The organism is Alicyclobacillus sp. SO9 (genome assembly GCF_016406125.1).
In the GTDB taxonomy this organism is placed as follows: Bacteria; Bacillota; Bacilli; order Alicyclobacillales; family Alicyclobacillaceae; genus SO9.
The window spans coordinates 3,921,428-4,152,113 of the sequence record NZ_CP066339.1; the positions used below are offsets into that span (position 1 = coordinate 3,921,428).

The 230,686-nt window shown below is 47.4% G+C and carries 194 protein-coding genes, 2 tRNA genes, 2 pseudogenes and 3 riboswitches; of the genes and pseudogenes, 45 read left to right on the top strand and 153 right to left on the bottom strand.

What is annotated here, in order from left to right; translation table 11 throughout:
* The first annotated feature begins 181 nt into the window (after window positions 1-181).
* Window positions 182-2,272, top strand: coding sequence for an alpha-glucuronidase family glycosyl hydrolase (locus tag GI364_RS18455; RefSeq protein WP_198850682.1), 2,091 nt, complete (start codon window positions 182-184; stop codon window positions 2,270-2,272).
* A 116-nt stretch (window positions 2,273-2,388) separates the two neighbouring features.
* Here GI364_RS18455 and GI364_RS18460 read toward each other — a convergent pair whose 3' ends face one another.
* The 7 genes from GI364_RS18460 to GI364_RS18490 all read right to left on the bottom strand — a co-directional run bounded on the left by GI364_RS18460 (window position 2,389) and on the right by GI364_RS18490 (window position 10,180).
* Window positions 2,389-3,465: a Gfo/Idh/MocA family protein gene (locus tag GI364_RS18460; RefSeq protein ID WP_198850683.1), complete on the bottom strand. Its 1,077-nt coding sequence runs from the start codon at window positions 3,463-3,465 to the stop codon at window positions 2,389-2,391.
* 100 nt (window positions 3,466-3,565) lie between these two features.
* Window positions 3,566-4,717, bottom strand: a complete 1,152-nt coding sequence (locus tag GI364_RS18465; RefSeq protein ID WP_198850684.1) for a Gfo/Idh/MocA family protein — start codon at window positions 4,715-4,717, stop codon at window positions 3,566-3,568.
* Window positions 4,718-4,744: 27 nt separating this feature from the next.
* Entirely contained in the window at window positions 4,745-5,590 is an 846-nt protein-coding gene (locus GI364_RS18470; protein WP_198850685.1) for a carbohydrate ABC transporter permease, read from the bottom strand.
* Window positions 5,591-5,601: 11 nt separating this feature from the next.
* The gene (locus GI364_RS18475; protein WP_198850686.1) at window positions 5,602-6,528 is read right to left on the bottom strand and encodes a carbohydrate ABC transporter permease; all 927 of its coding nucleotides are present in this window, start codon (window positions 6,526-6,528) and stop codon (window positions 5,602-5,604) included.
* An 89-nt stretch (window positions 6,529-6,617) separates the two neighbouring features.
* A complete protein-coding gene (locus GI364_RS18480; protein ID WP_198850687.1) occupies window positions 6,618-7,922 on the bottom strand; it encodes an ABC transporter substrate-binding protein in 1,305 nt (434 codons plus the stop codon).
* A 224-nt stretch (window positions 7,923-8,146) separates the two neighbouring features.
* Window positions 8,147-9,214, bottom strand: a complete 1,068-nt coding sequence (uxuA, locus tag GI364_RS18485) for a mannonate dehydratase (RefSeq protein ID WP_198850688.1) — start codon at window positions 9,212-9,214, stop codon at window positions 8,147-8,149.
* A gap of 258 nt (window positions 9,215-9,472) precedes the next feature.
* Window positions 9,473-10,180: a GntR family transcriptional regulator gene (locus tag GI364_RS18490; protein ID WP_198850689.1), complete on the bottom strand. Its 708-nt coding sequence runs from the start codon at window positions 10,178-10,180 to the stop codon at window positions 9,473-9,475.
* 225 nt (window positions 10,181-10,405) lie between these two features.
* Window positions 10,406-10,496, top strand: a riboswitch (cyclic di-GMP riboswitch).
* 222 nt (window positions 10,497-10,718) lie between these two features.
* Between GI364_RS18490 and GI364_RS18495 the strand changes: the two genes are divergently transcribed.
* The gene (locus GI364_RS18495; protein ID WP_198850690.1) at window positions 10,719-11,918 is read left to right on the top strand and encodes a phenylacetate--CoA ligase family protein; all 1,200 of its coding nucleotides are present in this window, start codon (window positions 10,719-10,721) and stop codon (window positions 11,916-11,918) included.
* Between the two features lie 31 nt (window positions 11,919-11,949).
* Complete coding sequence (locus GI364_RS18500; RefSeq protein WP_198850691.1) at window positions 11,950-12,996, top strand: methyl-accepting chemotaxis protein; 1,047 nt, start codon at window positions 11,950-11,952, stop codon at window positions 12,994-12,996.
* Between the two features lie 23 nt (window positions 12,997-13,019).
* Here the strand turns inward: GI364_RS18500 and GI364_RS18505 are convergent, their stop codons facing one another.
* Window positions 13,020-13,778, bottom strand: a complete 759-nt coding sequence (locus GI364_RS18505) for a helix-turn-helix transcriptional regulator (protein WP_198850692.1) — start codon at window positions 13,776-13,778, stop codon at window positions 13,020-13,022.
* Window positions 13,779-13,894: 116 nt separating this feature from the next.
* Here GI364_RS18505 and GI364_RS18510 point away from each other — a divergent pair, with 116 nt between their 5' ends.
* A complete protein-coding gene (locus tag GI364_RS18510; protein ID WP_198850693.1) occupies window positions 13,895-15,817 on the top strand; it encodes a right-handed parallel beta-helix repeat-containing protein in 1,923 nt (640 codons plus the stop codon).
* Between the two features lie 82 nt (window positions 15,818-15,899).
* Here the strand turns inward: GI364_RS18510 and GI364_RS18515 are convergent, their stop codons facing one another.
* The 7 genes from GI364_RS18515 to GI364_RS18545 form a co-directional block, all read right to left on the bottom strand.
* Window positions 15,900-16,670, bottom strand: coding sequence for an SDR family oxidoreductase (locus GI364_RS18515; protein WP_198850694.1), 771 nt, complete (start codon window positions 16,668-16,670; stop codon window positions 15,900-15,902).
* A 60-nt stretch (window positions 16,671-16,730) separates the two neighbouring features.
* Window positions 16,731-19,055, bottom strand: coding sequence for a glycosyl hydrolase family 28 protein (locus GI364_RS18520; RefSeq protein WP_198850695.1), 2,325 nt, complete (start codon window positions 19,053-19,055; stop codon window positions 16,731-16,733).
* Between the two features lie 333 nt (window positions 19,056-19,388).
* Window positions 19,389-20,150 (bottom strand): DeoR/GlpR family DNA-binding transcription regulator, encoded by a 762-nt coding sequence (locus GI364_RS18525; RefSeq protein WP_198850696.1) that lies wholly within the window; start codon window positions 20,148-20,150, stop codon window positions 19,389-19,391.
* A gap of 54 nt (window positions 20,151-20,204) precedes the next feature.
* Window positions 20,205-21,734, bottom strand: coding sequence for a xylulokinase (locus tag GI364_RS18530; RefSeq protein ID WP_198850697.1), 1,530 nt, complete (start codon window positions 21,732-21,734; stop codon window positions 20,205-20,207).
* Between the two features lie 224 nt (window positions 21,735-21,958).
* Window positions 21,959-23,365, bottom strand: a complete 1,407-nt coding sequence (gene uxaC, locus GI364_RS18535) for a glucuronate isomerase (protein ID WP_198850698.1) — start codon at window positions 23,363-23,365, stop codon at window positions 21,959-21,961.
* 33 nt (window positions 23,366-23,398) lie between these two features.
* Window positions 23,399-24,052 (bottom strand): bifunctional 4-hydroxy-2-oxoglutarate aldolase/2-dehydro-3-deoxy-phosphogluconate aldolase, encoded by a 654-nt coding sequence (locus tag GI364_RS18540; protein WP_198850699.1) that lies wholly within the window; start codon window positions 24,050-24,052, stop codon window positions 23,399-23,401.
* A 92-nt stretch (window positions 24,053-24,144) separates the two neighbouring features.
* Window positions 24,145-25,647: a UxaA family hydrolase gene (locus GI364_RS18545; RefSeq protein WP_198850700.1), complete on the bottom strand. Its 1,503-nt coding sequence runs from the start codon at window positions 25,645-25,647 to the stop codon at window positions 24,145-24,147.
* Between the two features lie 390 nt (window positions 25,648-26,037).
* Between GI364_RS18545 and GI364_RS18550 the strand changes: the two genes are divergently transcribed.
* Entirely contained in the window at window positions 26,038-27,051 is a 1,014-nt protein-coding gene (locus GI364_RS18550; protein WP_198850701.1) for a LacI family DNA-binding transcriptional regulator, read from the top strand.
* A 15-nt stretch (window positions 27,052-27,066) separates the two neighbouring features.
* On the opposite strand, the gene GI364_RS18555 is transcribed toward GI364_RS18550, so the two are convergent.
* The 12 genes from GI364_RS18555 to GI364_RS18610 all read right to left on the bottom strand — a co-directional run bounded on the left by GI364_RS18555 (window position 27,067) and on the right by GI364_RS18610 (window position 40,605).
* Window positions 27,067-28,563: a tagaturonate reductase gene (locus GI364_RS18555; RefSeq protein ID WP_198850702.1), complete on the bottom strand. Its 1,497-nt coding sequence runs from the start codon at window positions 28,561-28,563 to the stop codon at window positions 27,067-27,069.
* 59 nt (window positions 28,564-28,622) lie between these two features.
* Window positions 28,623-29,387 (bottom strand): DeoR/GlpR family DNA-binding transcription regulator, encoded by a 765-nt coding sequence (locus tag GI364_RS18560; RefSeq protein ID WP_198850703.1) that lies wholly within the window; start codon window positions 29,385-29,387, stop codon window positions 28,623-28,625.
* Between the two features lie 85 nt (window positions 29,388-29,472).
* Window positions 29,473-30,762, bottom strand: coding sequence for a TRAP transporter large permease (locus GI364_RS18565; RefSeq protein WP_198850704.1), 1,290 nt, complete (start codon window positions 30,760-30,762; stop codon window positions 29,473-29,475).
* Window positions 30,759-31,238, bottom strand: a complete 480-nt coding sequence (locus GI364_RS18570) for a TRAP transporter small permease (protein WP_198850705.1) — start codon at window positions 31,236-31,238, stop codon at window positions 30,759-30,761. Before GI364_RS18570 ends, GI364_RS18565 begins: the two co-directional genes overlap by 4 nt.
* A 25-nt stretch (window positions 31,239-31,263) precedes the next feature.
* A complete protein-coding gene (gene dctP, locus GI364_RS18575; RefSeq protein WP_233095866.1) occupies window positions 31,264-32,307 on the bottom strand; it encodes a TRAP transporter substrate-binding protein in 1,044 nt (347 codons plus the stop codon).
* Between the two features lie 353 nt (window positions 32,308-32,660).
* Window positions 32,661-33,905: an ROK family transcriptional regulator gene (locus tag GI364_RS18580; protein ID WP_198850707.1), complete on the bottom strand. Its 1,245-nt coding sequence runs from the start codon at window positions 33,903-33,905 to the stop codon at window positions 32,661-32,663.
* Between the two features lie 92 nt (window positions 33,906-33,997).
* Entirely contained in the window at window positions 33,998-34,819 is an 822-nt protein-coding gene (locus tag GI364_RS18585; RefSeq protein WP_198850708.1) for a carbohydrate ABC transporter permease, read from the bottom strand.
* Window positions 34,816-35,799, bottom strand: a complete 984-nt coding sequence (locus GI364_RS18590; RefSeq protein WP_233095867.1) for a carbohydrate ABC transporter permease — start codon at window positions 35,797-35,799, stop codon at window positions 34,816-34,818. The genes GI364_RS18585 and GI364_RS18590 overlap by 4 nt, the downstream gene beginning before the upstream one ends.
* A 93-nt stretch (window positions 35,800-35,892) precedes the next feature.
* Window positions 35,893-37,212, bottom strand: coding sequence for an ABC transporter substrate-binding protein (locus GI364_RS18595; protein WP_198850709.1), 1,320 nt, complete (start codon window positions 37,210-37,212; stop codon window positions 35,893-35,895).
* 386 nt (window positions 37,213-37,598) lie between these two features.
* Complete coding sequence (locus GI364_RS18600; RefSeq protein WP_198854109.1) at window positions 37,599-38,720, bottom strand: galactokinase; 1,122 nt, start codon at window positions 38,718-38,720, stop codon at window positions 37,599-37,601.
* Between the two features lie 85 nt (window positions 38,721-38,805).
* Window positions 38,806-39,795, bottom strand: a complete 990-nt coding sequence (gene galT, locus GI364_RS18605) for a galactose-1-phosphate uridylyltransferase (protein ID WP_198850710.1) — start codon at window positions 39,793-39,795, stop codon at window positions 38,806-38,808.
* An 18-nt stretch (window positions 39,796-39,813) separates the two neighbouring features.
* On the bottom strand, window positions 39,814-40,605 hold the full coding sequence (locus GI364_RS18610) for a DeoR/GlpR family DNA-binding transcription regulator (RefSeq protein WP_198850711.1): 792 nt from the start codon (window positions 40,603-40,605) through the stop codon (window positions 39,814-39,816).
* A 205-nt stretch (window positions 40,606-40,810) separates the two neighbouring features.
* Window positions 40,811-40,897, top strand: a riboswitch (cyclic di-GMP riboswitch).
* Window positions 40,898-41,020: 123 nt separating this feature from the next.
* On the opposite strand from GI364_RS18610, the gene GI364_RS18615 reads away from it, so the two are divergent.
* On the top strand, window positions 41,021-42,751 hold the full coding sequence (locus GI364_RS18615) for a methyl-accepting chemotaxis protein (protein ID WP_198850712.1): 1,731 nt from the start codon (window positions 41,021-41,023) through the stop codon (window positions 42,749-42,751).
* A 193-nt stretch (window positions 42,752-42,944) separates the two neighbouring features.
* Here the strand turns inward: GI364_RS18615 and GI364_RS18620 are convergent, their stop codons facing one another.
* The 26 genes from GI364_RS18620 to GI364_RS18750 form a co-directional block, all read right to left on the bottom strand.
* Window positions 42,945-44,300 carry a GH1 family beta-glucosidase gene (locus GI364_RS18620; RefSeq protein WP_198850713.1) on the bottom strand — a complete coding sequence of 452 codons (1,356 nt, stop codon included), beginning with the start codon at window positions 44,298-44,300 and terminating at the stop codon, window positions 42,945-42,947.
* 200 nt (window positions 44,301-44,500) lie between these two features.
* Complete coding sequence (locus tag GI364_RS18625; protein ID WP_198850714.1) at window positions 44,501-45,850, bottom strand: extracellular solute-binding protein; 1,350 nt, start codon at window positions 45,848-45,850, stop codon at window positions 44,501-44,503.
* Between the two features lie 228 nt (window positions 45,851-46,078).
* The gene (locus GI364_RS18630; protein ID WP_198850715.1) at window positions 46,079-47,431 is read right to left on the bottom strand and encodes an ROK family transcriptional regulator; all 1,353 of its coding nucleotides are present in this window, start codon (window positions 47,429-47,431) and stop codon (window positions 46,079-46,081) included.
* Between the two features lie 28 nt (window positions 47,432-47,459).
* Window positions 47,460-49,157 (bottom strand): DUF2339 domain-containing protein, encoded by a 1,698-nt coding sequence (locus GI364_RS18635; RefSeq protein ID WP_198850716.1) that lies wholly within the window; start codon window positions 49,155-49,157, stop codon window positions 47,460-47,462.
* Window positions 49,158-49,357: 200 nt separating this feature from the next.
* A complete protein-coding gene (locus tag GI364_RS18640) occupies window positions 49,358-50,095 on the bottom strand; it encodes an amidohydrolase family protein (RefSeq protein ID WP_198850717.1) in 738 nt (245 codons plus the stop codon).
* Between the two features lie 86 nt (window positions 50,096-50,181).
* Complete coding sequence (locus tag GI364_RS18645) at window positions 50,182-51,039, bottom strand: phosphogluconate dehydrogenase C-terminal domain-containing protein (RefSeq protein WP_198850718.1); 858 nt, start codon at window positions 51,037-51,039, stop codon at window positions 50,182-50,184.
* A 243-nt stretch (window positions 51,040-51,282) separates the two neighbouring features.
* Window positions 51,283-52,770 (bottom strand): ABC transporter substrate-binding protein, encoded by a 1,488-nt coding sequence (locus GI364_RS18650; RefSeq protein ID WP_198850719.1) that lies wholly within the window; start codon window positions 52,768-52,770, stop codon window positions 51,283-51,285.
* A gap of 121 nt (window positions 52,771-52,891) precedes the next feature.
* Window positions 52,892-53,719 (bottom strand): carbohydrate ABC transporter permease, encoded by an 828-nt coding sequence (locus tag GI364_RS18655; RefSeq protein WP_198850720.1) that lies wholly within the window; start codon window positions 53,717-53,719, stop codon window positions 52,892-52,894.
* Between the two features lie 12 nt (window positions 53,720-53,731).
* Window positions 53,732-54,664, bottom strand: a complete 933-nt coding sequence (locus tag GI364_RS18660; RefSeq protein WP_198850721.1) for a carbohydrate ABC transporter permease — start codon at window positions 54,662-54,664, stop codon at window positions 53,732-53,734.
* A gap of 266 nt (window positions 54,665-54,930) precedes the next feature.
* Complete coding sequence (locus GI364_RS18665) at window positions 54,931-55,704, bottom strand: SDR family NAD(P)-dependent oxidoreductase (RefSeq protein ID WP_198850722.1); 774 nt, start codon at window positions 55,702-55,704, stop codon at window positions 54,931-54,933.
* Between the two features lie 72 nt (window positions 55,705-55,776).
* Window positions 55,777-57,204, bottom strand: coding sequence for a four-carbon acid sugar kinase family protein (locus GI364_RS18670; RefSeq protein WP_198850723.1), 1,428 nt, complete (start codon window positions 57,202-57,204; stop codon window positions 55,777-55,779).
* A 59-nt stretch (window positions 57,205-57,263) separates the two neighbouring features.
* On the bottom strand, window positions 57,264-60,410 hold the full coding sequence (locus tag GI364_RS18675) for a glycoside hydrolase family 2 TIM barrel-domain containing protein (RefSeq protein ID WP_198850724.1): 3,147 nt from the start codon (window positions 60,408-60,410) through the stop codon (window positions 57,264-57,266).
* A 34-nt stretch (window positions 60,411-60,444) separates the two neighbouring features.
* Window positions 60,445-62,487 (bottom strand): beta-galactosidase, encoded by a 2,043-nt coding sequence (locus GI364_RS18680; protein ID WP_198850725.1) that lies wholly within the window; start codon window positions 62,485-62,487, stop codon window positions 60,445-60,447.
* A 72-nt stretch (window positions 62,488-62,559) separates the two neighbouring features.
* The gene (locus tag GI364_RS18685; protein ID WP_198850726.1) at window positions 62,560-63,954 is read right to left on the bottom strand and encodes a sialate O-acetylesterase; all 1,395 of its coding nucleotides are present in this window, start codon (window positions 63,952-63,954) and stop codon (window positions 62,560-62,562) included.
* A gap of 57 nt (window positions 63,955-64,011) precedes the next feature.
* Window positions 64,012-65,229 carry an extracellular solute-binding protein gene (locus tag GI364_RS18690; RefSeq protein ID WP_198850727.1) on the bottom strand — a complete coding sequence of 406 codons (1,218 nt, stop codon included), beginning with the start codon at window positions 65,227-65,229 and terminating at the stop codon, window positions 64,012-64,014.
* Between the two features lie 23 nt (window positions 65,230-65,252).
* Window positions 65,253-65,699, bottom strand: coding sequence for a MaoC/PaaZ C-terminal domain-containing protein (locus GI364_RS18695; protein ID WP_198850728.1), 447 nt, complete (start codon window positions 65,697-65,699; stop codon window positions 65,253-65,255).
* Between the two features lie 28 nt (window positions 65,700-65,727).
* Complete coding sequence (locus GI364_RS18700) at window positions 65,728-66,807, bottom strand: Gfo/Idh/MocA family protein (RefSeq protein ID WP_198850729.1); 1,080 nt, start codon at window positions 66,805-66,807, stop codon at window positions 65,728-65,730.
* A 27-nt stretch (window positions 66,808-66,834) separates the two neighbouring features.
* Window positions 66,835-67,977, bottom strand: coding sequence for an ABC transporter substrate-binding protein (locus tag GI364_RS18705; RefSeq protein ID WP_198850730.1), 1,143 nt, complete (start codon window positions 67,975-67,977; stop codon window positions 66,835-66,837).
* 273 nt (window positions 67,978-68,250) lie between these two features.
* Complete coding sequence (locus GI364_RS18710; RefSeq protein WP_198850731.1) at window positions 68,251-69,030, bottom strand: IclR family transcriptional regulator; 780 nt, start codon at window positions 69,028-69,030, stop codon at window positions 68,251-68,253.
* 146 nt (window positions 69,031-69,176) lie between these two features.
* Entirely contained in the window at window positions 69,177-71,519 is a 2,343-nt protein-coding gene (locus GI364_RS24955) for a CaiB/BaiF CoA transferase family protein (protein ID WP_233095869.1), read from the bottom strand.
* A gap of 115 nt (window positions 71,520-71,634) precedes the next feature.
* Window positions 71,635-72,231 (bottom strand): YesL family protein, encoded by a 597-nt coding sequence (locus GI364_RS18725; RefSeq protein WP_198850732.1) that lies wholly within the window; start codon window positions 72,229-72,231, stop codon window positions 71,635-71,637.
* 59 nt (window positions 72,232-72,290) lie between these two features.
* Complete coding sequence (locus GI364_RS18730) at window positions 72,291-73,130, bottom strand: carbohydrate ABC transporter permease (protein WP_198850733.1); 840 nt, start codon at window positions 73,128-73,130, stop codon at window positions 72,291-72,293.
* A complete protein-coding gene (locus GI364_RS18735) occupies window positions 73,130-73,996 on the bottom strand; it encodes a carbohydrate ABC transporter permease (RefSeq protein ID WP_198850734.1) in 867 nt (288 codons plus the stop codon). The genes GI364_RS18730 and GI364_RS18735 overlap by 1 nt, the downstream gene beginning before the upstream one ends.
* A 118-nt stretch (window positions 73,997-74,114) precedes the next feature.
* Entirely contained in the window at window positions 74,115-75,407 is a 1,293-nt protein-coding gene (locus GI364_RS18740; protein WP_198850735.1) for an ABC transporter substrate-binding protein, read from the bottom strand.
* A gap of 181 nt (window positions 75,408-75,588) precedes the next feature.
* The gene (locus GI364_RS18745; RefSeq protein ID WP_198850736.1) at window positions 75,589-77,895 is read right to left on the bottom strand and encodes a DUF5703 domain-containing protein; all 2,307 of its coding nucleotides are present in this window, start codon (window positions 77,893-77,895) and stop codon (window positions 75,589-75,591) included.
* 90 nt (window positions 77,896-77,985) lie between these two features.
* A complete protein-coding gene (locus GI364_RS18750) occupies window positions 77,986-78,996 on the bottom strand; it encodes a family 43 glycosylhydrolase (protein ID WP_198850737.1) in 1,011 nt (336 codons plus the stop codon).
* A 251-nt stretch (window positions 78,997-79,247) separates the two neighbouring features.
* On the opposite strand from GI364_RS18750, the gene GI364_RS18755 reads away from it, so the two are divergent.
* Window positions 79,248-81,329, top strand: coding sequence for a glycoside hydrolase family 65 (locus GI364_RS18755; protein ID WP_233095870.1), 2,082 nt, complete (start codon window positions 79,248-79,250; stop codon window positions 81,327-81,329).
* Window positions 81,330-81,445: 116 nt separating this feature from the next.
* On the opposite strand, the gene GI364_RS18760 is transcribed toward GI364_RS18755, so the two are convergent.
* The 10 genes from GI364_RS18760 to GI364_RS18805 all read right to left on the bottom strand — a co-directional run bounded on the left by GI364_RS18760 (window position 81,446) and on the right by GI364_RS18805 (window position 97,580).
* Window positions 81,446-82,723, bottom strand: a complete 1,278-nt coding sequence (locus tag GI364_RS18760; protein ID WP_370541799.1) for a ribulose-bisphosphate carboxylase large subunit family protein — start codon at window positions 82,721-82,723, stop codon at window positions 81,446-81,448.
* Between the two features lie 24 nt (window positions 82,724-82,747).
* Window positions 82,748-83,407, bottom strand: a complete 660-nt coding sequence (locus GI364_RS18765; RefSeq protein ID WP_198850738.1) for an aspartate/glutamate racemase family protein — start codon at window positions 83,405-83,407, stop codon at window positions 82,748-82,750.
* A 135-nt stretch (window positions 83,408-83,542) separates the two neighbouring features.
* Entirely contained in the window at window positions 83,543-85,264 is a 1,722-nt protein-coding gene (locus tag GI364_RS18770) for a glycoside hydrolase family protein (protein ID WP_198850739.1), read from the bottom strand.
* Window positions 85,261-87,951: an alpha-L-rhamnosidase gene (locus tag GI364_RS18775; protein ID WP_233095871.1), complete on the bottom strand. Its 2,691-nt coding sequence runs from the start codon at window positions 87,949-87,951 to the stop codon at window positions 85,261-85,263. Before GI364_RS18775 ends, GI364_RS18770 begins: the two co-directional genes overlap by 4 nt.
* A gap of 45 nt (window positions 87,952-87,996) precedes the next feature.
* On the bottom strand, window positions 87,997-90,699 hold the full coding sequence (locus GI364_RS18780) for a family 78 glycoside hydrolase catalytic domain (protein WP_198850741.1): 2,703 nt from the start codon (window positions 90,697-90,699) through the stop codon (window positions 87,997-87,999).
* Between the two features lie 202 nt (window positions 90,700-90,901).
* A complete protein-coding gene (locus tag GI364_RS18785; RefSeq protein WP_198850742.1) occupies window positions 90,902-91,927 on the bottom strand; it encodes a Gfo/Idh/MocA family protein in 1,026 nt (341 codons plus the stop codon).
* Window positions 91,928-91,937: 10 nt separating this feature from the next.
* On the bottom strand, window positions 91,938-92,690 hold the full coding sequence (locus tag GI364_RS18790) for a DeoR/GlpR family DNA-binding transcription regulator (RefSeq protein WP_198850743.1): 753 nt from the start codon (window positions 92,688-92,690) through the stop codon (window positions 91,938-91,940).
* A 64-nt stretch (window positions 92,691-92,754) separates the two neighbouring features.
* A complete protein-coding gene (gene rhaI, locus GI364_RS18795; protein WP_198854113.1) occupies window positions 92,755-93,975 on the bottom strand; it encodes an L-rhamnose isomerase in 1,221 nt (406 codons plus the stop codon).
* 46 nt (window positions 93,976-94,021) lie between these two features.
* Window positions 94,022-96,067, bottom strand: coding sequence for a bifunctional aldolase/short-chain dehydrogenase (locus tag GI364_RS18800; RefSeq protein WP_198850744.1), 2,046 nt, complete (start codon window positions 96,065-96,067; stop codon window positions 94,022-94,024).
* Window positions 96,068-96,098: 31 nt separating this feature from the next.
* The gene (locus GI364_RS18805; protein ID WP_233096190.1) at window positions 96,099-97,580 is read right to left on the bottom strand and encodes a rhamnulokinase; all 1,482 of its coding nucleotides are present in this window, start codon (window positions 97,578-97,580) and stop codon (window positions 96,099-96,101) included.
* Window positions 97,581-97,746: 166 nt separating this feature from the next.
* On the opposite strand from GI364_RS18805, the gene GI364_RS18810 reads away from it, so the two are divergent.
* A complete protein-coding gene (locus GI364_RS18810; RefSeq protein ID WP_198850746.1) occupies window positions 97,747-98,643 on the top strand; it encodes an aldo/keto reductase in 897 nt (298 codons plus the stop codon).
* Window positions 98,644-98,775: 132 nt separating this feature from the next.
* Here GI364_RS18810 and GI364_RS18815 read toward each other — a convergent pair whose 3' ends face one another.
* The 8 genes from GI364_RS18815 to GI364_RS18850 form a co-directional block, all read right to left on the bottom strand.
* Window positions 98,776-99,660: an NAD(P)-dependent oxidoreductase gene (locus GI364_RS18815; RefSeq protein WP_198850747.1), complete on the bottom strand. Its 885-nt coding sequence runs from the start codon at window positions 99,658-99,660 to the stop codon at window positions 98,776-98,778.
* Window positions 99,661-99,884: 224 nt separating this feature from the next.
* Window positions 99,885-100,544: a bifunctional 4-hydroxy-2-oxoglutarate aldolase/2-dehydro-3-deoxy-phosphogluconate aldolase gene (locus GI364_RS18820; RefSeq protein WP_233095872.1), complete on the bottom strand. Its 660-nt coding sequence runs from the start codon at window positions 100,542-100,544 to the stop codon at window positions 99,885-99,887.
* Between the two features lie 45 nt (window positions 100,545-100,589).
* The gene (dgoD, locus tag GI364_RS18825) at window positions 100,590-101,738 is read right to left on the bottom strand and encodes a galactonate dehydratase (protein WP_198850748.1); all 1,149 of its coding nucleotides are present in this window, start codon (window positions 101,736-101,738) and stop codon (window positions 100,590-100,592) included.
* Window positions 101,739-101,759: 21 nt separating this feature from the next.
* Window positions 101,760-102,854, bottom strand: a complete 1,095-nt coding sequence (tal, locus tag GI364_RS18830; protein WP_198850749.1) for a transaldolase — start codon at window positions 102,852-102,854, stop codon at window positions 101,760-101,762.
* A gap of 381 nt (window positions 102,855-103,235) precedes the next feature.
* The gene (locus GI364_RS18835; RefSeq protein WP_198850750.1) at window positions 103,236-104,540 is read right to left on the bottom strand and encodes an MFS transporter; all 1,305 of its coding nucleotides are present in this window, start codon (window positions 104,538-104,540) and stop codon (window positions 103,236-103,238) included.
* A 27-nt stretch (window positions 104,541-104,567) separates the two neighbouring features.
* Window positions 104,568-104,711, bottom strand: a complete 144-nt coding sequence (locus tag GI364_RS18840; RefSeq protein WP_198850751.1) for a hypothetical protein — start codon at window positions 104,709-104,711, stop codon at window positions 104,568-104,570.
* Between the two features lie 35 nt (window positions 104,712-104,746).
* Window positions 104,747-105,715 (bottom strand): 3-hydroxyacyl-CoA dehydrogenase family protein, encoded by a 969-nt coding sequence (locus GI364_RS18845; protein ID WP_198850752.1) that lies wholly within the window; start codon window positions 105,713-105,715, stop codon window positions 104,747-104,749.
* A gap of 75 nt (window positions 105,716-105,790) precedes the next feature.
* Window positions 105,791-106,621, bottom strand: coding sequence for a sugar phosphate isomerase/epimerase family protein (locus GI364_RS18850; protein WP_198850753.1), 831 nt, complete (start codon window positions 106,619-106,621; stop codon window positions 105,791-105,793).
* 428 nt (window positions 106,622-107,049) lie between these two features.
* On the opposite strand from GI364_RS18850, the gene GI364_RS18855 reads away from it, so the two are divergent.
* The 5 genes from GI364_RS18855 to GI364_RS18875 are packed head-to-tail and all read left to right on the top strand — an operon-like array spanning window position 107,050 to window position 111,175.
* Entirely contained in the window at window positions 107,050-108,054 is a 1,005-nt protein-coding gene (locus tag GI364_RS18855) for a dihydroxyacetone kinase subunit DhaK (protein ID WP_198850754.1), read from the top strand.
* 24 nt (window positions 108,055-108,078) lie between these two features.
* Entirely contained in the window at window positions 108,079-108,723 is a 645-nt protein-coding gene (gene dhaL / locus GI364_RS18860; RefSeq protein WP_198850755.1) for a dihydroxyacetone kinase subunit DhaL, read from the top strand.
* Complete coding sequence (tpiA, locus tag GI364_RS18865; protein ID WP_198850756.1) at window positions 108,723-109,499, top strand: triose-phosphate isomerase; 777 nt, start codon at window positions 108,723-108,725, stop codon at window positions 109,497-109,499. Before dhaL ends, tpiA begins: the two co-directional genes overlap by 1 nt.
* Window positions 109,496-110,293: a DeoR/GlpR family DNA-binding transcription regulator gene (locus GI364_RS18870; RefSeq protein ID WP_198850757.1), complete on the top strand. Its 798-nt coding sequence runs from the start codon at window positions 109,496-109,498 to the stop codon at window positions 110,291-110,293. The genes tpiA and GI364_RS18870 overlap by 4 nt, the downstream gene beginning before the upstream one ends.
* A 33-nt stretch (window positions 110,294-110,326) precedes the next feature.
* On the top strand, window positions 110,327-111,175 hold the full coding sequence (locus tag GI364_RS18875; RefSeq protein ID WP_198850758.1) for an MBL fold metallo-hydrolase: 849 nt from the start codon (window positions 110,327-110,329) through the stop codon (window positions 111,173-111,175).
* A gap of 62 nt (window positions 111,176-111,237) precedes the next feature.
* On the opposite strand, the gene GI364_RS18880 is transcribed toward GI364_RS18875, so the two are convergent.
* From GI364_RS18880 to GI364_RS18930, 11 genes are all read right to left on the bottom strand, one after another.
* Window positions 111,238-112,368: a GntR family transcriptional regulator gene (locus tag GI364_RS18880; protein ID WP_198850759.1), complete on the bottom strand. Its 1,131-nt coding sequence runs from the start codon at window positions 112,366-112,368 to the stop codon at window positions 111,238-111,240.
* Window positions 112,369-112,499: 131 nt separating this feature from the next.
* Window positions 112,500-113,363 carry an SDR family oxidoreductase gene (locus GI364_RS18885; protein WP_198850760.1) on the bottom strand — a complete coding sequence of 288 codons (864 nt, stop codon included), beginning with the start codon at window positions 113,361-113,363 and terminating at the stop codon, window positions 112,500-112,502.
* Between the two features lie 51 nt (window positions 113,364-113,414).
* The gene (locus GI364_RS18890) at window positions 113,415-114,746 is read right to left on the bottom strand and encodes a sn-glycerol-1-phosphate dehydrogenase (RefSeq protein ID WP_198850761.1); all 1,332 of its coding nucleotides are present in this window, start codon (window positions 114,744-114,746) and stop codon (window positions 113,415-113,417) included.
* 58 nt (window positions 114,747-114,804) lie between these two features.
* Window positions 114,805-116,313 carry an arabinosylfuranosidase ArfA gene (locus tag GI364_RS18895; protein WP_198854115.1) on the bottom strand — a complete coding sequence of 503 codons (1,509 nt, stop codon included), beginning with the start codon at window positions 116,311-116,313 and terminating at the stop codon, window positions 114,805-114,807.
* Window positions 116,314-116,356: 43 nt separating this feature from the next.
* On the bottom strand, window positions 116,357-117,244 hold the full coding sequence (locus tag GI364_RS18900; protein ID WP_198850762.1) for a carbohydrate ABC transporter permease: 888 nt from the start codon (window positions 117,242-117,244) through the stop codon (window positions 116,357-116,359).
* Between the two features lie 42 nt (window positions 117,245-117,286).
* The gene (locus GI364_RS18905; RefSeq protein WP_233095873.1) at window positions 117,287-118,156 is read right to left on the bottom strand and encodes a carbohydrate ABC transporter permease; all 870 of its coding nucleotides are present in this window, start codon (window positions 118,154-118,156) and stop codon (window positions 117,287-117,289) included.
* Window positions 118,157-118,242: 86 nt separating this feature from the next.
* The gene (locus GI364_RS18910) at window positions 118,243-119,628 is read right to left on the bottom strand and encodes an extracellular solute-binding protein (RefSeq protein ID WP_198850763.1); all 1,386 of its coding nucleotides are present in this window, start codon (window positions 119,626-119,628) and stop codon (window positions 118,243-118,245) included.
* Window positions 119,629-120,063: 435 nt separating this feature from the next.
* Window positions 120,064-121,941 (bottom strand): glycoside hydrolase family 127 protein, encoded by a 1,878-nt coding sequence (locus tag GI364_RS18915; protein WP_233096191.1) that lies wholly within the window; start codon window positions 121,939-121,941, stop codon window positions 120,064-120,066.
* A 96-nt stretch (window positions 121,942-122,037) separates the two neighbouring features.
* Window positions 122,038-122,853, bottom strand: coding sequence for a carbohydrate ABC transporter permease (locus GI364_RS18920; protein WP_198850765.1), 816 nt, complete (start codon window positions 122,851-122,853; stop codon window positions 122,038-122,040).
* Between the two features lie 15 nt (window positions 122,854-122,868).
* Entirely contained in the window at window positions 122,869-123,783 is a 915-nt protein-coding gene (locus GI364_RS18925) for a carbohydrate ABC transporter permease (protein ID WP_233095874.1), read from the bottom strand.
* Window positions 123,784-123,864: 81 nt separating this feature from the next.
* The gene (locus GI364_RS18930; RefSeq protein WP_198850766.1) at window positions 123,865-125,130 is read right to left on the bottom strand and encodes an ABC transporter substrate-binding protein; all 1,266 of its coding nucleotides are present in this window, start codon (window positions 125,128-125,130) and stop codon (window positions 123,865-123,867) included.
* 404 nt (window positions 125,131-125,534) lie between these two features.
* Between GI364_RS18930 and GI364_RS18940 the strand changes: the two genes are divergently transcribed.
* Window positions 125,535-126,542, top strand: coding sequence for a LacI family DNA-binding transcriptional regulator (locus GI364_RS18940; RefSeq protein WP_233096192.1), 1,008 nt, complete (start codon window positions 125,535-125,537; stop codon window positions 126,540-126,542).
* Between the two features lie 9 nt (window positions 126,543-126,551).
* Here GI364_RS18940 and GI364_RS18945 read toward each other — a convergent pair whose 3' ends face one another.
* The 7 genes and pseudogenes from GI364_RS18945 to ltrA form a co-directional block, all read right to left on the bottom strand.
* A complete protein-coding gene (locus tag GI364_RS18945) occupies window positions 126,552-127,049 on the bottom strand; it encodes a family 43 glycosylhydrolase (RefSeq protein WP_198854118.1) in 498 nt (165 codons plus the stop codon).
* 80 nt (window positions 127,050-127,129) lie between these two features.
* A complete protein-coding gene (locus tag GI364_RS18950; RefSeq protein WP_198850769.1) occupies window positions 127,130-129,316 on the bottom strand; it encodes an alpha-galactosidase in 2,187 nt (728 codons plus the stop codon).
* 149 nt (window positions 129,317-129,465) lie between these two features.
* On the bottom strand, window positions 129,466-130,836 hold the full coding sequence (locus GI364_RS18955; protein ID WP_198850770.1) for an ABC transporter substrate-binding protein: 1,371 nt from the start codon (window positions 130,834-130,836) through the stop codon (window positions 129,466-129,468).
* Between the two features lie 45 nt (window positions 130,837-130,881).
* Window positions 130,882-131,715, bottom strand: a complete 834-nt coding sequence (locus GI364_RS18960) for a carbohydrate ABC transporter permease (RefSeq protein WP_198850771.1) — start codon at window positions 131,713-131,715, stop codon at window positions 130,882-130,884.
* Window positions 131,716-131,726: 11 nt separating this feature from the next.
* Window positions 131,727-132,650, bottom strand: coding sequence for a carbohydrate ABC transporter permease (locus GI364_RS18965; RefSeq protein WP_198850772.1), 924 nt, complete (start codon window positions 132,648-132,650; stop codon window positions 131,727-131,729).
* A 1-nt stretch (window position 132,651) separates the two neighbouring features.
* The gene (locus GI364_RS18970; protein ID WP_198850773.1) at window positions 132,652-133,650 is read right to left on the bottom strand and encodes a LacI family DNA-binding transcriptional regulator; all 999 of its coding nucleotides are present in this window, start codon (window positions 133,648-133,650) and stop codon (window positions 132,652-132,654) included.
* A 411-nt stretch (window positions 133,651-134,061) separates the two neighbouring features.
* A pseudogene (gene ltrA / locus GI364_RS18975) lies at window positions 134,062-135,135 on the bottom strand (group II intron reverse transcriptase/maturase); the annotation flags it as partial.
* Between ltrA and GI364_RS25485 the strand changes: the two are divergent.
* The 3 genes from GI364_RS25485 (at window position 135,093) to GI364_RS18990 (ending at window position 137,977) form a co-directional block, all read left to right on the top strand.
* Window positions 135,093-135,401 carry a DUF5372 family protein gene (locus GI364_RS25485; protein WP_198850774.1) on the top strand — a complete coding sequence of 103 codons (309 nt, stop codon included), beginning with the start codon at window positions 135,093-135,095 and terminating at the stop codon, window positions 135,399-135,401. The pseudogene ltrA and the gene GI364_RS25485 overlap by 43 nt on opposite strands.
* A gap of 18 nt (window positions 135,402-135,419) precedes the next feature.
* Complete coding sequence (locus tag GI364_RS18985; RefSeq protein WP_198850775.1) at window positions 135,420-135,782, top strand: DUF6788 family protein; 363 nt, start codon at window positions 135,420-135,422, stop codon at window positions 135,780-135,782.
* A gap of 152 nt (window positions 135,783-135,934) precedes the next feature.
* Entirely contained in the window at window positions 135,935-137,977 is a 2,043-nt protein-coding gene (locus GI364_RS18990; RefSeq protein ID WP_198850776.1) for a recombinase family protein, read from the top strand.
* A 20-nt stretch (window positions 137,978-137,997) separates the two neighbouring features.
* Here GI364_RS18990 and GI364_RS18995 read toward each other — a convergent pair whose 3' ends face one another.
* Window positions 137,998-138,438 carry a hypothetical protein gene (locus tag GI364_RS18995; RefSeq protein WP_198850777.1) on the bottom strand — a complete coding sequence of 147 codons (441 nt, stop codon included), beginning with the start codon at window positions 138,436-138,438 and terminating at the stop codon, window positions 137,998-138,000.
* Between the two features lie 1,478 nt (window positions 138,439-139,916).
* The gene (locus GI364_RS19000) at window positions 139,917-141,203 is read right to left on the bottom strand and encodes an IS110 family RNA-guided transposase (RefSeq protein ID WP_198853839.1); all 1,287 of its coding nucleotides are present in this window, start codon (window positions 141,201-141,203) and stop codon (window positions 139,917-139,919) included.
* Between the two features lie 541 nt (window positions 141,204-141,744).
* Here GI364_RS19000 and GI364_RS19005 point away from each other — a divergent pair.
* Complete coding sequence (locus GI364_RS19005; RefSeq protein ID WP_233096141.1) at window positions 141,745-143,004, top strand: IS110 family RNA-guided transposase; 1,260 nt, start codon at window positions 141,745-141,747, stop codon at window positions 143,002-143,004.
* Between the two features lie 172 nt (window positions 143,005-143,176).
* Here the strand turns inward: GI364_RS19005 and GI364_RS19010 are convergent, their stop codons facing one another.
* Together GI364_RS19010 and GI364_RS25165 are read right to left on the bottom strand one after the other, a co-directional pair.
* Entirely contained in the window at window positions 143,177-144,238 is a 1,062-nt protein-coding gene (locus GI364_RS19010) for a HesA/MoeB/ThiF family protein (protein ID WP_198850778.1), read from the bottom strand.
* A 28-nt stretch (window positions 144,239-144,266) separates the two neighbouring features.
* Window positions 144,267-144,392, bottom strand: coding sequence for a hypothetical protein (locus GI364_RS25165; RefSeq protein WP_255524485.1), 126 nt, complete (start codon window positions 144,390-144,392; stop codon window positions 144,267-144,269).
* 87 nt (window positions 144,393-144,479) lie between these two features.
* On the opposite strand from GI364_RS25165, the gene GI364_RS19015 reads away from it, so the two are divergent.
* Together GI364_RS19015 and GI364_RS25490 are read left to right on the top strand one after the other, a co-directional pair.
* Entirely contained in the window at window positions 144,480-145,622 is a 1,143-nt protein-coding gene (locus tag GI364_RS19015) for a helix-turn-helix domain-containing protein (protein ID WP_198850779.1), read from the top strand.
* Between the two features lie 1,008 nt (window positions 145,623-146,630).
* Complete coding sequence (locus GI364_RS25490; RefSeq protein WP_198850780.1) at window positions 146,631-146,810, top strand: helix-turn-helix domain-containing protein; 180 nt, start codon at window positions 146,631-146,633, stop codon at window positions 146,808-146,810.
* Window positions 146,811-147,714: 904 nt separating this feature from the next.
* Here GI364_RS25490 and GI364_RS19025 read toward each other — a convergent pair.
* The 18 genes from GI364_RS19025 to GI364_RS19110 form a co-directional block, all read right to left on the bottom strand.
* Window positions 147,715-147,799: transfer RNA gene (locus tag GI364_RS19025), tRNA-Leu, on the bottom strand.
* Window positions 147,800-148,021: 222 nt separating this feature from the next.
* On the bottom strand, window positions 148,022-148,669 hold the full coding sequence (locus GI364_RS19030) for a lytic transglycosylase domain-containing protein (RefSeq protein ID WP_198850781.1): 648 nt from the start codon (window positions 148,667-148,669) through the stop codon (window positions 148,022-148,024).
* A complete protein-coding gene (coaE, locus tag GI364_RS19035) occupies window positions 148,603-149,241 on the bottom strand; it encodes a dephospho-CoA kinase (protein ID WP_198850782.1) in 639 nt (212 codons plus the stop codon). Before coaE ends, GI364_RS19030 begins: the two co-directional genes overlap by 67 nt.
* A 174-nt stretch (window positions 149,242-149,415) precedes the next feature.
* A complete protein-coding gene (mutM, locus tag GI364_RS19040; protein WP_198850783.1) occupies window positions 149,416-150,279 on the bottom strand; it encodes a DNA-formamidopyrimidine glycosylase in 864 nt (287 codons plus the stop codon).
* 172 nt (window positions 150,280-150,451) lie between these two features.
* Window positions 150,452-153,115, bottom strand: a complete 2,664-nt coding sequence (gene polA, locus GI364_RS19045; protein ID WP_198850784.1) for a DNA polymerase I — start codon at window positions 153,113-153,115, stop codon at window positions 150,452-150,454.
* A gap of 218 nt (window positions 153,116-153,333) precedes the next feature.
* Entirely contained in the window at window positions 153,334-154,278 is a 945-nt protein-coding gene (gene mdh / locus GI364_RS19050) for a malate dehydrogenase (RefSeq protein WP_198850785.1), read from the bottom strand.
* Between the two features lie 146 nt (window positions 154,279-154,424).
* On the bottom strand, window positions 154,425-155,720 hold the full coding sequence (icd, locus tag GI364_RS19055) for an NADP-dependent isocitrate dehydrogenase (RefSeq protein ID WP_198850786.1): 1,296 nt from the start codon (window positions 155,718-155,720) through the stop codon (window positions 154,425-154,427).
* Between the two features lie 195 nt (window positions 155,721-155,915).
* The gene (locus GI364_RS19060; protein ID WP_198850787.1) at window positions 155,916-157,103 is read right to left on the bottom strand and encodes a sensor histidine kinase; all 1,188 of its coding nucleotides are present in this window, start codon (window positions 157,101-157,103) and stop codon (window positions 155,916-155,918) included.
* A 16-nt stretch (window positions 157,104-157,119) separates the two neighbouring features.
* Complete coding sequence (locus GI364_RS19065) at window positions 157,120-157,788, bottom strand: response regulator transcription factor (protein WP_198850788.1); 669 nt, start codon at window positions 157,786-157,788, stop codon at window positions 157,120-157,122.
* 70 nt (window positions 157,789-157,858) lie between these two features.
* Window positions 157,859-158,839, bottom strand: coding sequence for a tryptophan--tRNA ligase (gene trpS / locus GI364_RS19070; RefSeq protein WP_198850789.1), 981 nt, complete (start codon window positions 158,837-158,839; stop codon window positions 157,859-157,861).
* A 224-nt stretch (window positions 158,840-159,063) separates the two neighbouring features.
* Window positions 159,064-160,818 (bottom strand): pyruvate kinase, encoded by a 1,755-nt coding sequence (pyk, locus tag GI364_RS19075; protein ID WP_198850790.1) that lies wholly within the window; start codon window positions 160,816-160,818, stop codon window positions 159,064-159,066.
* 71 nt (window positions 160,819-160,889) lie between these two features.
* Window positions 160,890-161,849: a 6-phosphofructokinase gene (pfkA, locus tag GI364_RS19080; protein WP_198850791.1), complete on the bottom strand. Its 960-nt coding sequence runs from the start codon at window positions 161,847-161,849 to the stop codon at window positions 160,890-160,892.
* A gap of 155 nt (window positions 161,850-162,004) precedes the next feature.
* Window positions 162,005-162,958, bottom strand: a complete 954-nt coding sequence (locus GI364_RS19085; RefSeq protein ID WP_198850792.1) for an acetyl-CoA carboxylase carboxyltransferase subunit alpha — start codon at window positions 162,956-162,958, stop codon at window positions 162,005-162,007.
* A complete protein-coding gene (accD, locus tag GI364_RS19090; RefSeq protein WP_198850793.1) occupies window positions 162,948-163,844 on the bottom strand; it encodes an acetyl-CoA carboxylase, carboxyltransferase subunit beta in 897 nt (298 codons plus the stop codon). Before accD ends, GI364_RS19085 begins: the two co-directional genes overlap by 11 nt.
* 43 nt (window positions 163,845-163,887) lie before the next feature.
* The gene (locus GI364_RS19095; protein ID WP_198850794.1) at window positions 163,888-164,079 is read right to left on the bottom strand and encodes a glutamate decarboxylase; all 192 of its coding nucleotides are present in this window, start codon (window positions 164,077-164,079) and stop codon (window positions 163,888-163,890) included.
* Window positions 164,080-164,153: 74 nt separating this feature from the next.
* On the bottom strand, window positions 164,154-164,651 hold the full coding sequence (locus GI364_RS19100; protein ID WP_198850795.1) for a phosphatidylglycerophosphatase A family protein: 498 nt from the start codon (window positions 164,649-164,651) through the stop codon (window positions 164,154-164,156).
* A gap of 3 nt (window positions 164,652-164,654) precedes the next feature.
* Window positions 164,655-167,768 carry a DNA polymerase III subunit alpha gene (dnaE, locus tag GI364_RS19105; RefSeq protein WP_198850796.1) on the bottom strand — a complete coding sequence of 1,038 codons (3,114 nt, stop codon included), beginning with the start codon at window positions 167,766-167,768 and terminating at the stop codon, window positions 164,655-164,657.
* Window positions 167,769-167,773: 5 nt separating this feature from the next.
* Window positions 167,774-169,078 carry a DRTGG domain-containing protein gene (locus GI364_RS19110; protein WP_198850797.1) on the bottom strand — a complete coding sequence of 435 codons (1,305 nt, stop codon included), beginning with the start codon at window positions 169,076-169,078 and terminating at the stop codon, window positions 167,774-167,776.
* Between the two features lie 179 nt (window positions 169,079-169,257).
* Here GI364_RS19110 and GI364_RS19115 point away from each other — a divergent pair, with 179 nt between their 5' ends.
* The 3 genes from GI364_RS19115 to GI364_RS19125 all read left to right on the top strand — a co-directional run bounded on the left by GI364_RS19115 (window position 169,258) and on the right by GI364_RS19125 (window position 170,144).
* Complete coding sequence (locus GI364_RS19115) at window positions 169,258-169,482, top strand: hypothetical protein (RefSeq protein WP_198850798.1); 225 nt, start codon at window positions 169,258-169,260, stop codon at window positions 169,480-169,482.
* Window positions 169,483-169,716: 234 nt separating this feature from the next.
* On the top strand, window positions 169,717-169,932 hold the full coding sequence (locus tag GI364_RS19120) for a hypothetical protein (RefSeq protein WP_198850799.1): 216 nt from the start codon (window positions 169,717-169,719) through the stop codon (window positions 169,930-169,932).
* Window positions 169,929-170,144 (top strand): hypothetical protein, encoded by a 216-nt coding sequence (locus GI364_RS19125; RefSeq protein ID WP_198850800.1) that lies wholly within the window; start codon window positions 169,929-169,931, stop codon window positions 170,142-170,144. The genes GI364_RS19120 and GI364_RS19125 overlap by 4 nt, the downstream gene beginning before the upstream one ends.
* A gap of 96 nt (window positions 170,145-170,240) precedes the next feature.
* On the opposite strand, the gene thiE is transcribed toward GI364_RS19125, so the two are convergent.
* From thiE to GI364_RS19150, 5 genes are all read right to left on the bottom strand, one after another.
* A complete protein-coding gene (thiE, locus tag GI364_RS19130; protein ID WP_198850801.1) occupies window positions 170,241-170,876 on the bottom strand; it encodes a thiamine phosphate synthase in 636 nt (211 codons plus the stop codon).
* A 6-nt stretch (window positions 170,877-170,882) separates the two neighbouring features.
* Window positions 170,883-171,716, bottom strand: a complete 834-nt coding sequence (gene thiM, locus GI364_RS19135) for a hydroxyethylthiazole kinase (protein ID WP_198850802.1) — start codon at window positions 171,714-171,716, stop codon at window positions 170,883-170,885.
* On the bottom strand, window positions 171,713-172,642 hold the full coding sequence (gene thiD, locus GI364_RS19140; protein WP_233095876.1) for a bifunctional hydroxymethylpyrimidine kinase/phosphomethylpyrimidine kinase: 930 nt from the start codon (window positions 172,640-172,642) through the stop codon (window positions 171,713-171,715). The genes thiM and thiD overlap by 4 nt, the downstream gene beginning before the upstream one ends.
* Window positions 172,643-172,937: 295 nt before the next feature.
* Window positions 172,938-173,858 (bottom strand): cysteine synthase A, encoded by a 921-nt coding sequence (gene cysK, locus GI364_RS19145; protein WP_198850803.1) that lies wholly within the window; start codon window positions 173,856-173,858, stop codon window positions 172,938-172,940.
* Window positions 173,859-174,076: 218 nt separating this feature from the next.
* Complete coding sequence (locus tag GI364_RS19150; RefSeq protein ID WP_198850804.1) at window positions 174,077-174,628, bottom strand: helix-turn-helix domain-containing protein; 552 nt, start codon at window positions 174,626-174,628, stop codon at window positions 174,077-174,079.
* Between the two features lie 107 nt (window positions 174,629-174,735).
* Between GI364_RS19150 and GI364_RS19155 the strand changes: the two genes are divergently transcribed.
* Both GI364_RS19155 and GI364_RS19160 read left to right on the top strand, forming a co-directional pair.
* Window positions 174,736-175,479 (top strand): AzlC family ABC transporter permease, encoded by a 744-nt coding sequence (locus tag GI364_RS19155; RefSeq protein ID WP_198850805.1) that lies wholly within the window; start codon window positions 174,736-174,738, stop codon window positions 175,477-175,479.
* Window positions 175,460-175,780: an AzlD domain-containing protein gene (locus GI364_RS19160; RefSeq protein WP_198850806.1), complete on the top strand. Its 321-nt coding sequence runs from the start codon at window positions 175,460-175,462 to the stop codon at window positions 175,778-175,780. The genes GI364_RS19155 and GI364_RS19160 overlap by 20 nt, the downstream gene beginning before the upstream one ends.
* Before the next feature lie 71 nt (window positions 175,781-175,851).
* On the opposite strand, the gene argR is transcribed toward GI364_RS19160, so the two are convergent.
* Window positions 175,852-176,307 (bottom strand): arginine repressor, encoded by a 456-nt coding sequence (gene argR / locus GI364_RS19165; protein ID WP_255524486.1) that lies wholly within the window; start codon window positions 176,305-176,307, stop codon window positions 175,852-175,854.
* 77 nt (window positions 176,308-176,384) lie between these two features.
* Complete coding sequence (lepB, locus tag GI364_RS19170) at window positions 176,385-176,936, bottom strand: signal peptidase I (RefSeq protein ID WP_198850807.1); 552 nt, start codon at window positions 176,934-176,936, stop codon at window positions 176,385-176,387.
* A gap of 173 nt (window positions 176,937-177,109) precedes the next feature.
* Between lepB and GI364_RS19175 the strand changes: the two genes are divergently transcribed.
* Entirely contained in the window at window positions 177,110-178,414 is a 1,305-nt protein-coding gene (locus tag GI364_RS19175; protein WP_233095877.1) for a DNA polymerase IV, read from the top strand.
* 1 nt (window position 178,415) lies between these two features.
* Here GI364_RS19175 and GI364_RS19180 read toward each other — a convergent pair whose 3' ends face one another.
* A complete protein-coding gene (locus tag GI364_RS19180) occupies window positions 178,416-178,709 on the bottom strand; it encodes a hypothetical protein (protein ID WP_198850808.1) in 294 nt (97 codons plus the stop codon).
* A gap of 143 nt (window positions 178,710-178,852) precedes the next feature.
* Here GI364_RS19180 and GI364_RS19185 point away from each other — a divergent pair, with 143 nt between their 5' ends.
* Window positions 178,853-179,110, top strand: a complete 258-nt coding sequence (locus GI364_RS19185; protein WP_198850809.1) for a DUF3243 domain-containing protein — start codon at window positions 178,853-178,855, stop codon at window positions 179,108-179,110.
* 86 nt (window positions 179,111-179,196) lie between these two features.
* Here the strand turns inward: GI364_RS19185 and GI364_RS19190 are convergent, their stop codons facing one another.
* Window positions 179,197-179,880 carry a metal-dependent hydrolase gene (locus GI364_RS19190; RefSeq protein ID WP_198850810.1) on the bottom strand — a complete coding sequence of 228 codons (684 nt, stop codon included), beginning with the start codon at window positions 179,878-179,880 and terminating at the stop codon, window positions 179,197-179,199.
* A gap of 28 nt (window positions 179,881-179,908) precedes the next feature.
* A complete protein-coding gene (locus GI364_RS19195) occupies window positions 179,909-180,280 on the bottom strand; it encodes a YlbF/YmcA family competence regulator (protein WP_198850811.1) in 372 nt (123 codons plus the stop codon).
* Window positions 180,281-180,506: 226 nt separating this feature from the next.
* Here GI364_RS19195 and GI364_RS19200 point away from each other — a divergent pair, with 226 nt between their 5' ends.
* Window positions 180,507-180,878: a globin domain-containing protein gene (locus GI364_RS19200; protein ID WP_370541869.1), complete on the top strand. Its 372-nt coding sequence runs from the start codon at window positions 180,507-180,509 to the stop codon at window positions 180,876-180,878.
* A gap of 5 nt (window positions 180,879-180,883) precedes the next feature.
* On the top strand, window positions 180,884-181,330 hold the full coding sequence (locus GI364_RS19205; RefSeq protein WP_233095879.1) for a helix-turn-helix domain-containing protein: 447 nt from the start codon (window positions 180,884-180,886) through the stop codon (window positions 181,328-181,330).
* Window positions 181,331-181,386: 56 nt separating this feature from the next.
* Here GI364_RS19205 and queC read toward each other — a convergent pair whose 3' ends face one another.
* Window positions 181,387-182,103 carry a 7-cyano-7-deazaguanine synthase QueC gene (gene queC, locus GI364_RS19210; protein ID WP_198850813.1) on the bottom strand — a complete coding sequence of 239 codons (717 nt, stop codon included), beginning with the start codon at window positions 182,101-182,103 and terminating at the stop codon, window positions 181,387-181,389.
* A 645-nt stretch (window positions 182,104-182,748) separates the two neighbouring features.
* Between queC and ileS the strand changes: the two genes are divergently transcribed.
* Window positions 182,749-185,877, top strand: a complete 3,129-nt coding sequence (gene ileS, locus GI364_RS19215) for an isoleucine--tRNA ligase (protein ID WP_198850814.1) — start codon at window positions 182,749-182,751, stop codon at window positions 185,875-185,877.
* 141 nt (window positions 185,878-186,018) lie between these two features.
* Here ileS and GI364_RS19220 read toward each other — a convergent pair whose 3' ends face one another.
* The 7 genes from GI364_RS19220 to GI364_RS19250 all read right to left on the bottom strand — a co-directional run bounded on the left by GI364_RS19220 (window position 186,019) and on the right by GI364_RS19250 (window position 193,319).
* Window positions 186,019-186,636 (bottom strand): TlpA family protein disulfide reductase, encoded by a 618-nt coding sequence (locus GI364_RS19220; RefSeq protein ID WP_198850815.1) that lies wholly within the window; start codon window positions 186,634-186,636, stop codon window positions 186,019-186,021.
* Between the two features lie 39 nt (window positions 186,637-186,675).
* Complete coding sequence (gene ribE, locus GI364_RS19225) at window positions 186,676-187,140, bottom strand: 6,7-dimethyl-8-ribityllumazine synthase (RefSeq protein WP_198850816.1); 465 nt, start codon at window positions 187,138-187,140, stop codon at window positions 186,676-186,678.
* Window positions 187,141-187,243: 103 nt separating this feature from the next.
* On the bottom strand, window positions 187,244-188,431 hold the full coding sequence (locus GI364_RS19230) for a bifunctional 3,4-dihydroxy-2-butanone-4-phosphate synthase/GTP cyclohydrolase II (protein ID WP_198850817.1): 1,188 nt from the start codon (window positions 188,429-188,431) through the stop codon (window positions 187,244-187,246).
* A 36-nt stretch (window positions 188,432-188,467) separates the two neighbouring features.
* Window positions 188,468-189,127 carry a riboflavin synthase gene (locus tag GI364_RS19235; protein WP_198850818.1) on the bottom strand — a complete coding sequence of 220 codons (660 nt, stop codon included), beginning with the start codon at window positions 189,125-189,127 and terminating at the stop codon, window positions 188,468-188,470.
* Between the two features lie 115 nt (window positions 189,128-189,242).
* Window positions 189,243-190,361, bottom strand: a complete 1,119-nt coding sequence (gene ribD / locus GI364_RS19240) for a bifunctional diaminohydroxyphosphoribosylaminopyrimidine deaminase/5-amino-6-(5-phosphoribosylamino)uracil reductase RibD (RefSeq protein WP_233095880.1) — start codon at window positions 190,359-190,361, stop codon at window positions 189,243-189,245.
* 163 nt (window positions 190,362-190,524) lie between these two features.
* Window positions 190,525-190,663: riboswitch (FMN riboswitch) on the bottom strand.
* Between the two features lie 342 nt (window positions 190,664-191,005).
* Entirely contained in the window at window positions 191,006-191,875 is an 870-nt protein-coding gene (gene epsC, locus GI364_RS19245; protein WP_198850819.1) for a serine O-acetyltransferase EpsC, read from the bottom strand.
* 136 nt (window positions 191,876-192,011) lie between these two features.
* A complete protein-coding gene (locus GI364_RS19250; RefSeq protein ID WP_198850820.1) occupies window positions 192,012-193,319 on the bottom strand; it encodes an Nramp family divalent metal transporter in 1,308 nt (435 codons plus the stop codon).
* A 296-nt stretch (window positions 193,320-193,615) separates the two neighbouring features.
* Between GI364_RS19250 and GI364_RS19255 the strand changes: the two genes are divergently transcribed.
* Window positions 193,616-194,992 (top strand): dipeptidase, encoded by a 1,377-nt coding sequence (locus GI364_RS19255; RefSeq protein ID WP_233095881.1) that lies wholly within the window; start codon window positions 193,616-193,618, stop codon window positions 194,990-194,992.
* Between the two features lie 12 nt (window positions 194,993-195,004).
* Window positions 195,005-195,304: a hypothetical protein gene (locus GI364_RS19260; protein ID WP_198850821.1), complete on the top strand. Its 300-nt coding sequence runs from the start codon at window positions 195,005-195,007 to the stop codon at window positions 195,302-195,304.
* A 135-nt stretch (window positions 195,305-195,439) separates the two neighbouring features.
* Here the strand turns inward: GI364_RS19260 and codY are convergent, their stop codons facing one another.
* Window positions 195,440-196,225 (bottom strand): GTP-sensing pleiotropic transcriptional regulator CodY, encoded by a 786-nt coding sequence (gene codY, locus GI364_RS19265; RefSeq protein WP_233095882.1) that lies wholly within the window; start codon window positions 196,223-196,225, stop codon window positions 195,440-195,442.
* Window positions 196,226-196,494: 269 nt separating this feature from the next.
* On the opposite strand from codY, the gene GI364_RS19270 reads away from it, so the two are divergent.
* Entirely contained in the window at window positions 196,495-197,685 is a 1,191-nt protein-coding gene (locus GI364_RS19270; RefSeq protein WP_198850822.1) for a cation:proton antiporter, read from the top strand.
* Here GI364_RS19270 and GI364_RS19275 read toward each other — a convergent pair.
* From GI364_RS19275 to GI364_RS19310, 8 genes are all read right to left on the bottom strand, one after another.
* On the bottom strand, window positions 197,666-197,956 hold the full coding sequence (locus GI364_RS19275) for a YerC/YecD family TrpR-related protein (RefSeq protein WP_198850823.1): 291 nt from the start codon (window positions 197,954-197,956) through the stop codon (window positions 197,666-197,668). The genes GI364_RS19270 and GI364_RS19275 overlap by 20 nt on opposite strands.
* A gap of 140 nt (window positions 197,957-198,096) precedes the next feature.
* Window positions 198,097-199,482 (bottom strand): dihydrolipoamide acetyltransferase family protein, encoded by a 1,386-nt coding sequence (locus tag GI364_RS19280; protein ID WP_198850824.1) that lies wholly within the window; start codon window positions 199,480-199,482, stop codon window positions 198,097-198,099.
* A 285-nt stretch (window positions 199,483-199,767) separates the two neighbouring features.
* Entirely contained in the window at window positions 199,768-199,953 is a 186-nt protein-coding gene (locus GI364_RS19285) for a hypothetical protein (protein ID WP_198850825.1), read from the bottom strand.
* 139 nt (window positions 199,954-200,092) lie between these two features.
* Entirely contained in the window at window positions 200,093-200,302 is a 210-nt protein-coding gene (locus GI364_RS19290) for a helix-turn-helix domain-containing protein (RefSeq protein WP_198850826.1), read from the bottom strand.
* A 172-nt stretch (window positions 200,303-200,474) separates the two neighbouring features.
* Window positions 200,475-201,191, bottom strand: coding sequence for a cytochrome c biogenesis CcdA family protein (locus GI364_RS19295; protein WP_198850827.1), 717 nt, complete (start codon window positions 201,189-201,191; stop codon window positions 200,475-200,477).
* A 103-nt stretch (window positions 201,192-201,294) separates the two neighbouring features.
* On the bottom strand, window positions 201,295-202,608 hold the full coding sequence (locus GI364_RS19300) for a sensor histidine kinase (protein ID WP_198850828.1): 1,314 nt from the start codon (window positions 202,606-202,608) through the stop codon (window positions 201,295-201,297).
* 73 nt (window positions 202,609-202,681) lie between these two features.
* Window positions 202,682-203,314, bottom strand: a complete 633-nt coding sequence (locus GI364_RS19305) for a response regulator transcription factor (protein ID WP_198850829.1) — start codon at window positions 203,312-203,314, stop codon at window positions 202,682-202,684.
* Window positions 203,315-203,471: 157 nt separating this feature from the next.
* Window positions 203,472-203,876, bottom strand: a complete 405-nt coding sequence (locus tag GI364_RS19310; protein WP_198850830.1) for a hypothetical protein — start codon at window positions 203,874-203,876, stop codon at window positions 203,472-203,474.
* Window positions 203,877-204,005: 129 nt separating this feature from the next.
* Here GI364_RS19310 and GI364_RS19315 point away from each other — a divergent pair, with 129 nt between their 5' ends.
* A complete protein-coding gene (locus tag GI364_RS19315) occupies window positions 204,006-204,413 on the top strand; it encodes a helix-turn-helix domain-containing protein (RefSeq protein WP_198850831.1) in 408 nt (135 codons plus the stop codon).
* A 91-nt stretch (window positions 204,414-204,504) separates the two neighbouring features.
* On the opposite strand, the gene GI364_RS19320 is transcribed toward GI364_RS19315, so the two are convergent.
* Together GI364_RS19320 and GI364_RS19325 are read right to left on the bottom strand one after the other, a co-directional pair.
* Window positions 204,505-205,536 carry a metal-dependent hydrolase gene (locus GI364_RS19320; RefSeq protein WP_233096195.1) on the bottom strand — a complete coding sequence of 344 codons (1,032 nt, stop codon included), beginning with the start codon at window positions 205,534-205,536 and terminating at the stop codon, window positions 204,505-204,507.
* Between the two features lie 98 nt (window positions 205,537-205,634).
* Entirely contained in the window at window positions 205,635-206,072 is a 438-nt protein-coding gene (locus GI364_RS19325; RefSeq protein ID WP_233095883.1) for a Fur family transcriptional regulator, read from the bottom strand.
* Window positions 206,073-206,264: 192 nt separating this feature from the next.
* On the opposite strand from GI364_RS19325, the gene GI364_RS19330 reads away from it, so the two are divergent.
* The 5 genes from GI364_RS19330 to GI364_RS19350 all read left to right on the top strand — a co-directional run bounded on the left by GI364_RS19330 (window position 206,265) and on the right by GI364_RS19350 (window position 210,534).
* Window positions 206,265-207,308, top strand: a complete 1,044-nt coding sequence (locus GI364_RS19330) for a metal ABC transporter solute-binding protein, Zn/Mn family (RefSeq protein WP_198850834.1) — start codon at window positions 206,265-206,267, stop codon at window positions 207,306-207,308.
* Window positions 207,305-208,180: a metal ABC transporter ATP-binding protein gene (locus GI364_RS19335; protein ID WP_198850835.1), complete on the top strand. Its 876-nt coding sequence runs from the start codon at window positions 207,305-207,307 to the stop codon at window positions 208,178-208,180. Before GI364_RS19330 ends, GI364_RS19335 begins: the two co-directional genes overlap by 4 nt.
* A complete protein-coding gene (locus tag GI364_RS19340) occupies window positions 208,177-209,178 on the top strand; it encodes a metal ABC transporter permease (protein ID WP_198850836.1) in 1,002 nt (333 codons plus the stop codon). The genes GI364_RS19335 and GI364_RS19340 overlap by 4 nt, the downstream gene beginning before the upstream one ends.
* Complete coding sequence (locus tag GI364_RS19345) at window positions 209,175-209,999, top strand: metal ABC transporter permease (RefSeq protein WP_198850837.1); 825 nt, start codon at window positions 209,175-209,177, stop codon at window positions 209,997-209,999. Before GI364_RS19340 ends, GI364_RS19345 begins: the two co-directional genes overlap by 4 nt.
* A gap of 100 nt (window positions 210,000-210,099) precedes the next feature.
* Complete coding sequence (locus tag GI364_RS19350) at window positions 210,100-210,534, top strand: hypothetical protein (protein ID WP_198850838.1); 435 nt, start codon at window positions 210,100-210,102, stop codon at window positions 210,532-210,534.
* Here the strand turns inward: GI364_RS19350 and GI364_RS19355 are convergent.
* Both GI364_RS19355 and GI364_RS19360 read right to left on the bottom strand, forming a co-directional pair.
* The gene (locus tag GI364_RS19355) at window positions 210,529-211,269 is read right to left on the bottom strand and encodes an MBL fold metallo-hydrolase (protein ID WP_198850839.1); all 741 of its coding nucleotides are present in this window, start codon (window positions 211,267-211,269) and stop codon (window positions 210,529-210,531) included. The two genes, GI364_RS19350 and GI364_RS19355, sit on opposite strands and share 6 nt — an antisense overlap.
* A gap of 87 nt (window positions 211,270-211,356) precedes the next feature.
* Window positions 211,357-211,715 (bottom strand): annotated as a pseudogene (locus GI364_RS19360) (Lin0512 family protein).
* Window positions 211,716-211,836: 121 nt separating this feature from the next.
* Here GI364_RS19360 and paaI point away from each other — a divergent pair.
* The 3 genes from paaI to GI364_RS19375 all read left to right on the top strand — a co-directional run bounded on the left by paaI (window position 211,837) and on the right by GI364_RS19375 (window position 214,467).
* Window positions 211,837-212,235, top strand: coding sequence for a hydroxyphenylacetyl-CoA thioesterase PaaI (gene paaI, locus GI364_RS19365; RefSeq protein ID WP_198850840.1), 399 nt, complete (start codon window positions 211,837-211,839; stop codon window positions 212,233-212,235).
* Window positions 212,236-212,311: 76 nt separating this feature from the next.
* Window positions 212,312-213,217, top strand: coding sequence for an ABC transporter ATP-binding protein (locus GI364_RS19370; RefSeq protein WP_198850841.1), 906 nt, complete (start codon window positions 212,312-212,314; stop codon window positions 213,215-213,217).
* Window positions 213,214-214,467, top strand: a complete 1,254-nt coding sequence (locus GI364_RS19375) for an ABC transporter permease (protein WP_198850842.1) — start codon at window positions 213,214-213,216, stop codon at window positions 214,465-214,467. The genes GI364_RS19370 and GI364_RS19375 overlap by 4 nt, the downstream gene beginning before the upstream one ends.
* Before the next feature lie 86 nt (window positions 214,468-214,553).
* Here GI364_RS19375 and GI364_RS19380 read toward each other — a convergent pair whose 3' ends face one another.
* Entirely contained in the window at window positions 214,554-214,838 is a 285-nt protein-coding gene (locus GI364_RS19380) for a DUF4031 domain-containing protein (protein ID WP_198850843.1), read from the bottom strand.
* Between the two features lie 110 nt (window positions 214,839-214,948).
* Here GI364_RS19380 and GI364_RS19385 point away from each other — a divergent pair, with 110 nt between their 5' ends.
* A complete protein-coding gene (locus GI364_RS19385; RefSeq protein ID WP_198850844.1) occupies window positions 214,949-215,905 on the top strand; it encodes a DUF4349 domain-containing protein in 957 nt (318 codons plus the stop codon).
* 205 nt (window positions 215,906-216,110) lie between these two features.
* Window positions 216,111-216,992 carry a cupredoxin domain-containing protein gene (locus GI364_RS19390; RefSeq protein ID WP_198850845.1) on the top strand — a complete coding sequence of 294 codons (882 nt, stop codon included), beginning with the start codon at window positions 216,111-216,113 and terminating at the stop codon, window positions 216,990-216,992.
* 460 nt (window positions 216,993-217,452) lie between these two features.
* Here the strand turns inward: GI364_RS19390 and GI364_RS19395 are convergent, their stop codons facing one another.
* The 7 genes from GI364_RS19395 to GI364_RS19425 form a co-directional block, all read right to left on the bottom strand.
* On the bottom strand, window positions 217,453-219,120 hold the full coding sequence (locus GI364_RS19395; protein WP_198850109.1) for an IS1182 family transposase: 1,668 nt from the start codon (window positions 219,118-219,120) through the stop codon (window positions 217,453-217,455).
* 759 nt (window positions 219,121-219,879) lie between these two features.
* Window positions 219,880-220,335, bottom strand: coding sequence for a hypothetical protein (locus tag GI364_RS19400; protein ID WP_198850846.1), 456 nt, complete (start codon window positions 220,333-220,335; stop codon window positions 219,880-219,882).
* 208 nt (window positions 220,336-220,543) lie between these two features.
* Window positions 220,544-222,145, bottom strand: a complete 1,602-nt coding sequence (locus tag GI364_RS19405; protein ID WP_198850847.1) for an MFS transporter — start codon at window positions 222,143-222,145, stop codon at window positions 220,544-220,546.
* Window positions 222,146-222,337: 192 nt separating this feature from the next.
* A complete protein-coding gene (locus tag GI364_RS19410) occupies window positions 222,338-222,712 on the bottom strand; it encodes a NifB/NifX family molybdenum-iron cluster-binding protein (protein WP_198850848.1) in 375 nt (124 codons plus the stop codon).
* 59 nt (window positions 222,713-222,771) lie between these two features.
* On the bottom strand, window positions 222,772-223,920 hold the full coding sequence (locus tag GI364_RS19415; RefSeq protein ID WP_233096196.1) for a TIGR04053 family radical SAM/SPASM domain-containing protein: 1,149 nt from the start codon (window positions 223,918-223,920) through the stop codon (window positions 222,772-222,774).
* 218 nt (window positions 223,921-224,138) lie between these two features.
* Window positions 224,139-225,167: a spore photoproduct lyase gene (gene splB, locus GI364_RS19420; protein ID WP_198854127.1), complete on the bottom strand. Its 1,029-nt coding sequence runs from the start codon at window positions 225,165-225,167 to the stop codon at window positions 224,139-224,141.
* Window positions 225,168-225,311: 144 nt separating this feature from the next.
* Window positions 225,312-226,649 carry an MFS transporter gene (locus GI364_RS19425; protein ID WP_198850850.1) on the bottom strand — a complete coding sequence of 446 codons (1,338 nt, stop codon included), beginning with the start codon at window positions 226,647-226,649 and terminating at the stop codon, window positions 225,312-225,314.
* A gap of 358 nt (window positions 226,650-227,007) precedes the next feature.
* Between GI364_RS19425 and GI364_RS19430 the strand changes: the two genes are divergently transcribed.
* On the top strand, window positions 227,008-227,895 hold the full coding sequence (locus tag GI364_RS19430; RefSeq protein WP_198850851.1) for a class I SAM-dependent methyltransferase: 888 nt from the start codon (window positions 227,008-227,010) through the stop codon (window positions 227,893-227,895).
* Between the two features lie 115 nt (window positions 227,896-228,010).
* Here GI364_RS19430 and GI364_RS19435 read toward each other — a convergent pair.
* From GI364_RS19435 to GI364_RS19445, 3 genes are all read right to left on the bottom strand, one after another.
* Window positions 228,011-228,084: transfer RNA gene (locus tag GI364_RS19435), tRNA-Gly, on the bottom strand.
* Window positions 228,085-228,225: 141 nt separating this feature from the next.
* Complete coding sequence (locus GI364_RS19440; protein WP_233096197.1) at window positions 228,226-229,140, bottom strand: LysR family transcriptional regulator; 915 nt, start codon at window positions 229,138-229,140, stop codon at window positions 228,226-228,228.
* Between the two features lie 452 nt (window positions 229,141-229,592).
* Window positions 229,593-230,507, bottom strand: coding sequence for a peptidase MA family metallohydrolase (locus GI364_RS19445; protein WP_198850853.1), 915 nt, complete (start codon window positions 230,505-230,507; stop codon window positions 229,593-229,595).
* Between the last annotated feature and the right edge of the window lie 179 nt (window positions 230,508-230,686).

Here is a 230,686-nt window from a genome sequence, read left to right on the forward strand (position 1 = left end):
AACCGCTCGATTTGTCCCAAACAAAACGACTAGACAGGAGTTATTTACATGTTACGGCCGTGCATACACCTCACAACCTTACAAAGACATTTGAACATGTACACGACATTTACTATAATTCTAAGAGAGACTTGAATACTAGTATATACACAATAATGATTGTACAATGGAGGACATACTCATGCAATATTCGAGCAATCCCGCTAGCACATCCACTGAAACCGGTTACGAGGCTTGGCTCCGCTATACTCCCGCAGATCTCGAGTCGAACGCCAGGGAGATTCAGGAGTACTGTCGGCATATCGCGCTGCCCAAGAGCTCTCTGGTCTTGCAAACTGCAGTATCTGAGTTAAGTAGGGGAATTGCCTCTATGTTCAAGTTTGAACCGATGATTGCCAACACGCGTCAAAATGGGCACGGGCTCGTACTGGGATTGTTACAAAGCGATGGGCTAGTAAGCAGTTTGATAGACATTCCAAACCCAGAGTCCTTGACACCGGATAGCTATGTAATTCAAGCAGTAAAGACAGAACATTCAGCAGCGATAGTACTGGCAGGCGCAAGTGATGCCGGTTGTTTGTATGCAGTATTCCACTTTCTAAAAATGCTTCAGACTGGCCAACAGTTCACTGACATTTCTGTGCTAGAAACGCCAAAGAATCGACTGCGGATGATTAATCATTGGGATAACATGGATGGAAGTATCGAAAGAGGGTACGCCGGCAAATCCATCTTTTATCAGGACAACGAGTTCACAGCTGACTTTGACCGCATACAAGACTATGCGCGTTTACTAGCATCAATCGGGATTAATGCGATTTCCCTTAACAATGTAAATGTGCACGACACTGAAACAAGGCTCATTACCAAGAGGTATTTACCAGATGTAGCCCGAGTTGCAACTGTATTTAGAAAGTATGGCATTCGTATTTTCCTCAGCATCAACTTTGCCAGCCCGATTCAGATTGGGTCCCTGACTACAGCCGATCCCGCTGAGCCTGAGGTACAAAGATGGTGGTCCACAAAAGCGGAAGAAATTTATGGATACATACCTGATTTTGGAGGATTTCTCGTAAAAGCAGATTCGGAGTTTAGACCGGGACCGTTTACCTATGGAAGGACTCATACAGATGGTGCGAACGCACTGGCAAATGCTTTAAAACCCTTTGGCGGTACCGTCATCTGGCGCTGCTTTGTCTACGACTGTCTGCAAGACTGGAGAGACCGCACCACAGACCGCGCCAAAGCTGCTTACGAACACTTTAGACCACTTGACGGACAGTTCAAAGATAACGTCATATTACAGATTAAGAATGGTCCAATGGATTTCCAAGTGAGGGAACCAGTCTCTCCCTTGCTGGGAGGACTCATGTCGACAAACCAGTTATTAGAATTGCAAATTACACAGGAGTACACAGGACAACAGAAACACCTTTGCTATCTGGTTCCCCAATGGAAGGAAATCATTAGTTTTGACACCTACGCAACAGGAGAGGGCTCGACTGTAGATAAGATCGCCAGCGGAGACTTGTTCAACAGGCCCCTAGGTGGATTTGCGGCAGTATCGAATGTAGGAGACGACAGCAATTGGACAGGGCATCTACTAGCTCAAGCAAACTTGTTTGGGTACGGCAGACTGTCCTGGAATCCCGAATTGAGTTCCGAACAAATCACAGACGAATGGGTCCGTCTCACCTTTGGTCACAATCCAACTGTTGTTAGTACTGTGACCAGAATGTTGTTAAGTTCCTGGTTTGTCTATGAAAATTACACGGCCCCGTTAGGGGTAGGATGGATGGTTAACCCAAGCCATCACTATGGTCCAAATGTAGACGGTTACGAATACTCAAAATGGGGAACCTACCACTTCGCAGACTGCAGCGGAATTGGGGTAGACAGAACCAGTGAGTCAGGTACAGGATTTACCGCGCAGTACTTCTCTCCAAACAAGGAAAACTACAATTCTCTTTCTTCATGCCCGGATGAGTTGCTCCTTTTTTTCCACCATGTTCCCTACGACCATCAACTCAAGTCAGGTAAAACGGTCATTCAACACATTTACGATTCCCATTTTCAAGGAGCGGACGAAGCCCAGGCTCTCTTGGAGCAATGGAACTCACTGTCACAAGCAGTTGACTATCAGCGGTTTAGGCAAGTGCAAAGAAAGCTGCAAGAACAAGCGGAACACGCTAAAGAATGGCGGGACATCATCAACACATACTTCTACCGAAAATCGGGAACGAAGGATGAAAAGGGGCGACATATTTATTAATTAATCCACCTTTGCTGCCCCACTCGAAAGCCGGCCCCTGCTGAGGCCGGCTTTCTGCTGTTTTCTGATATATGCCCAGTTCAAGTACCACTCATCAAATTAAATTGCCAATGCCTCTAGTTTTCGACAACAATGGCTTGCATCTGAGCCTGAACACTCAGTTCAGCAGCCTTTAACGTATGTTCCTGAGACATTGCTCTGTCCGTACGGTGCAGACAGTCGAGAATTAAATCACCAAAGTAAGGATACCCCACCTTCCCCTTCACAGGTATGTGGTATTCTCCCTCGTCGTTTGCGAGATAGACGTGATCGCCGTCAGGGTCTCTCCCGATATCAATATATTTTCGTAACTCTATGTAGCCTTTCGTGCCCAGGATAAACGTACGGCCGTCCCCCCAAGTGCCGAGTCCGTCGGGAGTGAACCAGTCCACTCGAAAATAATTGGTTGCTCCGTTGTCGGCCACAAGAGTCGCATCTCCAAAGTCTTCAAAATTGGCATACTGCTTGTGGTTGTAGTTCGCAATTTTGCTAGAAATCACTTCAGCATCACTTGCACCGCTGAAGTATAGAAATTGTTCAATTTGATGACTTCCAATATCGCACAAGATTCCGCCGTAACGTTCCCGCTCAAAGAACCACTTCGGTCTGCTCGGCGCATTCATCCGGTGCGGACCGGTTCCAAGTACTTGTACGACCCGGCCAATGGCGTTGTCTTGAATCAATTGCCCTGCAAAGACAGCACTCTCCACATGGAGTCGTTCACTGTAATAGACATGATACTTGCGACTGCTGCGTGAAATTGCTTGTTTCACACGCTCCAACTGCGTTAGTGTTGTAAGGGGTGCCTTATCGACAAAATAGTCTTTTCCGTGTTCCATCACACGGATCCCGAGTTCCGCCCGATTGCACGGAATGCAGGCACTTGCCACCAACTGCACATCAGGGTCTTCAAGGACTTGAGATTCGGATAAGGCTGCCCTTGCCTCTGGATACCGCCGTACAAAGTCTGCTACTTTTTGCTTATCGTCATCGTAGACCCATTTGATTTGAGCGCCGGCCTCCAACAAGCCATTGGTCATACCGTAGATGTGGCCGTGATGAAGCCCAACAACGGCCATAACAAACTCTCCCTTTTGACAGACTGGTTTGGGTCTGCCTTGCGGTGCATAGTTCATGCCGTCATTCTTTCCCATCAACAAAACTCCTTTGCGCAACGGTAGAGCTTGCAACCGGCTGTCTGCACATCATCTCATTACGAGCAAAGCTCTACGCATCTATAACTGAAGACTCTGCCTAATAGTTCCCCTTCGTGGTAATTTCATTGGCTTCAAAGTCTTTCACTGAGGCAGACTTTTCATAGAAATGAGGAACACTCTCCAGCAGCCCGCGTTTCGTGTAAAAGGGGTCGTCTGAGTCCAGCGGTAAATCTACCCGTATCCCTCTGGAAGCTGAGGCGTAAATCGCTGTAATAAGTTCCAATGTTCTTCGACCTTCCTCACCCGTCACCAATAACTCACTTTGTCCGGCAATAGCTGAAAGAACATTCTCAATTTGCCCTGTGTGCCCTTCGTAAGAAACCTCATCCTGGCTGTCGTAAGCCTCCTGTATCTCCGATTCCAATTGTGCATCTCGTTGTGGAAAGCCGTTCTCCTTTGCAATTGACCCGTACAAGTCCCAAGGTGCCGATAGTTTTCCCCGTTCGCACTGAAATACCAATTGCTGTTCCTGTCCGTGGTGAACAACTGAACTAGTAATCTGTCCCAAGGCGCCGGACTCAAAGCGTAAGAGCGCCATCGAAATATCTTCGACTTCAGCATTTTGATGTGCAACATTGCTCATCATGGCATGGACCTCTGTTGGAAGTCCCATCATCCATTGCAAAGCATCAATGTGGTGAACTGCGTGGTTAAGAGTACATCCCCCGCCTTCGCTTTCCCAAGTCCCCCGCCACCACAAGTCATAATAACTCAGACCGCGCCACCAGTATGAATTTATCTGAGCATGAAGAACTCTCCCTGCTGCTTGCTCATCCAAGAGCTTCTTTAGCTTCATCCAGGAAGACTGGAATCGATTTTGAGCCACAACTGATAAAAGTCTGCCGTTCTCCTGTGCCGCTGCAATCATCTTATCGCAATCCTCAAGGGATGCTGCCATCGGCTTCTCAACCAACACGTGCTTACCCGCCTCGAGACAAGCAATCGCAATTTCTGCATGTGTCGAGGGCGGTGTACAAATGGAAACTAAATCGATGGATCGGTCTTCAATTATCGTCTTGTAGTCATCTGACGCCATTGCATCCAGTTGATTTTCAGAGATGGATTTTTCAGCCTTTGCCAAGTCAATATCCGCAACCCTCTTAATTGTGCACTCCTGCGCAAAGGTAAGGTATGCTTGGAGATGCCGAGAGGAAATTGCCCCTGTGCCAATTACGGCAACGTTAATCACAATGCATTCCTCCATGTTCATCATTGATTAGCCTTTAAGACCCTGAGTAGTGATACCTTCGACAAGATACCGCTGGAAGAAGACAAAGATAAGAAAGACAGGAATCACTGACACGATGGACATCGCAAACAAATCGCCCCATTGTGAATTCCCTAGATTATCGAGAAACATATTTAAACCAATGGGCACTGTAAACATGTGAGGGTTGCTGAGATAAATCATTTGCCCAAAGAAGTCGTTCCATGTCCAATAAAATGCAAAGATAGATATGGTGATTAAAGCCGGCCGGGTAAGCGGCAGAATGACAGACACAAACAAGCGAAATGTGCCGCAGCCGTCAATGGTAGCCGCCTCATCCAAATCCTTTGGTATACCCCTGATAAATTGAACCATTAGATAGATAAAAAATGCATTTACACCAAGGAAACTTGGCAGCGTTAATGGGATAAATGTGTTAATCAGACTCAACTTGTGGAAAATAATGTACTGTGGAATCAGCAATACCTGAATTGGCAGCATGAGAGTACCCAACATGAAACCAAACAGAAATCGTCGTAGTGTAAAATCCAATCTCGCAAAGGCAAAACCAGTGAGTGCCGAGCTAAACAGGGAGCCAATCACAACGATAAGCGAAATTTCAAATGAGTGGAGAAACATCGGGCCGAAATTCATACCTGCTTTACCTGTTAATCCATCAATGTAGTGTGCGAAGGTCCACGTGGCGGGCCACAGACTGGAATTTGAAAAGATTTGACTGTCAGGTTTAAAGGAAGCAAAAAACATCCACAAAATCGGATAAATCATCAGAAAAGAAACAATGATTAGCACAACATGACGGAGTATTAACCGCACTCGAGCATTAGCAGTTCTCATGACGCACCACCCTACACATCGTAGTTCACCCATAGTTTAGATGTCCAAAAAAGGACTCCTGCACAGAGTGCAATGATGAGAAGCAAGACAATCGACAGTGTTGCAGCGTAGCCCATGTGGAAGAACTGGAACCCTTGCTGGTACAAGTACAACACATAAAACAGTGTGGAGTTTAGAGGACCTCCGTCCGTAATGACAAAGACTTGCGTGAAGACCATAAATGACGATATGGTTCCCATCAGTAGATTGAAGAAAGTAATCGGAGATAACATCGGCAGCGTGACACGAAAGAACCGCTGAATCGTATTTGCCCCGTCAATGGTGGCAGCTTCATAAAGATATCCTGGAATTTGCTTTATTCCAGCAAGAAAGATTACCATTTCGGACCCAAACTGCCAGACATTTAAGAGAACCAGCACAATGATGGCTGTAGCTGGATTTCCAAGCCAAATCGGTCCATGAATTCCAAAGAGATGAAGAAAAGAATTAATTGGACCATTTTGACCAAACAGTTTCCTCCATCCTATAGATGCTCCAACGCTGCCGGCAATCATGGATGGGAGATAGATTAATGCTCTGTAAATTCCCATACCTCGAATCGGTTTGCTCACCAGTTGTGCCACCAGCAACGCTGCAACAAGCCGGACGGGAACGGATGCTATGACGTAAATAAATGTCACGCGAATCGCAATCCAAAAGTCCGAGTCCGTCAACAGTCTGTGGAAATTCGCCGCACCGGCAAACTTGGGCGAACTGAGAAGATTGTAATTTGTAAATGCTAAATAGAATGTAAACAGCATGGAACCTGCCGTGAGAAACAGCATGCCAAACAGCCACGGGGACATAAAAACATAGGCTGGCCCATTTTGCTTTTTTTGCACTTTTAACCCTGGCCGTTTTACAGCATCTGTCTTTGCCACGTTCTGGGACAAGCCCATTTCAGAACCTCCTAAAAGGTGAGGAGCCTGCCAGTGCTTCACACAGGCTCCTCGCCAGTGCACTAGCTAGCGGGGTCGATTCGCTTCGACTATTTCTGAGACAACGTTTGATTTGCTTGTTTGATAAATTCTTTCGCACCCTGAGCAGGTGTTAGTTGCCCAAACATCACCTTTTGTGCAATCGGCTTAAGGACTTTTGTGCTGATTGGCCCTGCATTCGGAGGATCAATCGGCAAAGGAGTCGAGATTTTCTCCACTTGTGCCATGAACTTGTCCTGAACTTTCGTTACTCCGCCAAGACTCGCTGCATCGGCCGATCTGTTCTTGTTATTCGCTGTTACCCCGCGGTTGTTCCCAAAGGTCTTCGAGACTTGCGGGTTGTTTTCAAGGAAATTAACTAGTTTCATTGCAGCGGCGGGGTGCTTAGACTTTGATGAAATTGTCCAGTACATAGCAGGATGGAGAATATACGGTTTACTTGACTGGTTCCAATCCGGGAACAAAACTCTCTGAATGGGTTTACCAAGTAGTTTTTGATAAGTAGGACCTTCGCCGATAGGCATATAGGTAAATGCCGCTTTTTTCTTCACAAATGGACTGTCCTGAAGCTTTGAGTGGGTATAAGAGGAACTCTTTTGCGCTGATGGTACCCCGCCCTTTTTCTCGAGATTCAACCAGTACTGAAACCAGTTCGTCAGAGTCTGCTGACTCATCCCAATTTTCCCGTTTTTAAACTCCCGCTCACCGTGAGAAGTTGCCCAATAGGCGAGTTCTGCTCCCTGCCACACGTTGTTGGTAGACCCATATACGTTAGGAAGTTTGTTGTGAACCTGAATGAGAATATTGGCAAACTGATTCCAAGTATAATTCTTAGTCGGGTCGAAACTGATTCCTGCTTTTTTCAGCAGGGCAGGGTTGTAAATGTTGCAGAATGTATTAATAGCTACCGGGACCGCATACAGTTTCCCATTCACTTTACCTAGGTCTGCAACACTTTTACTGAGACCTGAAGTATCAATAGAAGTGCTAGTGAGATTCTTGAGAGACCCCTGGGAGATGTATTGACCTAAATAAGACGCATCCATCTGCATCACGTCAGGTAAATTTCCTCCCGCCGCTTCTGTAGCTAGTTTTTGCCAGTAGCCGCTCCATGATGCATAGGTCATAGTGACATGAATATTGGGATACTTCTTTTCAAAGAGTTGAACCGCTTTCTTCGTCATTTTCGTTCTTGTAGGCGTCGTCCACCAGGTAAAAGTAATATTCTCCGTTTTGCCGGAAGACCCAGATGTACCGTTCGTTCCTGAATTGCTGGTTCCGCAACCAGTCACCGTTACTGCCGCGGCCAAGCCCACACCGGCAATGGATAAAAGCGCTTTCTTGTTACGATTCATTGTACTGCCCCCTTTAATGAATGTGCTTGCATTGTCTTCAAACACCTAATTTACATACTAGCATACTACTATATAACCATGGTGTAAACAGTCCAAGTCAAGATGACTTTAAAGAGTTCCGTGCTATCACATTGTAAGAAAGACGGCGCTTCCTTCGCTCTTACTTCAGTCTGTGCCTAGCGGCGATATCCGCTCCGGGATTGGGCCAACATGCATGAGTGATATCATAGTTTTGCAAGAGCTTCCCACATTCCGTTGAGGTACGTTGCTCCAAGTGCCCTGTCGTACAAGCCATACCCCGGTCTGGAATGCTCGCCCCATATCATTCGACCGTGATCGGGGCGAATGTGTCCCTGAAAGTCAATGTCACGATAAGCCTTCATAATTTCAAATAAGTCCAGCGACCCAGCTGAGGACAAATGAGACGTCTCGTGAAATGATTTTTCCCCAACAAAGCTTAGATTGCGCACGTGGGCAAAGTGGATGCGTCCCATACCTCCAAAGTGTCGAATCATTCCCGGAATGTCATTGTCACGATTTGCTCCCAGGGACCCGCTGCAAAGTGTCACGCCGTTGTACTCGCTGTCAACGAGGTTTACAATTTTATCAATACTGTCCTGAGAAGTTACAATTCTAGGAAGTCCGAATAGCGACCACGGTGGATCATCTGGGTGGATAGCCATCCTGACATCTGCTTCTTCACAGACTGGAATGATTTTCTCGAGAAAGTACTTGAGATTGGCCAGGAGTTGCTCTTCACTGACAGCTCTGTATTTTTCAAACAGAGCTTGTAGTTCCTTCAGTCGATAAGGCTCCCAACCAGGTAACTCAAAACCGTTAGATGCTAATTCCATTTCGTGAACCAATTGGTCTGGGCTGAGATTTTTTAGCTCTTCGTGATTGTAGTAAAGCACTTCAGAACCATCCGGCAACTTCCACGCCAAGTCGCTCCGCAGCCAATCAAACACTGGCATAAAGTTGTAACAGACAACCTTTACGCCCGCTTTCCCTAGGTTCCGGATAGATTCCTGGTAGTTTCGAATGTACAGGTCTCTGTCAGGCAAACCCAACTTGATATCCTCATGTACATTAACACTCTCAACCACCTCGAATTCCAGGTCAGCACTGTTAATCGAGTGCTTCATAGACAGAATTTTATCCAACGTCCAGATTTCCCCCACTGGAACGTCGTACAATGCCCCCACAATTCCTGTCACTCCGGGAATTTGGCGAATCTCTTCGAGTTGAATGCTATCGTTAACTTCACCAAACCAACGAAACGTCATCTTCACTGATGTGTCATCTCCTGTCCCCATGTTCCAACTTTAGCAAATAACGTAAGCCACATAACCATCTCAAGTACCTCAATGAACAGACACACGGTCTCCTGCACGATGAATCCCGCTGCCGAGACGTCCTTTGATTCAGCATGCGGGATAGTCTGTAGAACATGTGACACCCATAACGGCTATTTTGTTATATACATATATACTTCCCACACTGAAGTAGGAACCACACCCGTTTCAACTGTCCAGACGCAAAGCGAGAGCCTAGTGCTCAGCAAAATACGAAGGATAAGCCTGCTTCATCACTTTCATGTCGTCGTTTAAGCGGCGCAGATGTTTCGTCAGGATTGCGACCATCTGAGACTCATCCTTTTCTTTCAAAGCGTCGATGAGTTGTTGATGCTCGTCGGTTAGAGACCCTGCATTTTTCAGTTCTTTTAGGGTCAGGGATCTCACTCGATTGAGATGGGACCGCATCTGCGTAACGATTGAAATGAGAGTGTTGTTTCCGGTTACCCCCATTAAAAATCTATGAAAGACCTCATCGAGGCGAAGGAACTCCTCGAAATCCCCCTCTTCTTCCACTTGCCTCTGCAACTCTAAATTCATTTCCAAATCCCTAAGAAGTCTCTTACAACGAGGCTCGTCACTGCTCCAGCTTCGGACAACTCCCCGAATGGACCCTACCTCCAAAAGCTCTCGAACATACCGCGTGTCTTCCACTTTTCGTTCAGATATAAGAGCAATTTTCATTCCGCGTTGAGGAAGAACTTCAATTAACTCTTCGACAAGAAGAATGCGTACCGCCTCACGAACCGGTGTTCTGCTCATCTCCAGCATGCCCGCCAACTCAGATTCATAAATTGTCTGTCCCGGTTTCAGACGCAGTGTTAAAATAGAATCTCGAATAGATTCGTAGGCTTGCTCTGACAGGGTCTTTTTGCCGCTTGTGAACATCGTACTCATTTGCATAAGGGCGTTTTCCTTTCGGTGTCAGATATGACCGATGGTTTGACTAGAGTAATAATTACATTGTACTGAATACTTGTATACACCGCAAGTCATTCAGATACGGCCCAAAATATTGAACGAGTTTCGACAAACACTGTGACAATATCCCTCTATTCCGCAATTTTCGTTATTAGCATTGCTTTTCCGTATTGAAGGGCTGTACTATAGAAGAGAAAATTTTACACATACGGATAAAGGCACCCTTGGAGGAAACTCCAAGATACGCAAAGCCACGGAGCTACGGTACATCTTGTGCTATGCCCGCCGGGTTACCCATGTTAGCCGCCAAGGCCGACCACGTCCTGAACATGGGTGTGGTTTTTTTTATGCCAACAAAGTATCCAGCGGATGAGAGGAGATATGAAACTAGCAGATAAAGGAATACAGTTGCATGGAGGACTCTCATGCAGGTGGTAACACACAATTCCACTGTGAGTTGTGGTAACAGCCCCATTGCATCCAAAATGGGAGTACAACACAGGGTTCGGAGGATGATCTCGTGCATCATCAGTTTATTGAAGCTGCTTTACGGTCCCCTTTCTATCAGAAAAAACTAAATGGAATTTCACTGGATACATGGGCAGATATTCCGTTCACGGAAAAACACGAGTTGCGAGATGCAGACTCCTTCTCACTCCTCGGAACTGCAGTAGCCGACATCGCATCCTATCACGAGACCAGCGGCACTACCGGAAAACCTACTTCCAGTTGGTATAGTTTCCGAGATGTAGAGAATGAAAGCAAGCTGGTCAGCGAATCACACTTAGCTCTTCGGCGGGGAGACCTCTTGCTAAATCGGTTAACCTTCACTGTTGCCGTAGCCTCATTCATTGGCTTATGGGCTACACAGTATACAAAATGCGGACACATCAGTTTAGCCAAGTCTGATGTATCGACACCTGTGAGAGTTCTTGACGTCATCAAGCGAACGCAACCAACTGTGTTAATGGAAATCCCTTTTCAATTGGAAATCCTCGCTGGCGTCAAACAACGACTAGGATTCCAAACTCCGACTTCACTCAGGGCACTCCTTGCAGCCGGTGAACTGGTTTCTCCATCTCGACGCAAGTGGTTGCAGTCCCTTTGGAAGGTCCCCGTTTACAATCTTTTTGGCAGTACAGAGACAGGCGGTTTGGTAACATCGTGTCACCAAGGGCATTTTCACTTGGATAATCCTACTGTCTTATTCGAAGTCGTCGATGACGACGGCCAACCGCTTGGCTTTGAACAGAGAGGGCAATTGGTTCTCTCGACGCTTAGACAAGGAATGCCGCTGCTTCGTTTCGCCACCCATGACATTGTTGAGTTAAAACCCGCTGAGATTTGTACCTGCGGAAACTCCCATCCGGTACTCATCCATTATGGGAGACAGGAAGATGTAACTCGTATCGGAGGTCACTCCTGGACCCTGTACGACCTGCAAGAAATTGTATACAACTTACCGCGCATTCCAATGGCGTGGAAATTCGTCCTCAACAAGGAGTCAGTAGCGTTCCTCTATCAGCCCTTCGTGGAATGTGAATCTCAGTCTGAACAAGATGTACTTAGCGCTGAACTTAGTGCAAAACTGCAAGTTCCAGTGGCAGTTTCCTGTACAGAAATTGTGCCTCAAGCATCCTTGCTGCAACAATCCAACACAACGAAGTTTAAGTATGTGTCCGAGGTAACGGATGAAGAGTTCGCAGACAAGGCAATTTAAGTCACCCACTTTGAGACAATGGAGCGAGAACATGTTGACTTCTGGTAAAATACACAAGACACGTACGGCTCTACGGACAATTCGCAAACAACTTGAGACAAACGAACCTTTCAAAGAGCTAGACCAGAATTTACCTTTAGCAGATGAAATCAATGCCCTGCTGGCAATCATGTTGACTGAGACAGGAGAAAATCAGTCGCGGGACGACTTGCCATTACAGACAGACCCTTTCATTAAAGGGGCTAGTTCATCACAGGCATCTCTGGAAAGACTAGCCTCAGGCATGCGCGGTTTGGCAGAAGCTGCAGACTCTCAAACGAATTTAGCCATGAAGAGTATTGCTGCCATCGAAGAAATTTCAACGGCTGTGCGGCAAGTGGCACTCAGTGCCTCGACAGCCACCAAGATGGCAACACAAGCATCACAGACGGCTGCAAGTGGTACGGCAGAAGTCGAGACTGTTATGACGAAAATGCACTCTATTAGAGAGACAGTCGAAGACATCACCAATCAAGCCACCAGTCTACGGATGCGCTCAGATGAGATTGGGCAAATCACAGAGGTCATTAAGAGTATTTCGTCTCAGACGAATTTGCTAAGCCTCAATGCGGCGATTGAAGCGGCCAGAGCCGGAGAACACGGAAAAGGCTTTGCCGTGGTCGCAGACGAGGTGAGAAAATTGGCCGATCAAGCCCAACAGTCCACGCAGCAAATTGGAGATGTTATCCAACGCATTCAACAGGACATTGAGAAGTCTATTCAGGCGACGCAGCAAGGATTGTCGGAGGTACAAGGCGGTATCCACAGCGTTGAACAGATGGGGAATTCATTTGACGCGATATCCACTTCGGTCCGCCATGTAACAACGCGGATTGAGGAGGTTTCTTCAGTGACGCAAGCAATTACGGCAGGATCTGAAGAAGCGTCTCATCTTGCTGACATTATGAAGCAAGGACAGGAACACGGCACAAAAACGATTCGGGACCTAGCTGACATGTCTGAACGCCAACTTTCAGAGTTTACAGACCTAAATCGTCTTGTCACACAAGCTGCTAACAGAGAAATCGCATGCAGATAATTGTTAGTAAGTTGCCTGTCTCATTACAGGGACAACTCTCTGTACCTTCTCGGGGAATGATGTGTGACCCGTTTAAAATTACGATTAAATGACCGCAAATTGTTGTAGCCGCAGTTCATGGCAATATCGGAAATGGACTGCTGGCTCGTTTTCAGCAGATAGCAAGCCTGTGAAATTCGATAGTTGATAATGTATTCAGTGAATGTCATGTTCGTCAGTTGGACAAACAGTTTTGACAAATACGCGTAATCATAGCGGAGGTGCTTTGCCACAGTTTTCAATGTGCAGTTATACATATAGTGTTTGTCTATAAAGAGCAAGGTTTTCTGTAATACCTTCGTTTTGGTTGAGTATTCAACCGGATGGAATGGGGTATGACGAACGAGAGAACTACAAATGTCATACAAAAAACTCTTCTGTTTATAAATCGAGTCTAATCCGTCAAAGTCTAGCGGTTGACTTAGATGAAGCACATTATTTTCTGGAACATACCCCTTATAATTCATAAAGAAATGGCCGATGAGTTCAGGAGAAAAAATGACGACTGTGATGTTGGAATGGCGAACTGTCCTGAATTCATGTAATTGGTTGCTAAAAATGAAAGCCAACTGATTGGCACAAAGGACATACTCCTTTTGGTCAATCGTGACGAATAACTCACCTTCGTTGACAATAATCAGTTCAAAGGCGCGATGAAAGTGAAGATGAAAACTTTCATTAACTAGCGTGAAGTAAACAAAGGAATCCCTTTCTCGCATTCCGTGATGCTCAAAAAAAACCAAAACCTTCCCTCCTGTAAAAACACTAATTTTGTCTTAAATTATACTACGTTTTGGATAGAATCTACTCTCATAAATTCCTATGATGAGGACAGACTGGCTGCAAAGGAGGACGTAAAATGGCTTTTGAATATCACGTGGCAAAAACTGGATCAGATCTGGGAGAGGGTACCGAACAAAATCCATTCTTAACAATAAATAAGGCTGCCTCAGTAGCTGTGGCTGGAGACACCGTGATTGTGCACGAAGGCGAATACCGTGAATGGGTCAAGCCAAAGAATCCTGGGCTGAGCCATACTAGAAGAATTACATATCAAGCAGCAGAACAAGAAAGCGTAGTTATTAAAGGTTCTGAACGCATTCAGAACTGGGAGCAAGTTGAAGGAAGCGTCTGGAGAGCGGTTATTCCAAACAAATTCTTCGGAGACTTTAACCCGTACGTTGAAGAAATATTTGGGGATTGGGTAGTCTACAATCCAGGCCGGCACCTAGGCGATGTCTATGTAAATGGAATGTCATTTTATGAGACCGAAACCCTCGAGCAGGTACAAAAACCCACCATAAAAACAGAACTACTGGACCATTGGACGAATCAGACTGTTCCAGTCCACCATCCGGAACAAACCAAGTATGTATGGTTCACTGAGGTGGATGAGGACAACACAACGATTTATGCTAATTTTCACGACTATGACCCGAACCAGGAACTTGTTGAAATCAATGTGCGAAAGGCTTGCTTCTATCCTGAGGAAATCGGTATCAATTACATCACAGTAAAAGGTTTCGAAATGGCTCAAGCAGCGACAGCTTGGGCGCCGCCGACTGCAGATCAACCAGGTCTGCTGGGACCTCATTGGAGTAAAGGATGGGTCATCGAAGACAACGTGATCCACGATGCCAAATGCAGCGCCGTTAGTATCGGGAAAGAAGCCAGCACAGGGAACAATTATCGTTCAAAGCGAAAAGACAAGCCCGGATACCAGTATCAGTTGGAATCCGTCTTTCAGGCCAGAAAGATTGGCTGGAGTAAGGAAAAGATAGGGTCACACGTCATCCGTAATAATACAATCTACGATTGCGGTCAAAACGGGATTGTAGGCCATCTCGGTTGTGTATTCAGCGAGATCTACAACAACCATATTTATAACATCGCATTAAAGCGAGAGTTTTATGGGCATGAGATTGCAGGTATCAAGTTGCACGCCGCTATCGACGTACAAATCCATCATAACCGCATTCACGATTGTTCACTAGGAACATGGCTAGATTGGCAGACACAGGGAACGAGAGTAAGTAAAAATCTTTATTATCGAAACAATCGGGACTTGTTTGTTGAAGTGAGCAGCGGTCCATACTTGGTGGACAATAACATTCTGACTGCAGACTATGCATTGGATAATCACGCTCAAGGCGGAGCATATGTGAACAACTTGATTCGTGGGAAGATGGTACATCGAAAAATGCTCGATCGCGCAACACCATATCATACACCCCACAGCACCGATGTAGCAGGATTTGCTGCGACCTATGGCGGTGACGATCGCTTTTATAACAACATCTTCATTGGCGGCGACGCACTAGACGACGTCGGCACCTCACACTACAACGGGTACACAGCTTCACTGGAAGAATACATCGAAACTGTTCACCAAGAACCTGGTGACCATAACCGATTCCATAACGTGGAGCAACCTGTATATATTAACCACAATGCGTACTTCAATGGGGCCGAACCATTTGAAAAAGAGAGAGCTAATTATGTGGAGAAGCAATTTAATCCGCAGATGGCGATTGTAGAAGAAGACACCGCAGTATACCTTGTCATTGATCTCCCGGCAACTTTCGATGAAATGCTCGGTGAAGTCCAAACGACCGAAACGTTACAACGTGTTCGAATTGTGGATGCGGACTTTGAAAATCCAGACGGAAGCGAAATCGCTGTCGACACCGACCTCTTGGACGAAAAAAGAGGAGCAACAAGCGCATTCGGCCCCGTTACTGCATTACAAAAAGGAAAAAACCGCGTGAAAATTTGGGGATAAGTTCAACTGTACACTGAAGGGGCTGTCCCAAGGTCACGTTCGTAGGAGTGACTGGGACAGCCCCTTGTCATTTGATTTCATGTCAGATTGTCATGGCGCCAAAGCCGCCGTCCACGCGAATCAATGCGCCAGTAACAAAACCAGACGCTGATTCAGATGCCAACCACACTGCAGCTCCCTGTAGCTCTGATGCTTCCCCGAAGCGCATCATGGGTGTGTGCCGGAGAATGTCCTCAGTACGCTCGGGTGTCAAAATCTTGCGGTTTTGCTCCGCTGGGAAAAACCCTGGAACAATCGCGTTCACACGAATTCTCTCTGAAGCAAATTCTCGGGCCAAGTATTGGGTGAGATTGTTAATGGCCGCTTTCGAAGCTGAATACGTAACCACTTTTGAGAGAGGCGGGTCTGATGATGCCGAAGAAATGTTAATGACACTGCCTCCGCGGCCGCGTTGTATCATGGCTGCACCGAAAACCTGGCATGCCAGCAAGACAGCTTTCAAATTCACATCCATAATATGGTCCCACTCTGTCTCGGTGATTTCAAAAAAGGGTGTTGTACTGTTGACGCCGGCACTATTCACCAGAATATCAGTTCCACCGCGCCAATCCACGATTTCTCGCTCTAACCTTATCAGTTCTTCCTTGTCCGTTGCCGAACTCAGAATAAAACTCTTGGCGTCGCCTCCTGTTTGTTCTATCCGGGCCTTAACAGCCTTCGCCTTCTCATTGTCTCGTCCCACAACAACGACAGATGCACCGTGTCCAGCTAATCCAACTGCAATAGCCGAACCAAGAGTGCTCGTACCACCAATCACAACAGCGTTTTTTTTAGTCAAGTCGAATAAATTCATGCAAGTCTCTCCATCCCTAATACTTAAATCTCATAACCCTAGCTCTCATAGTCCTAGCTCTCATAGATGACTCCCATCTAAAAACTCGCTCATCCACCTCCCGATTTCCGAGAAACCATTCAGCCATTTCATGTGTGTAGACTGCGAAAAAAGGAAATTAGTCTGTGGATGAGACATGGCATAGTTGTAGATGCGAGCCTCTTTCATTGTACCAACAAAGTGAGACATACCGCTCGTGTTGGCCCCAAGCACAATTGTCTTGGATACAGATGTCTTTGCAAGGGGGACTATCGCTGAAGCAACCCTGCGACCATTAACATACAGTGCGTCCTTACCGGCCGGCGTCCAAATAGCAGTAACATGGCGCCAATGCCCCGGCTTATAACTATGAGTGCTCTCTAGGGCTACTCTTGTGGTTCCATCTGTAAGCACAAAGTCAATCTTTCCTTGTTTCGTGTACTGAAGGGAAAAACCGGCGTTCCCATTAGTCCCAGCCATAATGGTCCCGCCCGATTTACTGGGCCTGACCCAACTGGTGATTGAACCTTGGTTACTATTCAGTACGCCGGCAGGCAAAGATACTGTAGTGCTTCCATTGAAAAGCTTATCACCGTGCAGAAAACCACCAAACTCGCTGTCCGTGAACTGACTGGGTACATTTTTTCCCAAATCGTTTTCGACAGTACTCTGATAAAACCAAAATCCGGGGTTCTTTTGATTGTCGATACTCACATTGTCCATTTGGACATCGGACACATTGGAGGCTTCAATGCCTTCTTGAGCATTTGTAATTTTGACGTTTTTGAAAATAAGGTGTTGAATGTTCATTTCTGTCAATCCACGGAAATACATCGCATGTTTATCGTCATTGTCGGTGATATCCTGGAACAGAATATTTTCGATGCGCGGTGTTCCCGCATCAATTTTTCCAGTATAGGCTTCTGGGGCCCCGTTAGACGAGTATCTCTCATCAATATGCACCGCTGCATCTTGAATGTTGTACATGCTGATGTGCTCGAAGACTAAGTCTGAAATGGTACCGCCGCGTCCACGGAGCGACTTCATACGAATGCCTTCCTTGGTACCATTAAAGACGTCATCCCGCGCCAAAATGTTGTGAACGCCCCCAGACATCTCACTCCCGATTGTCACGCCGCCGTGTCCGTTTTTCATGAGGTTGTTTCGAATGATAATCCCTGAAGCTGGAATTCCAATTTTACGTCCCTGTGCATCCTTACCAGACTTAATGGCAATGTCATCATCACCGACGTTAAACGTGTTGTTGATAATCTTCATCCCCGTTACGGAATCAGGGTCTACTCCGTCGGTGTTATCTGAAGTCGGCGGATTTTCGATATCCAAGTCTGCGAGAGTGACATTTTGTGAGTAAAGCGGATGAATGGTCCAGGATGGTGAATTTTGAACTGTAACACCTTGAATGAGTACGTTTTTGGAATGAGTAAATTCAATATCTCCGGGCCGGGCATAGGGAATTCCTTTGCTTAAATCGACCGAGCTTTGTGGTACCAGGTTCACGGCGGGATTCGTCGTAGGTTCTTTGTAATTTGGTGCCCCGTTCTTGCCCCTGGCCCACCAACTTCCATATGTCTTCCCGCTGTTGTCCGTGATAGCGGTCTCACCGTTTCCATCAATGGTCCCCTGGCCAGTGATGGTCACGTTTTTTACGTTTTTGCCGTACAGGAGGCTCTGGTACCTGTACATCTCTATTCCTTCCCATCTGCTCCAAACTGGCTTGTATTGGTCAATGTTACTGCTGCCAAGAAGTTTGGCCCCTTTGGCCAGATCTAAGGTCATGTCACTTTTGAGGGTCAAGGGCGCTGTCAGGTAAGTACCAGCAGGAATGTACACCGTACCTCCCGCAGGGACTGCATCTATAGCCTTCTGAAGAGCAGCCGTGTCGTCTGTCGTGCCATTTCCTGCAGTTCCAAAGGTTTGTACGTTCAATGTTACGCCCCTAGGTTTAGTAGAAACCACCAAAGACCTACTTGGACGTGACTTGTTACCCAACGTGTCTTTTGCAACTACAGTAAACGTATATTTATGATTGGGTTGCAAGCCCTGCACAGTAAAATTCGATTTACTAACTGTGCCAATTAATGAACCGTTCTGATAGACATCATAGGACACACCCGATTTGTAAACCGGATTCCAAATCAAATCAATGAGAGAGGAAGTCACAGCGTAGGTTTGGAGACTTGCCGGCATCTGCAAAGGCGCATTTGACCTATGGTTCGCAATACTTTGCTGTGTCGTTTGAGCAAAACCAGTTGCCGGAAAACCTGCCATAACGGTTAACCCGCTGCTAACTGCGAGAACGGAGACTACAGAGAAACGTCTCTTCCAGTGACTATTGCTTCCTTTCATGAACTGACTCCTCCAATCAATTTTTGTAGTTACTCGGTAATTCAGATAACAATTCGTAAGCGCATACATTGTATTTCGGGTTTCTTGACTCTGCACCATGCCTCCTCATCCAAGTCTGTGATGTATAGTGACTGATTATGATGACTAATTATCACAAACCATCATAACACCACATTATACTTTCGACCAAATGCGTCAATATATGACGCAGAATTTCAAGTCTCATTTCACCAAACATAAAAAAGACCACTTTAACAAGTGGTTTCACATGACATCGTGTTGAACTTCTGATTAGCAGCAGACCACGAAGAACATGGTATTCCATTGCCACTCCTAATCGACAAAGATAAATGTAGCACCCGTTGCCTCGATGTCGGATAACGTAGAACTCTGTTGAACTCGATTGGTAATAATGGCAGTGACATCACCTAAACCAGCATATGTCACCAATGCGGCCCGGCCAAGCTTACTTGAATCGGTCACACAATAGACTTTTTGACCGACAGCAATCATTTTGCGCTTCAGTTCAACTTCGGCCATAGAAGAAGTGGTCAGTCCCTTTTGTTTGCTGACTCCCCCGCTCCCCAGAAAAACGTAATCAACATTGTAACGCCCTATATCATCCTCGCATTCAGGTCCAACCAACGTGTAGCTCCCCTTTTGCAAGGTTCCTCCCAACATGATGAGATTGACTAAAGGAGACGATGACAGTTCCATAGCAATGCTTAATTCATTCGTAATAACGGTGACGTTCTTGTTCTGAAACTGCCGGGCGATTTCGAGTGTCGTCGAACCACTGTCCAATATGACGGAGCTTCCGGCCGGAACCATCGACGCTGCAGCTCTAGCCACTAACCGTTTTGCTTCGACTTGCTCCGTGGTTCTCTGGTGAATTGGGGGCACCGCATGGACAACGTTGTCAAGAACCGCTCCGCCATGGGTTCTGCGCAACAATCCGTCCATTTCAAGTTTGCGCAAATCCCGACGGATTGTTTCCTCTGACACTTGGAAAGAAGTCGTCAAGTCTCGAATTCGCACAGACTTTTGCTGTTTTAATAACTCCATTAATTTTTGTTGCCGAACTTCGCCTAACATATCGCCATCCCCAATCAGTGTCTACGCAACAATAGCATATACGACTCTCTCTAGTTATGTGTAATTGATACCTTGATGCTGCTGTGCAGCCATTCTGTAATTCTGAAAGCCGGTCGACAATTTTTCCAATTCTCGACTAAGTGACAGATAAAGTTCATAACCATCATCATACAATTGCGTCAGGTTTAAATCTGGATGATAAATCGCATTGGCTGGATTCAGGCGCTGTCCTTCTTCATACGAGGAGATCCATTGAAGTCGTTTAGCGGCCAATAGAAACGTTCCGAAAGAGGCTGCTTGTACGACCTTTGGAACCGCTATAAACCGCTTATAAATATCCGCCTTAATCTGATTCCAAGTCGAAATACGTGTGCCGCCGCCAATCAATCGAACTCGCTGGCTTGTGACCCCGAGTGCCTCATAATTATTTAGCGCATAGCGCAGTTCAAACCCAATCCCCTCTAAAATTGCACGACCAATATCTGCAGAAGTGTGCCCTAATGATAACCCTAGAAGAGAACCACGTAAATCCGGGTTCCACCTCGGTGCTCTGGCTCCCATAAAAAAAGGAAGCGCTATCACGCCGTTCGAGCCAGGAGGTGTTGCTTCGATAGATTGACTAAACTCTGGAATTGAAGTAGCTTCCAGTTGACCAATCCACCAATCAAACACAGCACCTGTTGTGGAGAGCCCTTGTTCAAGCAGCCAATAGTCTGGAACAACATGAACCGAGCAGGCAATACTGGAAGACAATTCAGCAATAGGACGAGAAACGGCACAAGCAATGTTACTGGTTGTGCCCGAGGATTCCATCATTTCATTGTCTTGAATTCCAGAACCCAGAACTTCGCACGCACGGTCTCCGCCCCCGAGGACAATTGGGATCCCGGTGTCAAGCCCCCATTCCTCGGCCACCGCCCTTTGCAGAGTTCCTGGTTCTACGGTTGACGGGTAAACCTCTGGAAGCATCTGCGCAGTAATGCCACAGGCATCCAGTAACTCTGTACGCCACTTTAATGTGCGAATATCAAATAATAGTGTTCTGGACGCCAACGAGTAATCCGTCGCGAGAATGCCAGACATTCGATAAAATAAATAGTCTTTGGCCTGCACAAACCATTTTGCTGATTTCATCACATCAGGACGTTCCCGTTGCAGCCATAACAATTTTCCTGCCGAATACGTAGCATTCGGAATAAGACCTGTCCATCGTTGCAGGTGTTCCCCAAATTCTCTCTGCAATTGGCGAACTTCTTCAACTCCTCTAGTATCCATCCATAAAATAGCAGGATGAATTGGACGAAGATTTGCATCAACTGGAACAATAGATTCTCGTTGCGAGGAGAGACTGATTGCCCGAACAGTCACGGCATCGAATGACTTCTTCAATTTCCCTACAACTTGTCGTACTGCGTATGTCGCAGCTTCCCACCAGTCATCTGAGTGTTGTTCTGCTCTCTGTCCGTCCGGTCTCCAAGTCGGATAACCGGCAGAGGATTGGCCCAGTACGGCTCCAACAGGGCTAAAAGCCATCACTTTACAAGAAGTTGTACCGAGATCGATTGTAAGAATACATTCTTTCATGCAAACGCCCCATCCTTGATCGCACCACGACTGCGCTGACCCTATCCCACTCATACAATTTGACAATTCTCTTGAAGTATAACAACATCCAGTAACTGAAGACAAAGGAAAGATTCGAACTTATCAATTATCTCTTTTGTCAATGATTCCCTAGTGTGTTGTAAAAGAGCCTCCAACACCGTGAGGTTATGGAGGCTGAAGCAGCAGTGTTGAAATAAGCGGGCCTACTTAAAAAACCCAAAATACTCTTTGGCGTTGTTATAACATACTCCTTGGACAAGACCGCCCAGAAGCTCTTTGTCATCAGGGGCTTCACCAAGTTCAACCCATTCTCCAATCATGCCGCAAAGCAACCGACGAAAGTATTCATGCCTTGTGTATGACAAAAAACTCCTTGAATCCGTCAGCATTCCGGGAAACCGGCTCAGCAGCCCGATATCTGCTAGAATACGCATTTGTTCGAGCATACCCGCCTTGGTGTCATTAAACCACCAAGCTGCTCCCAATTGCAATTTTCCCGGGATACCGCCGCCTTGAAAACTGCCCATCACAGCTGCCAGAACAGTGAAGTCCTTTGGATTCAACGAATACAAAATCGTCTTCGGCAGAGCATCCGCCCCTTCTAAAGCATTCAGCAACCCCGTCAGAGGAACGGCCAATTGTCCGTCGTAAATGGAATCATATCCAGTGTCCGGACCAATACGGTTCAATCCGCGAGTATTGTTGTTGCGATGTGCATGCATGTGATATTGCATGACCCAACCAAGACGTGAGTACTGTTTTCCCAAGAAAATAAGTGTAAAGGTCTTATACTTTTGTTCCTCTTCACAACTGACTGCATCACCCTGCAACCTTTTCTCGTAAATTCCAGCCGCTTCTTCAAAAGTCACGCTGGCGTAGGGGACTGTATCCAACGCGTGATCCGATACACGACAGCCAATTTCATGGAAAAATTCTGTTCGTTCTGTCAACGCATCAAGTAGTGCTTGATAGTTGACCATTTGCTTTCCGATGACATCCTCCAGTTTGTGAATCCAAGGCAGGAACGTGTCACGATTGATTTCGATAGCCTTATCCGGACGGAACGTGGGAACAACCTTTACAGGAAACGAGTCATCTGCTTTCAGTTTCATGTGATACTCCAGGCTGTCTGCTGGATCGTCTGTCGTACAAATGACCTGGACATTCGACTTCACAATCAAGTCACGTGCTCCAAAGCCCTCTCCCTGCAATTTTGTATTCGTCTCGTCCCAAATTTCCTGTGCCGTTTCTTCATTTAAAAGTGTATCAATCTCAAAGAAACGTTGGAGTTCCAAGTGTGACCAATGATACAGCGGATTACCCACCGTCATCGGAACCGTTTTTGCCCAAGCTACAAACTTGTCGTAGTCATTGGCGTCGCCTGTAATGAATTGTTCCTCAACACCGTTCGCCCGCATGAGGCGCCACTTGTAGTGATCTCCTCCAAGCCAGGCGTCCGTGATATTCTTGAAACGCTTATTCTCATAAATTTCTTGTGGGTTAAGGTGGCAGTGATAGTCAATAATCGGCATGTCTTTTGCGTAATTTTCGTACAGTTTTTTGCCCACTCTATTGTTCAGTAAGAAATCCGAGTCAAGAAATTTGCCCATACCATCGTTCCTCCTCACAGTGTAAAAATTTGTTTACCGAGCCGCCTTAGCCTCATGGACTTCACGCAAAGCAGTTCGCACTCGTGTTTGAATGGCAGCCCAGTCTTGCCGCGAAATTTCATCAGTCGTGGCCAATGAACTGCCCATACCAACAGCAATTGCACCGGCCTGAATAAAGTCGGCGGCGTTAGTCGCTGTGATGCCGCCAGTGGGAATAAATTGTTTCCCCTTAAAGGGCCCAAGCAGATCTTTCAAATAAGCTGGGCCAAGGGGGGCTGCTGGAAACAGTTTGAGCGTCTGTGCACCTGCATGAACTGCTTGAACAACCTCAGTTGGCGTGGCGATTCCAGGTGTCATGGGAACACCTAGCTCGTGTGCCGCAGCCAGCAAGTCCACGTCAAGGTGCGGGCTCAAAAGAAAGTCTGCTCCTGCGTCAACCGCCTGCGCTATGTCGTCTTTCGTCATTAAGGTTCCTGCGCCAACGACAACATCTGAGGCAAACCGGTCCCTTATCATCCGTATGGATTCATAAGCGCCTTCGGATTCGACCGTCAATTCAATGGCTCGAATCCCTGCCTCTACTAACGCCTCTGCCAGCGGCGCAATGACGGCTGGCGGGAGCTTACGAAAAATGGCAATGACCCCCGCTTCCTCAACACGTTGAGCAATGCTGTTTTCCTCGTTCACTGTCCGACACTCCAATCTTCTGAACTGTTTCAGCCCTCGCCATTCATTTTCATCCCATTGTGTTCAATATCTGCTTCCATCTGCAGTGCTCATTACAGGGTCACCCCATCCTTGAAAATAGCGATTTCACGGAATCCATTGACTTCACTGTGCGTCTGCGACTCTCCGGAGGCTACCGAAATGACTTTCCGGTACAGTGCGGCTGCCGTGTCATCGAAAGATGCCCCGTCCACCAGCTTGCCTGCATTAAAGTCAATCCAGTTTTTCTTCCGCTCTGCCAACTCCGTGTTCGTAGCAACCTTAAGGGTAGGAACAGCTGCTCCCATAGGGGTCCCGCGACCCGTCGTGAACAAAATCATGTGCGCCCCTGAAACGGTCAGGGCAGTGACTGAGACCATATCATTCCCCGGAGACTGGACCAGATTTAGACCAGGCTTGCTAGCCGTCTCACCATACTGCAAGACATCCATGACCACGGCCGTCCCGCCTTTTTGTGTACAGCCAAGGGACTTTTCCTCCAGCGTCGTAATACCTCCGTCTTTGTTTCCAGGTGATGGGTTTTCATAAATGGCCTGCCCATGACGGGTGTAATAGTCTTTGAAACCGTTAATCAAATCTACAACCTGCGTGAATACAGTTTCGTCCTGTGAACGATTCATTAAGATAGTCTCCGCGCCAAACATCTCTGGAACTTCCGTGAGCAGCGAAGTCCCGCCTCGGGCTGTAACGAAATCGGATACTTTTCCGACAAGAGGGTTAGCCGTGATTCCAGAGAATCCGTCGGAGCCCCCGCACTTGAGTCCGATCTTCAGTTTCGATACAGGCACCTCCTGACGTTTGAACGTCTTTGCGTAGTCAGCAAGTTCTGTGAGCAGTGCCATCCCTTCTTCAAATTCGTCAGACACCTGCTGCACTGCCATATAGCGCACTTTCCTCTCGGAAACTTCTGCCAACAGAGGTTTAAATACTTCGAGGCGATTATTCTCGCACCCCAAACCCAAAATCAATACACCTGCTGCATTCGGATGTCGAACAAGACCCGCCAACGCTTTCTGCGTATACGTCAAATCGTCACCGAGTTGTGAACACCCGTATGGATGGGCAAAGTGATAGACACCGTCAATTCCGTCAGTAACCAATTCCTTTTCTGCCATTCTTGCCAAGTTTTCTGCAGTTTTATTGATGCAGCCAACAGTGTTAATAATCCACAGCTCATTTCGAATACCAACCTCTCCGTTGTCGCGGATGTATCCTTGAAATGTCCTTGGTAAATCAGGAGAGACGACTGCAGTCTGTGGCTCCGACGGCTGATACGTGTAATTCACTTTACCGCGTAAGCTGGTTTTCATGTTATGCGTGTGAAGCCAACTACCCTGCGGCACAGCTTCAGTGGCATGCCCAATCGGATATCCGTATTTAATGATGCTCTCGCCAGTCTCAATGTCTCTCGATGAAATTTTATGCCCTCTCGCAATATCCTCGCGAACCGCAATGCTCCCGTTTGGACCTTCAATGATGTCCCCTGTTGAAAGATCCCTGATTGCAATTAGAACATTGTCTGCTTCGTGAATCCGCAACGATTTGACCGTTGACATGAATATCATCTCCCTCATTGGGCGTATTGCCGCGTAGTGACATTGACGACTCAAACTTTCATCTAAGCCTCTCATCTAAGCCTCTCATCTAAGCCTTTGCTTAAGCGGTCATGACAAGACTATTAATAACATGTTATTATAACATTAAGTCCATTGCAGACCACACAGGTATACTTTTGTGAATCAGCCAAGGACAGAACTTTTCTGTACTGTTCCTGCAATGATTAAAGTATACAAAAGTCTGCAATCTACCGATGGCACAAGAAAATTACTTCTAAGAAGAATTGTTATCCTGTCATCACGTTACCGATTTCAAACATAATCGTCAATGTTATAGTAACATTCAAACAAGTTTAATTTCTATAAGACGTGACCTGAAGGAGCGACATCATGGCCAAAATGGAAGACGTCGCAAGACACGCCAGCGTATCAAAAATGACCGTGTCTCGGTTCATCAATGGAACTGGGCCTGTGAAAGCCGAGACCCGTACTCGAATTCTCCGTGCAATGGAAGAGCTTGATTATCAACCGAGGCGATTTCATTGCAGTACTGCGATGGCTGCCGAGAGAACACTCATGCTGATTGTTGCGGATATCAGTAATCCATTTTTTAGTCTTATGGCGAGAGGAGTCGAGCATGTTGCGAACAACAGCGGCTATCATGTCATAGTAGGCAATACTGCTGAAGACGAGACAAAGGAACAAGAGCTTATCAATCTAGCCGTTTCATACCGAGTTAAGGGAGTTATCTTGACGCCCGTAAGTGACAACTCAGCTGCGAACATTCACTTACTTAAACAGAAAAATATTCCGTTTGCTTTTGTAGACAGGGAACTAGACGGGTTTCATGCCGATGTTGTCAAAGGTGATATTGTTCATGCAGCACAGAGCCTCGTCGAGTATCTCATCGGTCTCGGGCATGAACGAATTGCAGTGGTGACCGGCCCCCTTAACAGTGCAAGCAGTCGGGAGCGTCTGGAAGGCTACAAGCGGGCGCTCGCTCACCACCACATTCCTTATCGGTCCAACTACGTCAAGCAAGCGCTGATGACACGTGACATGAGCACAAGTTTTGTGCACGAGTTGTTAGACCAACCCAAGCGACCAACGGCGCTGTTTGTCGCTAACTTGTTTCAACACGCCCACACAGTATTGGAACTGCGCAAACTACAAATCAGAATCCCCGAAGACTTGAGTATTGTCAGCTTTCGTAACACCGATGACCTTGCTGCCATCGACTCAAATGTAACCTCCGCCGTACAACCAGCTTACAACTTTGGCTCACTGAGTGCTCAGTTATTAATTGAGCGAATAGAAGGGAAAAGGCAAGCACCAACTAAGATCGTACTGCAATCGACCATCATTGAAGATGGTTCAACAGGTTCTCCTACCAACATGACATAAACTAAAATTGTCCCGTCAGGCCCAACCCTTTTTTATTAAATATGCTCTCATACCCAATTGACGGATACCCTGGACTGCGGACACTACATATTGACACAGACCCGGCAATTCTGCGAGTGTAGTTCCCCAGACCGATTCAAGAGAGAGCAACTTTGTAACGGTTTCCTCAACAGTTTGGTTATCCTCCTCCCAAATTCGCTGGATTTCAGCTACGAGCACGGGGTCATCTGAAATTATCCATTTTTCTCCTGGCTGGTCTGCATTTTTGTAGAACAATAACGAGGCAGCAAATGAGGCAGCCAAAAGTTTGGGTGAGTCGCCGAACTTCTCAACATAGTCAAGCAGGGTTGGCAACAAACGTGACTTGATTTTCGCTAGTCCATTTAACGCCAAGGAAGAAATTTGGTGTTGAATAAAGGGATTGGAGAAACGTTCCCAGACCTCTTCAGCGAAAGGCTCTGATTCCTTCGTCGTGATTCCCTGACAAGTCAGAGCGGGAACAATTTCTTCAGCGATGATAGTTCGAATGAAGTGTCCAACGACGCTGTCCTCCACTACTTCTCGAACTGTTTCAATGCCTGCAAAATGCGCTACAGCAGACATGGCCGTATGTGCTCCATTCAAAATCCTGACTTTTTTCAACTGAAATGGAACAACGTCATCGACAATATGAACGTTTAGACTATTGTCTCCATGAACGCCCAGTAATTGCTTTAAACGGTCGTCGCCTTGAATTACCCACAAGTAAAAGGGCTCAGCAACCGTTACTAGATTGTCTCTGTAACCAAGACGCGCTTCAATATCTTCCGGGGGGAGGCTAGGTTTCCCCGTCACGATGCGGTCGACCAGAGTATTGCAAAAACAATTGGCATCGGAGAGCCAGTGGACGAACGCTTGTGACAACTTCCAATCAGCAGCGTATTGTAAGACAAGTTCTTTCAATCTCACTCCATTGTCCTCTACCAGCTCGCACGGAATAATCATCATGCCAGCTTCCAAACTCCCGCTGAAACGTTGGTATCGATGATAGAGATAAGCCGTCAGTCTTGCGGGAAACATGACTTGCGGATTTGACGAGTGAAACGGCTCCGGTTTGTAGGCTAACCCCGCCTCAGTGGTATTTGAAATGACAATTTGAATGTCAGGAGACTCTGCACACTCCAGGAATGCCCTCCAGTCCTGAGATGGATCTATTCCCCGACTGACAGAAGTAACTATCTCCGGCTCGTCGATTGTCTTACCCTGTTGCACTCCCCTTAACCACACCGTATACAAGCCGTCTTGATGGTTCAGATTCGTAATATTTTTGCCGCCGTGAGGTCGTGGGGCAGCCACGACCACCCTTCCTTGAAAACGATTTGTCTGATTGAGCCTGTGTATCACCCAATCAGCGAATGCACGAAGAAAGTTTCCTTCACCAATCTGAATGATGCGTTCCGGATACGACAGCGACTGACTGTTCACCCTATCTTGTAAGGGCCCGCTTTCGACAAACTCTTGCGACAGCAACATGAAACCCCTCGCTTTGGATTGCTTAAGTCGTAAGCACAATAGTAAATTTGTGGCGTCGTTTAAATTGAAACAAATGCGAACTCCGTTCCTTGCTTCTTGAAACCTTCAACAATCGCATGCGTGGAATCAGCATCAGTTATGATTCCGTCTATCTCCCCAGGCATGGCATACGAGACCAAAGCTGTCTTGCCGAATTTGCTTGCATCTACAACACAATAGGTCTTTTCAGCGGCCTTTATCATTGCCTTCTTGACTTCCGCCTCCGCGCTAGAAGCAGTGGTCAGCCCTGCATTAACACATACACCTCCCGCACCGAGAAACGCGACATCCACGTGATAGTTCGAGATTTTTTCAATACAGTCGGGTCCAGTGAGCGAATAGCCGCCTTTTTGTTGCATGCCGCCCAATACAATGAGTTGGACCGACAGGGACTGAGTTAGCTCTAAAGCAATATTCAAGTCGTTTGTTAAGACAGTCACTTGCCTCACGGACAATTGTCTGGCAAGCTCTAACGTTGTTGACCCGCTGTCCAGCAGCACAGTCCCGTTTTCTTTAATGAACAGACTGGCCCTCGCGGCGATTTGCTGTTTCTGGAGCAAAAGCAGTCGACTTCGAAAGGCAATAGACGGTACCATGTGAACTTCACCACTAACCACTGCCCCTCCGTGAGTGCGCTTCAACACTCCGTCGGCATCGAGTTTTTTTAAATCGCGCCTCAGTGTCTCTTCCGAAACGTCGAACATGTCACGCAGGTCACTTATCCGTACAGATTTTCTTCGCTCCAACAACTCTATGATTTTTTGTTGGCGAACTTCTCCTAGCATTTCACTTCACCCTCTCGCTCCGCCAGACAGCCACGAACTTGCAAGCAGGAACGCATTCTGCTGGTTCAACCCAGTTCCGCGCGAATTACCCACGATGAAGTAAGTGGGGCAAACCAAGTGTGAGATCCGGCACGTACGTAAGCCCCAACAAGACGACGAACATGACGGCGAGAAACGGGATCATCGATTTGGCAACGCGTTCAATGGGAATCTCCCCAATGGAACAACCGACGAACAGTGCACTTCCCACAGGCGGCGTCAGTAATCCAATTCCCAGATTGAGCATCAATACAATCCCAAATTGGACCGGGTCCATTCCAAATTTTTCGACAACAGGAAGCAGTACCGGTGTGGCTATCAAAATCAAAGGCGCCATGTCCATAATCAGCCCGAGTGCCAACAGAATCAGATTGACAAGAAAGAAGACAACGAACCGGCTGTGAGATACATCTGACAGACTCTGCAAAACCATTTGCGGAATTTGCAAGTACGACAAAAACCATGAGAAAGCCGATGAGGCGGAAATTAAGAATAATACAGCCGACAGCTTGGCAAAGGTATTGACAAAAATCTTGTGTGCATGTTTGATATGCACATCCCGGAAAACCACAAACACCAACAAAAATGCATACAAGACAGCAATTGCAGCAGACTCGTTTGCAGTAAAGATACCGCCCAGCACACCGCCAATAATGATAACGGCTGTGGTTAAGCTAAGAACTCCTTGCCAAACGATTTTCAGCCACAGACTACGCGGAATCTTCTCTCCCTTGGGATACTTACGACGGACGGCTATGATATAACTGACCACCATCAGTGCTAAACCAAGTACAACCCCAGGAATGATGCCAGCCGCGAACAAAGCTGTGATTGAAACTCCGCCGGCAGCCAAAGCGTACAAAATGACGTTGTGACTTGGCGGGACGATGACACCCTGAATGGAAGCAGTAATTGTCACTCCCACTGAGTAGTCTTTGTCGTACCCTCGTTTGCGCATCATTGGAATCATGATGGACCCGATTGAAGATGCATCCGCTACGGACGACCCAGTAATACCACCAAAGAACATACTTGCAACAACGTTCACCATGGCCAGTCCGCCGCGAAAGCGTCCCACCAATAAGTTCGACATATCAATTAAGCGTTTAGAAATTCCGCCTTCGCCCATGATTTCACCGGCGAGAATGAACAACGGAATTGCGAGTAATGAGAATGAATCGAGGCCATCAATCATCTTCTGACCGACCACTTGAAGCGGTACACCCAAGTACAGTCCCGTTAAAATAGAAGAGATGACAAGGGAAAGTGCGACTGGCACCCTAAAGATCAGAAGGATGACAAAACTGAGGAGCAGAATCACGATTGCCGTAGTCATTGTTTCGTCACCTCCTGAACCCCAAATAGCCACATGAATCCATAAATGATGGTCAACAGCCCAGTAATCGGGATGACGATGTACTGAAGACCCTGGGGCATTTGCGTTACCGGCATGACCGCCTTCCAGGTCATAACGGTGAACCGGTATCCCTCAACCAAAAGCAGCACACCAAAACCAATCACCAGCACATCTACAACCTTTTCCACAAACCATTGCACTCGTAACGGCAAATGCGTCACGAGCAGTGAAATAGCCAAGTGTTCTCGCCGCCGAAAGCCAATCACAATACTGAGGAATCCAAACCAAGTCATCAGCATTAAGACCGTTTCGTCACTCCACGACGGACTTGCGTTGAGCACGTAGCGGCTAAAAACCTGCCATGTAACAATAATCACCATGACGACCATGAGATAGGCGCCGATCCATTCGACCAGGCGATCCAATACATGGATCGCCCGTGTTAGCCCTTTCATCCCTTCACCTCAGCATTCTCAGAACTTAGTTCGTATTCTTAATTTGTTGAATGATTGAGCTGTAACTGCTGCCATATTTCTTGTAGAGAGGCTGTACTGCCTTCTGCCAGGTGGCGGAATCAACATTGGTAATCACGTTTCCATTCGCCTTAATGGCTTTCAATGCTTTTTGCACTAATGCATTCCAAGCTGTACGCTCCACTTTCTGAGAATCCTGAGCAGCTTGGCGAACAATCTTCTGGTCAGCCGGACTCAACTTATTCCAGGTTTTCTGGCTGGCAAGCAAGATTTCGGGAGTGGCCGTATGGTGGTCTAAAGTCAAGTACTTGGCAACTTTATAGTGATTTGTCGTGTAGTAGCTGGGAATGTTGTTCTCAGCACCGTCAATGACACCGCTCTGCAATGCGTTGAATACTTCGGAATAGGCCATCGGGGTTGCGTTGCCGCCTAGGGTGTTCACGAGATCGACCATCATGTTGGATTTTTGCACCCGGATTTTCAAACCCTTTAGTTGAGCAGGCGTCTTAACAGCATGTTTCGAATTGTAGAAATTCCGTTGTCCAGAATCGTAGAATGTCAGTCCAACCATTTTTGCAGTAGTCAAGCTGTTCAACAGGTCTGAACCAACCTTCCCGTTGTAGACATCCCATTCTTGTTTGGTGCTCTTGAACAGATATGGAAGTTCGAGAACGCCTAGCTTTTTATCGAAGTCCGCAAGAGGCGCTGCGTTAATACGACCAAAATCGATAGCCCCCAATTGAATCTGTTGAATCACAGAGTTCTCGGCACCAAGTTGTGCATTTGGATATACCTTGATTTTGATGCGGCCATTTGTCTTTTGAGACACTTCTTTAGCGAATGCTTCGTCGCCCTTCACTGTTGGATAGGTTGCGGGTTGGTCATCAGCAAGACGGAATGTCATTGTTTTCTGACTGCCGCTGCTGTGTGACGTATTTCCGGTATTCGAAGCAGAAGAATTATTCCCAGATGTGGAACCACAAGCAGTTAACCCCAATGCCATCACACCTACAGCGCTTACAAAGAGACCACGACGTAATGAAATCTTCATCATTTCCCCCCCGATTTTCATCACCCCACCGAGAAGTGTGAAGTGACGTTTCCCACGAATCCGTTTCCACAGGAACTCACATACTTTTGACCGATAATGATGGTTTTCGTGGGTTTATGACCCTATATTAATTCCTCACTGTGGTATCCGTCAACACTAACTCACAGACTTTTCACAAATATTAAGAGACGAGAGAGTATTATAAGGAGAAACAGAAGGGAACCAGCACCTAGCGTGCTATAGCATTGCAATACGTTGGGAAAACACAAAAAAGCTGTCGACTTTATCGACAGCGTGAGTGGCTCGCGGGCGGAAGTTGTATTAGAGACCACGCACATCAAACAATACAGACTCTATTTGTTGTGGGCTTCGGTCGCCCACTCAAAGTTCGTATTTGCTGAGTGCGTGCTGTCCAGCAAAGTGCTTTGAGGGTCAAAGAGCGCTTCCTGGAGAACCAATCGCGAGGCTCCTCGCACTACTGTACCCGGGCTAGCCAACACCACTTCAACGAATTTGTTTCTTGCAACAGCTCGTTGACTAAGCACTTGTGTGACGGACTCAATCACAAAGGAGTAAGCATTTGCAAGCGACCCCCCCAAGAAGATTTTTCCGGGATTTAAGGCATTACAAATATTGGCAATTCCGTAACCCAAGTTCCTTCCCAGTTCCGAAAACCCTTCAATATAATTTTCGTCCCCTGATTCTGCCTTTGTAATACACTCCGATGTGAAATCAGGGTCGGGAATTCTTCGATTTTGTTCTTCTCCCCTGTCTTGAAGAAGACGGAGCAAGCCCCTTTCGGATGCGTATTCTTCCCAGCACCCATAGCTTCCGCAGGAACAGCGCAGTCCCATAGCCGAAATCGTGGTGTGCCCGTATTCTCCAGCAATACCATCCTGGCCTCTGTACAATCTACCGTTTGCTATAATTCCCAGACCTACTCCAATACCTGCATTGACAAAAGCCAAGTTGTCGGCTTTTGACGACACATATTCTGCCAGCGCTCCGCAGTTGGCATCGTTGTCAATATAGATTGGCATGTTCAGCCGAGCGGCTAATTCAATCTTTATCGGCCAGTCATGTATTTCTAAATTAGGTAGATAATGTACGTAACCCGTTCTGGCATTCACCATTCCCGGAAGTGCGATTCCTGCACCAAGCACACCGTGAGGACTATCGGGCACATGGGTTAATGCACTTCTAATTTCCCTCTCCAGATTGTCAGCCAGATTTTCTTTGGTCGACGGAATATCCGCATTATACAAGGGATGGCGCGTTTGCCATACAATGTCTCCCTTTAATGATAAAACCGCGCAGGTGACATGCGTAATCTGCACGTCAATACTGACAATGTAGGCTGCAGTATTGTTCAACTCCAACAGTATGGGCTTACGGCCGCCTTGCGATTCTCCGTAACCAATTTCATTGACGAACCCATTTTGAATTAAGTCGTCCACAATGGACGAAACAGTAGCCTTATTCATTCCCAAGTCTCTTGAAATTTCAATTCTTGAGATTCGGTCTTCCTCGAAAATTTTTCGAAAAACGCTGACTCTATTCATGCGTCTCATGGCGTGGGCATCAATAGAACTCGTCACGAGAATTGTCCTCCTTACGGTTCATTGCCCCTGGCAGGCTCATACTTCAGCTTATGTGTCCTTCCCAGCGTACAATTTTAGGGGAGTATTAGCTATCCCTTGACGGAACCAGCCAGTAACCCTCTTACAAAATATCTTCCTAAAACGAGATAAACAATCAGCGTCGGCAAGGACGCAATCAGCGTGCTGGACATAAGCACGTTCCACTGGATATGCTGACTGCCCGCAATATTGACGATTGCGACTGTCACTGGTTGGTGCGGCGGATCAGTCACGGTGACTCCAAACAAGAAGTCGTTCCAGACTTGTGTAAATTCCCAAATTGCGGCCACAACAAAACCCGGAACTGATAACGGCAGCATGATGTGTCTAAATATACCCCAATAGCCATTACCATCAATTTGGGCTGATTCAATTAATTCATTTGGAATATCGGCAAAGAAGTTACGGAAGATGAGTGTCATCATAGGAATTCCGTAAACAATGTGAACTAGTGCCAATCCGGGAATAGTGTCAAACAGCCCTATGGTGTTGAGAACCCGAATTAATGGAATCAACGTGCTTTGATACGGAATAAACATCCCCAGCAAAATCAAGAAATAAATGACGTTCGATCCGCGAAACTTCCATTTCGACAATGCGTAGCCATTAACGGAGCCCAAAATGGTCACAACCACAGTGGCAGTTACGGCCAAGTAAACGCTATTTAACATATCTGGCCCAACGTGTTGCCACGCTTGAACCAGACCCGTAAGCCCGAGTACATGCGGGAGAGCCCACATTTGGTCAATACTGATACTGGAATTCGACTTGAGTCCCGTAATGATGAGCAAATAGACAGGAATCAAGAAAATGACTGCAAAAATTAGTAGGACTACATACAACAGCGTTCTGTTCACAGTACGTGCTGTCATTTGCTATCCTCCTTTCGAAGGGTTCCAATCAGATACGGAACAATGAAAATCAAAACCAGAACCAGCAGCACAGTGGCAATAGCCGCACCCTGAGCAAACTGATTTCCTTTAAACGTTGTGTCAAACATGTTCAATGCAGGAAGATCCGTTACGAAATTAGCCCCTGGACCCGTCATTGCATACAGAAGGTCAAACACCTTTAGGGACGAGGCCATCAACATAACCACTGCAGTGGTTGTTATTGGTCTGAGTTGAGGGAGCAAAATGGACCAGAACATTCGAATGCTTCTGGCGCCGTCAATCCGAGCCGATTCTTTAATCTCTTCAGGAATCGCTCTTAAGCCGGCAAGATACAACGCCATGGCAAATCCGGACCATTGCCATATGCTCGCAATCAATACCGCGAACATGGCTAGCGGGATACCCCCATTTATCGATGCGATGTGCAAATGCGGAAGGATGCGCGTTGACAAGTACCATTTTGGGACATTATGAAGGCCAAACGCGTGCAAAATCAGGTTCAAACCTGTGTTCGGATTCAACAGCCAACTCCAAATGACACCTGTTGCTGCGGCTGAAATGGCCATAGGATATAGAAACACACTGCGGAAGAATCCCTCTGCTTTGATGTGCTGATCTACAAGAAGAGCAAGAAATAGGCCGAGAACGAGAGTACCAATCATAAAGAAAGCTGTAAAATAGACCATATTCCTTAAGTCAGATTGAAAACGGAAGGATTTAAAAATGTCAACGTAGTTTTGGAAACCATTAAGGTGCATGTTCTGAATGAAACTGTGCCATTTCGTAAATGAAACATAACCTGTCCAAAAAATGAAGTAATACACAAATACACCTAAGAGAATGATGGAGGGAATGAGCGTAACCATTGCCCAAACCTTTTCGGTTCGAATCCGAGGCCGACGGTTCGGCACAGTTACCGCGGCTGCACTAGCGTCCATTCCTTCCCTTGTCTGCTTCATGATTGACCTCCCCTGTCATAGTAAGACCAGACGGACCGACCGTCCGTCTGGTCTCAACGACAAAATTCTGTGTCGCAAGCCCTTCAGAACTGCTTATTTTAAAGGATTTTGCTGTGCGGCACTTTGCAACGATGACTCAAAGCCCTTCACGTTTTTGCTGCTAATTAACTGAGTCATTGCGTTCTCCAATGCCGTCGTAAATCCAGGGTTGACGGCCCCTTGACCCGGAGTCAGAACCAGCTTGTCGTGCTGATAGGACTTCATCGCACTCTGGCCATAGGCGTTATAATCTGAAGGTTTGGCATCAAGGCGCGGTGAAATCGTCCCTTTAAGGGTATTAAATTCTTTTTGACCCTTGGCCGAACCCAAGACCTTCAAGAAGTTTGTAGCATTTGTTTTGGTCTGTCCCTTCAGCTTGGACGGCAATCCAAACACGTCAGACACGGCTGCAAAAATACCTTTTGTTCCCGGCGTTGGCGCCCAGCCAAAGTCAACGTTTGGTTTCAAATGCGCCGTTGTCGTAAAGTAGCCTTGAGCCCAATCTCCCTGAACATTCATTGCAGCTTTACCTTTTGCAACCAAGCCATCAGCCTGAGCCCAATGCAATGAATTGTAATCAGAGTTGGTGTATTGCAGCATTTTCAAAAATGTTTGAGATGCCTTAGTCACACCCGGGCTGTTCCAAGCCAGCTTTCCTGTCATTAATTCATTGTACTTTGTATACCCAACTGTTCCCAGGAGTACATCGCTCCACAGAATTGTTGTCTCCCAGTTTCCGTGGTTCGCAAGGGCCAGTGGTGTAATTCCGTGCGACTTCAAAACCTTTGCATCCTTGAAGAACTCAGAGAATGTCGAGGGAGGTGTCAAATTATACTTTTTGAAAATTTTCGTATTGTACCATAAGACGTTGTCGCGCTGCATATCAACTGGTACAGCATAGATCTTCCCATTAAACGTGACTAAGTTCAAAAGAGATTTTGGGAAGACCTTATCCCATCCCATTTGCTTGTAAAGAGAATTCAGCGGAGTCATATCCCCAGCTTCGACCCAGGATTTTAAGCTTCCCCGTCCTGCGTGAACTTGGAAAGTCGCAGGCGGCTTACCCGCTTCCATTCGACTTGCAAGAACCGCCTTTGCATTCGAACCCGCTCCGCCAGAGACGGCTGCATTAATCACTTTTACCCCAGGATATTTTTGCTCGTAAATGTTGAAAAATTGTTTTAAAGCCTTACTGCTTGCTACACCAGTCCACCAACTGAAAATCTCCACAGAACCGCTCTTGCCAGAACCACCGGCGCTGTTTCCCGTATTCCCAGTTGCACTATTGTTCGCTGTTCCGCATCCCGCTAACAGTGCTCCCATGGTTGCAACACTCAATACTGAGATCCCGGTTTTCTTTGTAATTCCTTTCAAATTGCCCCCTCCTTTGAGTCTGCTTTCAACTAAGATAAGTGAGACACAGAGTCAACTGACATACGTTGCTGGGTCAATCTCACCTTGGTTTGGAGTATAAACTTATAAGAAAGCACTTTCAAGTACCTCTTAATAATATTTTCATATATGATCTCATTTTATCTTCAAATTTCATCACTGACCCTAATCAAATCACATTTTACGCATTAATAGCAATGGTTGGTCATATAAATGTCCAAGCCGAACCCGCAAAAATGGATCCAACTGACTTGAAGTCACTTATTAATTCAATATTTAAATTAAGTTGTGAACTGAAGCTACAGTGCTGCATTAACGACAACAGAGTGAAGTCTCTCTGCTACCGTTCAAAGCCTTCAGCCGTAATCTCAGCGAGCTACCTCCTCAGTCACATCCCGAACTCCGTCACCTGCTTCTGTTACATAAAATGAGGGCTCGTAGCCGATTCGATTTAAATATGCTCGTCTTACTTTCTCCTCAAACAATTCAACAGCATCTGTCTGAACCAAACTTACAGTGCATCCGCCAAACCCTGCACCCGTCATACGCGACCCTAGACAGCCTTTTACGGACCACGCCGCTTCTGCCAATGTATCTAATTCTAAACCAGTCACCTCGTAATCGTCCCGAAGCGAAATGTGAGATTCATTCATCATTTGTCCAAAGCGTTGCAGGTCGCCTTCGCGCAGAACCCTTGGTGCACACTTGGCCCGTTCATTTTCAAACACTACATGGCGCGCACGCCTGCGTATCGTCGAGTCGGAAATGCAACCCTCCAATTGACTCCACCTGTTACTCTGCACATCTGCCAAGGTTTTAATGCCAGACTGGCACTTCTGCAACTCCAAGAAAGCCTGCTCACATTCCCGCCTCCTGTCGTTATACTTGGAGTCCGCCAAGCCGCGCCGCTTGTTTGAATTCGAAATCACAATCGATAGTCCACTCATTTGCAGTGGCACTAAACGATAATTCAAAGTATCACAATGAAGTGAAACTGCGTTGCCCATTTGACCTACAGCAACCGAAAATTGGTCCATTATTCCACATTGCACTCCCACAAACGCATTCTCTGCAGTTTGTGACAAGACAGCAATGTCTTCGCGTGACAAACCTGCATTTAAAAAGTGGTTGAGCATCCAGGCTGTGGCCACTTCTACAGAGGCAGAGCTGGACAGTCCAGCTCCATTGGGTAAATTACCATAATAAAAAATGTCCAAACCAGGAACGTCGAATCCGCGTTTTTGAAACTCCTTGACAACACCTTTAGGGTAGTTCGCGTAATCATCGGCCGGATCATAAGTAATCCCCCGGACAGAGACATCGACGACTTTCGAAAAAGATGACGAGCCAAAGCGAAGCCTTGTATCAGACCGCTTACGCACAAACAACCATGTCCCTAAATTAAGGGCAGCCGGCAATACATAGCCACCGTTATAATCAGTGTGCTCACCAATAAGATTTACCCGACCCGGTGCAAAGAATGCATGCATGGACGGCGAGTTGGAGTCGGACGGAGAAAACGCCAGAAATTGTTCTAAACCCTCGTGTGCCTCACGTCGCCACCGCTTTTCGCCACTATTCATCAGTCTCATATTCCTTCCTGTTGTCTAGTATTGCTTGTCTTAGCACGACCGCTGTATCTTCGACTGTCAACGGATTGCAAGGAGCCCAAGCTCCCGTCTCTGAAGAAGCCAAGTACTTTATACGGTCCTTGCTACGCAGCGGAGGATAAAATTCGATATGAAAGTGATAGTAGGTATCGGCTTCGTCGGAAGACTGATTCACTGGAGATTGATGTATGACCATCATATAAGGAAAGGCGCGTTGAAACATTGCATCCATTCCTGCAGTGACCCATTTCAACATTCGCGCCAGATCGTCCCGTTCTTCATCAGTAAATTCAAGGAGTGTTCTTTTGTGGACTTTACTGGAGATAAAGGCGCCGTATGGGTAGTCAGTAAAGAATGGAACATAGCTCACAAACGAATCGTTTTCCACCAACATTCGTTGCTGAAAAGCCTGTTCTTCCTTGTTTATGTCACAAATGAGACAGTGACCCGTCTTGTCGTGATGAATCTGACAGGAGTCCAGTTCTGTCCGAATTTTCTGAGGGACATAGGGATACGCATAAATTTGACCGTGGGGATGGGGCATTGTTACCCCTACTTCCGGTCCGCGGTTTTCAAATATAAATACATACTTATGTTTTTCGTCACGTGATAGTTCTGCGAACCGTTCAGTCCACAAGTCTACAACTTTTCGGATCTGCGAAACAGGCAATTCCGGCAGTGTTATCTCATGTTTTGGTGAATACAAAATCACCTCACATTTCCCGTAAGCCTCCGCCACTTCATAGAGATTCGTTGCAACATTATCCGGCTGAGGCGGTGATGGTGAAAGGGCCGGAAAGTCATTGTCATACTTATAAACATCATAGCTGTCAGGTACTTTCCCGGAACCCGGGCAAAATGGACAGTAGTTCTTCGGCATATCGGGACGATTCTGCCTGTTGGCGGCAACCATCGTCCAGTCTCGCAGCAGCGGGTTAAATCTCAATTCTGCCATCTCATCTTCCTCCTCGACTTAGTCTTCCGTTTGCGGATGAACCAGGTGTAGGTCAATGCCTGTTTGACGAAGTGCATCCCAATCTGCGTCACTGTTTTCCGTCTCATTTGTCACGATTGCATCCACCTCATCTAGATTTGCTTGGTGCGCCAATGCACGAATACCCCATTTTGTGTGATCGAAGGCTAATACAACTCTCTCCGTGTTCTCCATCAGTATCCGATTGATAGCAGATTCCTGCAGGTTGGGCGTACTTAAGCCAAATCCTGCATCAATCCCGTGAACCCCGAGACACAGCAAATCTGTATGCAACTTTCTTGCACTTTCTTCCGCCAGGGGCCCGACCAAAGCGTCTGAAGGAGTGCGAAACTGACCACCTGTTAGGTGAATATCGTTCCATCCGTTCTGTTTTAATACTGTTGCAACGTTTGTAGAGTTGGTCACAAAGGTGAGATCATCCAGGCTGTGATGATTTGATTTTAATTTTTGCGCTACGGTCCACGTTGTTGTACCTGCAGACAAACCAATTGTCATTCCTGGCTCTATCAGCGTCAGTACTTCACTGGCAATAGCGGCTTTCTCTGCCCGCTGCAGCACGCGCTTGTTCATAAACGTCGGTTCTGCAGCACTCTTGCTGATTTGTCCCCCGCCAACAACCTTTTCCACAACTCCTTGCCGGTGCAGCCGATTCAAGTCTCGACGAATCGTTATTTCTGAAACGCTTAATGCATCGGCAAGGTCCTGAATGGAAATGAATCCCTTTTGCGCGAGTAAATCCACCAATTTTCGCTGTCGCTCAGCCGGGTACATGATTGAGACCTCCAAGTTTCCAATTATAATCATATCTTATCACATTTTAATCAATATGTAGATTTATATTTGATTACACCGAGCATAATAGAAGCGAATGGAACCACAACTACATCGTTGTAATGAACGTTCGCGTTAGCAATTTTTCACACCATTGCCACTAGACAAGTATCGACATTTATCTCATGATGTTATTTAGACTTTTATGTTACATAGGCACACCAATGGAAACATTGGGCCGCAAAGCCATTGGATCTAAGGGACTCTGACCTATGATAGCCAGGCTGCCGCAAGATTTGCGTGTGGCGCCTATGAAGGCGCTTTTTTGTTTTGCAATTTGCACCCGTTTTGTTGCATACCGAAGAGTTCACACGTTGCTTGTCACCATCACGATACTGTAGGGGGACGTCTCTTAATGGCCAGACTTCGAAGGATTTTGGGCTTTTTCTACGCCCGCGGCGGATTATCTCTTGCGCAAAAACTGATTTATTCTTTTATTGCGTTAAACGTTGTGCTTATTGGTCTTGGGGGCATCGGAATTATCAATCTCAGGATGACCCAACAAATGACTCATTCTATCGTAGCAAGTCGTCTCGCACCGCTTGAATCATTAACGCAAATACAAGACAGGCTGCGAAACATACAGTTGGATCTGTATCAAATTAAACTGACTAGTTCTGTGAGTCAACAGGTGAACTACCAGTCAGATATCCAGAAAATAGAGACCCAAATTGATAAGAATCTAGGGGTACTCTCTAAGACAAGTATAGCGAGCACAGACCAGCGCCAGTGGAGCACTTTTGCCAACGACTTAAGTAATTCTACCGTAGCGATTTACAATGACTTCAGCAATCTTAGGGCCAAAAGTTCAGTCAAGCTGACGTCGACGAAGAGCGTCAGTCAAACGCTGTCTGATCTCAACAAGCTCATTGCCTTTGAAACGCATGCCGCGAACCAAACTGTAAGTCACGCGCACAACGTCTACGTCAGGGCACTTTTTATCTCGTTAATTGTCATTGCAGCAGCCTTGCTGTTAAGTGTACTCTTGGCGATTTTTACTCTCAGAGCTACGCTGCGACCTGTCCGAATGATAACTTCAGAAATGAAACGAATTGCACAAAACTCGGGGGATTTAACAAAAAGACTGCAAATTCGTTCCAGAGATGAATTTGGTCAATTGGCGGATTCTTTCAATGAGATGATTGGAAGCATTCAAAACATCGTCAGAACCATTTCGGACAGCACCGACCAAATGGCAGCAACTTCACAGGAACTTGTTGCTACATCAGGAGAAGTAACCAGTATTTCTGTTCAAATTGCTGAGCGAACTCAAGGTATCTCTTCCGGCGCAGCCTCGCAACAAAAAGCAACACAAGACGCCATGAATATGGTTACAAGTATGAACGAGCATATTCAAACACTTCGTAGGAATGCCGAGCAAGTGTCGACTTCGTCCGCCGGCTCCAAATCCACCGTCGAGCGCGGTCACAAGGCTATTAAGGAGACCTCTACACAAATCACAACGGCTGCCAATTCCATTAACACACTGAGTGAACAAGTCGACTCTTTGGGAGGACAAGTGGAACAAATCAATTCCATTGTCAATCTCATCAGCGGCATCGCAGATCAAAGCAACCTTCTGGCCTTAAATGCATCTGTTGAAGCTGCGAGGGCAGGAGAGAACGGTCGCAGTTTTGCAGTAGTGGCAAACGAAATGCGTAAGATGTCACAGAACTCCAAAGATGCAGCCTTGCAAATTCAAAAAATAGCACAGCACATTCAGGCGGAAATGAGCAGTGTTTTAACGCAAATGCACAACAGTAAAAAAACTATGGACACTGGGCTAGAAACCATGGACACCTCTGCAGTTTCGTTTAACGAAATTGCAATTCACGTCGATGGGGTTCATCACCAGATTGAAGAAGCTTTGAGTGAAATCACCGAACTAGCTGCAAGTGCTACAAACGTCAATAAGTCGGTAGCAGAAGTATTGACAATTGCTGAAGGTTTCTCGCGCAGTACAGAAGAGGTAGCAGCGGCAACAGAGGAACAATCGGCAACAATGGAGGAAGCTGCCGCAGGCATCGAGCACATCACTCAGCATGCGGAATCCTTAACCGTACTAATTGGAGAATTCACTTACTAACGTACATCACAGTGCATAGTGTTTGATAGTCGGCACAGGAACTATGAAAGCAGGTCATCCAGACCTGCTTTTTTGGTTGCATGACACGTAGTAGCTTTAATCAAACGGATTGAAATAATCCTAGGTATTTAGGTGCACCATCAAGAAAGTCATCAGCCCAAATATTGCCCAAGTGAGTCAGTATTCGAGGTGCTCAATTCGCATCAAGTGCATTGCAACGAATGACATTCCGATACCAATACGCACTAGCCTTGAGGGTTCTCTCCTGGGTCTCGTAATCCACATGAACGAGGCCAAAGCGCTTTGAGTAACCAAAAGCCCATTCATAGTTATCCATCAGAGACCACACATAATACCCGCGTAATGGACCGCCCTCTTGAATAAAACGATGGGCGGCTTCAAAATACCGCTGAAGATAGTTTATACGGTTGTCATCCGGTACACGTCCTTTAATGACGGTATCGGAAAAAGCTGCCCCATTTTCTGTGATGTACAGTGGAAGAGCCCCGGTATAATCAGACTGGACTCTCTTCAGCACGCGGTACAGCCCCTCCGGATAAATATCCCATCCCATATCTGTTTTGGGCCGGTCTGTTTCGGAGTGCACTGCCTGGACAATCGGTGTGTTTTTGTCTGCCTTGACTGGGCCCCCTGTGTAATTGTTAATCCCGAGAAAGTCAATTGGCTGTGATATGGTTTCCAAATCACTGCTCTGAATAAACCCCCAATCAGAAACAAACTCGTCGAACACGGTATTTTGCTGAAAATGCGGGTAGTGCCCAGCAAAGAGAGGGTCAAGAAACCAACGATTTTGGTACATGTCAAATCTATCAGCAGCCCTCAAATCTTCTTCGGAATTTGATGCCGGATACTCATCATTCAGATTGAGTGTGATCCCAATTTGGGTCGTCAAATTCAATCCACGAAACATTTTAACGGCTTCTCCGTGAGACAAAAGCAGGTGGTGTGCTGCTTTCACAGCAGCATTCCAATCCTTTACACCAGGAGCGTGAATTCCGTGTCCATAGCCCAGAAAAGATACGCACCACGGTTCATTGTGCGTGATCCACCGAGCAACTCGGTTGCCAAAAGTCTCAAACAGAACACGCGCATACTCCAAATAATGTTGAATCGTATCACGATTGGTCCATCCTCCTTGTTCTTGAATCCACTGGGGTAAATCCCAGTGGTAAATAGTAGCTACCGGTTCAATACCGCGTTTCTCCAGCCCTTCTATCAATCGCTTGTAGAAGTCTAAGCCACGGCTCTCGAACTTCCCTTTCTCGGGAAATAAGCGGGGCCAAGCAATGGAAAAGCGATAACTCTTTATGCCAAGTGATGTCAACAAGTCTAAATCTTCGTTATATTTATAGTAATGGTTGCAGGCTACGTCCCCAGTCTCAGCGTTATGAACATTGCCCGGAATCCGCGCGAATCGGTCCCAAATACTCTCTCCGCGACCGTCTTCCCAAGTACCCCCTTCAATTTGGTATGATGCCGTCGCAGTGCCCCAAAGAAAATTTTCAGGAAACGCCAGTGCTTGGCCCATATAGCAAATCCCTTCTCAGTTAAAATTCTAAGGATAATTCCTTTACAAACTTCAATCAGAATACGCTGGCAGCCTGTTACTCCTTGACGCTGCCAGCAAATCCGTACATGAAGTACTTTTGCGCCATGCAGCACAAAAAATAGAACACAGAGAGTCGTATGCACCCGGGTTCCCAGCCAGGTGCATACGTAAAACGACAGCTATTTGCTTAGGATTGATGAGACTTCAGCGTTCGCCTTTTTTAGTTGATTACTAATTTCGGATTGAGGGAGTTTGTTTTGCGCAGCATCTGATAAAAGAGTCTTAAGATGCTTTCCAATCGACTGTTCCATTTGGCCTTCGTTTTTAATCAATGGAGTGGGTGCCGCATAATTTTTTAATATATTCAAGTAAATCTTGTTTGCTGGTGTTTGAAAGGCTGCATTATTTTCTGCCGACTTGACGGGAGGAAGACTACCGTAGGCTTTATTCAATGTGATTTGTGTTTGCTTGCTGGTCATAAATTTTAGAAACTTCAAATCTGCAGTCTGATGCTTCGAAGATTTGAGAATACCAATGTCGATTCCCGCAATAAAGCTCCCAATTTTATTTTTTCCACTCACTGATTGCTGTCCGTAGGGTACCAATGGAAGTGGAGCCACACCATATTGGCTACGCTTCATACCATCTGCTTCGATTTGCGGCATGCTGCTGCCTTGACCGAAAATCATTGCCACTTTCCCATTAGCAAAGTTGGAAACGAGTTGACTGTTGTTCCACGCAGCGGAGTCCGGATCCATTACTTTATACTTTTTTAGAAGGTCCGTGTAAAACTTTGCTGCTTTTTGCGAGTCTTGACTGTCTAGTTGCGCTTTGCCGTTCAGAACTGCTTTCCCGCCATATTGTCGAAGTAAAATCCAAAAGAGGTGAAAATTGTCCTGCACTTCGGCCCCGTCTACTCCCATGCCATAAGTCCCGTGCCCAGTCATCTTTTGAGCATCGTTTACAAATTGCGTCCATGTTTTTGGAGGTGTGGTAATACCCGCTTTGTTAAACATCTGCTTGTTGTAAAACATGTTGTAGGCCAGAGACATGTACGGCACTGACATTGGCGGTTTTCCAGACAAGCCGGTGACACTCATCGAAGAAGATAGAAATTTCGACTTACCGCCAATTTTCTGTATTTTCTGCGGAGTTAAAGAAACGAACCCGCCGGTGCCAGCAAAGGTTGAAGCCCAAGTGTTCCCCAAGTCAATGACATCGGGACCATTCCCGCTGGTGATGGCTGTCAGCGTCTTGTTCCAAAGGTTCGCCCACGTAATGATTTGGTATTTTACGTGAATTCCTGTTTGCTTTTGAAAATTTGCGGTTACTTTGTTTAAAACCTTTTTCTCCAACGGTATGGAACCGCCTTCTTGAGAAGCCCAATAGGTAATTGTCTGTCCGGATACTTTTTGAGACCCAGCGGTTGAGTTTCCCACGTTACTTCCCGAATTATTGGCCGAACCACATCCTGCCAAGATGGTCGTCGCTGCGACCGGAACAAACACCCCAAGTACCGCTTTACGCATCACACTACCTCCCATGTTTCCTGACCACAGAACGCCATCCCCTGCGAGACTACCCCTGGGTCAGTTGCTTACTCTAAAACACAACTACACTTACTTCTGTTCCATTCGAAAGTAAGTGTAGTTGAAAATGAATGCGCTGTCAACCCTCATTTTTCCTCTATAGTTATTTAGTTGGACACCGTCACAAAATCAATTCGTAACCGCGTTTGCAGGGTCTCTGGTCGGCTTTCATTTAAGGACGTACGTATGGTCATAAATGTCGTAGAGTACTAACATACCCGCACCCAAGGCCACTGCCATCACGTCAAAATTGGTCAAAGTCACGTTCTTTCCGGTTCCTTCGTGTAGGGTGACAACCATTTTGTTAAACATGTTGGGAGCTAGAGCGGCGGCATCCAACATGTATTGACCCCCGAGCACGACCTCTTCGGGATCGACGATAGCAATAGTACTCATAACAGCAGTTTGCAACGCTTGCAAAGCCGTCTTCGCTATACTGTATTCAGGCTCGTGTCTCTGCTCCGCCTTCTGCAAAAAATCCCGGAAGTTCTCACTTTTACCAAGCTTTTTTCTGAGCGCATTTTGTATTGCGCCCACCGAACTGTAGGTATTCAAACAGCCTTGTTTACCGCAGGTACATTTTTCGCCCTCCATATCCACAATGACATGAGCCAACTCTCCCGCAGCGTTTGAGTGCCCGCTCCATATTTGTCCATTGAGCACGAGTCCCATACCAAAGCCCATTTCTCCCAAAACAAACATTAATCCATCAGAGGAATTTCGTCCTCCAGACCATACTTCCGAGAGAGCCGCTACATCAGCGTTATTTGCTAAGTAACATTTGAAACCAAATTCTTCCGATATTAATCTCTCTATTGGTGCGTTAGACCAGGAATGCGGGAAATCCACGAGATTCAGTATGCTGCCGGTGTTTGAATCAAAGGGACCTGGTACCGCGACTCCGATACCAAGAATGGCACTTTCATCAACAGTACTTTGAAGAAGAAAGTTACGAATGAAGGGGATAATTTTACGCGGTTCATCCACTTCTTCGGTGGCTATAGAAGCACTTTCATGAATGGAACCAAGTAGATTCAGGAGGACAATGCGTGTGGTTTGTCGACCCAACTCTAGGCCCAACGCAAACATAGAAGATGTGTTTATGCCAACTATGCTGGGGGGCCTTCCTCCGGTCGATGTTCCAGTTCCCTTAGCAACTAGAAACCCATTTTCAATCAACGAATCAACAAGACGCATGGTAGTTGACATGCCTAGATGAAGCGACTTGGAAATATCCGTTTTAGAGATTTCACCTGTTTCGCGAACAAGTCTCAGGACTCGGGACTCGTTCATTTGCTTAAGCATAGTTGGTCTATATCGCAAATCAAGCACCCACTCTACCCACTTATTTTCTTTCCAAAAATAAGTGTAAGTCCTGAGCAATGCTGTTGTCAATTGATTTGGCGAACCATTGTCCCTTGCCATGTCATTGCCGTCGTTCAGGCTCGTACTCTCACTGGAAGACGCAGCGGAGTTCTGCTGGCGACGCTCAATATTTAGTGCCGCGGTCGTCTTGTTCAAAGCTGTTTTCCACAAAGAACAATGTATCTTATTGCACCTTTTTCCGATAAAACACCCGCGAAACCATTACACCGACAGTGCCTATGGCAATAAACAAAATGGCTCTAATCAGCATCGTCACAGCGGGAATGTCAATGAGAACCAGTTTACTTAACGTAACAAACAGAAACACAATGCCAAAGCGTCGAAATGATTGGTTCTGAGCTATGACTCCGTACGTAATTGCACCGATAGAATATGCAATCCACACCAGGGACAACACCATATGTTTGGTATCTACCGAATGCAAAACGGTCATCGCCTGTGACTCGTGAGTCAGAAAGAGTCCGAGCACAAAGATGCCAAGCCATGTCCACCACCAGCGAACCATGGCGATGTCATCCCGCAGAAACAGGTATGTGATAACAAAGGTGACTAGGGTGTAGATGGCCCACGTTACGTGTTCTAACGCCGGGACGCGGTGACTGAGAAATGGACTGTACACCGCCAACAGTATACTTCCTGCAACCAGAAACAGTACATGTCCTTCTATTCTAGCTGCCGCTTCTCCTAACCATTCACCAACCACCACAGCTATTGCAACAATCAGCACAAATAGAAAGTAGAACGGTTCAGCACGCATAACGCCCCAAGCCGCCAACGATAGATAAATCCAGAACGGGCCAACAGTGAGCATGAGAACTGACCGTTTTTGTTTCCACAACACAATGCTCACGACCAACAGCACCCCTGTAACAAGCCAAAGGAAAGCGTGCAATCCATCCGGAGTCAGTTCTCCAGTCACCCATAGTGTGCCCAGTCCCAGTGATGCCCACGCCGCGTACCGAAGCGCCCACACTAACCGATTGGAAACACGCCCGCCAGCATAAGCAGCCGCAACAAACATCAGCACGGCCTGTATCATCACAGGAATGACAAAACTCCGTTCACGCAAGTCCCTTAGGGCTGACAGGGTTGCAAATGAGAGATGGAGAGTAATCAGTGCTAGTACAGTCAAAACGATATATCTCTTCATCAGCCCATACAGCAAAAAGCCGAGCGAAGCGAGAGATTCATAGAGAATGAAGACCACAATAGCAGGATGGTGGCTTTTCACGAGGAACGGCACCAGAATTGCCGCGATGAGTGAAATGACTGCCAAGGTTTGAGAGCGATGCCGAAGACTCAACAGTACCCCAATAATGACAAACGCGACGTCCAGTCCAAAAGCAAAGGGAGGGGAAATTAGCGAATACAAGGTTGATGCGGCGAACGTTGTGAGAGAGGCCAGAGCGACGGCGCCTCCGAGCAAAATTTGTCCAAATACATTGCGCTGCTTTCTCGCTTGTCTTTCCCCGTAAGTGAGTAATGCCGCAAAACCTGCATAGCCTAGCGCAACCCGCACGGGACGGTTAATCCATCCGGCTTGAACAGCGGCGAGAAAGCCCCAAATTACACCAATTAATAAAACGACGATGAAGATTCTGGGCATCCATACTTTTCCAAACTGCGTTTCCCAATCCACCTGCGTTCGAGTACCTAAATCATGGGGCTGACTGGACGATGACTCAAATTCAGGCACAGCTTGCTCCAGTTGGGGCTTGTTGCTGTCATCGTCCCAAACGGGATGTGCCGCTTCAGAATTTGCAAGGTTAAGACGTTGCTGCTCCAGTCGCCGAACAATTTTCTCCAACTCGTTAATACGGACTTCCAATCCAATAATCCGCTGTTCATCCCGATGTCTCATACCTGATTTCCTCCACTCAACATGTGATATGAAGTGAAAGTATCAATCAGTTACTGGTGAATGGTATACACAGCGTTCCCCGAATCTTTCGATAAATATGTTCATAAGTACCATAAAGCAATTCGCTAAATAGCCCAGAAAATCCTCCTTCATCTGGTCTGAACCACAATCCGGTATAAAGCACCAACGGTGGATAGTGGTCATAGTTTATAGACTTTCTTGGCAGTTTTAAAAAGAATCCAGTCTTGGTCTTCGCTCGACAACCCGCAAGTTCTAACCTTACTCAGTTCCGTTCCGCAATTATCGGCATGGTCTGTTCCAAACATGAACCTTTCGGCCCCGATGTTTAAAACCCAATCCTTTAACAAAAAGCCGCCTGTCCAAGTAATATCAGCGTAAACATTCTCACATTGATTCAGAACAATAGGAGTTTCTCCTGCCGTCACCATCATGCCGGAATGAGCCAACACTATGGAAACGTCAAAGAACTCCTGTGCAATTGGAAGAATATTGGCCGGATTTGCGAAAGGAATACCTGCTCCGGTATGAATCATCACAGGTACTCCCAACTCTTGTGCCAGTGCGAATACTTTTCTGCCGTCCCGGCTTCCTGGATGTACGCCATGCGCTGCCGTGTGAATCTTGATTCCTACAAATCCGAGATTTTCGATACAGTGTTTTACTTCCCGAGCGTAAACCTCATCAGGCAAATGTGGATTTGGATTGGCCATGCCTCTAAATTTGTCGGGAGACTTTTGGATTAATTGATAAATATCATTGTGTTGTTGACGTACCTCCTCAAACGTATGAACTAATGCTGGCTGCAGTATCGTAACATCGATTTCATATTCTGAGATTTTCTGAACTTGGTCCGCTTCTGTGAAATTATCATCATAGACGCGGTCATACCCTAAATGCGCATGTACGTCAATAATCATTTCAACAGCTCCTCTATGAAATAAAGCGGTCTGTTTACCATCACTAACAGATGGTACTGTACCTTTGCTCGAAATTTGAAGTGTAATTAATGGCGTACAGGGTGACCCAATTTCAACATTTCCCCAATTACTTCATCCAGTACGTCATCCTCAAATATCTTCTTCCATTCAGTATTGATAATGTGTTTTCTGCCATATTCCATCGCAATGTAAGCGGCATCTGAAAATGGGTTTATACCGAGCAATGCGTTGGAAAGGGCTACTTGAATGTGACCGTAAAGCATAGCTTTTGCCGCTTCTTCAGGCACTCCGCATTTCACTGTTTCTCTCAACACTTCCGTTAAGAAGTCACCAATCATACAAACTGCGACTTCAGTCAGAGTCGGTTCCAAAATGGCCATTTGCTTCACTGTTGTCCGGTGTAATCTTCCAACCGGTGCATACATTTTCCGAACGATGTCAGAAGCAGCCTCGAACTTCATCTCATCACCCGCGTACAAGGCAATCACGACATCCTGCTCTGCTGCGATTCCTCCGAAAGAGTCATTATGTTCTTCTTCTGTTAGGTATTTTCCGAACACAGACGGATGGCAGGGGTGGGCTACAACTGTGGTTATGTCATCGCGAGTCTGCAATTGTCCGGCGTAAGCAGCAGCCGGATCAAGGATTACATAGGTTGCATTCGGTCTCATTTTGGGGACAATCTCTTCTGAAACTCTGCCAAGTAAAGTGTCCGGCACAGCTAAAATGACAAACTGACTTGCCGGGATTGCATCGTCGGACTCAGAAACTATCAAGCCTCTCTCTTCCATTTCCATTCTTTTGCTTTGGGAGTTCTCTACTAGATTCAAACGAAGATGATGGTGTTGCAAAAGATTTGTGCTAAGCCTGGACCCCATTTTTCCTCCCGCACCAACAATTGTGACCGTTGCTGTTTCACTCATCCCGTTTGCCTCCTGTTCACTCCGGCGAATTTTCATTACAGTTTGTCGCCGGACACACCGCTTGCATCCAGTCTGGCGAGAAAACCACATGACATAGAGCATTCCGCCACATGGAACGATGACGTCTGACTCTCCCGTAACACAGGTCCATGAGTTGCACCTTCTCCTTGGGAAAGCCTGACGTCATCTCAAGTTCACTCACTCTGTCCTGCTTTACGAAAACTCAAGGGATTTCACTTTCACTCATTTAACCCCGTACTTTGACAAGTTCCAGTGATTTTGCTGGATGAGTGTGTTCGCCGCTTTCGTCATTGCAGCTTCAGCAGTATTTCCGAATGATTTTAATGATGTTTGTCCTAATACATATCCTTGAAAGGCTCGGAAAATTGCATCTAACTCCTGTTGGTTTAGGTCAATGCCGCCCATGTTTGATTCTAGGGGTTGACTTGACAAATTAGCCAAACTTGAAAGTGACGGCAGCGGTTTTGAACCCACGACCGTTGGGACGAATATTCCTTTACTGTTAACGATGGTTGAATCATGCTTTGGCGTCGTGATGTATTCCAGCCAGTTTACACACGCCTGTTCCTTGGACGTTGTCATCTTGTGGTCTGCCTTAGGCGATGCAATCCCATATTGAAGTTGACCATTGGGTCCGCCAACAGCCGCAGAAGAGTTGAAGCTTGTCGCATACTTGGTTGTTGTCTTACTAGGAACGGGATCGGGGAATGTTCCCCACTTAAAGCTGACCTTGGTTGACTTCAATTGTGACGGAGTCCAAGAGCCTCCAAAATACATAGCAGCCTTTCCTGTTGAAAATGCGCGGAATGCAAGATCACCTTGTCCGCTAACACCGGTGGCGTTCTTCTCTAAATAGGGGTAAAAATTCTTCATCATCTGCCAAAACGCCATCCACCTTGGATTTTTATTACTGAAAACGCCTTTCTTTATGGCAATAACTTGGTCTTCATTGTTCAGTGCAGGCGTACCCGTATAACGCAATGTATTATATTGATTGTGAAATAGATTTGTATAGATTAACCGAGAAAACCAGGTAAACTCTCCCTCGCCTTTGGTTGACATGTCCAAAAACACTGGAGTAATACCGGCGTTCTTCAGCTTTTTCGAATCTGAAATGAACTGAGCCCACGTTTTAGGCGGCTGAGAGATACCTACTTTTGCGAAATCGGCTTTGTTGTAAAACATGCCTTGCCCGACATAGTCACCATGAACCAAATAGCTGTCGCCATTGGCAGCAGCTGTTTGAGCCATCAGTTTGGGATTTAAGTCTTGCTCCCATGTTTTCCCTGAAACATAGGGATCCGCTTGTTTCAAGTACGGATTTAAGTTGACGAGAATGTTTTTAGGAAGAGTACTGTTCACGTTCAACCATTGTTCCCACAAAATATCAGGCAATTGCCCTCCTGCTGCCTTTGTTTTCACCCACGTTCCGTATGAAGAACCAGCTGGTACCTGTATAAATTTGATTGTGATACCAGGATGAGATTTTTCGTACTGCTTGGCCAGTTCTGTTAGTTTGGTGGTCTTTACCTTAGCGCTCGGCCCGTATTGATCAGCATACATGGTGATGGTCCCTTTAAAAGGTTTGTTTTTACCTCCAGAGGAATTACTGGTTTGTGCCGAATTTGTAGACCCACATCCTGACAAGAGTAACGAACCGCCCACAACTACAGCGACAGAAACGATACCGTATTTTAGCCTTTTCATCATTGAACATCCCCTTATATAGTAAATTTGAACATACTCCGATTTGGCCGTGACGTTCTACGCCACCTCCTCTCAGTAAATTTTGAATATTATGTTATTTAATTTCTAACAAAGCTCTACTCCATCAGAACTTGATAGCACTGGAAGTCAACCCGCGTAAGAACATTCTCATTGTGAAGACGAATAGGATGATAAGCGGCAGAGCGGCAATCGTGTACCCAGCAAACATGGGACCATAGTCAATCTGGGAAACAAATTGACTCTGAAATTGCAACAAACCTACGGTAATTGGATATTTACTAGGGTTATTTAAAACGACCAATGGTACGAGAAACGAATTCCACACCCCAAGCAGGTTCCAAATTGCCATTGTGCCGATGACTGACTTGGCAAGAGGCAACGCAATCCGCCAGAAGGCCCTCCATTCAGAACAACCGTCGATTCGTGCGGACTCAAAGATTTCTTCTGGGAGAGAGGCGAATGCTTGGCGCAAGACGAAAATTGTAAACGCTTGACCGCCAGCTGAAAAAATCAGAATCAAGCCCCACAACGAATTCATTAAACCCAACTGTTTGATTTCTAGAAAGAGAGGAATCAGTGTTAGCTCAGCAGGAATCATCATCAACGACAGTATGGCAATGTAGAGCGGGCCCTTCATGCGAAAGCGTAAGCGAGCAAAAGCATAAGCTGCTAGAGAGGCCGCAACCACAATAATACTGACACTTACAATCGCGACAAAAGCCGTATTCCACATGTACGGTGCAACGGCGGCCCAGGCCTTTGCATAGTTCCCAAAGTGAAGTGGAAACGTGATGCCAAAGAAACTCTTGTAGAATTGAGCGTTGTTCTTCACAGAAGTGACAAGCATGAAGAAGAACGGGTATACGGACACAATAACCAGGAAAATAAGAAAGATATGACTTGGTAAGTCCCGACGTAACGTTTTGAGCATGTCCATTCCCCCCTACGCTTCAAACTCGGTACTAGGTTTAATAAACTTCACCTGAAGCAGCGTCAGCGCAAGAACGATGATGAATAATATCATAGCGATGGCCATACCCAATCCGAGCTCACCGTTCGTAAACGCCGTAAAGTACATATACAAACCTGGAATGTAGGTAGAATAGCCAGGTCCTCCATTCGTTAAAACCAGCGGCAATGCGATGTTTTGTAAAAGGCCTATGATGGTTAATATCATGAGTAGTTTAATCTGACCCAGAACTAAGGGAACCTCAATCGTGAAGAAACGCCGGATACGGGAAACACCATCAAGTCTAGAAGCCTCGAAAACACTGTCCGGAATGTTTTGCAATCCTGCATAAAATATCAGCAAATTAAATGGAATGACAAAGGGAAAGCCAACAAAGACTAGAGAATATAAGGCAATGTGAGGTGCTCCCAGCCAATTTTGAGTTAACATTCCAAGCCCAATATCTTTTAGAAACGTATCTAGCATGCCAATCTGAGGGCTGTAAATGAAGGACCAGACCATCAATTGAACTATCATTGGTACAACCATGGGAATCACAAACAGCACACGATAGATGTACCTTGCCCGCTCACTCTTCAAATGGTATATGACAACCGCAACTATCAACGGAATCGATATCTCGAGAATCAGTTTAAAGAAAGACCACACACCCAAGTGAAACATAGATATCCAGAAGAGGTGGTCGGTTAGTACGGAAATGTAGTTCTGAAGCCCATTAAAGGCAGGTGGATTAAAGCCATCCCAATGGCTGAAAGAAAAGATAATCGCCATTATCGGAGGATAGTAACTGAACACCAGCATCAACAAAAATGCTGGAAGCAGCATCCCGTAACCTCGGAAGGAAAAGTATTTTTTCTTTACTGTTCGCTGCCCAACGGGTCGGATGTCACTCTCTAAAGCACTCACTTCAAGATGGCCCCCTTTTAGATACCGTTTTCATAACTGCAGGTTCTGCTTCCGCATCACCTGGGCCAACGCCGCGGGTGAGTTTGATAACACTCTGACGGTCTATCTATTTTCAGAATAGACAGTACTGATTTTCTTGCTATTACTATATAAACCCACACTCGCTTTGTCAAGTATGAAATCGTTGTTTCTATATAAAACAAATGGCAACCCGCAAGTGGATGTAAAAACGTTTATCAGGATGTCCCTAGATTGGGTCAGAACGACTAGACAGACTTTCCTCCAACAACTCCTCCATCCACAGACAAACCAGTTCCTAGGACATACCGAGACTCTTCCGAGGCGAGGTAAAGGGCTGCAAATGCCACATCTTCCGGTGTACCTAGGTCACCGCCAAGTTGCCGTAATTTCAATTGCTCAATAGCAGCCGTCGGGTCCTCGTAGGAACGTTTCAAGTAGTCTTCCACAAAAGGTGTATAGATCGTCCCTGGAAGCAGTGCATTGACTCTGATACCATGGGGCGCATAATCTACCTGCATAGACTTGGTCATAGCCAAAACGGCTCCCTTTGTAGCTGCGTAGGCAGCCCGTTGAGCCAAACCGATTTCTGCTATACACGATGACATATTGATAATAGAACCAGAATGCTGCCCCATCATCACAGGAACGACTGTCTTCGATACGAGGTACACCCCTGTAACATTCACTGCCAAAACTCTGTCCCACACATCACGCGACACCTCATGCAATTCTCCAACAGCACTGATTCCCGCATTATTGAACAAGACGTCAATACGCTTATGGACGCGGGTTACCTGGTGAATCCAATTTGCAATAGAGGACTCATTTGTCACGTCAACGAGTGTAAACCTGGCATGTCCGCCTGCATTTTGAATAGCAACCACCGTTCCTTGACCTGCTTTTTCATCGATATCCGCTACTTCAACGACAGCACCTTCCTCAGCAAATTTTGCAGCCGTGGCTGCACCAATTCCCTTGCCTGCTCCCGTAATAAGACAAACCTTATCTTTCAGTCGCATAACACTGCACCTCTCTATTCAAGCTAAAATATCTTAAACCACTGATTTCTCGCGACAAGAGTCATATCGCTGCTAGCGACGCTCTGCACCGTGAGTTGAAGATGTGTAAGATCGTCCTTCTCGAACTTTCAAAAAGTAGTCTTCCCCGCCGACTTGTCCGCCCTTGAGAGCAATTTGGGTTCCATTCACGGCTTTGTCCGAGGAATGCACATAGCACAACGGTCCTCCTGGATCGATGGGCAAGTACATTCTGACAGCGTCGATGTGAAGTTCCCTGGCAACTATCCCGGAGGTGTCTCCGCCGGCCACCACAAGTCTCTGAACATGTGTCTGATGGATTAACTCTCGGGCCAGTATCCCCAGTTGTTTCCCGATGGCTTCAACTGAGTTAAAGTCTCTTAGTCCAAGTGCCGCAGCATTCGCTTTCACCTGGTCAATACTGGAATCCTCCGGTCCTAACGCAGAATAGAAGATGACACTCTTTCCTTCTGCCAGGGCTGCGACGGCTTTCCCCATCAACTCATGCAAGCGCGGCACTACTTTTTGGGTGTCTCCAATCAATAGACTGGGTGAAAGCTTGAAACCCACAAAGCCGGCGTCGAGGGCATGTGCGATTTGCCTCTCAGTGACCGGAGAACAACTCCCCGATAACACAAGGATCTGCGATACAGGATGAGAACCATCATCTTCACTCCTCTTGATGCAATGGCCAGCCTTATTCCAATAAGACGTTAGTGCGTACTCCACACCTGATGACCCGACCACAAAGTGATTGCCTGATTGTGCACTTTCCCAAATTAACTGGCCTGTCTTGGTTAAACGATTCTCGTCCAGCACGTCAAACAACATGACTGAAGACGGGTTGGATGCGCTGATTTTCTGAAACCGCGTTCGAACCTCTGTCATATTCCCATCAAGACTGTGAATGTCCATTGTGGAAGTTGGGTACTGGGTCTGTTGACCCAGGATAAGACGTATATCGGCTTCCTGCATTGGCGTACTAGGATGCCTGGACATGGTTGGATGCCTGTCTAAACGGTAGGTTGTCTCCATAACTGACGCGAAATGATTGCCAAATACGGTATATCGCTTTAAGGCGGGAGCGCCGACGACCAAGGGTACGATACCTTGTTCAGCAAAAGCTTCTCGACCGATGTCAATCGCCAGTCCTATGGAACCCTGCGTCGGAGATGAATCAAACGTTGAGCACACTTTGTAGTGAACAATGTCTGCATGCAACTGTTTTAAGAATAGAAACACGTCGGGCAGTTGCGCTTTCATTTCCGCTGGCGTCATCGCGCGACTGACACCAGCCAAACCAATACACTGAACATCCTTGAACTCAGTTTGTAAGACGTCCGTATCTGGAATTTGAAAGAACAAAACCGTTTCTAAACCATTCAATGCAAGGACTTCCAAACAATCCGTCGATCCCGTAAAATCGTCACCGTAATAGCTTAATAGGATGCGGCTCTTTTCCTCGATTCCATCCTGGTCCACCCCATGACACCTCCCGAAAATTTCAGCTTAGAAGGGTAGTATTGACCTATTGTGATGCATCACAGCGGTTGCAAGGTAAAGCTGTATTCATAAGTCCCTGGTTTGACCCGGTATTCATCATGAACCGTACAATACGTCCATCCGTTGTCACCGCCAAGCCCGGAATGAACGCAGTCGATGTTGACCCAAATCTTGTCTCTGGCCTGCAATTCATGAGTATGTCGTGCCTGGACGTAGTCACTGACTGGATTTCGATGCACGTCAAAGTGGAATGGTTGAAGCCCTTTGACGACAAGCCCATTCCCTTCTGAATTCGCTAAGGAAAACCAACGCACATCTTCCTTGCCACCGCATTCAACGGGAACGATATACGGATAGTGCTGTGCATCCACCGTGCTGTCGTACAAGCCTATATGGGTGCTCAACTTCCTGTCAGCATAGTTTTCGTTTGGACCCCGTCCATACCACTTAAGAGAACTGTACTCAAGAGGGATGGTCAGAGTCACACCAATACGAGGCAGGTTGGGCAATGACGAAGTAACGACAACCCGGTGCGCAATGTCGATGCGACCATCAGGATAGAACGTATACCGAATCAAGCTGTTAAAGTCGTCATGACTGTCGTCTGCCTTTACCAGAGTACGTACTTCAACACACACAGCATGCGGATTGTAAAATACCTCTACACGGTTGACGTGGCGTTGCACTCTATCCAAACCGTGTGCATACCAATCCCCGGCAATTGAGCTCACCCATCCAATACCGCTGTCAATGCCTGTTGGAGCACGGAAAAAATTCTCCAACAAACCCTCGTCTATCAATGATCTCCCTTGTATCGCATACCTGGTGATAACGCCTCTTTGTTTATCAAAGTCTATTTCAAAAATTGAAGATATCAGGTGCAGCAAACCTGAAGTTTCCTCCACATCAATCGTTTCGTCACTACGCGCCACGGGTGGTTCGCCATTACGATCTGCAACGATGGGTAGTTGGAATTGTTCCGAGTAGACTTCATAGCCAGCCGGTGCCCACCACTGTTCTCTGTTAAGGCAAACTGAGAGATTCAGAAAATACTCCATACCCCGTTTGCCTTTGGGAGGTTCAATCGGAAGCTGCATGACACACTTTTGACTCGGTTTCAGAGAAGGAAACGGACTTTTTCCCGAATGCACTGCCGTTCCGTTCTCTGTGAGTTCCCACGCGAGGTACAAATCGCTTAAATCTGAATCCAAATACTTGTTGTGAACGAGAACTGTTCCCTGCCAAATGTCTTCACACTGAATTGTCACCGGGGATTGTGCCTTTTTTAGGTCATATGCACCTGGGTGAGGGGTCAGGTCAGGGTGCACAACGCCATTGAGGCAAGTGTCGGGAACGGGATCGACCACATTTTCTCCAAAATCCCCTCCGTAAGCCCAAAACCGAGTTCCGTCATCCAAAACTCTCGTAAGTGCTTTGTCACTCCAATCCCACACAAATCCGCCTTGAAACCGAGGATACTTCTCCACCAGATCCCAAAACTTATGAACATTTCCGGTGCTGTTGCTTTTACCATAAGCGTATTCAAGCAAGATGATGGGCCTTTTATCCGCTAGGTCCGTCAACTTCTCCTCGAGCGATTCCAACTCCGGATACATGGGAACACGAATATCTGTCACCAAAGGATTAGGCCCTTCAAACTCAAACACCTGTACAATTCGATAGGCATCGTATTGTCGTACCCATCCTGCCATGGCCGCATGGTTCATTCCGACGCCTGATTCATTACCCAGAGACCAAAACAAAATGGATGGATGGTTCTTATCTCTCAGTACCATCCTGGTCATGCGGTCCATGTAGGCATTGGTCCATTCTGCGTCCTTGGATAGTAAACTTTGAATGCCATGCGTTTCTATATTCGCTTCATCAACAAGGTAGATCCCCAATTCATCACACAGGTCGTACCATAAGGGATCGTTTGGATAGTGACTGGTGCGCACTGCGTTAAAATTCAGTCGTTTCATGGCCGCGATTTCATTACGCATGTGTTCTTCGGTGAGATGACGGCCCGTGTCAGGATGATGCTCATGACGGTTGACACCACGAATAATCAGTCGCTCTCCATTTAGCCTAACCACATTGTCGGCGCCGACTTCGATTCGGCGAAATCCAACCCTGCAGCTTTCGTAGTCAACCTCCGTGTCATTTGAATCTACCAGCGTCAAAACTAGAGTATACAGACAGGGGTGTTCCGCACTCCATTTGTCGGGCGCTGACACCGTGGTTCGAAGGAGTGCTGCGCCCGCCTCTGAACCAAATCCGGCGGTATCAATCGAGGTGTCTCTAGCCACCCTAGCTTTACATTTTGCGACTTGATGTCCTGTTCCATCGATGAGTTTCGCACTGACAGTCAGGTCAGCATATCCGGGAATCTTATTGACGTATGCGTATACAACCAGGTCAGCGTCGTGATAGTTGTCATCCAACAACGTAAATACTTTGATGTCTTGAATCCGCATTTTCGGCTTACTGTACAATTGGACACTGCGGTAAATTCCAGATAAATACCAATAATCTTGGTCTTCAAGATAGGAGCCGTCGCACCAGCGCATAACTTGTACAGCCAAAGTGTTCCGCCCGGTCTTCAAATACGTCGTCAGATTGAACTCTGCGCTCAACTTACTATCTTGCGAATAGCCAATTAAAGTACCGTTCACCCAGAGGTAGAACGCCGATTCAACGCCCTCGAAATTTATGAAAACCTCCCGTCCGTGCCATTCATCCGGAACTGTAAATGTGCGCACATAACAGCCTGTGGGGTTATCCGTCGGAACAAAGGGCGGGTATAGTACGTGTGATTGGTCCCCTTCGGTGGATGCCGCTAACAAATGCCTATCCGAGGGGTCGTCCATCCGGAACGGATATTTGACATTCGTGTAAATGGGATGTCCGAACCCTTGTAGTTCCCAGTTACCCGGAACAGTAATGTTTGCCCACTGTGACACGTCGTAGCCTTCGTCGTAGAAGCCCTGGGGAACTTCTCCGGGATGGTCGACCAACTTAAATTTCCACACACCATTCAAATTACTTGTGAACTTGGAGAGGTTTCTATCACATGTTCTCGCCTCTTGTTCACTTGCATATGCACCCAGGGGGCTGTGCATGGATTCTCGGTTTCTTTGTAACATATGAGGATTTTCCCAGTCATTTGGTTGAAATAGCGGCACATGTATCGCTCCCGTTACGAAGAAATTTATAAATTTACCGAATCGGTTGTTGACAAATCAAGACACCCTTCGGCGGCACATGCTGCTTGCCGGATACGGCTTTTTTCTGCAACAGTTCAAAGACCTCTGCTGCACCCAAATCAATGGTGGCATTTTCATCGAGGTGATTGAGGTAAAATGTGAAAACGTGGCTGTCACTATAACGCCTGCTGACTTCAATGCCTTCCTCCTTGTTGTCCAGCAGAGGCAAAATCCCCTTCTGTTCACACAACACGAGAGCTAAATCCTTGATGAATTTCTGTTCAGGGTTCGTGGCCACATACCATGCTTCGCCCGAACCATAACGATTTCGCGTCACAGCTGCCCCGCCTCGGTAAAAATCCTTGTTGTAGGTTGCAACAGTCTCAGCCGTTTCCGGATGCACCACCTCACAAATCATGTTACATGTATAGGTTCTCTCAAAGCCCAAATTACCTGGATGCAGTGTAAGGCTGTTTGAATCCTCTGGGCGCAGCGCGTCAAGTTCTTCCACCCACACACCTAACAAGTCGCGAAGCACACCTGGGTACCCGGAAGTGGTGACGAGATCGGACTCATTAACAATTCCGGAAAAGAAGGTTGCCCAGAGGAATCCGCCTGCTTCCACAAAGGCTTTCAGCTTTCGCTCATACCCGTTTTTAACCATATACAAAACCGGAGCTATGACGATGTCATACTGTGTCAGGTCTGTATCAACGCTGATGATGTCGACCGGTATGTGTTGGCTAAAGAATGCATCATAAAATTTCTGTACCTCGTTGACGTATTTTAGCTGCTGAGTCGGGCCTGACGAATACTCTACAGCCCACCAGTTCTCCCAGTCGAAGAGAATGGCAACACGAGCTGATACTCGAGAATCAAGAAGAATGTCGCCGAGTTGCTTCAACTCCTGCCCGAGTGCAGCGCATTCCTGAAAGACCCGGGTCTCTGTGGTCGGTAAGTGATCGATAACAGCACCATGAAACTTTTCACAACCACCTCGTGATTTTTTTAGTTGAAAGAACAAAATTCCATCGGCCCCCCGAGCAACAGCTTGATAGCTTAACAACCTCATGACACCAGGACGTTTGAGTGAGTTGTATGGCTGCCAATTCTGCTGGCTGGGTGTTTGTTCCATAATCATATACGGGGCTCCGTCTTTCATGCCCCTCATCAAATCGTGTCTGAAAGCTATCTGGCTGACAGGTGTGTCGATGGACGGATAATTATCCCAAGCAACAATGTCCATGTGTTTTGCCCACTCAAAGTAATCAAGCGGTTTGTAGGTTCCTGCGCCGTGATAGTTTGTAGTGACTTTCACGTTTGGAGTCACTGCCTTTATAGCCTCGTATTCTTCCAGATAACAAGCCAGAACACTTTCTGAATGAAATCGAGCGTAGTCCAAAGAGATGCCTGGAAATGCAGTCTTGTCAGGGGTCCAATGCTCACTTTGCACATTGGGTGGAACGATTTCATCCCAGTCATAGAACGTGTGACTCCAAAATGCGGTGTACCAAGCCCTGTTTAGTTCCTGCAGCGAACCGTACCTGCGTTGCAGCCATTTCCGAAATTCTGCGGCACAGGTGTCACAGTAACAGTCAGAAATGTACTCGTTGTTAATATGCCACAGCAATAGTGCAGGGTGATCCCGATATCGTTCTGCTAATTTCTGCGCCATTAGGCGTGAATACTTTCGGTACACAGGACTATTTGGGCAGGAATTGTGCCGCATGCCAAACTTACGCTTTCGGCCGTCAAAATCCACCGACAAAACCTCTGGATACCGCTTCGCCATCCACGCAGGATGGGCAGCAGTGCTGGTAGCAAGACAGGCATACATTCCCCTGTCCGCCAACTTATCCATGACCTTATCCAACCACTCGAAGTTGTAAGTGTCTTCATCCGGTTGATTGATGGCCCATGAGAATACATTGATGGTTGCTACATCGATACCCGCGTCCGCAAAGAGCTCCATGTCATTGTCCCAGGTTTCCTGCGGCCATTGCTCAGGGCTGTAGTCGCCGCCATATATAATTTTTGGAAGTTTCTCATTAATCATCGTAGCCCTCCTCGTAGTAAGATTTTTAGATGACGATACTTTCATTTGTCAGCAACCACTCTGCCCCTCGTTCTATGCACCAAGCACTCTTTCCACAGTCATAGAGAAAGGTACCGCGCAACGGCCAAGGTCGTCCCGCAGAGAGATGGAAGGATTCCCGCCAAACATGCAGTGGACAACCACTTCGCCCGTACAAGAGTGGTCTAACTCAATCTCCACACTGTTGTCCGGATGGATCGTGACAGCCTCCATCTGCACAGCACGGCCCCCATCCTCCACATAAAAGTCCGTTATAACGGGAGATGAAGCCATCCATTCTCCAGATACATTGACAAACTCAATTCGAATGCGGGTTCGATTATTATCCGTAAAGTAGAGACGAGCGGGAGCGGGAAAGGCAGTCATTTTCGGCAAACCGTAGAATTTCTCTAGCGCAACCGCAGCGAAGCGTTCTCCAATCACGACGTTGCTTGCAGCATTATTGTGGATCGCATCAGAGAGAGAAGAATCGATTGTAATCACCAAATGAACATGTTCCATTTCCAATGCTAGTCTGCGCTGAATATCTCGAATTGCACTCCAGGAAGAATCGTCCGCATTCGCATCCGTCCATCTGTTCAATTGGCCGACGTAAATGGGGAGTGTTGCATTGGAGGTGTAGGATCGCGCAGCATCCACAAATGTTCTAAAACGACCGGGATACATTTCAACACCTTGCGGGTCAGTATCGCTTTCGCCCTGATACCACAAGACACCCGCAATGGTGCCGCCTGCCGCAGTCATCATGCTTTTCATGTTCTCAAACAAGTCACCGGGACAGTCAACATCGTGAATCCATCTGGAGATAGGACTGCCTCCCAGTGCCGTTGGGATTAACCCAATTGGAATACCCGTCTTTTTAAATACATGCTTTGCAAAGGCGAGCCAGGGACTGTGCCCGTGGAAAATCCCTGTAGCAGTAATCGGATGCAAGGTACCCTGTGCATCTTCCAGCGGGTGAGTCGCTAACTTCCACTGCTCATCGTTGGCAAATAAATGGACTCCAAGCATCGGACCGTCCGTCACTACCCCCTTACCGGTTCCGGATGCGTTGCTCTGGCCCGCAATGACGTAAATGTCTCCAACACCGAGGTGATGAATATAATCCCCTCGAAGAGCTCGTCGGTCTTCACCGGTTCGACGAATACGCGTTTCAATTCTATATAGTCCGCCTTGAGGTACTCCCTTCAGAACGATTTCAAAACGCTTTTCTTCCATATCAACGGTTCCACTTAACCAGTCCAAGGAAGCACTGACAGGTGCGTTCGTCTGCTCGTCGACAATCCGGGCCTGAATGTTGACATCGTCATCAGACATGGCATTCCATGTGCCTCGTAATGTGATAGATGCTGCACCGTACTCGTTTCGTTGAATGATTTGCCAATCCCGCGGTCCTTCCAATACCTGTACGCCTAATACGCGTTGCATGAACTCCGCTCCTTTGGGAAATGGAATTGTTGGACGTGCCAAAAGACGACTGTACGATTACAACAAAGACTGCGTTTCCTCAACAGCTTCGTCTAGTAACTGGCCTACTTCACCGCGCAAGTGCAGTGCTGCATCGACAGCCTGGTTCAGAATTTGATTGATTTGTGGATATTCAATCATCTGAGGTGTGCTTCTGGCATGCCCATGAATACGCTCAATCATGGAGAAAAAGGGAAATCGGTGCAGCACCTGAGGGTCTCTCCACGTTGACAGGCGCGTACCAATCCCGCCCTCAAATGTAGTGATCTTATCCATGTCTTTCGAACTCAGCACTTTCATAAGCCGATAAGCCATGTCCGGGTGTTTGCTCGTCTGGAGTATTCCATTAATATAATAGGAAATAACGGATGTTCTTCGCCCTTCGCTGCCTTCCCCTATAGGAATTACGGTCCAACTGTTTTTTCCAACGATACTTGAAAGCTCAGGTAGTTCAGCACATGCAGCAATGTGACTCCAGTTCCAAGTCATGGCGGCCCGTCCTGCGCTGTAGTAGTATTCACCAGCTCTGATACTGTCCAAATCAAAAACCTCCGGAGGTACCACTTTATGAACATGAATCAGGTCCACCAAAAACTGTAGTGCTTGGATTCCTTTGTCGGAATTAAAAACCGGGCGTCTGTCGGCGTCAAAGAGAGAGCCGCCTCGACTCCATAGTTGCAACAAAAAGTCAAATACATTGTTATGCCCGTCAGGATATCCTCCAATGACAGTCCCGAACAGTCCCTGTTCCGGACGCGTAAAATGCCTCGCGACCCTAATGAACTCCTCCCACGTGTTAGGAACTGCCAAAGGCATCCCAAACCTTTGCTCAAATATATGCTGTTCCTTTGGGTCTTCAAATAAATCTTTGCGATAGTAAAACATCACAGGACCGTCGTGATAAGCGATACCGTAGCACTTGCCATCCGGGCCTAGCTGAGGCGCTTTCAGGCTGTTTGTCCAGTCGTCGGGCCAGCCATCAATCGGGGCGACCTCAAAAAACGGATCTAAAGCTGCCAGCTTAGATTTTTGTATGAACTCTGGGAGCCAATCTGTCGAACACATCACGACATCATAATTGTTCTTCCCTTCCCGAATGACACGGTAGAGGTCTTCAACTTCGTAAAAATCCAGGTCAACATCCCAATCCGGGTAGAGGGATGTAAAACGTTTCACCTGAATACTGAGAGCCTTTTCAAAAGAATCGAACTTGCGTCCGGCAAAGCGAAGTTTCATAGCTACACCTCCGTCCTAAAGTCTTAACTGGCCTCTCTCCGCTTCACCAACAACAGGTGCTCACAAGCCAAAACAACCTCGTCTTTTTGGTTGAATACCTCGCACAGTTCAACCACGACACCGGAGTCAATGTGTTTTCGATGATCGCGTTTTTCCTTAATAGAAACCCGCGCATGAATTGTATCCCCGATAAAAACAGGTCTAATAAAACGCAGCCTGTCGTAGCCATAAGAGAACGCCGCGGGGTTGATCTCACCTGCGGTCAATCCGACCCCAACGCTAAAAACCAAGGTCCCATGTGCAATTCTTTGTCCAAATTCTTGGTCAGCACTCCACTTCGCGTCCATGTGGTGTGGATAAAAGTCTCCAGTCTGACCTGCGTGAATGACAATGTCGGTCTCTGTTATCGTTCTGCCGAGTGTCTCACGCGTTTGACCGATTTCATAATCTTCATAGAATATAGACGCCACATGTATCACCTCATTGTAAGATTCTACGTTATTGGATTTCACTCAGCCATACAGGCCGATTTTCGTCCATCGACAAGTATGCGGCGAAAACCATCTGCAAAGTCTTCAAGTTGTCCGCTACACTATTGGACGGTTCTCGGTTCTCTTCAACCGCTCGCATGAGCTCCCCCATAGTTCCCATAAACGCGTGCGGGAACCATTTCCCTTTCAAAATTGGCCTGAACCAAAAGTCTGGATGAAGCTCCTTCGACAGAAAACTCAACGTATCTTCTTGTCCCTGCGGATAATTGTACAAAGCTCCATTGGTTCCTTTGACAATACCGTCAGTTCCCTCAAAGCGAAACGTTGCGTACCAGTCGCTTTCATCAGCCCAGTTGTTGTGATTATCGTGAATCAATGCACGCAGTTCCCCAGGAAATTTCATGTGAATCATCGTGCGCGTCTCACCGTGACTCACCTGTCCCGGATACCTTGCTCCATCCGCATAGATATACTCCGGCGTACCAAGTAAATAACGAATGGCATCCATATAGTGAATACTGTGATACATGACTTCCAGGGTATCAATTTGGCGAAGGAACGGCCAATGTTCAAAGGCTGTATGAACGTTCACTTGTATGGTGGCTTGCGTGAGTTGTCCAAGCCATCCCCGTTCAACAATTGTACGAGTTGCAGCAATCCCTGGCGCCCACCGCATTTGCTGGTTTACTGCGGCCTTGACCCCTACAGCCGAACACATGTTCACAATGTGCTTTGCCATGGCATACGTTTCACCCAGAGGCTTTTGGCATAAGACGTGCTTCCCGGCAGCTACAACGGACTCTACGATACTCGGTTGTGAACTTGCTCCGACCGCTATATCTACAATTTCAACATCGGTGTCAGCAACTAAGTCTTCGACCGATTGATAAACCTTTGGAATGGCATATCGTTCGGCCAATTGTTCTGCTCGCAATTGAACAGAGTCTGTGATGCCTACCACATGAAAGCCCGCCATTTTGTATGCTGGTAAATGGGCCTCGCGTACAATTTCGCCAGCTCCTACTATGGCAATTTTCTTGCTCTTGTCCCGAGGCAGTTTCGGCTGATAATTCAAATCCAAATCCACTCACACATTCCTCCCGCAAACACAGATTTACGCTGAATTTCTGGACTCACGATAGAGCTGATTAAGTTCTTCAAGCACTGCAGCTGGTGGTCCACCACTTTTCAGATACCTTTGGACAATGAACCCAGCATGGTCCTGAAAATGAAGATATCCAGCATACCGTGGACGCATGAAACTTCCGTCTAGCGTTTCTAGTGTATTTCGGAAATAGTTGTTGGTCAGTCGGTTGACACTGTCATCAGTCCAGGCCCCTCGATGACCAGGTTGTCCGCCTGCTTCGGAGTACATGGTTCGCTGAAAATCAGGGCCGGCGACAAGCTGAAGAAACTGGGCAGCCAGGTCCTTCGAGGGACTTTGTGCAGACAGAGCTATGCCTGTTCCACCCAATGTAGTTCTAAGGCTCCGATTACCCAACCTTACAGGATTCGTGAAAACCAATTGGTGTTCACAGTAGCCTGTGCGTGAATAATTAGAATATCCGTAGGCAAACGGACAGTACGAAAATTCCTCGGAGGCTGCCATCGCTTCATACACTTTAATTGGATTAAAATTATACATGATTTCAGGACAGAAGCTTGCCAGTTCACGCAGTTGTTCCAAGCCTGTAACCCCTGTTTCTGTACTTATCACCACATTTTCCTGTTGAAACGGATCTTCTCCCTGTGATGAGCACAGCATATAGAAGTTCATCAAACTGTCTATTGGTATTCCCGGAAATAAGACAGCGCCGTGTCGTGCTAGTTCAAGGACTTCGTCCCACGTTTGCGGTACTGACCGACCTAAGCGTCGAAGAAGGTCCGGTCGATACGATGCAACAGGTGCGGCAGCGTCAATGGCTAACGCACACTGTTTGCCGTCAACGTTGTAACTTTCGTGGGAACCCCCAATTGAATTCGCTTTCTGATTGCTCATAAATTCCGGCGGCAAACACAAATTTAAATCGTATAAATAGCCGTTGCGAATCGCAGCACCTGCCCAAGGATGGTCAATAACCAAAAGGTCGAACTTGTCCACCAATTTACCTAGAGGATAATCTGCAAATTCTTGAAGAGAGCGCTTTTCCCATTCAATCTCAATGTCTGGATTCACTTCGCTGAAACGTTGCGAAGCAGCCACTAAAGGAACGTAACCTCTTGTATGGTTCCACGTAATACCGCGTAACTTTGTCATTATCAATCCCCCAGGCTTCACTCCGATTTCCCTTGCATATTTTATATTCAACATCATATTTTATATATGGATTTTATACCATAATCAGCACAAGTGTCAATAAAGTCTGACATTGACACTTGTGCTGATGTCGTTGAGTTTGCTGAAAGAGATGATAGAAGGAGCAGTAGAACTCATCGCGAGGCTCTGTACAGCGTATCGTATCGAAATATCGTCGAAAGAATGTGGTAGAAACATCATACGAGTGGAGGGAAAACACTGAACACTAGGTTTCTATGATAAAAACGTCCGTTTTGAACTGAGTCCCATGTTCGCGGTCGCAATTGAAGCGTACTTGTTCAAAATCTCCAAAGTATCGTCCGACTGCCGCTTCGTACGTTTTGCAGTTAGACTCGTTACGGCAATGGCGGCCGTCACGCCAATCTCAGTATTGCCGATTAACACCGCTAAGTCACGCACCCCATAATGTGTGTCATTTTCTGCAACGCTATAACCATGCTCTCGGATAAAGTCTAGTTGAGCATCCAGATTTTCCCGTTGCGAACTCGTCAAATCCAAGTACTGTGGATTTGTTCGACAGTAGGTTTCAAACTCATCCCTGTTTAAATGGGCCAACAAGAGTCGACCGGATACCGTCTCAAACGCAGGAAACTTGGAACCCACTTCAATGGACAAGCGGACCTTCTCAGGGCTTTCTTCCTGAGCCAACACCAATAGCTCATCGTTATGTAGAATGCTTAAGTGACATGACTCTCGAGTGACAACAGAAAGGTCCCGCATTGGCTGCCTGGCAGCCCGAAGGATATGTCCGACCAATGAGTGTGTGTGCGCGAGTTCATAGAGTTTCAAAGACAAATAATAGCCGTAGTTGTCCTTGATGATGTACCCCCGTTTCTCTAACAACCCTATCATGCGAAATAATTCGCTGGGGCTCCGATCCAGGGTTCTCGACAGTTCGGTCAGCGTTTGCGGGACAGAAGAGACAGAAAGTGCCTCGAGAATATCTAGTCCTTTCTCCAATGCAGGCGCACGGTATGCGGGTTTCTTTTCCATTTTTCGCATCCTTCCACAGACAAAATGAAGCAGAATTAACAACTTAAGAATAATATAAAATGGTTTAACTGCGTGCAAAAAATACAGAAATCAAGACGTTGCACTATTTGATCTTGTAAACTCCCTAATATCACCAACTAACCGTATTAAAGCATACTAGTGAGGGATTTCACAAATTTTACGTTGTATTCACCTAGTGGTGGTGCGCCCACTTCAGACGTTAATATCTCCCCATTAATACGAAACGGACATCGAGTCGTCCGGACGGTCGTACCATTCTGTCTACGCGTGGTCTGAATCATGGATAAACTCCGGAACGCATCATGCTGCGACAGCACATTCCAATCCAACACTTCTGCACACCAGATATCATGATGCTCCAGAATACTCAACCAATGTGCTGTTGGTTGGGTTCGTAAATGACCCTCCAAAATCCGCTTAATCTCGTCACGTTTGTCAAACCACGCAGTCTCTTTGCGATAGTCTTTTAACGGCGTGCAATCAATTAAATGAGCTATGGTCGAAACTGAACCCATGGCTAAGGCGATATAACCGTCTTGGGTACGATAAAATCCATAAGGAGCGGGTAGATAAGCATTCGCATTATTCACAGAGCTGCGCCTGGGAATTTGTCCACCGTCGTTTAAGAACGCAGTCAGCACTTCAAATTGAAGGTCAATAACAGATTCCATTAGACTGACTTCAACCAGTCCCCCTTCGCCGGTCAGATTCCGCCGTACGACACATGCTAAGAGCCCCTGTAACAAATGCGCTCCGCTTAACATGTCAACGACACTCAGTCCAAAGGGCACCGGCGGATCTCCATCATCCCCGTTCAACCAAGGTAGCCCTGCCAAAGACTGAACGAGTAAGTCTTGACCTGGATTGTTTTTCCACGGTCCGCTTCCTCCATACCCTGTTATGCTTCCGTATATAATCTTAGGATTCAACTTCTTGACCGCTTCGTACCCCAACCCTAAACGCTCTATTACACCCGGTCTAAAATTCTGGACCACAACGTCAGCTCTCTTAATTAATTCCTTGACAAGACGCAGTTCTTCGTCGTTCTTTAAATCGACTGAAACACTCTGCTTGTTGCGATTTGCTGCGTGAAATAAGGTGCTGTCCCCATCTAAGTTCACATCTGATATATATAGTTTGCGACTGATGTCACCGACTTGGGCTCTCTCAATTTTAATCACCGTGGCCCCCAAATCGGCAAGCCGTAAGGTTGCGGAAGGACCAGACAAAAACTGCGTAAAATCGATGATTAGCTTCCCTTTTAGAGGTAAAGAATCCCCATGCGCAGTCGGCAGAGAAGCAACGGGAGTCGGAGTCCATTTGTCTTGCTGTAATTCTTGAAGAATTTTATTCGAATCTTCCCCAAGTTTTGGCGCCCATTTGGACGATTCTAGCCGAGACCCATCAATACGGATTGGGCAGCGTGTCGTCTGTAGCCGTGCGCCGTTTGGCCGGGACAGTTCCTGAACCATGCCCAAAACCTGAAAGCCTTCACTGTCTACAAACTCCTTCATGTTTTGAACCGGGGCACACCAAAAACCGCCCGTTTGTAAAACACCCAACCAATGCTCCGTTGTGTTATCTCGAATCGTGTGCTGAATTAATGCTTTAATTGCGTCCCTCTTTTCAAACCACAGCGCAGGGTCTCCATAAGTTTCAACCAACTCTGTACACTCAATGAGGTTCCCCAATTCTGCCACGGACCCCATCGCTAGCGCAATATAACCGTCTCTTGTCTCATACAGGCCATATGGAGCCCCCAAATAGGCATGAGCATTGTTATGCGTACCTCTGTCCGGAAGTTTCCCGCCGTCATTTAGGTATGTTGTCAGTCCCTCAAACTGCAAATCCAAGGCGGTCTCAAGCAGACTTACCTCGACAATCCCGCCGATATGAGTTTCTGTTCTCTTTGCAAGGAGTGCCAAGATTCCTTGGACTAGATGTGCGCTGGCAAACATATCAACGACGGAAAGCCCAAAGGGGACCGGTTTTCCATTTTGCTTTCCATTCAACCACCCTAAGCCGGACACGGCCTGAACAAGCAAATCTTGGCCCGGCTTTCTGGACCAAGGGCCATCTTTCCCATACCCCGTCACTCTCGCGCAAATTAATCTCGGATTCAATTTGCGAAGCACATCCGGACTTAAGCCTAAACGCTCCAACGTCCCTGGCCGAAAGTTCTCAATGAGCACATCAGCACGGGCGATGAGTTGTTTCACGTTATCTAAATCTTTACTGTTTTTGAGGTCTGCTGCAAAGCTCTCCTTATTTCTGTTCATACAGTGAAAGACAGTGCTATCTCCGTCCACTCTTAAATTGGATAGAGTCAATTGTCGACCGAGGTCCCCGCTGCCGGTTTTTTCTATTTTTATAACACGTGCGCCTAAGTCCGCCAACCGCATAGCAGCAGCCGGACCAGAAAGAAATTGACTAAAGTCTAGTACCATCAGGTTGTGTAAGGGCTTCATGTTGCATGCTCCTTCTAAACTTCCATAGTGAAAGTTATCCATATTATGAAGTACAATTCACTGCCTATTATACCGGATATATTTTTTATATAATATGACTTTTTCTATTTGAAAATCAAGAGGTCCGCGTTGAAACAAAACATGGAGAGACCATTCGTGTTACAAACAATGAGAGTAAGCTAAGTAGTAGGAAGGACAATAAACCACGCATGAACAGAACGTAGGAAGCAATCACCAGCATCACGCCAAGAGAACGAAATGGATGTCTCAAGCCGAACACTAGGGCCAAAACTATCTGCTGGACAGGTGATTGTTCAAAGTGACTCATTACTGGAAAAATGTAAACCAGCAGTACACAAAGTATGAGTGTGATGGCAAAAGTTGAACTCAAAATAAGATATGCAATCGGCGACGGATGTCTCAAACAATAGTAGAAATTGAGCCCTGCTAGTAGACTTGGGACTACCAACAGGAAACCTACTTCATTGGATTTTATAAACTTCTTCTTGAAGGTTGCCGCAAAAGTTCGGACCATCGAAGCCTCCGAATTACCTTGTTCCCACTTGTGCATCACAGCAAACATTGCCGTTGTTGAAGGCATGAACCCCAGTACGATTCCACCTGCACAAGTGAACAAGGCCCACAGTAGAGTCGTTACCACTAACCGTGACACCCAATCCGTTACGAAACCCAGTATCTCGTACAATCTCATGACTCCACCACCCGAACGTTAAGTATGATTGAAAATTCACTTTAACTGCTATGAAACACTCACCCTTTAAGTCCAGTGGTAACAATACCTTGTACGAACATTCTTTGTCCGATAAAAAAGAGTATCAGAACGGGAACAAGTGCCAGTACCGACATAGCCAACAGGGGGCCCAATTCCAGCCCAAATTCACTAGAGAAAGTAGCCACCGCGACTGGCAAGGTATATAGGTTCGAGTTATTAAGGTAGATCAAAGGGCCAAAAAAGTCGTTCCACGAAAAGACAAACTCGAACAACGCAACCGTTATCAAGGCTGGTTTAGTAAGGGGCAACATAATGCGGAAAAAAGTTGAAAGAGTTGAGCATCCATCAATCGCTGCAGCTTCCTCTATTTCCTTCGGTATTGAAAGGAAGAATTGCCTCATGAGAAAGATGAACAAAGTTGTTCCACTGACCCCTAAGAACGTTGGAATAATTAGAGGCAGATAGGTATTAACCCAACCAATCTTGTAGTACAAAAGATACTGAGGAAAAAGCGTCACCTGAGCGGGTATCATCATGCTTGACAGCGCTATAAAAAACAGGACATTCTTGCCGCGTCCCTGTAATCGTGCAAACCCGTATCCCACGACAGTCGCGCTAAACAACGCGCCAACTGTGCTGAGAACTGAAACCACCAGTGAGTTAAAGTAATAGCGCGTTATCGGCGCAAGTTGAAATGCTTGTTTGAAATTTACAACAGTAACAGGATGCGGAAACGAAATTGGCGGAATGGTCATAATGGCATCGGGCTTCTTAAACGCTCCAAGTAACATCCAAATAAACGGCAGCAGAAACAGCATGCCAAAGAAAACAAGAATTACATACATCACCGTTTTGGTAAAATACCTTCGAAAGCTCATCAATCCACCTCATATCCGCGACGACCTAAAGCGAAGAACAGAATTAGGGTAACAATGAGAGTCACTGCGAACAGGACCCAAGCCAACCCAGATGCGTACCCGAATTTTAAATCTTTAAATGCCACCTGATAGAGGTATAAAGCAAATACCTCTGTGGAATAATTTGGTCCTCCCTGAGTCATTGCGTATGGCTGAGCAAAAACTTGAAGGGCGCCAATCATTCCCCATACCGAATTGAACAGGACTACTGGAGACAACATTGGAATTGTAACTCGTATGGTTTGATTCCAAAGTCCAGCGCCGTCAATCTTTGCAGCATCATATAACTCCACAGGTATTCCTTGTAGACCGGCCAGAAAGACGACCATCATGCCGCCAACGCTCGTGATACTCATGAGTATCAACGACGGCATCGCCAACGTTTGGCTGTTCAGCCATTGAAGACCGGGTAGCCCCAATAAACTCAGTGCATAATTAAAGGTCCCGAACTGTGGATTGAACAACCACGTCCATACAACAAATACCGGTATACCGGTGACAACATAGGGTAGAAAGAACACGGTTCGAAAGAAGGCCCGACCCCTAAATTTCTGATTGAGAAGCACAGCCAAGATGATTGCAATGACCACCTGTGCTGCTACACTTCCTACGGCATAATAGAGTGTATTAAACATGGATTTGTAGAACAACGGGTCCTTTGTAAACATGTAGTGATAGTTAGCAAACCCCACAAATTTTTCTCCGCCTGAACCATTCCAGCGTGTAAAACTGGTGTACAGAGATACTCCGATTGGTATAAGCGTTAGTCCAAAAAAACCTATCAGCCATGGAGAAATAAACACATAGAAACTCTTGGAATTCTTCATCTCATCATCGACTGCCTTTTGTAAAATGGTTAATCACGACTGGACCCCGCAAAACTTATCCTCAAAAACTGGAGCGAGGTCCAGCACTGCTTTGACAATTGACTTCACTGCCGCTGACTCAATTGCTCGAGTTCCCCGATTGACTCAAAAGTGTTTGAGACTGTTTTTGGAATTGGCTAAGATTAGACGCGACTTTTCCTGTTGTTTGGACTTTGCCCATTATTTGAAGCCAATTTCTCCATATTTGTCCATATGTACCTGTCTGATCGACAAACACTGAACGAGAAATCATGGACACGGGATTTTTCACGTCTATGTTCTTGAATGCAGTCGGCGGACTGGATTCAAATTTCTTAAGAAGCGGTAAGTACAACGGACTACCGCCGCTTTCTTCCAGTTTCATCGCCTTGGGGTTTTGTGCTAACCAAATAGTAAACTTCACAGCTGCATCTTTGTGCTTAGAATTCTTCCAGACTGCATTTGCCCCCAGTTGAGTAACTCCTTTCCACCCGACTGGGAAAGGGGCCACATTCCACTTGAACTTACTTCCGATTTGCGAGTCGTACTCGCTTTGGAAATACTCAACATAAAACATATCCATGCCTGCTTGACCCGTAAAAAACGGGTCTACAGATTTGCCGTAGACCAAGTTTTTCGGCATTACCCCTTGCTTAATTAGGTTTATTTCAAAATTCACTGCCTTCTCAACCTTGGAACTTGTTGCTTGCACTTTCTTTGTAGAATAATCAATGAGATTTCCACCAAAAAGCTGAGGAAGGTTCCGCGCGTAGACAGCTTCACTAATCCCCCAAGTCTTTTTCTGCCCAGAGCCATGCGTCAGCATTTTGGCGTCGCGTACGAAATCTTGCGTCGTCCAGCCAGGCTTAGGCAACGGTACGTTATATTTCTTAAAGAGAGTCTCATTGTAAGCAATTCCGTCGCCGTAACCTTGGTTTGGAAGCGCATACAGCTTACCGCCAATGGTTTCATCCTTCCACGAGTTAGATTGATAATCGGATTTCTTGACACCATCTTTCGAAAGATACGGATTCAAGTTCAAGAGGGCGTGAAAAGTATCTTGAATATTAGGAACCCAGCCATTACTAAGGTTAATGACGTCTGGAGCACTGTTTGATTTAAACATTGCCGGAAGTTTGGTTAAAAAGGCGCCTGGAGCATCAGTTATCATCTTGACTGTGACATTCGGGTGAGTTTGTTCGTATAGCTTTGCAACTTGTTTCATCGCCTTGATTCCCGCTGCATTTCCGCCAAATCCCCACTCCAGCGTGATGTGTTTGCCGGAGTTACTAGCCGTATTGCCCTGGTGAGACTGTGCTGCAGACCCACACCCGCCTAAGACTGCGGTCGCACTCAATACTGCCAAAATACCAATTCCAGTGTTTGTTCTCACGAATATTCCCCCTTTTATAAATACTCAATATTTTATATATGATAATATATTTTAATTATGAATGTGTCAATAAGGAAACAAGTATTGAAACGAAATTTGGACGACCCTAGGGCCGTCCAAATTTAGCCATTGTCTTTTGGCACTACACTCAATGGCCCACAAACCACCGAAATGAACCGAATTACACGTCCCAAACACTAATTACATCGGCTGTTCTTGATTCCGGCGTAACTACAAATTCCATCAGTCTGCCTTGTCGAACCTTTCCTTCGACGGTAGTTTGGAACGGTGCACTCAGCTTAAAATCTACATCCCAGTCTCTTGGCCAAGCAGGCAATAAGTAGATTTTCTCCCCGTTTGTCTGCAAGAGCATTTCCTGTATCCCCAGCATGCCTGAGCCTCCCCAGTTGTGGTCAGGAACCCAATCATGGCCAGGGCCCCAGAAGGATGGGAACCTAAAAGGACCACTGCTCATCTTCCGTACTGTGTATTGTCTCGCTTCTTCCGTTAGTCCCATCCGTGCGCAGAAAATATTATCTTGATGCCAACTCTTATGGTCTTTCTGATTTTCCGTATCCACTCCGAATGTCCACGTATCAGTGGCCAATTTTAAATCATCTCGTCCGATACCGTACAATTCGTATGGAAAGACAGCATATAGCTGTGGAATTTCTACATTGATAATCTCACTCCAGCTCTCCGCAGGAGCAATCGTGTTATGACCATTCATCTGCCTGAGCGGAATGCTGGGAAGTCTGTCGTTTAGTGATTCGTAATACCGTCGTTTTTCCTCGCTCAGAAGCACAATGGGCAACTCCAATACAGCCTGGACTGTAGCCCGCAGTCCTGCAATGAGGTCACTGGGGTTTCTTGCCTCCTTATACGTTTCCCCCGCCGTAGAAGGAAAGAACACCAGGTTCCCGTTTGTGTCGAAGCGTTTCCCTGTATTTATATAATGTAGATACTGGTAATGTTCATCAAAGAAACGTATGCTGCTCTCGATAAAGGGCATGTAATCAGAAATGTCCCGACCGCTGTACTGGTAGTATTTTAAAATCATGAACGAGAACTCTAGTTGGTTTATAAATAAATGACGCACCCAAGGGGACAATTGTTCTGTCGAATTGGAGAATGGAGTGCGTCTGTGCAAAGGATCGTTACTGTTCATCCATCCCCATTCGTACCCAACCGGCAAACCAAAATTCTCTAGTTGTTCAGTGAATGAGCAGCCATCGTGACCCCAATAAGTCTTTGTCCTTAATTCTGCATTGCGAAGAATTTTCAGATAAAAATCAAACTGCGACTCCATCATATCAAAATCACCATTCTTGAGCATTGGCCAGTACACGAGTCGCTGGTTCTGCGCTGTAAAACTCCCGCCGCCCCATGCCCTGAAATCAGGAGAAACATGCATTAACTCCGATTCGACAAAGCCTGGGTCCGTAGTGAACAGTCCACCGTTAAATTTTGTTGGGTACTCCCCGTAAGCGTTACACCCCAGCATATATCGAAACAGAGCATAGTTTCTCCCTAGTTCCCATGGTTCGCTGTCCTTGCCTAAAGCATCAGGCAGGATCCGAACGTAGCTGCGATCCCAGTATCGCTTCCACCAGCTCTCCGTTTGCATTTTTGTAACGTCGACATCAATCGCTTCATTGGCATATGTGGTCAACTCGTCTAGCCAGGAGGACAAGGATTCGCACTGGGAAGTATGCAACACAATTTTGCAGTGATGGGACGTGGAGGCCTCCTTACTTCGCAGGCGCCATCCCGTGTGTTTCGTGTCGATATATCGGCCCTGTTCAGTACCATCTTCAACAAACTCATCACCACAAACTAATCCGCCAAACGTCCGATGAATCTGCGGATTGAAGAGTGTATCTCGAACGCTTTCCAGTCCCTGTTGGCTCACAATCTTATCAAATAGCAATGCGTCCGTCTGATTGCGGTGATAGAAGACAATATGACCGTCTAAAAATTCAACCACATCCGGTTTGGTCGTGACAACCCCTGGGTATCCCAGGGTGCTCATGGCCGGGTGGCGCTGCCGGCCGGGTGGAAGATCACGTTCTGTTGTTCTCCAATTCTCATAGACAATCTCCAGTACCATCGGCTGTGAGGCCACGACATCTGCGTGTATGACTGGGCGCGTGATTTCCACCCAAATATCGACTTTTGTAGAGCTCCCGTCCTTTTGTCGGCTTGTAATTTCAATGTTCCCCTGCTGAAGTTTGAGTTCTTGACGAAATGACTCGGCGGTAGTGAATGGATTTGGATGGATGCGAAGTCGAACCCGTCCCAGTTTCAACATCTGATTGTTCTCGTCAAAGGTACCACTCCGGCCTATGTAGAAAAGAACATCTCCGTCTTCCACCCACACGTTTAAGCCAATATCTCTACCTCCCACAGGCATACTTTCAGAGGAGTTTTGACTCGGAGACTGCCAAACAACATTGTATTCATCAAGTCTATTTTCGGATTCTTGCAATGAATTCCCCACCTTGTCCCAGATTTCACGTCAAATTATCAAACCTCAATCTCTTATGTCTCCCGACCTGCTTACAGGCTATCTTACAGGCTATAGAGGATGAGAAGTCGCGAGGGAAATGCAACGAAACTCCGTTCCAAAGTTGCAGGCCGGGTCTCCGTCTCGGTAGTTTCTTGATGCACAGTAAAAGTGATACAAAACACCCTTGTATCTGACAACAGCAGCCTTATGTGCATGAATCCCGTCAATCTCCTCTGGCTTCCCATGAGGAATAATCGGTTCAGTATGTTTGTCCCAGTGTATGAGATCGCGGGAAAAAGCAATGCCATCCTGTGCATGACGCAAATTATATCCAAAATAGTACATGACGAACTGCGACCCGTCCCGCACAACACACGGATCGGACACAAACTGGCTATCCCAATGGTCCGGCGTAACTCGCAATATCGGGTTTTCCGACGACCGGTGCCAGTTGATAAGGTCAGCGGACATTGCAACCCCCGTTTGTTCAATCCACCTGCCGCTATTGGTGTTCTTCGCGTTATAGAACATGTAAAATTGTCCTTCATCTTCAATCAAACAAGCTTTGTATAAACCACCCGATTCCCATTCATCCCCGTCTCTCCATGAGTAAACAGGCGCATCCAGTCTGTTCCATTCCAGCAGATTTTCATCCTCTGACCATGCCAATCCAATTTCAGCAGGCCCGTTTTCATAGCCGTTTTGAGGATACGAATGATAGACAAGCCAGTACTTCCCCTTAAACTTTTTTAAGGTCGGGAGTCTCGACAAGTCATCCTCGCGAAGGATCCAGGTTCCGGCAGCACCAACATCATCCCATCGCCCTTGCTTTTTCCGATGAAGAATCACCCCTAGATGCTCCCATTTTATGAGGTCGTCGCTTACTGCGAGAGCCGTCTGATATCCCTTTCCGTCAAAGCCGACATACATCATGTAAAATCGATTGTTATGAAAAAACACAAAGGGGATATCAACCGCATTTGAGTCAAACTCGCTTTCTTGACCGGAGGGTGATAACACAGGTTTCCCATATTTGTGAGGGGTAAGGTACTTCTCCAATGCGGGTGTGTCTAAGGACATTTGTATTCGCCACCTTCGCCTAATCTAATGAACTTAAACTTATTTTTAGAATGTTATAATACCTGTTTGACAACGTTATCATACCACAGTTATTTTATATATAGATATTAATTTTATAAATGACATTTCGTGTTCGAAGCCAGCTATAATCATTATCTACTTTCATCCTAAAGTTTGTACACCAACCAAGGCTCATCGTTGTTTATGTTTATCCGTATGCAGTCTTCAAAACACCAAAAGGAGGAATAGATTTGATAGACCGATATGCATTGGTGAAGCGTCACAACCCCGTCATCGAGCGGTTCGATAAGTATTCATCATTGACTCTTGGCAACGGTGAATTTGCAATGACAGTCGACGCCACAGGATTACAAACATTCCCAGAGGTATACGCAGACGGCGGAGTGCCACTGGGAACCATGTCAAACTGGGGTTGGCACACTGGTCCAAATGTAAACGATTATACAATGGAGAACTTTCCTCTGACTTACCTCGAAACTTTTAATGGAAGGAAAATTGGCTTTCCATACTCAGACTGGTTAAATAAGAAGGACCCTCATGCAGAGTGGCTTAGAAATAATCCACATCGTTTACACCTCGGTATGTTAAAGTTTCGATTTCTCAGTACAGATGGAAGCGCTGTTTCACATGAAGAGATTACTAACATCCACCAGACTTTAGATCTGTGGACCGGCAGTATCGAGAGCCATTTCCGGGTCTTGGGACAAGACGTCTTTGTTCATACGGTGTGTCATCCACACGTTGACCTCATCGGTGTTCACTGTGAATCTGATTTGATACGATTGGGGCAGTTAGCCATAGAACTGCACTTCCCGTATGGTTCTCCGTTTACCAGCGGAGCAGATTGGAATCATCCGGAAAGCCATGAGACGCGAGTGATACAAGGAAAGTCAAATCACCCTCGAACAGATTTCGAACGTGTGCTTGACGAAGATAGATACTACGTTTCCACTCACATGTCCGACGGACAGATGAAGCAAAGCAATCGCGACTGCCATAAGTTTGTCTTTCTGCCGACCCAATCTAATTCGGCCATGGAATTTGTGTGCAGGTTCTCCCCGTCACCAACTGCTGCCGACGACTTGCCGGACTTTGCAACGGTTCAAAATAAGGCTGAAGAACACTGGAAACTCTTCTGGGAGTCAGGTGGAGCCGTTGACCTGTCTGATAGTACTGATGTACGAGCGTCGGAGTTGGAGCGCAGGATTGTACTGTCTCAATACCTGACGGCAGTCAATTCAAGCGGCTCAGTTCCGCCGCAAGAATCTGGATTGATTCACAATAGCTGGGCTGGGAAGTTTCATCTTGAAATGCACTGGTGGCACGCAGTCCATTTTGCGCTTTGGAATCGACCGGAGTTGTTGGAAAAGAGCATGACTTGGTACAAGCGTATTCTACCGCAGGCCCGTCAAGTAGCTCATAAGCAAGGGTACGATGGCGTGCGCTGGCCTAAGTGTGTTGCTACGGACGGTGTCAACGCACCTTGCTATATTGAACACTTCTTGATTTGGCAGCAGCCTCATCCAATTTATTATGCTGAACTGCTATACAGAACCAATCCAACCCGTGAACTTTTGCAACAATATCAAGAAATTGTATTTGAATCTGCAAGCTTCATGGCATCCTTTGCAGCTTGGGACGAAAAACGCAAACGATATGTGTTAGGCCCGCCGCTGGCACCTGCGCAGGAGATTTATGATCACACCATTACCATGAATTCTCCTTTAGAACTCACTTATTGGGAATTCGGATTGGAAACAGCACAGTCTTGGCGTCAAAGGCTGGGACTTCCGCGAGACAAAAAATGGGATGCAGTTTTGAGGAATTTATCTCCTTTACCGACCTACGATGGTGTCTATGTAGGCTCAGAAGTCCACCCTGATACGTTTACCGATAAGGTGGGCGTAAAGGATCACCCCACGATGGTGGCACCTCTGGGTATGTTACCCGGAGAGAATGCCGACGCGGAAACCATGAGGAAAACTCTGCAAAAGGTCCTCGACGAGTGGAACTGGGACCACACGTGGGGATGGGACTACCCGATGCTAGCCATGACCGCTGCCCGTCTTGGGGAAGGCCACTTGGCCGTAGACTTGTTGCTCATTGAGAGGGGCAAAAACCGTTACTTGCCTAATGGCCACAATTTTCAACATGGAGGATTGCCTGTATATCTACCGGGAAATGGCGGTCTGTTAACTGCAGTGGCCATGATGGCATCCGGATGGGACAATGGACCGGAGTCATCTGCCCCGGGTTTCCCACAGGATGGCACGTGGAAGATACGCTATGAAGGGCTGAGCAGGATGCCTTAATTTCCAGGAGACTTCCTCCATGCAAGCCCGCGCTCACGCGACCGGAGCTTGCAGGAACGTTGAAGTCTCCGCCTGCTTCAACCACGCTTGGTGACTTTTACTCATCATGGTGGCTGTCAAAAGAGAGGCCGCGGCCCAAACTTCTCAACAGCACGCTGCAGTGCCTCGTGGTCACGCGCATAATCTTCAAGTTTGCGCCCTTCCAAAGCAGCCTGCCATCCTTGTTTCATACTTTCGACTCCCGCCCTCACGCCATCGGGATGAGCCATAATCCCACCACCAGCCAAATGCAATACGTCGGTAGTCTGCATCAGTTCAAAGGACCGGACAGCAGAACCGCCCCACTGGCCAGATGACAAAACTGGCATAACCGTGTAACCGCCATACATTGGAGTCAAACACTCCCGTACCGATTGTACGACCGATTCGTTCGATTCATAGAACTTGTTATCAACACCGTTTGTATGAAGGTGGTCTACCCCCGCCAACCGGCACAGCTTTTGATAAGCCGTAAACTCCATGCCCAACAGCGGGTAACGAGTCATGGCTCCCCATTGATTCCGATGTCCATGGATAGGAACTTGACTATGCCGACGCAAATACGCAACTCCAGCCAACCCTACACTGTTAATACTGACCATCACGCAGTTCCCGCCAGCTTCCACAACGGCGTCGTGATGATCAACCAACCTGTCTAAATCGTCTGTGATATTAAAGGCATACATCATTTGTTTCCCTGTATCTTGAGCGGCCCGATTGACTTCCTCCATTACTAGTCTCACCCGATCCCGAAGGGGGAAATAAGGAGGATTAGCGTTCAATTCGTCGTCCTTCACGAAATCAATACCGGAGTAGGCAAGCTCTCTGACAAGGGCTCTCAATTCATCCGGTCCGAGTCCAATGCTGGGTTTGACAATCGTACCAATCAACGGACGGTCGTTCACTTGACAGAGCTTACGCGTTCCGTCAACCCCAAATTGAGGTCCTCGATATCGGTCTGCAAACGCCTCAGGTAACGCAAGGTCAATGAGCCTAATACCGGACAACTGACTCAGTTCGTACAAGTTCCCGCACACCGTTGCAAGCAGATTGGGGATTGAAGGCCCCGTATTGTGGAAGGGAAACGAGATCTGCACTTTAGCTCGCTTGTAGGAAGCGGCGCCTCCACCAGTTCGAAGCCTGGTCCCCGGAAGTGACGGCGTCGACACGGACTCCAGTTCGACAACACTCTCAACCCTTGCACGATGTCGATCCTTTAGGTCATCTGTCTCACCGGGTATAGCAACAAAGGTTCCCGTCGATTGTTCAGTAGCAATCATCTCGGCAGCATAGTCGATTGTAAAAGGCGTCTCAATCAGATAGGTAGCGTATATACGATTCTGAGTCTTCATCATGGATTTGATCTCCTTTGACAATCATTAGACAGCTTCAAGCACCGACTTCACCGCCGCTAGACCTGAACGAAGGCTGCTCAGAACGGGAATTCCGGTCTGCTGCTCGAGTTCATCCTGCATTCTGGCCATGGATGCTTGTGCAAGCACAACAAGGTCAACTTGCTTGGCAAGGCCCTTGGCAACGTGAACAATCCCTTCATCATGCTTTTCAGAATTGCCTTCAATCAATGCTTGGTAAGCTCCGGAAGCAAGTCCTTCAACCAGCGTTACAGACTTCTCCAACTCAAGAGCCTTCGTCCGAAGCAACTCTTTTGTCGGTTGCAGAGTGCTTGGCAAAGTAGCTATCACACCAATTCGACTGAATTTACGCACTGCATCTTCTGCCATGGCCTCGTCAATTCGAACAATTGGAACACTAACAGCCGTTCTCCCCACTGTGGCGATTTCCCCCACGGACGAGCATGTGTTCAAAATCACGTCTGCACCCATCTCTTCAGCATTTTCATAATAGCGAAGCAGTCTGCGCACAATTTTAGGAGTCACACCACCGCTGTTGTTTACATCATGGATTAAGCCGTCATCAATCACGTTGACTAAGCGTCCACCAGAAATCATTTCGTTAAACGCAGCCTGCAAAGGTTCTGCCAATCCTTGACCCGTGTATATTGCAACAACAGTTTTCATTTTCATCGCACCTCTTTCCAAAGTATAAATGCCAACATTCAATACGCCTCGTTAAGAAGCTGAATAAGAAGCTATACATGAACTGCTACAGACGAGAAGTCTGAGAGAAAACAAAACAGCGCTGCCGACTGATACTTACCAATCCAGTTCATCCTCAACCCGATGGAGATCTCCTGCCTTAAGCGGAGCCGTTTCTGAAACGGTCTTGTGATTGTAAAACGGCCGGTATTCTCCCTCTGGAGAAATATGAACCACATCGTCACCGCGCCATGTCACGCGAAACTCCTGACCCACGGCGTATTCGATTGTGGTTTCTTCCAGCAGCGGGAACGTCACTGTAATTTTTTCCCCCGCTCTCACATCGGACACGGTAAAATAATCCGGCTTCATCCAGACACTGGGCTTAGCACCTTCAATGACGGCGGACTCTCCAGCTCCCATACGCACGGCCTTAACTTTTGAATAGCCAGCCCACTTCGGAATTCTGATATGCAACCACTTAAACCCTTCATGGATTTGCAACTCCACTTTTCCTTCGTGGGGAAGGTAACTCATGACATCAAGCCACTTTGAGCCCCTATTGAGCAAGAGGTTAACAGACACAGCACCGTTGTCTTCCGTTACAATGTTTCGCCATCCTAGAAACAAACCGCGGGTACCGGATCCAATACAGCAAGCCTGAACATCATTGATATGCCCTCGGCCGTAATTGACATCACATGCATAATCATTGGGTGCGCTGTAGCCCGCAAACGCGCCTAATAACCGTTCCCCAACTTGAAAATGAGTTCTCCAGCCAGCTTCGTCGTTCGCGGTACTGTCAGCTGACTTCACCCAATCAAGGTCAATCAGTTGAGACTCTGTTAAATGATTTCTTAAAAACCTTTCCACAACGCTCCAATACTCCGTATAGCCTGCTCTTGCTAGGCTGATACCAGTGCTGATAAGGTCGACTAGTGAACAAGTCTCATGTTCATATCTCTGTTCCTGCATATCTCCTGGGGTCCATCCAAACGATGTAGACTGACTAAGAGCCCAGTCATAGCTCTTTTTCACAAAGGCAGACAGCGAATGATCGCGTTTAAACAACGCAAACCTAGCCAGTCCATCCAGTGTTCCTAAACGGGTATGAAAGTGTCCACTGCGATACGCCAGGGCAGAGTTAAAGCTGCCGTCTTCATTAAAAACACCACTGCGGTGAACAATTAGGTTCACGAAATAGTGGCACAGTTCCAAGGCGTCGCCGTTTCCGGTTAACTCATGGTACTTCAGCAGCGGCATAATCAGTCTTCCAGAAAACGATGCAGGGTCAGGTGCTAAACGGAGTTGAACGGCATTGGCGGACGGCCATCCGTCTTTGGTATATTCAGACGCGGGATAATACCAAACATCTTTCTCTTTGACTGTAATCCGTTTGAGTGCAGCCACATGAGCATCTGCTGCTTGTTTCACATTTTCATCCTTTGTGCTCATATACCACGACGTCAATGCCAATAGAACCGACCTCTGATCAATTAAATTCGCAGTTTCCTTCCAATGCCCATGTGGATGTTCACGTCGATAACTCAATCCATCCTCTGCAAAAAAACTCATAAAATTTTCTCGGTAGTGTTTCTCAATGTCGTCCCCCAACGAACTGCCACTCATGTTACGTGCCAAGATTAAAGCATCGATTAAGCGCCCGTGCGTCGACCCATAGTCCCAATCGCCGTGTTGCATCGAAGCCGGATTTTCAATGAGGTTACCGCTGAAAAATGGGATGAATCCATACTCATGGTCGGCTAATCCAACGGCAGCATTGACGGCAAGTTTTGCTCGTTCTTCGAGCGTCAGTGTATCAGGAATTTGTTTCGTCATGACGTTGCCTCCATTTCATCTTGAATCACCTTGTACGAGAAGCGATGCTGCCCTGAACCAATCGTCAACGACGGCTGTCCAGCAGTTCCAGTGTTAAGTGCGGTCATAAGGTGAATGAAGTCGTCGGGTGACACGTCCGCTGCGAAATCCTGCAGTGTCAAATGCGGAAATACCACTGTTGCAGTTGTATTAGCGGGGACTTGCACAAACAGCTCAAACCGCTGTTCCGGTTCAGTCCATTTCCACTCTGATTTCACAACGCCATACATCGTAGCTACTGAAGCTCTTATCCAACTCAGTTCCTTTGAAGGCCGAGGTCTGATAATGCTGTGCTTAAACCCAGGTTGCGTCTCGTCAGTGTCAATGCCGGCCACAACCCTGTACAACCATTCACCAATAGACCCATATGCATAGTGGTTGAATGAGTTCATATCGTCGCTCCAGAATGTTCCGTCTGGCTTAATTCCGTCCCAGTGCTCCCATATTGTTGTGGCACCGCGAGTAATAGGGTACAGCCAGGACGGATACTCTTGCTGCAGCAGCAGTTGAAAAGCCGTCTCCGAATAACCATACTCAGAAAGGGCCAAACACAAATAGGGTGTTCCAACAAACCCTGTGCTTAAGTGCATGTCATTGTCGCGAATATAGCCATGAAGTACTGCTGCAATTTGGGGTTTATGTCGTTCATCGACCAAGTCAAACCAGAGTGCCAAGATGTGAGCCGTCTGCGTAGAAACCGCTAAGCTACCGTTGTCTGTGACAAATTCCTGCTGAAATTCTTGAACGATGTTTTGCTGTAACTTGCGATAATCATTCGCATCGTTGCTCTTACCAAGAATCTCGGCCGTTTGTGCAAGTAACTTGGTAGAATAGGCGTAAAACGCATTCGATATGAAGTTCACATCCGTAGCACCGACGTAGCTGTCTTCTTTCGCATCCAAACCGAGCCAGTCTCCATATTGAAACCCGCCTTCAAACCGATTTTCGTTGTTGCCTCGCAAACGCATATGTTCTACCCAGGCTTTCATACTTTCATATTGATTTTGCAGAATCTGCTTGTCACCGTAATGCAGATACAGTGTCCAAGGACAAATCACAGCAGCATCAGCCCATGCAGAGCTACCGTTGTCACGTTCAGTCAAAATGTTCGGAATAACATGAGGGACCGATCCATTTGAAAGCTGGTTAGCGGTCAAATCTTTTAACCACTTCGCGAAGAAGGAAGCTACATTCATGTTGTAGGCAGCAGTTCTGATAAATACCTGGGCGTCCCCGGTCCAGCCGAGGCGCTCATTACGCTGCGGGCAATCAGTGGGGACGTCGAGAAAGTTCCCCCTTTGCCCCCAAAGTATATTTTGAAACAACTGATTCACTAGGGAATTGGAAGTTTCAAAATACCCCGTTTGCTCCATATCCGTATGTATCACAAGGGCTCGAAATTTGGTCTTATCAACCGCCTGCAGTCCATCTACTCTGACATAACGAAAACCATGAAAAGTAAAGTGGGGTTGAAATACCTCTAAACCGTCTCCTCGACAAATATACCTGTCTGTTTGTTCAGCCTCCCGAAGATTCCCAACGTAGAGATTTCCGTCTTGATTGAGCACTTCTGCATGTGTGAGCGTGATTGTTGTGCCGGGGTCTGCCTCCGCTTCAAACCGAACCCATCCTACAAGGTTCTGGCCCATATCGAGTACCGTCTCTCCATTGGGTGTAACAATGACCGCAACAGGCTCAATCTCTTGTATGGCACGGGTAGGGAGATTCTCCTGCCCCACCAGCATGGTTGTTCCATGGTCAGTAACAGCGACTTGGGACCAGTCCAGTGGTACATACTGGGCTGTATCCCACCACGGCAATTGCAAATTGGCGTCATATAACTCACCGTGGTAGAGTTCAGAGAAACGAATAGGACCCAATTTCCACACCCACGATTCATCCGAGCAAACTACTTCGCGACTCCCGTCTTCATAGTCTAGATGTAACTCCAGTAAGAGACACCGCTGGTCTCCGTATAAGTTGCGTTCATTTTTCCAACCTATCTGTCCCGTATACCAGCCATGGCCGAGTATCACTCCAAGAGCATTGTGTCCCTCTCTAATCACAGTTGTCACATCGTAAGTCTGATACTGCAATCGTGTTTCATAGGCCGTCCAGCCTGGTGTAAACAGCCAATCCCCTATTCGCTGTCCGTTCACATGCAATTCGTACAAGCCAAGGCTGGTCACATAAGCACGGGCACGCACGGGTGGAGCCTTGATGTGGAAGGACTTGCGCAGAAAAGGGGAGACCTGTAATCCCATTGTGTCCAGTTGGCTGTCTGCAGTAATCCACTTGGCCTGCCACCGGCTTGAATCCAGCAGTCCCGTTTCCCAGTAACTCCGTTCGCTCCAGGCGGATGAGTTCCCCTTTGTATCCCACACCCGAACCCGAAAATAATAGCGAGTTTGAGGTAATAATGGCGGCCCTTCATACGTCACGTGAATAGATTGGTCTGTGTTTATCTGCTTCGTATCCCAGAGCACTTCACAGAAGCCTTCAACCACAGACACCTGCAGCTGGTAGGCTGCCTGTAAAACGTCTGTCTCCGTGGTTTCCAGTTGCCATGAAATACGGGGCGATTCCACGTCCAATCCGATTGGATTTACTCTGTATTCGCAGCGTAATTGTTCAACCCTCAGCAACACCAACACCTCTTCTCTATACTTCGCTTATAGGTTCCCTCTTTGACTTCATGCTCTTTCACTGGTCATCCTTCGCTGCTCGTGCTTCACGGAAGTAAAATAGTACTCACCGGACCCAACTGAAACCACAGCATAAGGACCTTCCATTTTAATAAATGAGAGGCCCTCGGTTTCCGCCAGCGGCATCCCTCGTTCCAGCACCTGTGCTCGCGAGTCTGCCGGAATATGGATGACAGCAGTTGTATTAGCGGGAATTTGCACTTTGAGAGAAATCTGGTCTTCCCAGTGTTCCTTATAGTCGATACTCACGGTTCCTGGTCGCAATGTATGATAGGCTCGAACCCATCCCAAGTGGCTGCCCGGCTCTGGTCTGACATCGATGTGAAACTGCTCTGACTTCTTGTCAAAATAGTAGTCTATGCCCGCAACGTTCCGGTAAAACCACTCTTCTATATGCCCCAGCATGAAGTGATTTTGGGAATTACCGATTTTTGGGCCGCCCCACGCTTCCGTCAGAGTGGTGGCACCGTGAATGACTTGATAGCCGTAGCCAGGCTCGTCAGTTTGCTGGACCATTTGTTGAATTATGTGAGAAAATCCGTGATTGGCAAGGGCCAGCAAAACAAATCGGTGACCAATATCTCCGGCAGTAATCCTATACCCTGTTCTCTCAATATCTGCAGCCAAGTGCTTGAGTGCATGCCCCTGTTGATAGTCGCTTAACAAGCCAAGAACCAAGGGGATGGCATTAGAGGTTTGACTATCAGTGCCAATGACGAAAGGATGGGTATGTACAAAAGCTTTCTGAAAAGCCGCGTATATACTTTGTTTCAGCGCTTCATATCGGTTACAATCTGCAGAATGTCCCAAGCTGGCGGCCACTTGACCCAGCACTTCCACCATGTGATAGAACATGGCTGTTTCTACGAGTTCTACTGGTGTGTTCTGAGCATAGCCTGGCGGGTTTTCTCCCACGTCATACCAATCCCCTAAACCGCCCGTAACGATAAAGTTGTCCGATTGGTCCGAAACATACTCAACATACTTTTTCATTCCTTCGTAGTGTTCAGATAAAATGCTGTGGTTGCCGTATTTTTGATTTAAGAACCAAGGCAACAGAATATAGGCAATACCCCATGCGACAGTGTCTCGGAAGTGGTGATACGTTCCTTCAAACACTGTATATTCCGGGGCTGTCGAAGGTACCAAGCCATTTGGTAGTTGCGCATCACGAATATCATTGACAACCTTACACAGAAGGCTTTCTACATCGTAATTAAACATGACGGCTGGACCGAGGAGATGGGTCTGTTCCAGCCATCCCAGCTTTTCCCGATGGGGACAGTCTGTGAAGACACTCTTCATGTTGCTTAAAACCGACCAGTTGATAATCTCATGTACACGATTCATCATGGGATCAGACGATTGGAACTCACCCTTAACGTCAATATCCGGATAAATCATTTCTCCTTCGATAGACAACATGCTGCCAGTTCCATTCTGTTCCCCGGCAAATCTACTCGGCACCAGTCCTTCCACCTGAACATAGCGAAAACCGTAGTAACTGAACCTCGGTGCCCACACTTCTTTCTCAGTTCCTTTAAGGGTGTACTGCCATTTATAAGGGCTTCCGCTATGTCGTTGGTTAGCGAGTCCGTCTTGAATCACTTCCGACGGGGTCAGAACCAGTTCTTCCCCTGCTTTTCCACGAACCACAACATTTACCCATCCCGAAAAGTTCTGGCCAAAGTCGACAACATAGATACCTGGCCTAGTCTCTGTGATATCCACAGGCGAAAATCTCTCCATCACCTTTACAGGGGGAATGGACTGAGACTTAAGTACAGCCTTCGAATCATTTTCTTCGAAAGCGTTTAACCAGTGTACAGCGTTGAAACCTGGTCTTGACCACCCTGTTTGTTCGAGACGGGCATCATAGTCTTCTCCGCCATACACCTCCGAGAAGACAATCGGACTGGGGCTGCATTTCCAGTTACCGTTCGATGCAATGGTCATTTTACTGCCGTCAATGAACTCAACTTGCAGTTGCACAATACACTTTGGCGTTCCGAACGAAGCCTTAAATTTTGAGTAACGCCCTCCAGCCACATGAAAGAATCCATTGGCCAACAGAATGCCAATTGCATTCGCTCCATGAGAGAGTTTTGTCGACACATCAAAAACATTGTACAGACGAGTTTTGTCGTAGTTCGTCCACCCTGGGTTCAAAACACTGTCCCCTACCCTGTTGCCGTTCACGTAAAGCTCATACTGTCCCAAGCCGCACACAAAAGCTCGAGCTCTGACTATAGAACTCTCCAAAGTGAATTCGTGCCTGAATTGTGTTGCTGCTGCATCTGCATCTCGAGGCGCCTGAATCCATTGTCCGACCCAATCCTCTGAGCGCAACAGTCCCGTTTCCCACCATGACACTGTACTTTCAGTCTGTACATGTGCGTCGTCCCAGACAATGACCTTCCAATAGTAACGACATGAGGACCTCAATGGTTTGCCATCATATGTAACATGTGTGCACCGGGCACTTCCAATAACACCGCTGTCCCACATATCACCCACATTGGCAGCCAAGTTGTCGACTGAGGTTGTCACTATGATGCGATAGGCACTTTGTCCGGCACCCCGTCGGCGTGTCTCCTGAAAGCTCCAACCGAAAGACGGCTTATGTGCATCAACACCCAAGGGGTACTTTCGTGATTCTACAAACAAGTCTTGAATTTTTAAGCCACTCAAGCAAAACTCCCCCTGTACCGGGAACTAAGCACACCTTCCCGTATTGGTTAGCGTCTAGTTGGACGCGCGTTTCTGACAGTTCAAAACTATATACCAATTGTAAAATCAGCTTTCATTTTGTCAAGTACAAAATATTTATTTGTATATAAAACAAAGAGCGCATAATAACGAGTCTCGCAGTCGTACAGCGTGGGACAGCATATTAATTCAAGTCAACAACCTGGTTGGTTCGCAGGCTTTCGTATACTGCAAACACAAGGCTTAATGTCTTGAGATTATCAGCCCCGCTAGTTTGAAATTCTGTGCCGTCCTGCAAGCAAGATAGAAAATGCCTCTGGAGCCTGGAGAAACTCTCCTCCATGTTAAACTTATAGCCATTCGACAAGACACGTTCTGTGCCATCCGTCTGTCGTAAAACAAGCCGATTGTCTTGATAGAGAATTAAAGTGGCTCTGTCACCCTCCACAATCATCTGCTCAATCGGACATTCATCCCGCTGATTTGCCATAGACCTTCGGGAAGCCCAACTCACATCCATATGTCCGAAAAAGCCCTCGTGCTTTAGTGTGACAACACCCGTATCTTCACCTTGAACGTATGGACTGATTCGAGTTGCAGCAGCATAGAGACTTACAGGTTCACCAAACAAATACCTCCACACATCAAGCCAATGAATCCCCATTTCGAAGAAAAGAAGGTTCGGCATCGTGCGAAAGTAGGGCTGAGGTATAGCTCTATCCGGCGCAAAAGTGGGTGTCGCGTACTTACAATCCAGAAACCGAATTTGTTGAATATTCCCAATAATTTGGCTTTGTATGTGTAATTTAACCTGCCGAAAGGGCTCCAGCCAGCGCCAGTTTTCTGTTACCATCAGTCTCACCCGATGGCGCTCGACAGTTTTGAGAATATCCTGCGCCTCTTGTACCGTTTGCGCAAACGGCTTTTGGCAGAGAATATCCCTTCCGGTTTTAGCAACTATCTCCACGATTTCGCGGTGAGTATCAGGTTTAGTAACAATGTCAACGGCGTCTATGTCTTCATATTGAAGCAGTTCCTCAAGTTCAGTATATAAATGCTGGTGGTCTATTTGAAACTGGGCCCCCCGCTCCTTCAATACCGCCTCATCTGTATCACAGAGACATTGTACAGTTGCACCTTCCACTTGTGACCAAGCACGCAAATGGGTCTGCGACCAGTACCCGGCACCCACAACTCCAATCTTTTTCACGATGTCACTCCTATTCAACTCTGATTCCAGATTGTAAAAGTACGTCAATAATCTCTGGAGACACTTCTGAATCGCTCACCACAATGTCGATGTCACTTAAATTAAAAGTGTGAACTAGAGAGCGAACCCCAAACTTCGTGTGGTCTGCAAGTAAGTAAGTTTTGTCTGCAATGGAAACCATCTTTCGCTTAATCACAGCCTGCAGTTCATTTGACTCACTTATTCCTGCAGTTACATCAATGCCCTTGCATGAGACAAAGGTCTTGTTAACATGGTACTTACTCAATGCTTCCTCCACTAACGGTCCAACAAATGACATGGAAGTCACCCGGAGGATTCCTCCTGTACAAATCGCCTGAATGCGATTGTTCTTTCCTAGCTCTTGTATCACAGGTATAGAATTTGTAATCACAGTGAGCTCAACTTCTGGAAGGGCCCTCGCCAAGTACCATGCAGAAGAACTGGCATCGAGAGCGATGATATCACCGGCTTCAACATATGACGCGGCTTTTTCAGCCACCTCCATCTTCTGCTGGGAATTCATACTCTCCCGTTCAGTGTAGGGAATGTCCTGGCTTTCCGTCTCCATTCGGATTGCTCCGCCGTGACTGCGACAAAGTTTCCCCTGAGTGGCCAACAGGTCCAAGTCTCTACGTGCAGTCTCGGGAGTAACGTGAAACAATCGACTTAGATCTGTGACTTTGACACTGCCTGTGTCGTTAACCAGTTCTACAATTTTCCGTTGGCGTTCGAGGGCCATCATCAGACTTCACTCCATTTCAAACAGATAGGAAGGGAGGCACAAGTATAAAGCTCTTTGTCACTATTCACCAACTACTTCCGCCCACACCACGAACAGCAATCTTCTCTTCATACCCACTCTCTTTATACGCCGTCATCGGGTCTGCGGGCAGTCCTTCTTCTTCCCGCACGGCTGCCAAAAGCGAAGTAACATCCATTTCAAATGCCTTGCGAACCGCATTTTCTGCTTCTAGCACATCATTCTTTTCTTGAGCAGCATGTACTTCCTCATGACTAACCAGCAAAGCCTTTGCATATTGCGTTTGGATATTCATCACGGTCCGAATCATAGCAGGAATTTTCGGTTCAATCGCATGGCTTTGGTCAATCATAAAGGAGATGTTGTCAGCTGTGTGTCGTACATCTTGTTTACCGTCAAATTGTGCTTCTGAAATTTGATAGAAGATGAGAAATAGCTCATAGGGATCAATAGCTCCGGCAATCAAATCATCATCAGCATATTTTCGGCTGTTAAAGTGAAATCCACCAAGCTTCGTTTCGTCCAGTAAACAAGCCACAATGTGTGCAACGTTCGTCCCCTGAGGATGATGACCTGTATCAACAAGGACCTGTGCTTGCGGACCTAACTTCTTTGCGGCAGTGAATGCCATTCCCCAATCAGCCAAATCCGTGTGATAAAAACCCGGTTCAAAAAACTTGTATTCTATTAACATCCTCATGTCGCCAGATAAGGCCCGATACGTGCTCTTGAGTGCTTCTTCCAACCATTGTTTTCGCTGCCGAATGTGTCCTTGGCCCGGGTAATTTGTACCGTCTGCAAACCAAAGGCTCAGAATGGTAGAGTTCACTTCCTTCATGATATCTACACATTCCAAGAGATGGTCTAATGCCTTCTTCCGAATTTTCACATCGGAGTTGGTAATGCTCCCCAACATGTAATCGTCGTCTTGAAACAAATTCGGGTTCACTGCCCCAATTGTGAGACCTTGATTTTCAGCATGTCGTCTTAATTCTTGAAAGTCATCCACTTTGTCCCAAGGAATATGAATTGCAACAGTGGGGCAGGCCCCCGTGAGTTGATGTACCATCGCAGCGTCATCAAGTTTTTCAAACGGGTCTCGAGGCACACCTGCCCTTTGGAAAACCTTAAACCGGGTTCCCGAGTCACCGTACCCCCACGACGGAGTCTCGATTTTGAAGGCTTTCAACCTGCTTTTTACTTCATTTAAATTTATGCCCCTGGCTTTTTGCTGACTTTCAAACACCGAATATGCCTTGTCAAGCAAACGATTCACTGCTCACACCATCCTTGTTCCTGAAAGTTGGCAATTCTTATCGAGGAAATGCGGGCGCAACACCGCCATCTATCGTCAACATACAGCCGGTAGTCTTAGCTGTTCTTGGCGAAGCGAAGAACAAAATACCTTCTGCAATATCCTCAGTTGAAATATTTACACCGAGAATGGTTCTCTTCCGGTAGTGTTCTTCTAACTCGTCAGGCTGAATGCCATAAGCACTCGCCCGCTCTTCTCGCCATGCAGAATTCCAAATATTTGAACCTTGTAGAACCGCATCCGGAAGGACAGAATTGACCCGAATCTGTGACGGCCCGCCTTCCACCGCTAAGCAACGTGCGAGATGGGCTTCCAAAGCTTTGGCAGAGCTGTATGCTGCAGCGTTTTTGCCGGCATACACAGCATTCTTTGATGTGACAAAAATAACTGAACCGCCAATCCCCTGCTCCGTCATGATGCGAAACGCCTCGCGCGAAGTGAGAAAATATCCGGTTCCAAGTACACTCATATTGCGATTCCAATCGTCCAAAGTAGTTTGTGTGAATGCCGACGAACTAGCCAATCCAGCATTCGACACAAATACATCGATACCGCCGTATTCAAGGACGGCTTGCTTAAACGACTCAAGTACCTTCTCCTCTTTGGTCACGTCCAGCGTCACGCTGAAGGCCGTCCCAGACCCAAATTCTTCATTTAGTTTGGCTGCTTTGTCACGTGCCGCTTCAGCTGCGAGATCGGCTAGAATGACATGCGCACCTTCAGCAGCCATGCGTCTAGCTGCGGCACCGCCAATGCCTCCTGCTCCACCGGTAATATACGCTATTTTTCGCGCGAGTTCTTTCTCCTTGGGTGCCAAGGATAACTTGTACAGCTCAAGAGGCCAATACTCTACATCAAAAGACTCTTTTTCACTTAGGGAAACAAAGCTCCCCAGTGTGGTTGCGCCTTTCATAACTGCAACAGCTCTGCGATATAAGGCTGCAGCAACATTTGCCATCTTTTTATTCTTACCCGTGGCAATGACCCCGAGACCAGGTATTAAAATGACTCGCGGGTACGGGTCGTGCATAGACACATCCAAGTCAACATTTCGTTCGTAGTAGTCAACATAGTCTCTTTTGTATTGATTCAGTCCGTCCTGCAATAGCTCCTTGAGCTTATCAATAGCACCCGATGACGGGTCCCAATTTATGAATAGAGGCGTTCGCTTTGTATGGACCAAATGGTCTGGGCATGCCGCGCCCACCTGAGAGAGTTCCCCTGCCAAACGGCTATTCACAAAGTGCTGAAAATCCTCACCGGCATCATAGGTCAAAACTGTATGCCGGAACTCCGATACAATACCGCGGATAAAAGGTAATACGGACACAGCGAATTCTCTGCGAATTGCATCCGTGAGTTTTTCATGACGGGGGCCACCATATAAGTTTGGTTCATCAACGCGGCGGTTGATGTAATCCGCTGCTTCATGAATGATTCGAAGTGTGTTGTCATAGCACTCGTCAGATGTATCGCCCCAAGTGATAAGACCGTGTTTCTCCATCAATACCAATTCACACTCCGGATGGCTGCGAACTTTTTCACCAATCAGTTTGGATAATTGAAATCCCGGACGAATATACGGTACCCAAACTGCTCTGTCACCAAATATCTCCTTTGCTATGTCTCGCCCGTTGTCGCTGCAACACAGAGATATAATACTGTCAGGGTGTGTATGGTCAACGTGGCGAAACGGCAAAAAAGCGTGCAAGAGCGTTTCAATTGATGAACGGGGATGGCTGGTGTCCACCATACATTTACGAAGATAGTTCACCATGTCTTCGTCCGTCATCTCTGCCCGATCCATTAATGGTGTAACCTCTTCGAGTCGCAGGGCCGTAAAGCTGTTTCCTGTCGCCTCTGCCAAATCCGAACCGCTGCCTTTCACCCACATAACCTGTATCTCTCTTCCCAGGTGGTCAGTACCCGTCGTCTTAACCGAAGTGTTGCCGCCTCCCCAGTTACAGACAGTCCTATCCAGTCCGATTTTATTGGACCTTGAAACGAGATTTTCTAACTCCGACATGTGTGTTACGCCCTCCATTTTCGCTCTCTCCCTCTATAAATGTCTCAACTTAAGATTGACTGTGCAATCGCTGCAACTCCATCACTTTCCGAAACGAATTGTAAGCTTCATCCCATGCTTGTTGTTGATGCGGTACATATCTCCGTATTTCCACAGATGCACGAATGAGAGGTTGAATTTCATCCGGAGATGCAATTTCTCCGAGAGCTAACAGCTGAACCGCAGCATTTCCAAGTGTGCTTGCCTCTACGGGCCCTGCAATTACTTCACGATTTGTTGCGCTGGCAGTAAACTGCGACAAGAGTTGATTACGGGAGCCGCCGCCAACGACGTGAATCGCGTTATACCTCTTGCCTGTAATCATTTCCAGTTCCTCTAAGACGTATCTGTACTTGAGCGCCAGCGATTCGAGAATACTGCGAACCACATCCCCAGGATGCACCGGTTGTCCTTGTCCCGTCTCAAGACAGATTTGACGAATCATCAGTAGCATGTCCAATGGTTGCAACAACCGTGGATCATCGGGATCGAACAGGAACTGAAATGGATGCCCCGTGTCAGCAAGATGCAGGAGTTTGGGAAGAGACAGAGCGTAGTCCTCTTTCTGAAACACTGCTTGTGTCTCCTGCAGCAGCCACAGACCCATTACGTTCTTTAACAGCCTGTAGTTCCCAAGACCACCTTCGTTAGTAAAATTAAAGTTCTCAGTCTGCTCGGTGATGACGGGTCTGTCAACAACCGTTCCGACAAGTGACCATGTACCTGAACTAATGTAGGCATAATCCTTGTCTTCGTGAGGAACAGCCACAACTGCACTGGCAGTATCATGAGACGCTGTATGAATCACCTTCGTTTGTGACAGCAATGACAAGCCAGTCAGTTCCGAATCATGAATCACATCTACTACAGTTCCAGGCAATTTCACATCCGGCAAAATGCTGCTGGGAATCTGTAATTGGTTCATGAGTTCGGTATCCCACTCTAGAGACATTGCACGAAGCAACTGAGTGGTAGTTGCGTTGGTGAATTCCGCACTTCTTTGCCCAGTCAGAAAGAAACTTACCAGATTGGGAATGAGCAATAGGGTTTCAGACCCGTCAAGCAGAGGGTATCCAGAAACCTTTGCAGCATATAACTGATACAACGTGTTAATAGGAGACAATTGGATGCCAGTTCGATGAAACAAATGGTGTCTTCCAACTGTTCCGATAACTTCACTCATGGCAACTGTATTTCGAGGATCTCGGTAGTGTCCAGGCATAGTTAGCAGGTGTCCGCTTGAATCAACGAGGCCAAAGTCAACAGCCCAACTATCAATGCCCAGTCCGGAAATCGGCGCACCAAGACTGTTCGCTTTCGTCATCCCCAACCTAATTTCCTCGTATATCGCATAGACATTCCAATACATCCCATCAAATATACGAAACGGTTTGTTAGGAAATCGATGGACTTCGGTTAGCGTAATTCGTTCCCCATCGAATCCAGCATTCATGACACGTCCTGAAGATGCTCCCAAGTCTATCGTTAACACATTCAAGTATTTCACCTCCTCATCCCAAAACAGTGTATCTACATCTGCTATTATATCTCTTTATGTTTGTTTTTGTTACTTTATTTATTTTTATATTGTATGATTCTGTTCTAAAATATGAGATAATTCAAATGATGTTATACGTATCAAGTCAGGAGGAGTGTCAATGAAACAGCAAGCCTTTGGCAAGACGGATATGCAGGTAAGCAGTTTAGGATTTGGCGGGGCAGAAATCGGGTTTCAACACACACCTCTGCCCGAAGTTGAGCAATTGTTAGGTACGGCACTGGACGCGGGACTTAACGTCATTGATACGGCGGCGTGCTACGGTATAAGCGAAGAATCGATTGGTAAGACCGTTTCCCACAGAAGAAAAGACTACTACTTGTTTACCAAGTGTGGACATGATACCGGTTTTGACTTGCCCAACTGGAGTCCTGATTTGTTGGTGAAATCGATTGAGCAAAGCCTGGTACGACTGAAAACAGACCATGTGGATGTTGTTCATCTGCACGGATGCTCCCGTGATATTCTGGAGAACGGCGGTGTCATCGAAGTTCTGGAAAAAGCAAAGCAGGCGGGGAAAACAAGGTACATTGGCTACAGCGGCGACAGAGAAGATGCCCTTCGTGCTGTGGAACTAAATGTATTTGACAGCTTGGAGATTTCTGTTAATATTGCCGACCAGGAAGCCATTGAGAAAGTGATTCCCAAAGCTGTTGAACAAGGAATGGGTGTGATTGCAAAGCGTCCCATAGCAAACGCAGCCTGGCTCAGTGAATCACTGCCAACAAACAATTACATTCAACCCTACTGGCATCGCCTGCAACAACTTGACTATGACTTTCTCCATGGCGGCATACGCGACGCTGTGTCCACGGCACTGCGTTTTACATTGGCAGTTTCAGGCGTAAGCACTGCAATTGTTGGGACTGCCAAGCCGAATCGCTATAAGGAAAATGTTAGCTTTCTGGAGAATGGCCCCCTGGATGAGGAGGCTTTCAAGGTCGTTCGAAAGCGCTGGAGTGACGTGGCTCAAGCCGATTGGGTCGGACAGGGCTGATTGCAACACATGGCAAAGCATTTAATCCTCTCTACCTGCCGCAACACATTCTCAATGAGGATCAAACAGAGGTGTTTTAGAACACCTCTGTTTCTTAATCGAATGTCAGCGGGCCAGTGTGATATGCCCGTCTTATTTTACATCGTAGAATTTAACTAATGCCTGTGTGCCTTTATCGTTATACCCCTCGTCAGCGAGGGAAGTGTAGATTTCTTTCGAGAGACGTAAACCAGGCACACTCAACCCCATTCTATTTGCTTCTTCAAGCGCTATGGTCATATCCTTAATAAAGTGTTTTATGTAGAAACCTGGCTCCATATCATCTTCAATCATCCGTGGTGCTAGATTGCTCAATGACCAGCTTCCAGCCGCACCCATAGTGATACTTTTTAAAACTCGGTCCGGATCAAGCCCTGCCCGCTTTGCGTAAGAGATGGACTCACTCACGCCAATCATGTTGGATGCTATTGCAATCTGATTGCACATTTTTGTATGCTGTCCCGCACCATGGGGCCCTTGAAGAATGATGTTCTGTCCCAAAACATCCAGAATTGGTTTTACTGCGGCAAAGTCTGCTTCTTCACCACCCACCATAATGCTTAATCGGCCTTCACGAGCTCCAATGTCTCCGCCAGATACAGGAGCATCCATGACACGAAAACCCTTCGAAGCGCCTTCTTTGCCTATTTTAACGGCCAAGTCAGGGCTTGAAGTGGTCATATCAATTAAATAGGCACCTGCTTTTGCAAAATGGAGGATTCCGCCGCGGCTGAAGTATACTTCCTCCACATCCCTTGGATAGCCCACCATAGTAATAATGACATCCGTATTCGCCGCCAACGCTTCAACCGTGTCTTTCCATTCCGCCCCAGCCTCTAACAATGATTGTGCACTGCTCTTCGTCCGGTTATAGACTTTCACAGAATACCCGATTTTCAAGAGTCGCAGTACCATTTCCCTGCCCATAACTCCGGTCCCAATAAAACCAACTGTAATCTCATCCTTTAACAACTGCATGGTTTATCATTCTCCTTTTGAGGCGTTGTCAATAACTTGAAGGCAGCGTTATGTTTATGCCTCCCATTATCCATTATCCATGTTCCATCGTCCATTTCCCGCCTTCCATTTCATACGTTACACTTTTGTCACTCGTACAAAATCTCAGACGACTGTCTCGTACGAAAATAGCGCAAATGACCCCATTTGTCGAATGAGGGTCGTATTTGATGTTCGGGTTACATCTAGTTAGAAACTGCATTCTGCCTGGCAATCTCGATGAACCGGGACGCAACCTGCTGAATCCGTGCAAAGTCCCCAACTTCAATGAGTTTTCTATTGACTAAGCTGCCTCCTACACCTATACCCACACACCCTGATTGAAAGTATTCGGCAGCATTATCCACTGACACACCGCCAACTGCAATCAGTGGAATGTGCCCCATGGGACCCTGTAAGTCTCTAATGTAGCTGCTGCCTAACGAACGAATTGGAAAAACCTTCACAGCAGACGCCCCGTTTTCGTAGGCTGTCACAATTTCACTCGGCGTCATCGCACCGGTCAAGGTATGCAGGTTATTCTCAACCGCGAATTCAATGATGCTCAAATCAACATTGGGAGTGACAAAAAACTGCGCTCCGGCTTCAAGAGCTGACTTCGCCTCCCCCATGGTTAGGACCGTACCTGCACCAATCCACATCCGTTCAGCAAATTGCGTCCGTAATGCAGTAATCATCTGTGGCGCATTCTCCGTATTCATGGTAATTTCCATCGCACGAATCCCGCCATTATACAAGGCGTTTGCGAGCAGATAAACATGTTCGGAAGCGACTCCCCGCACAATCGGAATGACCCTTGTGTCCAGGAAATGACGAGCCTCAGAGTCCTTATTTAAACGCTCCACAAATAACCTTCCTTTCTCCGAACTCTCCAAATGTGTAGCATAGAACTACCACTCTGCGATGGTACCATCAGCATTTCTCCAGATTGGATTCTTCCAGTTGTGCCCTTGCTTCGCTCTTTCCACAACATATTCCTCATTCATTTCTATTCCGAGACCAGGACCTGTTGGGTTACGAATAAACCCGTCCTTATAATCAAATACGGACGGGTTCGTTATGTAATCCAATAAATCATTTGTTTTATTATAGTGAATACCAAGACTCTGCTCTTGGATAAATACGTTCGGTGTGCACACATCAAGTTGTACACAGGCGGCTAAGGCAATGGGTCCGAGAGGACAGTGAGGAGCAACAGTCACATCATAAGCTTCTGCCATGGCAGCAATCCTTTTGACTTCCGATATACCGCCCGCATGAGATAAATCTGGTTGAATGATATCGACAATACCATCTTCAAAAAGATTTTTAAAATCCCAACGAGTATACATCCGTTCTCCTGTGGCAATGGGGGTGGAAGTATGTGTTGCGATTTGCTTAAGCGCCTCGTTGTTCTCCGATAACACGGGCTCCTCAATAAACATGAGATGAAAAGGTTCAAGTTCCTTGGCAATCAGCTTCGCCATAGATTTGTGGATCCGACCGTGAAAATCTACAGCAATGCCAAACCCTTTTCCAACTGCATCGCGCACGGCTGCTACACGCTGAAGAATTGCATCAACCTTCTCAAAGGAATCAATGTAATGCATCTCTTCAGACGCATTCATCTTGATTGCAGTAAAACCCAAACCCAGCTTTTCCTTTGCAGCCATCCCGACATCACTGGGTCTGTCCCCGCCTATCCATGAATACACTCGCAACTTTTGCCTGGTCTCACCGCCAAGAAATTCATAGACTGGTAAGCCACAGGCTTTCCCCTTGATATCCCAAAGAGCTTGGTCAATACCGGAGATTGCACTCATGATGACCGGACCGCCGCGATAAAATCCCGAACGATAAAGAGTCTGCCAAATGTCCTCAATCCGATTTGGGTTTTTTCCAATTAAGTAGTCTTTCATTTCACGGACACAGGCAGCAACCGTAAGTGCATGACCTTCTAAGCTGGGCTCACCCCAGCCCGAAATCCCCTCATCGGTTTCAATCTTGAGAAAAACCCATCTCGGAGGAACTACAAATGTATGAACACCTGTGATTTTCAATCCAATCTTTCCTCCCAGTACTTATCCCCTTAAGCTTTCTGACTTCTCCTTCAGATTTTGCAATAGAGTTTGAAATGATTTCTCAAAGGAAGCGAGGCCTTCAGTAAGCAATTCATCAGTCACACTGGAAAGAGAGACCCCTGCATCCCCGAGTCGAGTCAAGACCTCTTCCGCCTCTGTCACCTGAGAATTCACCATTGAGCTAAAACCTTCAGTTGTACCGAGAACAGCGTCTAACGTCTTTGGAGGCATGGTGTTGACAGTATGAGGGCCGGCCAAAGAAGAAACATAGAGCAATTCAGAGTAGCGCGGGTCCTTAACACCCGTGGAAGCCCAAAGCGGTCTCTGTACCTGAGCACCGTTCGCTTTCAGTTTTTCAAAGCGATCGTCTGAAAACAGCTCTTCGAAACGCTTATACGCCATCTTCGCGTTTGCAACACCTGCCATACCTAACAAAGACTCATCCAGCCCTTTCTCCCGAATGAGTTTGTCTACTTTGGTATCCACACGACTGACGAAGAAACTCGCAACGGATGCTACTGATAGGGGCAAGCCACCACTCAGCCGACTCTCCAAACCGGACAGGTATGCATCTACAACTTTTTTGTACATCTCGACACTAAAAATCAATGTCACATTGACATTAATACCGTCCTTAATGAGTTCTCGAACAGCCGGAATCCCCTCCTCTGTTGCAGGAACCTTAATCATGACATTAGGCCTGTCGATACTGCGGAACAGCCTCCGGCCCTCCTGAACAGTACCCTCTGTATCTCGCGACAAAGCAGGTGAAACTTCAATACTGACATATCCGTCAGCATGGTTCGTTTGTTCGAAAACCGGCATCAGCAAGTCTGCCACACGGCCGATATCAGCAAACGTTAATGAATCATAAACCTCCTGTATGGCCTTTCCTTTCTGCACCGCCGTCACAATTTCAACATCATAAGCAGTTGATGCAGTGATGGCCCGTTCAAAGATAGTAGGATTAGAAGTCACGCCGCTCACACCCAACTCGATGAGGCGTTCCATTTCACCTGAATCAAGCAGCCCCCTATCCACATTGTCATACCAAACGCTTTGTCCACACTCATTCAAATTCTTAATTGATGTCACCTTTATCACTCCCTTGATATGTATCATCTTATTGACCTTAACACCGTTTACCGTGTTCAGCCTAATAAGATGCATGTGTCTGTTTTGATTCCACTGCGGTTCATCTAATTTCACTTTTGATGATAATTACCTATCTTTCGATTGTCAACATTTAGTATCGTTAATTATCGATTACTTTCTTTTACAGGCGAAAATGAGTGGTCAAATCAAGACTCAGAACGTACTTAGAGTGCCTGCCATCCAGAACCAGGTCCTTCAAAATGCACTTAACCGAATGGTATCGTGCCATCCGGTTAAGCTTTAGCAGGTTCTTACCACAGTTTTTTTGTAAGTCGTGTTTTCGCCCCGGTTTGTCACAGCCTTAAGCGCCTCGGAGTTTCCTTAGATCTCAATCCGTTTCACTTTTCCAACCACGAACAGGTATGACAATGCCCCCATCAACGCTACGGCCGCTACAAAGATGAGCGCTCCGCCAAATTGGTGATTCGCCCCAACAATTACGCCAATCACGATTGGCGTAATGATGCCGGAGAGATTCCCAGCGAAATTGAAGATACCGCCAGCAAGACCTACCAACTCAGCAGGTGCAACATCACCAATGAGTGTCCAAGAGATACCCGACATACCTTGAGCAAAGAAGGCGACTGACATAATTGTAATTACGAGTGGAATCGATGCGGTATAGTTGGCAAGAACAATACTACACGCAAGGAGCAGACCGATAATAATAGGTGTTTTGCGACTTGTACTTTGCGACACCCCGCGTCGAATCAGCCAGTCAGAAAAGGCTCCCCCAAACAGCACACCTACAAAAGCAGCCACATACGGTACCATTGCATAAAATCCAGCGTGGATGATGGACAAGTGCCTGTCATTCACCAGATAATCGGGAAACCAAGTCAAAAAGAACCATAGCGTTGTAGTAATGCCAAGTTGTCCAATATAGATTCCCCAGAGTGAGCGGTGTTTCAAAAGTTTGGCAACATGGGCCCAACGGAGTTTCGTTTTTTCTCCCGTATTCTCTGCTAATCCTTCGCCTTCGCGAATATAGGCCAGTTCCTCTTCATTGGCACGGCTTTGCTTTGGATCATGGATGAGTTTGAACCAAAATGGAACCCAAATGAGACCAATAATACCTGTTATAATGAAGAGCGCACGCCAGCCCAAGTCCGATACAATCCACGCAAGTATGGGCGTTAAAAATGCCAATCCCACATACTCACCGGCTGTATAAATTGCAGTCGCCAATGCGCGTTCTTGCTTTGGAAACCACGTAGCTACAAGTCTATTATTAGTAGGAAAGGCAGGCGCTTCTGCCACGCCCAATCCTAAACGCAATCCAAAAAGTAAACCCCATCCCCGAGAAACAGCTTGAAAGAATGTAAAGAGAGACCAAAAAATCAAGCCAATCCCGTACGTGTTACGGGGCCCCGCCTTATCCAGAATCCAGCCGCCTGGAATCTGTAACAGGGCATATGTCCACCCAAAAGCGGAGAAGACCAAGCCTAAAACAACTGGGTCTAGATGTAGAGAACTCTTTATTGCTGGTCCTGCCACTGAAATATTAGTTCTGTCTAGATAGTTGATAGTCGTACTGATGAACAATACAAATAGTATAACGTACCGCGCTTTCGTCCTCCTTGCTTGTTGTTTATCAACAATTGTTGACGTACTAATTTGGCTCACTACGTATTCCCCCTTAATTGTTGGAATTTACAGTCTTGTCAGCGTTTGCAGTTGAAGCACAATCATGAACAACTCATCTATTTCATCTCCCGTGTCCGCTCCCTTACTGTCACCGGAGCGAACACAGAAGGTGGAACCAGGTTCAAACAGTTGATGACCAGTCCTGTGCACGCCGTATGGACACCATCGTCCTCATTGGCTGCCTGCTACTGTTGTGTCTGATTTGCCTGCTTAGCTTCTTCTAAGTCCTGTTTGAGAAAATGAATCAATTCTTTTTCTCGCTCATGCTCCATGTGCTCTGTCATAGCAGGCGTCCACTCGTAAAACCCTCTTCCTGTTTTAGGACCATAGTGACCATTGTCGACCAGATTGTTCATTGTAGGTTGAACACCTTCGGCATTGCTCAAATCGGCGAAGAGATAGGAGGTAATTGCCGCATTTGTATTAAGGCCCCCCATGTCCATCGTCATGAACGGACCAGTGACAGGCAATCGGCGACCAAGACTGTACCGCATGGCTGCATCAATGTCTTCCATCGAAGCGATACCCTGTTCCAGAATGTACTGAGCTTCTCTAAACATGGCATATTGGATTCGGTTCCCGACTGAGCCCAAAACGTCTTTTTTGACAAGAATGGGTTTCTTGTTCATAGAGTTCAGCAGAGCCAGTGCCCGCTCGGCCGTCTCATCTGAGGTATGATTGCCGCGTACAACTTCAACCAAGGGCAAAAGATGTGCTGGATTCCAGAAGTGCGTTACGGCGGTCCGTTCAGGGTGCTTTGTAAGTTTTGCAATTTCGGTGGCACTCAATCCAGATGTATTGCTCGTAATAATCGTATCTACCGGACAGATTTCATCGAGTTGTTGAAAATACTGTTGCTTTAATTCCAGATTCTCAGGAATGGCTTCAATAACGAACGTCGCGTGTGCAACACAATCACTTAGTGAATCCGTGAAAACGATAGAACTCAAAATGCGGTCCTTATCATCGTCTCTAAGTACTTCGTAGTCCTTTAGGACGTCCAGCTTATGTTCTAGTCCAGTCTTTGCCTTTTCAATGTCTTCCCGATTGATCCCCCACACTAAAACTTCAAGCCCGGACCATGCAGCCGACAGCGCAATGGAATGCCCCATGATGCCTGCTCCGACGATAGAAAGTTTCTCCTTACTGACCATACTCTTCTCCACCTCTCATGAATTTAAATTCTCACTTCACTTCACTTCGCAAATTCAATCGCACACTACCATAGTTCATGGCTGTCTTCCCATTTTTACAATGGGGTAGAGGTTTGTTTCTACATAATCATGCACAGCGTGAATAACCCGGTCTGGGTCTTGGGCTGTTTCAGGGGTTTCCTCTTCCACCATAATCCAACCGTCATAACCGTTATCAGTGAGCAACTGGACAATCCCAGGAAAGTCGACAGCACCGGTGCCCATTTTTCTCCATACATAATCCGAACTGCAATCCTTGAAATGAACGTGCTTAATAATCGGCAGGTTTTGCCGCACAACGTCAAGGGCATTCATGCCACCAGCCGTAATATGACCGGCGTCCGGTGTATACCCAATGAATCGTGTGTCGAGTTGTGAGAAGAGAACTTTGTAGTCGTCTTCCGTTCTAAAATAAGAAGTGGCAGGCGATGCAGGATGAAATGAGGCCACAACGCCGTTTTCATAAGCGCGCTTTCCAAGAGCGTTTGCACAGTTTACAATATCCTTCTGTCGTTGCAATAGATTATCGCGGTTTGGTCCTACTCTCGACGGTACATTCATGACCGCCCCCGGAAAGTGCTTTAGAAAATCAATATAATAATCGGCTCGTTTTATCTCCTCAGCGGACTCTGTGCGATTCGCCCAAGTAAATGGAACTGTAAGTGCCGCAAGTTCTACACCTTTACTCTTCAACATTTCCTTCAAACGCTCTGGATGGTGCTTATACTTTCCCAATAACGCAACTTGGACATCAATGCCCTGAAAGCCTGAGTCCCTCACCACGTCAACAATGTGATGGACATAATCCATTTCCTTGTCATAATCCAGGACCCACGTCGAACTGTGACAACCAAACTTAATCGTCATTCTGTTGTCCCCTTTTAGTCTTCAAACTTATGTAACTTCACCGAAAAGGCTTTCAAATGATAACCGCCGACTCGTTCATTTAAAAATGACGGTCCACATTTGCAAAAACAGGAGGTGAACACTCATATGGATTCTTAAAACAACGCTTTGTACTCATATGAACACGATTATCAATTGTATAATCATTATATTATGCTCAGATGGGTGTTCAGTCAACATTATTTTAAAAATAAATTGCTCGTATATCTGCTATTTGGTTATTGACTATAATCAAATGAAAGTCATATAATCTTATGAGATGGTGAATATGCGATTTGAAATCGTTTGCTTTATAATTATTCTGTTAAATGAAATGCGTTGACGTTCTAAATACCTGAGTTTAGTCGTGCGGCTATTCGTGTCATTACGTATGCGGAGGAGGCAGTTCATTGAATTACTTTATTAATGATAATGAAAACTTGGTAAACGAAGCACTTGAAGGATTATGTTCCCTGTATCCCAATCAAAATGTAAAACGTGTCGAAGGGACACTGTCAGTATACTGTTCAAATGAAAACCGCAAGGTGAAAATTGTGATTGGCGGCGGCAGCGGTCATGAACCACTATTTACAGGAATGGTGGGCAAAGGTATGGCAGACGCAGCAGTCGCTGGTCATGTTTTTGCGGCACCAAGCCCCATGGCTATTGTCAAAACCGCGCAGACCGTGGCAGGGGACGGCGAGCCTATCCTATTTCTATATGGAAACTACTCCGGAGACGTCCTGAATTTCGAGATGGCGGAAGAGGACCTGGAAGACGATGGTGTAAAATCCGGTTCTATCAAGGTTCATGATGACATTGCCTCGGCAAACCCTGCTGAAATGGAACAACGAAGAGGTATTGCAGGCGGCACATTCGTTCTGAAATGCGTCGGTGCTGCCGCCGATAAGGGATTTAACTTTGACGAGGTTGTAAGAGTGGCCAACAAAGCAAATGAACTTACGCGAAGCATCGGAGTTGCAGGGGGCGCAGCCGACTCCATTGTAGATGGTAAACCGATGTTCGACATTCCTGCAAATCAAATCGAAATTGGTATGGGTGTTCATGGAGAGAAAGGTGTTTTTGTTGGAGATTTCACCTCGGCTGATGAAATTGTTCAACAAATGCTAGACCGTTTACTCAGTGATTTTGAAGAAACAGCAACCAAGTTGGATGAGGTAGCCGTTCTAGTGAACGGACTTGGTCGAACCACTAGACTTGAACTCCTCGTCATCACTCGCAAGGTTCGTCGGATTTTGGAAGAACATAGGCTTCGAATTTCTTATCTAGATGCGGGCGAATTTGAGACGTCATTAAATATGCATGGATTCTCTATTACCCTTCTTTCGCTCGATGACGAGCTTAAATCCCTGTTGATGGCCCCAGCCGATTCCATGGGATTTTCACTGAAATAATACGCGTACCTAGGAGGCAGCATTGTGAATACGGAAGAATGGAAGTACATCGTTGCACAGGCCCTTCAAAACGTGGTCAATCACGAAGAAGACTTGAACAATCTCGACAGGGCTCTCGGAGATGGGGACCACGGCACTACCATTGCGAGGGGCATGAAAAGTGCTATTGACGCACTGTCTCAGGAAACCTATCACTATGCAAATGAAGTATTCACCGCTGTAGGAAACCAAATGCTGAATACAATGGGCGGTGCTTCCGGAGTCTTGTTTGGAGTTCTGTTCCGCACTGCCAAAAAATGCTCAAAACAGGCTGATATGAATGTTACCTATCTGCTAGAGATGCTGGAAGCAGGTCTGGAAGCACTGAGAAAGCGCAGCGGAGCCAACCAGGGCGACAAGACTATGATTGACGCGCTTGTTCCTGCTGTTGAAGCCGTTGTGAATGATGTGAAGAATGGTGAAACTGATATTGTGGTTGCGTTACAGCACGCAGCCAATGCAGCAAAGGAAGGGGCAGAAGCAACCACAGACATGCTAGCGCATTTCGGACGCGCAAAGTTTCTTGGCGAACGTTCGAAATTTGTCATGGATCCAGGTTCTGCATCGGTATCTTTCTTATTCGAAGGACTTTACACGGCGGCCAGTACCGTAGCTTCCGGTGAGCTATAATGAGCAAGCAAATTTGGATGGGTACTAATTGGAAAATGAATATGAGTCCTGACTCCGCAAAAGTCTGGGCTGAGCATGTTGGGAAATACGCAAAGGCCCATCAAGGTGTTTTGAATCTATTCGTAATGCCGCCATTTCCATTGATTCCGTTATTGCAAACCGAACTGAAAGGAAGCGCGGTCCTTGTCGGTGCTCAAAATTGTCACTGGGAAGAAAGCGGGCCCTTTACAGGGGAAACCTCCGCACAACTCCTGGCTCAAACCAACGTAGACATGGTCCTGTTAGGCCATGCTGAACGACGTGCGCAATTTAACGAGTCGGATGAGATTATCCATAGGAAGTTGCAAGCGGTCGTAAACCATGGAATGCGGGCCGTCCTGTGCATCGGAGAGGATAAATCTGTTAAAGGGAACCAGACTGCAACAGAGAAGTTATTACGTCAACAGTTGGAGACGGCCGTGCATCATCTACAACCAAGTTACTCACAGCAAATTATTGTAGCCTATGAGCCTGTTTGGGCAATTGGCAATCAAGGTGTGGAGCCGCGCAATGAGGATATAAAATCAAATCTGCAATTTATCAAGGATGTCGCCAATGATATCCTTGAAAACGACGTGCCTGTCATTTACGGCGGCAGTGTAACCTCAGAGAACTGTCGTGATTTGATGACTCTGCCGTCTATAGATGGGCTGTTTGTTGGCAGGCATGCTCTGGATGGTAAGACATTCGTGAAAATTATGGGGCTTGCGGTTTCCGAAGGAGTAGAGAGTATATGAATGAACGCGATCGACGTCTTGAAGATATTGTTGAAATTGTCGAACAGAAAGAGAGCGTCACAGTCGAGTACCTTCAGGAACTGCTCGGCGTTTCTGGGTCGACGGTACGAAGCGACCTTCGGCTCCTGGTACGAGATGGAAAGATCCATCGAGAGCACGGAAAAGTGACTAAGCTTCCGGAGTTTAACGTAGACGACAAGGGCATCTTACCGTCGTTTGGCCAACGGCTTCACATTCATCTAGCTCAAAAGGAAGCCATTGCTCAAATTGCCGAAAGTTTCATAGACGACAATGATTCCATCATTCTCGATGCAAGTTCTACCTGCTTCCTGTTAGCTAAGCGGTTGGTGAACTCCGGAAAGACGCTCACTGTTGTTACAAACAGCATCAGTGCTGCAAACCTGCTTCATCAAGCTCCGCGCCTTCAAGTGATTTTGTTGGGCGGAACACTGGGTGTTCAGAACAATACAGAAGGGACGCTGGGCATCGGTGCCTTTAACCATTTGAACATAAAAAAATGCTTTATATCAGGTTTTGGTGTCTCTCTGCAGCAAGGAGTCACGGATTTTAGCCTGTTGGAGATCGATCTGAAACGCAGATTTGTGGAACTTGCTCAACGGACTTATGCACTCATCGATTCTAGTAAATTTGACGTGGTCTCAGTAGGTACCGTCGCTTCCCTAAACGATGTAGATGCCATTATTACGGACGATGAATTGTCTCAAGAACGTTTGGACGAATACCAACGGGAAGCTGCCGTCATAAATCCTTCTCACCATAAAGTACAGAACTAACAGATATTCAGTGAATGGAGGCCGAGAAAGACAATGAATTATTTCTACCAGAGTCACTCCGCACTCCGAAACGACATTATCCAAACCCGTGTCCCGGAGCCAGGGCTTGCAGTTTGGAGTCTGGGCCAAGCTGGCTTTGTCATTAAAGGGGGAAACAGCGATGAATATATCGTTCTGGACCCTTATTTGACCCGCTCGATAGAGGAAGGAGATGTGGATACGGAGTTCATCAGAGAGTATGATCCGCCTTTGGCACCGTCTGAGTTAAAAGGGGCGCTTGCTGTACTCATTTCGCATCATCACGACGATCACTTGGACCTGCCTACGCTAACGGAGCTTCACCAGGTCTCCCCAGAGACAAAATTCCTTCTCCCGACTGCACACCGTCAGATGCTGCGAAGTGTTGATGGTCAGGCCATTGTCGGTATGACCAATGCACAGCAAGTGGAGGTCGGAACGTTTTCTATTAAACCTATTGCAGCGGCACATACAGAATACGAATTCGATGCTGACGGGAACCACCTATACTTGGGCTACTTGATTTCCGTACACGGCATCCGAATCTACTTCAGCGGAGATACGATAGTAACAAGAGAACTTCTTGATGCTGTGCGCACATTTGAACCTCACATCGCGATGCTGCCAATCAACGGAGGTGATTTTTTCCGTACTTCAAGAAACATTATTGGAAACATGTCTGGACGAGAGGCGGTAGATTTTTGCCGCTACGTCAATGCAGACTTATTTATACCGTTTCACTACGATATGTTTCCAAATAACCGGGATAATCCGGCCCATACAGTCGATTACCTTTTTCATCAACACCGTGATTTAAAATTTCACATGATGGCTCTAGGGGAGCGTTTTGTCTATCTCCGCTAGGCGGCAGAGATGATGGCATTAACAGGTTTGGACGAAGGAAAGTCTAAACCTCTGCGACTGAATCAAGGCATTTTTGAAGGACTGTGAGTTGCTATACGTTTCGTTGAAGACCGAATAGACAGTTCAGTCGGATAGATATAATCATCTACAGTCTCCTTGGAATTATGTTGCCTAATCCGGACTGATGTTAAAATGCGGTCTGCAGCTTTTACACCCATATCGTACTTTGGGTGTTTGACGGAAGTCAGATGGTTTACCTCAGCCAAGTGAGAATCGTCAAAGCTAAGAACGGATAAGTCATCAGGCACACTAATGCCTAGTTCTAGAAACGCACTGAGGAGTTTTGCTGCGAGAGCGTCATTGTAACAGAGTAACGCAGTCGGCCTTTCCTCAGATTTAACCCCAGCAATCATTTTTGCATATTGAGAGACGTTTTCGTCCGTCTCTTCGGTAGAGCTGAAGCGAATCCATTCCGGCAATATGTCAATTCCCATTCGAGTACTCATCCGCATAAAGCCGCGAAAACGCAGTTTACCCTGAATGTCGTCCGTTTTCATGAGAACGCCGATTTTTTTATGTCCTAAACTATGCAGGTGCTCTGTTGCGAGCGCTCCTCCTTCTTCGTCATCGAGGCGAACGCAAGGGAGTCCCAGTTCAACGTAGGAGCCGTGCAACATGACAATGGGAATGCGTCTGGCTAGAATTGATAAGAATTTCCTTGTGTTAGGGTTATAGTGAGAGCTTTTGGTTGGCTCTAGTATGATGCCATCAATGGGTGTCTGCAGAATACTCTCAAGCGCTTGTGACTCTTTTTGATGATCATTGTTCGTACTTAATAAAAGCATGGAATATCCGTCTTGGCTCAGGCGTGTTTCAATCCCGCGAATGATAGGTGGAAAAATATAGTCGGAAATATATGTCGTAACCACGGCAATAATTCTGTGAGATATGTCTGTACCCTTACCACTTAAAAAACCATTAGAGAGAAAAGTTCCTCTGCCCTGAACCCTGTACAAGACCCCTTCGTGCTCTAATTCGTTCATAGCCATTCGAATCGTCTGCCGACTCATCTGAAACTGTTCTGCCAACTGGTGTTCAGTTGGCACTTGTTCTCCTGGTCTGATTTCACCCGTCGCTGCCCATTCTTTAATTTTGGATTTGACATACATATATTTTGGTACTTGAACCGGCATGTGGTCGTCTCCACCTTCTCCTAAGCATGTGCACAATACATCACCCACTACCTCTAGGGTTACCCTCTATATTCTACAACAAAACATGCAGTAGATTCACAGGACAAAGCTTTGTATGAACCTGTCTTCTACTATCCCGCAGCTAACGAGGGATTCACTGGCGTTTTTCGGAGCGCGTCTGGGAGTTCATTGGAGCGCAACGTGTAGAGATCCCTGTCAAGAATGTCATCTAGATTGAGAAGGATGGTATCGAGATTGTCGTGCACACTGAAAATGCGCCCACTAAGCCGGTCAAAGTCCCCGGAAATGATTTGTGCCATTAACTGCGGGGCGGTTTCAGGTGATTCATCCACCCCCTGTTTAAATAGGCCGGCCATATCCGGAAGGTATTTTTTACCTAATTCAGTCTCGCGCTGATACTTTGTCATATCTGTGTCGTTCAGTCCAGGATCGATTGCAAAGACTCTAATCCCTGTATCCCGAAGTTCAGCAGCCATTGTTTCTGCAAGGCGGGCCAGAGCTGTCTTTGACGATCCGTATGCAGAACCAAACGGGAATGCACCTTTTGTCCCGCCTCCAACAATGTGGATGATATATCCTTCATTTCGCTTTCTCATTGATGGCAACACCGCTTTTGAACACAAGAACGCTCCTCTTACATTCACCGTGAAGTCGTGCCACCACTTCCCTGCGTCAACTTCCCAAACCGGGCCGATAGTCTCAAATGAACCCGCATTGTTAATGAGAACATCGACGGGGCCAAAAATGCCGTCAATCCCTTGAAAGGCCTTCGTAACCGAAGCTGCATCGATGACGTCCACCTGCCGCAGTGCTGCCTCTCCGCCGTCGTTTTGAATCTCGTCAACGACACTTGCAAGGTTGTCCTTGTTGCGCGCCAGTAAAATAACCTTCGTCCCCTGCCTCGAGAGATGCACAGCCGTATTTCGTCCAATTCCACGACTTGCCCCCGTGATAACGGCTACCTTGTTTTTCATACTCCACACCTTCTATGAACAAATTTGTAAAGCGAAGTTGAGAACTCCGCTTCAGGATGCATGCAGCGACAGCACGGCCCGATCAATCATTTCTGCTAACAGACCCTGCCCTTCGAGAAAATCAAAAACCGTATAGCGTGAGCGAAGGTCCTTTGCGTGCTCAAAGGTCAGTCGAAGCAACTCCTCAGACAACTCGAGCGACTCTGGTTCACTTGAAATACTCATCACGGTCAATGCGTTTTCCAATTGTTGCATCATCGTGGTTGTCGGTTGAAGGACGCTGTGTAATCCTTCGTTTGTAAGTTCCTGTGCTTGAAACGGGCTTTCTTTCAACCAATGGGATTTTGCAGTTTGTGCCTGAATGACTTCATCAGCCCCTGCCCCGTAAAACCTATGAGCAAACTGTTGAAATGAATCCGAAACCACAAATGGAACGGGTTCTTGCACAGAGTCCAGATGCAGCACATCCCGGTAAAACCGAGTCATCCAGCGGGTTGCATACCCTACCTGCAAGCCATGTGAAGCGTGTCCTCGATGTCCCTTGTACGCCATTAGGTCCCAAAAGTGCGAGCAATGGTGTTCACTGCCGCTGCAGGGGCGTGAATGGCCCATCATTGCCATTGCAATACCAGAATTGATGAGGCCAGTGAATAACCCCTTCACTGATTTCGAATCGCGTCGTTCGAGATGTGCAGCGTTTTTAATGATATAACTCAGAGGTTCCGAAACAAGATTGTAGCTTTGTTGACAGAAATGTTCACCATAGAAATCCTTTGCCAGCAACCAATCCGACAAGGAGATGACCTTTCCAATCAGGTCCCCAAAACCCGACTGGAGAAGTTCGAAAGGAGCATCCATGAGCACAGACAGGTCCGCAAAAATGGCTTGGGGCGGATGCGCCTTTGACGTAACTTTTAACCCGTCAAATTGCATGGCTGCCATGTTGGATGCATAACCGTCCATAGATGGCGCCGTTGCGACAGCGATGTATTGTAGCCCTTGGTGAAAGGTACTATAGCGAACGAGATCGTTGATAACTCCGCTGCCAACTGCAAGGACGGTGTCAAAGTCTGCAGATTCTATCTGCTGTGTCACCTTTTGCACACCCGCCTCGTCCGGCAAAAGACCGTGGCGTTCGGAGAAAATGCACGTTCCAACGTTAAACCCGGTATCCTGAAGATATCGTTCAAGCCTCGCACCAAAAACTTCAAAAGTATTGCTATCTGCAACCAGTAGCAGATTCCTGTATTTTTTCCTTTCCAAATACTCCGCCATGAGATACTGTACATCGTGGTGCACTGCGACTTCCTCAATGGGTACGAAATGAGTCATACCACAGGCACATTTTACAGATTTATTTAAAAGATGAGCCGGCACGTCCATAAATGTCACCTCCACCGAAAGTCATGTCTGTAAATGAAACCAAAGCAACTGTGATGGACTACTTTTTTAATCTGATGACATTCCAGGAAAGCTTGGGCAGTACAGATGTCGCCAATCCGTCCTCTACTACGGTTCCCGAACCTTGTTGTGGTACAACACGCTCTGGATTATCGGCTGTATTCCTCGCTTTGATGTCTTCGTCTGTGTATACAATGTGCTCGACCACCTGATAACCCTCAAAACCGCGCACATCAATGGCAAGGGATATGGATTCTTCCATATCGCGATTAACGGCAAAGATAGTAAGTTCATCAGCTCTTTGATTGAAGACAGCCGCAGCGTCCAAGATGGGCACATCACTAAAATCCTTAGAGTCATACGCGGGCGAGGTGATTGCGGGATTTAGAACCACCCCGCGGCCAAAATTAGAGACATGCAGAAATGGATAGAAAATCGTCTGGCGCCATGCCTTGCCTCCGTTTTCTGTCATTATCGGAGCAATGACATTGACCAGTTGTGCGAGACTGGCCATTTTAACACGGTCTGCGTGTCTCAGCAACGTGATGAGCATTGTCCCGACGACTAACGCATCTTCCATTGTATATGTGTCCTCTAATTGGGGCGGTGCCACAGTCCACGGTTCAATTTGTTTGTCTGCTTCATTTGAATGAAACCAGACGTTCCACTCGTCAAATGACAAATTAATTGTTTTCTTACTTCTCTTTTTGGCCTTCATATAGTCACAAGTTGATACAACACTGTTAATAAACTCTTCCATATCCATGGCGCTGGCCAAGAAGTTTGCAGTGTCATTGTCGTGATTCCCGTAATACCGGTGCAGTGAGATGTAGTCTACGTATTCATAGGCATGATTCAGCACCGTCGCTTCCCATTCAGGGAAGGTAGGCATCTGAGTACCAGAACTGCCCGCTAGGACCAATTCAATTGAAGGATCCACCCACTTCATGACTTTTGCTGTCTCAAGAGCGATTCGTCCGTATTCTTCGGCTGTCTTGTGTCCAATCTGCCACGGACCATCCATTTCGTTCCCTAGGCACCATGTTTTAATGGCGTGCGGTTGCTGATATCCATGACTGGCACGTAAATCACTCCAATAGGTGCCGGATGGGTGATTGCAATACTCAACCAAGTTCCGTGCCGCGTCGATTCCTCGGGTCCCTAAGTTAACAGCCATCATGACCTCTGTGTTCGCCTTTTTTGCCCAATCCGCAAATTCATTGACTCCCACGTAGTTGGGCTCAATGGTCCGCCATGCCAGCTCTAGACGTTTCTTTCTTTCTTCCTTGGGACCCACCCCATCTTCCCAGTTATATCCGGATACAAAGTTGCCTCCAGGATACCTTACAATGGGGACCTGTAACTCTTTCACCAAATCAATTACATCTTGACGGAACCCGTCATTATCTGCTGTCGGGTGATCCGGTTCATAAATCCCACCGTACACAGCCCTGCCAAGGTGCTCAATAAATGAACCATACAGCCGCGGGTCTACCTCCCCCACAACATAATCCGGTGTCAATTTGATTTCTGCAGATTTCGTTGCCATCATATCTCCTCCATATAAAAATAAGTCGTTTGCCTCTTCTGTCCTAGGCCTTCACACTACCCTGGGCTAAACCGGCAACAATGTATTTTCTTAAGAATATGAATCCAATCACCATTGGAATAATCGAGACCAGCGCACCAGTAATAATCAGTGGATACCACGAGACGTTTTGAGCTGCAGCAGTATTCATGCTGCTGGTCCAGGTATCGAGTCCAAGCGTGACTGGGAAGAGTCGGGAACTGTGCAAGATGACCAAGGGTAAAAAGAAGTTGTTCCAAGTTCCGATGAAGCTGATTAAGAACAGCGTAGCCGACGCTGGCCGAATTAAAGGAAAAACAATTTGCCAAAATATTCGCCAGGGAGAAGCCCCGTCTACCCGGCCTGCCTCCAAGAGTGAATCAGGCACAACATCATTGATGTAAATGCGCAGAAAATATACGCCAAAAGCATTTATCAAAAGAGGAAAGATCACTCCCAAGTAGGAATTGCGAATTCCTAAGAAGCCTTCCAGAATAAACAAGGGTATTGCAATGACAGTTGGAGGCATCATTAACGACCCCATCACGGCATAAAACGTGAGTGTTTTCCCTCTAAATTGATACTTTGACAGTGCATATCCCGCCATGGAACAGACAATGATAGTTCCGACCCCCACAATTCCAGAATATAAGATGGAATTCAGGTACCAGAGCCAATACTCCCCATGCTGAAAGGTTGTCAAATAAACTAGATTTTGAAAAAAATGAAAATGGGAAGGAAGCTGAAACATGCCCGTCGATAACAACGATTTCGTATCCTTTGTGGATGCCACAAGAATCCAAGCAATTGGAAGTAAAAAGTAGCAGGCGGCAGCAAGAAGGATTAAGAAAATGATAATAGATATAAGCCTTCCCGGACGCTTTGGACTACGAACAGTTTCACTGCTTGACACGGCTTACCCCTCCTTCTATGCAGATTCAGTTTGCAAGCAGATTCAAGTCTGAGCTGGTCTGGAGTTGCCTCCTTGAATTCTCCCAACCATTCTAAGAATGAACAGTGCAAGAAAAGACAGAATAATTGAGATGACACCTAGCAAAACTGCTAAGGTGGCACCATAGGGTTCGTTTGACACACCGATAGCCATGTTGAAAATAGCTAGATTAGGTGTGAAATTCGGTGAAATAGCAGTCAAACTCTCCAGTATGAACGGCTCGTTAAACAACTGAACCGAGCCTATCATACTCAAAAGAACCGTCATAACAATCGTCGGCTGAAGGAGTGGCAGTTTAACATTCCAAGCCAGTTTCCATTCGCCGCAACCGTCGATTCTAGCTGCCTCGAACAAGTCTCGATTTTGGCCAGCCAAACTGGCAATATAAATCGTCATGTTATAGCCTACCCATTCCCAAACAGTAATGTTCAAGATGGAATACAGCAAAACGCCGCTGCTGAGAGGTTTGAAATGGATAGCACTTAAAATCGGGTCGATACGAGTCGAGTACATAAACCCCCACAGAATCGCGGCCAGGACACCAGGAACTGCATAGGGCAAAAAATACACCAGCCGAAAGAAGGCTTTGCCTCTCGCGTAAGGAGTGTCAAGGAGAAGCGCCAAGACAATGGCAAGCCCAATCATTAAAATCGCTTGAAGCACGCCATAGTACAGCACCCTCAAGATAGATACCCAAAACGCACCGTTGTGCAGAGCAATGATGTAGTTGTGAAAACCTATGAAGTGAAGTACGCCCATCCGCTGTACAAACAGGCTGATATAAAAGGCATAAATGAGCGGACCAATCAGAAACACAACGAACAAAAGCATGAATGGAAGAAGAAATCCCCAAGCCGATTTTTCTGATTTCACCCTAGCATCACCTCAATTACTCGTGAATTTACCAGAGAAGGCATCTCGATGAGACACACCACTCCACGAGACGCCTTCTCTAGCTACTATCCTTGCACCTTATACCCCTGCGACTTAGCATAATTCACGATTTTGTTCTGAGTATTCGTCAGGGCCTGCTTCCAACTCTCCTGGCCTTTCGCTGCTTTGGTGAGTTGCGAAGAAAGCTCGTTAAATGTGTACGATGCCCATGGATTCCACTGCCAGTTTGCATCGACTCTCGTAGCCTCCTTCTTAAAAATCTGTGCATTGGCTTTCTGACCTCCGAGAGCCGGATTCCCAGCGTTGAACTGAGTTGTTTTAAAGCCGCTTTCATAGGCAGGAAACAGTCCCCCGCCTCCCTGTTTAGCAGGCTTCACATTGTGCGGTTGCTCATATTTGCTTGTATTGATGAATGTAGCAAAAATTGCTGCAGCCTCTGGATGTTTCGATTGCTTCGTGACCGCATCCGCGGACCCGCCCCAGTCACCGTCCACGGTCTGCCCTGCACTCCACTCGGGAATCATTGCCGCACGCCAGTTGTGCTGACTGAGGTTCTTATCAAAATTGACAAGGAATTCACTAGGATACCAAGCTGAGCCAACAATGGTTGCAAATTTGCCCTGTGTCAACTCCTTATGAAATCCAGGCGAACCGTCCGTTACAGGTTCTACCGCTCCGGATTTAATAAGGTTCCCCCAGTACTTAAAGACTTTAACGGATTGAGGAGAGTCCAAGTTTATTTTCCAACCTTTAGATGTGTGCTGGAATGGGTTGATGCCTGCTGCCCAAAGTAAACCCAACTCCCACTGGGCATCGTTTGTAGCAAAGTAGCTCCAATACTGGTTCGGATTCTTCTTATGAAAGCTTGCAGCCTCCGTCTGATACTGCGCCCACGTCGTCGGAACTTTAATGTTGTCTTTACTGAAAATTGATTTTTGATAATACAGTCCCAGCGGACCTGTGTCCTCCGGAACGGAGTAGATGTTGTTCTTATATGAAACCTGATTCATAACCCATTTCGGATACTTGCTTGCAAACGGTTTCACATAACTCGTGATTGAGCGTAGACCTCCGGACTGTATGAACTGCGGCATCATATCATATTCCAACATGACAACATCAGGCGCTCCCGAGCCGGACTGGAAAGCTGTACTCAGCTTCTGATATTCAGGGCCCCCCGCACCCACATCCTGCAATTTCACTTTAATATTTGGATAGTATTTTTCGAAAATCTGGACCCTCTTCTTATCGTTTGGAACCCAACTCCAGAAGCTAATCGTTACGTTCTTCTTATACACAGGAAGGCCCGTCTTTGGATTAATCTTCGAAGACTTAGACACAGAAGTAGATGAACCGGAGCCTCCGCTTCCCGATGATCCGCACCCCACTGCCAAAAGTGATAACGTGGAAATTGAAGCAAGCCCAACCATTGCTTTACGAGTCCTACGCATCGTTCTCCCCCTCTTTCACTTCAGATAGCGTTTTCACCGATTTCAAGCACAGACACAGTGACTCAGATTCTCACAAAATCAAGTTTCACTCCTTCGTTCCCATTTTCAGATACCGGTCTAGACAGTACTAGTTTTCTGAGTTCATAGTATTTAGAGAATGATTTGATATTTCTATGTTGTCACTACAATTAATATGTGTCAAATTTATGTATATACAAATTTGATAAGGGGTTTTTGTGACTAGCCATACAAATATGGTGCTTTTTTATAGGTCTTTGAATACTAATGGGCGGCTCCCGTCAAACCATACCTATCGGAAGCCGCACCAGTGCTAGGAAATCGGTATTGTGAAAGTCAAACTACTTCTGAAAGAGAGAGGCAGCACCGCTGCCTGGTTGAACCCGGCTTAAACAACCAAGCTCGTTTCCTAACAACTTATGATGTCGTTCGTACCCAAACGAGCATTTCCCCTGGCGTTCTATTACACCAAGAAAAGTACGGCACAAACGTCACTTCTACGGAACGATAAGACATATTCGTCGCTTCATACAACTGCTCAGCATTGGGCACGTCACGCCGTCCAGGAACCTTCAGAATGGGAATACCACCGAGAACACTATCATTTCTCTCCACGAGAACTTTTGCATCATCCGCAATAGAAATCGCCGAGAGATTTTCACCATTATCCACCTCCTCCATACAATAAATCATGGGACCTCGTTGCAAAGCGACTTTACCGGCGTCGGCTCGGACTTGTGGATGTGCATGAATACGCTGTGTGACCATTGGCAGAGATAAAGAAATTCTGTCACCTGACGACCATACGCTTCGAACCCTCATATACCCTCGTTCCACAATACACGAATCCACGGGCTCTCCATTGACCCGCACTTGGGCATCACGGCACCAAGAGGGGATACGCATAACCAGGTCGAATTCAGCCCGTCCCTCAAGAGACAGTTCAATGTCGACCTGTCCATCCCAGGGATACTCAGTCCTCTGCACAATGGTTACCTCATGGCCGCCAACGTCAACTTGAACTTCACTGTCTGTGTATGTGTGAACATACAATCCATCTGCATCAACTGAATACAGATAGTCTTCAATAGAAGCGACTAAACGGGCAATATTCGGAGGGCAGCAGGCGCAGCCAAACCATTTCTGACGTTCCGGCTTTACCGTCGTCATATCGTGACGGTTTAGAGCTGCGGAAGGCCATACTTCCAGAGGGTTTACGTAGAAATACTTCTTGCCGTCCAGCGACATTCCGCTCAAGATGCCATTGTACAGTGCTCTATCAATGACATCGCCGTAGATTCCGTCCGTATCTATCTGCAGCATTCGATGGGCCCAAAAAACCAATCCGATGGCAGCGCATGTTTCTGTATACGCACGGTCATTGGGCAAATCAAAGTCAACTGTAAATGATTCTTCATACTGACTTGAGCCAATTCCACCGGTGATGTACATGCGTTTTTTTGTCACGTTGTCCCATAAGTTTCGGCACGCAGAGAGAAGGCTCTCATCTTGATACTCAGCAGCCAAATCGGCCATGGCACTATACAGGTACATGGCTCTGACGGCATGACCCTCCGCAGTATTCTGTTCGCGTACAGGAGCATGAGACTGTGAGTAGGCAAAGTTGTAGCTACTGTGATCTCCCCTCACTTCGGCTTCTTTAGCGAAGAAACGAGGCTCTGCTCCGCGCTCATCTACGAAAAACTTAGAGAGCGTAAGGTATTCCTTACGACCGGTGACTCGATACAACTTGACCAGAGCTAACTCAATTTCCTCATGTCCTGGATACCCGCGAATCTTGCCGTCTTCCTCACCGAAGGTCTCCATAATGTGGTCGACGAGGCGGCATGATATGTCGAGTATTTTGGTTTTGCCTGTAGACTGATAGTATGCCACGGCCCCTTCTATCAGATGTCCGGCGCAGTAGAGTTCGTGCAAATCTCGTACGTTCGTCCATTTTTCATCAGGTTTGGCTACGATAAAGTACGTATCTAGGTAGCCATTCGGCTCCTGAGCCTTCTCCATCAAGTCTATGACCGAATCGGCAAGGGTTTCGAGCTCCGGGTTCGGATGCCGCCGCAAGCTAAAGCCCACCGCTTCCAACCATTTTGAAAGATCGCTGTCCTGAAAAACCATGCCTTGGTACTGACCCGTGGATTCGCCTGCGGCTATGCGAAAATTTTCTATCGTGTGACTGGGAGCCGTCGAAGGTTCCTCGTCATTCAACATCCTCCATTGGTAGGGGATGACTTCTTCTCTTACCAAACGTGAACGTTCTGACCAGAACGAATTCATAAGTCGAATGTTGTTCGCTGATACAGGCTCAAGCTTTCTCAATTGTAAATCCTCCATAACTTGTTGTTTTAAACTATGTTGTCAAAGACAAAACCATTAGCCTTTTACTGAATTACTGGCAATGCCGGCCGTAATATACCTTTGCGAAAGTATGAGCAATATGGCTGCCGGAATGGACGCCAACACCGCCGCAGCCATCATGTCGCTCCACGACTGGCTGTAAGAACTGATATAGCTGTAAATGCTGACTGTAATAGGTTCAATTTTATTGCTCGTCATCATCGTGACAGCGAACAGAAAGTCTCCCCAACCAAACAAGAAGGCAAACAGACCCGCAGTCACTAGGGACGACCTGCTGATAGGAACAATGACCGACAGAAACGTCCTCCAATCCCCAGCTCCATCCACAACAGCCGCTTCTGAAATTGCGCGTGGAATTGACCCCATAAATGCCCTTAGAATGAGAACATCAAAGGGAATGGAGAACGAACAATCTGAGAGAATCAAAGAGAAATAATTGTTTAGAAGACCCAGCTTGTTGAAGATGAGAAACAGCGCATTGGCTAACGATACACCCGGAATCATTTGGGTTATGAGCAAGATGGACACTAAAAAGGTTACGCCGCGATAACGAAAGTGGGTTATGGCATAAGCCGCAGGGGCCGCCACTGCCAAAGATACGACTGTCGTGCCTGTAGCCACGATGAAGCTGCTAAGCAAGTGGGGAAGTTGCGTCGCAAAAGCTGATGCATATGCGTGAAGCGTTGGCGCCGGAGGAAACAAGTAAGGCGGATCTCGGAAAATTTGCGTGTTTGTCTCAAGCGATCCCGTTATGGTCCAGTACAGTGGAAACAACATGACTGCAGATATAAGCAGTGAAACGATGAGCAACGCATATTTTTTTACTTTCATCTGTAGCTACCCCCATCATGCATCGCGGACAACCCGCATGTAAATAAATGAAAACAAGAGCGAAATTGCAATCATAATGTTCCCGACTGCGGCACCCTTGCCGAACGACATATTTTGAAACGATAGGATATACGACCATGTGGACAGAATGTTAGACGAGTTTGCTGGTCCGCCGCCGGTCAGGACCATGATGATGTCGAAAACCTTGAGCGTATAAATAAGGCCGAGCATCAACACGATTGCTACCACAGATTTCATGGACGGCAGCGTCACAGACCAAAATCTTTGCCAAGCATTTGCGCCGTCCAATTGGGACGCTTCATAGAGCTCGGCTGGGATATCTTGAAGGCCGCTGTAAAACAACACCATATTAAACGGGATCCCGACCCAAATATTTGTAATTATCACGGAGAGCAGTGCTACGTGTGGCGATACAAGCCATCCAATGGGTGAGTGAATGATGTGCAGTCGCAAAAGAACCGAGTTTAAGACCCCGTGGGACTGGTCAAAAATCCACTTGAATGCTGTACCCGATACAACGAGAGGCAGTAACCAGGGTATCAGCATGAGCGTACGCAAAAAGCGACTTAACGGAAACTTTTTGTTGAACAGCAACGCTAACAACATTCCAATGATGACCTGAAACACAATTGAACCAACCACAAATGCGAATGTGTTTACGGTCGTTTTTCTCATGAGAGGTTCCGAGAATAGGTGTATATAGTTTTGAAAACCGATAAACGGTGCACTACCCGTGGCTATAGACGATGTCGTGTAATTCTCCAGACTCATCTTAATGTTATAAATCACGGGAAAGAAGAGAAACAGAGTGATATATACAAGAAGCGGTAGAATAAACAAAAGCCTTGACCAAGTTTTTCCTCGAGTTCTCCACCGTGAGCGAGTTATCCCTTTTAAGCTTCCATCCACCTCGAACACACTCCTATTGAATTTCACTACTGGTTGGTAAGCCCCCCTGCACCCCAGCTTTAGCAGTACAGGGGGGATGTGTTAATTCTTTGGAAGTGCACTAATCGTCTGTTGAGCCGTTTTCACAGCCGCTTGCGTAGTCGACGATCCTGTAAGAGCAGACTGCAAAGCAGTCGCTACAGCATCCGAGACTTTTGGTAAATTCGTACCCACATTTGTGAATAGAGCCTGTGAATGCTTTAACTGGTTGGCAAATACAGCATAGTTCTGATGGTCCTTTACAAACTGGTTAAATGCCGGTTTATATGCAGGCATGTAACCAAAGGCTGCATCAAATTTCTCGAGTCGAGTCTTGTTTTGCACCCATTTAATAAATGTGAATGCAGCCTTCTTCTGTGCGGTGGATGCATTTTTCGCTATGGTCCAGGCCTCACCGCCAATAGGACTCATCATTTGCTGAGACGACTGGTTCACTGGGAGAGGGGCCACACCGTACTTGATGTTCTTTCCTTTTAACGCAGGGATTTCCCACGGTCCCATCACCATCATTGCAGCTCTGCCAGCCGCAAATTCATTGTAGACATCCGTCTGACTGAAGTTCACAACTGATTTCGATGCCCCGCCTTCTTTCACCAGCTTTGCCCACAAATTTACAGCCTGTTCAGCTCCGCTGGAGCTCATTTGAGTAAATTTCCCACCATTGCTCCACACGAACGGGGCCAACTGCCACATGGCTTGTTCATTGTTCGGGGCTGAAAATGCAATGCCGTAGGTAGATCCCTTGTGAAGTTTCTTTGCATCGGTCAACAGCTCGGACCAAGTCTTCGGAGGAGAAGAGATACCTGCCTGTTTCAACATCGTCTTGTTGTAATACAAGGCCAGGTCATTGTTTCCAACCGGCAATCCGTACAGTTTTCCATTTTGCGTTACCGTCGTGAGCGATCCCTTTAAGTATTGAGAGGTATCTACCTGCCCAACACTGGTCAACGGAACCAATCCCCCGGTTTGAACCATGGTTGGAATATTCAGATTATCTGTAACAAGTATGGTAGGAAGGGTATGACTTGTTGCCTCTTGCAAAGACTTCGGCAACAGTTGTGTATACGGCACAGCGGTTCTATCAATCTTAATATTCGGATGACTCTGTTCAAATTGACTAATCAGGTTTTTGATAGCACTGGCCTGGGTCTGTGCAGTATAATAGTCCATCTCCGATATCGTTACCGTTTTACTGCCGCTCGTACTGTTCCCACTGCTACTGTTGGAAGGTTTGCTTGTACCACAGGCGACTACCAGAGCCGGTGCTGCGCACAGCGTTGCGATAATCCCCAACTTTTTAATTCCCATTTTCTACATCCCCCTCGAATTCGCTTTCATTGCGAGAAAAAATAATTATTGTGTACATATTGTCCCATCCCAGAACAAATGTCAATACAAATTTGCAATCGATTGCGTTATAATTATATCGTATTTAGAACTTATATAGCTTTACAAATAAGGGTAACAATGAGTATTATAGCAATCGGTTGCGCATACGTATTGGGCTACACGACACGATTTACAATTGAGCTTTTCAGCGACATCCAACTGTCGTCTGACAGCCTTGGCTCAACCTTGTTAAAGAAACGGAAACTCCTAGTTCGAGTATGGCGTTGATTCTAGTACTGAACGAGTCTAGACTTTGTATATGTCTTCTCTTGGCTGGTTTGTTATGGTAACGCTTTTAGGTAGTGATAACGTTTAGTCTAGGAGTGGGGAACATCGTTACGATTCATGATATAGCAAAGCAACTAGGCATAAACTCAAGCACTGTTTCCCGCGCTCTTAGTGGTCGCGCAGGCGTGAGTGAAGAGCTGAGGGCGAAAATTTTGGCGAGAGCTGAGGAACTGGGGTATCGACCCAATTTAATGGCGAGATACCTTCGTCAGCAATCTTCGAATGTCATCGGGCTAGTGATGGATGAAGAGTTTAATTGGTATATTTCCACGTTAGCACAAGGGGTGCAGAGTGCCGCCAAAGAACTGGGGTTCAGTGTAATGATTTGGAATGCTCCAGAAATTGAAAATCAGAAGGCAGGACTTGAACTTTTTGAACAACTTCGATTAGCTGGAGTTATATTGGCAAGCAGTTACGTTTCAAACAGAAATCCCTACTTGAAGTCTTCACTGCCAACAGTCTGTATTAATCGAACTGAGGTACACGATACCATCAACTTTGTCCATGATGATGAACACGGGGCAGTCCTCGGAATTCTCCATTTGATTTCTCTGGGTCATAAGCGAATCGGATTTATCAATGGGCCGTCTGACTGGAGTCCATCAATCTCCCGCTATCGCGGTGTCAAACATGCGTTATCGTCAGCGGGACTGGATTTTGATGAAGCACTGTACGCCTGTGGGGATTGGTTTAGAGACTCTGCTTACCGCGAGGCGATACGAATGTTGAGCCTGCCGGATAGACCCACGGCCATTTTTGCCGCAAATGACTTAATGGCCGTGGGTGTCTATCAAGCGGCTCGAGAACTGGGTTTGGATATCCCCCATGAGCTGTCCGTTCTTGGCTACAACGATGATCCGCTCTGCACTTACCTGGTTCCGGAACTGACCACAATTGACCTTGCAAATAAAGACATTGGGTATCAAGCTGCCAAAACACTGTTTTCTCAGTTCACGGAGAATACGGAATCGTGCGGCCCCACGGCTGTTAAAGGAGAGCTAATCGTTCGGGGGTCGACACACCAGGCTCCACGTTCCATCTAGTTATCCCATTTAGGGTACGGGAACAATCGGCTTTCCGGCTGTGGGCCACCCTGACGGTGTCCAGCTCAACTTTCTGATTTGCAGCCTGGCCGCGCCAGCTTCTTTTGCGTCATAGTAGTGATAAACCATATAATACGTGCTTCCATGCTTGTAAATGGATTGTCCTCCTGGTCCAATCATATTACCCTGGCTCTTCAGAACTTCGGTACCTCCGCCTTGAAGTAACCGTTTTCCTGACTTATCAACATAAGCACCCGTTACGGTCTTTGAACGGCCAACCATAATATGATACGTACTATTCACTCCACGGCAACACAGCCCAAACGAAGTGAATAGGTAATAATAAGGCTTCCGATAGATAATGTACCCTGCCTCAATTGCATCGGGCGCCTTGAGGCGTTGAGCCAGAGCGTAGACGTGAGGAGTGGACGTCTGTGGTTTTCCCGTACTGGCATTAAGCTGAACCAGTTTGACTAAATAAATATGATTCCCTGTGATTCCCGCTATTTATATCTTGTTGGGCACGAAATGCCAATACCGGAGAAGGACCACTTGCCCACTTTAGCAAATGGTCCGCGAGACGATGATTAAACTACTTTAAAGTGCCACATGAAGCTTTTAAAGTCTTGTTGACAGGGAGGAATAAAAATTCCTAGTTGCATGAGCTCGTCACCATAATACATCTCGTCCGTACTGGTAACTTGGTATCGAGCCTCCACATCCAATCCTTTTAATTTTAGGCGTCTAATTGGAGGATTAGCCTCGCTCAACTCCTTAAAGTAAAACGCTAGAATCTCAGTCCGGTCTTCAGAGATAAATTCCCAAGCCGTCTCGTTACATTCAAACGGATTCCTTAGGCGATAAAAATCTCCAAATTGAACGATATGACGAATTTCTTTATATACCGACACTTGTTCTCTCATCATCGCTTGCTCTTCGGTACTAAGCTTCTGAACATCCAGTTCGTAACCCAAGTTACCTGACATTGCCACGTGACCTCTAAACTCCAACGGGGTTATTCGACCAACCTGATGATTCGGAACCATAGAAACATGGGACCCCATAGTCACAGCTGGATAGACAATACTCGTTCCATATTGAATGCGCAGCCTCGAGACTGCATCGGTATTATCGCTGGTCCATGTTTGAGGCATGTAATACAGCATTCCAGGGTCAAACCGACCTCCACCACCAGAGCAGCTTTCGAACAAAATGTCAGGAAACTTTGAAGTGATTTCTTCCAAGACTTGATACAAGCCTAGCATATACCTGTGGTACGTTTCCCGCTGCCGTTCAGGCGGAAGTGCAGACGAACCTACTTCTGACATGTTGCGGTTCATGTCCCATTTAACATAAGAAACTGGTGCTTTCAAAAGCACCTCCGAGAGGGAACGAATAATTTCAGCACATACTTCTTTCTTAGAAAAATCTAAAATCAGCTGATTCCTTCCTTCCGAGCGAGTTCTGTCAGGGACATGAATACACCAATCTGGATGTTGCCGATAAAGATTACTGTCCACAGAAACCATTTCAGGCTCGAACCATAACCCGAAAGCCAGCCCCTTTTTGTTAATACTAGCTGCTAGACCGTCAATACCAATTGGTAGTTTAGATTTATGCGGAATCCAATCCCCTAGCGAAGACGTATCATCTTCTCTGTGTCCAAACCAGCCATCATCCAATACAAACAACTCTAGTCCTAAATCACTGGCAACACTTGAGAGGTCTTCAATTTGACCATGGTCAAAGTCAAAATACGTCGCTTCCCAGTTATTAATCAACACCGGGCGCTCAGTGTCCCGGTACCGACCTCGAGACAAGTGCTCACGATAGAGGCGGTGGTAGGTTCGTGACATGCCGCCAATGCCGTTGCTTGAGTAGACCATGACCACCTCCGGAGTCTGGAATTCCTCTCCAGGGTCTAACACCCACGAGAACTCAAAAGGATTGATGCCCATAGAGATTCGGGCGGAGTCGTATTGATCGACTTCTACAGCAGCAATGAAGTTGCCGCTGTAGACAAAACTGAAGCCGTAGACTTCCCCGTAATCCTCAGTTGCATCCTTGCGTAAAAGTGCCATGAAAGGGTTTTGTTGATGACTGCTTGCTCCCCTACGGCTCTCTATAGACTGGATACCGCTGTGCAAGGACGCTCTTTCAATCTGCCGTTCCCTGCCCCACGCGCCAGATAGTCGAAGTAAATCAAAATTTGAGTCGGAAAAATCAATACTCATACTTAAGGCCCGTAAAAGAATCAATTTTTCCTTTCCTATGTTCTCGAACCGCACTGAACGCGTAATGACATTCTCACGTTCGAAAACTGTGTACTGTAAGATTACTTGTAATTGCAAGACGGGATCTAGCATGGTGATTTCTAACGTTTGTGCCTTTGAATCATTGTCCACGTAAGTTGCTGGTAGCCCTGATAGTATGGGCTTACCATCATAAATCTTGTGGTCTCTATACTCTAAATCGGTAATCCGAGTTCCGTCGCGACGCTCAACTTGGAAACTTGGGAATCTTAAATCAGTTCTTCCGAACGATGCAAATTCCTGAGGTAATGTGTCTAATGAAAAGGATGGGTCCTCGGAGAGAGGTACGGGTGAAAATGGACGTGCCTGGAACCTCAGCAAATTGTCACCATTAACCTGCCTTATACTTTCACCCCAATATATATGTGCCAAATACTTCGATTTTACTAGCTTCATAATGTAACTGGTGCGATGTGCCCGGAGATAGAAAAGGCCTGAGTCTTGTTCAAATCGAATCGTCATGATGTCCTCCATAATGTAAAGAATTTACCGGTTCAAACTACTGGAATAGTCGTAGTAGGAGATGGGCTTTGCCCCTTATCGTATTACGTGTAGAACAGTACAAGGAGGATATTCTCCTCCTTGTACGGCCCTGCCAAAGAACAACAATTTTACTTTCCCTTAGCCGCTGATTGGAAAGCGGCATCTGCTTCTTGAACAGCTTTCTTAGCAGCCTGAGAGGCTGACAGTTGATTCAGATACATAAGATTCATCGTATTACGAATTTTTGTATATGCTTCGTTCCACCCATAGGTTATAGGGAAACTCACTGTCTGTCCCTTTGCTTCCTTCATGAATGGTGTGACATTAATGCCTTTTTTCTTCCAATATGCTATAAAATTCTTATCCTGTGATGGACGCGGGCTCCAGACCCAACCACCGCTGGTTAACAGATTTTCGGATTTCTTTCCGGCCAACCACTTTACAAGTTCCCAAGCCTGCTGTGGATGTTTGGTATGCGCATAGACAGCATCGGAAAGTCCGTTCATCACACTTACGCGACCAGCCGGACCCATTGGAAGCTCTGCAACGCCAATCTTGAAATTAGCGCCCTTTGCGATTGGCGTTAGCATCCAATCACCTTCTGTTGTCATCGCGACTTTGCCGGAGTCAAACAAAGTCTGGTCAGATGTCGCCCCCTTTGTCTGAGACCCTGGTGGTGATACGTGATATTTATAAATTAGGTTTTGCATAAATTGAAGCGCCTGTACGGCCTTTGGCGAGTCGTATTGTAGTTTTGTTCCAAACTTCTTGTCGAGAAATTTTCCTCCGTTTTCTGCTACGAAATTTAAATAACCCTCCTGATTTTGATTCCATGAAAGGTACCCGTACTGCTTAATTTGTTTTGGGTTAAAGCCTGGTTGCGTAGCATTTTTCCCATTCTTATCAACCGTAAGCTTCTCAGCAAGTTTCAAAAAGCTACCACCGTTTTGCGGATTCCAAGTCAGTTTCCCAGGCATCTTGATGCCCATTTTTTTAAACTCTGTCTTATTATATAGGAGAGCAATTGTATCCCAATCCTTAGGTAAACCGTAGTAGTTCCCTTTATACTTGTATTGATTGACGAGGCTCTTATAATATCCACTCAACTTCACATTGTCCTTTTTAATGTAAGGTGAGAGATTAAGTAATTCTCCAGAAGACACGAGTTGTGGGAAGTACGTCACGTGGTCCCAAAATACGTCTGGAGCGTCGCCAGCTGCCATCTCAGTTAACAACTTGTGCCAATAGGTACTCCAACTGTACTGCTCAAGCGTAACCTTAATGTCAGGGTGTAACTTCTCAAACTCTTTAATTGATTTCTTATAGCCCACTTCTTCATTCGGATCCCATACCATGTACCTTAGATGGACAACTTTACCTGTTGACCCCCCTTGTGCAGTGCTTGAGTTATTAGAGTTGTTATTCCCACAACCCGTCAATGCCAAAGCACCGACTGCGACACCAGCAAGAAGGATTTTACTAACATATTGCCGCCTCACATTGATCCCTCCGTTCGCAAATTTTATATCCACGGGCATCGGATTTTATTTTGATGCACTCAGTTGGATACCGTTAATAATGTACCGTTGGAACAAAATGAAAATAATAAGGAGCGGTATCGTTGTCAGTAACACAACGACCATTAAATAATTCCACTCTGAACCGTATTGCGTTTGGAAACCCGCCACCGCCAGTGTCAGGACCTTATACCTGTCACTATTAATCACAATTACCGGCCAAATAAAGTTGTTCCATGTCATAACAAAACTGATAAGTCCGAGTGTCGTTAATGCCGGTTTCGTCATCGGCAATATAATTCTCCAGAAAATTCGCATCACGCTTGCCCCATCGATTCTGGCTGCTTCTTCTAGTTCGATAGGAATTGTGAGAAAGAACTGCCGCAGCAAAAATATCCCAAGCGGCGTGCCCAGTACAGTCGGGGCTATCAAAGCATAATAAGTATTTATCCATCCCAAATGCTTCATTAAGATAAACAAAGGGATCATCGTGACAACTGGCGGAACCATCATTGTACTTAAATACATCCCAAAAATTACGTTTTTACCCACGAACTTCATGCGAGCAAAAGCGTATGCACCTAGTGCTCCAAACAACATCTGACCAAGTGCGGTCACAATCGATACAAAAAATGTGTTGAAAATGTACCTGCCAAACGGTTCAACAGTCCATACATGTACGTAATTGCTCCATTCAAACGGATGCGGAATCCATCCAAGCGGGTCGCTAAAGACCTGACTTGTTGACTTGAGAGAGGTACTAAGAGCCCAGAATACAGGGAAAATTGAAATAATAGCACCTAGAATCAATAGCAGAAACACGAGAGTGCTCCCGGTCAGCTTTTTCTTCTTCAGTTTCATGAGATCTCTCCTCAGCTAAAGTCATACGTGGTATGACGTCGGAAGTATAAAAATTGCAAAAGTGTGACGACCAGAATACCAAGGAACAGTATGACGGCTAGTGCTGACGCATAACCCATGTGGAAGAATTGAAATGCCTCTTGGTAAATCTCATAGACAATGGCATTGGTAGCATTGCCCGGACCACCTTGCGTCATAACGTATATCGTTCCGAACACTTGAAAGGAACCTATGACAGACGTAATTAAGACGAACATGGTCGTAGGTTGCAGCAACGGCAGAGTGATTGTAAAAAACCGTCTAACGGGACCAGCACCGTCTATTTCCGCGGCCTCATATAGATGAGTCGGTATACCTTGAAGACCAGCGAGAAAAAACAAGGTATTGTAGCCAGTGAATTCCCATATATTAACTAACGCGATCGCTGGCATCGCTAACTGCTTCGACGAGACCCATGCAGGGGAAATTCCAAATAATACAGTCAAAATATGATCAAAATATCCGTAACCTGGATTCATAAGCCAGAGCCACGTTGCTGCCACCGCAACAGGTGTAAGTAACCAGGGCAAAACAAAAATTGGACGAAACACAGCCATCCATCGACTTTTTCGGTTGAGGAGTATCGCAAGTAATATCGCCAGAATAGTCTGTAAAGGAATGTTAAGTAGAACATAATACGCAGTCACAAGAAGAGAGTGGATAGCGGTAGAACTATGTATTAGCTTTGCATAATTGGAAAACCCAACAAACTGGGGACTGCTAATCATGTTCCACTTTAGAAAACTAATAACCATAATTGCTGCCGCCGGCAGTAACAAGAAGGCTAATACCCCAACCAAACTTGGCAATATAAACAGGTATGGAGCAATTTGAAACCTGCGAAACCGCTTACTTTGCTGGTGAACAGAATTCACTGTAGACAGTTCAGTTCCCATCTTACAACCGCCCCTCCATATTTCTTCCAGTACTCTCTCTAGTTACTAAATAGCCCGGAAAGTAAACCTCAACAGGTGGTAACTTCTCCGTTATGGTCTGCAACAGCAACCGAACTGCACACCTACCCATTTCGCTTGTATTGACACTGATTGTCGACAGAGACGGGCTGCAGTACTTAGCCTGGTCAATGTCATCACAACCGAGAATTAATATGTCATCGGGAATCCGGAATCCACCTTCCTGCAAAGCACGTATTGCACCCATAGCCATCGGATCACTAGCAAGAAACAGAGCTTGCGGCAATTTGCCTCTATCAATAAGCTGTCGAACCGCATTGTAACCGCCCGTCATTGACCATTCAGCCCTCAGAATAGAACTATCCCTAAGCCGTCGAGCTTTTGTCATGAAATCCTTAAACACTTGTTCCCTCGGGTCGATCCCGAATTTCCTCGTACCTCCAACATAAAATATGTCAGTTATATCCATTTGTTCTAAGTATTGAAATGCTTTCAATGTTGCTGTTTTCCAATTTACTTGAATAGAATTAAAGCGTTCCGCATCTGGGCTAAAATCTATAAAAATCACATTCGAATTTGCGCTGCTTAAATTCTCCACAAGTTGTTCGTCTAGTTCGCCAATCACTATCACACCATCGGAATCAATGATCTCTCCGTCTATAGGCTCTCCAGCAGATAACCACTTGTAGGAAACTTGAATCCCATGAGCTAAGCATTCTTCTTCTACACCTCGACGAATGGACAAGAAGTAGGGATCATCCCATTCATGTTTTTCATCTTCATGAGGAACAATTGTAACTCGATAGTTCAGTGATTTTCTCTTTTTTACCCTTCTCGGGCGATACCCTAGCTCTGACGTTGCTCTGATAATTCGCTCTCTCGTGTCCTCAGCAACATTTAGTAATGGATCTCGGTTTAAGACACGAGAAACCGTCGCAACCGAAACACCAGCCTTATCTGCTATATCCCGAATTGTCGCCATGCGCAATATCCGCCCCTCACTACATCTCTCTTAAGCTCAATGTGTCTTCACTTGATTAGTTTACTCAATATTTACTTAATTTTAGTTAATTCTACTGCACTATAAAACTGTTGTCTATACAATTCAAGAAATTTATTACCGGAAATTCATTCTCTCCTATAGCAGTACTGCCGAACGAACAATGGGCTCTATTTTATATATAATCGCCGAATACCCTTGATATATAGCGTAGAGAATAAGAAGCTCTCCAAGAAAGAATCGGAGTATTGATACAGAATTACCATCACTGGTATCAATATCATCCTATATATTCAGTAATATTAACTAAAATAATTTGCGGAATCGAGTAGGAGGGGGCGCCTAGCCCCCGACCTCTCACACCACCGTACAAGCGGGTCCGCATACGGCGGTTCACAAAGCACTACGAAGTTCTAAGTATCTTTCCTCTACACTCCTCAGTCCCAGTTGTTCAAAGTAGGTTTTGTTCATAGCATTATTCAAGTTTCTTGCCATTTCCCAATACCCTCTGCGCGAGTTCGCTATCATGAATACAATCCATTCAGGCTGTCCGAGTGCCCGTAATTCGCGTATCCACGTGCGCACTCTTTTCCACTGTTTCCAGATGCACATTCGTAAGCGACGACGAATCCAGTCATCGAATCGCTTACAATGCGTTTTCATCTCCGCTAAGCGGAAATAGGAAGCCCAGCCCAAGACGTAGGCGTTGAGTTTGCGGATTCTTTCGTGGATAGACATGCTTCGGGTTCGGCTCGTAATCTCTCTCACACGTTCCTTGAACCGCTGGATGGTTTTGTCGGCAAGTCGGATGGGGGCGCGTTTGTGAGATCGAAAGCTATATCCAAGAAACTTCCGTTTCCATGGTCTTCCCACATCGCTCTTCTCTCGATTCACCTTGAGTTTTAGAGTGCCTTCCAAATACTTGGTTAGGGATTCCTTGACTCGTTCTCCTGCTCTGCGACTTTTGACGTAAACGTTACAATCATCCGCGTAACGTACAAAGCGGTGTCCCCGTTTTGTTAGTTCTCGGTCAAAGTCGTCAAGAAGGATATTTGCGAGTAAAGGACTTAAAGGTCCACCTTGTGGCGTTCCCTCTTCCGACCTAACTGCAACACCATTCTCCATAATCCCTGCTTTGAGGTAGGCACGAATCAGTTTAAGAATTCGCTTGTCCTGCACCTTCCGAGCCACTCGCGACATGAGAATGTCGTGATTTACTCGGTCAAAGAATTTCTCCAAGTCCATGTCTACAGTCCATCGGTATCCCTCTTGGATATACGCTTGCGCTTGTAGTACAGCATCGTGCGCTTTCCTTCTTGGGCGAAAGCCGTAACTGAATGGAGAAAACGCTGGGTCGAATAATGGTGTAAGTATTTGGAGTAGGGCTTGCTGGATGAGCCTATCTAGCACGGTTGGGACGGTCAGTGCAAAATGCACTTCAGCCCAATTCTCTTTCGGAATCTGTAACTATCACTCATCCATTTCATCCACTCCATGGGCAGACCTTTACTCTGCTCAAAATCAAACACGTCAATGGGATCCCACTGTATTCACTTCAAACAGACTCCAGTGTAATTTGTGTTCCAGAATCCTGGACGGACCGGCATCGTCCTCAGGATACTAAGCCAGTCACACCATTCAACGGGTTGGACTTAAAGGAATTAGTTGAACTCCTTCGGAGCTTAGATGATTCCTCTGTCTCAACAGCGAATTTAATTGACAATTCCAAATGAAGGAGGTAATTTCTTATTATGAACACTACTGATAAGAATAAGTCACCTAGAAGATTTAAATCTGTTCCTTCTCAGGAACTCAAAGAACGAAAACTGCAACTATTGGAGGCGTTGCCACCTATGGGCCATGTTCTCCGCGGTTCCCTTATCACTCGGCAGGTGAAGTGTGGCAAGCCAACCTGTCACTGTGCTACTGGCGCTGGTCATAAAAGTTTGTACTTGTCATCTTTTTACCATGGTAAAACCCATATGGATTACGTTCCTGCAGCCTGGGAGCAGCAGGTACGAGCCGGACTTGAAAATTTTGAGGTCGCACAGGACATTCTCTCGGAACTGACTGAGCTCAACCTGGAACTACTTCGACGCCGAGATAACGAATAGTTCATCGGCCTCGTCGGAGGGGATATTAGTGACTAGTTCAGCATTAGCCGCATTGGTCGGAAATGATGCACAGAGCGTGGACGAGCTCATCACGGTCGTCGCTGGGATGGTGCGTTCGTGCCTTGCGGCAATGCATGAGGAGGAACAAATTCATGACGACAATACCGTCGAAAGTTCACCCAGAACACCTGAAGAGAACAGCGATTGTGTACATTCGTCAGTCGACCATAGCCCAAGTTCGGTTTCACCGGGAGAGCACGGAACGCCAGTATGCCCTTCGGGAGAGAGCTCTCACCCTAGGATGGGCTTCGGAACAAATTCAGGTGATCGACGAAGACCTCGGAATTTCAGGGTCTGGCCGTTCTCAGCGCTTGGGCTTCCAAAACCTTGTGGCTCAAGTCTCACTTGGCGAAGTTGGCGCCATCTTTGGTCTGGAGATTTCCCGCTTAGCACGTTCTTCAGCAGATCTACTGCGTCTGCTCGAACTCTGCGGATTATTCAACACAATCGTAGTGGATGAAGACGGCATCTACGACATGCGAGATTTTAATGACCGGTTAATTCTCGGCTTCAAAGGAACCATGAGCGAAGCAGAACTGCATTTCCTGCGTGCTCGGCTAATCGGTGGCAAGAAGAACAAAGCGAAAAAAGGTGAACTCCGCTTTCCGCTGCCCGTTGGATATGTGTACGACACCACCGGACAGACAGTTTTGGATCCGGACGAAGAGGTCCAAACTGCTGTTCACAATGTATTTCATGCATTTCGTACGACAGGCAGCGCCTACGGCGTAGTTCAGTTCTTTGCCCAAAACGGCCTCCGGTTTCCAAAACGAGCCTACGGTGGTGCTTGGGCTGGAAAACTCGTTTGGGCAACACTGAACCACAGCCGAGTTTTAGGGATCCTATACAATCCTGCATATGCAGGGGCCTATGTATATGGTCGGTATCGAGACCAAAAGCGCGTGAATCCACAAGGACTGTTTATTCATCACACCGTGCTCCTTCCCCGTGAGGAGTGGGAAGTTTTCATTCCAGATCATCACCCAGGCTATATCACGTGGGAGGAATATGAGAGAAATCTAAAGCAGCTACATTCGAACCGTACCAACCTTGAGAAAAGCGGAGCAGCACGAGAAGGCACAGCTCTACTTCAAGGACTCGTTATATGTGGAAAATGTGGTCGCCGCATGAGTGTACGCTACACCAGCAACGGAGGAATCCATCCACATTATGAATGTAAAGGGCGGTGGGAACACGGACACCGCGCCACTTGCACTACCGTGCCGGCGTTGAAAATCGACCAAGCTATCTCAGAGCGTCTGTTGCAGGCCATGCAACCCGCTGAATTAGAGCTTGCTCTACAGGTAATGGACAAACTGCTGCATGAAGAAGATGATGTAGATAAGGGCTGGAAGTTATCTCTAGAACGAGCACGCTACGAAGCAGACCGAGCGGAGAGGCAATACCAACAGGTAGAACCAGAAAATCGCCTAGTAGCGCGTAGTCTTGAGGTAAGATGGAACGAAAAGCTCGCCGAATTGGCAGAACTTCAGGAACAGTACACCCAGTATGTAGATCGACGTAGTTGGCGGCCTACAGAACACGACAAAGCGGAGATTTTAAGCCTTGCGAAGGAATTACCTCGAATTTGGTCCAAATCATCCACTACACCCAAGGACCGCAAACGCATTCTTCGCCTACTCGTTGAAGATGTGACCATAGTTGCTGAGGCAAGAAACCCGAATGTCCGACTTGGCTTGCGCTGGCGCAACCAACATTGCGAAGAACTATGGGTGCGTAAGCCGCTGCCACCACATATAGCAACGAAACATTCATCTGAGACCGTTGAGCTCGTTCGCAGGTTAGCCGAAACGATGATAGACCGCCAGATTGTAAAGTATTTAAACGAATCAGGTATACGCACATCAGGTGGCAGGATGTTCACGCTTGACTCCATCAAGTGGATTCGCTACGTACACCGCATTCCTGGATATACTTCACAACGCCGTGGTTTATCCGTCAAACAAGTTGCGGAACGACTCAAAGTGACTTCAGGGGTTGTCTACTACTGGCTCAACCGTGGCATTCTTACGGGCACGAAAGTGGCTCCAGGCTGTCCATGGGACATTCAACTAGATGACCGAAAGGAGGTCGAACTGCGCAAGCGAGTCCAGGAATCTAGCCATTTAAATTAAGCAGCATACTATGAATTTTGTTAATAGCGCTCTAAGTCCAAAACCTTATTGGGAGGCATGTAGTATGAATTCACCGTCGGAATACCTAGTCCCCGCTTCCCGCCTCCGGGTTTCGGGATTTCGACTCGTCTGACAGGTTGCGGTTTGTAGGTTCCTGCGAGCAACTGCTGACGAATGTCAGCCCAGTGTTCCATGACGTAACTTCGTAAGGATTTTACGTCGACGCCATCGACCCCTGGAGCTCCCTTGTTCGACTCAACTCGTTTCAGGGCTAGGAGCAGGTTTTCCCTCTCTAGCATCCTTTCCAGCAATAACATACTGTCTTCGCAGGGTAGTGTCTCTACTTGTGCCGACGATGAGCTAAACCCTCTTTGTTCAGCCCCTTGCGGCTTCACCGCTACCTTCTGAACCGAGGCTCCTCGCGGAGTATTCTGCTGTCGATGTTCATCATGCGAACGCATAAAGTCTGCCCTCACTTCGTGTTCAGTCCTTCCAGCGACAAGCGCTTGTCGCTGTACTATGACCTCTGCTGACCCCTGCCGGTTCAGCGTCATCTCTCGATGACGGTTACTAGTCCTACTAGCGTATCCAGCAGGTCTCCCCAGATAAGAACGGACTCTTTCCTCTCATGCACCTGCCACATTTACTGCCGTAGCCCTTGGCAACTTGGGACTTTGTTGTGTTCAGGCAACTCGTCCGACTATGACAGCCTCAGATGTGATTCGTGTCCCTCAGGTCGAGAGTTTGCCTCCAGCTTCCTTCAGATTCCACCTCACGATGGACACCCTTGCTCTTGGCTAACGGTAGGTCTGTTGCCAACCCCCGTTCGGGACTTTCACCCTAAAGATTCCGCCCATGCTGGGCGTACTATGAAGAAATGACCCGGATTTATCCGGGCCATTTGTTTATGGCTAATGGTGTCGGGAAGGCACGTCTAAATCCTCAAAATGACGCTTGATGCTTAACCCTGAACTGACGCACACTTCGGCCGTGACGAAATCCAGCTGCCCAGCAAAACAAGTGGAACAAGTGGAGGTTGTTTAAGAAAAGCAAGAATAGGGACAAATGTACATTTACGTTGGTTAGCAAGGAGGGAGTTTATTAAAAAAAGTAAGGGGAACGGTGTTTAAGAGAAATAATCCTCTGATTGAAATCCTCGATGTGGTAAACCGCTCAGTCTCGTACCACTTGAAATACTCAAGATACAAATCCAGATTAATCTTGTCACAATCCCAATATACGGGAATAGCTGCAATTTTGCTCGGATGGTACAAATACGCTCTCGTGTGACCATCCGTGAAAACACCTGTTGCTGGTGCTCAATCTAACGCGCCGATATAGTAAGCCTACACAGGCGAAATTATAGAAGGCTATCAATCGCGTTTTTTCTTAAAGAAGAATCCGCATATTATACGAGATTGAAGCTGCACGGCCAATAATAAACCGTGCAGCCCACAACTTACCTCCAGGTGCTTGGCTGACAGATTACCATTGTTTCTTGGCTTAAGACTTCTACTTTCATGATATTCACCTCCCACTATAAATTAATGTTTTCTCCTATTTACTCTCTTATTCTCACGATTACGCACCTTGACTATTTGAGAGAGATTACCAGAATGCTAGATGAGCGAATTTTCAAACGGGTACTCCGTAGCAGGAACAGAGATTGGTGCTGTTTTACCAATACATGGAACATAAATCTGTTCGCACATTTGGATGTCCACACGTTCCCTTGCGGTTTACCCTCCCATGTCACACTGGGTCTATGCCCTCACATTCCTTCGTACTACCTCTCAAGGGGTGGATGCCGTTTCTTGCTCCTTTACTGGGTCGTTGCCCTTATGGTGTGGATACTACGGCTTATCCGTGCTTCTGTTTGTCTTGGCGATTCATCGTGTACAAGCGAGTAAATCGAACTGACGAGTTTGATTCAAATCGGTTAAGCTGCCACCTGTAGTTGGGACCTCCGAAGTGGCCCCAGTAAATCCTCAGCGTTGTACTGAACTTGCTTTGTCCCCAATGTGTGTAGAACACGAATGAGTTTTCCACATAGTGCAATGAGCGACTGTTTCTTCTTCAAGGGATTATGTGCCCGTGTCGTGTAATACTCGTGCAGTGCCTTGAATTCAGCGTTCTTAGCTACCATCGGTAATATTGCCCGAAATAGTAATGCCCTCAGCCGAGAACGACCTCGTTTGGTAATGCCTGTTTTTCCTTTTCTTACCCCAGAACTGTTCTCTTTGAGATTCAGTCCAGCAAGCCGAATGATCTGTTGTCCATGCTCATATCCCTGTAGCTCACCGACTTCAGCCAAGAATCCAGCAAGTGTCGTAAAACCCATTCCTGGCACACTGAGCATTTCTTCTGTGCCTGGAATTTGGTTCAGTAGTTGCTCTACCTGAGCCATGATTTCATCACGCTGCCGTGTGAACATGTCGTACTGTTCCAGCAAAGCTTTCATCTCTATCCTGGCAGCTGTGAGCCCCTCTTTCAGACCAATGGACCTTTCAGCGGTACTGACAAGCCGTATGGCTCGCTTCATACCGACAGCCCGCTTCACACCATCCTTTTTCCACTGCCTCACAACCTCACTGGCGCCTAGCGAGAGTATGTCCTGCGGAAACGGAGACGTACGCAGTGTAATGAGTGACGCCTTGCCTTCCCAGTCCTTAAACACCTGGGTGTATTCCGGAAAGAAGCGATCAAGCCAGTTCTGAATCCGCATTTGCACTTGCCCCAAATTCACCATGACCTTCTCTCTGAGGTTCATGAGGATTCTTAAATCCGCATAAACACCAGTCGGGAGTTTGGGCTCGGTGTACTTGCCGTCTTTCACGAGATTGGCAATGACCTTAGCATCCTTGTAGTCGTTTTTCGTCGGTGAGTTATCCTCTAAATCTTTGCTCTTGTTGACGTGATGTGGGTTCACAAGCACGAATCGAACATTCAAGTCTTGTATGAAGGCACCTAACGGGAACCAGTAGTGTCCGGTCGGCTCGACGCCAAACACAACATCGGTTTTGCTGTGCAGTTGTTGCAACTCCTTCATCCACGTTACAAGTTTCGTTAGGCCCTCATCATCGTTACTGAACACACATTCTTTACCAAGCTCAATTCCACGAAAGTCAATGGCTCTTGCAACATGGGTGTGCTTTGCAATATCAGCACCCACAATGATGGTACAATCGGTAATTTGTTGAATTCGTTGATTTTGTTTCTGCTGCATCTTATACTTCATGTTGAGCGTCCTCCTCAATTAGGGAATGAATGTCCTGCATTCGGAACCCAGCATACAGGAGGCGCTCTTTTTTGTTCAAACCCGAAATTAATTCATTACAGGAATAGCTCCTTGTATATTAAGAACAGCTGCTGAATTGGTTTACGTAAAACCATAATGTAGTTGCTCTATTAAATTTCTGTTCCTTGAAAACCTAATCAAATGTTGATAGACCTTTCTGTGACAAAGTGAGTGTTTACGACCTCGGGCTGATCTTGGGAAAATAGCCGTAGGTGTCTACCAAGGGAATGTTCCTATCCCTCCCGTTGCCCCTCATCTGAGGGTGTCTTCCGAGGAAAGATTGTTCCCCTGGCCCCATGGAATAGACCTACACGCTGACTGTTTCCCGGTCCGTCATCCCTCCTGCCAGCAGAAGGAGGCTCGTGCACCGATGACGTCTGGTGTATTCCAATAGCTCGCAAGGCTGTCGTTCATGGGTTTCCCAGGGTCATCCCGAGGTCGCAGGCATCTGCATCCCAACCTGAAGGAGGTGATTATATTGACTTCCTCCTTGTTTGTCGGAATTGATGTAGGCAGCCAAGAGAACGTGGTTTGCTGCTTAACACAGGACGATGAGAAACGACCTGTGAGTCGATTCACCGTTACCAACAATCGTCCTGGGATTTTAGAGTTTCAGGATCGTATCTCCAAGCTGGCAAAACAGAAACAGGCTGAAGAGATTCTCTTTGGTCTCGAACATACTGGATGCTACTCAACCCATGCCGCCATGTATCTGCAACGTCATTTGGACTTTGGTGTTCAGCGTAGGGTCTACGTCTTTAACCCCAGTCTTATCAGGGAGTTTAAGAAATCCCATTACCTGAGTGCCCCCAAGAACGATAGAGTAGATGCCTGGTTTATCGCAGCTAAGCTTCGGACAGGCCTTCTCCCGCATCCCTTTACCTGGAGCGAGCCGCTCATGGCGTTGCAGCGCTTGACGCGAGCCCGCTACCACCTGATGCAGGATCTGTCTAGAGAGAGCAACTTCCTCATGACGAACTTGTATCTCAAGTTCAGTGACTACAGCAGCACAGGTCCCTTTAAGAGAAACAAGCTCTCGGCAACTTCCATTGCTGTCATGGAGGAATTCGAATCCGTTGAGGAACTCTGTGAGATGCCCCTTGAGCGTCTCATTGAATTCCTTGTGGCACATGGCAAGAACCGATTCGAAAATCCTGAGGTCGTTGCTAAAGTGCTACAGAAGGCTGCTCGCTCCTCGTACCGGCTACCCCAGTCGATGTCGGACTCGGTCAATCTCGCAATGGCTTCTAGTATTCGCGTGATTCGAACGGTACAAGAGCAACTGAAGGCACTACGCAAAGGAATTGAGGACCACTTGGCGACGATCCCGCAAACCCTTGATTCCATTCCCGGTATCGGTCCCATTCTTGCTTCCGGCATTGTAGCTGAGCTGGATGTAAGCCAGTTTAAGAGCCACGCGGAAGCCGCTAAACACGCCGGGCTCGCTTGGACCGTTCACCAGTCCGGGAAATTCACAGCCAACCGAACTCGACTGATTCATTCTGGCAACCGCTACCTCAAGTACTACATGGTTGAAGCGGCAAACAGTGTCCGGGTGCACGACCCTGTTTTCGCCGAGTACTATGCCAAGAAGAGAGCGGAGCCAAAGGAATTTGCCGAGGGACGTACCCTTGCGCTTACAGCCCGGAAACTGATGCGAGTGGTCTTCTATCTGCTAAAGACCAACCGACTTTACACTCCGGAAGGAGGGGTCCGACAACGCGCATAAACTTACCGCGATCGACCTCTATCCACCAGTTCCTAGGTTTTTCACCATATTTTAAAAATCTAGGTAGGGTGGGCTTAGTTGAGTATTGCTAATTTTGGCACCACGTCCAACGTAGTAGCAATTCGACAAATATTATGTCACCTTAGGGCCTTGACATCGTACCGCTGCTCTTTCAATGGCACACAGTACAGTTCTTGTGTCTCTTTATTTCGGTTAATTTCAGTTCAAGGCTTTCGATATCAATTTCCACCTGAGTATCCGTAAACAGTGGTTGAGAATAACCGGTTAGCACCTTCACTATCTCCGCACATTGCATACTAGTGACGAGACTCACAAGCGGATAGTATGAGCCACCTGATTTAGCGCGACTAATGAGTTCCGAACCGCTATCTTGGAACTTATTTTTCTCTTTTAACCATAAAGTATGGCAATTACTGCAAGCGGTTTCATCAGGGATACACGTTTGACCCACGCTACCCCCATGGTAGTTGTAGCCTCCAGCGATGAAGTGAGGAATTTTATGTTCCCAACAAGCAGTACTTACCCATATTCCTGTCTGTTCCGTACTTGGCTGATCCATACAGTCCACGATGAGATCAATCGGGCGTTCTTGTTTCAAGATTCTCACAATGTCATCTGACCCTGAAATACTTTCACGATATGTAGAGACATGGGAAGAATCAACGCGCTCCTCTATCCACGTTCTGATTACTTCTATCTTCGGTTTTCCAACGTCCTTCTTTCGAAACATTGATGTACGATTAAGATTCGTTAAATCAACTGTGTCTGGGTCCACCAAAACAAAATTACGAACACCCACCATGGCAAGTTGTTGTGTCAAACTAGCCCCAATTCCACCTGTACCTAAGACAAGAACTTTGGCGTGTTCCAAACGTTCACGGATCTCTGGTCCATTAAATCCTGCTCCGGTAAAAAATACATCCTGTCGATTCAACATTTGATTTTCATTTGAAGTTGCTGACCGTGGTACGACTATGCCCACTTCTAATAACGAATGTAGTGCTGATTCGTAGTCCTTTTGAGATACATGATGTTTATCTGATATGGTACTGAACCAGTTCGTGGAGTCTTCTTGCCTTCCAATTGATAGGAGAGTCTCCAACGCAGGATCATATGTCAGCTTCAGTTCTTTTCTTGATGAGTACATTCTTACGATAATTACATTGTCATTTTTTCTAACTTCAATGTATGGATTTACCACATAATCTCCCATGTGCGTCTCTGCCCCCTTAGCGCTGTCTCTATTGTGACAGCGTAGTAACTACATCAACGCCGGGCCCGGGAATTTCAGTGGTCGATACAGATGCTAATGCGTTCAAAGTGGTTACTGCGGTCAAAAGTAACAAGATATAAGTCAGCCTTTTCATCTCGATCCCTCTCCTTCGCTGTCATTTATGGTACTCTATAACAAATACTCTCGCACGAGAAAATTCAGAATAAAAGGGGGATTTTCGGTGCCCATTGGTGAGAAAATTCGTACACTGAGGGTAAGCCGAGGGTTAACTCAGAAACAATTAGTAAAAGGTCTATATGAAAGGTCCTACATCAGCTTAATAGAACGAGGTAAAATAAAGCCAACTACTGAAGCTCTATCCCTAATTGCGTCTCGCTTAGGTGTCAGTATGGAAGAATTAGCCGCCCGAGACCAAGAGACTTTCGATCATTCACTACTTCTATACAAACAGGGGATTGAGACGCAAGACGTATCCAATCTCGAGAGGGCATGGAAAGGTTTTTTTCAATGCGGTTCATTGAATAACATGGTATCTTGCGTGAAAAAATGGGCCTCACTGGTATCAAACAGTGAAGTCCTAACTGCCCTGAAGACTACGTTAAGGCGTGCGCAGGGAACTGATATTAATACATATATAAAATGCGAGTTAAGAGTCCTCATGGGTAACTGCTATTTCAATATGAGTATGTTAAAAAATGCGGTATGGGAGTATGAGGACATTTTAAGTGATTATCCTCCGGAAAGTTTCCTATCAAGAATCCATGTAAACCTTGGCAGCGCCATGATGGAACTAGCGGACTATAATTCTGCTGTCACCTCGTTTCAAAACGCATTAAAATATGATACGGAACCGCGCAGGGCTATGAGGGCTTATCTTGGCCTCGGAAGATGCTATCGATATCTTGCCCATTCCGACAAAGCACTAGAGTATTTTAAACAAGTCAATTGTTGGGCAAAAGAGCATGATGAAGACCTATTTTATTTATCACACCACTCCATTGGAGTGGTGTTATTAGATCAAGGCAACGTCTCAGAAGGCATTTCATATTTAACAAAAGTGTGGAGTTACTACAAAATGAAACACCTCTCTCTTCACGAAGCAGAAGTTGTAGAGGAATTCATTAGAGCAGATACTTATTTTAAAGACTATACTCGCGCTCTGTCTTGGTGCGAATACGGTTTATTACTTTTAGGTGAACAAAACAAACATCTTAGCGGAAGGATACTACTTTGGAAGAGTCAGATATACAAAACCTTGGGGAACGATGAGACTGCAAAAAATCTAGAATCAGCAGCCAAAGTTGTGTTAAACGGTGATTTTCACACGCATCAAAAGTATCTAAATGCTTTTACGCTTATCTGAGGGACGGGAACCTAAAGAAATCAAAGACAGAAATTGTGTAAATTCACAATAATGGAGTCCACAAAACGATTAATATCCAATCCAGAATTGCGATAAAACACAGAATGCAAAGTGAGTCCATTAGCCGAGAGGACGCCTGGATGGTTACACCCGATAAGGCAAGCGTTCGATACCGGATATCGCAAATGTGAGGACGATTTCCCGTGATTTGTAACAACGGCATCCCCATTCATTTATTACCCTCTTCGAACTATTCTTTAAGCTTCTTTATAAACATATACAAAATCGATACTACACTAAAAACAAACAGACCAATGATTCCTGCAGTCACTGGAATTTTGTGAAACACCAACCATGCAACAGTTGGCATACGTTATCATATAAATAATTACTGCCATTAGAAATTTATACATAATTTATACTCCTCGTCATGCAGAGTTGCACCCTCTTCGGCCCAACAATCTTCCAATCATATACAACTTACAGCGAGAAATCTCCCACTGTCAAGGCAGGAAGCGGCCTGCGCATTTATCGGCACAATACTTGCAGCAAAGACTGAAAACCTTGCCGCTATGGGGATAGGAGAAGCCTTAGGCACGCTTACTGGACTAATGCGGTCAGGCAACATGTCGCTCCTGAACGACGAAAATGGAACAATGTGGATTGGATAGTCTTCGCCGCATACGATAAACATCGGTAGCTCACTAATTGCCAACATCATTGCCCTTATACGGAAATTAGTCCGCGGGTATCTCATAGCGTTACCATTCCAATGTCATGAAAACCAGTACCATACTAGAGTAATATGCGACTTAAATATCATTCTTTCTTCGTGCTACCCCTCATGAAATCAATGAATTTCTACATGTCAATTATTATGTAAATACTTAATTTGGGTTGCACCGGCTGTCACAACCTTTGTGCTGCTACGACCCGAATCTAATCTACAGATACCAAGCGTATCGACAGCGACATGTACTTCTCCTCTGTCACTGGATTCGGGTTCTCATGGCAGAGCGAGATTTTACAGTGAAAGTGTTGTCTTATTCGTCGGATGTATCTAGGGCGACGATATCGGCTTTAAGAAGTGGTCATGTTAAGCGCCTGAACAGAGAAACATCTGAGCTGATAGCAGACGCTTTAGGTGTCCGGCTTAACATGATATGGCCTAATAAGCTTGATGAATAGTGTGTCCTTGAGAAGGTGAATATGCGAGGAAATAACAGGAACTGCGTATCAGCAGCCCTGAATATTGGAACGATGGTTTTATTAATGTTCATCTGCTTGAAGCAAATAGATGTCTTTTCGGCTTTGGCCAGCCGAGTACGCTGATGGTCCAGTCTTTGATTTACAACTGCCAACTGACCTTCGACACGGTCTAAGCGTTCGTTTGCTTCTCTTCTGAAATCCTCCAACTTGTTGTCAATGGAATCAGTTTTAGCGCGTACATCTGCTACATTGCTGATGAGTTGCGCAAGCAAGTCTTCAATTCGGTCTAATTGACTCTTATCCGACATGGTTTGTATCGCTCCCGCTCTTGTCACTCTGCTTCTGATTGTACAACAAATTTAGTCATTTTCCTCATCCAAATATATCTTGGTCACTTTATCACGCTCGTGTCCCAGCAGGTCCGACAGGGTCTTGCGTGCTCCTGAGGCGGATGCCTTGATTGCGACATTCATCGTAACGCTCCCTTGCATACAGGTGGCTCAACCTGTGGAATGTAATGTGTGTTCTATTGCGAAGCGCTCCAATCGCTTTCAGATATGCAGCATCACGCCGTTCTGCCTGGCGATAATCCTCTTCGACTTTTGAACGATGATTGGCAATCCCTCGGAAAACCGCTTACTGCTTCGGAGAATCCATTTATCCCCTTCAGAAAAAGGAGAGATCAAGATTTTGTATTACCCTTAAAACCCATTCTTGAAAGGCGAGCTAATAATCACCATCATTTTCAATACCAAGGTGAATCTGACACTCAACTCTCCCTTCACCTCATGGAGCTCCCGAAGCATCCCATTTTAGCCCATAAAGAAATATAGGCCGGACAGCTCCGGCCTATATCACATCTTGATATGGTAATGCAAATTGTTGGTGTCGGGAAGGGGACTTGAACCCCTACGGATTTCTCCACACGCCCCTCAAACGTGCGCGTCTGCCGATTCCGCCACCCCGACATGTTTGTTTGGTCAACGAGATTGATTATACGAAATCCAGGCTCTATGTGTCAACCTTTAAAAGCGATTTGTGGACTGTATTTTATTCCTATTCGGACCTTTGTCATGTCTACCGTTTGCATCGCCACATGTGGCTGTAGCTCACATGTGATGCTAGCTGCCTACAGGGGCAACAGCGCGGCCGCACCATGGACTGTGAACCCTGCGCCGTTGAACATACCCTTATTTTCCAAGTGTCTTGTCTTTTCCATAGATGCGGCCGTACAGGTGATAGTTATAAAACACTCTGTCTACAAAGTGGCGAGTCTCTCCAACAGGTATGTCTTGAATCGTTTGAAGTCGCCCGTTCCACTTCTTCTCTGAGAGCCAGTCGCCAACACGCTTTGGGCCCGCGTTATATGCGGCAATGGCAGCGACTTCGTTTCCATTGAATTGCTTTGTCAGATAGTGAATGTACCAAGCACCAAGGCGAATGTTTTGAGTGGGGTTGGATAGTTTCTGTCTCGTAATTTTGCCAATAACAATACCGTTCGCGTTCACGTTTCTGTCAGCCTTCATTTTCTGCTCAATCCAGCCGGCAGTTCCAGGCATCAACTGCATCAATCCCACGGCACCGGCGTGGGACACGTCAGTTCTTTTAAACTTGCTTTCGACACGAATCACGCTTGCTACCAGCAACGGATCGACTTGTGCCTCAGTCGCTGCGTTCCGAATCTGTGACTGATAGTTGATGGGATACATCCATCGCCAAAACCTGTTGGACGAGATTAGGGTTACTACTGCAACAAGTAAAACAAAGCTGATTAGAACTCTGCGGTTGATGACGATGAGTCGTAGCTTTCTTTGGCCTTCATCTGGAGCTTTCGCCATAGACGCTGCACCTGCTCCTTTGTGTTTTCTAGACTGTTTGAGTTGTCAATCACGTAATCCGCAAAGGATTTTTTCCGGTCGATGGGAATCTGTGACGCTATACGCGCCATAGCATCCTCTTGAGAAATGCCGTCACGCGCCATTAAACGCTGTAACTGTGTCTGTTCATCCACATATACCAGGATGGACACATCCACTAAGTGCCGTGTGTCTCCTTCAAATAAGAGCGGAACGTCCCATACCACAGGCTCATCCGGATGCTTATGCGCAAACATTTCAGTCTCTTTCTTCATACCGTTTCTAATCTTGGGATGGGTAATGGCGTTCAAGGATTCTCTCGCTGATTTATCATGAAACACAATACTGCCCAAGGCCTGTCTATTTAGCGTACCATCGGGGTTCAAAACGGCTGGACCGAACATTTCCACAATCTCGCGCAAACCGTCAGAACCCTTCTCGACCACGTTTCGAGCCCAAACGTCGGCATCAACCACATGGGCTCCCACTTCTCTGAGCATCTTCGTTACTGTACTTTTCCCCGTTGCTATACTGCCTGTCAGTCCAACAATCATGAGGTTGACACCTTCCCTCTCCAGCGGCCTTTGTACAGCCTGTTCTCGTACTTAGTCCAATCAATTTTGATTCATATACGTAAAATCCATACCCCGTGCGTAAGTATTATCATCGCGACATAAACCACGAGGGGGGCGGTTTTAATATATTTAGCTCCGACTCAAGGCTTGTGTTCAGGGCTTTGCAGCAATTGAACGTTTCTTGCGATCGCGTGGACGCGGCTGACACTGTGGACAATAGTGCGTCCCTCTTCCCGCGACGCGCGTTTTTTCAATGAGGGACCCACAGCGACGACAAGGCTGTCCGTCTCTTGCGTAGACTTCCAGTTGCAGTTGAAAGCCACCGTGACGTCCATAACCATTTACGTAGGTACGAATAGAAGAACCACCAGCCGCAATAGCCTTCTCCAACACAATTTGAATTTCCTTTAACAACTTTTCAGCTTGCCGTTTTGTCACCTTCTCCGCAGTCCTTGCCGGGTGAATTTCAGCCGCAAACAATGCCTCGTCCACATAGATATTCCCCAATCCGGCAAGACATTCCTGGTTCAGTAACACAGCCTTAACCGGAGCTTTTCGCGTGTGCAGAATCTGGTAGAATACAGCCGGTGTGAGGGCCTCGTCAAAAGGTTCTGGACCAAGCAATGAAAGGCCTTTCGGTAACGGCCCTCCCTCGGAGACTAAGTCCATGGTACCGAATTGGCGAACATCGCGATAGCGAAGCTCGGAGCCGTCTGTAAAGTGAAAAATGACGTGAGTATGGGGCGCAATCTCCTCATTCCCCTCGACAAAGCGATACTGGCCTTCCATCCTTAGATGCGAGACGAGTTGAAAAGGCGGAACCTCAAATATTAGATACTTTCCGCGACGGGCAACAGCCTTGATGGTGCAGCCTGCCAATTCAGCCTGAAAGCGAAGCACATCGTCAGGTGTTCGAATGATTCGCGGTAATCCTACGTACACACTCTTAATGGTCTTGCCAACTACCAGACTCTCCAGACTTCTTTTCACATTTTCAACTTCAGGTAATTCGGGCACACAAGTTCCTCCGTTGTGTCACTGACACTGCAATTCATAGGCAATTTAAAGGGCTCAATCTAACGTCATCACCGTTTACACAGATATCTCGGAAGCTCTGCTCACTTGACCTCATAATATCAGCGAACCTCCGTTCACTTGGCTTCGTACCATACTACTCGCGAAGCTCCGTTCACTTGGCCTCGTACCAGGTCTTCCCCACATTGATATCCACTCTAAGCGGTACATTAAGAGCTACGGCGTTTTCCATATTCTCTTCCACCAGGGCTGTGAGTTCTTGAACCTCTTTTTCTGGACATTCAAAAATTAACTCATCGTGTACTTGCAACATCATTCTTGAGGAGAGATTAGAATCGGAAAGAGCCTTGTCAATCTTCACCATTGCCAGTTTTATTACGTCTGCTGCAGTTCCCTGAATAGGGGTATTCATGGCTGTCCGTTCAGCAAAGCTTCGCAAGTTGTAGTTACGATGATGGATGTCAGGCAAATACCTGCGCCGGTTTAACAGTGTTGTCACGTAGCCGTCCTTGCGAGCTGCTTCTACAATCTCCTTCATATACTTTGCAACTCCAGGAAACTTATCAAAATAGTCTTTAATTAATTGACCGGCATGAGCTCTGGTAATCCCTAGGTTTTGAGACAAACCATAGTCGCTGATACCATAGACGATGCCGAAGTTGACCGCTTTCGCTTGACGGCGCAAGAAGGAATCAACCTCCTCCGGTGCGACCTCAAAGACTGTGGCTGCGGTGCTGGTGTGAATATCCATGTTATTTCGGAATGCCTCTATAAGCGCATCGTCACCAGAAAGATGTGCGAGAATGCGCAGTTCTACCTGCGAATAGTCAGCTGATACAATAACCCAATCTGGATAACTAGGCTCAAAGGCTTGTCGCAGCTTTCTGCCTTCTTCCATTCGAATAGGGATATTCTGCAAATTCGGTTCACTGCTCGACAATCGTCCGGTTGCGGTTAGCGTCTGATGGAACCTTGTATAGACACGCCCGGTATCCGGCCGAATCACCTTGAGCAGGCCCTCGACATAAGTAGACTGTAGTTTGCCAAGCTGCCTGTAATCCAAAATTTTTTGAACCACGTCATGATAAGGAGCCAATTTCTCCAGTACATCAGCACTGGTCGAATAACCGGTCTTGGTCTTTTTTTGCGGAGGCAAAGCAAGCTTGTCAAACAGCACCTCACCCAGCTGCTTGGGTGAGTTGATATTAAACTCGCTGCCGGCCAATTCATAAATCTGTTTCATTAGCTCCTGCAATTGAATTGTTAATTCAGAACCGTAACGTTTTAACCAATCAGCGTTGACTTGAAAACCCAGGGTCTCCATTTTCGCGAGTACTAAGGCTAAGGGAAACTCGACCTTGTGGTAGAGATCGTCCAGTTCTTGTGCCGCCAAAGCGCTGCGAAAGTGTTTGCGGAGGTCTGGCAGCATGGACGTGATTCTGACCAGCTCTTCCTTGCTGTTCTCATAGCGCAGCCCGCCGGCAGGAATATGAAGCTCACGCTCAACCAGACTTTCCAAGGTAAGCTCTCCGTCAGAAGGATTCAACAAATACCCTGCAATCATTGTGTCGTACCAGCCCTCATCAACACCAACGGTATGTCCATGACTGTCGAGAATCACCGCCAAGGACTTGACATTAAAGACGGATTTATCCAGTTCATCCGACCACAGCGGCTTTAGGTCCGCGACACTCAGCTCTTCCTCAAAAGAAACGTAGTAGCCTCTATCTCTATCGCTAACGGCCATGCCTTTCAAATCTGCTACATGGTAATTTTCGCTGTCTAAATCAGGCATAACGCCCATGTGTCCATTCAGGTCATGCCACATGGTTTCCAAGTCTTTTCTCTTCGAAATGTAGGCAACCGACAGGTCATTGGCAGGATGCGAAGCCAAAGAACTACCTTCGTTGTCGTCTTGAGCATCATTCGCCGTCGAATTGTCGATTTCCCCGGAAATCTTGTCGACAAGACTCTTGAATCCCAAGTCGACAAAAACCTTACGCACTTGGCCTGCATCATAGCCCTTATATTCTAATTCATCCAAAGTTATGGAAATCGGTACTTCCCGCGTGATTGTAGCCAGTCGTTTAGAGAGCAATGCCTGATCGCGGTTCTCATTTAACCTCTCACGAAGTTTCGGTCCCGACACCTCGTCGATGTGATTAAGAACTTCTTCCACACTATGGTACTGCTTCAGTAGTTTTATGGCCGTTTTCTCGCCAACCCCTGGAACTCCGGGGATATTATCAGAGTTGTCACCCATCAAGCCCTTCAGATCTATAATCTGTAAAGGCGTGAGTTCAAATCGTTCTTTCACTGCCTCAACATCATAGTATTTCACATCGGTAATTCCCTTGCGCGTCAATGCTGCATGGACGGTATCTGTTACAAGTTGCAGCAAGTCTTTATCTCCTGAGACCACAACCGTATGCAAGCCGGCCGCTTCACTCATCGATGCAAGGGTGCCGATGATGTCGTCTGCCTCATAGTTTTCGATTTCAATCACAGGAATCGCCAGTGCATCAACAACCTGTTTTACCAGAGGAAATTGCTCTGAGAGCTCACTGGGCGTCTTTTGGCGGGTGCCCTTGTAAGCCTGGTACACTTCATGACGAAAATTTTTCTTTCCTTTGTCGAAAGCGACGGCAATATGCGTGGGTTGTTCGTCCTGTAACAGTTTTAAGAGCATTTGTGTAAAACCGTACACGGCATTTGTGTACTGTCCTTTTGCATTTGAAAGTTCTGGCAACGCAAAAAAGGCGCGATACGCAATGCTGTTCCCGTCTATCACAACCAATTTTGAATTTGGTTTGGTCATAAAGCACCCCACATCCACCGGATTCAAAGCTTCAATTCCACCGCCAACATTGTATCATATCGGCGGCATTCGTACCCCCGTCTAAACGATTCGAACCAATACTAAAGCAGACTGCCAAAGGGGCAGTCTGCAACAGTTGTGCATGGATTGTGCATTGACACTACGTACATTCTGATTTCGAATGTGGTCTTTGCAGATGAGATGATTTCGCAAGTACTTTACGAATTGGCGGAAACTACTTCGACAACATTTCGGACTGCTTGAGCTGACTTGTCGAGTGCTTCTTTTTCTTCTGGAAGTAGTTCGAGCTCGAAGATTTTTTCAATCCCATTGCCGCCTAAAACTGTTGGGACGCCAAGGAACAAATCGTTGTAGCCGTATTCACCTTCCAGTAATGCAATGGACGGCAAGACACGGCGCTTATCCAGTAGAATTGCCTCTGCCATTTGTGTTAAAGAAGCAGCCGGTGCATAGTAAGCACTGCCGTTTCCGAGTAAACCAACAATTTCTCCGCCGCCTTTGCGCGTCCGCTCTACAATTTCGTCAATACGCGTTTGAGGCAGCAACTTTTCTAACGGAATGCCGCCAACATAGGAATAGCGAACCAACGGAACCATGCTGTCGCCGTGAACACCCATAACGAACCCGGACACGTCTTCGACTGAAACGCCCAACTCTTCGGCTACGAACGTACAGAACCGAGACGTATCGAGAACGCCAGCCTGACCAATGACGCGGTTTTTAGGAAACCCGGAGGTCTTGTAGGCTTGATAGGTCATGGCATCAACAGGGTTGCTGAGAATGACTAGAATGGTATCTGGAGAATACTTCACGATTTGCTCTGTAACGGATTTAACGATACCCGCATTGGTTGAAACCAGGTCGTCTCGGCTCATGCCCGGCTTGCGTGGAATGCCTGCAGTAATGATGACGAGATCGGAATCAGCCGTATCCTCATAGCTCGAGGTGCCTATCACATGCACGTCTGCACCGACTACGGGCATTGCTTCCTGGATGTCTAGAGCCTTTCCCTTGGTGGGGTTCTCCATTTGAGGAATGTCGACAAGTACGACATCTCCCAGTTGTTTTTGGGCAAGCATCAATGCTGTTGTCGCTCCCGTAAACCCAGCTCCAATTACGGAAATCTTTTTGCGTTTAATCATTCTTTCTACCTCCCACAGTTTAATATGTGAAACTGTATCATGTGAAGCAGAGTGACCTAGTTGAACGCGATACCGCACAAAAGCAAGACCTTACATCTACCCAAAGACCCGGTTTACATCCGTAATGGACCTGAAGTCAAACGAGCTTACAGATTTCGAATAAGCGCATCCGCAAAACCGGACGTCTTGACTTCTGTGGCACCCTCCATCAGGCGAGCAAAGTCGTAGGTGACAACTTTTTCTTCAATGGTTTTCTCCAAAGAACGCGTAATTAAATCGGCTGCTTCATTCCAACCCATGTATTCCAGCATCATAACACCGGATAAAATCAGCGACCCAGGATTCACTTTGTCCAATCCTGCATATTTTGGTGCGGTTCCGTGGGTGGCTTCGAAAACAGCCCAACCGTTTTCGTAATTAATGTTGGCGCCAGGTGCAATACCGATGCCGCCAACTTGTGCTGCCAATGCATCAGAGACGTAGTCGCCATTCAAATTCAAGGTTGCGATGACGTCGTACTCAGCAGGACGTGTCAGAATCTGCTGCAAAAATGCATCTGCAATGACGTCTTTTACAAGCAGTTTCCCACTGTTGAGGGCTTCATTTTGAGCAGCGTCTGCAGCCTCTTTGCCTTGCTCATCTTTGATGCGGTCATATTGCCACCAGGTGAACACTTTGTCTGCATATTCTTTTTCAGCCAACTCATAGCCCCAATTTTTAAAGGAGCCTTCAGTAAACTTCATGATGTTGCCCTTGTGAACCAGGGTTACGCTCTTGCGGCCGTGCAATAAGGCAAAGTCAATAGCTGCCCGAACGAGCCGCTCTGTACCTTCTTTCGATACAGGTTTAATGCCGATACCAGATGTTTCTGGAAAACGGATTTTTGTGACACCCATGTCTTTGGTCAAGAATTCAACAACTTTATGAACGTCGTCCGTTCCTTCCTGCCATTCAACACCAGCGTAAATATCCTCTGAATTCTCTCTAAAAATGACCATATCTACGAGTTCGGGTTTCTTTACAGGTGATGGAACGCCGTCAAAATATCGTACCGGGCGCTGACACACATATAGATCTAACTCCTGTCGCAGTGCAACGTTCAACGAACGAATTCCACCGCCGACAGGAGTTGTCAAAGGTCCTTTTATGCCGACTAAATATGTAGATAAGGCCGTTAGTGTGTCCTCAGGCAGCCATTCACCGTACTTTTCGTAGGATTTCTCACCGGCGTACACTTCATACCAAGCAATTTCTCGTTGGCCGTTGTATGCCTTCTTGACTGCTGCGTCGAAAACTCTCTTACTTGCTCTCCAGATGTCCGGACCCGTTCCGTCTCCTTCAATAAAGGGGAGAATTGGGTTGTTTGGAACATGCAATTCGCCGTTATCCATCGTAATGGCTTCGCCAGCTGTCGGTGCAGTGTACTTCTTAAACTCAACCATTGGAGGCCCTCCCTATGTTTCACTTACGTGGCTCTTTGGGGTGGGTATTCAACCGTTTTGCCTAGTCCAATTGGAATACCCTTTTGGATCATACCACAGGCATTTTAGGTTGAAAAATCACCTATTTTTCAGATAATACAGGTAATTGCACATAGGAATTGACAAGTATCTTCCCACTGACTATAAAGTGCAACCTTAGTCCTTCGGTACCAGTGCAGGGACGCGTACCGTCGCAGTCACTTCTGAACCCGTCTGTGTCAACTCCACAGTCCCTCCCATCGACTCAACTAACCTGTGAACAATGGAAATGCCAAATCCAGTAAAATTCTTAGAGTGCAATTCATGAGTTACGTAGGTTTGTGCAGGGACTTCGTTCGTGACGACTAACTGCACCAGTCTGTCTGTTCTTGTAAGATGCCACGAGGCTTGGGACGGTGTTGCAGCGTGATCGACCACATTTTTTAGAAGAGTACTGACAAGTCGCTTCCAATACTCCGGGTTGGTCTCCACAAACACACCTTGCTCAGCCTTTCCTGAAAGCACAATCCCGTTGCGCTCGGCCAGAATGCACAGTCGGACGGCAACTTCCTCCGTCAAGTCAGAGACGGCAACTGGTTCAACGTCCTCTGTTGGCAACGAGCGGAGCTTTGCCAGGTAAAGAATGTCTTGAATCAAGTCAGAAGCGTGAAGAACTTCATACTGCAACTGTTCCCTGAGGGCGGGTTGTTCAACCTGAGCAGAGAGTACGTTCAGTGTAGCCAAAGGTGTTTGCATTTCGTGGGAGAGTTCCGTCATCAGATTCTGTTGCATGTTGAACATATCTAGGGCGGGATTCAGGACCCGGCGACCCAGCCACAAGTTGAGACCCAATGCCACCATCATACCGATTGCTCCTGACAGAAGCATTAGTTGAAGTGCCCTGTGGAGCGTATGTTCTTGGGCCCAAATCGACTTGATAACGTGGATTGTAAAAGTCTTGTCGTGGTATGTCCAAGTTGTCGAATAGACCAAATACGGCAATTCGTGATACTCCAACACATGATGAGATCCGCCGCTGGCTAAGTCGAGCTGTAACTGCTTTGCAGAAGTAGGCAGTGTGGCTGAAGAAGCAACAACTTTATGACGATTTAGAATCAAAAAATAGATGTGCTGGCCCTTGTCGTCATGCAAATGGTATTTCTTAGGTTCATGCTTGGAGTCAATCAAATAGGGACTTGCAACCAGCGTCTCTATCTCCGGCAGTTCAGACTGTAGGTCTACCTTTTCATCGTGCCGGAGTTGCGCCCGAAGTTCCCAATACACACTGCCGCCGATGACTAGAAAGAGCGCTAACGTGCTCGCCATCAACATTGTGGCAATCTGCCAGTATACCCTTCGAAACATAACCGTCCTCCAGCCCCTAGTTTAGCCGATAGCCCTGACCGCGCACGGTTTGGATTGCAGACTTGAGTCCCACCGAATCGCATTTTTTGCGCAGAAAATAGATGTACGTGTCCAGTGCATTGTCTGCGACCTCGGCGTCAGGTCCCCAAACATGAGCGAGCAGTTGATCACGTGTGAGAACTTGACCCTGGTTCCTTACCAGATACTCAAGCAGCAAAAACTCCTTGCTGGAGAGTTCAGCCGTTTTCTCCTTCATCGACAGCGTTCTGGACTTCCTGTGCAGGACGGCATTTCCAATATGAATTTCGTCGGAACTCTTCGTAGGAGCGGAACGACGAACCAGCGCCTTTACGCGCGCCAACAACTCCTCGTTGTCAAACGGCTTCCCAAGGTAGTCATCGGCACCTGCGTTCAGTCCACGAACGCGATCGTCTGTGTTGTTTTGAACGGTCAACACCAAAATCGGAGTGACACATCCCATTTCTCTAGCTTCCTCTATCAACTCAATTCCGTTGCCATCCGGCAACCTTACGTCCACAACAAAACAGTCGTACACTCCAGTGCTGACGGCATCTAATCCATCGTAAACTGTAGATCTCCAGTCCACTGTGATATTTTCCCGCTCCAACAGTTCTGAAATCGCTCTAGCGAGATGGCGCTCATCTTCTATTAGCAAGACTCTCATGCCATTCTCCTCTTTTGACCAGGATTTGAGACAACCTCACTCTACTTTACTACAGTTTGCGGGGCAGGTGTCATAGAATGAACCCAAATTTCTCTTTCACATCCCGCAGCGTAGCTGAACTCTTTTCGCGTGCCCGCTCTGCCCCCAGTTTGAGAATGGCGTCCAGTTCAGTGGAATTCAGCAGTTCCTGGTAACGCTCCTGAATTGGTGCCAATTTATCGACAACCACTTCAGCCAACTCTTTCTTAAATGGACCGTACCCAGCACCCCGGTACTGCTGTTCCAAGTCGTTGATGGACTTGTCCGCAAACAAGGAATAGATGGTGAGCAAGTTACTGATGGCAGATTTGTGTTCTGGGTCATAGCGAACTTCGCGCTCAGAATCTGTGACAGCCCGGGAGATTTTCTTGCGGATTACAGAAGGACTGTCCAACATTGATACAAATGCGTTGATGTTTTCATCACTTTTGCTCATCTTCTTCGCCGGGTCGTCGAGGCTCATAATACGTCCTCCGATTTTCGGAATGTATGGATCCGGTATCGTAAAGGCGTCTCCGTACTGACGGTTAAAACGCTCTGCAATATTGCGTGTCAATTCAAGATGCTGCTTTTGATCCTCTCCGACGGGTACAAGGTCAGTCTGGTATAACAGGATGTCGGCAGCCATGAGTGCCGGGTATGTATAGAGTCCTGCGGTCACCACGGATTTTTTGCTGGATTTATCCTTAAACTGTGTCATCCGGCCGAGTTCACCGTAATACGCGACACATTGAAGCATCCAACCTAGCTCAGCGTGACCTGGTACATGCGACTGCACAAACAATGTTGACTTATCTGGATTGATGCCTGCAGCGAGATACAACGCTGCCAGACTACGAGTGTTTTGCTTTAACTGCTCTGGGTCTTGGGGCACTGTAATAGCATGCAGGTCAACAATGCAAAATACACAATCGGCTTCGTCCTGCAAACGTACAAAATTCTTCATAGCACCTAAGTAATTGCCGATTGTCATGGTACCGCTGGGTTGGATTCCTGAAAATACTCGCTGCATTGTGTTCACTCCTGTTAATTGTCCATATGTCGGCAATTATACCGTATGTGTGCCGAGGGTGCTAACGTGAAACAATTCACTTACGGGCTGCGGGTCTCGGCGGATGCCAGAACCAGCCTCCTTCGAAAAAGGACTATTCCGCCGCGATTTGAGTGACATCGCTTTGGAACAGTCCTTGAGGCATCATGTGCAGAGTACTGCGTTTCACAAATTGGGTACTGACATTATAAGACGGTAGCAAACCCTCGATAAACGAGTCCGTGCTGCGGATCCACTGTAACGGATTGACCATCTGCTACCAAAGCCATAGCGTCTTTCGCACCTACAATAACCGGCTTGCCTAAGTTTAATCCAATGACTGCGGCCTCTGAAGTCATCCCACCGGCTTCAGCAATTACGGCAGATGCCCGCTCCACAGCAGGAACGGCATCCTTGTCAATGCCGACAGTGACAATGACATCGCCTTCCTGTACCCTTTCCAGCAGTTTGGCGGTAGACTTCTCAACCACAGCTTTGCCGCTTGCTGCGCGTTGACCAATCCCCGTACCCTTTACCAGCACTTCACCTATAGTATGTACTTTAATGAGGTTTGTAGTGCCATGTTGTCCAACAGGTACCCCGGCAATGATAATCACCATATCTCCGTGATTGACATACCCTGCGTTTAAAGCACCTTCTACTGCCGTTTCGAGAACTTCGTCTGTCGATTTTGCATCGGGAACCACCACTGGATAGACCCCAGAACTAACAGCCAAACGGCGCGCAACCTTTGCGGACGGAGTTGATGCAACTATCAGTGTTTCCGGTCGGTGTTTCGAAATCATGCGGGCGGTGTGGCCGGAGTGTGTCGCTGTCAAGACAGCGCGTACGCCTAATTCCGAAGCCATGGATTCCACGGCCTGGCCAATGACATCGGTGACCGTCTTCTCCACGCTGTCGCTGTGGCGGCTGTTCACTTCATGAGACAAAAGCGCTTGTTCTGCTCGCTCAGCAATCTGCGCCATGGTACTTACCGATTCAAAAGGATAACGGCCGGCAGCTGTTTCCCCTGACAGCATGATAGCGTCAGTGCCGTCAAAAATCGCGTTCGCAACGTCGCTTGCTTCTGCTCTCGTTGGTCTGGGATTTCTCTGCATTGAGTCAAGCATTTGTGTCGCAGTAATGACCGGCTTCCCAAATTTGTTGCACAGCTTAATCATGCGTTTTTGGGCAAGGGGTACCTCTTCTGTCGGAATTTCAACACCAAGGTCCCCACGAGCTACCATAATGCCGTCAGATACTTCCACGATTTCATCGAGTCTGTCCATGCCCTCTTGCGTTTCAATCTTGGAAATAATATCCGCGTGATAGTTGCCTTTTTCCAACAAGCCGCGAACTTCTAAGACGTCGCCAGCCTTGCGTACAAATGAGGCTGCAATAAAATCAACACCCTGCTCCATTCCGAATTGAATGTCTGCTTTGTCCTTCTCGGTAACGCCAGGAATGCGCAGGGTTACTCCCGGCACATTGATTCCTTTGTTGTTTTTTAGCGGACCTCCGTTTGTCACCCGACAGACAATGTCAGTTCCTTCTGTCCGCTCTACTTCGAGACCAATTAATCCGTCGTCAATTCTTATGGGAGCCCCAGGATACACATCCTCCAGCAGTCCCTTGTAAGAAATCGACACCCGTTCCTTCGTTCCTATTTCCAACTCATCAATGGTCAGTCGAAGCGTGTCTCCGTCTTGAAGTTCAACTTCTCCATTCTCAATTTTTCCGGTCCGGATTTTCGGGCCTTTGATATCCAACATAATACCTACATGCTTACCAACAGCCTTTGCAGCTTCGCGAATTCTTTGGATGCGCAGCGCATGCTCTTCGTAGGTTCCGTGTGAAAAGTTTAAACGAGCTACGTCCAGCCCAGCCTCAATCAAGGATTTCAACATTTCCGGGCTTTCACTTGCAGGGCCAATGGTGCAGACAATCTTTGTACGTCGCATCCGTTTCTCCTCCGATTTCATTGCTTATTTCAAGTTCATGTACTTGCTTCACTGCGCGAATTTGAGTCCTACTATATAGACAGGATACTTGACAAACCGTACAAGCGTTCATCAGGTTTTCGAGGTGTCGTAAACACAGTGTCAAAGTCGACTGCACTGAGCACCCCGTTTTGTGTGCCTGCCATTTTCCCACTGATGCCTTCCCGCAATAAGTTTACCGCATGAGAGCCAAGTTGACTCGCTAAAATTCTGTCTGTGGATGAAGGGGGGCCTCCTCGCTGAATATGCCCCAGCACGGTCACACGTACGTCGAAGCCCGTGTGTTCAGAGAGGTATTGCCCTATCTCCATTCCGTTACCGGCTCCCTCTGCCACAACAATGATAGAGTGTTTTTTGCCGCGAGACACACCCCTGTCCAGCTTTTGAATCACTTCTTCAATTTTGTACGGGACCTCTGGAATTAAGATGGACTCAGCCCCGCCGGCCAAACCAGCGTAAAGCGCAATGTCACCTGCGTTGCGCCCCATCACTTGTACGACGTATGTGCGTTCATGAGACGTGGCTGTATCACGAATCTTGTCGATGGCATCAATCGCTGTATTCACGGCCGTATCAAACCCAATAGTGGTATCGCAACACGGAATGTCATTGTCAATCGTTCCCGGAACACCGATGGTGGGAAAGCCAAGGTTGTGAAGTGCCTGAGCACCATGAAAGGACCCGTCTCCGCCAATGACAACCAGGCCTTCAATCCCCGCCTGCTTCAGTCTTTCCAATCCTTGCTTCTGACCATCCGGAGTTTTAAATTCCTCGCAGCGGGCCGTGTATAAGATGGTGCCCCCACGCTGAATAATATCTGCGACAGAGCCAAGGGTCATGTCAACGATTTCTCCGTTCATCAAACCGCTGTACCCGCGGTAAATCCCTGCTACTTCCATACCCGAATAAATAGCTGTTCTAACCACTGCTCTGACTGCCGCGTTCATTCCAGGGGAATCTCCGCCGCTGGTCAACACTCCGATTCGCTTCAATTGCAAACACCTCCAGGCTGTACGAATTTTGTCCCGCCGGGACTATTTACGTCCCCAAAGAGATATACGGAACTGACTGCAGATCCACACGTCATTGAGCAAAGTACGGGCCAGTACCTGCAGCCTTTGCAGGTACTGTTCATTCATTGCAAGTGTTACTCAGAATATACGCCCATGTTCCGATATTTATTGTAACGAGCTTCGAGCAACTCTGAAACAGACAACTGTGACAGTTCTCGAAGAGATTTCACAGCAATCTGCTTCACCGTCTCAATCATCTTATGCGGGTCTTTTTGAGCGCCCCCTGCGGGCTCCGGTACGAGTTGGTCCGCAACGCCAAAGTCGATTAAATCCTTGGCACCAATTTTCATTGTTTCTGCTGCTCTCGCCCCTTGAGTACTGTCCTTCCACAGGATGGCTGCAGCGGATTCGGGTGCAATCACGGAATACCACGCGTACTCGAGTACAAAGATTTGGTCCGTAACACCTAATCCCAGTGCACCCCCGCTTCCGCCTTCGCCCGTTACAAAGCACACCGTCGGCGTCTTGAGTCCTGCCATCTCTCGCAGATTGACAGCAATGGCTTCACTCTGACCGCGCTCTTCTGCAGACATTCCCGGATAAGCGCCGGCAGTATCGATAAACAAAATCACCGGCCTGCCGAATTTCTCCGCCTGCTTCATCAGTCGAAGGGCTTTACGGTAGCCTTCGGGATGTGCCATACCAAAGTTGCGATAAATGTTTTCTTTCGTATCTCGGCCCTTCTGATGGCCAATGACTGTTACGGGAGTGCCTTCAAGAACGCCGATGCCTCCAACGATGGCTGGATCATCCCGAAAGTTCCTGTCTCCGTGTAATTCAATAAACTCAGAACAGATTCCTTCAATGTATTCCAGAGTTGTTGGACGACCGGGTTGCCGTGCGATTTGTACACGTTGCCAAGGCGTTAACTCATCGTAAACCTGATTGGATAATGTCTGAAGTTGTTCCTCCAACTCCTGAATTTGCGCCGTCAGGTCCACTCCGCTGTCGGTCATAAAACTTCTCAACTGCTGTATCTTTGCTTGCAGTTCCTTTAGCGGTTTTTCAAAATCCAATTCACTCGGCATTGACCTTACCTCCCGGTGAATGAATGTGCAGGATGGTGGCCAATGTTTCCCGCAGCTCTTTGCGATGTACTACCTTATCTATCATTCCGTGCTTCAGCATAAACTCAGCCGTTTGAAAGTCGTCCGGCAGCTTTTGCCGAATCGTCTGTTCAATGACCCTTCGACCAGCAAACCCAAACAAAGCTCCGGGCTCTGCCAGAATAATGTCTCCGAGACTGGCAAAACTAGCACTTACGCCGCCTGTGGTCGGATGTGTAATAACAGAAATAAAAAGGGCACCGCGTTCATGCATCCGCTGCAATGCAGCCGACGTCTTAGCCATCTGCATCAGAGACAGCACGCCTTCCTGCATACGAGCCCCGCCTGATGCGGTAAACAAAACGAAAGGATGTCGCTCGTCTGCAGCCCGCTCCATCGCCCGGGTGATTTTTTCGCCCACTGCAGCGCCCATGCTTCCCATAATAAACCTGGAATCCATCACACCGATGCTGAGTGGATTACCGCCAAGCGTTCCATAGCCAGTAACGACCCCTTCAAGCAAATCTGAATCAGTTTGGGCTTTTCTTATCTTATCCATGTAACCAGGAAAGCCAAGGGGATCCTCGGAACTGACGTCTGCGTCATACTCTGTGAAACCTTCGTCGTCCAGCGTAGCAAGAATTCTCGAAGCAGCATCCATAGAAAAGTGGTAACCACAATGAGGACAAGTATGCAGATGCTTGTGTAATTCCTTGGCAATCAAAATTGCGCCGCAGGATTTACACTTGTTTACGATTCCTTTAGGAATACTATCTTTTTGTTGCTCACCATCAACCGGCCTGGTTGGGACTTCAACCTTGCCTATTGTGGCATAATGGCGTTTTTTATGAAACAAGTCTTTAAACACAATTTCACCTCGATTTCTCGAGAACCTACGTCAAGATAGGTGCTCAGTGCCCGTGCAGAATTTCATTCAAAACTTCCTGCACTTCATCCAGTTCCGTTTCGGGAACGACAATTTCATATTGTTGTTTGGACACGCCAGAGCCTCGAATCTTGGCTAAAAAGCCTTCAGCATTGAGTTTCTGCGTTACCTGATTGGCGAGCTTCTCCGACTGTGCGATATAAATGACAGTCCACATTGTCACCGCTCCTGTTTCTGTCGATAGCTTCAAGAATTATACCACGAATTACTCATGTTTCCGAACAAGCTGTGTCAGGATTTGTCCCGCTGCGAATCCTCATAGGACCTTGCGTGCCGTTGATGCGCCAGTCGAGCCGCGGCTGATGCTATGATGCTGGCAACGAGATCGTCCAAAAATACATGAATCTGGCCTTCGTGGTTGTTCAGCTTACCGATAATCCCTTGCTTGGTTTTGTCCAAATACCCGAAATTGGTCATTGCGATTGAACCATACACGTTTGTAATGGAAAGCGCAAGAATTTCATCAATACCGTAAAGCGGCTCATCCTGTTCCATAATTTTCTGCAAGGGCTCAGGCAGGTTCCCGGCCTCTGCCAGCATATCCAGTGCAATACCTGTATAAACTGCGTGCTGAACCTCTCTTTTTGTCAGTACTCGCCGTACATTTTCTTCACATTCTTCAAGTGTAAGAGTAGAATGGTACGGTTTCTGCAAACTAAAGACAATCTCGGCGAGTTGAGCAACCTCAACACCCCGGTCTTTGAGCATTTTAATCATTCCGTCCAGCATTGTCTATTCCTCCTGTGTTTGCGTCGAGGGCATCCGACCGATTTTCACATTCCCCATACCCACGATTTCCTCTAGTGCACCAATGAGTTCAGGAGAGAGTTCGACGGAGAACCGCTCTTCAAGCAGACGTGTTTTTCTCTTATCACTGTCATACAGAACCACTCGAGTTGCACCCGGTGCATCTGTTAACATTGTACGGACTTTTTTCAGGATTGTTTCCTTAACAGCCGCGGTTGAAGCGTGCTTTAAGGGAGCAGCAGACGGGGTCTTGACAGGCTGTGGACCATACCGAATGTACAAGACGTTCGGCGGCTTGGGGGACGAAGATTCCTGCCCGCCAGATGGATGTACAGTTCCATTTACAGGCTCCACTCTAGCGCTGTTCGCAGATTGATTCCCCCGGTCAAACTGAAGCCCCAGACCAGCCATTTGCTTACCTTCTGCGGCTTCATTGTAGGCTTCGCCCAACATGGATTTTTTCACCTCCGGAGAAACACTGGCGGGCAGAAAATCGTCTAACGCCCCTGCCTCAAGCAAGCTTTCCACCGCTTTACGATTGCAGGTTCGAGAGTTGATGCGTTGGAGAAAGTCGACCAGGGATGTAAATTGCCCGTTGTTTCGGACTTCCATGATGTTTTCGACTGCACTTTTGCCCACATTGCGGACAGATAAAAGTCCGGTTCGAATCACATTTTTCGATTCAACCGTATAGAGTACGTCGCTGGTTTGTACAGAAGGACTCAAGACTTCAATTTTATGTTTCTTGGCATCTTTTTTGTATTCCGCCTCTTTCCCAGCGTTGCCAACAGTCATTGACAGCAACGCTGCCAAAAAGTCCGGCAAGTAGTTAGCGCGAAGCCAGGCTGTGCGATACGACAACACGGCATATGCTGCCGCATGGCTCCGGTTATAGCCGTAATCTGCAAATCGTACGACCAAGTCATAGACTTGGTCTGCTGTTTCTTCATCATAGCCGTTTGCCACGGCCCCAGATACAAATGCAGACCTTTGTGCATCGAGCACATCGCGTTTCTTTTTGCCGACGGCCCGTCTCAGCAGGTCAGCCTGCCCAAGGCTAAACCCTGCCATCCTCGCAGCTATTTGCATGATTTGTTCCTGATAGACAATGACTCCGTATGTGTCTTTCAGAATCTGCTCCAAATCAGGATGTGGGTACGAAACGGGAATACGCCCGTGACGAGCCTTGATGAAAGTAGGGATATTCTCCATTGGCCCCGGCCTGTATAGAGAAATAACAGCAATCAAGTCTTCTAGTCGGGTTGGCCGCAAATCACGCAATACTCTCCGCACACCGGCCGATTCCAACTGAAAGCAACCCTCGGTCTCACCTCGCCCCAGCATTTGAAAGGTTGCCTTATCACCGTCAGGTATGCGCGTCCAATTGAGTGTCTTGCCTGTACGAGCCTTGATACTGTTAGCGGTGTTGTCAATGAGAGTGAGGGTCCTGAGGCCGAGAAAATCCATCTTCACAAGCCCGAGCGCCTCCACATCCTCCATATCGTATTGAGTTACAGGAATCCCGTCAGCGCCTTCTTGAACGGGCACCAAATCAGAGAGAACAAACGGGGAAATAACAACGCCGGCGGCATGAACAGAAGTGTGGCGAGGCAGACCTTCCAAAGCCAGCGCCTGCTCCCATAAGGGTTTGAGTCGTGACTCCGCCTGCAACAAATCATTTAAATCTTGGACTTCCTTTCGTGCCCGTTTCAAGGTCATGCCGGGGACACCGGGGACCAGTTTTGCAACGCGATCGACCAGTTTTGCATCTGTCTGCAACGCCCGGCCCACATCCCGTAAAGCCGCTCTGGCCGCCAGTGTTCCAAACGTACCAATCTGTGCGACCCGCTCTTGACCGTAGCGAGAGAGAACGTACTGAATGACCTCGTTGCGTCGCTCATATTCAAAATCCGTATCTATATCCGGCCAATTCACGCGCTCTGGATTGAGAAAACGTTCAAACAGAAGTCGGTTCGACAGCGGATCCACATCAGTAATGCGAAGACTGTATGCGACCAAGCTGCCTGCAGCAGAACCCCTTCCTGGGCCTGTTGAAATACCATTCTTGTGAGCAAATCGAATAAAGTCAGCCACCACCAGAAAGTAATCGGCAAATCCGAGGCGATTGATGATCTCCAGTTCATAATCCAGACGGTCTCTGAGTTCCTCGGTTTCCGTACCGTAACGCTGAAGCATCCCTACTCTCGCAGCCTTGGTCAACACTTCTGCAGCCGGTTCACCGCTAGAGGTGGGGTATTTGGGCATATGAGCTTGCCCAAGGGGCAATTCAACAGTACAACGCTCTGCAATGCGAAGGGTATTTTCAATTGCGTTCGGAATCTGACCCAGGCGCCGCTCCATTTCAGCAGGGCTTGCAAAGTCATGGCGGTTTCCTTGAAGTGGACTGTTCCACAGGCTGTTGTCAAGCTGTGACAAAGTCCGCTGAATACCTGCGTCTGTTTCATACAGGTAATGTACATCATTCGTTGCGACGACGGGAACCTGCGCTTCAGTTGCCCACTGCAGCAACTCGCGTAAAGCCTGCCGTTCGCTGGTCATACCGTGGTCTTGAACATCAATATAGAGGTGGCTGTGCCGCCAAATTTGATGCCAATCGTGCAACCACTCCCGGGCAGTTTGTGCCGACTGCTGTGCAAAACTCCTGGCAATCTGAGACTCACTGCCTGCAATCAATGCAATCACACCGTCTCTGTGACTGGCTGCCTCGGACAGGGTTACAACGGGGTTGCGATGCCGGGTATTGGCCAGCGATACGAGTTTCACCAAATTGCGGTAACCCTCCAATGATTCTGCCAGCAACACGGCTGCATCAATTTGCGGCCCACGCGGCCGCCCAAGGGCTGCTTCGTCTAAATCTTGGTCTTTACAAACAGACAATTGCACACCAAGTATGGGCTTGATACCTGCCTTGCGTGCTGCTTTATAAAATTTCACTGCACCGTACAAACCGTTTCTATCTGTCACCGCAACAGCAGGCGCATCATGCTCTACCGCCTGATTCACCAGTTGTGATATGCGCAGTGTACTCTCGCGAAGGGAATACTCGCTGTGAACATGCAAATGGACAAACGTAGACAATCCGCTCACCTTTCCAGCATCTGTGTCGTCAAGAGAGCTTTGACAGCGCGCTCATCACTGTCGTAGACTTCCACTTCAACCTTTCCAATGCGCCGGCCATAGTCGAGAATTCGGCAACGAATATCAATTGTCGTATCCACTGATACCGGCTTCAAAGAATACAGCGACACGTTATCCACCACCATATCAGACCTTCGGTTGCGCTGCAGGCATAAAACCGCGCCGTATTCAATCAGCGTGGTCAGGGTTCCAGTCCCTAAAATTCCGGCAGAACTCGTCATTTGCGGGGTAACCACACCCACCAGCGATAAGCTTCCGTCAGCGTGACGAACCTCTTGAAAGCGTTGGAGAACGCTGTCCACCAGCGTTTCTCCAACCTGTGGCTGCCTGTTCATGGACTGAAAAGCCTTTAATACATCCTGCCTGCTCAAAACGCCGACAAGCTGCCGATTTTCAACTACAGGCAAAAGTTCTATGCCCTCCCAGACCATCCGATGGGCTGCAGATGCAACCGTAGACTTCAATGATACGGAATAGGCTTGTCTCGCCATATGTTGATCAATCAAATCCGTTGGCTTTGCCTCGGCAACGTCTCGAGCCGTAATGATTCCAACTACTCGGCCTCGCTCGTCCACGACAGGCATCCGTCCATGCCCAGTGATGTCTACTAATTCAATGTATTTTTTTACCGTTGCCCCTGCGGATACGGTAGTGGGATTCCTCACAACAATATCTTCAACAAAAAGGATATCTTTCTTAATCAGTCGGTCGTAAATGGCTCTGTTTATCAGAGCTGCTGTGGTATATGTATCGTAAGTGCACGAAATCAGCGGAAGTTGTCTTTCATTGGCAAGCTTTTGGATTTCATCTGATGCGTCAAAATCACCAGTAATCAGAACTGCGGCCCCATTCTCCAAGGACAGTCTGTGTACTTGTTCGCGGTTCCCAACTATCATGAGACTCCCAGGTTCTATATAGCGACCAATGGCCTCTAACTGCATTGCACCAATGACAAATTTGTGCAGGGTTTTGTGAAGACCGTCTCGGCCTCCAAGGACCGTGCCCTCGACGATATTGACAACCTCTGCGAATGTCAGACGTTCAATATTTTTCTTTTCCTTCGTTTCGATACGAACTGTTCCGATGCGGTCAATTGCGCTGACGAGACCCCTTAGTTCGGCTTCCTTAATTGCCCTGTACGCTGTACCCTCACTGACTTCCAACCGCTTGGCGATGCGCCGAACTGAAATCCGCGTTCCTACTTCTAGCCCTTCAATGTAATCAAGTATCTGTTCGTGCTTTGTAGCCATGCCTACACCCCATCCGCAGCCATAAATCGTGTCATGGCCTATTATACACTTTGCTGTACACCGCTGCCTTTGCTGACCGCTCAGAACAAACAAAGGCTGAAAAACAGCTTTCAAGCGCCTCTGAAGGAGAGTAAGTTTTTGAAGACGGGACAAAATAATTCAGTCTATGGAGCTCACAAATGGTAGTCATGGAGATGTTGAAACTGAAACACATCATTCCGTTCCTTATGATGATGGCCTTCCTTGTCATGTTTTTCACACCTGTATACAGCGTCGTTGTATGGCTGCCGCAGCGAGCCGGCAAAACCCTGTGGTATGGATTGCCTTGGTTTATTGGCATTGTTCTGGTCTTTATCATCGCGAATGTAGCTTTAACCTTAAAATACAGAGAACACTATAAGTAAAGGTCTTCTGGGGTACACCATCGAAATTTTTTCAGGGTACCCCGGCAGAAATGCGAGGTCCCGCAGCGGACATCGAGGAACAGCCGGGCTCTGAGCCATGACCACTGCACAAACAAAAATGCAGGGGGCTATGCTTCAAACCGTTTACGCTTTCCTCCTTTTGGTTATACCGATAAAAGACACGTAGTTACTAGACTTACGTAATCTAGAATGGTTGAAGGAGGACACAATGCTATGAAGCAGATTCCACTGACGATTGTTTTTGCAGCTCTGATCCTTATCTTTGCGCAGTGGCCCTCAATCCAAACATGGGCCGACATCACGAGTATGCATCACTATCTCGTTCATACACTCTATCTATTGTCCGGAGGAATCATCGGATGGCAGACCAGTCGTTGGAACGTCCGCACTGTGCGGCAGGCTGGCGAAGATGCGGGGGTGACGTCGTGAAGCGGCAGGCAGGCAAAGCTACGTTTTACGCCTATATTGGTGCGGTGTTGATTCTCGTAAGCTTCATCCCAGGACTGGCCACTTTTTTATCCCGGTCACTGTTACTGCACGCGCTGTGGCATTTCGCCATCTTTGCGGGAGCAGCACTGATGGTCTATGGTCTTGAATCCCTCCGCAGTTTGGCAAGGCGTTACCGCAGAATGACTTCCTGATTTCAACTCTGAGGCAAAACCGGATACGCGTAAAAGCGGCAAAACCTGGGCTGTGAGTTACCCGCAGGATTGCCGTTTTGCACGTTTACTGGAACTTTACGTTGATTGGACAGCTCCAATTAGCTTTCGAGTCGCGTTGGCGGGGTCTTTGGCACTCATCACCGCAGACACAACGGCGACCCCGCAAGCCCCAGCTTCAGTGACCATTCTGGCATTGTCTGCAGTAATGCCGCCAATCCCTACAACAGGGATTGATACTCTGCCTGCAATCTCTTTGAGCCCTTCAAGACCAGTGAAACCTGCGTCAGGTTTTGACCGAGTCGGATACACTGCGCCGACCCCCAAATAATCTGCTCCGTCGCGCTCGGCAGTCAGTGCCTGGGCCAAGGTTTCCGCGGACACTCCAATGATTTTCTCAGAACCGAGCATCCGCCGCGCATCTGCGCAAGAGACGTCATCTTGCCCAACGTGAACACCGTCAGCGTCTGTGAGCAGGGCTATGTCAACCCTGCCGTTAACCAAAAACAGCACTCCTGCCTTCCTGGTTACTTCCCTGATTTTGAGCCCCAACTGAACAAACGTCCGACCTAGTTCATTTTTTCTGCGAAGCTGAATCGCTGTAGCACCTCCGCGAATGGCTTGGTAGATGATTTCTACCAGTTCTTCTCCTCGCTGACGTTCATCCGTCACCGCATAGACCTGCAAGGCCTGGTTGAGTTCAGACGACTTCACACGTCATCACTCACTTTCAGTCACAGTCCGAACTTGAGATTTTTCTTCTAAAATCACGGGGTCCAGGCCATAAATCTGGTCAAACAACACCATTTGAAAGGTACCTGGACCGTTGGCGCCCAAAGCGGCCATCTCACCCGCCACATTGTAACAGGTCAGTGCTGCAACACAGGCTTCCGCATACCTTCTCAGAGGAGACCCTTGTTTCACCACAGCGACAAAGGATGCAATCAATCCGGTGGCAATACAACCCGACCCAGTAATCGCCCCCATGAGCGGGTGGCCGTTGCTCAATTCCCACATCGATTCTCCATCCGTTACATAGTCCACTTCTCCTGTGGCAACGACAATGCACTGCCGCTCTCTGGCATAAGATTGCATAGCATGTTGCAGCCCTGTACCGCCTCCCGCTGAGTCAACACCTTTAACCGCTCCTCCGGTACCAAGCAGTACACTTAGCTCGCCCCGGTTGCCGCGCAGGACGGATAGTTTCACATCGTGTATCAACGCTCGCGCCGTTTCAGTGCGATATGGAGTGGCGCCGACGCCGACGGGATCGAAGACAACAGGAACACCCATCTGATTGGCAGCTTGGCCAGCGAGCAGCATGGCTTCCACCACTTCTTCATTTAATGTTCCCATGTTTAACGCTACGGCCTTTGCAATCCGAGCCATGTCTGCGACTTCCTGCTTCGCATAAGCCATAACCGGAGACGCACCCATGGAAATTTCGGCGTTCGCCACAATATTTGTTACAACCCAGTTGGTAATGTTATGCACCAGGGGCTTTTCCAGCCGCACTTGTTGCAGCCATTTACCAAAGTCAATCGAAGCATTCATCCAATTACCTCCCAGTTCGACCGCTCGACATCTTTCAACAGATACCACTGCCCTGCAGTCAGTCCCCTCGCAAAAGAGGGCCTTACCGAATGGTCTGTTGGACCGTGCCCATGTCCGACAGACCATGTTGCCGCACCTAGAATCGCCTCGTAAATGAATTGCTTAGCCGTGCCAACGGCCTCATACAGATTTAAACCGGCTGCCAATCCGCCTGCAACGGCCGATGAGAAGGTACACCCCGTCCCATGAGTCTTTTGACTCTCAACGTGAGGTGTTACAAAGTATGTGAAGCGAGAACCGTCGAACAACACATCTATAGCAAACGCTTCTTTTTGTAACTCTTTTGGCAGAGTATCCCGGGTCCATGCGGCAGAAGCGTGACCCCCCTTGAGAATAACAGCTGACGCCCCAAGTCGCGACAGCACCGCAGCAGCTTTAGCGCACTCATCCCATGAGCGAATTGAGCTGCCTGTCAAATGTTCTGCCTCCGGTATATTCGGTGTAACAACTGCGGCTTGCGGAAACAGATGTTCTATAACGGCCGCCACGGCATCTTCCTTCAGCAGGCTTTCGCCCCCTTTTGCAACCATAACGGGATCGAGGACAACCGGTCCTTGGTAGACACTTGAGAGCCTCTGTGCTACAGCCGTTGTAACGGAAGCTGTTCCTAACATGCCAATTTTCACTGCATCGGCCCCAATGTCATTTAACACAGAATCTATTTGCTGCAAAACGAGGGTTTCATCAAGCACCTGCACCTGTTGAACACCGACCGTATTTTGCGCTGTTACGGCTGTCAGCGCAGATGCGCCGTAAATTTCAAATGCAGCAAAGGTTTTGAGGTCAGCCTGAATACCAGCCCCACCCCCGCTGTCAGACCCAGCAATGGTGAGTGCACGAGCAACACGCTGTTGCATCTGACGCATATCTATCCCTCTCCCTCACTGTCGTAACATGGCAGAGCCTGTCCTTGGTTGCTATTTTACAGCGTTCTCTCTTTTTCGGGGTTTCTCGATAAAAAAAAGAACCTGCCAATAGCAGGTTTGCGTTATGAAACGCCATTTGCGGTAACAGTGGTAAATCCCTTCCGGCATTTACACTAATGAGTATAACGTTTTGCATAACATGTGCCATCGGTCTCTGGACCGATCTTTTTTTAACAAGACTTTACGAACGTTAATTCATTTAACCCCTATTTTTCCCATCCGATCTTCCCCTGACTCAGGCAAAGAAATCGGATGACAGGTACCGTTCACCTGTGTCCGGAGCCAATGCCAACACCGTTGCCGAGGCGGGTAATTCGGCAGCTTTTTGGATAGCAAAATATACAGCAGACGCGCCCGATGGTCCCAGTAACAGTCCTTCTTCACGTGCCAATTTCCGACCCATTTCCTGTGCATCTGAATCCTTAATGTGGAGAATGTCGTCGTATATGCTCTGATTCAGGATATCCGGAACGAATCCTGGGCCCGTGCCGGGAATCTTGTGGGCTCCAGGTGCACCCCCAGCCAATACGGGCGAACCTGCAGGCTCAACGACGTAAATTTTCAAGTTCGGAATCTGCTGTCTCAGTGTTTCCCCTGTCCCCGTGACTGTTCCGCCGGTGCCCGCGGTAAGAACAAAAGCGTCAAGCCGGCCGTTAAAATCGCTTAAGATCTCTTGAGCTGTTGTCATGCGGTGTGCATCCGGATTGGCCGGGTTCTCAAACTGCATTGGAATAAAACTATGCTCAATTGTCTGTGACAACCGCTTTGCTTCGTCGATTGCCCCCTGCATGCGTTGAGAAGCAGGCGTCAGATGAACTTTGGCACCGTAGGCCGTTAATATCTTTACTCTCTCGGCTGTTGCATTATCTGGCATTGTAATGACACAAGGATAGCCTTTTGCAGCACAGACCATTGCCAGTCCAATGCCTGTGTTACCGCTGGTAGGCTCAATGATTGTCGTCCGTCCGGGCTCAATCTTTCCTTCTTCTTCCGCAACTCTTATCATATTTGCTGCGGCTCTGTCTTTCACACTGCCAGCCGGATTAAATCCTTCCAGTTTCACATAAACAGACGCTGCACGATGGTCCAAAACTCGGTTGAGTTTTACTATTGGGGTGCGGCCAATCAGGTCCAAGACCGAATTATATTTTGCCATACTATCACTCCGTTCTTGCTTATACTGTCCCTGACAAAGGCGTTGTTTCATCTTTGTCAGCTATTTCAGTGAGACCCAGTTGAATCGAGTCTCCGAGCCTCTAGTTATGTAAGGTTCTTCCTTAAGACTACTGCTTCCGAACGGGTCCATCAAGGGAACAGAGCCGTCAAGAGAACAGGTCCGGCAGTAGAGCCTTTCGTCACCTGCGTCAAATGCGGCTAGCGATAGATAATGGCCACGGTTGCCCAACAGGTAACATCAGTGCGGTTTTCATAGCTGTGCAGAATGTCTGCGCTGAAATTGAGTGTATCCCCAGGGTCGAGACTGTATTCTTCGCCGTCCACAATAACACTTAGTACCCCTTCAATGACTGTAACGGATTCAATTACGCCAGAAGCGTGAGCCTCTGCCCTCCGATTGCATCCGGGGAGTAATTCCACCCTAAACAGTTCAATCGGGACACCTTTCCCCGCATACGTACTATGCACCTGAAAGCGCTGATTGTCCTCATAAAACACTGTCTGCTCATGAGCTCGAATCACCTGAACCACAGTATCATCCGCCACGAAAGTCGTAAAAGGGATGTTTAATCCGGAGGCAATTTTCCACAGTGTAGCCACCGTCGGATTGGACACTCCCCGTTCAATTTGTCCCAGCATAGGTTTACTGACACCCGTCAGCTCGGAAAGCGCATCAAGACTCATATTGCGTTGTTGTCGTAATCTGCGCAAACGCTGCCCTAATCTGATTGTCAATTCATCACGTTCCACATTCCACCTCAATGCACGTATGTTATAATTGATTCACGTATGCTATAACATACAGAAGTAACGAAATGGTTTCTTCGTCCAAGCTTGCAAAGAAAGAGGGCTGTTGCATGTTACATCAACCTGACACCTCCACAAGCGTACCACAGCGTCTTCGCTGTGCAAACGAAGCAATGAGAGACGGGTTGCAGGCTGCAGCCAACACACTCCCTTTGGCAGTGAGTGTGTTCACCTATGGGATTGCTTACGGCGCGCTGGCCCATACGGCAAACCATCTATCCCTGTGGCAGACGTTATCGATGTCCATCTTTGTATTTGCTGGTGCTTCTCAATTTACAGTCTTGGCAATGCTACATCAGCACCTGGGTATGTGGGTCGTTGTCAGCGGTGCCTTTTTGCTAAACGCTCGGCAAATTTTATACGGTTTTTCCCTCGGACCCTTCCTGCGCGAGATTCCATCATGGAAGTTGGCAGGCTTGTCCCACGGCCTGACCGATGAAAGTTTCAGTGTAACAATGGTAGCGACCCAAAAACGTCCAATCAATGCCTGGTATTTGGGCGGAGCCGGAGGAACCATCTTCTTGTCATGGCTCATCAGTTCAGCTTTAGGATTTGCTGTGGGCGGGTTTATCGGAGATCCGCAGAAGTGGGGGCTTGACTTCGCTTACATTGGTGCCTTTCTCGGTCTACTGACAGCCCAGCTGCAAGCAAAGCGTCAGATTGCTGCTGCACTGCTGAGTGCGGTAACTGCAATTTTTGTGTATCAAGCTTACGGTACGACTGGGGCCGTCTGTGCTGGGGCAGTGCTGTCTTTTCTCATAGGAGTGAGTGCCCGTGACAAGTCTTCAGATTAACCTGACAATTGCAGCCGTAGCCCTCGCTACCTATCTGACACGGTTCCCGTCCGTGCTCATCGGCAGGCACTTGAAAGTGACTCCTCGGCTGAAACAGGGATTATACTATATTCCCATCGGAGTCTTTTCAGGAATGATAGCTCCAGCTCTTTATAACGGCATTTTTGCAGCAGGCGGAAACCACTTTGCTTTTGCTGCTGCATCCGTTCTAGCCATCTTCATCGCCATTCGTACCAAGAGTCCGCTCTGGGCCATGCTAACAGGTATGAGCGTACTTGCACTTCTGCGCTGGTGGATGTAGCGGACACTGCATATGGACGTGTCCGCTCGTTTCCCGAGAAGTTTGCCGTGAGTCTTCAGTTCGACCCCGAATTATACTTCTTCCTCATCCCGGGTCAACCAGTTTTCAAGCATTCGTGCTTCATCATCATTGGTACAAATCAAAAGCAGTGTATCGTCTCCGGCGATTGTCCCCAAAAGGCCTTGAACCTGTGTGTTGTCGAGCATAGCCCCAATGGAATGAGCGTTTCCTGGCATCACCTTGAGAATCAGTAAATTGTTAGCCCGAGCCAGTGAAACAAAAACATCCGTTAGTTTCCTCCGAAGTGTATCAAGGGTCACACTGGAAGAGACCATGGGAATTGCATACTTGTAGCGGCCATTACGTCCCACGACCTTGAGGAGCTGAAGTTCCTTAATGTCCCTGGAGATGGTCGCTTGAGTCACCGAAAATCCAGACATCTCCAGAAAGTGTATCAGTTCATCCTGCGTCTCAACATCGTGTTGACTTACTATTTCCTTAATGCGCATGTGCCGCTTTTCCTTCACCGATGTGCCTCCCTATCGTCTTTCTCTATTGGCAAACTCATGGCCTGTCCAAAACCTGAAAATGAAATTCAGGCAAATCACGAACCAATGGTATGCAGTTTGGACAGGGGCCAAATGACCATGTCAGCGCGCCCGATAATTGCCGATCGCGCTACGTATTTGTGTTTCCAAAAGCGACTGTCTTTCGATACATTTCGATTGTCTCCAAGCATAAAGTAGTGCCCTTTCGGCACATGATACGGACCATACGTTCCGTAGGTCACTACATCCAAATAAGGTTCGTAAAGTACCTTCCCATTTCGATATACATGTCCGTTCTTAATCATAATCGTGTCCCCAGGCATCCCAATGATACGTTTCACAAAAATTTCCTTGGGGTTGTCGGGAAAGTGAAAAATGACAACTTCACCTTCGTACGGGGCATGGAATTCTGTAGCCAAGTGGTCGTCTACAATGTAACACGGATTGGGGATTGTCGGACGCATTGAATCCGTCGGTACATATGCAACACCAATGACCCAGTGTGAAATGATTCCGGCAACTGCAGCACCAATGGCTACCGGCCAAACCCATTCCCAGATGCCACGCCATAACGAGACATTTCGACGTTGCCGCTTTGCCTTTGTCACTTCTTCACCTCATTTTGTTGGAGAAAGCGGAATTCCTGTGCTGCTCACCTTCCACAATAACGCATTCTCAGTATGCAGAATTTCTGCAGTAAATTCCAGTCCTTTGCTCTTGATATATTGTATCACTGAGAAAGGGCTGCTACGTGCTACAATACAAATTGGAGGCGATTGCAGTGATCATTGAAGGGAACAGTTCAAAAGAGTTGCCACGTCAGGTCCTGCATATCGATATGAACGCATTTTACTGCAGTTGTCACGCCGCTGAAAACCCAACAGCCTACAAGAACAGGCCGACAGCCGTGGCTGGCAGCCCGGAGACCCGACATGGAGTCGTGGTTACAGCTAGTTACGAAGCGAGACAGCTTGGGGTGTATACGACCATGACAGTTGCAGAAGCCCTGAGACAGTGTCCGCAGTTGGTGTTGATTCACCCAGACTTTGCATTGTACCGAAGGTATTCAAAGGCTGTCTTTGAAATTGTCAGGGAGTACACGCCATTGGTTGAGGTCTTTAGTATTGACGAATGTTTTGCAGACATTAGCGGAAGCTCACAGTTTGGCACACCGTTTCAAATTGCGCTTGAAATCCAGCAGCGTATTTCCGCCGAACTGGACCTCCCCTGTTCCATTGGCATGGCACCAAATAAATTTCTGGCGAAAATGGCCAGTGATATGAAGAAACCGTTGGGTCTCACTGAACTGTGGCAAGCAGATGTCCCGCATAAGCTATGGCCGCTTCCCATCGGAGACATGTTCGGAGTGGGTACGAGGTCTGCTGAAAAAATGCAAAGCCTCCATATACACACCATCGGCGACCTGGCACAGACAGACAAACAGCGGCTGTACGACTGGTTTGGAAAGCGAGGTCTCCAACTCTCCGCTAGGGCCAACGGTCAGGACGACTCACCAGTCAACCCTGACCCTGAACCTTTGAAGAGTGTCGGCCACTCCATCACACTTGCAGAGGATACCGCAACACTTGATGACTTGGAGAGAGTTTTGCTAAATTTGTCCGATCAAGTGGGACGCCGCTTACGACGCCACCAATTGACAGGGCGAACTGTGACACTCACCCTGCGCTTTGCAAATCGCCAAACGATTACGCGGGCAGACACCCGGTCGTCATTCACTGATTTGACTGAAGACATCTATGACAGTGCACATCAGCTGCTCCTTAAGCATTGGAATGGGCACAGAGCAATTCGTCTTGTCGGTGTGACCATCAGCTCACTTTCTTCGGAAACGGGCGCTGTGCCTATTGAACGGCAGACATCCCTCTTTACCAGCAGCGAACACACTGAAGCAGAGATGGAACGAATCCAAAAGCGGAGCCAACTCACTAAAATTACAGATAAGCTGCGGGACAAATATGGGGAGGACATCATTGTCAGGGGGAAAATGCTTGAGTCCCACGAAAGCAATCAACTGCGCAACCATCGTTCTCGCGGGACGTCATTGCAAAAGGACATTTTGGAGTAAGTCAACGAGAAACTGCTGATTTTTTTCCTGCGGAACCAGCACTAGAAGTGTCGTCCTTATCTGCATCCAGTTCTTCCAGCATCCTGCTGCGCTCTTTGTCAGCTCCAACGAAGAAATATACATTGGCCGCTATGGCCAACGCGCAGAACAGAATCCAGACGGCACTAAATGATCCAGCTAAGCCTGGTTTCAGTGCTGGAATTCGCGGGATTCCATAGGCCAACATGGCAATTAAAGCACAAATGTAAATAAAGGTATTGCGGCGGCTCGGTCTCATTCCGATTTTGCGTCTCATTGTACGCCCCTCCTGTGGGTTTGTCCTGACTGATACATATGGCACGCGGCAAACACTTATGAATAGTCCTCCCGCCAATGCGGCAAGAATAAACGGTGAGCCACAGAGCTCTGCAAGGTATATCCCAGGGAGGCGATTTAGAGATGAACGCACTGGAGAACTTTGAACGCTGGAAAGAATTTCTTGGCGATCAAGTAAATCGCGCGGAGAAGATGGGTATGTCCGACGACCAAATTGCTAGCGTCGCCGAAAAAATGGGCAGCTTCCTGTCTGACAAGGTTGACCCCAAAAATGCTCAGGAAAGACTCCTGAAGCAAATGTGGGACGCCAGCGACAAGGACGAGCGACACTCTATTGCAAAGATTATGATGCGAATGGCAGAAAACGAAGTTCAACACTAACAAAAAGTTTCCCTTTAATACGCAAAACAGGGAGGGCATGCCTCCCTGTTTTGTATATACGTTAGTTTTAACAGCTCCAGAGACCGCTACGCTTCTACAGATTCACCTGGCTTCAAGGCTGTTGCATCCAGTCCTTTGGCCTTGAGTTGATTGCAAAATCCTTCTCCGTCCTGCTTCACCAAATCAAATGTATTGTAGTGCATCGGAATTGTTTTCTTTGCACCAATCCATTCTGCGGCCAGCAGCGCGTCGTCAGGTCCCATTGTAAAGTTGTCTCCGATTGGCAAAGAAGCCACATCAATGTGACTGCGTTCTCCAATCAACTTCATATCGCCAAAGAGTCCCGTGTCTCCGGCGTGATAATAGGTTTTGTTGTCCATCGTAACAAGAAAACCGCACGGGTTACCAGCATATTCTATCCTGTCAGGGAGCTCAATGCCCGATCCGTGAAACGCCAGGGTCAATTTTACATGAGCGAAGTCAAACTGATGTCCGCCGCCTAAATGCATCGGATGAACGTTCAGCCCCTGCCGTCCAAAGTACATAGCCAACTCAAACGGCGCCACGATAAGAGCCTTATTCTTATTTGCGATAGTTTCCGTATCACCAACGTGATCGCCGTGACCGTGGGTTAATAAGATGGCATCAACTTTTACGTCTTCCGGCTTGATGTCGGCCAAGCTGTTGCCGGTCAAAAACGGGTCGATAATGAGTGAATGCCCATTACCCTCCACCGTAAAGCAAGCGTGTCCATGATATGTAACTTTCATTTTGGCAATGCTCCTTTCGTTTTGGGCCTTAGTCCAATTCTGCAGTATCCGTTTCTCCAGGGTGTGAAAAAACAAACTCATCCATGGTTTGCGACAGGATATCCTGAATATCCATCAACATTACGGTCAGTTGCCGCTCCGCTTCCAGGTAGACAGCGATGTCCGGGTTGCTCTGGACCATATTCCGAAGCTTATCAATTGACTCCCGCTCTGCCTCAGTCAATTCCTGTCCATCCACCAGCTTTGTCTGAAGTTCCCATTCACGATACCTGTACTCCTGCAACACAGCGAGAGTGGAGGAGTCTTGCTCAATCCGCTCCTTCGTGTCTTTAAGCCGACGAGCTACCTCGGATGATTGAATAGATTGCGCAAGTTCACGGGCCTTATCATATGGATTCACGGCTCTTCCTCCCATCTGTGAAAGTCAGGATTTTGGAAGTAAACAGGGATCCTCATCACATTGTGCACAATCTAAGTATAACTTAGTCACACACAATTTGCAGAATAGTCAACGGATTTCATTTGTCCCTAGAAGTTCTGGATTCTCACCAGGACAATCTCTATACTACTAATGAGTGAGACTCTCACTCATGGTAACGAAAGGAGGCAGCAGGTTGCAAACTCCCATCAACATTTACGAAGCAGCAGGCGGAGAAAATACCTTTCGCAGGCTCATCGAGCACTTTTACGGTTACGTAGCAGCTCATCCCGATTTGAGCCCGCTCTTTCCGGAAGATTTCAGCGAAATCAAAGCAAAACAATACGCCTTTTTGACGCAGTTCTTTGGCGGACCGCCCCTTTATTTGCAGGAGTACGGTCAGCCGATGATGCGTGCGCGTCACCTTCGGTTCCCGGTCACCCCAAAACGGGCGAAAGCCTGGTTGAGTTGCATGTCAAGGGCCATGGACGATGTTGGTCTGGAAGGACAGATCCGGCAGTTTATGTTTCAACGTCTCAATCTGACCGCAAACCATATGGTGAATACGGAGGAGGAATAGTCGCCGTGTCTGTGGGACAGCGAATCGTGTCACTCCGCAAAAAACAGAGCATGACGCAAGCCTCTCTGGCAAAGGCTGCAAAGTTAAGTGCGAGCGCCATAGCCATGTACGAAACTGACAGACGAACGCCTGATGCCAGCTCGATTGCTAAGCTTGCTGCGGCTTTGGGTGTGTCGGCAGAGGCATTGTCAGAACCTCAGGTTTCCATTGCTGCCTCTCCTGTTGAGACGACTGCCGAACAACCGAGCCATACAGTTGAAAGAAATGCTGAGCCAAATCTGCTGCCGGACGGAACTACGCAGTTGACTCTGACACTGGACGAAGCCCGGGTCATTCTGTTCTTGAGAATGACTCCTGAAGCCATGCACTTCATTCAAACATACATTACTTCTGGAAATCAGCGCCGCTCGCAACTAGAGAAAGCTTGGCGCCTGATAAATGAATTTCAATAATTGGCTTCATCATGCAGCATCACCGTTGCTGAGAATAACGAAGGCCCTTATCTCTGCTAGTGCTTCTTGTATAAAACGGGATCGGTGTACCCTGCTTCTGCAAAACCCTTCAGCCGCAGCCGACAACTGTCACACTCCCCACACGCTTCTTCTTCACCAAGATAACAGGATGTTGTCAAGTGATAGGGTACTTCAAGCTCCATGCCTTTTTTAATAATTTCAGCTTTGGTCCAATGCAAGAGCGGTGTTTCGACGGCAATCGGATGGCCTTCAACGCCTGCTTTCGTGCCAACACGCAAGGCCTCCTGTACTGCATGAATAAATTCCGGTCTGCAGTCCGGATAACCGCTGTAGTCCAGGGCATTAACACCCATAAAGATGGCTGTCGCCCCAATCACTTCGGCATAAGAAGCGGCCATGGACAAAAACATGAAGTTTCTACCAGGTACGTAGGTGACAGGGATGTCTTCTCCTACCCCCGTTGTCGGTACGGTCAAGTCCATATCGGTCAACGCACTGCCGCCAATCTGTTTTAGAAAATCCAGTTTGACCACGCGGTGATCCGCAGCCTGGTAATGCTCAGCCACTTGTTTCGCTTTTTGCAGTTCAATCTGATGGCGTTGCCCGTAGTTAAAAGTCAGGGCATGAACTTCATATCCTTGTGTTTTCGCAATTCCCATGCAGGTAGTGCTGTCTAGACCTCCGCTTAAAATCACAACAGCTTTCGGTTTCAAAAGGCTTTCCCTCCTTGAAGTGTTCCTGCAATGTTCCATAAGAGCTCCATAAGTGTTCCTTGAATCTGCGCGCAAGCGGCTTTGCGTCACAGTGATTTTACACTGCAGTATTGGAAGACAACTTCGTTGTGTGATAAAATACGCCTTACTAAAAGAACGTTGTAAAACTTACGGGACGAACACGACAGGTCTCATCGTATGTTGTGTTCAGCCCGAAGTCAATTTTGTTTAACTAAACTGTGTTTGACATCATCTTGCCTCATATCAAAGCCAAGGACAAGGACAAGTAGTCTCGGTTGAGGTCTTCTTATCAGAGAGCAGGCGTTGGTGGAAATCCTGCGGCCAACAGAGTATGAACATCACCTTGTGGGCAACTGTCGAAGGGCAAAGCGGTTTCGTTGCCTGAGTAGGCAGTCTCGGTTCTCTTCCGTTATAGAGAGACAAGCGAAGTATTTCGGTGGCTGGGACAATTGCATTCGCCATGTGCCTGCAGCGAAATACGCGTTTGACTAATGGACGCCGTGCACAGTACTTTCAACCTCGGCGTAAGTTGGGTGGTACAGCGGGATTCTCCTCGCCCCTTCGCAGGGCGGGGTTTTTTATTTTCTCAGCTTCAAAGTGTACAGTTACAGCACACCGAAAAAATGGAACACTTCATTTCAAACTACAGAGGATGGTGCAGGGATGGTTCGCAAGGTAGACGCCAAAGAATCAGCAGCCGCCAGAGAGGCGCGTGTACTCGAGTTCTGGAAAGAACACAACGTATTCGAACAAAGTGAATTAATTCGGAGAGGAAATCAGGAATTCGTTTTTTATGAGGGCCCGCCCACAGCAAACGGAAAACCGCACCCAGGTCATGTCCTTACCCGCGTCATGAAAGACGTCTATCCGCGGTATAAGACCATGAAAGGCTATCACGTAATGCGTAAGGCTGGATGGGATACCCACGGTCTCCCCGTCGAGATTGAAGTGGAAAAGAAGCATGGAATCAGCGGCAAGAAACAAATTCAGGAATTTGGTGTTGAACGCTTCATTAAAGAATGCAGAGAGAGTGTTTTTACGTATGAAGCCACATGGCGCAAGCTTTCCGAGCGGCTGGGCTACTGGGTGGACATGGATAACCCCTACATGACCCTTACGGACGACTACATTGAATCTGTCTGGAACTTATTGCAGCAGGTGCATGAAAAGGACTTGCTATACAAAGGGCACCGTGTCAGCCCATACTGTCCCCACTGTGAGACGACACTTTCGAGTCACGAAGTTGCCCAGGGTTACAAGGACGTAAAAGACTTGTCTGTGACAGCGAAATTCTTACTGAAAGAACAAGTGGAAGGGCGACCCACGTATATTCTTGCATGGACGACAACACCGTGGACGCTTCCAAGTAACGTGGCGCTTGCCGTGAACCCTGACTTACGCTACGTACTGATTCACTCCAAGGAGCATAACGAGAATTACTGGGTGGCTGACGGGCTGAAGGAGAACTTTCTCTCTGAAGGCGACGAGGTGATTGCGTCGGAGCGAGGAACCGAGTTGGCTGATCTCGCTTACTATCCACTTTTTGACTATGTTACCGAAGGCAAACGCCATGTGGTTGTTACCTCAATGCATGCTACAGACGAATCCGGTACAGGCATTGTTCACATGGCTCCGGCTCACGGTGAAGAGGATTACCGCGTATGCCGTGAACATGACGTCACTTTTGTCAATTTCGTTGACTTAACAGGACATTTCACCTCCAAAGTTCCAGATTTCGCCGGCGGATTTGTAAAAGATGAGCAAGTGAATGTGGAGATTGTTAAAAACCTCGCAAAGCGAAACCTTGTTTACAACAAGCACAAACACGAGCACTCGTACCCTCATTGTTGGCGTTGTGATACACCTCTGGTTTACTACGCTATCGACAGTTGGTTCATTCGTACAACCGAAGTAAAAGACCTGATGTTGGAAAATTCCAATGAAGTCAATTGGATGCCCGGTCACATCCGCGAAGGACGAATGGGCAACTTCCTCGAAAACCTGGTTGACTGGAATCTCTCTCGCAGCCGCTACTGGGGCACGCCCCTCCCCATCTGGGTTTGTGATACGTGCGGACATACCCACTGCATCGGTTCGAAGCAGGAACTGCAAGGGAAAGCAGGCAAGCTGCCGCCGGAACTCCATAAGCCGTATATCGATGATATCACGTGGCCGTGCGATTGCGGCGGCACAATGACGAGGGTTCCCGAGGTGATTGACGTCTGGTTTGACTCTGGGAGTATGCCTTTTGCACAATTGCACTACCCATTTGAAAACAAGGAAGCCTTCAAGGAACTGTATCCGGCAAACTACATTTGTGAGGCCATTGATCAGACTCGCGGGTGGTTCTACAGCCTGCTGGCTATCTCAACTCTGGTCAAGGGACGAGCGCCCTATCGAAACGTACTGGTATTAGGACACGTCGTGGATGAAAGCGGAAAGAAGATGTCCAAGTCCAAGGGCAATGTGATTGACCCGTTCGAAGCCTTTGACATGCACGGTGCAGACGCTCTGCGGTTTTACTTTCTGTCCAATACACAGCCTTGGAATTCACAACGGTTCTATCACAAAGCTGTAGCTGAAAGTAAGGCGAAGTTTGTCGACATCCTGCAAAACGTTCACGCGTTCTATGCTCTGTATGCCGACATTGACAAGTTTGACCCCACAGCCCACAAGATTCCGGTCGAAGATCGGCCCTTATTGGACAGATGGGTACTCGCGCGTCTGCATCATACCATCCAGCAAGTTGACGAAGCGATGGACAAATATGACGCGACTTTTGCCGCACGGACCATTCAAAGCTTGGTCACTGACGTTTCGACATGGTATGTGCGCCGCAATCGCGACAGGTTTTGGGCACAGGGCATGGAAACGAACAAAGCAGCCGCATATTTGACGTTGTATGAGGTGCTTGGAAGCCTCTCTCTGCTGATTGCGCCCTTAACACCGTTTTTGGCTGAAGAACTATACCAAAATGTGGTTCGTCCTACCAAACAAGATGCCCGCGAGAGCGTACACCTTGAGGATTTTCCTGAAGCAAACAAAGCGCTGATTGACCAAAACCTGCTCGATGAAATGGATGAAGTCATGTACGTTGTGGAAACGGCCCGTCATCTCCGCAACGACAGCAAAATCAAGACACGGCAGCCATTATCAGTCCTCTACGTCGACCAAGCCAAACAGCCGATTTTGGAGAAATTCAGCGAAACCCTTGAGGAAGAACTGAATGTAAAGTCGGTTGAATTTACAGGTTTACAAGCCATTGCTAAACCCGAACTCTACCTCAACTTGAAGGAAGTTGGGAAGGCGTACGGAAAGCTGGTCCCAACCATCAATCAAGCTGCAAAGGAAGCTTCTGCAGAGCAAATTGCGACGTTTGCAGAAACCGGGAAGGTTGAATTGGCGGGAAATACAGTCACGGATGAGCAAGCGCAAATCCGATATCAGCCAGCGTTTGCAGGGTTAATTGATGTAGGGCGCCGCGGTTTCGTCGGACTCAATACTGAATTGACTGAGGAACTCGTTGAAGAAGGATTCGTTCGAGAAATCATTTCAAAGATGCAAATGATGCGAAAAGAGGTCGACTACAGCGTCACACAGCGCGTGCAATTTGGCGCGATGGGGGATGAGACCGTGATGGAGATTTTGAAAAAGTACCGGGATAAAATTGCCGAAACAGTCTTAATCGACACCTTGCATTTTGCGGATGAGACAGCAGCAGATATGGCTGGCGAGCTTACAAAAGACTGGGATGTAAATGGAAAGTTTTTAAGGCTGACCGTCAAAGGTTGATGCTGATTCCCACACACAAGGCATTGTGAGACAGGCAATCAATTCAGATAGAAATGCAAGCCCGGAGTACATGCGTTTACCGTCCCTCAAGACAGTTTACCGTACTCCGGGCTTTTCGCTCTTTCACATTTAAAAAAAGTGCTATTGCGCCCGCTGTGCCTTTGCCAATGCTTCTTTCCATATTTTCAAAGTATGTTCCCCGTACAACATTCTTAACTGAGTTCCATCAGAGTAAACCAGTGTTGGGAATCCCTTTGGTACGTCTTTCTTGCCCAAGCTTAATCCATAGTCAATTTGAAATGCCGTTCCCAGCCCTAACACCTTTTCCTCCTGCGTCTCAAGCTTTTTAGCCTCCGCAAGGGTGGTGCCACTCGCAAATCCCATACTGACAACGATTGGCCGCACCGGAAGCTGACTGAGATTTTTCTTTAGCAATACGAGTGTTCTTTGACAATGCGGACACCAGTACGCGGTAAAGAGAATTGGTTGTTTGTTGGCATTCAGGAAAACCGTCTTCCCTTGGGGAGTCTCGACTTTCACATTGCTAAATACTCCAGCGTTAACGGAGTACGGGTTGTAGCGATTTATTTTTCTGCCTATCTCCATCTTCAATTTGTTTTGAAAGGGTGGATTCCCAGCTGCATCCGCAGCAGGAGCCGTCTTGTTAGCTGCAGAGTTCACATGCGAACCGCAGCCAACCAAACTCAGACTACCGACGAATACGGCAGTCAATCCAGCCCACTTCACCCGATTCTTCACGTCACTCGCCCCCGCTCCCAAGTCCTAACCAAGTGCAGTTCAGTCAAACTGCACAGACAAATTTGCCATCTCAATGGCTGACATGGCTGCTTCAAAGCCTTTGTTCCCCGCTTTCGTACCGGCACGTTCTATCGCTTGCTCTATCGTGTCTGTGGTGAGGACTCCGAACAGTATGGGGACACCTGATGTCAAAGATAAATTGGCAACACCCTTGGCGACCTCACTTGCCACAAAGTCAAAATGGGGCGTAGCGCCGCGAATCACACAACCTAGAGCAATCACAGCCTGATATCTGCCGCTGTCAGCCATCTTCTTTACAGCAAACGGAATTTCAAAAGCACCTGGTACCCAGGCCAAGTCTACATCATCCTCAGCCACACCGTGTCTTCTCAATGCATCAAAGGCGCCTGATACCAACTTCGCAGTAATAAACTCATTAAAGCGACCTGCTGCAATACCGACTTTAAGTCCTTGTCCAACTAAATTTCCTTCAAATGTACTCATCTGCACACTCTCCTTAAACCATCTAGCCGTAGACAGCACGGCTGCCTTCTTAGCAAGTCATGTACTTTGCTCCCCGACATATCCTGTTAGGCCGACACATTCCTCAGCGGAGCAAATGTCCCAGTTTTTCCCGTTTTGTATCTAGATAGCGCTCATTATGGGGGTTGCTCTGCACTTCGAGTGGAACGCGTTCCACCACTTCCAAACCATGCCCGTATATCCCGCTGACCTTACGCGGATTGTTTGTCAATAATCGCATTTTCCGAACACCCAGGTCATGCAAAATCTGCGCACCAATTCCATAGTCGCGCAAGTCGTCAGGAAAGCCAAGGCGATGATTGGCTTCAACCGTGTCTGCTCCCTCGTCCTGCAGTGCATACGCTTTGATTTTGTTTAACAGACCAATCCCTCTTCCCTCCTGTCGAAGGTACAGGAGGACACCCTTTCCCGCTTCGTTTATCTGGCGCAAGGCTGCGTCCAACTGAGGTCCGCAATCACAGCGCAACGAGCCAAATGCGTCTCCTGTTAGACATTCGGAATGCACTCTGACGAGTGTGGGTTTGTCGTCTAACTCTCCTTTGACCAATGCAATGTGCTCTTTGTCATCTAGTTTGTTGGAATAGACCACAGCCCTAAAATCTCCGTACTCCGTGGGCAATGAGGCACTGGCCTCCCGCACAACGAGTTTCTCTGATTGTTTGCGGTAAGCAATGAGATCGGCAATGGTGATAATTTTCAATTCGTGTTCTTTTGCAAATGTTTCAAGCTCTGGGAGACGTGCCATTGTTCCGTCTTCATTCAAGACTTCGCAAATGACTCCAACTGGAGAAAACCCGGAAAGTCGCGCCAAATCCACAGCAGCCTCTGTATGCCCTGCACGGCGAAGCACACCGCCTGGCTTAGCAACAAGTGGAAAGACGTGACCCGGCTTCCGAAAGTTGTTTGGGCCGCTTTCAGTGTTGAGAATAGCAGCAATTGTTTCAGCCCTTTCAAAAGCTGAGATCCCGGTTTTTGTACTAGCTTCATCGACTGATACTGTGAAAGCCGTGCCATAGGAGTCTGTATTGTGTTCAACCATAGACGCGAAACCGAGTTTCTCTGCCGTATCTGAGGTCACAGGTACACATAAGAGTCCGCGTGCGTGTGTAATCATGAAATTGACCACAGCAGCATCAGCAAATTCCCCCAATGCTACCAAATCTCCTTCATTTTCACGGTCTTCGTCATCCACAACAATAATCATCTTTCCTTGCCTCAGGTCTTCCAACGCATCAGCAATACTACTCAACATGACGTTCCCTCTTTTCCTTTTGAGCCATCTTTTCTATTAAGCAAAACCAGTTCTCCTCAATAAGTCCATATCAATGTCCAATCCCGATTGAGGTCCGTCACCGCTCTGGGAGACACCCAGCAGTTTCTCAACATATTTAGCCAGGACATCGCATTCCAAATTGAAAACATCTCCCGGAGCCGCACTCAAGAGAGTCGTAGCTGTTCCGGTATGAGGAATCACGGATATTCGAAAACTCTTGTCTGTCGTATCCATCACTGTAAGACTGACACCATCAACGCAAATGGACCCTTTGTTTGCAATGTAGGCCATTACACTGTGCTCGGTTTCAATGGTTAAAACCTTTGCAATGCCCTCATCGTCCCGTCTGATTAAGGTTCCAGTTCCGTCAACGTGGCCTGAGACAATGTGCCCACCTAAGCGGTCACTTAGCTTCAACGCTCGTTCTAAATTTACACGGCTGCCTGAGCGTAATCGTCCCAAGTTGGTTTTACGCATTGTTTCCGGAACCGCATCCACGAGAAAACTGTTTGCGTCAAAAGCCACAACGGTCAGACAAACACCATTTATGGCAATACTGTCCCCAATTTTAACGTCTGTTAGGACTGTCTTGGCGCGCAGACGCAGATGCGCACTGTGTTCCTCAGACACAACCCGTTCTACCGTTGCCACTTCTTCCACCAACCCTGTAAACACGACCCTTCACCCCCTGTCTCGTCCCGCTGTTCAGAGTCCTGACCGTCAACTCAGTCTGTCTCCATGGGTCCGGCACTTGTGTAAATTAACAGAACTAGATGAAACGAAACGGAACTCACACGTCGTCATATTTGAGCGTTCCCCGCAAACACAAGTCTGGTCCAATCTGTTCCCAAGTCACATTTTGCACAGAGACAGCGTCCGTCATTAGGGTCGGGCCAAGTCCAGCCAACACGGGAATTCCTCCGCCAAGAATTTTTGGAGCGACAAAATACACGAGTTCATCAATCAACTGCTGCCGCAGCAGTTGCGATACAATTGTCGCTCCCCCTTCCACCAACAGCTCATTAATTCCTCGTGCTGACAGTTCAGTCAACGCCTCCTGCAAGGGAACATGACCCTCAGGAGTAGACGGCAGAGCAACCACTTTCACATTTCCCGGGTTTACCTCTTCCAGCGCGTGAGTACGATGAGGACTGGCCCGCTCCGTAGTGTAGAACAGTGTCTGCCCTGGTTCCTGCAACACTTTGGCTGACACGGGTGTACGCAATGTGGAGTCAAAGACAACGCGTAACGGCTGTCTTTGCTGACTGTTCCCAAACCGGTCAGTCAGCTGAGGATTGTCTGTAATGATGGTCTGAACACCCACCGCAATAGCAGGGATACGCCGCCGCAGGGCGTGGACGGCGTGCCTTGCTTCCGGTCCTGTCACATAGCGGCTGTCTCCAGTCTCCGCCGCAATATATCCATCCAAAGTCGCGGCAGCCTTCCAGACGATGAGAGGTCTGTCTTTCCTTATCCAGCAAAAGAATGCACTGTTAAGAGCCCTCGCCTCTGCTTCAAGAACTCCGACTTCAACCTCAATACCAGCGTTACGCAGTCTTTGAATACCTGCACCGGATACCTCTGGATTCGGGTCCTGTACCGCAATGATAACCCGCTCAACATTTGCTTCCACCAAGGCATTTGCACAAGGAGGCGTCTTGCCGTAGTGGCTGCAAGGTTCCAGCGTGACATACACTGTGGATCCAACTGCTTTATCGCCAGCCATGTTTAGTGCATTAATTTCCGCATGGGGACCCCCTGCGTATAGATGGGCTCCAACTCCTACAATTCGTCCGTCTCTCACGATGACGGCGCCTACCAGTGGATTGGGCGTCGTTTGACCGCGGGCTGACTCGGCCAACCGAAGTGCAATTTTCATGTAGTGTTCATCCACTGTGCTTTCCAGCAATTTAAAAAGCCCCCTGAACAACGATTCCAGGGGGGCATACTTCGAACACTGTATCTAATCCTGAACGCAGAAAGAATGCAAGCCAACAAGCTTCTGAGCCTAGACTGACGCGCTTGTAGCCACACACATTCAATCTAACAGGCGCAACTCGCCTGTCGTCAACGTTCTCCTTCTACTATCCGGACTATACCGTCGGTACTGGACTCTCACCAGTTCCTGCCTTGCGGCTCGTGGACTTCGCATCTGCGTCACCACCGATCGGGAATTGGCACACCGTGCCTCACCCTGCCCCGAAGGAATCGTATGCGGTTTTACAGAAAAACCTCTGCTATTCCGATAATAGTTCACTCTGAAATACAAATCAAGAGAAGCGATGTCGCGACAGACCTGCATGCTGCACTGTCTTTGCGAACTAAACCAGCTACACATTCGTATGCATTCTGATCTCAGTCAACAAAAAAATTGGCACAGCCTCTAACGAGGATGTGCCGTCTAGGGGAAAAGGGTTAACCTGACTATAGCATTATGCATTCAATGAAACATCAAACTTTTGTCCCGAAGCAAGTCAGACCTTTGTCCATTCTTGACCTGTATATGGTATGGTTTCACCCAATATTTTCGGTGTATTTTTTAGAAGACAGCGCTTAGCTGCCCTTTTTGGTACGAATAATGCTTTCCGTCTGATACAGCACCTTGGAATGCGGCGGGATACTCGACGTCACCCACGCATTACTTCCAATTACGCTGTGATGGCCAACCACTGTATCGCCGCCGAGAACGGTCGCATGTGCATAGAGCACGACACCTTCTTCAATGGTGGGATGCCGTTTTGCACTTCGAAGCATAAACCCTTTTTCGTCGCGAGGAAAGTATAACGCTCCAATCGTGACTCCCTGGTATATTCGTACATGGTTCCCCACCACAGCGGTTTCTCCAATCACGATGCCGGTACCGTGATCAATCATGATTTTCCGCCCAATCTTTGCCCCAGGATGAATATCTATTCCCGTCACGCGATGAGCGTATTCTGCCATCATGCGCGGTAACAGTGGAATGTTCAACTCGAACAGGATGTGAGCCATGCGGTAGATTCCCAGCGCCATAATCCCCGGGTAGGTCAGCAAAATTTCATCGTAACTCGCCGCAGCAGGGTCGCCGTTAAAAGTCTCATCCACGTCTTCGTATAAGCGTTCCTGCAGTTCAGGAAAGCGTTCAACGACTGCATCTGCCATTTGGTGCGCAACGACCAGAGACTCTGCGCCTTCTGCCACTTGATCGATGCAGCGCTGGAACATCGCACGGTGTATCTGGGCGGTCAGTATATCGTATATCCGTTCCAAGCAGGTCTCAACGGTATCGCCCTCTGCAGGCGGGTAATACGTCGGCAGAATAACATGTCTCATATAATGATGCAGACGCTGAATCTCGTGCGGTTCAGGGTGACAGGTACAACCCTCAAACCAAAGATTGCAGGATTTCTGCAGTTTCGAGGCTATTGTCTCACGATCCACCATTTCACACTCCTTCTCCTTGCACTAAACATAGTATAGTCACTTTTAGCATGTATGTGCAAAGGACAGATATTACTAAACGGTGACCATATCTTTTCGCTATTCCTAAATTCTATCAGGAAGGCAGCCCCCTGTGAACTTAGAGAACGGCGTTCGGCACAAAGGTCAGATAAAGCAATGTGAAGTTCAGCAGCAAAATGAGACCCGTAATTCCCGTAACAGCAACGGTGACCCAACGAGGGTTCACCAGGTTTCCCATCAGTTTCTTGCTTTTCGTAAACTGTATGAGAGATATCAAAGGTGCCGGTAACGCCAGGCTCAGAACAACCTGACTAAGAATCAGCGCCTTTGTAGGCGATACCCCAAGTGCAACGATGACTACCGTAGGTATCATTGTAACAAGTCGGCGAATCCAAATCGGAATGGAAAATCCGACAAATCCTTGCATAATGACTTGACCGGCCATGGTTCCAACCGCGGAACTAGATAATCCGGAAGCAAGCAAGGAAACAAGAAACACCCCTGCGGCAGCCGAGCCCAACAATGGGAAGAGAGTTTTGTAAGCCGTCGTGATATCGGCCACCCCGGTATGACCAGTTCCATGAAATACAACCGCCGCCATATACATCATGGCCAAATTCACCAACCCGGCGATGGTCATAGCGACAATGACGTCCATTCGCTCAAATTTGTAGATCTTCAGGGCCTCTTCCTTCGTTTCCGGCCGAATCCTCCCTTGCGTCAACCCTGAATGCAAGTAAACTGCATGAGGCATTACCGTGGCACCGACCACGCCTACAGCCAACAACACGCTTTGATTATCTCCGAGCCAAGGAATTGCAAGGCGATGCAACATTGGCAAGAATTCCGGTTTCGAGAAAATCGTCTCTGCAAGGTACGACAACGCAATCACACCAAGTAACACGCCAATCGCAATCTCTAGGGGCCGAAATCCATAACGTTCTAGCATCAGCACCAAATACGTGGCCACACCCGTTATTAGCGTGGCAAACAACAAAGGTATGTGAAACAGCAGATAGAGTCCCAAACTGGCACCTAAGAATTCGGCAACATCCGTCGCCATGGCCGCAATTTCTGAAATCACCCAAAGACCAACCGAAACCCAGGGTCGATAATGTTCTCTGCACATCTCGGGCAAGTTCTTTCCTGTGGCAATGCCAAGTTTAGCAGACAAACTCTGAATTCCCATGGCCATCAGGTTTGCAAGCAAGACCACCCACATCAGTTTGAAGCCGTACAAGGCTCCTCCTTGAATATTAGTGGCATAGTTGCCCGGGTCAACATAGGCAATTGCTGCAATCATTGATGGGCCTATAAAAGGCAACAGCGCGCGGATTCCTCGTCGCTTACCTTGTATGGCAAGCCGGCCGGATGTAACTGCCCGTTCTGACGCAGACGTACGGTTGCGCATAATACTTTCACTCATCCTCCATGTCTCCTTTGCGAAGGCAGCTTACGGGCAAATCCCGTTCATCAACTGTTGTGTACGTCTTTAACGTTCAATACGCATCGTTCACCACACGCCAAATTTTTTCGCTCCCGACAATAAGTTTCCCTAAGGAAACTTCTACTGTGCATTATAGACCTTCTCTCGCTATTTGTGAAGAGTAAAAAAACTGTTACATTTTAAGGACCAAGGTAAACGCAAAGAGGAATCTGATTCTCAAATACAACCATGCTATAATGACGATGATGGACTCTAATTGGAAGGAGTATGCCCTGTTGACCCAATCATTTGATACTTATTTTGAACAACAACGCGATAAACATTTGCGGGAACTATTTGAATTTCTGCGATTTCCAAGTATTAGCACGCAGCCTGAGCATGCGCAGGACGTCGCTGCTTGTGCTGAGTTTTTGAGTGACAAAATGCGGAACATTGGCTTTGAGAATGTCTCGCTGATGCCCACCAAGGGTCACCCGGTTGTTTACGGGGACTGGCTTCATGCAGAGGGTAAGCCCACAGTTCTGGTGTACGGGCATTACGACGTTCAACCGGTCGATCCCGTTGAGCTATGGGACTCTGCACCGTTCGAACCAGAGATTCGCGACGGAAAATTGTATGCAAGAGGTGCCTCAGACGATAAAGGGCAGGTGTTTATGCACCTCAAGGCTTTTGAAGCTCTGTTTGAAACCAACGGAGAACTACCGGTAAATGTGAAGTTCTGCTTTGAAGGTGAAGAGGAAATTGGAAGTTTAAACCTTCCTGAATTTGTCCGTCAACACCAAGAACTCCTGGCAGCAGACATTGTTGTCATTTCAGACACGACAATGCTTGGGCCGGACATGCCTTCCATTTGCTACGGCTTACGAGGATTGGCGGGGCTGCAAGTAGATGTCAAAGGTGCCAAAGGCGACCTGCACTCAGGGCTATACGGCGGTGCCATTCAGAACCCTCTACATGCTTTGGTACATATCCTGGACAGCATGCACAACGATGACGGCAGTGTCGCTGTCGAAGGATTTTACAACAGTGTGACTGATTTGACCCCAGATGAAAGGTCCGCCTATGCAACTCTTGGCAGCAACGATGCTGAACTCATGAAAGAACTGGATGTCCCAGCTCTCTATGGTGAAGCGGGCTATACGCCGAGAGAACGGATTTGGGGAAGGCCGACATTAGAAATCAACGGCGTCTATGGGGGATATCAAGGAGAAGGAACAAAAACGGTGATTCCAAGTGAAGCACACGCTAAAATCACCTGTCGTCTGGTTCCAGCCCAGGACCCGGATGACATTCTCGACAAAGTCGAGGCTCATGTGCAAAAACACACGCGACCTGGTGTCAAATCCACGGTCATCAAAACAGACCGAGGGAACGCATACTTGACGCCCTTTAATCACCCTGCTATTCAATTGGCAGCAGAATCCTATGCAAAAGCGTACGGAAAACCCGCTTCATTTAGTCGCATGGGCGGATCTATTCCTGTGGTGGACACTTTCTCAAGTGTCTTAAATACGCCCGTCGTTCTAATGGGATTTGGTTTAGAAAGCGAAAATTTTCACGCACCAAATGAACATTTTACACTTTCCAATTTTGACAGGGGACTTCGCACTCTGTGCTACTACTGGTTGGGTCTGGAGGACGCCCTGCGTTAAGGAGGACGCGCCTTGAACACGGTACTTACTGTTGCTCTCGTGATATCCTGGCTGCTGCTGTTGTATTTCCTGTTCTTGTTTGAACGAATGGAACAAAAACTGACATCTCTGTCTGTCGTTCAACAACAATTGCTGAGAATGCAGTCTGCCATGGCAGAAAAACTTCAGGTGGAATCTCCTGAAGATGAACTTATGGATGAAATTCAAACGCTTGTAAAAGACGGAAAGACCTACGAAGCCATTCAGGCTTACCGTAAAACCCGTGGAGTCTCCACACGGGAAGCCCGCGAATTTGTACAACGTTTCAAGTAACCTGCTTAAACAATGCAAATGCGCCGATTTAGCAATCAAGTCGGCGCATTTCTTTTCTTCTCGAACCTAGAACAAGACATTCCTTTAGAGCAGGACTTTCCTTGCCTAGCTTAATGAATCTACTTGCCACTTACTTCACCTATCAAACTGACGATTAATTTCCTCTTCAACAAAGATGTTCAGTACCTTCAGATGAGTACCCTTCATTCCAAGTGATCTACTCTCAATGGTTCCGGCGCTCTCAAGCTTACGAATGCTGTTAACAATCACAGAGCGGGTTACACCATGCTCATCCGCAATCTGACTGCTTACGACAATACCGTCTTGTGAGTTACGGACTGCATCCAGCAGATACTTAGCTGCCTGTAATTCAGAGAAACTCAGAGACTCAACAGCCAAATGGGCAAGTGCGCGTTGGCGCCCCTCTTCTTCTTTGGCTTGCTGCCTTGCATGCACAACCTCCAGTGCAACAATCGTGGCACTGTATTCCGCAAGCACCAAGTCTTCGTCTTCAAAGGGCGAAGATGACCTGGCAAACACAATGGTCCCCTGACGCTCGCGCGTTCCAACAACTGGTGCCACAATGATATGCTTCGACCGGAATGATTCATTCTCTTCCGGTGAGAACACGTAGAAAGGTTCTTTGTCCTTCAAGTTCACTACTGTATCTTCGACGCGCAGCAGATGTTTGTTGAAATCACCGGGGAAACGCTGTTCCTCGGTCATGATTCGCATCCACTCGTCAGTTAAGGCATGCTCCACCACACCATATCCGAGAATTTTTCCTTTGCGGCCAACGATGTAGGCATTACACGTCATTACCTTGCTCAAAAACTCGGCAACGTCATGGAAATCTACGTGATCGCTGGAGGAGCGTAACAACTGCCCTAATTCCTGCACTTTTTCCAACAGTTTCAACATTCATTCTCCTATCAATCAAAGTCTTAAGCAGCATGGACATCCTGCTCTTCACATACTCTACCATAAAAATTTCAGAGTTTTCTATAGCCCGGGCACAATTCCCAAAAAGAATTCCTGATTTATTCAATCCTTGTTAATATCCTATACGAATTTTCTTACAAACAAACGTCCATACGAGAAACTTTGGACATAAGGTTGTCCGACGGGTCATAGATCTTAAGATAGTCCTACTTATGAAAGTCCTACGAAGGCGGCAGGAGGAATACTCAATGAATGAGACCCTACAAGTGTTCTTATTAATACTGGCCGCGTCCTTTATCTTTAGCACCCTCGTAAGTCGAATTCCACTCTTGCGTATTCCTTCAGCCATCGGTTATCTGCTGTTCGGCATACTGCTGCATGTTGACGTGATTACGCTATCCGGGGACGAGATGCGTTGGATCGATCAACTGGGTGATTTCGGCCTACTCTTTTTAATGTTCCTGTCGGGATTGGAAGTAGACGTTTCCCTGCTGCAACCGCAACTGTGGAGGAAACGAGGGCCGGGACCAAACCCTGTATATCTAAGTATCTCCATTTTTACATCAACCATGCTCATCAGTTTTCTATTTTCGCAAATTTTAGTCTTTGCAGGACTGGGGCCTGCTCACCCGTATATGCTGACCTTATTATTTGCAACCACGTCAATGGGCGTGATACTACCCATTTTAGAAGAAAATGGAACACTCCAAAGTACATATGGACAGACTCTGCTTCTTGCATCCCTTATGGCCGACCTGTCGACCATGCTGTTGGTATCCCTGTTCGTCAGTGTTCGTTCATCTGGCCAGGTAAGTGATTTTTTGTTTGCTCTATCAATTATCCCAATTGCTCTGGCTGTGTACTTTACTGCAAACTGGAGTCGCGGATTCCCAGTGGTCCGCGCACTGTTTCCAGACATTCAATCTCGAATGAGGGCTGTTATAGCTCTCATTAGCGCATTTTGTGCTTTAGCAGAGTTCACCGGTTCCGAACCAATCCTAGGCAGTTTTTTAGTTGGAATTCTGGTTTCTGCATTGCCGTTTGCCTTTAAAAAACGGATTAAAGATTACAGCCATGGCGTGGGCTACGGATTCTTCGTACCCGTATTCTTTATTTCCGTGGGCCTGAATTTTCATTTCGACAGTTTTCGCAATCCTGAAACCTGGATGTGGATAGTATTGCTCCTCGGGGTGGCATTCGTTGTCAAAATCATTCCTAGTTGGCAATTGCGAAAACACTTCGGAGCGCGCGGAGCGTTGGCGGGCGGGTTCCTGCTATCCGCCCGCCTGAGTCTTATTGTCGCCGCAGCAGACATTGGCGTACGAATTGGAACGCTGCCCGCATTTCTTGGCGGAGCTATCATCATTGTGGCCGTTCTGACCTGCTTGATTGCGCCGATTCTGTTCGTAGCTTTGGCACCTAGTCCTTTAGGCGATTGAGAACCAAGGAATACCCGTCTGCACCGTAGTGGAGACAGCGTTTCACTCGGCTGATGGTAGCAGTACTCGCTCCCGTTTCTACTTCTATTTGGTGATAAGTATTGCCGTCCTCCAGCATTTTTGCTACTTGGAGACGTTGCGCCATGGACTTTATCTCACCAATTGTGCAGATGTCGTCGAAAAAACTGTAGCATTCCTCTACACTCTTTAGCGTCAACAATGCCTCAAATAACTGCGTCGTTTCAGGGTCCTTGATTTTATCCAGCGGCAATGCTTTCACCCTTTACAGTATTAAACTAATTGCAAATCCATCGTAGCACACTCAAACGAACCTGGAAACATAAAGTTCTCATCATGGGTACGACATTACAAAACCAGGGAACAAACCATGACAGTTGTTAGCAAACTTTCTCAGTGCAGTTCGAGCATTAACTCTTCCGGGTGTTCAATCAGGTTTTTCACGTGGTTCAAGAAGCGAACGGACATGGCACCGTCAATCACGCGGTGGTCAAAGGAAAGAGACAGTGTCATGATATCCCGAATTACGATGTCGTCTCCGCGCACCACAGGCTTGCGTTGAATCGGGTGTGTTCCGATAATGCCGACCTCGGAGTAGTTCAAGATTGGCGTGATAAACAGGCTGCCAATAGGACCCATGTTTGTAATCGAAAAGGTACTCCCTCTCAGGTCTTCCTGAGCCAATGTGCGATTGTGGACACCTGTTGAAAGCCGATAAATCTCCTCGCCAACCTCACGAATCGACAGTCTGTCAGCATTGCGCACCACAGGGACAAACAGACCGTCTGGTGTATCCATGGCAATGCCAATATGGTATTCCGGCAACAACACGACTTCTTGCGCTTCATCGTCCAATCTAGCATTAAAGTAAGGGAAGACCTGCAACGCCGAGACTAAGGCTTTGATAATGAACGGAAGGTAGCTGACTCGTTGACCTTCTTTTTCCAACCGTTCATTCCACCGGTCTCTCAATTTCACAAGTGACGTCGCTTCGCAGTCATCGAATGCCGTTACATGAGGTGCCGTAAATGCAGACTTTGTCACTCGCTCAGCAGTGGCGCGGCGGACACCGCGGAATGGAACTCGTGTAGGTGTGCGTTGGTCTGACGCGTCAGCCGGAGTCAAGCGCTGTTTGCTCGGAGTATGCAAGCGGCGGACGGAATCCTCATCTGCGCCCACCTGTAGCGCCTTTTCAGACGACCGCTTGCGGGCAGTGGACTTCGCTTGATGTACTACATCCCACAGCAATGCTCCGTTTTCGGAGAGGCTTCGTTGCGCATCTTGGGAATGAACCAGTGCCTGGTGTTCTTGAATGTAGCGCTCAATATCAGCCCGCTCAATCCGGCCATTGGGGCCCGATCCCGTCACCGCACTCAAATCAACGGCCATCTCCCGAGCGAACTGCCGAATTCCCGGTGTGGCGTTGACGTGGTCACTGTCAGCTTTTGGGGACGTGTTTTGACTTGCCTCTTGGGCCGGTTCGTTCTCTCCCCCCTGAGATTTGGAAGACTTTGAAAACAGTTTTCTTTTCCCAAAGGGCACATCTTCATCATCTATAACCACTAACAGTTCGCCCACTTTCACGAGAGTTCCGGAAGGCGCCTTAATTTCCTGAATGTAACCGGTATTGGGGGCTTGCAATTCGACCAGGGCTTTATCTGTTTGCACTTCTACCATCGGCTCGTACTGTTGTACCCGTTCCCCCTCCTGAGCCAGCCACCGCACCACTTCGACTTCTGTAATGCCTTCCCCTGTGTCAGGCAAATGAAACTCTATCACGGCGCTCTCACCTCTCGTGTGTCTTCTGCTAATAATTCGTTCGTTACTGATACACCATTGCGACTGGTGAAAGCTCACGCAGGCCGCTGCAGGTGCAGATCTTCTCTATTGTTTCGATGTACACCGTCAACGTCAATACCTGAATACGTTCTTGGAGTCGCCGACTCGGACCGCAGAGACTACAGCCTCAAGCAACTGTAACCGTTTTCAGGGCTTGGCATTAAAGAAGTCCATCCTATACAGCAAGCGTATGCAACACCAATTATGCAATGCCAGTATTCTGAATTAACGGTGTAAGGACTCTACCGTATGCATCATATGATGCAGTTCATCCAAACGAACCTCAAACTCAGTTCGTACATCCTCGTCTGCTGTCTTCAACTCATCTTCAATGCTTTTCATTCGCCGTTGCAGACTTCGGCTGACTTGACGAATAGCGTCCGCATAGCCAATTTCTTCTTCTGTGGACACGGTGACACTCCTCCCGCCCTTCGCACTCCTCAGACACGATTACCTGTATTGTACCCAATCAGTCCAAACAATGATAGTTTATCTACGTGCCCTGGCTGAAACGGCTGAGGACCCATTGTAATTTTCCCAAGAAGTTCATCTAGTCACCCTGTCCTTCTCCGAGCAGAATACTTAAAGGTACCCCCAGTGCAAGTGCAATCCGTCGCAACTTCGTGACATTGGAGCCCCGCACTCCAGCCTCAATGGCATAGATATAACTGACGGATACACCTGCTGCAAGAGCCAGTTGCTTTACAGTCATGGCCTGAGACAGTCGTACTCTTCGAACACGTTCCCCAATTTTATTCATACTTAATCCGCACCACTCTTCCTTTTCCTCTATAGTAGAAATTATAGCGGAAAGGGAGTGATTTTTCGACTTTGTTTCCTTATTGTAGAAAAAATAAAGCGCTTAGGGAAATTTTGTAATCCAATGACCATTGAACTACAAGTTTATCTACTTTAAAGCAATAGGCTGTGCTTTATAGACTGGTGAATCCAGTAACTTGCTGAATCCAGATGGTGAGCCATTTAATTTCATTTGTTACGAGCAGAAGTCCCATAACAACAAGCAGCCAGCCGCCGACTCTAGACACGACTTCCGTATATTTCAGTAGCGGTCGGATTGAGACCAAAGTGACTGCAAAAACCAGAAACGGAACAGAGAATCCGAGTGCATAGGCCACCATGTACCACGTTCCAATTGAGGGATTCGCCATTACGAGGGCTAAGACAGACCCTAAAATGGGGCCAATGCAGGGTGTCCAACCTGCTGCAAAGATAACACCAACCCCAACCGAACCGAGGTATCCTAAAGGTTTATTGACCGGAAAGCGTATTCGACGTTCCTTCATCAACCAACTGCTCTTAATGATGCCAGCCATAAAAAGACCCATTATGACGACCAAGACACCGCCGACGATGCGGATTGAGGATTGGTACTGTCGCAACAGACTCCCGACTTCCGTCGCGCCCCAGCCTAACAAAACAAACAGCATGCTTAAACCGATAACGAACGCGAAAGCATGTGTCAATGCTCTTACACGCACTGGCCGTGTTACATTACCGCTTTTTATATCCTGAAAGGATATCCCGGATATATAGCCTAGATACGATGGAAACAGGGGGAGCGTACATGGAGACACAAACGATAATACGCCAGCTCCAAACGCTACCCAGACAGAAAGTCCTGCAGTCAATGAAGTCTCCTCCCATCACCAGGCCGGAAAATACCCTTGCCTGTATGGTTTACATGCTCCACCATAGCAGATTGTGTTGCATCGAGAAAGGGGCATGCAACTTTTAGTGTGATGGTTTTATCAGCCGCTTGCCCCGATTCGCCTCTGCTTCAACAGGAAGTATGATGCGAAAAGTGGTTCCCTTATTCTTCTCACTTTTTACGGAAATCTGTCCATGATGTGCTTGTACAATCCACGCCCCTATTGCCAAGCCAATGCCGCTGCCTGCGCTTTGCATCTCAGCAGATGAGGACCGGTAAAAGCGGTCGAATATGTGGGGAAGGTCGGATTCGTCAATTCCGATGCCCGTATCTTTGACTTTTATCATGACATCGTGGCGGAACTTCTGAAGTTCAACGACCACTTCTCCGCGCGCAGGAGTGTATTTAAGCGCGTTGTCCAGTAGGATGGTGAGCAACTGGCGAATTCGGCGTTCATCACCAAAAACCATGACTCTACCTGAAGAATTTTCGACAATGAGTTCAATGTTTTTTCTTACCGCAACGGACCGTAATCCTCGAACGGTCTCTTGGACTAAAGCTTCTAACTGCACTTGCTTCAAGTTCAGTTCAGTTGCTCCCGACTCCATTCTCGCAAGCGTCGACAAATCGCTAATCAGGCCTGTGATATAATCTGTTTCTTGAATGCTTTCTTGAAGCGCCTGTTGAACCGATTTCAGGTTTTCGTCCGACTGCGCAAGTTCAAGTGTACCGTGCAGAATGGTAAGCGGTGTACGCAATTCGTGCGCCGCATCATTGACAAAATTGCGCTGTCTCGTGAGTGCAGAGCGAATCGGGTTCAGTGACCACCGTGCCAGTATATAAGTGAGAGGATAAAGCAAAATAATGCTCCCCAGTCCCAAGTACAAATCAATTCGCCCCAGGGTTTCAATGGTCTCATCAACAATATGGATAGAACGAATACTAACCATGGTTCCTAAGCGTCCTTGACTCGTGTACACTGGTCTGGCACCCAACAAAACGGGTACCTTTTTAATGGAACCTGCCATCCACACATGTCCACTGGAATGTAAGGAACGATTTAAAATTTTGTCGACTAGGGGTTTTAATGAACCCGTCGCATTGGTAACACTTAAATCTTTCACCATGACACGCCCATTTGCGGCAATCATCCAAGTTGCTATCATTTCCGGTGAATGCTCAATCTTTGCGCGAACACGCTTGTCTTCCACATTGTCCGGAGCCAGTATTTTCTTTGCTTCAGGTAATTTTTGTACCCATTCCGCCTGTATTGATTGATACATGGGAGCCATCACCGATCGCTTTAAAATCACATAGGTGACACCCATAACCAGGCTTTCAAAACCAAGAAAGGCAATCATATAGAACACAATCAGTCGAATTTGAATTCGACGCAAAAGTTTCCTCTCGCTCAGTGCCAAGCTTTTCTTCATGATTTCATCATATACCCCATCCCCCGCACGGTCTTTATCAGGGATTTATCTTTTTTGTACTTCCTAATTTTTGCCTCAGTCTGGCGATAACAGACTCCACCACATTGGCAACCGGGTCAGAATCAGTTGACCAAACTCTGTCCAAAATCAGTTCCCTTGTCAGAACACGGTTGACATTTCTCATGAGCAGTTCCAACAGTGCGAACTCTCTGCGGGTCAGGTTCAAATCTTCCCCCGCTTGTTTGACAACAAACTTTCCTGGATAGAGTTCTATATCGCGCACCTTAAGCACGGTCGTATCTTCATAGTCAGGAGGCCTTCTGCCCAAAGCAGCTATTCTAGCTTTCAGTTCGTCAAACGAAAACGGTTTGGTGAGATAATCATCCGCGCCTGCTGACAACCCCGTGACTTTATCGTCAATGCTATCTCGCGCTGTCAACATAATGATGGGGACAACCAGTTGTGCAGACCGAATTCGTTTGCACAGAGTTACCCCGTCTTCGTCCGGAAGTTTCACGTCCAACACAACCAAATCATAGTAGCCGTCTGTTAGTAACTTCCAGCCATTTCCGGCTGTATGGGCCACATCAACAACGTGGCCCATATTGCCAAGTCCTTTATTTAAGAGAGAAGCAATTTTTCTGTCATCTTCAATAACCAACAACTTCACACGGGTTCGCCCCCTCATTTCGCAAGTCTCGATGTCTCTAAAGTGGATGCCTAGTGTAGTTGTCATCGGTATCCACAATCATACCACGAGAACATCGAAATCTGGCCCGGGAAACGGTGTGAAGCTTATTATTCATAAACCTAGTGCAACGAGGCACCTACGCCAAATGGATTTTCTTCATGACCGAGTAGTCGTGCTTCGACACTGTTACAAGCCATTGCTCTTTGGGCTTTGTCACGTAGACTTTCCATACACTGTGGCCACCTACCGTATCCGTGGCCAGCTTATTGACACGTCCGCCGCCAACAGCTTGAGTAGCGACGACCCCCGCCTGTCGGATGTGATAAGTCAACATCGCACTACGGTTAGACTTGTACGACGCTGTAGGATTGTTGACCGCAATTGGAGCATCATTGGGCAAGGAGACAGCAGAGGGACTGCGAGGTACGCCGGATGCTCCGGCTTGTAACTGTGCAGATGAAGACAGCAGCAACATAGGGCTGACCGCACCTAGCAAAACTGCTCCTGCAGCACCGACCAACCAACCTAAATGTCTTTCCATTTACCATCCCTCCTAGCGTTGAATGACATCACTATAACCAGAAAAGATGACAGAAAGATGATAATAATGGATTCCACGTTTGTGTAAACAACTGAGAAATCGCTATAATTAAGGAGGGGGGTTAGGGGCATGTCCATTGGCGAGAAAATAGCAGCATTGCGTAAGCAGAACGGATATACTCTACAAAAGCTTCAAGAGTTAACAGGGATTTCTCTGAGTCACTTATCAGCAATGGAGAACGGCGTACGTCCCAACCCTTCGTTCCACTACATGGAACGCCTTGCTAAAGTGTTCCATGTGCCCTTGACCTATTTCAGTGACGAATTACATGACCCTGAAGTCATCTTGGTTGCGGAGCGCCTGCAAGAACTCTATGACAAGGAGACACGAGAGTTCCTGATTTCCGAGTCTTCACGTCCGTACCTGGCACTGGTTAAAGAACTGGCGAGGAATCAGGAGACACGCAATCCCCCTGAAATTTTAGAGGCTATTGTTCAATTCCTCCGAAAACAAGCTGCTGACAAGGCAGATACGTAAGTGCTTTAGAGAGACACCCGATACAACCGAGACAACCAAATGCCAGACGACCAACTAGCATGATTGCAAATTAGGCATCACATGGAACGAATCAGTCTTTGGCAGGCGGAATGCTTACATGGGAGTTGTCATAGTCATCTGCAGTGACAGCATCCTGTGCCAGCGCCTCCCAGTCTACTTCTTGCGCGCGCAGTGATTGCTCAACGACTGAATAGCGCCCGTCGTCATTTTCCTTTAACGTAACGTAAGCGGCAAACGGAAGTGTTTTTCGAAAGCGAAAAGTTGCATCAGCCAACGATATGCGAATCTGTCCATCCTCCACCGTTTGTGCCCATACAAGGTGGCGAGCAAACCAGTGAAAAACGGATCCTACTCTAGTGAAACGAACAGCAAACAGCAAGGCCTTTTCATCGCGGTCTTTCCATCTCCAGTGAATCTCACGACTTAGTTCTCCCGAAAAGCTCACTTTTCCACCCATCAGCTCCCGCTCACTTTCAGCGACAAAACTCCACCACCACGGAAGCGGACCGGGAATTGTACTAACAGCCCAGTTGGAGGGAAACTGCTTGCGAACTTTTTCATGGACAAGCGCCGCCTGAATACTCCGCACTGCAAGATACACCAAGACCAGACTCCCAAAGAAAAAGACAGAGCGAGCGGCTGACCAAACATGAGTCAGTACGAGTATCCAGCCAAGGAAACCACTCACAACCATCACCGCGTCAACAATAAACAGTGCGTCCAACGCCCATCTTCGTTTTGAGAACGGCCACAACGCTTGAGTTCCATATGCTGTAAGGACATCTAATCCTACGTGAATAACAACACCAGCAAACGCCACAAGGTAAAATACCCCAAACTGACGCGGCCACCAAATAGAAAGTATAAGTGCAATCATCAGAGGCCATATGAACCACGCTGGCACACTGTGAGACAAAGCCCGGTGCTGCCGCAGATATGAGACAGGCCCCCTTGCCAAGCGTACAGCATAGTCAAAATCCGGCGCTTCAGAGCCAACAATGGCCGCAATGCATACGCCTGCAGCCACACTCGTGTGCACCTCGGAACCCGCTAACGCAATCCACGTTCCGTAAATGCCCAGCCCCCATAATCCGTGTGTCACATTATCCAACGTTATTCCCCCAATGCCGCTTCACCCTACAGTATAACAGTATCCCCGTTGGTCAGGCTTGTCTCAAAAACGGGTATTTCACTGCACAGTCACGAGGCAGTCATACAATTCTCGCAGTATCCGTAAACTTCAAAGCGATGACTGACCGTCTTAAACCCTTTAATTCGCTCATTTAATTCTTCCATAGGACACTGGTCGAGAGCAAATGTTCTTCCGCAACCCAGACAAATCAAATGATGATGGTGTCCATCACGACATGTCAACCGGTATCTTGCGGCATCCTCGTTAAATTCCATGGTCTCAATTACCCACTGGTCTACCAAGAGTGCCAGTGTTCGGTAAATGGTATCAAAGCTTACATTCGGGTACTTCTCTCGCACTTCATCAAAGACTTCTTTTGCTGATAAATACTTGTCCCGTTGCTCCACAAACAAGTCTATAATTGCCTTTCGCTTTCCTGTGAACTTAAAGCCGGCTCGTTTCAGATACGCAAGGATCTCATCAGGCGACTTATTTCGGAAATCCACAATATTTGACCTCCCTGCATGGAGTACAAAGATCTGCCGCATGCTTGCATTGTAACCTAAAATCCAATGTGCAGTAAATCGGAATCATACTTATTTACAAATCGGAATCGTTCTGATAAACTCAGTTCGCGGCAATTTGGCGATGCCATCGTCAATGCAGCACGGGAAAGGTTGTTTGAGAGGAGGCAGGGCATGAAACGCAAGACCAACAGTGCTGACAAACAAGGGAATCTGCCTCGAACGGCGCGGCGGGCCAATCAAGCAGCAATTCACGGGACACAAGTCCGTATAAAAGCACGCAGAAAACTGATACAATCGACCAAACTTGCCGCTGTTACTGGCACTCTTGCTGCAACACTCCTCGGCTGTAACACAGAGCACGCTTCCGTTGGGTTCGGCAAAACAGGGATGATTGAGGCCGTCGGTGCAGAAGCGCAGTACAGCAATGTCATCAAAGCGATTGGCGGCAAATTTGTGCGAGTATCTACAATGATTAACAATCCCAACGTTGATCCACATGATTTTCAGGCAGGAACCAACGATGCAAAAAAGGTGGCTCAAGCCACACTCGTAGTGCAAAACGGTCTTGGCTATGACAGTTTTATGACACAACTGGAATCGGCTACGCAAAATCCGAAACGAACGGTGATTGAGGCCGGGACACTTGTGCGCGGAACCGCAGGAAAAACTAATCCCCATGTTTGGTACAAACCGGGTGAAATGAACAAGGTAGCAACCGCCGTTGCTTCCGCCTTAATCAAACAGGATGGCGCACACAAGCAGGTATATGAGAAGAACTTAAGCAAATTTCAGACATCAATGCACACCTGGCAGAGCCAGATTCAAGACTTACGCAAACACTACCGCAACGCCCCCGTTGCGGTGACCGAACCTGTGGCTGATTACCTATTGCATGCCGGCGGACTGCAAATTAAGACGCCATGGTCCTTCGAGGCTGCAGTAATGAATGGCATTGACCCGTCTCCGGAAGCAATTCGTACGGAAAAGAACCTCTTGACAAAGCATCTGGTAAAGCTTTTGATATACAACCCACAGGCTACAGATACCGTTAGTGAGTCTTTGCTGAAACTGGCGAGGGAAAACCACATCCCGATTGTTGCTGCCTATGAAACCCTTCCGCCCGGTTACGATTATGCAAGCTGGATGACTGCAGAAACAAAAAACATTGAGAATGCCCTTAGAACCGGGCAATCAACGGAGACGATGATAAAATGAAGACTCCAAGCGAACTGTTTCAAGAACAGCACCGAATCGATAAAAGAATCGTGCTTAAAGCGACCAACCTCTCGGTCAGCATGGGTTCCGATCAACTCCTTGAACATCTAACTGTGGAGATCCAGGCTGGTGACTTCGTTGGCCTGTTAGGTCCAAACGGTGCCGGAAAGACAACGTTACTGAAGGTATTCCTCGGTCTGTTTCCACCTGCCGACGGAGATGTTGAAGTGCTGGGTCAACCTGTTCACAGAGGGCACCGGAAAATCGGCTATGTCCCTCAGAAAATTCACTTGGAGCAAGATACGCCATTGACCGCCCGCGATTTGGTGGGTCTGGGTCTGGACGGTCATCTATATGGCTTTGCACTGCCAACAAAGCGACGCAGAGATCGTATCACTGAAGCCCTGGCGGCAGTGGATGCTCTCAGCTACCAACATGCAGCCGTCGGTCAGTTGTCCGGAGGGCAACAACAGCGTTTGTTGATAGCCCAGGCACTGGTCTCCCGTCCCGAAATCATGTTGCTGGATGAGCCTCTTGCAAATCTCGACATAAAAAGTGCAAATGAAATTGTCCAATTGCTGGGCCGTCTTGGCAAGACTCGCAACTTGGCCATTGTTTTGGTCGCCCACGACGTAAACCCGTTGCTCGGTGTCATGAACAAAGTGCTGTATCTGGCCAGGGGCCGCGGGGCCATGGGACCTGTGAATGACATCATTCAAAGCGAGGTGCTGAGCCGTCTTTACGGATATGATGTTGAAGTTCTGCGGGTCAAGGGACGTATCATTGTGGTCGGCGGCCAGGAAACCAAGGGGACTGTGGAGGACCTGACGGGATGCTTACACTGTGACGGACAGGAGCAGACAGCACCATGATGACTGTAATACTTCATTCTTTAGCCGATCCCGCTGTCATTCGAGCCCTGTGGCTCGGCGCACTAATAGCGTTGACTTCTGCTGTCGCCGGAGTGTTCGTCATTATCCGCGGACAGTCCTTTGCAGGCCACGTTTTGACGGATATAGGTGTTACAGGTGCGTCTGGCGCATATTTGATTGGACAGAGTGCCTGGTATGGTTTCATTGGATTCGGCATCATGGCTGGCGCGGGCATCGAAGCAATCGGTGACAAAATCCGAAACAGGGACATTGCAACCGGCATTGCCCTCTCCTTCTCCCTTGGCATTGGCGCTCTGTTCCTGTACCTTGACACCCGGATTGCAGGAGGTGCATCAGCTGCCCAACTCGTACTGTTCGGTTCATTGTTTGCTGTTCAGTCGAAATTGGTGCCGTTGATTGCGCTCGTTTCGCTGGTTTCATTGATTCTAATTGGAGTTTTATACAGACCTTTGCTGCTCAGTTCACTCAGTCCTGAGGTTGCGGCTGCAAAAGGCGTGTCGGTAAGAATCATGAGTTTGCTGTTTATGTTGGCTTTGGCAATAACAGTAGAAAACAGCGCCCTAGTCATTGGCGCTCTGATGTCAACGGCCCTTCTGATTGGCCCGGCATCGGCTGCCGTTCATTTGACAAGACGCCCCCACCGTGCTCTCTTTTTGGCGGGCCTGATTGGAGTCCTGATTCTCTGTGCCGGTGTCGTACTGGCAGACATGAGTGTCTTCTTTCCTCCGCGCGGTCAAGGCTGGCCTGTCAGCTTCTTTATTGCCGTGTTGGTATTCCTGGTTGTACTGATGACGAGTCTGTTCACCCGCAGCAGGAATGGTCGCAGAGGTCTACGGAAACACAGCAGTCGTGAAGATGACCTTGCGCAGGACAATAAAAGTGACAGTTCACATGACCATGCACGTGACAATATACAGGATGCAAATTCCAACCATGGCCTCAGCGGCAACGGATTGCAACAGGAGGGCTCGCAATGAGCTGGCTTAGATTGATTTTTCAACCGGGTTTATTTACACAGCCGTTCATGGTACATGCATACACTGCCGGAACCATGATTGCCCTTTTATCTGCCTGCATCGGTGTTTTCATTGTACTTCGCAAATGGACCTTTGTAGCACACGCCATCCCGAAAATCGGTTTTGCCGGCGCTGCCGGTTCCATTTTAACCGGTGTCAACCCGCTTGTTGGCATTACGGTGTTTTCCGTGGCAGGCTCCATTGCCATTGGAAGTTGGAGTAAGAAGGGACGAAACGACGTTATCACGGCTCTGACACTGGTCCTCGCTTTAGGTCTAGGCGCATTATTTCTTGCGATTTCACAGACATTTGCCCAAAATGCCTATGCTCTGTTCTTTGGCCAAGTCGTGGGAATCAGTCTCAACGAGGTCCTTATCACGGTGGCTTTAGGGACACTCTGTCTGCTGGCGATGGTCTTACTCTACCGCCCCTTACTCCTTACGTCCATAGAGCGAGAGTGGGCACAAGCCCGCGGCGTCTTCGTGACAGCAATTGACGTCCTGTTTCTGATTGTGGCATCTGTCGCTGCAGCTTTGACCGTGCCGCTGATAGGCATACTTCTGAACTTCAGCCTACTGGTCGCACCTGCTGCTGCGGCAGCCCAACTGTCCCGTCGACCAGGTCAAATGATGATGTTAAGTATCGTGATTTCTGTTGGCAGCCTCTGGCTCTCTCTTTTGTTGGCATATGATATTGGCTGGCCCGTTGGTTTCTTTACTGCAAGCGTGACGACGACCGTCTACGTGTTTGCTAGAGTGCTCCGAGTCAGAACGGGGAGGTAACGAAGCGTACTTCCTGTTATGATAGAGTTGAAAGAAAATTCCGTATAATCCACTGAGGTATTGCCATGTGACTTGAGCTCAGGGAAGAGAGAGGGATAGGATGAAACGAAAGCTGCTGCCGCAAAAACTCTATACCACTATTGAACTTGTCATTCGCGTACTGGAAATTGCACTGTCACTGTTTCTTCTTGCAGGCGTGGTTACGGCCAGTGTCATGATGCTAGGTGGTCTTCACCACCTTATGTCGGCTGGCAACAATGCGAGTTTTCAACAGTTTCTCGACGACGCACTGCTGTATATCATTGGACTTGAAGTCGCATTGATGTTAATCAAGCATGACCTTCATCTGGTAGTAGACATCCTCATCTTTGCGATTGCCAGAAAGATGATTATGACGATGACAACCGGTGCAGACTTTCTTCTCGGCGCCATCGCCATTCTTGTCTTGTATACTGTCAAGAGCAACGGATTCAGAAACCTTATCCCAGACGGACTTCTATGGGGCAAAAAAGGAAAACCAGACGAAAATCTATAGGTGAATCACTTGCAACGTGTCCAGCTTGTCAACAGTGTTGCCAAAGCTGTCCTCGGCCTGCAGAAATAAATCCTTCCAGTCTCCATAATGCGGATAGTGTGTCAAAGCCAGCCGTTTCACTCCGGCATCTTTGGCCAGCTTTCCAGCCTGAACGCTGGTCAAGTGCCCGGCATTACGGGCGTTTTCCTCCTGGCCTGCGTACATGCTGGCCTCGCAAATGAACAAGTCAGCACCTTCAGCGTGACGAACCAAGCTATCCGCCCATGACGTATCCGCTGAAAACACAAAGGACTGTCCGTTTTTTTCAAAGCGTACGGCGAAACAGGGAACAGGATGCACTGTCGGAGCAAACGTGACCTGCCAGCCGTCCACATCCAAGACCGTGGTATCATCAATAAACATGACGTCAATGAGCGGTTCGTTTTGCAGCCCGTCAACGGTTGGAGAAGGCGACAGAGGCATATACATGGGCAGCTTATGCTGCCGTGCACCTGTTAATCTCGCCAGCAGCATGGCGTAGCCTAAGACGCCCAGATCAGCAACGTGATCGTGATGATGATGCGTTACAATCACCGCATCCAATTCCTCTACGGAACAAATTTTTTGCAGTTGAGCCAAAACGCCTGACCCGCAGTCAAGCAAAATCTTCTTGTGGTCTGTCTCAACCAAAAAACCGGTCGTGGCTTCTCCAGGTCCCGGATACGTTCCCCAGAAACCCAAAACGTGAATCTTCATTGTGCACCGCTCCTTCCTGTCTTTGCCCAGATCTGAATATACTGTCAACGTGTGAAATATGTAAGGTCTAGAGAGACAGGCACGAAGTTAGTACCCTACCTGTACCACAGCATTTACAATGACCATGTTATCGTTCTTGTCACCCTTATCTGGAAGCAAAATACCGCTGGATGCCTCGAGTCCGCCGGTTACTTTTCGATTGTGACTTGGCCGTACGGAAATACACCTTTCACAGCTGCCTCGTCGACATCCTGCCACGTGTCAGGTATGCCAAGCGTTACGTGAACTTGCATCTGGTTCAAGTCATGGTTTGGAAGCACCTGAGTGATACCAGGCATAGAATTGTGCCCAATTGCATTCTTACACGCCTTTACACAAGCCTTTGTTACGTCCTGACCATGTAAATCTATTCCCATACCAACTTCGATAAAAACAACTTGTTGCATCGTTTTACCTCCTCTGCGTAACTTCAATGTACCATCCCGTTACAATGGGCTCAAATGCACCCTCCACATCCCAAAACGCTACATTGCTATGCTACACTACAAGCAAACGGAGGAAACTGATATGAGTGTAAGTGAAATCCAGCTTGATGCATTTTCCACACTTCTCGGTATGCAACTGATTGAAACTGGTGAAGGCAGTGCCCGCGTGCAAATGACAGTACGAAAAGATATGGTTAATCCTCACGGTACACCCCACGGCGGTGCAATTTTCTCACTAGCGGACACTGCCCTTGCCGTAGCCAGCAATTCTCACGGCATCGAAGCTGTCGCATTGAACGTAAATCTGAACTACTGTCGTCCCGCTGCTGTCGGTTCAGTTGTCACAGCGGTGGTAACGGAAGACAACCTGACCAAGAAGACAGGTCTCTATTCAATGAACGTGTACGGAAGCGACGATAAGCTGATTGCCTCTGGAAAGGGAACTGTTTATCGGACCGGGCGGCCGTTTCGCGGGTGGTAACCGAGGTGTTTGGAAAACGTACATATGAGAAAGACGGACACGTGAAAAGATGGACACATGAAAGGTAAGGGTGAAAATGACACTTGAGGTTAAGGGACTGAGAAAGTCTTATGGCAACAAACTTGCCATTGACGACATTTCCTTCACGATTCCGGAAGGACAAGTCTTCGGCTTGCTTGGGTTAAACGGCGCCGGGAAATCTACCACAATTCGCATCATCCTCGATATCCTCACTGCTGACAAAGGCGAAGTCTTGTGGAACGGTACTCCTGCTCGGAAACATCCAAAATCAACATTTGGTTACCTGCCTGAGGAACGCGGACTCTACCCCAACATGCGTGTACTCGATGAGTTAATCCTGTTTGGACGACTGCAAGGGCTGTCCAAACAAGACGCATCCGCTTCTGCAAACGAATGGATTGAGCGCTTTGAAATTCCGCATTACGCGAAAAATACGGTTGTCGAACTATCAAAGGGGAACCAGCAAAAAATCCAGTTTATTGCGGCTGTCATCCATAATCCAAAAGTCATTATTCTCGATGAGCCGTTCAGCGGTCTCGATCCTGTGAATACTTCCCTGTTCAAGTCCGTTTTTCTCGATCTCGTCAAAACCGGCGCCACAATCCTCTTCTCCAGTCATCAACTTGCTCACGTCGAAGAGCTTAGTGACGCTGTCGGCATTATTCACCAGTCCAAAATGATGGTTCAAGGCAATCTGAATGACCTCATCTCTGCGCAATCTCCACAAACCATTCGCATTCGCGCAGATGAAGCTGCCGTAAGAAGTAAGTTAACGCCCAACACCAAAGAACTTCTGCAGTCAGACAAACGGACAGGAACACTCACGCTGCCTGCATCTGCTGTAAATCCAAATGACCTGTTACGGCAACTTGTCGATGCGCAGATTGACGTAGCTCAATTTGAACTGGTTCGACCGACACTGAATGATATCTTTCTCGAGAAAGTGGGTAAGAGCGAATGAGGGAACTGTGGATTTTGATGCAGCGGGAAATGAAAGTCCGGCTTGCAAAACGAGGCTACTGGACATTTACAGTCATCGGCCTTATTCTACTCATCGGGTTAACGTTTCTGCCAAGTATTATGAACTTTATCAATCAGAAGGCCAAACCGACAGTCATGTTAAATGATCCTCATCATGTGATTGCAGCGACCGCCGTCAAGAGCATTCAGAAAAACTCCGACAATTACGATTTTAAATTGACGGTTGACAATTCTCCCAAACTGCAATCCCTGTCTAACGCTGAGGCAAAGTCATATCTGAAAACACACCATGCCAAACTCGTTGCACAGGTAAGCGGGAGTTCGGCGATGAGTGCCGGCATTGTAGTTAGAGAGAACGGATCAGTCAGTTCCAGTCTCGTTGGAACGATCCAAAGTGTCCTCCGTCAGCAAATTATGTCAGAACGCATTAAAACGCTTCCGACACAAAGCCAGTCGGTCCTTAGCACCCCCGTCCACACCAGTGTTATTCAGCTTCAACCAAATTCTAAATCCGAACAGCAAATGTTGTCTTCCAAATTGCTGGTGGACTACATGCTGGTGCTGCTGTTCGCAACAATTACCATTTACGGAGCTTGGGTAGCCCAGGGCGTCGTTGAGGAAAAGTCCAACCGCATTGTCGAAATGGTGCTGGTTACAACGAAGCCGTGGCAAATTCTGTTTGGTAAAATCATTGGAATTGGCTTGGTCGGGCTGTTGCAATATGCCATCTGGTTGATTGTTGCGGGAGGTGTCATTCTGTTCCGGAAACATTCTACCTTGCTTCCCGTTGAACACGTTCCTGCGGAAATGCTCGTTCTGTTCCCTGTGTTCTTTATCCTTGGATACATGTTATACGCAACCCTTTACGGCATCGCAGGCTCTCTGGTCACTCGCGTTGAGGAACAGCAGATGGCCCTGACACCCGTAGTTATCATCATGTTGATTCTCTTCTATGTCACCTTGTTTGGGATTCTGCCTGCTCCGGATTCCATATTTTCCACCGTCGCATCGTTCGTGCCAATCGTGACTCCCATGGCGATGTTTGCGAGAGCTGCACTTGCTACCAACGGGGTCGCAGTATGGCAAATACTCATCAGCATTGGTCTGGTTCTCATTTTGAACACATTGCTTGTACTCTACGGTGCTCGTGTGTACAAGCGCTTTGCGCTGCGAACCTCAGGCAAAAGCAGTTGGAGAATCCTTTGGCAAAAAGACTCCAGGCAGAACTAGAAAGCTAGAAAGCCATAGAGCCATAGAGCCTGAAAGCCAGTAGAAATCACAGTCATACACAATGTCGGTTGACCAGATTTCTCAAGTCACTCTGAACCAATGTCTTTTGCCGAATGGTTTTTGTTTTTGTCAGCAATCCAGTCGTGGTAAGAAGGCATACGGCGCAGCGCAGCCACGAATTCTCTTCTATGAGTACGTTTTGCACCTGCCCGTATGGCCTTACTTCGAATCTCTTCGTTGATTAAATCAAAGTGGGGCCTTCCCGGTGTCCAGTGAATCCATTCCCTCTTTAATCCAAGTTCTTCTCCAAACCTGGTCAACTCGTCGACACTTGTATCGCTAATTAAATGAATTCCATCCGTATACAGCATGCGTGCCTTCCTTTCGTACAAAAATCCTGTGATTGAGATGTTCATGATAACAGTTTACGTCTCCCCCTTGTCTAATCTGATGACGCATCTTTACAAGGGGGAAATTGTTGATGTCGGTAAACAGGACTAACCACTCTGGTCTTCTCACGTGGCTTAAGCGAAAATGGTCTCCACTTTCACTTGTGCTCATTCTCAGTGCTCTATTGGCTGGCGCTATTGTTGTCGGTACGCTACTGCAGCACACAGCCAGTTCATCCCAAAGCAGCGGACATTACAAGTTTGCCTCAGCAAGCAGTTCAAGCGCATCAGGGTCAGCAACAAGTTCCATTAGGCATACAGCTTCCAATGCCTCAGCAAATTCTATCGCTCAAAACGCGACTACAACAAACTCTGCCGCCGTAATAAAAACAGCGAATCTGACGGTGAAGTCGCTCCACCCAGATGCAACCGCATCACATGTTAGAAATCTCCTTTCAAAAGCAGGCGGTTATATTCAAAATATGGAGACAAATACAGGACAAAAAGCCACAAGCGACAATACAATTGTTAACATGACCGTCCGAGTACCAAGTGGACATTTTAATTCGTTTCTGAAAGAAATAAAGTCCACTGGGGCTGTTGAAAACTTTAGTCAAAGCGGACGCAATGTCACGCAACAAGCCAACAACCTGCAACTGCAGCTAAACCAGCTTCAAAGCGAAGCAACAGCTTATTCACGCCTATACAGTAAGGCTAAAACCATGAAGGATATGTTGCAAATTCAACAGTCGCTAACACAGGTGGACAGCCAAATCAATTCGGTAAAGCAACAAGTCCATCACTTGCACCAATCCGTCTCCTTCGGAACAGTCACAATTCATCTCGTTTCGAAGACCTCAGCAGCGGTGATAGAACAGAAGCCCATGTGGCATCCATTGCTGCAGTCGCTTCACTTTATGAAGACATCGTTCTTTGGCCTAGTTACCTTCCTCTCGTGGATACTGCCTTGGGGCATATTATTCGGAATCGTCCTGTGGTTATGGACGAAATGGAAGCACCGACAGAGCGGTAAGAATAAGTCATCCTAGCCACGCAGACTAGGGAACACATGTCATTTGACTAGTCAGTTGTAACTATTGATATAGTTCCATAGTCACTTAAATTACAATGTAATCAACTAATCCAAATGAGAGCTAAAACAGTCACTTCTGGTCTACCTCCTAACCCCTGCCCACGATAGAGTAGTTGTCGTAAACAATATACTCGCTTACTTTGATTGAGGGGGAGACCAAAATGAAAAAAGCTTTGTTAATTGCAGCAGCTGTACCTGCACTGTTTCTAGCAGGCTGCGGCACCACATCAAACAGCACGAGCAATGCCAACCCATCGACGGCAGCAACGAATACAACTGCGAACACCAGCACCACAGCAGCAACGACAAAGAAAGCGGCCTTATCCAAGCAATTAATTACTTTGACCATTTTACCTGGCGCCCACTTGGGAACAGACGGGAAACTTCACGACACATACATTCCAGCAGACTTTAAAGTCGTCCAGGGCGTACCCGTCACACTGAAGATTTACAACTATGACGACGGCGAACACAGCTTCACATCAAAGGCTCTTGGCGTCAACTTTCTTGTGAAAGGTTCAACCAAGAAAGGTGTAGCGAAGGTAAACACCTTTACTTTCACTCCGACCAAGGCAGGGAAAATGGATTGGCATTGCGCCATGAAATGCGACGGTGGCATGCAAAGCTACGCAATGACACATGACGGCTACATGAAGGGCGTTGTCGATGTCGTACCAGCCAACAACCAACAGTACATTGACTTGACCATTAAAGACGGTCTGAAATATGCAGCAAAAGACGGTAAGCTTCATGACGCATATTCACCGACTGACTTCACCGTACAAAAAGGAATTCCGGTACATGTGACCGTGACGAACTACGACACAGGTGAGCACAGCATGACCTCTTCAACACTTGGCTTAAACCAGGTCATGAAGGGCGCGAAGAAAACTGGGGACCCGACAACCACGACCTTTACCTTCACACCGACCAAAGACGGCACGTTCGATTGGCACTGTGCCATTTCCTGCGACGGCGGCATGAGCAGCTACTCCATGACGCACCAGGGTTATATGAAAGGTCAAATTAAGGTTGTCGGTTAAGTCGGTTAAACTGGCAACTAGTTGAATCATGCTGCCTTACGGCAGCTAAAAGGCCCAATGATACATGAACACAAGGGGGCTGTCCCAAAAGGTTCTACACCTTTAGGGGCAGCCCCCTTGCCTCTATCACAGCACTCCGCCGCTGGGTCTCACCCCCCCACACCCAGCTACCGGCGGGCTGAGGGGACGCGGCTGGGGCAGTGGCTGGGGACGTGCGAGACGTGGCCGACCGTCGTAGATAAGCTCTTCTCGGATCGCTATTTCCCCATTTATACCGGAATTCGACGAATTAAGCTCCTCCCGGAGACAGTCTATTAACAGGAGCTGTAAGGCTCCTGTTTTCCTTCGTTAGGGAATTTTTTCAAAGGAATTGGATGCAAATGGTATATTTTTGGTTGTCAGTAACAGAAATCGTGGGATTTCCACTGTCAATCCCTCCATTTTTTACTCTCGCTTTCTTCTAAGAGCAGACGGGGGCCTCTAACGGTTTACAACGTTCCACCAGGGTCTTTACCATGACTTTGACGTTGACGACCATGGACGTAATTTTGACGTCAATTCGCAATTTCTTTCGGCCACGGGTTCGCGGTCTTTCGAGCCCGTGGTGGCGTTTCATCTCGTTATTGGTGCGCTCAATTTCGTACCGAGCTCGTAACGCCTCTTGCCCTTGCGCGCTCGCATTATACTTCTTTGCCTCTTGCAGCAGTGCCCAATAGTCACTTACAAATACAGTGCGACCTTTGGCATGGTCGGTACACTGCCCACGTAGAGAACATTGTCCACAAACTTGTTCGGCAAATCCATATTGCGAACCCTTAGATTTCTTAATGTGAGTCCTGCGAACCGATCTCTGCCCTTCAGGACACACGACCACGTCATCTTCCGGTAAATATGTGAAGTCCTCCGTTCGAAATGCCTTGCCAGAAGGGTTGGTGACTTTAGTCAATGGTGCGGTCAGATGAATGTGTAACCCGTTGACAAGTTTATCGCGATTCTCCCCGCTTCCGTAAGCTGCGTCTGCCACCACTTCCTTGGGGCGTTTGTCGAACTGCTCCACGACCGTCTTCACCACGTTTTCCAGTGTAACCCCATCCGCTTCATTACCAGGGATCGGCTCTGCATTGAGGACTAAGTGAGAGCTTGCAGATTCCACTACTTGCGTCTTGTCACCCAGAAACGCCAGCTTCTTGGATTTGTGCCCTATACGTACCTCTGGGTCATGGGCACTGACTACGCGGTCGGCGGGTTTCTCCTTTTGACCCAGTTCAGCGTATTGAAAGCCTCTATTCTGTGGTCCACTGCTGTCAGATGAACCGGATGAGTCCTCATCCTGTTCCTTTGAGTCCACATTTTCACGCAAAATGCGCAGCAGCACCTCGCATTGTTGCTCTGCCGTCTCCTGTTCACTGGGGTCTTCCCATTTTGTAACCCCCTCGTCAGCCTCTGTGCGTTTCATCCATGCCACCAATCCAAACCCTAAAACGCATAGGTTACTGAAGGCGAGATTCCTTTCAGTCCCCCGAACATCACGTTTGAGCTTGCGGAAGAACACCCCCACATCCATGTCTGCTTTCAGTTGTGCATAATGTGCTGGGCTCCTACGTTTCAGGTGACGTACAAGCTTTTGGGCAGCCTGTTGAATAAGCTCGTATGTACTTGGCGCGGCAACATTGGCATAGGTGTGGAACGCATCCACCAACCAACGGTCATCGTCTTGGCCCCACATACCGTGGTTTAGGGCTTGAGCAAGGATGTTCATATGACAGGCATGAAATATGTCCGCCCCAAGTCGACTCCTGTCTAATGCAATTGTGCTATGGTCAAATTTGGCGAGCGAAACCGGAACACCCAAGAATCGCTTGATAAAGATGTCACCGACGATCTTTAATTCCATCTCTCGGTCGGAAATATTGTAGTATCGCTGTATGAGATGGATTTTCAGTTTCAACGACGGGGCGTAGGGGTGCTGGCCGAGCGGCGAGTACAAAGGAGCACACAGCTTATTTGCGAAGGAAAAGTCAATGTGTTTCGCCACCATATCCCAGAATGGGTGAGGTGGTATCGCCGAGTACACCATTAGGTCTTCGAAGGAAGCCTGCTCAAAGTTCTTGTACTTAACCCCGCTCATATCTCCAACTCCCGCTTGTTTTTTGATAATTCAATTATACACGAAAACAAGCGAATTATGGATAAATATCAAGATATAACGAGTTAAATTCAAAAATTGGAGACTCTTATCCTATCTAGTTCATCGACAGTCTCTCCCGAGTACTTATTCAGTCCCCGCACCCCCCTTTCCCATACCTCCGCCGTCGATAAGCTCTTCTCGGATCGCTATTTGCTGCTTCTACCCCCAAATGTTGAAGATAAGCGTTTCTCAAACGCTTATCCTCCACCCCATCACGAGCGGCCAGACCTGCGCCCCATCTACCACCGCACTGGGCTACCGGCGGGCTGGCGAGACGTGGCTGGGAACGCCGATAAGCTCCTCTGGGATCGCTATTTCCCCATCTATGCCGGAATTCGACGAATTAAGCTCCTCCCGAGTGCTTATTCGGTCCCCGCACCCCTCTTCCCCATACCTCTGCCGTCGATAAGCTCTTCTCGGATCGCTATCTGCTGCTTCTACGCCCAAATGTTGAAGATAAGCGTTTCTCAAACGCTTATCCTCTACTCCATCTCGAGCGGTCAGACCTGCGCCCCATCTACCACCTGCACTGGGCTATCGGCGGGCTGGCGAGACGTGGCTGGGAACGTCGATAAGCTCTTCTCCGATCGCTATCTGCTGCTTCTACCCCCAAATGTTGAAGATAAGCGTTTCTCAAACGCTTATCCTCCACCTCATCACTAGCAGCGAGACAGGGGCCCCATCTACCACCGCACTGGGCTACCGGCGGGCTGGCGAGACGTGGCTGGGAACGCCGATAAGCTCCTCTGGGATCGCTATTTCCCCATCTATGCCGGAATTCGCCGAATTAAGCTCCTCCCGAGTGCTTATTCGGTCCCCGCACCCCTCTTTCCCATACCTCCGCCGTCGATAAGCTCTTCTCGGATCGCTATTTGCTGCTTCTACCCCCAAATGTTGAAGATAAGCGTTTCTCAAACGCTTATCCTCCACCCCATCACGAGCGGCCAGACCTGCGCCCCATCTACCACCTGCACCCAGTACCGGCGCTGCGAACGTGCGAGACGTGGCCGGCCGTCGATAAGCTCCTCTCCGATCGCTATCTGCTGCTTCTACCCCCAAATGTTGAAGATAAGCGTTTCTCAAACGCTTATCCTCTACTCCATCACTAGCAGCCAGACCGGGGCCTCCATCTACCGCCTGCACCTGGACAATCACCGACACGAGCCCCGGCGGTGGGTCTGGGCCACCCCCTCACCGCACCCGGTTGCTTGAGCCGGCTGCTAGGACCCGTGATGATAAAAGGGGCCGTCCCTTTAATGTTGGGACAGCCCCTGCGATGTTTAGTTCGTCTCATGAGACAAAAGCGTCAGACGGAAAGATCCACGAGATGCTGGTTTTGGACTCATTTCAAGCAGCCAGACCACTATACAAGAGTGGCAGCCTCCGAAGTGCCGTCTTTGCTTCCTTGCTGTGGTCTGTTTCGATAAATCTTTACAATCAAAATACAGAACAGACTTGCGATGGAAATCCAAAATGCTGACCAGTACAAGTGGTGAAATCCTACCTGACCCGCCGCCAGCAGCGCTTGGGAAACTGCATGTCTGATGGGAAGACTCGGAATTTTGTCAATTTGACCCGAAATAGAACCAAAACCGCTGACATGGTTCATCCGATTTAATTCACTGGTTGGGATTTGACTCGGCGAAATTCCGACGGATTTCAGGTTTTGCATCAATTTCTCAGGAAACAAAGCCATCCCCCTCGTCAAGAATCCCGCGTAGATTGTCGGCCCCAATGTGAGCCCTATTTCCCGCACCAAAGATAACATGCCTAAAGCTGTTGATTTGTTCTGAGGCACCTTTTCCGTAATCAGGAAGTTCAGCGGTGCACCAAGGGTAACTCCGACACCAAGACCGACAAGGCTGCTTGCTACTACCATTTGCCACGTTGTATGAACCCATAAGGGAAACAGTATCGAGCCAATTGCTGCCGCCACAGCTCCGAATGCCAGCGTCACAATCGGCCCCCTCTTATCCATAAACGCTCCGCCGCCCATAGCCCCTACACCTGATGCCAAAGCCATAGGTGTGTACCAGTACCCAGCTTGACTCGAAGGCCAGCCGAGAATGACCTGAATGAAAGCTGGCAGGAATATTACTGAAGACAAGAGCAGGCCCGACATGAATCCAATAAGAAGTGTCCAGCGCAACTCACTTTGCCTAAGCAGTGACATAGGAACCAGAGAATCTCTGCCCTTTTTGTCAATTCTGTTTTCGTACCACAAAACGATGACAAGGAGCAAGACGCCAATGCCTGCGTACGCCCACACATTTGAGTTGCCAAGGTTGTGCAGGAGATGCGCGCCTTTGAGATTCGTGAGTCCATACATCAGACCCAAAACACCAAGAGACATAAGGATAATACCAATTTTATCAAGCGATCCCGTTCCTTCAGCCTTACTTTCCTCCAACCCGCGCGCACCCCAAATAACAAGCAGGACAGCAATCGGGACATTAATCCAGAACAGCCAATGCCAGTCGTGCGTGGCACTAAGAATAAAAGACCCAATGTTTGGTCCGAGAATAGCAGAAATGCCATTCATTCCTCCTACCATGCCTAAAGCTCGACCCTGTTTCTTCACAGGTACTGTAGCAACGATATACCCGTTGGCAATCGGGAAAATCCCTCCGCCGCCAAGAGATTGCAACACGCGGCTCAGTAGAATCACCACAAAACTGTGGCTTAATGCCACACACATCGACCCTGCACCAAACAAGGCAATGCTGAGCAGAAACATTTTCTTCCTTCCATATTTATCCGAAAACTTTGACATGATTGGAACGCTGATGGCCAGACCCAGCGTGTAGATTGTGATAAGCCATGCACCCCAACTTGCACTCACCTTGAAAGAATGAACCAGGGTGGTCAAAGCGGAGCTCATAATTCCGTTATCCAACCCCCCCATAAACACTCCAATTGCAAACAAAGTCAATGCCGTACTCTGTTTATTGCGCGTCACATACATGCCTCCTTCAGGCTACTAGATAATTAATCGATTTCGATTAATTATATTCGATTATCCGTTTCAATAATACTTCCCGCCCCATCCATTAGTCAACATCGATTATAATATATAGTATAATTTTAGACAAAATAATACCCGACGCGGTCCACAACGGTACAAGTGGATTTTTTCCGCGGCGGGTATTGTTTGTATTTAGTGATGATGGTGGTGAGAAGCCAGTCTTTCGGGAGCAATTTCTGTATCGAACGCACTCGCGTCTGGAATATCTGCCTTCCATGCATCATCCCATTTGGTTCCTGACTCGAGGTTCCAAAAACGAATACCTTTCTGTCTGGCAACTTGGTAAGAATGAGAGCAGAAGGTTGTCGGGGGCGCGATAACCACATCTACGTTGTGCTTAAGCATCTCCTGAACAACTGCAATCCTACGACCTCTGACGGCCTTCACTCCTGGATTTTCCAACTCTGTTTGTTCCCCAGTTTCAGTATCTCTAATACGAATGACCGGTCCCTCAACCAAGGGGCGAATCGTCGTGTTGTCCGTACCGATAACAGCCGCAATTTTCATGTGTTGCATCTCCTTTACCCTATCCAAGATTACTGTTACATTGTCCCGTTGTGACTCCCTCACAGAGATACGTCAGCAACTTCTGGCTCATATGCGCACGCCGGGTCCGCCCCGAGGACATCACCTGTGTACGCATAAGCTCTCGATCGCGATCCACCGCACAAATCGCGGTAATCACAACTTCCGCATTTCCCCTTAAAATTACCTCTTCTTATGTCCTGAAGGACTGGATTGTTACGATAAATGTTCACGACATCGTCATTCTGGATCCTGCCCAAAGAAAATGGTAAGAATCCAGCAGGGTATACAGAACCGTCATAAGCGACAAAGACGATGCCCTTTCCATCTCTGGTTCCGCTGGTCTGTGCTTTGGGCTGGGATGTCGGCACTCCAAGTCGCTGGCGAAGTTCCTGTGACATCTCACGGTATAACATTCCAAGGCCGTATTGACGTGATATTTTAGCAGAATTCTCTTTTAACCCCTCGTATTGACTTCGCCGGTTTGTAACTACACGGCGAAAAAACGGAGCCTCAACGGTGCGAACGGTTAAGTCATATGCAGATGCTTCAAACAAAAAATGAGAAACATCCTCAGTCTGCTTTGCTGAAATTTCCTGAGTATCTTTGGCCTTGCCTCTCCCTACTTGAATCAGGAAAAATACTTCCCATATCTTTACACCAATCTCTTTTAGAAGCTGCACAAGTGCAGGAAGCTCTTTGACGTTCTCTTTCATCACGGCAGTGTTTACCTGCACTTCAAACCCCATTGCAACCAGTTTTTTCAACTGTGCAACCGTCTGTTCAAAGTGTCCCGCAATCCCCCGCACACCCTCATGTGTTGCAGCAATCGCACCGTCGAGACTGATCGAAACAGCCTTGACACCAAGGTCTGCCATTCTTCTCATGCTGTCGTCTGTCAAGCGAGGTGTAACACTTGGCGCCAGTCCCACGGGAATCTGCTGTGAACGTGCGTATGAAACGAGATCGAAAACGTCAGACCGCATCAGTGCGTCACCCCCGGTGATAATTAAAACCGGATAGGGACGGCCGAACTTTTTCAGACTGTCGATAAACTGGAAGCCTTCAGCTGTCGATAGTTCTCCGTCGGCAGGTCTTTCCATAGCCTCCGCCCGACAGTGTCTGCAGGCCAAGAGACAGGCACGCGTCGATTCCCAGAACACAAGAATGGGACGTTCATCAAAATTCATGGTCGCCACATCTTCCACCTCCAATGAGGAAACTCAGAGCAGCGGGCTAAGTGGTTCTCCCAAGTACTCGTACCAAGCATACTGCTGAGCCAGTGAAAGCTCATGACTACTTCAGACCAATTTGTAGTCCAAAAGGATTAGTAAGTTACAAACAAATTTCAGAGGGTGTTTTGAACGGAGTCCATTTAAGCCACATGCCGGCACACTACACTACTGCATTATGTAAAGTATTGGATCTCTGCCCCGGGCATCACCTGCGGAATAGCTTCCATAAACAGATTTTTGATTTGTTGCTGCTGAATGTCCTGATATACGTATTTCCCAATTCCATAGCGACCCCATTTGTATTTGCGTTTGGATTCATCCAAATCCAGCTTTGTTTTGGGATAGCGCTTTTCAATAACGCGTTTCGCAGGTTTCGTGAAACGGTGTTGAATTAATTCAAATTCAATGTCTTTATAGTGGTCTTTAGGAATCGACGTAGACAGTTTTTCTAGCAGTTCGCGGTACTGTGTTTGCCAACCGTCAAAAATGTAGATGGGAGCAATAATGAACCCAAGAGGATAGCCAGCCAAGGCGACTTTTCTGGCGGCAGCAATCCGCTCCTCCAATTTGGCTGTGGAAGGTTCAAAGTTTTTGATGACATAATCCGCATTCACTGAAAATCGAAAACGGGTGTGACCGTTGTGCTTTGCATCTAACAGTGAATCCACTAAATCGTACTTTGTAACAAAACGAAGGCGGCCAAGCTCTCGTTTGCCCATATGTTCAATCAATCGCCGAAGATTGCCCGTTAGGTGTTCAATGCTCAATGGATCGGAAGTGCAGGCCGCCTCAAAGCGTGTAATTTCAGGCTTGCGCTCATCAATGTACTTGTCAGCTTGCTCGAGAATTTCCGGGATATTCACGTAGACGCGAACATAGGGCTTCGCGCCTAATGTCGTTTGCAGATAGCAGTAATGACAGTGGCCAATACATCCTGTCGAAATGGGAATCGCGTATTCTGCAGACGGCTTGGACGTATCGAATTTCAGCGTTTTACGAACCCCAACCACTAAGGTACGCTTTGCATTTCTATATTTTTGGAGTTCATTGTCCCCGGGTAAGTCCATAATGCGATTGTGTGACGTCGTATACGCAATGTCGATTCCCATGGCTTGAATCTTGCTGTAAATCTCCCTGCCGACCTCGTACTCCAAAGCACCTGGCTCAAAATACACCCTGTCCGGTATAAACGGTTTCACAATACTCCCCTCTTTCACAGGTGTCACAAACACCGTTGTCGCAGTGCTACAGAACCTCGACTGCTACACCTCATTTGCAAATAGTGTTTGCAACGTGAAAAAAGTAATTCCACTCAAGTCTTTAGAATCAGCTAAATTACAATCAGCCTACATCGAGGGACTCTGAGGAGAATGGGGAACGGGCGTCGAACTCCGCCTTTTTACCAACAGCGTCAAAATAAGAACCAGCCCGCTTAAGAGAAAAACCGCGGCCCCTATATAGGGACCAAACAGTCCAACGTGAGTCAGTGCAGAGGCCAGAGTTGGACCGATAATTCCCCCGAGATATAATGGCAAATAAACCAAATTTAACGCCGTGCTTCGGTGAGATTCTGGAATACGGGTAGAGAACAGCGCAAAAATCATGGCACCGCCAATGCTGTAGCCCGCGCTAAATACCGTCAACGCGACGGTGAACCAAAGCACATTGCCAAGGAAGCCAAGGAGAACTGATGCCGGAATAGCGGCCGCAAACGCAATAGCCAAGATGCGGACAAACCCCAAACGGTCTCCGATTCGACCTGCAATAACGGTGATGACGGCACCAATAACAGCAGTGAGGCCCATTAAAATACCGATGATAAAAGTAGTTGAGGCAAAGTGTAAATGCAAATTTTCAATCACGATGGGCAAGTACGGCATCACCATCTGCCTGGCCATCATTAACACGGTGTAGATTCCAAACAGTACCCAGCTGATTCTCAGGCTAAAAGTAAACTGCACGGATTTCCATGCCGCTTTCCACGCCGACTGCTGTGCTGCCGATCCCGATGTGACACCGTCATCTTCAGCTTGAGACACCTGTAGCTTAGCGGGAGACTGTTTACGGCGTCCTGATTGCTCATGGGGTTGCTGACGGGGTTGTCGATACCACACCAGCAGCATAGTGCCTACGAGAAAAGACAGGATTCCGTCGAGGATGTACAATCCATGCAGGTTAATCAAATGAATGCCAGTCAGCAACCCTCCAAGCAAGGGACCTCCAGCCATACCAACTGAGGAGGCCACACTGAATACAGACACTGCATACCCGACTCGTTCATTGGGTGCTGCCCGTCGAATTTCAGCCAACATTACGCCCGTGTTCCCCAATTGAAAACCGACAAGAAGCATCCCTATGAACACTCCCGCCAGAACGTGGCTCATACCTAAGACGACGAACACCACCGTCTCAACGTAGGCACTGCGTATAATAATTGCTTTACCGCCAAACCGCTGTGCCCAGATACCCCAAAGCGGCACCAACGGGAGACCCGTAACAAATGTGACAGCAGACAAAATCCCCACCCAAGTTGCTACGTGGGGCGTATGCATCCCCTGAAGATAAACGGGCATAAAGGAAAAAACATGGCTCATGCCCATAGATTCCACTATAGATGTAAGAAAGAACAGTATAAGCAACACACGCCAATTGGACGCGTGTCCTTCCTGATGTTTTATCATCATGACCTCCTGTGTCTGACGCAAAAAACCTCACCGTAAACCACTACACATAGTAACACACGGCGGGTTCATTCAGGGAAGGTGTCTTTTAGGAAAATCCGCTATTTTAGGCGGCACTGTAAACGATTAGCGTGACCATCCAACAACTTCAAATGCTGTTGAGTTCATCATTTTTCACGATGTGCCAGAGCAGGACAAAATGCTCCCCAGAGCGAAACGTATCATAAAGTCGCATTTTAGCCCGAAGAGACAAGATTCAATACCGACATAACCAATTCGCTAAACAGCAAAAAGCAATTTCCTATGCACGTGCGTACGCACAAAGCCATCAACCTGCGTAAAGGTGAAGGAGTGTTTTCCTATGACGGAAATGAACAATAACTATCATAAAGTAATAGATGAAGTGTTTTTGAATTATGTTCTAGACAACCCGCAATTACACGAGCGATGGCTTCTGCAGCAGACCCTGTATACAGGTACAGCACGACGTTCCATTTTCAACATGTTACCGTTGCAGTCCGGTATGAAAATACTCGATGTCGGAAGCGGCTTTGGAGCTGCTGCATTTGATTTGGCAGCTCTCCATTCTATCCATATAGAAGCAGTAGATTCGGATGCGAATACAAACGAACTCGCAGAACATCTATACACTCTTTTGCAAGATGCCGGAGGGATCCGCCCTGAGTCATCGGTTCGATTTGTAGCAGCAAACGCCTATGAGCTTCCCTACGAAGACAACAGCTTTGATTTCATCATTTCGCGCTACCTATTCCAGCATCTACAGGCACCGGAATCAGCCATGAGAGAAATCCGGCGGGTCCTGAAACCCGAATGCTTCGCCTGCATTATTGATATCGACGATCAATATACCATTTCCTATCCTGAGGAAAGCGCAGAATTTGATACTCTGAAACACGCGTTTAGCGAATTGCAAAAGCACCGCGGCGGCGATCGCTTTGTCGGCCGCAAACTGGCTTCCTACATGAACCAGGCGGGTCTTGACGTTGTTAACACCCTTATTCAGCCAGCGGCTCAGTTTTTTCAAAATGATGAAAATGGTCTTTCTCATCAATTGACACTCCAACGCTTCAATGACTCTAAGGCCGACATCGTCCGTTACGGTATTTTGACATCCGAAGAATTTGACCGCTGCTTTGAACAAATTCAAACCCTTAAATCGCAGTGGCAATTTGCATCTAATGGACAGATGATTGTGCTTGGGCGGCGTCCTGCAGAGGAACCGGTGTAATCGTGTAACCCCCACCTGCCGCTCCCCCGGGGCGGTACTTTCAATGCACGAAGTCACAACAAGCAAGACCGCCTCTCCCAAAAAATATGGGAGAGGCGGTCTTATGATGTTCGTTTGGAGCGGGTGATGGGAATCGAACCCACGCTATCAGCTTGGAAGGCTGAAGTTCTACCATTGAACTACACCCGCATGTTGTTTTAGCAGAGGCAAATAAGTGACAAAAAGCATTATACCTCGCTGGAACTTAAAACGCAATACCATATTTCAATGCTGTCACTACACCTTGTGCGGCCCTATCCATATCCTCTCTTCGTTTATAGACCTTGACTGTCAACTGTCAGATGCTGGTGTTGGCGCAAAGTGAATCCTGACATACTCCGCAAGAAATTCACGGAACATCTCGGCCACTTTCGGTTCAAATGCGGAGCGCCTTCGTAACAGGTAGAAGGGTCTGTCTGCTTGTCCAGGATAGAAAAGTGCTTTTAAGGCCTCTTGAGCAAGTTCTTTCTTAATTGCAAGCTCTGAGAGCACAGAAATCCCCAAACCTGCCTGCACTGACTCCTTGATTGCCTGTGTGCTGCCAAATTCCATTTTCGATTTCACTTCAATACCGAGAGATTCAAGTACCTTATCAGCCGCTGCTCTGGTGCCTGAACCAGGTTCTCTTAAAATCCATGTTTCCGCTTGCAAGCGTTTTAACATGGCCGGATCCGTCGCTGGAGCATGAGACGGTGCTGCAATTATCACCATTTTGTCCGTCATCAGTTCATCTGTGACCAAACCGGCTTCTTCAATTTCACCCTCCACAATACCAACATCAATAGCGTCTTCCAGCAACATATTGGCTACATGAATTGTATTGGAAATCTGAATGGACGGTCGTACGTCTGGATAGAATTTGCAGAACTCGGCCACAGCGTACGGAAGTACGTATTCACCGAACGTATAGCTGGCTCCGATTACGAGTTCTCCTGCTACTACGTTCGTCAGGTCGTCAAGCATTCGCTGCATTGCACCGTAAGCTGTCTCGATTTCCCCTCCGTAGTGCTGCACAATTTTTCCCGCACCGGTCAGAGAGACTCGTTTCGTATTGCGTTCGAACAGTTTCACCTGGAGTTCGTGCTCAAGTGATTGTACTTGTTGGCTGACTGCTGGCTGCGACATGTGGAGTTCCTCGGCGGCTCGAGAAAAGTTGCCATGCCGTGCAACCGCCAGGAAGGCCATCAATTTATGGTCCATTTCCATCACCTATTCTGACTTCCTATATAAACACCAACCTTGATTTATGTTGAATATAAGTGAAAGTCCGTTATTGTTCAACTTAGAGATACTAATCGACTTAGAGATACTATTCGACATTGATGCGTACGGCTCCTTTGTTCCAGATTTCGTAATGGAATTGTTGGTCATATTTTCGATGAAAGGACGAAGCTAGTATTAATAATAGTATTGGCAGCAGTATTGATATATGTAGGAGATCTGCACATTGAGTGACCTATTGTATTGGAGTCACTAAGTGTACGTGGACATACAACAGATACACAGTGTTATGATGCATTGTCACTGTACCTACGCCTTGCTGTTTATAAATCTGCTGTTTACCAATCTCAAACTCTTGCTATTATAGGCCCTTCTATACCATTAGCCAAGTAGAAGTGCACTGCACAGGCCAATCGACGTCCATCCAACGTAAGCTTCTAAGACGGACGCCCAGTTCCAGTAAAAGATGTTGTAAATTGAGTAGCCGAAATGGGAAACACGGATTTAAACGATTTTGAAAAGGAATCTCGTTTTAAAACTGACAACAGTCGAGTCACCTTATCTTCTCCATAGGTATTGATAAGGTATTTAACCCCTAAGTAATCTTGAAATTCAATGTTGTATGGAGGGTTTTTCTCCAGTACGTTTCCGCCGTCGCGATGAATAGACTGCAATTCACCCAACTTCTGCGCCTGTTGCAACTGTGTATCCAACTGCCGAGTCATTTGCAGCGCAGTCCTTTTGTCAACAGTCATTTCAGCAGCCGTGCCGTTGTACCAAGCGAGCCCTTCATTCATCCAAGTCGGCAGTTTTGATCCAACTCCAATTTCATTGAGTGTGGCATGTGTCAGTTCGTGTGTCAGTGTGTTCGCAAGGAACGCAGAGTCGTGGTACTTGTACAACGGTACGTAAACCTTCGAACCCAGCGTAAATCCTCCCGTCTGTCTTACAACCGTAGAAACTTCCTTTGATGGAAACGCTTTCTTGACGGCCCCAGCGTAGCCTGACTGTTGCGAGTAAAGGAATATCTCCGTTTGATTTGTGGGCAGTTTACCTAAGCTCCGTTCCAGAATGTGTGATGAAACAGACTTTATCAATGTGGCAATACTATGAATCTGACTTTTCTTTACCCCAGTGTCTCCGCCAACTATGATTACAGTCCGTGACGCCGAACCACTTCCTACAATGGAGAGGTTAGACGCACCTTTCGTTGTTCCAATCAGAGAAATGACCTGAACGCGATGTCCAGGCAGTACCTGCCACTTTGCAAAGGTCGTGATACTTGGCACAAAGATAACGAGTGCCGAAAGGAGGCCTACAAAAAGCCCCAACTTTCGCTTCCATATCGTCACCAGACCTCCACCTCGTTTTCTCAATAATCAGGTAATTAACTTCCAAGCCATACCGTTCACAGGCCTAACAATTGGTATCTGTATTGTAAATAAGCTACCGTCGAATAGTCCATTTGTACTAGTACTATAGTACCACTTTACAAACCAAATTGACCACACCCCACTATGTGAATATAATG

Bases quoted from the DNA above. Each gene is read 5' to 3' on its own strand.
- GI364_RS18875 (WP_198850758.1), top strand. From the start codon at position 110,327: ATGAATTATTTCTACCAGAGTCACTCCGCACTCCGAAACGACATTATC.
- GI364_RS19010 (WP_198850778.1), bottom strand. From the start codon at position 144,238: ATGGGAGATTATGTGGTAAATCCATACATTGAAGTTAGAAAAAATGAC.
- ileS (WP_198850814.1), top strand. From the start codon at position 182,749: ATGGTTCGCAAGGTAGACGCCAAAGAATCAGCAGCCGCCAGAGAGGCG.
- GI364_RS18995 (WP_198850777.1), bottom strand. From the start codon at position 138,438: ATGCGTTCGCATGATGAACATCGACAGCAGAATACTCCGCGAGGAGCC.
- GI364_RS19095 (WP_198850794.1), bottom strand. From the start codon at position 164,079: ATGTGGACTGTCATTTATATCGCACAGTCGGAGAAGCTCGCCAATCAG.
- GI364_RS18585 (WP_198850708.1), bottom strand. From the start codon at position 34,819: ATGACAGCACGTACTGTGAACAGAACGCTGTTGTATGTAGTCCTACTA.
- GI364_RS18600 (WP_198854109.1), bottom strand. From the start codon at position 38,720: ATGCATGCATTCTTTGCACCGGGTCGGGTAAATCTTATTGGTGAGCAC.
- pyk (WP_198850790.1), bottom strand. From the start codon at position 160,818: ATGCGACGTACAAAGATTGTCTGCACCATTGGCCCTGCAAGTGAAAGC.
- GI364_RS19335 (WP_198850835.1), top strand. From the start codon at position 207,305: ATGAAGACTCCAAGCGAACTGTTTCAAGAACAGCACCGAATCGATAAA.
- GI364_RS18725 (WP_198850732.1), bottom strand. From the start codon at position 72,231: ATGAGATTGTACGAGATACTGGGTTTCGTAACGGATTGGGTGTCACGG.
- GI364_RS19000 (WP_198853839.1), bottom strand. From the start codon at position 141,203: ATGCAGCAGAAACAAAATCAACGAATTCAACAAATTACCGATTGTACC.
- uxaC (WP_198850698.1), bottom strand. From the start codon at position 23,365: ATGGGCAAATTTCTTGACTCGGATTTCTTACTGAACAATAGAGTGGGC.
- GI364_RS25490 (WP_198850780.1), top strand. From the start codon at position 146,631: ATGGCAGAGCGAGATTTTACAGTGAAAGTGTTGTCTTATTCGTCGGAT.
- galT (WP_198850710.1), bottom strand. From the start codon at position 39,795: ATGGCAGAATTGAGATTTAACCCGCTGCTGCGAGACTGGACGATGGTT.
- epsC (WP_198850819.1), bottom strand. From the start codon at position 191,875: ATGGTGGATCGTGAGACAATAGCCTCGAAACTGCAGAAATCCTGCAAT.
- GI364_RS18555 (WP_198850702.1), bottom strand. From the start codon at position 28,563: ATGTTGCTGTCGCAAGAGTTTGTCGAAAGCGGGCCCTTACAAGATAGG.
- GI364_RS18620 (WP_198850713.1), bottom strand. From the start codon at position 44,300: ATGGGCCAAGCACTGGCGTTTCCTGAAAATTTTCTTTGGGGCACTGCG.
- GI364_RS18590 (WP_233095867.1), bottom strand. From the start codon at position 35,799: ATGAAGCAGACAAGGGAAGGAATGGACGCTAGTGCAGCCGCGGTAACT.
- GI364_RS19410 (WP_198850848.1), bottom strand. From the start codon at position 222,712: ATGAAAATTGCGGCTGTTATCGGTACGGACAACACGACGATTCGCCCC.
- GI364_RS19330 (WP_198850834.1), top strand. From the start codon at position 206,265: ATGAAACGCAAGACCAACAGTGCTGACAAACAAGGGAATCTGCCTCGA.
- GI364_RS18990 (WP_198850776.1), top strand. From the start codon at position 135,935: ATGACGACAATACCGTCGAAAGTTCACCCAGAACACCTGAAGAGAACA.
- GI364_RS25165 (WP_255524485.1), bottom strand. From the start codon at position 144,392: ATGAAAAGGCTGACTTATATCTTGTTACTTTTGACCGCAGTAACCACT.
- GI364_RS18570 (WP_198850705.1), bottom strand. From the start codon at position 31,238: ATGAAAGGGCTAACACGGGCGATCCATGTATTGGATCGCCTGGTCGAA.
- queC (WP_198850813.1), bottom strand. From the start codon at position 182,103: ATGGAACATTGCAGGAACACTTCAAGGAGGGAAAGCCTTTTGAAACCG.
- GI364_RS19385 (WP_198850844.1), top strand. From the start codon at position 214,949: ATGTCGGTAAACAGGACTAACCACTCTGGTCTTCTCACGTGGCTTAAG.
- GI364_RS18960 (WP_198850771.1), bottom strand. From the start codon at position 131,715: ATGAAACTGAAGAAGAAAAAGCTGACCGGGAGCACTCTCGTGTTTCTG.
- GI364_RS19315 (WP_198850831.1), top strand. From the start codon at position 204,006: ATGTCCATTGGCGAGAAAATAGCAGCATTGCGTAAGCAGAACGGATAT.
- GI364_RS18810 (WP_198850746.1), top strand. From the start codon at position 97,747: ATGAAACAGCAAGCCTTTGGCAAGACGGATATGCAGGTAAGCAGTTTA.
- GI364_RS18665 (WP_198850722.1), bottom strand. From the start codon at position 55,704: ATGCGACTGAAAGATAAGGTTTGTCTTATTACGGGAGCAGGCAAGGGA.
- GI364_RS18765 (WP_198850738.1), bottom strand. From the start codon at position 83,407: ATGAAAACTGTTGTTGCAATATACACGGGTCAAGGATTGGCAGAACCT.
- GI364_RS18690 (WP_198850727.1), bottom strand. From the start codon at position 65,229: ATGAAACTTCGCTTTGCCGGACGCAAGTTCGATTCTTTTGAAAAGGCT.
- GI364_RS18460 (WP_198850683.1), bottom strand. From the start codon at position 3,465: ATGGGAAAGAATGACGGCATGAACTATGCACCGCAAGGCAGACCCAAA.
- GI364_RS19310 (WP_198850830.1), bottom strand. From the start codon at position 203,876: ATGGAAAGACATTTAGGTTGGTTGGTCGGTGCTGCAGGAGCAGTTTTG.
- GI364_RS19110 (WP_198850797.1), bottom strand. From the start codon at position 169,078: ATGGCTACAAAGCACGAACAGATACTTGATTACATTGAAGGGCTAGAA.
- GI364_RS18910 (WP_198850763.1), bottom strand. From the start codon at position 119,628: ATGCGTAGGACTCGTAAAGCAATGGTTGGGCTTGCTTCAATTTCCACG.
- GI364_RS19085 (WP_198850792.1), bottom strand. From the start codon at position 162,958: ATGCCGAGTGAATTGGATTTTGAAAAACCGCTAAAGGAACTGCAAGCA.
- GI364_RS18985 (WP_198850775.1), top strand. From the start codon at position 135,420: ATGAACACTACTGATAAGAATAAGTCACCTAGAAGATTTAAATCTGTT.
- GI364_RS19060 (WP_198850787.1), bottom strand. From the start codon at position 157,103: ATGTTTCGAAGGGTATACTGGCAGATTGCCACAATGTTGATGGCGAGC.
- GI364_RS19270 (WP_198850822.1), top strand. From the start codon at position 196,495: ATGAATGAGACCCTACAAGTGTTCTTATTAATACTGGCCGCGTCCTTT.
- GI364_RS19375 (WP_198850842.1), top strand. From the start codon at position 213,214: ATGAGGGAACTGTGGATTTTGATGCAGCGGGAAATGAAAGTCCGGCTT.
- GI364_RS18920 (WP_198850765.1), bottom strand. From the start codon at position 122,853: ATGAAAGTAAAAAAATATGCGTTGCTCATCGTTTCACTGCTTATATCT.
- GI364_RS19190 (WP_198850810.1), bottom strand. From the start codon at position 179,880: ATGAAAGTTACATATCATGGACACGCTTGCTTTACGGTGGAGGGTAAT.
- GI364_RS19415 (WP_233096196.1), bottom strand. From the start codon at position 223,920: ATGAATTTTGATGAACGTCCCATTCTTGTGTTCTGGGAATCGACGCGT.
- GI364_RS18950 (WP_198850769.1), bottom strand. From the start codon at position 129,316: ATGACGATTCGATTTGAACAAGACTCAGGCCTTTTCTATCTCCGGGCA.
- GI364_RS18525 (WP_198850696.1), bottom strand. From the start codon at position 20,150: ATGTTAGGCGAAGTTCGGCAACAAAAATTAATGGAGTTATTAAAACAG.
- GI364_RS18750 (WP_198850737.1), bottom strand. From the start codon at position 78,996: ATGTCCTTAGACACACCCGCATTGGAGAAGTACCTTACCCCTCACAAA.
- GI364_RS18475 (WP_198850686.1), bottom strand. From the start codon at position 6,528: ATGGGCTTGTCCCAGAACGTGGCAAAGACAGATGCTGTAAAACGGCCA.
- GI364_RS18815 (WP_198850747.1), bottom strand. From the start codon at position 99,660: ATGCAGTTGTTAAAGGATGAGATTACAGTTGGTTTTATTGGGACCGGA.
- GI364_RS18680 (WP_198850725.1), bottom strand. From the start codon at position 62,487: ATGATTAATGAGAAACTTCCAAAAATTATATATGGCGGCGACTACAGC.
- GI364_RS18800 (WP_198850744.1), bottom strand. From the start codon at position 96,067: ATGGAGGGCGTAACACACATGTCGGAGTTAGAAAATCTCGTTTCAAGG.
- trpS (WP_198850789.1), bottom strand. From the start codon at position 158,839: ATGCAGCGAGTATTTTCAGGAATCCAACCCAGCGGTACCATGACAATC.
- dctP (WP_233095866.1), bottom strand. From the start codon at position 32,307: ATGAAGATTTCATTACGTCGTGGTCTCTTTGTAAGCGCTGTAGGTGTG.
- GI364_RS19405 (WP_198850847.1), bottom strand. From the start codon at position 222,145: ATGTATGTGACGCGCAATAAACAGAGTACGGCATTGACTTTGTTTGCA.
- GI364_RS18515 (WP_198850694.1), bottom strand. From the start codon at position 16,670: ATGAATTTATTCGACTTGACTAAAAAAAACGCTGTTGTGATTGGTGGT.
- GI364_RS18610 (WP_198850711.1), bottom strand. From the start codon at position 40,605: ATGTACCCGGCTGAGCGACAGCGAAAATTGGTGGATTTACTCGCGCAA.
- GI364_RS19340 (WP_198850836.1), top strand. From the start codon at position 208,177: ATGATGACTGTAATACTTCATTCTTTAGCCGATCCCGCTGTCATTCGA.
- GI364_RS18480 (WP_198850687.1), bottom strand. From the start codon at position 7,922: ATGAATCGTAACAAGAAAGCGCTTTTATCCATTGCCGGTGTGGGCTTG.
- thiD (WP_233095876.1), bottom strand. From the start codon at position 172,642: ATGCGTCAGATGCAACAGCGTGTTGCTCGTGCACTCACCATTGCTGGG.
- GI364_RS18965 (WP_198850772.1), bottom strand. From the start codon at position 132,650: ATGGGAACTGAACTGTCTACAGTGAATTCTGTTCACCAGCAAAGTAAG.
- GI364_RS19230 (WP_198850817.1), bottom strand. From the start codon at position 188,431: ATGTTGAGTAGTATTGCTGATGCGTTGGAAGACCTGAGGCAAGGAAAG.
- cysK (WP_198850803.1), bottom strand. From the start codon at position 173,858: ATGGCAAAATATAATTCGGTCTTGGACCTGATTGGCCGCACCCCAATA.
- GI364_RS18730 (WP_198850733.1), bottom strand. From the start codon at position 73,130: ATGAGCTTTCGAAGGTATTTTACCAAAACGGTGATGTATGTAATTCTT.
- GI364_RS18790 (WP_198850743.1), bottom strand. From the start codon at position 92,690: ATGATGGCCCTCGAACGCCAACGGAAAATTGTAGAACTGGTTAACGAC.
- GI364_RS19250 (WP_198850820.1), bottom strand. From the start codon at position 193,319: ATGAGTGAAAGTATTATGCGCAACCGTACGTCTGCGTCAGAACGGGCA.
- GI364_RS19185 (WP_198850809.1), top strand. From the start codon at position 178,853: ATGAACGCACTGGAGAACTTTGAACGCTGGAAAGAATTTCTTGGCGAT.
- GI364_RS18470 (WP_198850685.1), bottom strand. From the start codon at position 5,590: ATGAGAACTGCTAATGCTCGAGTGCGGTTAATACTCCGTCATGTTGTG.
- GI364_RS19030 (WP_198850781.1), bottom strand. From the start codon at position 148,669: ATGGCGAAAGCTCCAGATGAAGGCCAAAGAAAGCTACGACTCATCGTC.
- GI364_RS18760 (WP_370541799.1), bottom strand. From the start codon at position 82,723: ATGATGAAGACTCAGAATCGTATATACGCTACCTATCTGATTGAGACG.
- GI364_RS19180 (WP_198850808.1), bottom strand. From the start codon at position 178,709: ATGAGACGCAAAATCGGAATGAGACCGAGCCGCCGCAATACCTTTATT.
- GI364_RS18545 (WP_198850700.1), bottom strand. From the start codon at position 25,647: ATGTCAACGGTCAAATCGTTGCGGATTCACGAAGCAGACAATGTTCTA.
- GI364_RS19155 (WP_198850805.1), top strand. From the start codon at position 174,736: ATGTTACATCAACCTGACACCTCCACAAGCGTACCACAGCGTCTTCGC.
- GI364_RS18650 (WP_198850719.1), bottom strand. From the start codon at position 52,770: ATGATGAAAAGGCTAAAATACGGTATCGTTTCTGTCGCTGTAGTTGTG.
- coaE (WP_198850782.1), bottom strand. From the start codon at position 149,241: ATGATTGTTGGACTGACAGGCAGTATAGCAACGGGGAAAAGTACAGTA.
- GI364_RS18490 (WP_198850689.1), bottom strand. From the start codon at position 10,180: ATGCAAATGAGTACGATGTTCACAAGCGGCAAAAAGACCCTGTCAGAG.
- icd (WP_198850786.1), bottom strand. From the start codon at position 155,720: ATGGTTGAGTTTAAGAAGTACACTGCACCGACAGCTGGCGAAGCCATT.
- GI364_RS19425 (WP_198850850.1), bottom strand. From the start codon at position 226,649: ATGATGATAAAACATCAGGAAGGACACGCGTCCAATTGGCGTGTGTTG.
- GI364_RS18615 (WP_198850712.1), top strand. From the start codon at position 41,021: ATGGCCAGACTTCGAAGGATTTTGGGCTTTTTCTACGCCCGCGGCGGA.
- GI364_RS18915 (WP_233096191.1), bottom strand. From the start codon at position 121,941: ATGAATTCGTTCTGGTCAGAACGTTCACGTTTGGTAAGAGAAGAAGTC.
- GI364_RS18870 (WP_198850757.1), top strand. From the start codon at position 109,496: ATGAATGAACGCGATCGACGTCTTGAAGATATTGTTGAAATTGTCGAA.
- GI364_RS19390 (WP_198850845.1), top strand. From the start codon at position 216,111: ATGAAAAAAGCTTTGTTAATTGCAGCAGCTGTACCTGCACTGTTTCTA.
- GI364_RS18970 (WP_198850773.1), bottom strand. From the start codon at position 133,650: ATGGCGACAATTCGGGATATAGCAGATAAGGCTGGTGTTTCGGTTGCG.
- GI364_RS18850 (WP_198850753.1), bottom strand. From the start codon at position 106,621: ATGACGATTAAGTTTGGTTGTCACAGTTCGACGTGGGTCCTGGATTAT.
- GI364_RS18895 (WP_198854115.1), bottom strand. From the start codon at position 116,313: ATGGCAACGAAATCTGCAGAAATCAAATTGACACCGGATTATGTTGTG.
- GI364_RS19100 (WP_198850795.1), bottom strand. From the start codon at position 164,651: ATGCTGGACGGAATGATTAAAATGCTCAAAGACCGGGGTGTTGAGGTT.
- GI364_RS18550 (WP_198850701.1), top strand. From the start codon at position 26,038: ATGGCCAAAATGGAAGACGTCGCAAGACACGCCAGCGTATCAAAAATG.
- GI364_RS18640 (WP_198850717.1), bottom strand. From the start codon at position 50,095: ATGATTATTGACGTACATGCGCATTTAGGGTATGACCGCGTCTATGAT.
- GI364_RS18890 (WP_198850761.1), bottom strand. From the start codon at position 114,746: ATGGACGTGCCGGCTCATCTTTTAAATAAATCTGTAAAATGTGCCTGT.
- GI364_RS18530 (WP_198850697.1), bottom strand. From the start codon at position 21,734: ATGAAAGAATGTATTCTTACAATCGATCTCGGTACAACTTCTTGTAAA.
- GI364_RS19380 (WP_198850843.1), bottom strand. From the start codon at position 214,838: ATGCTGTATACGGATGGAATTCATTTAATTAGCGATACAAGTGTCGAC.
- GI364_RS18655 (WP_198850720.1), bottom strand. From the start codon at position 53,719: ATGCTCAAAACGTTACGTCGGGACTTACCAAGTCATATCTTTCTTATT.
- GI364_RS18500 (WP_198850691.1), top strand. From the start codon at position 11,950: ATGTTGACTTCTGGTAAAATACACAAGACACGTACGGCTCTACGGACA.
- paaI (WP_198850840.1), top strand. From the start codon at position 211,837: ATGAGTGTAAGTGAAATCCAGCTTGATGCATTTTCCACACTTCTCGGT.
- GI364_RS24955 (WP_233095869.1), bottom strand. From the start codon at position 71,519: ATGAAGCCCTTACACAACCTGATGGTACTAGACTTTAGTCAATTTCTT.
- GI364_RS19355 (WP_198850839.1), bottom strand. From the start codon at position 211,269: ATGAAGATTCACGTTTTGGGTTTCTGGGGAACGTATCCGGGACCTGGA.
- GI364_RS19345 (WP_198850837.1), top strand. From the start codon at position 209,175: ATGAGCTGGCTTAGATTGATTTTTCAACCGGGTTTATTTACACAGCCG.
- GI364_RS18685 (WP_198850726.1), bottom strand. From the start codon at position 63,954: ATGCAACGCGTATTAGGCGTACAGGTATTGGAAGGACCGCGGGATTGG.
- tpiA (WP_198850756.1), top strand. From the start codon at position 108,723: ATGAGCAAGCAAATTTGGATGGGTACTAATTGGAAAATGAATATGAGT.
- GI364_RS19120 (WP_198850799.1), top strand. From the start codon at position 169,717: ATGAAGCAGATTCCACTGACGATTGTTTTTGCAGCTCTGATCCTTATC.
- GI364_RS18455 (WP_198850682.1), top strand. From the start codon at position 182: ATGCAATATTCGAGCAATCCCGCTAGCACATCCACTGAAACCGGTTAC.
- GI364_RS18735 (WP_198850734.1), bottom strand. From the start codon at position 73,996: ATGAAGAATTCCAAGAGTTTCTATGTGTTTATTTCTCCATGGCTGATA.
- GI364_RS19115 (WP_198850798.1), top strand. From the start codon at position 169,258: ATGGTAGTCATGGAGATGTTGAAACTGAAACACATCATTCCGTTCCTT.
- GI364_RS18845 (WP_198850752.1), bottom strand. From the start codon at position 105,715: ATGGTCAGTAAGGAGAAACTTTCTATCGTCGGAGCAGGCATCATGGGG.
- GI364_RS19065 (WP_198850788.1), bottom strand. From the start codon at position 157,788: ATGAGAGTCTTGCTAATAGAAGATGAGCGCCATCTCGCTAGAGCGATT.
- GI364_RS18930 (WP_198850766.1), bottom strand. From the start codon at position 125,130: ATGGGAATTAAAAAGTTGGGGATTATCGCAACGCTGTGCGCAGCACCG.
- GI364_RS18770 (WP_198850739.1), bottom strand. From the start codon at position 85,264: ATGACGAAACAAATTCCTGATACACTGACGCTCGAAGAACGAGCAAAA.
- GI364_RS18560 (WP_198850703.1), bottom strand. From the start codon at position 29,387: ATGCTAGGAGAAGTTCGCCAACAAAAAATCATAGAGTTGTTGGAGCGA.
- GI364_RS18520 (WP_198850695.1), bottom strand. From the start codon at position 19,055: ATGAAAGGAAGCAATAGTCACTGGAAGAGACGTTTCTCTGTAGTCTCC.
- thiM (WP_198850802.1), bottom strand. From the start codon at position 171,716: ATGAATGCTTCGATTGACTTTGGTAAATGGCTGCAACAAGTGCGGCTG.
- GI364_RS19430 (WP_198850851.1), top strand. From the start codon at position 227,008: ATGACGGAAATGAACAATAACTATCATAAAGTAATAGATGAAGTGTTT.
- GI364_RS19290 (WP_198850826.1), bottom strand. From the start codon at position 200,302: ATGAATAAAATTGGGGAACGTGTTCGAAGAGTACGACTGTCTCAGGCC.
- GI364_RS18565 (WP_198850704.1), bottom strand. From the start codon at position 30,762: ATGACTACGGCAATCGTGATTCTGCTCCTCAGTTTTGTCATCCTTCTG.
- GI364_RS18885 (WP_198850760.1), bottom strand. From the start codon at position 113,363: ATGAAAAACAAGGTAGCCGTTATCACGGGGGCAAGTCGTGGAATTGGA.
- GI364_RS18705 (WP_198850730.1), bottom strand. From the start codon at position 67,977: ATGACAAAGTTACGCGGTATTACGTGGAACCATACAAGAGGTTACGTT.
- mdh (WP_198850785.1), bottom strand. From the start codon at position 154,278: ATGATTAAACGCAAAAAGATTTCCGTAATTGGAGCTGGGTTTACGGGA.
- ribE (WP_198850816.1), bottom strand. From the start codon at position 187,140: ATGAGTACATTTGAAGGAAATTTAGTTGGACAAGGACTTAAAGTCGGT.
- GI364_RS18710 (WP_198850731.1), bottom strand. From the start codon at position 69,030: ATGGAAAAGAAACCCGCATACCGTGCGCCTGCATTGGAGAAAGGACTA.
- GI364_RS19395 (WP_198850109.1), bottom strand. From the start codon at position 219,120: ATGAGCGGGGTTAAGTACAAGAACTTTGAGCAGGCTTCCTTCGAAGAC.
- GI364_RS18635 (WP_198850716.1), bottom strand. From the start codon at position 49,157: ATGAGACATCGGGATGAACAGCGGATTATTGGATTGGAAGTCCGTATT.
- GI364_RS18510 (WP_198850693.1), top strand. From the start codon at position 13,895: ATGGCTTTTGAATATCACGTGGCAAAAACTGGATCAGATCTGGGAGAG.
- GI364_RS19350 (WP_198850838.1), top strand. From the start codon at position 210,100: ATGAAACGAAAGCTGCTGCCGCAAAAACTCTATACCACTATTGAACTT.
- GI364_RS18645 (WP_198850718.1), bottom strand. From the start codon at position 51,039: ATGAGTGAAACAGCAACGGTCACAATTGTTGGTGCGGGAGGAAAAATG.
- polA (WP_198850784.1), bottom strand. From the start codon at position 153,115: ATGACCAAACCAAATTCAAAATTGGTTGTGATAGACGGGAACAGCATT.
- GI364_RS18625 (WP_198850714.1), bottom strand. From the start codon at position 45,850: ATGCGTAAAGCGGTACTTGGGGTGTTTGTTCCGGTCGCAGCGACGACC.
- codY (WP_233095882.1), bottom strand. From the start codon at position 196,225: ATGTTGAAACTGTTGGAAAAAGTGCAGGAATTAGGGCAGTTGTTACGC.
- GI364_RS18880 (WP_198850759.1), bottom strand. From the start codon at position 112,368: ATGCCGGTTCAAGTACCAAAATATATGTATGTCAAATCCAAAATTAAA.
- GI364_RS19440 (WP_233096197.1), bottom strand. From the start codon at position 229,140: ATGGAAATGGACCATAAATTGATGGCCTTCCTGGCGGTTGCACGGCAT.
- GI364_RS19370 (WP_198850841.1), top strand. From the start codon at position 212,312: ATGACACTTGAGGTTAAGGGACTGAGAAAGTCTTATGGCAACAAACTT.